This is a genomic window from Pseudomonas phenolilytica, assembly GCF_021432765.1.
GTDB classification, from domain to species: Bacteria; Pseudomonadota; Gammaproteobacteria; order Pseudomonadales; family Pseudomonadaceae; genus Stutzerimonas; species Stutzerimonas phenolilytica.
In genome coordinates, this window is the sequence record NZ_CP058908.1 from 2,138,659 (window position 1) to 2,361,721 (window position 223,063).

General features: G+C 65.0%; 222 protein-coding genes, 2 tRNA genes, 4 pseudogenes and 1 riboswitch (2 of these 229 running past the window's edge). Of the genes and pseudogenes, 131 read left to right on the top strand and 97 right to left on the bottom strand.

Annotated elements, in window-relative coordinates; genetic code table 11:
- The 4 genes from HU825_RS10320 to HU825_RS10335 form a co-directional block, all read right to left on the bottom strand.
- A protein-coding gene (locus HU825_RS10320) for a DUF2726 domain-containing protein (RefSeq protein WP_234301974.1) crosses the window boundary here: on the bottom strand, positions 1-67 show its start. Its footprint begins 716 nt before the window's first position; the window shows 67 of its 783 coding nt (coding positions 1-67); the start codon lies at positions 65-67; the stop codon falls past the left edge of the window.
- 43 nt (positions 68-110) lie between these two features.
- On the bottom strand, positions 111-752 hold the full coding sequence (locus HU825_RS10325; RefSeq protein ID WP_234301975.1) for an STM2766 family helicase-associated protein: 642 nt from the start codon (positions 750-752) through the stop codon (positions 111-113).
- An 11-nt stretch (positions 753-763) separates the two neighbouring features.
- Positions 764-2,770, bottom strand: a complete 2,007-nt coding sequence (locus tag HU825_RS10330) for an STM2767 family DEAD/DEAH box helicase (protein WP_234301976.1) — start codon at positions 2,768-2,770, stop codon at positions 764-766.
- 82 nt (positions 2,771-2,852) lie between these two features.
- A complete protein-coding gene (locus HU825_RS10335; RefSeq protein ID WP_234301977.1) occupies positions 2,853-3,008 on the bottom strand; it encodes a hypothetical protein in 156 nt (51 codons plus the stop codon).
- A 245-nt stretch (positions 3,009-3,253) separates the two neighbouring features.
- On the opposite strand from HU825_RS10335, the gene HU825_RS10340 reads away from it, so the two are divergent.
- The 15 genes from HU825_RS10340 to nadS all read left to right on the top strand — a co-directional run bounded on the left by HU825_RS10340 (position 3,254) and on the right by nadS (position 12,082).
- On the top strand, positions 3,254-3,469 hold the full coding sequence (locus HU825_RS10340) for a hypothetical protein (RefSeq protein WP_014819553.1): 216 nt from the start codon (positions 3,254-3,256) through the stop codon (positions 3,467-3,469).
- Positions 3,466-3,615, top strand: coding sequence for a helix-turn-helix domain-containing protein (locus HU825_RS10345; protein ID WP_234301978.1), 150 nt, complete (start codon positions 3,466-3,468; stop codon positions 3,613-3,615). Before HU825_RS10340 ends, HU825_RS10345 begins: the two co-directional genes overlap by 4 nt.
- Positions 3,612-3,929, top strand: coding sequence for an Arc family DNA-binding protein (locus HU825_RS10350; RefSeq protein ID WP_234301979.1), 318 nt, complete (start codon positions 3,612-3,614; stop codon positions 3,927-3,929). The genes HU825_RS10345 and HU825_RS10350 overlap by 4 nt, the downstream gene beginning before the upstream one ends.
- Before the next feature lie 3 nt (positions 3,930-3,932).
- A complete protein-coding gene (locus HU825_RS10355; protein WP_234301980.1) occupies positions 3,933-4,268 on the top strand; it encodes a DUF5447 family protein in 336 nt (111 codons plus the stop codon).
- A gap of 683 nt (positions 4,269-4,951) precedes the next feature.
- Positions 4,952-5,311, top strand: a complete 360-nt coding sequence (locus HU825_RS10360) for a hypothetical protein (protein ID WP_234301981.1) — start codon at positions 4,952-4,954, stop codon at positions 5,309-5,311.
- Positions 5,312-5,326: 15 nt separating this feature from the next.
- Entirely contained in the window at positions 5,327-5,503 is a 177-nt protein-coding gene (locus HU825_RS10365; protein WP_234301982.1) for a hypothetical protein, read from the top strand.
- Positions 5,500-5,715 carry a hypothetical protein gene (locus tag HU825_RS10370; protein ID WP_015277797.1) on the top strand — a complete coding sequence of 72 codons (216 nt, stop codon included), beginning with the start codon at positions 5,500-5,502 and terminating at the stop codon, positions 5,713-5,715. Before HU825_RS10365 ends, HU825_RS10370 begins: the two co-directional genes overlap by 4 nt.
- Before the next feature lie 10 nt (positions 5,716-5,725).
- Positions 5,726-5,935, top strand: coding sequence for a major capsid protein (locus HU825_RS10375; RefSeq protein WP_043298724.1), 210 nt, complete (start codon positions 5,726-5,728; stop codon positions 5,933-5,935).
- A gap of 149 nt (positions 5,936-6,084) precedes the next feature.
- Complete coding sequence (locus HU825_RS10380; RefSeq protein WP_234301983.1) at positions 6,085-7,482, top strand: virulence factor TspB C-terminal domain-related protein; 1,398 nt, start codon at positions 6,085-6,087, stop codon at positions 7,480-7,482.
- Positions 7,482-7,808, top strand: coding sequence for a DUF2523 domain-containing protein (locus tag HU825_RS10385; protein WP_043298722.1), 327 nt, complete (start codon positions 7,482-7,484; stop codon positions 7,806-7,808). Before HU825_RS10380 ends, HU825_RS10385 begins: the two co-directional genes overlap by 1 nt.
- A 12-nt stretch (positions 7,809-7,820) precedes the next feature.
- Positions 7,821-8,999, top strand: a complete 1,179-nt coding sequence (locus HU825_RS10390; RefSeq protein WP_234301984.1) for a zonular occludens toxin domain-containing protein — start codon at positions 7,821-7,823, stop codon at positions 8,997-8,999.
- Between the two features lie 146 nt (positions 9,000-9,145).
- Positions 9,146-10,423: a hypothetical protein gene (locus HU825_RS10395; RefSeq protein ID WP_234301985.1), complete on the top strand. Its 1,278-nt coding sequence runs from the start codon at positions 9,146-9,148 to the stop codon at positions 10,421-10,423.
- On the top strand, positions 10,423-11,430 hold the full coding sequence (locus tag HU825_RS10400) for a phage integrase (protein WP_234301986.1): 1,008 nt from the start codon (positions 10,423-10,425) through the stop codon (positions 11,428-11,430). Before HU825_RS10395 ends, HU825_RS10400 begins: the two co-directional genes overlap by 1 nt.
- Before the next feature lie 41 nt (positions 11,431-11,471).
- A complete protein-coding gene (locus HU825_RS10405) occupies positions 11,472-11,786 on the top strand; it encodes a type II toxin-antitoxin system RelE/ParE family toxin (protein ID WP_165595285.1) in 315 nt (104 codons plus the stop codon).
- 5 nt (positions 11,787-11,791) lie between these two features.
- The gene (gene nadS / locus HU825_RS10410; protein WP_165595284.1) at positions 11,792-12,082 is read left to right on the top strand and encodes a NadS family protein; all 291 of its coding nucleotides are present in this window, start codon (positions 11,792-11,794) and stop codon (positions 12,080-12,082) included.
- Positions 12,083-12,181: 99 nt separating this feature from the next.
- Here nadS and HU825_RS10415 read toward each other — a convergent pair.
- The 4 genes from HU825_RS10415 to metG form a co-directional block, all read right to left on the bottom strand.
- Positions 12,182-12,255: transfer RNA gene (locus HU825_RS10415), tRNA-Gly, on the bottom strand.
- 82 nt (positions 12,256-12,337) lie between these two features.
- A complete protein-coding gene (locus HU825_RS10420) occupies positions 12,338-13,030 on the bottom strand; it encodes a pseudouridine synthase (protein WP_156716373.1) in 693 nt (230 codons plus the stop codon).
- Positions 13,030-13,236, bottom strand: coding sequence for a cysteine-rich CWC family protein (locus tag HU825_RS10425; RefSeq protein ID WP_156716374.1), 207 nt, complete (start codon positions 13,234-13,236; stop codon positions 13,030-13,032). The genes HU825_RS10420 and HU825_RS10425 overlap by 1 nt, the downstream gene beginning before the upstream one ends.
- A 61-nt stretch (positions 13,237-13,297) precedes the next feature.
- Complete coding sequence (gene metG, locus HU825_RS10430) at positions 13,298-15,337, bottom strand: methionine--tRNA ligase (RefSeq protein ID WP_234301987.1); 2,040 nt, start codon at positions 15,335-15,337, stop codon at positions 13,298-13,300.
- A 182-nt stretch (positions 15,338-15,519) separates the two neighbouring features.
- Between metG and apbC the strand changes: the two genes are divergently transcribed.
- Complete coding sequence (gene apbC, locus HU825_RS10435; protein WP_043295974.1) at positions 15,520-16,614, top strand: iron-sulfur cluster carrier protein ApbC; 1,095 nt, start codon at positions 15,520-15,522, stop codon at positions 16,612-16,614.
- A 109-nt stretch (positions 16,615-16,723) separates the two neighbouring features.
- Here apbC and HU825_RS10440 read toward each other — a convergent pair whose 3' ends face one another.
- Complete coding sequence (locus HU825_RS10440; RefSeq protein ID WP_003282211.1) at positions 16,724-16,933, bottom strand: cold-shock protein; 210 nt, start codon at positions 16,931-16,933, stop codon at positions 16,724-16,726.
- A 327-nt stretch (positions 16,934-17,260) separates the two neighbouring features.
- Between HU825_RS10440 and dcd the strand changes: the two genes are divergently transcribed.
- Entirely contained in the window at positions 17,261-17,827 is a 567-nt protein-coding gene (gene dcd / locus HU825_RS10445; protein WP_043295975.1) for a dCTP deaminase, read from the top strand.
- Between the two features lie 57 nt (positions 17,828-17,884).
- On the opposite strand, the gene HU825_RS10450 is transcribed toward dcd, so the two are convergent.
- The 5 genes from HU825_RS10450 to HU825_RS10470 form a co-directional block, all read right to left on the bottom strand.
- Positions 17,885-18,586: an ABC transporter ATP-binding protein gene (locus tag HU825_RS10450; protein WP_043295976.1), complete on the bottom strand. Its 702-nt coding sequence runs from the start codon at positions 18,584-18,586 to the stop codon at positions 17,885-17,887.
- Between the two features lie 2 nt (positions 18,587-18,588).
- Positions 18,589-19,356, bottom strand: a complete 768-nt coding sequence (livG, locus tag HU825_RS10455; protein WP_043295977.1) for a high-affinity branched-chain amino acid ABC transporter ATP-binding protein LivG — start codon at positions 19,354-19,356, stop codon at positions 18,589-18,591.
- Positions 19,353-20,609: a high-affinity branched-chain amino acid ABC transporter permease LivM gene (locus HU825_RS10460; protein WP_043295978.1), complete on the bottom strand. Its 1,257-nt coding sequence runs from the start codon at positions 20,607-20,609 to the stop codon at positions 19,353-19,355. The genes livG and HU825_RS10460 overlap by 4 nt, the downstream gene beginning before the upstream one ends.
- The gene (gene livH / locus HU825_RS10465; protein WP_043295979.1) at positions 20,606-21,529 is read right to left on the bottom strand and encodes a high-affinity branched-chain amino acid ABC transporter permease LivH; all 924 of its coding nucleotides are present in this window, start codon (positions 21,527-21,529) and stop codon (positions 20,606-20,608) included. Before livH ends, HU825_RS10460 begins: the two co-directional genes overlap by 4 nt.
- Positions 21,530-21,779: 250 nt before the next feature.
- Positions 21,780-22,898: a branched-chain amino acid ABC transporter substrate-binding protein gene (locus HU825_RS10470; RefSeq protein ID WP_043295980.1), complete on the bottom strand. Its 1,119-nt coding sequence runs from the start codon at positions 22,896-22,898 to the stop codon at positions 21,780-21,782.
- A 198-nt stretch (positions 22,899-23,096) separates the two neighbouring features.
- Between HU825_RS10470 and HU825_RS10475 the strand changes: the two genes are divergently transcribed.
- Positions 23,097-23,414, top strand: a complete 318-nt coding sequence (locus HU825_RS10475; protein WP_008566728.1) for a DUF2288 domain-containing protein — start codon at positions 23,097-23,099, stop codon at positions 23,412-23,414.
- Positions 23,415-23,442: 28 nt separating this feature from the next.
- Here the strand turns inward: HU825_RS10475 and phnE are convergent, their stop codons facing one another.
- From phnE to HU825_RS10495, 4 genes are read right to left on the bottom strand one after another with little or no spacing between them, the layout of a single operon-like run.
- The gene (gene phnE, locus HU825_RS10480) at positions 23,443-24,210 is read right to left on the bottom strand and encodes a phosphonate ABC transporter, permease protein PhnE (protein ID WP_043295981.1); all 768 of its coding nucleotides are present in this window, start codon (positions 24,208-24,210) and stop codon (positions 23,443-23,445) included.
- Positions 24,207-25,037, bottom strand: coding sequence for a PhnE/PtxC family ABC transporter permease (locus tag HU825_RS10485; protein ID WP_043295982.1), 831 nt, complete (start codon positions 25,035-25,037; stop codon positions 24,207-24,209). The genes phnE and HU825_RS10485 overlap by 4 nt, the downstream gene beginning before the upstream one ends.
- Positions 25,031-25,834, bottom strand: a complete 804-nt coding sequence (locus HU825_RS10490; protein ID WP_054093729.1) for a phosphonate ABC transporter ATP-binding protein — start codon at positions 25,832-25,834, stop codon at positions 25,031-25,033. Before HU825_RS10490 ends, HU825_RS10485 begins: the two co-directional genes overlap by 7 nt.
- A complete protein-coding gene (locus tag HU825_RS10495; RefSeq protein WP_138299429.1) occupies positions 25,831-26,682 on the bottom strand; it encodes a putative selenate ABC transporter substrate-binding protein in 852 nt (283 codons plus the stop codon). The genes HU825_RS10490 and HU825_RS10495 overlap by 4 nt, the downstream gene beginning before the upstream one ends.
- A 166-nt stretch (positions 26,683-26,848) precedes the next feature.
- Between HU825_RS10495 and HU825_RS10500 the strand changes: the two genes are divergently transcribed.
- From HU825_RS10500 to HU825_RS10520, 5 genes are all read left to right on the top strand, one after another.
- Entirely contained in the window at positions 26,849-27,691 is an 843-nt protein-coding gene (locus HU825_RS10500) for an NAD(P)-dependent oxidoreductase (protein ID WP_231736862.1), read from the top strand.
- Positions 27,688-28,470 carry a hydroxypyruvate isomerase family protein gene (locus tag HU825_RS10505; protein WP_138299431.1) on the top strand — a complete coding sequence of 261 codons (783 nt, stop codon included), beginning with the start codon at positions 27,688-27,690 and terminating at the stop codon, positions 28,468-28,470. The genes HU825_RS10500 and HU825_RS10505 overlap by 4 nt, the downstream gene beginning before the upstream one ends.
- 120 nt (positions 28,471-28,590) lie before the next feature.
- Positions 28,591-29,937, top strand: a complete 1,347-nt coding sequence (locus tag HU825_RS10510) for a spinster family MFS transporter (RefSeq protein ID WP_054093733.1) — start codon at positions 28,591-28,593, stop codon at positions 29,935-29,937.
- Between the two features lie 89 nt (positions 29,938-30,026).
- A complete protein-coding gene (locus HU825_RS10515; RefSeq protein ID WP_043295988.1) occupies positions 30,027-31,292 on the top strand; it encodes an Hsp70 family protein in 1,266 nt (421 codons plus the stop codon).
- Positions 31,293-31,347: 55 nt separating this feature from the next.
- Positions 31,348-32,256 carry a CHAD domain-containing protein gene (locus tag HU825_RS10520; RefSeq protein ID WP_234301988.1) on the top strand — a complete coding sequence of 303 codons (909 nt, stop codon included), beginning with the start codon at positions 31,348-31,350 and terminating at the stop codon, positions 32,254-32,256.
- Between the two features lie 47 nt (positions 32,257-32,303).
- On the opposite strand, the gene rapA is transcribed toward HU825_RS10520, so the two are convergent.
- Positions 32,304-35,153, bottom strand: a complete 2,850-nt coding sequence (gene rapA / locus HU825_RS10525; RefSeq protein ID WP_234301989.1) for an RNA polymerase-associated protein RapA — start codon at positions 35,151-35,153, stop codon at positions 32,304-32,306.
- Positions 35,154-35,301: 148 nt separating this feature from the next.
- Between rapA and HU825_RS10530 the strand changes: the two genes are divergently transcribed.
- The 4 genes from HU825_RS10530 to ccoM all read left to right on the top strand — a co-directional run bounded on the left by HU825_RS10530 (position 35,302) and on the right by ccoM (position 36,788).
- Positions 35,302-35,601, top strand: coding sequence for an aspartate-semialdehyde dehydrogenase (locus tag HU825_RS10530; protein WP_234301990.1), 300 nt, complete (start codon positions 35,302-35,304; stop codon positions 35,599-35,601).
- A gap of 39 nt (positions 35,602-35,640) precedes the next feature.
- Positions 35,641-36,237 carry an alpha-ketoglutarate-dependent dioxygenase AlkB family protein gene (locus HU825_RS10535; RefSeq protein ID WP_234301991.1) on the top strand — a complete coding sequence of 199 codons (597 nt, stop codon included), beginning with the start codon at positions 35,641-35,643 and terminating at the stop codon, positions 36,235-36,237.
- Positions 36,234-36,401 carry a hypothetical protein gene (locus tag HU825_RS10540; RefSeq protein ID WP_165595268.1) on the top strand — a complete coding sequence of 56 codons (168 nt, stop codon included), beginning with the start codon at positions 36,234-36,236 and terminating at the stop codon, positions 36,399-36,401. The genes HU825_RS10535 and HU825_RS10540 overlap by 4 nt, the downstream gene beginning before the upstream one ends.
- 270 nt (positions 36,402-36,671) lie before the next feature.
- On the top strand, positions 36,672-36,788 hold the full coding sequence (ccoM, locus tag HU825_RS18765; RefSeq protein ID WP_008568212.1) for a cytochrome c oxidase subunit CcoM: 117 nt from the start codon (positions 36,672-36,674) through the stop codon (positions 36,786-36,788).
- A 144-nt stretch (positions 36,789-36,932) separates the two neighbouring features.
- Here the strand turns inward: ccoM and HU825_RS10545 are convergent, their stop codons facing one another.
- Positions 36,933-37,403, bottom strand: coding sequence for a MaoC family dehydratase (locus HU825_RS10545; RefSeq protein ID WP_008568211.1), 471 nt, complete (start codon positions 37,401-37,403; stop codon positions 36,933-36,935).
- Positions 37,404-37,672: 269 nt separating this feature from the next.
- Between HU825_RS10545 and fadD2 the strand changes: the two genes are divergently transcribed.
- The 7 genes and pseudogenes from fadD2 to rarD all read left to right on the top strand — a co-directional run bounded on the left by fadD2 (position 37,673) and on the right by rarD (position 50,346).
- Entirely contained in the window at positions 37,673-39,361 is a 1,689-nt protein-coding gene (gene fadD2 / locus HU825_RS10550) for a long-chain-fatty-acid--CoA ligase FadD2 (protein WP_043295993.1), read from the top strand.
- A 226-nt stretch (positions 39,362-39,587) separates the two neighbouring features.
- Positions 39,588-41,279 carry a long-chain-fatty-acid--CoA ligase FadD1 gene (fadD1, locus tag HU825_RS10555; RefSeq protein WP_043295994.1) on the top strand — a complete coding sequence of 564 codons (1,692 nt, stop codon included), beginning with the start codon at positions 39,588-39,590 and terminating at the stop codon, positions 41,277-41,279.
- 344 nt (positions 41,280-41,623) lie between these two features.
- Positions 41,624-42,331, top strand: a pseudogene (locus tag HU825_RS18890) (cache domain-containing protein); the annotation flags it as partial.
- A 309-nt stretch (positions 42,332-42,640) separates the two neighbouring features.
- Positions 42,641-43,237, top strand: a pseudogene (locus HU825_RS18895) (methyl-accepting chemotaxis protein); the annotation flags it as partial.
- 312 nt (positions 43,238-43,549) lie between these two features.
- Positions 43,550-45,160 carry a M28 family metallopeptidase gene (locus tag HU825_RS10565; protein ID WP_234301992.1) on the top strand — a complete coding sequence of 537 codons (1,611 nt, stop codon included), beginning with the start codon at positions 43,550-43,552 and terminating at the stop codon, positions 45,158-45,160.
- Positions 45,161-45,288: 128 nt separating this feature from the next.
- The gene (gene hrpA, locus HU825_RS10570; protein ID WP_234301993.1) at positions 45,289-49,404 is read left to right on the top strand and encodes an ATP-dependent RNA helicase HrpA; all 4,116 of its coding nucleotides are present in this window, start codon (positions 45,289-45,291) and stop codon (positions 49,402-49,404) included.
- A gap of 39 nt (positions 49,405-49,443) precedes the next feature.
- Positions 49,444-50,346: an EamA family transporter RarD gene (gene rarD, locus HU825_RS10575; protein WP_043295998.1), complete on the top strand. Its 903-nt coding sequence runs from the start codon at positions 49,444-49,446 to the stop codon at positions 50,344-50,346.
- A 16-nt stretch (positions 50,347-50,362) separates the two neighbouring features.
- Here the strand turns inward: rarD and HU825_RS10580 are convergent, their stop codons facing one another.
- Entirely contained in the window at positions 50,363-50,947 is a 585-nt protein-coding gene (locus tag HU825_RS10580) for a nitroreductase family protein (RefSeq protein WP_003286951.1), read from the bottom strand.
- 147 nt (positions 50,948-51,094) lie between these two features.
- Here HU825_RS10580 and HU825_RS10585 point away from each other — a divergent pair, with 147 nt between their 5' ends.
- Complete coding sequence (locus HU825_RS10585) at positions 51,095-51,484, top strand: GFA family protein (RefSeq protein ID WP_003286950.1); 390 nt, start codon at positions 51,095-51,097, stop codon at positions 51,482-51,484.
- Between the two features lie 17 nt (positions 51,485-51,501).
- On the opposite strand, the gene HU825_RS10590 is transcribed toward HU825_RS10585, so the two are convergent.
- The 4 genes from HU825_RS10590 to HU825_RS10605 form a co-directional block, all read right to left on the bottom strand.
- Positions 51,502-51,981: a VOC family protein gene (locus HU825_RS10590; RefSeq protein ID WP_003286949.1), complete on the bottom strand. Its 480-nt coding sequence runs from the start codon at positions 51,979-51,981 to the stop codon at positions 51,502-51,504.
- Positions 51,982-52,095: 114 nt separating this feature from the next.
- On the bottom strand, positions 52,096-53,061 hold the full coding sequence (locus HU825_RS10595; RefSeq protein ID WP_102827373.1) for a ribonuclease Z: 966 nt from the start codon (positions 53,059-53,061) through the stop codon (positions 52,096-52,098).
- Positions 53,062-53,177: 116 nt separating this feature from the next.
- On the bottom strand, positions 53,178-53,600 hold the full coding sequence (locus HU825_RS10600) for a VOC family protein (RefSeq protein WP_003286946.1): 423 nt from the start codon (positions 53,598-53,600) through the stop codon (positions 53,178-53,180).
- Between the two features lie 170 nt (positions 53,601-53,770).
- On the bottom strand, positions 53,771-54,325 hold the full coding sequence (locus tag HU825_RS10605; protein WP_003286945.1) for a COG3904 family protein: 555 nt from the start codon (positions 54,323-54,325) through the stop codon (positions 53,771-53,773).
- A 128-nt stretch (positions 54,326-54,453) separates the two neighbouring features.
- On the opposite strand from HU825_RS10605, the gene HU825_RS18770 reads away from it, so the two are divergent.
- The 12 genes from HU825_RS18770 (at position 54,454) to HU825_RS10660 (ending at position 63,010) form a co-directional block, all read left to right on the top strand.
- Positions 54,454-54,582, top strand: a complete 129-nt coding sequence (locus HU825_RS18770) for a hypothetical protein (protein WP_256203191.1) — start codon at positions 54,454-54,456, stop codon at positions 54,580-54,582.
- A gap of 266 nt (positions 54,583-54,848) precedes the next feature.
- Positions 54,849-55,940, top strand: coding sequence for a 3-deoxy-7-phosphoheptulonate synthase (locus HU825_RS10610; RefSeq protein ID WP_234301994.1), 1,092 nt, complete (start codon positions 54,849-54,851; stop codon positions 55,938-55,940).
- A 214-nt stretch (positions 55,941-56,154) separates the two neighbouring features.
- Positions 56,155-56,826, top strand: a complete 672-nt coding sequence (locus HU825_RS10615) for a DNA-3-methyladenine glycosylase I (protein WP_138299436.1) — start codon at positions 56,155-56,157, stop codon at positions 56,824-56,826.
- Between the two features lie 58 nt (positions 56,827-56,884).
- The gene (locus HU825_RS10620) at positions 56,885-57,250 is read left to right on the top strand and encodes a DUF2946 domain-containing protein (protein ID WP_234301995.1); all 366 of its coding nucleotides are present in this window, start codon (positions 56,885-56,887) and stop codon (positions 57,248-57,250) included.
- 106 nt (positions 57,251-57,356) lie between these two features.
- A complete protein-coding gene (locus tag HU825_RS10625; RefSeq protein WP_234301996.1) occupies positions 57,357-57,911 on the top strand; it encodes a putative natural product biosynthesis protein in 555 nt (184 codons plus the stop codon).
- A gap of 295 nt (positions 57,912-58,206) precedes the next feature.
- Positions 58,207-58,386, top strand: coding sequence for a cytochrome oxidase putative small subunit CydP (gene cydP, locus HU825_RS10630; protein ID WP_003286939.1), 180 nt, complete (start codon positions 58,207-58,209; stop codon positions 58,384-58,386).
- Entirely contained in the window at positions 58,383-59,966 is a 1,584-nt protein-coding gene (locus tag HU825_RS10635) for a cytochrome ubiquinol oxidase subunit I (protein WP_234301997.1), read from the top strand. Before cydP ends, HU825_RS10635 begins: the two co-directional genes overlap by 4 nt.
- A gap of 10 nt (positions 59,967-59,976) precedes the next feature.
- Positions 59,977-61,119: a cytochrome d ubiquinol oxidase subunit II gene (gene cydB / locus HU825_RS10640; RefSeq protein ID WP_234301998.1), complete on the top strand. Its 1,143-nt coding sequence runs from the start codon at positions 59,977-59,979 to the stop codon at positions 61,117-61,119.
- A 47-nt stretch (positions 61,120-61,166) separates the two neighbouring features.
- Positions 61,167-61,271: a cytochrome bd-I oxidase subunit CydX gene (gene cydX / locus HU825_RS10645; RefSeq protein WP_003292563.1), complete on the top strand. Its 105-nt coding sequence runs from the start codon at positions 61,167-61,169 to the stop codon at positions 61,269-61,271.
- Positions 61,268-61,564 carry a cyd operon YbgE family protein gene (locus tag HU825_RS10650; RefSeq protein WP_008568189.1) on the top strand — a complete coding sequence of 99 codons (297 nt, stop codon included), beginning with the start codon at positions 61,268-61,270 and terminating at the stop codon, positions 61,562-61,564. Before cydX ends, HU825_RS10650 begins: the two co-directional genes overlap by 4 nt.
- Positions 61,565-61,788: 224 nt before the next feature.
- A complete protein-coding gene (locus HU825_RS10655; RefSeq protein WP_043296382.1) occupies positions 61,789-62,415 on the top strand; it encodes a C40 family peptidase in 627 nt (208 codons plus the stop codon).
- A 79-nt stretch (positions 62,416-62,494) separates the two neighbouring features.
- A complete protein-coding gene (locus HU825_RS10660; protein ID WP_043296011.1) occupies positions 62,495-63,010 on the top strand; it encodes a C40 family peptidase in 516 nt (171 codons plus the stop codon).
- A 6-nt stretch (positions 63,011-63,016) separates the two neighbouring features.
- On the opposite strand, the gene HU825_RS10665 is transcribed toward HU825_RS10660, so the two are convergent.
- Positions 63,017-63,820: a metallophosphoesterase family protein gene (locus HU825_RS10665; RefSeq protein ID WP_054093750.1), complete on the bottom strand. Its 804-nt coding sequence runs from the start codon at positions 63,818-63,820 to the stop codon at positions 63,017-63,019.
- 150 nt (positions 63,821-63,970) lie between these two features.
- Positions 63,971-64,184: riboswitch (cobalamin riboswitch) on the top strand.
- 117 nt (positions 64,185-64,301) lie between these two features.
- On the opposite strand from HU825_RS10665, the gene btuB reads away from it, so the two are divergent.
- From btuB to HU825_RS10725, 12 genes are all read left to right on the top strand, one after another.
- Positions 64,302-66,164, top strand: a complete 1,863-nt coding sequence (gene btuB, locus HU825_RS10670; protein ID WP_234301999.1) for a TonB-dependent vitamin B12 receptor — start codon at positions 64,302-64,304, stop codon at positions 66,162-66,164.
- A gap of 22 nt (positions 66,165-66,186) precedes the next feature.
- Positions 66,187-66,762 (top strand): hypothetical protein, encoded by a 576-nt coding sequence (locus tag HU825_RS10675; RefSeq protein ID WP_043296014.1) that lies wholly within the window; start codon positions 66,187-66,189, stop codon positions 66,760-66,762.
- The gene (gene cobO / locus HU825_RS10680; protein WP_008568182.1) at positions 66,762-67,364 is read left to right on the top strand and encodes a cob(I)yrinic acid a,c-diamide adenosyltransferase; all 603 of its coding nucleotides are present in this window, start codon (positions 66,762-66,764) and stop codon (positions 67,362-67,364) included. Before HU825_RS10675 ends, cobO begins: the two co-directional genes overlap by 1 nt.
- 139 nt (positions 67,365-67,503) lie before the next feature.
- Positions 67,504-68,796: a cobyrinic acid a,c-diamide synthase CobB gene (locus tag HU825_RS10685; RefSeq protein WP_234302000.1), complete on the top strand. Its 1,293-nt coding sequence runs from the start codon at positions 67,504-67,506 to the stop codon at positions 68,794-68,796.
- Positions 68,793-69,443, top strand: coding sequence for a 5,6-dimethylbenzimidazole synthase (bluB, locus tag HU825_RS10690; protein ID WP_043296016.1), 651 nt, complete (start codon positions 68,793-68,795; stop codon positions 69,441-69,443). Before HU825_RS10685 ends, bluB begins: the two co-directional genes overlap by 4 nt.
- Complete coding sequence (gene cbiB / locus HU825_RS10695) at positions 69,440-70,351, top strand: adenosylcobinamide-phosphate synthase CbiB (RefSeq protein WP_234302001.1); 912 nt, start codon at positions 69,440-69,442, stop codon at positions 70,349-70,351. The genes bluB and cbiB overlap by 4 nt, the downstream gene beginning before the upstream one ends.
- Positions 70,344-71,327 (top strand): threonine-phosphate decarboxylase CobD, encoded by a 984-nt coding sequence (cobD, locus tag HU825_RS10700; RefSeq protein ID WP_054093755.1) that lies wholly within the window; start codon positions 70,344-70,346, stop codon positions 71,325-71,327. The genes cbiB and cobD overlap by 8 nt, the downstream gene beginning before the upstream one ends.
- Positions 71,324-72,796, top strand: coding sequence for a cobyric acid synthase (locus HU825_RS10705; RefSeq protein ID WP_234302002.1), 1,473 nt, complete (start codon positions 71,324-71,326; stop codon positions 72,794-72,796). Before cobD ends, HU825_RS10705 begins: the two co-directional genes overlap by 4 nt.
- The gene (gene cobU / locus HU825_RS10710; protein ID WP_156716398.1) at positions 72,784-73,302 is read left to right on the top strand and encodes a bifunctional adenosylcobinamide kinase/adenosylcobinamide-phosphate guanylyltransferase; all 519 of its coding nucleotides are present in this window, start codon (positions 72,784-72,786) and stop codon (positions 73,300-73,302) included. The genes HU825_RS10705 and cobU overlap by 13 nt, the downstream gene beginning before the upstream one ends.
- Complete coding sequence (gene cobT / locus HU825_RS10715; protein WP_431978431.1) at positions 73,302-74,351, top strand: nicotinate-nucleotide--dimethylbenzimidazole phosphoribosyltransferase; 1,050 nt, start codon at positions 73,302-73,304, stop codon at positions 74,349-74,351. Before cobU ends, cobT begins: the two co-directional genes overlap by 1 nt.
- On the top strand, positions 74,348-74,926 hold the full coding sequence (gene cobC / locus HU825_RS10720) for an alpha-ribazole phosphatase family protein (RefSeq protein WP_234302003.1): 579 nt from the start codon (positions 74,348-74,350) through the stop codon (positions 74,924-74,926). The genes cobT and cobC overlap by 4 nt, the downstream gene beginning before the upstream one ends.
- 17 nt (positions 74,927-74,943) lie before the next feature.
- Entirely contained in the window at positions 74,944-75,675 is a 732-nt protein-coding gene (locus HU825_RS10725) for an adenosylcobinamide-GDP ribazoletransferase (RefSeq protein WP_234302004.1), read from the top strand.
- On the opposite strand, the gene HU825_RS10730 is transcribed toward HU825_RS10725, so the two are convergent.
- A complete protein-coding gene (locus HU825_RS10730; protein ID WP_156716402.1) occupies positions 75,672-76,604 on the bottom strand; it encodes a LysR family transcriptional regulator in 933 nt (310 codons plus the stop codon). The genes HU825_RS10725 and HU825_RS10730 overlap by 4 nt on opposite strands.
- Before the next feature lie 134 nt (positions 76,605-76,738).
- Here HU825_RS10730 and HU825_RS10735 point away from each other — a divergent pair, with 134 nt between their 5' ends.
- Entirely contained in the window at positions 76,739-77,134 is a 396-nt protein-coding gene (locus HU825_RS10735) for a RidA family protein (RefSeq protein ID WP_156716403.1), read from the top strand.
- A gap of 6 nt (positions 77,135-77,140) precedes the next feature.
- On the opposite strand, the gene modC is transcribed toward HU825_RS10735, so the two are convergent.
- The 5 genes from modC to HU825_RS10760 form a co-directional block, all read right to left on the bottom strand.
- Positions 77,141-78,229 (bottom strand): molybdenum ABC transporter ATP-binding protein, encoded by a 1,089-nt coding sequence (gene modC, locus HU825_RS10740; protein WP_054093762.1) that lies wholly within the window; start codon positions 78,227-78,229, stop codon positions 77,141-77,143.
- A complete protein-coding gene (gene modB / locus HU825_RS10745) occupies positions 78,226-78,906 on the bottom strand; it encodes a molybdate ABC transporter permease subunit (protein WP_043296026.1) in 681 nt (226 codons plus the stop codon). Before modB ends, modC begins: the two co-directional genes overlap by 4 nt.
- A gap of 4 nt (positions 78,907-78,910) precedes the next feature.
- Positions 78,911-79,663 (bottom strand): molybdate ABC transporter substrate-binding protein, encoded by a 753-nt coding sequence (gene modA, locus HU825_RS10750; RefSeq protein ID WP_234302005.1) that lies wholly within the window; start codon positions 79,661-79,663, stop codon positions 78,911-78,913.
- Positions 79,664-79,674: 11 nt separating this feature from the next.
- On the bottom strand, positions 79,675-80,454 hold the full coding sequence (locus tag HU825_RS10755; protein WP_177325145.1) for a TOBE domain-containing protein: 780 nt from the start codon (positions 80,452-80,454) through the stop codon (positions 79,675-79,677).
- Positions 80,455-80,670: 216 nt separating this feature from the next.
- Positions 80,671-81,897 (bottom strand): MFS transporter, encoded by a 1,227-nt coding sequence (locus HU825_RS10760; protein ID WP_138299452.1) that lies wholly within the window; start codon positions 81,895-81,897, stop codon positions 80,671-80,673.
- A 1,405-nt stretch (positions 81,898-83,302) separates the two neighbouring features.
- Here HU825_RS10760 and HU825_RS18900 point away from each other — a divergent pair.
- Positions 83,303-83,380: pseudogene (locus tag HU825_RS18900) on the top strand (hypothetical protein); the annotation flags it as partial.
- A gap of 201 nt (positions 83,381-83,581) precedes the next feature.
- Entirely contained in the window at positions 83,582-84,289 is a 708-nt protein-coding gene (locus HU825_RS18905; protein ID WP_431978473.1) for a methyl-accepting chemotaxis protein, read from the top strand.
- Between the two features lie 42 nt (positions 84,290-84,331).
- Here HU825_RS18905 and HU825_RS10770 read toward each other — a convergent pair whose 3' ends face one another.
- The 3 genes from HU825_RS10770 to HU825_RS10780 all read right to left on the bottom strand — a co-directional run bounded on the left by HU825_RS10770 (position 84,332) and on the right by HU825_RS10780 (position 88,233).
- A complete protein-coding gene (locus tag HU825_RS10770; protein WP_234302008.1) occupies positions 84,332-84,994 on the bottom strand; it encodes a potassium channel family protein in 663 nt (220 codons plus the stop codon).
- A gap of 5 nt (positions 84,995-84,999) precedes the next feature.
- Positions 85,000-86,232 (bottom strand): dicarboxylate/amino acid:cation symporter, encoded by a 1,233-nt coding sequence (locus HU825_RS10775; RefSeq protein ID WP_234302009.1) that lies wholly within the window; start codon positions 86,230-86,232, stop codon positions 85,000-85,002.
- A gap of 432 nt (positions 86,233-86,664) precedes the next feature.
- A complete protein-coding gene (locus tag HU825_RS10780) occupies positions 86,665-88,233 on the bottom strand; it encodes a TerC family protein (RefSeq protein ID WP_234302010.1) in 1,569 nt (522 codons plus the stop codon).
- 309 nt (positions 88,234-88,542) lie between these two features.
- Between HU825_RS10780 and HU825_RS10785 the strand changes: the two genes are divergently transcribed.
- Both HU825_RS10785 and HU825_RS10790 read left to right on the top strand, forming a co-directional pair.
- Positions 88,543-88,872 (top strand): DUF1992 domain-containing protein, encoded by a 330-nt coding sequence (locus HU825_RS10785; RefSeq protein WP_234302011.1) that lies wholly within the window; start codon positions 88,543-88,545, stop codon positions 88,870-88,872.
- A gap of 49 nt (positions 88,873-88,921) precedes the next feature.
- On the top strand, positions 88,922-89,641 hold the full coding sequence (locus HU825_RS10790; RefSeq protein WP_043296035.1) for an SIMPL domain-containing protein: 720 nt from the start codon (positions 88,922-88,924) through the stop codon (positions 89,639-89,641).
- 268 nt (positions 89,642-89,909) lie between these two features.
- Here HU825_RS10790 and HU825_RS10795 read toward each other — a convergent pair whose 3' ends face one another.
- Positions 89,910-90,431, bottom strand: a complete 522-nt coding sequence (locus tag HU825_RS10795; protein WP_054093771.1) for an ankyrin repeat domain-containing protein — start codon at positions 90,429-90,431, stop codon at positions 89,910-89,912.
- A 136-nt stretch (positions 90,432-90,567) separates the two neighbouring features.
- Positions 90,568-91,920 carry a cytochrome B6 gene (locus HU825_RS10800; protein ID WP_234303389.1) on the bottom strand — a complete coding sequence of 451 codons (1,353 nt, stop codon included), beginning with the start codon at positions 91,918-91,920 and terminating at the stop codon, positions 90,568-90,570.
- Positions 91,921-92,253: 333 nt separating this feature from the next.
- Between HU825_RS10800 and HU825_RS10805 the strand changes: the two genes are divergently transcribed.
- Positions 92,254-92,466 (top strand): DUF3820 family protein, encoded by a 213-nt coding sequence (locus HU825_RS10805; RefSeq protein ID WP_054093861.1) that lies wholly within the window; start codon positions 92,254-92,256, stop codon positions 92,464-92,466.
- Here HU825_RS10805 and HU825_RS10810 read toward each other — a convergent pair whose 3' ends face one another.
- Positions 92,467-93,000, bottom strand: a complete 534-nt coding sequence (locus HU825_RS10810; RefSeq protein ID WP_234302012.1) for a hypothetical protein — start codon at positions 92,998-93,000, stop codon at positions 92,467-92,469.
- A gap of 233 nt (positions 93,001-93,233) precedes the next feature.
- Between HU825_RS10810 and HU825_RS10815 the strand changes: the two genes are divergently transcribed.
- The 3 genes from HU825_RS10815 to HU825_RS10825 all read left to right on the top strand — a co-directional run bounded on the left by HU825_RS10815 (position 93,234) and on the right by HU825_RS10825 (position 96,181).
- Positions 93,234-93,872, top strand: a complete 639-nt coding sequence (locus tag HU825_RS10815) for a c-type cytochrome (protein ID WP_156716411.1) — start codon at positions 93,234-93,236, stop codon at positions 93,870-93,872.
- Positions 93,873-93,883: 11 nt separating this feature from the next.
- Positions 93,884-94,807 (top strand): c-type cytochrome, encoded by a 924-nt coding sequence (locus HU825_RS10820; protein WP_234302013.1) that lies wholly within the window; start codon positions 93,884-93,886, stop codon positions 94,805-94,807.
- A 252-nt stretch (positions 94,808-95,059) separates the two neighbouring features.
- Complete coding sequence (locus tag HU825_RS10825) at positions 95,060-96,181, top strand: beta-ketoacyl-ACP synthase III (RefSeq protein ID WP_043296044.1); 1,122 nt, start codon at positions 95,060-95,062, stop codon at positions 96,179-96,181.
- An 18-nt stretch (positions 96,182-96,199) separates the two neighbouring features.
- Here HU825_RS10825 and HU825_RS10830 read toward each other — a convergent pair whose 3' ends face one another.
- From HU825_RS10830 to HU825_RS10850, 5 genes are all read right to left on the bottom strand, one after another.
- Entirely contained in the window at positions 96,200-96,610 is a 411-nt protein-coding gene (locus HU825_RS10830; protein ID WP_156716413.1) for a SufE family protein, read from the bottom strand.
- Positions 96,607-97,812: an aminotransferase class V-fold PLP-dependent enzyme gene (locus HU825_RS10835; protein WP_234302014.1), complete on the bottom strand. Its 1,206-nt coding sequence runs from the start codon at positions 97,810-97,812 to the stop codon at positions 96,607-96,609. The genes HU825_RS10830 and HU825_RS10835 overlap by 4 nt, the downstream gene beginning before the upstream one ends.
- Positions 97,813-97,876: 64 nt before the next feature.
- Positions 97,877-98,911, bottom strand: a complete 1,035-nt coding sequence (gene dapD / locus HU825_RS10840; protein WP_043296049.1) for a 2,3,4,5-tetrahydropyridine-2,6-dicarboxylate N-succinyltransferase — start codon at positions 98,909-98,911, stop codon at positions 97,877-97,879.
- Between the two features lie 44 nt (positions 98,912-98,955).
- Positions 98,956-99,327, bottom strand: coding sequence for an ArsC family reductase (locus HU825_RS10845; RefSeq protein WP_043296051.1), 372 nt, complete (start codon positions 99,325-99,327; stop codon positions 98,956-98,958).
- Positions 99,328-99,446: 119 nt separating this feature from the next.
- Positions 99,447-99,776 carry a thioredoxin family protein gene (locus HU825_RS10850; protein WP_043296053.1) on the bottom strand — a complete coding sequence of 110 codons (330 nt, stop codon included), beginning with the start codon at positions 99,774-99,776 and terminating at the stop codon, positions 99,447-99,449.
- Positions 99,777-99,903: 127 nt separating this feature from the next.
- Here HU825_RS10850 and HU825_RS10855 point away from each other — a divergent pair, with 127 nt between their 5' ends.
- Both HU825_RS10855 and HU825_RS10860 read left to right on the top strand, forming a co-directional pair.
- Positions 99,904-100,140: a hypothetical protein gene (locus tag HU825_RS10855; RefSeq protein ID WP_077683542.1), complete on the top strand. Its 237-nt coding sequence runs from the start codon at positions 99,904-99,906 to the stop codon at positions 100,138-100,140.
- Positions 100,141-100,164: 24 nt separating this feature from the next.
- Positions 100,165-100,323 carry a hypothetical protein gene (locus HU825_RS10860; protein ID WP_167136399.1) on the top strand — a complete coding sequence of 53 codons (159 nt, stop codon included), beginning with the start codon at positions 100,165-100,167 and terminating at the stop codon, positions 100,321-100,323.
- A 34-nt stretch (positions 100,324-100,357) separates the two neighbouring features.
- Here HU825_RS10860 and dapC read toward each other — a convergent pair whose 3' ends face one another.
- Genes dapC through purM form a run of 5 tightly spaced genes read right to left on the bottom strand, consistent with a single transcriptional unit; the run spans position 100,358 to position 104,726 of the window.
- Positions 100,358-101,554: a succinyldiaminopimelate transaminase gene (gene dapC / locus HU825_RS10865; protein WP_234302015.1), complete on the bottom strand. Its 1,197-nt coding sequence runs from the start codon at positions 101,552-101,554 to the stop codon at positions 100,358-100,360.
- 46 nt (positions 101,555-101,600) lie between these two features.
- Entirely contained in the window at positions 101,601-102,257 is a 657-nt protein-coding gene (locus HU825_RS10870; RefSeq protein WP_234302016.1) for a COG3650 family protein, read from the bottom strand.
- Between the two features lie 50 nt (positions 102,258-102,307).
- On the bottom strand, positions 102,308-103,018 hold the full coding sequence (locus tag HU825_RS10875) for a DUF3108 domain-containing protein (protein ID WP_043296060.1): 711 nt from the start codon (positions 103,016-103,018) through the stop codon (positions 102,308-102,310).
- 8 nt (positions 103,019-103,026) lie between these two features.
- Positions 103,027-103,668: a phosphoribosylglycinamide formyltransferase gene (purN, locus tag HU825_RS10880; protein WP_054093781.1), complete on the bottom strand. Its 642-nt coding sequence runs from the start codon at positions 103,666-103,668 to the stop codon at positions 103,027-103,029.
- Positions 103,668-104,726 carry a phosphoribosylformylglycinamidine cyclo-ligase gene (gene purM, locus HU825_RS10885; RefSeq protein WP_054093782.1) on the bottom strand — a complete coding sequence of 353 codons (1,059 nt, stop codon included), beginning with the start codon at positions 104,724-104,726 and terminating at the stop codon, positions 103,668-103,670. Before purM ends, purN begins: the two co-directional genes overlap by 1 nt.
- 311 nt (positions 104,727-105,037) lie before the next feature.
- Here purM and HU825_RS10890 point away from each other — a divergent pair, with 311 nt between their 5' ends.
- The 3 genes from HU825_RS10890 to hda are packed head-to-tail and all read left to right on the top strand — an operon-like array spanning position 105,038 to position 107,927.
- Positions 105,038-106,078: a DUF2066 domain-containing protein gene (locus HU825_RS10890; RefSeq protein WP_234302017.1), complete on the top strand. Its 1,041-nt coding sequence runs from the start codon at positions 105,038-105,040 to the stop codon at positions 106,076-106,078.
- A gap of 50 nt (positions 106,079-106,128) precedes the next feature.
- Positions 106,129-107,226: an AI-2E family transporter gene (locus HU825_RS10895; protein WP_189328023.1), complete on the top strand. Its 1,098-nt coding sequence runs from the start codon at positions 106,129-106,131 to the stop codon at positions 107,224-107,226.
- Positions 107,223-107,927 (top strand): DnaA regulatory inactivator Hda, encoded by a 705-nt coding sequence (gene hda, locus HU825_RS10900; protein WP_077683537.1) that lies wholly within the window; start codon positions 107,223-107,225, stop codon positions 107,925-107,927. Before HU825_RS10895 ends, hda begins: the two co-directional genes overlap by 4 nt.
- On the opposite strand, the gene HU825_RS10905 is transcribed toward hda, so the two are convergent.
- On the bottom strand, positions 107,928-109,484 hold the full coding sequence (locus tag HU825_RS10905; protein WP_234302018.1) for a sialate O-acetylesterase: 1,557 nt from the start codon (positions 109,482-109,484) through the stop codon (positions 107,928-107,930).
- Positions 109,485-109,698: 214 nt separating this feature from the next.
- On the opposite strand from HU825_RS10905, the gene HU825_RS10910 reads away from it, so the two are divergent.
- Genes HU825_RS10910 through HU825_RS10940 form a run of 7 tightly spaced genes read left to right on the top strand, consistent with a single transcriptional unit; the run spans position 109,699 to position 123,255 of the window.
- Positions 109,699-110,871 (top strand): isochorismate synthase, encoded by a 1,173-nt coding sequence (locus tag HU825_RS10910; protein WP_431978432.1) that lies wholly within the window; start codon positions 109,699-109,701, stop codon positions 110,869-110,871.
- On the top strand, positions 110,868-112,493 hold the full coding sequence (locus HU825_RS10915) for a (2,3-dihydroxybenzoyl)adenylate synthase (protein WP_234302020.1): 1,626 nt from the start codon (positions 110,868-110,870) through the stop codon (positions 112,491-112,493). Before HU825_RS10910 ends, HU825_RS10915 begins: the two co-directional genes overlap by 4 nt.
- Positions 112,494-112,504: 11 nt before the next feature.
- The gene (locus HU825_RS10920) at positions 112,505-113,377 is read left to right on the top strand and encodes an isochorismatase family protein (RefSeq protein WP_234302021.1); all 873 of its coding nucleotides are present in this window, start codon (positions 112,505-112,507) and stop codon (positions 113,375-113,377) included.
- The gene (locus HU825_RS10925) at positions 113,374-116,475 is read left to right on the top strand and encodes a non-ribosomal peptide synthetase (protein WP_234302022.1); all 3,102 of its coding nucleotides are present in this window, start codon (positions 113,374-113,376) and stop codon (positions 116,473-116,475) included. The genes HU825_RS10920 and HU825_RS10925 overlap by 4 nt, the downstream gene beginning before the upstream one ends.
- Positions 116,476-116,479: 4 nt before the next feature.
- Positions 116,480-117,244, top strand: a complete 765-nt coding sequence (dhbA, locus tag HU825_RS10930) for a 2,3-dihydro-2,3-dihydroxybenzoate dehydrogenase (RefSeq protein ID WP_348983328.1) — start codon at positions 116,480-116,482, stop codon at positions 117,242-117,244.
- Between the two features lie 10 nt (positions 117,245-117,254).
- Positions 117,255-121,823, top strand: coding sequence for a non-ribosomal peptide synthetase (locus tag HU825_RS10935; protein WP_284692192.1), 4,569 nt, complete (start codon positions 117,255-117,257; stop codon positions 121,821-121,823).
- Positions 121,810-123,255 (top strand): amino acid adenylation domain-containing protein, encoded by a 1,446-nt coding sequence (locus HU825_RS10940; RefSeq protein ID WP_234302023.1) that lies wholly within the window; start codon positions 121,810-121,812, stop codon positions 123,253-123,255. Before HU825_RS10935 ends, HU825_RS10940 begins: the two co-directional genes overlap by 14 nt.
- Positions 123,256-124,145: 890 nt before the next feature.
- Here the strand turns inward: HU825_RS10940 and HU825_RS10945 are convergent.
- The 6 genes from HU825_RS10945 to HU825_RS10970 are packed head-to-tail and all read right to left on the bottom strand — an operon-like array spanning position 124,146 to position 131,303.
- A complete protein-coding gene (locus HU825_RS10945; RefSeq protein ID WP_077683530.1) occupies positions 124,146-125,090 on the bottom strand; it encodes an ABC transporter substrate-binding protein in 945 nt (314 codons plus the stop codon).
- A complete protein-coding gene (locus HU825_RS10950; protein ID WP_167136419.1) occupies positions 125,087-125,923 on the bottom strand; it encodes an ABC transporter ATP-binding protein in 837 nt (278 codons plus the stop codon). The genes HU825_RS10945 and HU825_RS10950 overlap by 4 nt, the downstream gene beginning before the upstream one ends.
- Complete coding sequence (locus HU825_RS10955; RefSeq protein ID WP_234302024.1) at positions 125,923-126,969, bottom strand: FecCD family ABC transporter permease; 1,047 nt, start codon at positions 126,967-126,969, stop codon at positions 125,923-125,925. Before HU825_RS10955 ends, HU825_RS10950 begins: the two co-directional genes overlap by 1 nt.
- A 3-nt stretch (positions 126,970-126,972) precedes the next feature.
- Positions 126,973-128,007, bottom strand: a complete 1,035-nt coding sequence (locus HU825_RS10960) for a FecCD family ABC transporter permease (RefSeq protein WP_152947549.1) — start codon at positions 128,005-128,007, stop codon at positions 126,973-126,975.
- 54 nt (positions 128,008-128,061) lie between these two features.
- Positions 128,062-130,023 carry a TonB-dependent receptor domain-containing protein gene (locus tag HU825_RS10965; protein ID WP_234302025.1) on the bottom strand — a complete coding sequence of 654 codons (1,962 nt, stop codon included), beginning with the start codon at positions 130,021-130,023 and terminating at the stop codon, positions 128,062-128,064.
- A gap of 44 nt (positions 130,024-130,067) precedes the next feature.
- Positions 130,068-131,303 (bottom strand): MFS transporter, encoded by a 1,236-nt coding sequence (locus HU825_RS10970; RefSeq protein ID WP_234302026.1) that lies wholly within the window; start codon positions 131,301-131,303, stop codon positions 130,068-130,070.
- A gap of 193 nt (positions 131,304-131,496) precedes the next feature.
- Between HU825_RS10970 and HU825_RS10975 the strand changes: the two genes are divergently transcribed.
- Complete coding sequence (locus HU825_RS10975; RefSeq protein WP_167136427.1) at positions 131,497-132,450, top strand: class I SAM-dependent methyltransferase; 954 nt, start codon at positions 131,497-131,499, stop codon at positions 132,448-132,450.
- Here the strand turns inward: HU825_RS10975 and HU825_RS10980 are convergent.
- The 9 genes from HU825_RS10980 to HU825_RS11020 all read right to left on the bottom strand — a co-directional run bounded on the left by HU825_RS10980 (position 132,447) and on the right by HU825_RS11020 (position 138,708).
- A complete protein-coding gene (locus HU825_RS10980) occupies positions 132,447-132,899 on the bottom strand; it encodes a DUF305 domain-containing protein (RefSeq protein ID WP_234302027.1) in 453 nt (150 codons plus the stop codon). The genes HU825_RS10975 and HU825_RS10980 overlap by 4 nt on opposite strands.
- A 32-nt stretch (positions 132,900-132,931) precedes the next feature.
- A complete protein-coding gene (locus tag HU825_RS10985) occupies positions 132,932-133,468 on the bottom strand; it encodes a retropepsin-like aspartic peptidase RloA3 (RefSeq protein WP_234302028.1) in 537 nt (178 codons plus the stop codon).
- A gap of 59 nt (positions 133,469-133,527) precedes the next feature.
- A complete protein-coding gene (locus tag HU825_RS10990; protein WP_234302029.1) occupies positions 133,528-134,190 on the bottom strand; it encodes a TetR/AcrR family transcriptional regulator in 663 nt (220 codons plus the stop codon).
- Between the two features lie 268 nt (positions 134,191-134,458).
- Positions 134,459-135,673 carry a hypothetical protein gene (locus HU825_RS10995; RefSeq protein ID WP_234302030.1) on the bottom strand — a complete coding sequence of 405 codons (1,215 nt, stop codon included), beginning with the start codon at positions 135,671-135,673 and terminating at the stop codon, positions 134,459-134,461.
- 42 nt (positions 135,674-135,715) lie between these two features.
- Positions 135,716-136,195 (bottom strand): curli production assembly protein CsgB, encoded by a 480-nt coding sequence (locus HU825_RS11000; protein WP_213662953.1) that lies wholly within the window; start codon positions 136,193-136,195, stop codon positions 135,716-135,718.
- A gap of 214 nt (positions 136,196-136,409) precedes the next feature.
- The gene (locus HU825_RS11005; protein ID WP_008568108.1) at positions 136,410-137,246 is read right to left on the bottom strand and encodes a CsgG/HfaB family protein; all 837 of its coding nucleotides are present in this window, start codon (positions 137,244-137,246) and stop codon (positions 136,410-136,412) included.
- Between the two features lie 21 nt (positions 137,247-137,267).
- A complete protein-coding gene (locus HU825_RS11010) occupies positions 137,268-137,678 on the bottom strand; it encodes a curli assembly protein CsgF (protein ID WP_043296105.1) in 411 nt (136 codons plus the stop codon).
- Positions 137,675-138,061: a curli production assembly/transport protein CsgE gene (gene csgE / locus HU825_RS11015; protein ID WP_008568106.1), complete on the bottom strand. Its 387-nt coding sequence runs from the start codon at positions 138,059-138,061 to the stop codon at positions 137,675-137,677. Before csgE ends, HU825_RS11010 begins: the two co-directional genes overlap by 4 nt.
- The gene (locus HU825_RS11020; RefSeq protein ID WP_077683521.1) at positions 138,058-138,708 is read right to left on the bottom strand and encodes a helix-turn-helix transcriptional regulator; all 651 of its coding nucleotides are present in this window, start codon (positions 138,706-138,708) and stop codon (positions 138,058-138,060) included. Before HU825_RS11020 ends, csgE begins: the two co-directional genes overlap by 4 nt.
- A gap of 339 nt (positions 138,709-139,047) precedes the next feature.
- Between HU825_RS11020 and HU825_RS11025 the strand changes: the two genes are divergently transcribed.
- The 3 genes from HU825_RS11025 (at position 139,048) to HU825_RS11035 (ending at position 141,035) form a co-directional block, all read left to right on the top strand.
- Positions 139,048-139,674 carry a LysE family translocator gene (locus tag HU825_RS11025; RefSeq protein WP_234302031.1) on the top strand — a complete coding sequence of 209 codons (627 nt, stop codon included), beginning with the start codon at positions 139,048-139,050 and terminating at the stop codon, positions 139,672-139,674.
- Positions 139,675-139,743: 69 nt separating this feature from the next.
- A complete protein-coding gene (locus HU825_RS11030; protein WP_054093800.1) occupies positions 139,744-140,208 on the top strand; it encodes a VOC family protein in 465 nt (154 codons plus the stop codon).
- Positions 140,208-141,035: an aldo/keto reductase gene (locus tag HU825_RS11035; RefSeq protein WP_234302032.1), complete on the top strand. Its 828-nt coding sequence runs from the start codon at positions 140,208-140,210 to the stop codon at positions 141,033-141,035. The genes HU825_RS11030 and HU825_RS11035 overlap by 1 nt, the downstream gene beginning before the upstream one ends.
- Positions 141,036-141,047: 12 nt before the next feature.
- Here the strand turns inward: HU825_RS11035 and metR are convergent, their stop codons facing one another.
- The gene (gene metR, locus HU825_RS11040; RefSeq protein WP_043296115.1) at positions 141,048-141,974 is read right to left on the bottom strand and encodes a transcriptional regulator MetR; all 927 of its coding nucleotides are present in this window, start codon (positions 141,972-141,974) and stop codon (positions 141,048-141,050) included.
- A gap of 242 nt (positions 141,975-142,216) precedes the next feature.
- Here metR and metE point away from each other — a divergent pair, with 242 nt between their 5' ends.
- Entirely contained in the window at positions 142,217-144,541 is a 2,325-nt protein-coding gene (gene metE / locus HU825_RS11045; protein ID WP_234302033.1) for a 5-methyltetrahydropteroyltriglutamate--homocysteine S-methyltransferase, read from the top strand.
- On the opposite strand, the gene glpD is transcribed toward metE, so the two are convergent.
- Positions 144,532-146,091 (bottom strand): glycerol-3-phosphate dehydrogenase, encoded by a 1,560-nt coding sequence (gene glpD / locus HU825_RS11050; protein WP_234302034.1) that lies wholly within the window; start codon positions 146,089-146,091, stop codon positions 144,532-144,534. The genes metE and glpD overlap by 10 nt on opposite strands.
- A 68-nt stretch (positions 146,092-146,159) precedes the next feature.
- Here glpD and ybaK point away from each other — a divergent pair, with 68 nt between their 5' ends.
- Complete coding sequence (gene ybaK, locus HU825_RS11055) at positions 146,160-146,630, top strand: Cys-tRNA(Pro) deacylase (RefSeq protein WP_043296119.1); 471 nt, start codon at positions 146,160-146,162, stop codon at positions 146,628-146,630.
- 15 nt (positions 146,631-146,645) lie between these two features.
- Here the strand turns inward: ybaK and mltF are convergent, their stop codons facing one another.
- Entirely contained in the window at positions 146,646-148,106 is a 1,461-nt protein-coding gene (gene mltF / locus HU825_RS11060) for a membrane-bound lytic murein transglycosylase MltF (protein WP_043296122.1), read from the bottom strand.
- Between the two features lie 258 nt (positions 148,107-148,364).
- Here mltF and HU825_RS11065 point away from each other — a divergent pair, with 258 nt between their 5' ends.
- Both HU825_RS11065 and HU825_RS11070 read left to right on the top strand, forming a co-directional pair.
- Positions 148,365-148,637, top strand: a complete 273-nt coding sequence (locus tag HU825_RS11065; RefSeq protein ID WP_043296123.1) for a GIY-YIG nuclease family protein — start codon at positions 148,365-148,367, stop codon at positions 148,635-148,637.
- A gap of 82 nt (positions 148,638-148,719) precedes the next feature.
- Complete coding sequence (locus HU825_RS11070; RefSeq protein WP_003288250.1) at positions 148,720-149,658, top strand: glutathione S-transferase family protein; 939 nt, start codon at positions 148,720-148,722, stop codon at positions 149,656-149,658.
- Positions 149,659-149,664: 6 nt separating this feature from the next.
- On the opposite strand, the gene HU825_RS11075 is transcribed toward HU825_RS11070, so the two are convergent.
- From HU825_RS11075 to yejK, 3 genes are read right to left on the bottom strand one after another with little or no spacing between them, the layout of a single operon-like run.
- Positions 149,665-150,510, bottom strand: a complete 846-nt coding sequence (locus HU825_RS11075; RefSeq protein ID WP_003288251.1) for a DUF4344 domain-containing metallopeptidase — start codon at positions 150,508-150,510, stop codon at positions 149,665-149,667.
- On the bottom strand, positions 150,492-151,328 hold the full coding sequence (locus HU825_RS11080) for a polyphosphate kinase 2 family protein (protein WP_054093804.1): 837 nt from the start codon (positions 151,326-151,328) through the stop codon (positions 150,492-150,494). The genes HU825_RS11075 and HU825_RS11080 overlap by 19 nt, the downstream gene beginning before the upstream one ends.
- A 16-nt stretch (positions 151,329-151,344) precedes the next feature.
- Positions 151,345-152,352 carry a nucleoid-associated protein YejK gene (gene yejK / locus HU825_RS11085; protein ID WP_003288253.1) on the bottom strand — a complete coding sequence of 336 codons (1,008 nt, stop codon included), beginning with the start codon at positions 152,350-152,352 and terminating at the stop codon, positions 151,345-151,347.
- 126 nt (positions 152,353-152,478) lie between these two features.
- On the opposite strand from yejK, the gene HU825_RS11090 reads away from it, so the two are divergent.
- From HU825_RS11090 to HU825_RS11095, 3 genes are all read left to right on the top strand, one after another.
- Entirely contained in the window at positions 152,479-153,693 is a 1,215-nt protein-coding gene (locus tag HU825_RS11090) for an MFS transporter (protein WP_234302035.1), read from the top strand.
- Entirely contained in the window at positions 153,693-153,815 is a 123-nt protein-coding gene (locus tag HU825_RS18775) for a hypothetical protein (RefSeq protein ID WP_256055286.1), read from the top strand. The genes HU825_RS11090 and HU825_RS18775 overlap by 1 nt, the downstream gene beginning before the upstream one ends.
- Before the next feature lie 150 nt (positions 153,816-153,965).
- Positions 153,966-154,157 carry a hypothetical protein gene (locus HU825_RS11095; protein WP_234302036.1) on the top strand — a complete coding sequence of 64 codons (192 nt, stop codon included), beginning with the start codon at positions 153,966-153,968 and terminating at the stop codon, positions 154,155-154,157.
- An 11-nt stretch (positions 154,158-154,168) separates the two neighbouring features.
- Here HU825_RS11095 and rlmF read toward each other — a convergent pair whose 3' ends face one another.
- The 9 genes from rlmF to HU825_RS11140 form a co-directional block, all read right to left on the bottom strand.
- Entirely contained in the window at positions 154,169-155,161 is a 993-nt protein-coding gene (gene rlmF, locus HU825_RS11100) for a 23S rRNA (adenine(1618)-N(6))-methyltransferase RlmF (RefSeq protein ID WP_234302037.1), read from the bottom strand.
- 46 nt (positions 155,162-155,207) lie between these two features.
- The gene (locus tag HU825_RS11105; RefSeq protein WP_102827302.1) at positions 155,208-156,377 is read right to left on the bottom strand and encodes a YbfB/YjiJ family MFS transporter; all 1,170 of its coding nucleotides are present in this window, start codon (positions 156,375-156,377) and stop codon (positions 155,208-155,210) included.
- 77 nt (positions 156,378-156,454) lie between these two features.
- Positions 156,455-158,287 (bottom strand): SLC13 family permease, encoded by a 1,833-nt coding sequence (locus tag HU825_RS11110; protein WP_234302038.1) that lies wholly within the window; start codon positions 158,285-158,287, stop codon positions 156,455-156,457.
- Between the two features lie 6 nt (positions 158,288-158,293).
- Positions 158,294-158,590 carry a winged helix-turn-helix domain-containing protein gene (locus tag HU825_RS11115; protein WP_077683512.1) on the bottom strand — a complete coding sequence of 99 codons (297 nt, stop codon included), beginning with the start codon at positions 158,588-158,590 and terminating at the stop codon, positions 158,294-158,296.
- Positions 158,591-158,656: 66 nt separating this feature from the next.
- Positions 158,657-160,039 (bottom strand): sodium:proton antiporter NhaD, encoded by a 1,383-nt coding sequence (gene nhaD, locus HU825_RS11120; RefSeq protein ID WP_234302039.1) that lies wholly within the window; start codon positions 160,037-160,039, stop codon positions 158,657-158,659.
- A gap of 294 nt (positions 160,040-160,333) precedes the next feature.
- A complete protein-coding gene (locus HU825_RS11125) occupies positions 160,334-163,168 on the bottom strand; it encodes a valine--tRNA ligase (protein ID WP_234302040.1) in 2,835 nt (944 codons plus the stop codon).
- A gap of 102 nt (positions 163,169-163,270) precedes the next feature.
- Positions 163,271-163,645, bottom strand: coding sequence for a DNA polymerase III subunit chi (locus HU825_RS11130; RefSeq protein ID WP_077683510.1), 375 nt, complete (start codon positions 163,643-163,645; stop codon positions 163,271-163,273).
- Positions 163,646-163,676: 31 nt separating this feature from the next.
- Positions 163,677-164,096, bottom strand: coding sequence for a DNA polymerase III subunit chi (locus HU825_RS11135; RefSeq protein WP_008568077.1), 420 nt, complete (start codon positions 164,094-164,096; stop codon positions 163,677-163,679).
- A gap of 72 nt (positions 164,097-164,168) precedes the next feature.
- Entirely contained in the window at positions 164,169-165,656 is a 1,488-nt protein-coding gene (locus HU825_RS11140) for a leucyl aminopeptidase (RefSeq protein ID WP_234302041.1), read from the bottom strand.
- 185 nt (positions 165,657-165,841) lie between these two features.
- Between HU825_RS11140 and lptF the strand changes: the two genes are divergently transcribed.
- Entirely contained in the window at positions 165,842-166,963 is a 1,122-nt protein-coding gene (gene lptF / locus HU825_RS11145; RefSeq protein ID WP_054093811.1) for an LPS export ABC transporter permease LptF, read from the top strand.
- Positions 166,956-168,017 (top strand): LPS export ABC transporter permease LptG, encoded by a 1,062-nt coding sequence (gene lptG / locus HU825_RS11150; protein ID WP_054093812.1) that lies wholly within the window; start codon positions 166,956-166,958, stop codon positions 168,015-168,017. The genes lptF and lptG overlap by 8 nt, the downstream gene beginning before the upstream one ends.
- A 116-nt stretch (positions 168,018-168,133) precedes the next feature.
- Here the strand turns inward: lptG and HU825_RS11155 are convergent, their stop codons facing one another.
- The 3 genes from HU825_RS11155 to HU825_RS11165 form a co-directional block, all read right to left on the bottom strand.
- Complete coding sequence (locus HU825_RS11155; RefSeq protein ID WP_043296155.1) at positions 168,134-168,631, bottom strand: RDD family protein; 498 nt, start codon at positions 168,629-168,631, stop codon at positions 168,134-168,136.
- Positions 168,632-168,729: 98 nt separating this feature from the next.
- Positions 168,730-168,942 (bottom strand): cold-shock protein, encoded by a 213-nt coding sequence (locus HU825_RS11160; protein WP_003246255.1) that lies wholly within the window; start codon positions 168,940-168,942, stop codon positions 168,730-168,732.
- Positions 168,943-169,425: 483 nt separating this feature from the next.
- Positions 169,426-169,512 (bottom strand) — tRNA-Leu (locus tag HU825_RS11165).
- A gap of 109 nt (positions 169,513-169,621) precedes the next feature.
- Between HU825_RS11165 and queA the strand changes: the two genes are divergently transcribed.
- From queA to HU825_RS11195, 6 genes are all read left to right on the top strand, one after another.
- On the top strand, positions 169,622-170,671 hold the full coding sequence (gene queA, locus HU825_RS11170; protein ID WP_054093813.1) for a tRNA preQ1(34) S-adenosylmethionine ribosyltransferase-isomerase QueA: 1,050 nt from the start codon (positions 169,622-169,624) through the stop codon (positions 170,669-170,671).
- A gap of 14 nt (positions 170,672-170,685) precedes the next feature.
- The gene (tgt, locus tag HU825_RS11175; protein WP_175415081.1) at positions 170,686-171,801 is read left to right on the top strand and encodes a tRNA guanosine(34) transglycosylase Tgt; all 1,116 of its coding nucleotides are present in this window, start codon (positions 170,686-170,688) and stop codon (positions 171,799-171,801) included.
- 41 nt (positions 171,802-171,842) lie between these two features.
- Positions 171,843-172,172 carry a preprotein translocase subunit YajC gene (gene yajC / locus HU825_RS11180; RefSeq protein WP_043296158.1) on the top strand — a complete coding sequence of 110 codons (330 nt, stop codon included), beginning with the start codon at positions 171,843-171,845 and terminating at the stop codon, positions 172,170-172,172.
- Between the two features lie 64 nt (positions 172,173-172,236).
- Positions 172,237-174,099, top strand: a complete 1,863-nt coding sequence (gene secD / locus HU825_RS11185; RefSeq protein ID WP_043296160.1) for a protein translocase subunit SecD — start codon at positions 172,237-172,239, stop codon at positions 174,097-174,099.
- A 13-nt stretch (positions 174,100-174,112) separates the two neighbouring features.
- Entirely contained in the window at positions 174,113-175,021 is a 909-nt protein-coding gene (secF, locus tag HU825_RS11190; RefSeq protein WP_175415082.1) for a protein translocase subunit SecF, read from the top strand.
- A gap of 107 nt (positions 175,022-175,128) precedes the next feature.
- The gene (locus HU825_RS11195) at positions 175,129-175,662 is read left to right on the top strand and encodes a glycine zipper 2TM domain-containing protein (protein WP_043296162.1); all 534 of its coding nucleotides are present in this window, start codon (positions 175,129-175,131) and stop codon (positions 175,660-175,662) included.
- Between the two features lie 61 nt (positions 175,663-175,723).
- Here HU825_RS11195 and suhB read toward each other — a convergent pair whose 3' ends face one another.
- Positions 175,724-176,539 carry a type III secretion system regulator SuhB gene (suhB, locus tag HU825_RS11200; RefSeq protein ID WP_054093815.1) on the bottom strand — a complete coding sequence of 272 codons (816 nt, stop codon included), beginning with the start codon at positions 176,537-176,539 and terminating at the stop codon, positions 175,724-175,726.
- 147 nt (positions 176,540-176,686) lie between these two features.
- On the opposite strand from suhB, the gene trmJ reads away from it, so the two are divergent.
- The 21 genes from trmJ (at position 176,687) to HU825_RS11305 (ending at position 195,264) form a co-directional block, all read left to right on the top strand.
- On the top strand, positions 176,687-177,463 hold the full coding sequence (gene trmJ, locus HU825_RS11205; RefSeq protein WP_054093816.1) for a tRNA (cytosine(32)/uridine(32)-2'-O)-methyltransferase TrmJ: 777 nt from the start codon (positions 176,687-176,689) through the stop codon (positions 177,461-177,463).
- On the top strand, positions 177,464-178,243 hold the full coding sequence (gene cysE, locus HU825_RS11210) for a serine O-acetyltransferase (protein ID WP_054093817.1): 780 nt from the start codon (positions 177,464-177,466) through the stop codon (positions 178,241-178,243).
- A gap of 178 nt (positions 178,244-178,421) precedes the next feature.
- Positions 178,422-178,913, top strand: coding sequence for a Fe-S cluster assembly transcriptional regulator IscR (iscR, locus tag HU825_RS11215; protein WP_054093818.1), 492 nt, complete (start codon positions 178,422-178,424; stop codon positions 178,911-178,913).
- 32 nt (positions 178,914-178,945) lie between these two features.
- Positions 178,946-180,160, top strand: a complete 1,215-nt coding sequence (locus HU825_RS11220) for an IscS subfamily cysteine desulfurase (protein WP_054093819.1) — start codon at positions 178,946-178,948, stop codon at positions 180,158-180,160.
- 44 nt (positions 180,161-180,204) lie between these two features.
- On the top strand, positions 180,205-180,591 hold the full coding sequence (iscU, locus tag HU825_RS11225; protein ID WP_043296172.1) for a Fe-S cluster assembly scaffold IscU: 387 nt from the start codon (positions 180,205-180,207) through the stop codon (positions 180,589-180,591).
- Positions 180,592-180,604: 13 nt separating this feature from the next.
- Positions 180,605-180,928: an iron-sulfur cluster assembly protein IscA gene (iscA, locus tag HU825_RS11230; protein WP_043296174.1), complete on the top strand. Its 324-nt coding sequence runs from the start codon at positions 180,605-180,607 to the stop codon at positions 180,926-180,928.
- 7 nt (positions 180,929-180,935) lie between these two features.
- Complete coding sequence (hscB, locus tag HU825_RS11235; RefSeq protein WP_234302042.1) at positions 180,936-181,457, top strand: co-chaperone HscB; 522 nt, start codon at positions 180,936-180,938, stop codon at positions 181,455-181,457.
- A 42-nt stretch (positions 181,458-181,499) separates the two neighbouring features.
- On the top strand, positions 181,500-183,362 hold the full coding sequence (gene hscA, locus HU825_RS11240) for a Fe-S protein assembly chaperone HscA (RefSeq protein WP_054093821.1): 1,863 nt from the start codon (positions 181,500-181,502) through the stop codon (positions 183,360-183,362).
- 5 nt (positions 183,363-183,367) lie between these two features.
- Positions 183,368-183,706: an ISC system 2Fe-2S type ferredoxin gene (gene fdx, locus HU825_RS11245; protein ID WP_043296399.1), complete on the top strand. Its 339-nt coding sequence runs from the start codon at positions 183,368-183,370 to the stop codon at positions 183,704-183,706.
- Positions 183,707-183,722: 16 nt separating this feature from the next.
- Entirely contained in the window at positions 183,723-183,923 is a 201-nt protein-coding gene (gene iscX, locus HU825_RS11250) for a Fe-S cluster assembly protein IscX (protein ID WP_043296180.1), read from the top strand.
- Positions 183,924-184,060: 137 nt separating this feature from the next.
- The gene (gene ndk, locus HU825_RS11255; protein ID WP_003288300.1) at positions 184,061-184,492 is read left to right on the top strand and encodes a nucleoside-diphosphate kinase; all 432 of its coding nucleotides are present in this window, start codon (positions 184,061-184,063) and stop codon (positions 184,490-184,492) included.
- A gap of 19 nt (positions 184,493-184,511) precedes the next feature.
- The gene (rlmN, locus tag HU825_RS11260) at positions 184,512-185,660 is read left to right on the top strand and encodes a dual-specificity RNA methyltransferase RlmN (protein WP_003288301.1); all 1,149 of its coding nucleotides are present in this window, start codon (positions 184,512-184,514) and stop codon (positions 185,658-185,660) included.
- 10 nt (positions 185,661-185,670) lie between these two features.
- Positions 185,671-186,426, top strand: coding sequence for a type IV pilus biogenesis/stability protein PilW (gene pilW / locus HU825_RS11265; RefSeq protein ID WP_043296182.1), 756 nt, complete (start codon positions 185,671-185,673; stop codon positions 186,424-186,426).
- On the top strand, positions 186,423-187,409 hold the full coding sequence (locus HU825_RS11270; RefSeq protein ID WP_234302043.1) for a RodZ domain-containing protein: 987 nt from the start codon (positions 186,423-186,425) through the stop codon (positions 187,407-187,409). The genes pilW and HU825_RS11270 overlap by 4 nt, the downstream gene beginning before the upstream one ends.
- Positions 187,410-187,411: 2 nt before the next feature.
- The gene (gene ispG / locus HU825_RS11275; RefSeq protein ID WP_043296186.1) at positions 187,412-188,524 is read left to right on the top strand and encodes a flavodoxin-dependent (E)-4-hydroxy-3-methylbut-2-enyl-diphosphate synthase; all 1,113 of its coding nucleotides are present in this window, start codon (positions 187,412-187,414) and stop codon (positions 188,522-188,524) included.
- Positions 188,525-188,540: 16 nt separating this feature from the next.
- Positions 188,541-189,830: a histidine--tRNA ligase gene (gene hisS / locus HU825_RS11280; RefSeq protein ID WP_156716449.1), complete on the top strand. Its 1,290-nt coding sequence runs from the start codon at positions 188,541-188,543 to the stop codon at positions 189,828-189,830.
- A gap of 27 nt (positions 189,831-189,857) precedes the next feature.
- On the top strand, positions 189,858-190,499 hold the full coding sequence (locus HU825_RS11285) for a YfgM family protein (RefSeq protein WP_054093824.1): 642 nt from the start codon (positions 189,858-189,860) through the stop codon (positions 190,497-190,499).
- Positions 190,500-190,502: 3 nt separating this feature from the next.
- Positions 190,503-191,651, top strand: coding sequence for an outer membrane protein assembly factor BamB (bamB, locus tag HU825_RS11290; RefSeq protein WP_043296192.1), 1,149 nt, complete (start codon positions 190,503-190,505; stop codon positions 191,649-191,651).
- Positions 191,652-191,756: 105 nt separating this feature from the next.
- Positions 191,757-193,241: a ribosome biogenesis GTPase Der gene (gene der, locus HU825_RS11295; protein WP_234302044.1), complete on the top strand. Its 1,485-nt coding sequence runs from the start codon at positions 191,757-191,759 to the stop codon at positions 193,239-193,241.
- Between the two features lie 92 nt (positions 193,242-193,333).
- Entirely contained in the window at positions 193,334-194,482 is a 1,149-nt protein-coding gene (locus HU825_RS11300; RefSeq protein ID WP_234302045.1) for a pyridoxal phosphate-dependent aminotransferase, read from the top strand.
- A complete protein-coding gene (locus HU825_RS11305; protein WP_234302046.1) occupies positions 194,470-195,264 on the top strand; it encodes an amidohydrolase in 795 nt (264 codons plus the stop codon). Before HU825_RS11300 ends, HU825_RS11305 begins: the two co-directional genes overlap by 13 nt.
- A 253-nt stretch (positions 195,265-195,517) precedes the next feature.
- Here the strand turns inward: HU825_RS11305 and HU825_RS11310 are convergent.
- The 5 genes and pseudogenes from HU825_RS11310 to leuA form a co-directional block, all read right to left on the bottom strand.
- Positions 195,518-195,877, bottom strand: a pseudogene (locus tag HU825_RS11310) (DUF2784 domain-containing protein); the annotation flags it as partial.
- A 5-nt stretch (positions 195,878-195,882) separates the two neighbouring features.
- Positions 195,883-196,512 (bottom strand): DUF2238 domain-containing protein, encoded by a 630-nt coding sequence (locus HU825_RS11315; RefSeq protein WP_234302047.1) that lies wholly within the window; start codon positions 196,510-196,512, stop codon positions 195,883-195,885.
- A gap of 72 nt (positions 196,513-196,584) precedes the next feature.
- The gene (locus tag HU825_RS11320) at positions 196,585-197,292 is read right to left on the bottom strand and encodes an endonuclease (RefSeq protein WP_077683493.1); all 708 of its coding nucleotides are present in this window, start codon (positions 197,290-197,292) and stop codon (positions 196,585-196,587) included.
- Positions 197,293-197,452: 160 nt separating this feature from the next.
- Entirely contained in the window at positions 197,453-198,508 is a 1,056-nt protein-coding gene (locus HU825_RS11325) for an NAD(P)-dependent alcohol dehydrogenase (RefSeq protein WP_077683492.1), read from the bottom strand.
- Between the two features lie 140 nt (positions 198,509-198,648).
- Entirely contained in the window at positions 198,649-200,319 is a 1,671-nt protein-coding gene (gene leuA / locus HU825_RS11330; protein ID WP_234302048.1) for a 2-isopropylmalate synthase, read from the bottom strand.
- 322 nt (positions 200,320-200,641) lie between these two features.
- Here leuA and HU825_RS11335 point away from each other — a divergent pair, with 322 nt between their 5' ends.
- Together HU825_RS11335 and HU825_RS11340 are read left to right on the top strand one after the other, a co-directional pair.
- Entirely contained in the window at positions 200,642-201,025 is a 384-nt protein-coding gene (locus HU825_RS11335) for a DUF2946 domain-containing protein (protein ID WP_234302049.1), read from the top strand.
- 54 nt (positions 201,026-201,079) lie between these two features.
- Positions 201,080-203,272: a TonB-dependent copper receptor gene (locus HU825_RS11340; RefSeq protein ID WP_234302050.1), complete on the top strand. Its 2,193-nt coding sequence runs from the start codon at positions 201,080-201,082 to the stop codon at positions 203,270-203,272.
- 158 nt (positions 203,273-203,430) lie between these two features.
- Here HU825_RS11340 and HU825_RS11345 read toward each other — a convergent pair whose 3' ends face one another.
- From HU825_RS11345 to HU825_RS11355, 3 genes are all read right to left on the bottom strand, one after another.
- On the bottom strand, positions 203,431-204,720 hold the full coding sequence (locus HU825_RS11345; RefSeq protein WP_043296214.1) for a mechanosensitive ion channel family protein: 1,290 nt from the start codon (positions 204,718-204,720) through the stop codon (positions 203,431-203,433).
- Between the two features lie 90 nt (positions 204,721-204,810).
- The gene (locus HU825_RS11350) at positions 204,811-205,353 is read right to left on the bottom strand and encodes a hydrolase (RefSeq protein ID WP_234302051.1); all 543 of its coding nucleotides are present in this window, start codon (positions 205,351-205,353) and stop codon (positions 204,811-204,813) included.
- 17 nt (positions 205,354-205,370) lie between these two features.
- Positions 205,371-206,195, bottom strand: coding sequence for a M23 family metallopeptidase (locus tag HU825_RS11355; RefSeq protein ID WP_102827274.1), 825 nt, complete (start codon positions 206,193-206,195; stop codon positions 205,371-205,373).
- A 160-nt stretch (positions 206,196-206,355) separates the two neighbouring features.
- Between HU825_RS11355 and HU825_RS11360 the strand changes: the two genes are divergently transcribed.
- The 3 genes from HU825_RS11360 to queF all read left to right on the top strand — a co-directional run bounded on the left by HU825_RS11360 (position 206,356) and on the right by queF (position 208,973).
- Entirely contained in the window at positions 206,356-207,288 is a 933-nt protein-coding gene (locus HU825_RS11360) for an ABC transporter ATP-binding protein (protein ID WP_054093836.1), read from the top strand.
- Positions 207,285-208,064 (top strand): ABC transporter permease, encoded by a 780-nt coding sequence (locus HU825_RS11365; protein ID WP_054093837.1) that lies wholly within the window; start codon positions 207,285-207,287, stop codon positions 208,062-208,064. The genes HU825_RS11360 and HU825_RS11365 overlap by 4 nt, the downstream gene beginning before the upstream one ends.
- A 78-nt stretch (positions 208,065-208,142) precedes the next feature.
- Entirely contained in the window at positions 208,143-208,973 is an 831-nt protein-coding gene (gene queF, locus HU825_RS11370; RefSeq protein WP_234302052.1) for an NADPH-dependent 7-cyano-7-deazaguanine reductase QueF, read from the top strand.
- Positions 208,974-208,988: 15 nt separating this feature from the next.
- Here queF and HU825_RS11375 read toward each other — a convergent pair whose 3' ends face one another.
- Complete coding sequence (locus HU825_RS11375) at positions 208,989-209,255, bottom strand: DUF4404 family protein (protein WP_043296224.1); 267 nt, start codon at positions 209,253-209,255, stop codon at positions 208,989-208,991.
- 217 nt (positions 209,256-209,472) lie between these two features.
- Here HU825_RS11375 and HU825_RS11380 point away from each other — a divergent pair, with 217 nt between their 5' ends.
- Positions 209,473-210,171: an MlaA family lipoprotein gene (locus tag HU825_RS11380; protein WP_234302053.1), complete on the top strand. Its 699-nt coding sequence runs from the start codon at positions 209,473-209,475 to the stop codon at positions 210,169-210,171.
- Between the two features lie 52 nt (positions 210,172-210,223).
- On the opposite strand, the gene HU825_RS11385 is transcribed toward HU825_RS11380, so the two are convergent.
- Complete coding sequence (locus HU825_RS11385) at positions 210,224-210,523, bottom strand: PilZ domain-containing protein (protein ID WP_043296228.1); 300 nt, start codon at positions 210,521-210,523, stop codon at positions 210,224-210,226.
- Between the two features lie 206 nt (positions 210,524-210,729).
- Here HU825_RS11385 and rssB point away from each other — a divergent pair, with 206 nt between their 5' ends.
- Complete coding sequence (rssB, locus tag HU825_RS11390) at positions 210,730-211,914, top strand: two-component system response regulator RssB (protein WP_043296229.1); 1,185 nt, start codon at positions 210,730-210,732, stop codon at positions 211,912-211,914.
- The gene (rssC, locus tag HU825_RS11395) at positions 211,911-212,393 is read left to right on the top strand and encodes an anti-sigma factor antagonist RssC (RefSeq protein WP_003288338.1); all 483 of its coding nucleotides are present in this window, start codon (positions 211,911-211,913) and stop codon (positions 212,391-212,393) included. The genes rssB and rssC overlap by 4 nt, the downstream gene beginning before the upstream one ends.
- On the opposite strand, the gene tal is transcribed toward rssC, so the two are convergent.
- The 3 genes from tal to ydiJ all read right to left on the bottom strand — a co-directional run bounded on the left by tal (position 212,394) and on the right by ydiJ (position 217,719).
- Entirely contained in the window at positions 212,394-213,320 is a 927-nt protein-coding gene (gene tal / locus HU825_RS11400) for a transaldolase (RefSeq protein WP_054093840.1), read from the bottom strand.
- A 130-nt stretch (positions 213,321-213,450) separates the two neighbouring features.
- Positions 213,451-214,464: a tRNA dihydrouridine(20/20a) synthase DusA gene (dusA, locus tag HU825_RS11405; protein WP_234302054.1), complete on the bottom strand. Its 1,014-nt coding sequence runs from the start codon at positions 214,462-214,464 to the stop codon at positions 213,451-213,453.
- 210 nt (positions 214,465-214,674) lie between these two features.
- Positions 214,675-217,719, bottom strand: a complete 3,045-nt coding sequence (gene ydiJ, locus HU825_RS11410; RefSeq protein WP_234302055.1) for a D-2-hydroxyglutarate dehydrogenase YdiJ — start codon at positions 217,717-217,719, stop codon at positions 214,675-214,677.
- 134 nt (positions 217,720-217,853) lie between these two features.
- On the opposite strand from ydiJ, the gene HU825_RS11415 reads away from it, so the two are divergent.
- Positions 217,854-218,753, top strand: coding sequence for a LysR substrate-binding domain-containing protein (locus HU825_RS11415; protein ID WP_234302056.1), 900 nt, complete (start codon positions 217,854-217,856; stop codon positions 218,751-218,753).
- Here the strand turns inward: HU825_RS11415 and HU825_RS11420 are convergent.
- On the bottom strand, positions 218,744-219,526 hold the full coding sequence (locus HU825_RS11420) for an IclR family transcriptional regulator (protein ID WP_077683481.1): 783 nt from the start codon (positions 219,524-219,526) through the stop codon (positions 218,744-218,746). The genes HU825_RS11415 and HU825_RS11420 overlap by 10 nt on opposite strands.
- Positions 219,527-219,727: 201 nt before the next feature.
- Between HU825_RS11420 and HU825_RS11425 the strand changes: the two genes are divergently transcribed.
- Positions 219,728-220,879, top strand: coding sequence for an efflux RND transporter periplasmic adaptor subunit (locus HU825_RS11425; RefSeq protein ID WP_284692193.1), 1,152 nt, complete (start codon positions 219,728-219,730; stop codon positions 220,877-220,879).
- A gap of 14 nt (positions 220,880-220,893) precedes the next feature.
- Positions 220,894-223,063 carry the 5' portion of an efflux RND transporter permease subunit gene (locus HU825_RS11430; protein WP_234302057.1) on the top strand. It continues 989 nt past the right edge of the window, so only the first 2,170 of its 3,159 coding nucleotides appear in the window; it begins with the start codon at positions 220,894-220,896; its stop codon lies off the right edge, out of view.

The window sequence follows — 223,063 nt, forward strand, 5'->3', positions numbered from 1 at the left end:
GCTTCTTCTTAACTTGAAAAATGAAAAAGACAATAGCGAAAACGATAATCCAGCCGAAAACATCCATGTATAGACCTGTTTGGTTCTAGGGAAAACTACTACCTATTTGGCTAAAGTTCGGCAATAGGTACTTCAAGGTAGTGGCAGTTTGTTTCCCGGTTGAGTATATCGATCATCCGCTCCATGGTTGGCCGTTCTCTAAAGCCAATTTTAAAGCTAGACCCATTAGTATAGAAAATATCGGCATGATTCAGTGGGTGAAGATGCCCGTTTCTTTGCGCTGGATCATGGTCAAAACGTAAATAGCCGTCTTCCGCGTCGAGCATTTCAGTGAATAATGACCAGAAAGTCTGGGAAGCCCCACCTTGATCGTCAAAATATTGTATTAGATCCCACTCTGTTTGAATTCCTTGTCCTCTGAACGCTGATGTGGCCAGAAGAACTTCCGAAGTAACTTGGCTGTCTATGGGAATTCCATGGGAAGATGTGAGCTGAAATTGATCTCCCTCGACTTCGATTCGAAATGGGAATGCGATTGAAAAAACCTTTTCTTCAGTGCTAACGAATACACGGCTCATTCGCGTAGATATGACTTTCAGGCTCGCGTGGATAAATTGCTCCTGTGGTGGATAGTAATTAATAATTAGCTTGGCCAGCTCCATCCAGATTTCAATTACGTCAAATCTAGTGCGTACTGGTTTTATTGCTCTGGCATATTGGTATTGGTCAATGCTAAATGTGTAGGAAGTCATCGCTTGCTTCCTTATTCAGAGATTAGTTTTTTTGCCAGTTTAAATATATCCTCTCGTTCCGAGTTTGCATCTAGCATAATTTTCATTACGCTTAAGAGTTTCTCGGATTTTTGTTTGCTTACTTTTAATTCTATTAGGACTTCCATAGCCACTTCGTCAAATGTTTTCAAGCTCCCTTGCCATTTTACGTTGGCTTTGATTTGCTCTTGTTCTTGTGGGGTTGGCGGGATCACTCGAAGCGCATGCTCATCAAAGATATTGTTGAGGCCTTGCTCGATATTGTCCAGCGCTTCCGTGTTAAAGCCTTCTCTTACAATCACATAGGTTTTCAAAAATGATCGCGTTATAGCCATGTACAACGAGTTGCGGTGGCTAAATGAGTCGGATAGGCTGTGAGTGGCGCAAATTACAAATGGAAATTCTAGGCCCTTAACATGGTTGGTGTTGCTTAAAAAGATTTCACCAGGTCTGCTCGGTAGGCGGGTTTCGTATGCTTTGTTTACCGGCCATTCCATTGCTCTGGGTATCATTGTTGCCAGTAGGTCAGAAATCTCGTAAGAAGCCTTCCCTCGGTCGATCATAATGATCCCGATATCTGCTGGCTCAACATTAGGGTAAGCGTCTCTGATTTCTTGGAGGCATTCGATTATTTTGTTCGCGCAGCTCGGAACATAACTGCCGCTGATTCGAATAAGGCTAACGCTTTCGCTCTCGTCTTTTACGTCTTCGAATCTGCTTATTGGCTCGCGTTTAAGAACTAACTCGTTTGTGGTTTTATCGACTCGGCTAATGTAGCCGCAAGCTTCAAGGTCTTCATTAGAGAGCCAGTTTAGTTTTTTTGGTTCAAAATAACCCATGCCTAAGGCCTGGGCGAACATGAGAGTTGCAGGGGCTGTTCTGTAGCATTTGCTGAGAATGAATTCAGGCTGGCCGCCGACTTCTTTCCTTTCGTCAAATATACTTTGAAAAATATCGCCTGCGATGTAGATGGAGTTTCTTGTTACTTTTCTGCATAACTCAAAGAAGCTCTCTGGAAAGTCTTGGCTCTCATCTATTAACATGTAATCGAAGGCATAATCGTCTTCGGAAAATCTTTTTTCCTCAAGTTCTTTTAGCGCTAGGTTGCATGCCCGGTCAAAGTCCATTAGTCGAGACCAAGGGAAGAACGTAAGGTTGTAATGACTGCATATGGCAGCGTATGTTCCGCTGGTTTGGTCGTTTTGTGAGCCCCATCCGTGAACGCAAAATAATCTTTTGTCCCATTCGATTTGTTGTTCAACTTTCATGAAGTTGAAGAAGCTTGGGATTCTGCGGCGCAAGTTGGTTGCCAGTATTTTATTGTGGCATGTCATTAATATCTTGCTTTTACTATCAGAGACGTATAGTTCTTTGAGTTTGTGTAAGAGAAGTTCGGTTTTTCCCGTGCCGGACAATCCTTGAATTCGTACGACTTTTTGATTCAGGTTTTGGTAAACAAATCTCGTTTGATCGCCATCAAATAGTAGGATGTTCCTTTTTATACGATCTAAGTCGTTCTCAGGGACATCTACCCCTACACGGTCAATGTCATTAATGCTGCCGGTTACAAGGGATACTAGTAATTCTGAAGTGCGTTGCTGGAAAAGGTCGTAAAGTTCGGTTTCGTCTAGGTATTCGGCTATCCCTAGTGTGTCTTCTACTACGATCTCGGTGATTAGATCGCGGCTCCAGGCTTTGGGTCGGCCGATTTTGTCTTTGTAATTGTATTTATTTGAAATGTATCCAATGTCTTCAATGAAGTCTTCGATGTACTCTTCAAATGCGTCGCGATTTTTGTCAAAATTGACAAATAGAATTTTTCTTTTGGGAATTAGTATTGCGTAGCTGTCGCCGGCCGCATAGTCTGATTTAACTTCGATTAACGGCTTTTTGAGTACGTAGCATTGAATATATTTTTCCGCACACCAATCAGCTAGCTCTTGCATGAAGCCTTCGGCTGCGGCGCTTGCGTCTGTGTCTGTATATACGTAACTGCTCATGATCAATTCTTCCGTGGATTTGACAACTGCCCACTGGTTGACGTCCGGGCGTACCATCGCTTAGCTACTTCTTTGGTGACCGCTATCCCGCGCTTTGATTGGGCAAGTTTGAATTCGCTTCTTCATATCCTGGCGAAAATTGGCCTTTAGAAGGGTCAACTTCTCCTTTCCACAGCCAGAGCTCGTACTGGGGAAATGCCTTCAGCAACTCCTCCATATCTTCAATACGGGTCTTCACCTTCAAGTCCGTGGCTACTGTTTGCCACCGCCGTCGGTTCTTGATCGCCGAAGCTTGGGCGAGTCGCGCCGGACCGATGTAACGGACAAGCGTTCTTAAACGCTCTTCTATCATTCCAAAATGCTCTAAAAATCACTGACGAAATATTTGAGTGACGAATATTTCGTCTGTAGTATTTCGCTCGGTGACGAATTATTCGTCAATGCACGCATGCATAAATTGCCACGAATAGTGACGGAACGAGCATGGAACTGGAAGAGCTGGAACCTTCAAAGCTGATCGCCCCACAGCAGGACGTGGAAACCGTCGAAGCCTGGGCCGAACGTAATGGCCTGACATGCTCCATGGCCCGCGCCTGGGTCTACCGGGGCGTACTCCCCACCGTAAAGCTCGGCAAGCGCCGCATGATTAACAGTGCGCTGCTGCGTAGCTGGCTGCTCGAACAGGAGTGGACCGCATGAATCCTCCTCTCTATATGCAAGCTGCATTCGCCGCTCTGATCGGTGTGTCCGTGGAGACGGTTGCTGGTTGGGTCAGGACTGGCGCCGTCGAGAGCGTGAAACTTGGCAAAACCCGTCTGGTGCGTTTTCCGGGGGTGGACCAATGAGCCGCACAGACCAGCAATTCAAGCTGCGTATGCCTGCTGCACTTCGCGCCCAGGTCGAGCAGTCCGCTTGGGCTGCACGCCGCTCCCTGAACGCCGAAATCGTTCTTCGCCTGGAAGCGTCGTTTGGCGCTGCTGCGCAGTGCATGCAGGAGGCAAGTAACGACCGTGAAGTGATCTCTGCGCTTTCTAAGTGCGTTGCCTCGTTGGATCAGTTGCTTCCTTACCTAGGCAAAGTGCCCGCTGATGTCGGCCTTTTGAATGATGCCTTGGTTGCCGCTCGCGCAGTGTTAGCTAAGCAAGAGGTGGGGCAATGAGTTATGTCCAACTCCCAATATCAACGCCTTCCGCACGCCCAGGACTGCGACTGCTCTGTCTGCTGGTCCAGACGCGAAATGGCGAAACCCGATCCCTCCCGGTCCACACCATGCGCCCAATGCCGCCCCGCGTATGCGCGGCCGATTCGTACGCTGCAAATGGCCTGCGTCGGTGGAACCTGGAAGCCTCTGCTCTCGGAGTGGACAGTGGAACCGGCCTTTATCTGCGAGAAGCACACGCCACCCGACCGCCCCGCGAAGTGGTGGAGCGTTATTTACGACTCCGGCAAGCCAACGCCCTACGTGCCGATTCACGAGCCGTTCGAGCTGGTGGGGTAGGGCGCAAGCGGATGCAGGTTCGTATCGCGGCACCTAACTGGCATGAGATCGGTCGGGAGCTGACCGTTGGCGGGGAGCTGTACGGGCACGTCACCTATCGCCGCGATGTTCCTCTATTCATTCCGTTGGACGGTAGCGAGCCAACGAAACACCGGTCCCTCGTCGAGCTGCGTCGCTATGTCGCTGAGCGTTATCAGGCTGAGCGCGTGGCCGAAGAGGTCCAGGGCCGCGCTCCCGGCTCGTCGGATCACGCTTCACCGATCCGGCGAACGGAAGCACGGGCGGAGCGCACCCTTGACCCTGCACGAACCGAAACAGCCTCCGCTCGTGAGTGCGGGAGCGCTTTTCCCTCCCGCGCTCCCGAGCCCTCGGCGGCGAGAGTGGGATGACAAGGGCGAAGCCCTTGGTGTTAAACAGCGTTTTCGATGATTAATGAAATTAATGTTCGATCAAGTGGAAAGTGTCAATTCAGCACTATTCGTCGCATTAAAAAATGAAGTATTTAATCTTTTAATACTTGATAAATAGTTGTTCCAAGAGTGTTTAAATACAGCTATAGATAACCCGCAAGCCAAGTAACAAAGCCGGTCGCAGTGAAATTGCTTTTTCACTCGTTCGGGATCGCTCGGCCTGCAGAAAGCAAAGCAGCGCAATAAAGCGCAACTAGAGAGAGGAAACACAAGATGGCACGTTCGACTATGGAAGTTGCATTTCTCGGCACTCAACGCTTCGACGGTGAAGCGGGCCAGAAGTACATCAAGGTCTTCTACGGCGATGAGCCGGACGGCAAGACCGAACACGGCCTGTCGATTATCGGCATGGCAGCAGCGGACGAAGTAGCCGACGAGATCTTCGCAGCCGGCGCGCAGTTCGAGCCGCTGCAACTGGTGCGCATCCATTTCGAGATTGCCCGTGGTGGGCAGAACAAGGGCAAGAATCTGGCGCTCCAGCTCGAAGCCGTCCAGACCCGCGCCGCTGCCGAAACCCCGCGCGCCCCAGCTCAACCCCAGGCCAAAGCCGGCGACCCGGCCAAGGCCAACTAACCGGGAGGGGCGGCCATGCTGATCGATGACCGGGTGTACTGCGACTGTTGCGGCAACGACATGGGCAAGCTCATGGCGCTGCCCGCGCCGCAAAGCGACCTGCTGCCCGACCTCAGTCTGCCGCCCCACTTCGCCGTCTGCCCCGACTGCGAACCCTCCGAATCCGCTGACCTCGCGCAGGCCGGCGAATGAATTTCCTCGCCTGTGACGGTGACTGGCTGCAAGGCGCCGATGGCTCGCCCATCTGCTCTGGCTCGCTGGTCGCCCTCACGGTCGAGGAGATGCAAAGCCTCTACGGCTCTGCACTGACCTGGGACCAAGTCTCCGAGCTGCAAGGCGAAGCGATTGTTCTGTTCGCCACCGTGTTCGGCTTCCTAGTCCTGAAAAAAGCCCTGAAACAGTGAGGTATCACCCATGCAACTGAACAAGCACTTCATCAAGAAAATCGGCCTCGGCGCTGCCGTTGCTCTCTCGGCTGCTGCTGGCTCTGTCTACGCGGCAGTCCCGGCCGAAGCCACCACCGCGCTCGATACTGCGGGTACCGACGTCGGCACCATCGGCTGGGCCGTCTTCGCCGTGATCATCGCCGCGATGGCGTTCAAGTACATGCGCCGCGCCCTGTAACCGGGGTTAGCGCACTGCATGTGCCGAAGCAAACAAACCCCGCTCCGGCGGGGTTTTCTCTTCCAGGGAAACGCCATGAGTTACGAACTGTACGTCCTGATCCTCACCACCCTGGCGTTCTATCTCGTGTTTTTTGGGCGGGTGTGATTATGCGGATGCTTTGTGCCAAGCGATCAGGCGATCTTTTCGAGGTGGTGATGATGAAGGCCGCTCGCTTTTGGTTTTTGGCGCTGGCTATATCCCTATTGGCTACACAGGCCGCCTGCGCCGTAGAAGTCATTACCTATAAGGCGACAGGAATGGGTGCCGATGCCACCAAAACGGCATTTGGTAAGTCTCCCAATGCAGCGTGCATCGACCTGTCCAAGCAAATCGGTTATGCCCACGAATCGGCTGGTGGTAACACTCAAACGGGCCAGTGCTACGGCTTTAGAAGCGGGACGCGATGGCAGTACGGCTGGTGGGAGAAGATCACGCAAGAATGCGAGTTTGGCTCGGCGGATGGCGTAACCTGCGATGGGCCGCCAGAGCCTGATCAATGCGAAGCCACCAACGGCCAGACCGTCAGCCACGAACATCTGATGAAGTCGGCAGTGGGCCAGCCGTCGATCGATCCTCCCGGCTCGGTCTGCGGCAACGGCTGCCAATACGCCTTCACCTACACCGCCGCCTCCAATGTGTACGTCTACAGCAGCGGCAATCCGCCCGGCGTGTTCGGGGTGTACTCGTACAGCGGCAACGGCATCCAGTGCAACGAAAGCACGCTCAAATCGCCGGGCGATCCCTCGGCAGGCGATACGCAGAACCCCGACGACACACCGCCCCCGGACACCGATAACAAGTGCCCTGAGGGTTACACCTACAACGGCACCTTTTGTTCGCCGAACACGCCGCCGCCTGATCCTGACGGCCCGACCGATCCGACTGACCCAACCGATCCCGCTGACCCTGGCGATGGTTCAGGCGATGGAGGCGGCGGTGGTGGTGGCGGCTCCGATGGGGGTGGCTCCGGCGATGGCAGCGGTTCGGGAGACGGCTCGGGGGATGGTGACGGTTCGGGCGACGGAGAAGGGGACGGCGATGGCTCGGGCGGCGGTGGTACCGGCACGGGCGAAGGCGAAGGCGAGGAAGAAGAGGACAAGTCCAGCGTTGGCGGCGAACCCTGCGAGGCGACCCTGAGCTGCGAGGGCGATGCCGTCCAGTGCGCCATCCTTCGCCAGCAGAAAGAGCTGCGCTGCCACGCTGAAGAACAAGCCGACTTCAAGAAACACCAGTCCTCCATCGAAGCGGCCGTCCAGGGCGACAAATTCAAGCTACAGGAAGGCGCTGATATCGAGCTGCCGACCTTCGTCAATCAGGGCACCCGGTTTCTCTCGCCCAACTGCCCGGCAGCGGAGAAGTTCACCCTTCGCACCGCTGGCGGGCGCTCGTTCGAACTCACCTATGAGCCGCTATGCCGCGCCGCCAGTGATCTGAGCGGCCTGTTCGTGGCTGTGGCTACCGTCCTGGCTGCCCTGTATGTGGGCCGCTCCGTAGGAGGTCAGTAATGCAGTTTCTATTCATCGTGCAGATGCTCGTGATCATCCTCGGCCCGCTGGTGAAGATGGTGCTGAAAATGATCGGCTTCGGCTTCGTCTCCTATGTCGGCTTCAACCTGATCATCGGCCAGGCGCAAAGCTACCTGTTCGGCCTGATGGGTGATGTGGGGCCGGTGATTCAGGGAATCCTCGGGCTGGCGAAGTTCGATGTGGTGGTGAACCTGTATTTCGCCGCGATCTCGACGCGCTTCATGCTGGCGGGGATCGACAAGGCCACTGACCGTCGCCGCAATCAGGTCTGGCACAAGCCGGGCGGCACCTCCATCGAAGCCTAAGGAGGCGCCGTCATGCTCGTTATCCGCACCGGCAAGCCCGGCCACGGCAAGACCCTCAACACCATCCGCGAAGTCGATCAGAAGGCCCACGCCGAGGGCCGCGTCGTCTACTTCCACAACATCAACGGCCTCAAGCCCGATCAACTGCAAGCGCAGTGGTTTGAGTTCGAAGACCCGGAGAAGTGGTTCGAGCTGCCGAACGATTCGCTCATCGTGGTCGATGAAGCGCAGGGCTGGTTCGGCGCACGCGATCCCAGGGCGCGGCCACCGGAGCACATCACCCGTTTTGAGACGATGCGCCACCAGGGTCACGAAGTGCACCTCGTCACACAGGACCCGCGCTACCTCGATGTGCACCTGCGCCGGCTGTGCAATGCGCATATCCACTACTGGCGCGTGTTCAAGTCCGCTCAGCTGCTGCGCTTCGAGTCGGAAGTCGTCGTAGAGAAAGTCGAGCTAAAAACCAGCTTCAAGGACGCCGACAAGAAATCGCTGCGCCTGGATAAACGCTATTTCGGTGCCTACACCAGCACCAATGCCAAGCACCATTTCCAGACCAAGGTGCCCACGAAATTCATCCTCGCGATGTGCGTGATCCTGGGTGCCGGCATCCTCGTTTACCGCGCCTATGAGCGGTACAGCGCCGAGAAAGCTCAGGCCGAAGCCACCACCAGCGCGCCGGCCGGAAGCATGGTCGATCAGGTGCGCGATACGGTCGGAGCGTTTATCCGGCCTAGCGCCACCGACGCCGAACAGGCCGCGCCGCTCACCGTCGAGCAGTACCTCGGCAAGCGGGTTCCGAGGGTGCAGGACCTGCCAGCCTCGGCGCCGGTATATGACGGCCTGACGGGGCCGCAAGCCTTCCCGAAACCGGTCTGCATCGCCACCACTGACCGGGAACTGATCGCCCGCAACTACAAGCGCATGCAGGTGGGCGACAGCGATGAAGGGCTGACGGGATGCCGCTGCAACACCCAGCAGGGCACGCGGCTGGAAGTGTCGTTCGCCTTCTGCATGTCGGTCGTGCAGAACGGCTACTTCGACGACACCAAGCCTGACCGTGGCTCGCCGCAGGACATGCGCAACCAGCCACCACCACCGACCAGCATACCGGCCTATCAGCCAAGCCAGCAGCAGGCGGCTACCACGCTTACGCGCGTGCCTTACGAGAAGGGGCGTTTCCTGTGGTGATGACCGTCAGCGCGCGGGCGCTTGCGCTCTTTGCACGCGCGGCGAGGCACGAGCCGGCGTGCAAACGCGCGCGCTGACGTCCCTGTAACACGTCAGATAAACCCAACTGAACAGTGTCGATTCGTTGCAATTTGGAGCATTAGAAAATGAGCGTTAAAGATCAGATTCGTGTTGACCAAAATTTTCAGGAAACCCCAAACGGACGGCTGTTCTTCGATAGCCATTCGGCCAAGCTGACCGACCTGTCGGGCGTTCGCTTGCTGCGTTGCGGCGTCGATACGGTCCGCCAGCTGTATCGCGGGCTGATCCGCCCGGAAATCATGGCGCTGTTCGAGAAACCGGGCGTCATGGTCGAGTTCGCTGGCGAGTTCTGGCATGCCGGACGGGTAGGGCGGGACTCGGGCTACCAGTACAAGTTGCAGAACGCCGATCTCGGCTTCGTGCTGCTCATCAAAAACTTCAACGCCAAGCTGGAACAGATCGGCCCACACCTGAAAATCGAGGTGTCGCCGCACGCGATCGACGCGCTGTCGCCTGAGCGCCTGCAAGAGCGGATGGACTACTACGCTGCAGCCGTTATGACGCACCGCGAACGCAACCAGTGCGCTGTCCATCTGGCGTTGGATCTCCAGGGCTGGAAGCCTCCGGTGGATCTGGTGGCGCGACTGCACTGCCGCGCGCGGACGCATCGGGATATCTCGGGCATCAACGAAATCAACTGGGCGACCAAGTCCAGCGTCTACGGGCGCGGGGAAACGTCCATGTTCGGCTCGGCTGGTGGCGTCCAGTTGTGTATCTACAACAAGACCGAACAGGCCCGCGCGACCGATAAGCTCGACTTTTGGGAAAGCGTCTGGCGTCGTCGGGACTCGTTCGATCCCGCCGATCCTGATAACTACGATCCGGAAGCGGACGTGTGGCGGATCGAGCTGCGCTACCACCATTCGGTCATCCAGCAGTTCGCCAGCGGGTCGATCAGCGCAAAGACCGGCGAGGCCATCGAGACGGATTCATACGCAGCGTTTTCGGGCCACCTCGACGGCCTGTGGCGCTACGGGCTGTGCCAGTTCAAGTTGCTGCATCGTCCGGGGCAGTACGAGCCAATCTGGACGCTGATTCGCGACGATATTCGTGTCGATGTGCCGGTCGACTCCCTGGTCGATGAAACCGAGTACAAGCGCTACTACAAGACCAGCCGTGGCTTCAGCGGCAAGAACGTCGAGCTATTCCTGGGAAACTTCGTAAGCCTGCTGGCACGGGAGCGAGTGGGCGCTAAAACCGCATTTGATCGACTGAAAGAATGGGAATGCTGGCCGGTCATTCGTGACCACTACGCGGCCAAGGATATGAGCGAGCGCGACCTGTACAAGCACATCAAGACGTTGCTCCAGGAGCGCCATGTTCGATGGGGTAGAGCGGTCTGATGGCGATCCAGCAGCTCCCTGACGGTCGCTGGCGGGTCGATGTTGAGCCGGTCAAAGGCAAGCGGTTTCGCAAGACGCTGAAGACCAAGGCCGAGGCAATGCGCTTCGAGGCGACCTGTCGAGCCAAGTGCAACGAATCGAACGATTGGGCACCACGGCCAAAGGATAAGCGCAGGCTGTCGGAGCTGGTCGAGCTGTGGTTCGACCTTCACGGCGTCTCGCTCTCCGATGGCGTTCGTCGTGTGGCGATCCTGCGGGCGTGTGCAAAGGCGATGGGCGACCCGGTAGCCCGTATGGTCGATGGTGCAAAGATCGCTGCCACGCGCGCGCGTTGGATGGCAGCAGGCGTAACCGGCAAGACAGCGAACAATCGCCTCGGCTACCTGAAAGCCGTTTACAACGAGCTGCATAAACTCGACGTGATCGACTATCCCTGTCCGTTCACCCGTATTCGTCCGGTTCGGTTGCAGGAGCGGCCGCTGGCCTACCTGACCAAGCCACAGATTTCGGAACTGCTCGATGCGCTCCAGGCTCGGAACACGTCTCCGCATCCGGCGATGGTGGCGCGTATCTGTCTGGCAACCGGGGCAAGGTGGGGTGAGGCGCAAGCGTTGCGACCGGAGCGGATAAGAGGCAATGCCCTGGTGTTCGCCAATACCAAGTCCAAGCGGGTGCGGATGGTCCCGGTAACGCCTGAGCTGGTGGCAGCGATCAAGAAGCACTGGCAGACGCACGGCCCGTTCACCAACTGCATCGGCGTGTTCCGTCTGGTCCTGCTCTCGACCTCGATCAAGCCACCACGCGGACAGGCAAGCCACATCCTGCGGCACACCTTCGCAGCTCACTTCATCATGGGTGGCGGGCACATCGTGACGCTGAAGGAGATCCTGGGCCATGCGTCGCTGAACATGACGATGCGCTACGCCCACCTCGCGCCTGAGCATTTGCATGATGCGATCAGGCTGGGGCCGCTGGCAGGCATTGCCTTACCGCTCGCGGATCAGTAAACGACAATTAGAGGAGGTGCGCCAATGGCGTACAATCAGCTATGATCTTTATCGAGACGCCGATGTTTACCAAGCGCCTGCGGGAGCTGCTCAGCGATGACAGCTATGCGGAGTTTCAACGGCAATTGGCTGATCGGCCCGACATGGGAGACGTGATCGAAGGTACTGGCGGCATCCGCAAGGTTCGAGTTGCGTCCAGTGGTCACGGCAAGCGAGGCGGCTCCAGGGTCATCTACTACCACTTCACGGCTGCTTCGCAGATCGCGCTTCTGCTGATCTACCCGAAGAACGAGAAGGACGACCTTACGGCAGACGAGCGCAAGGTGCTCAAGCAAATCATCGAGCGGTGGAGGTAATCACCATGAGTAGATTCTTCGAAGACCTTCTGGAAAGCGTCCAGCAGATGGATGAGATCCGGCGAGGCGAGCGACAGCCTTCGCGGGAGTTCACCGTGGATGCTCTGCAGGTGAAGGAAATCCGCAAGGCAACCGGGCTGACTCAGGCCAAGTTTGCGGCGATGATCGATGTTCAGCTCGGCACGCTGCGCAATTGGGAACAAGGCCGACGCGAACCGACCGGTCCGGCCAAGGCGCTGCTGCGCGCTATTCATAACGATCCGAAGCACGTTATCCAGGCGCTTTCGTCCGTCTGATCTCGGCCTAGCGGCTGGTCCTTTTCGACACTTCTTCGACACCACTAAAAGCCAGAAACGAAAAAGCCCTGTAAAAACAGGGCCTTAGCGTGTGGTGTCTGGAGCGGGCGAAGGGAATCGAACCCTCGTCATGAGCTTGGGAAGCTCAGGTAATGCCATTATACGACGCCCGCTTGAGGGTGCCTTTTTACCAGAAGGCCGCGTTGAAATGAAGCGCGGTGGCAGCTTTTTCTAGGATGGGCCGCTCAGGTCCCCCTAAATCTGCGTGATTTCCTCGGCGGTGAGCGGGCGATAGCGCCCGGGCGCGAGGCTTGGGTCCAGTAGCACGGGGCCCATGCGCTCACGGTGCAGCGCGGTGACCCGGTTGCGGAAGTGGCCGAACATGCGTTTGACCTGATGGTAGCGGCCTTCGTGCAGGGTCAGGCGGGCGCGGCGCAGGCCGAGCAGTTCCAACTGGGCCGGCTGGGTGGTGAGGCCCTCGAAGCGGAAGTACAGGCCCTTGGCGAAGGCCTCGATGCAGGCGGGGTCGATCTCGTCCTCGGTGTCGACCAGGTAGACCTTGCTCTGCAGGCTGCTCGGCTGGGTCAGGCGGCGCGACCACTGGCCATCATTGGTAAGCAGCATCAGGCCGGTGGTGTTGAAGTCCAGGCGGCCAGCGATGTGCAGGTCATCCTTGTCAGGTTCGTCAATCAGGTCGATTACCGTGCGGTGCGACGTATCACGGGTGGCGCTGACGCAGCCGCTTGGCTTGTGCAGCATCAGGTAGCGGGCGGTCTTTCCTGGCTGTAGCAGTGCACCGTCGAGTTCGATGCGATCGAACAGACGCACTTCCCGGTCCATCGCCCGGATCACCTCGCCATTCACCCGCGCGCGACCTTCGACGAGCAGACGCTGGACATCCTGGCGGCTGAGTTGCGCGCGGCCGGCGAGGTAGCGATCCAGGCGCATCAGGCTTTGGCTAGGTCTTCGCTGCGGGCGCAGCGTGGGCAGAGGCAGGCCTGGTTTCTGAGCGCAGGAGGGATGCGTTCGAGGGCGTCCTGATCGATGGTGGCAGACATGCACCAGCACGGCTGTTGCGCACCGGGATCGCACTCGGCGCACTGGTTGGGTTGGCCGCAGAGCGGGCAACGGGAGGGTTCGACAGGCTCGCTCATGGCGTTTCCGTTGAAGCATCGGGTGTCGCCTGCCGGCGGTGGGCCGGCAGGCGACGCCGGGTTACATGACGCGCTGACCTGGCTTGGCGCCGGCGTCAGGGCTGAGCAAATAAATTTCGCTGCCGCCGGGGCCCGCCGCCAGGACCATGCCCTCGGACAGGCCGAACTTCATCTTGCGCGGCGCCAGGTTGGCGACGTACAGGGTCAGGCGACCTTCCAGCTTGCTCGGGTCCGGGTAGGCGCTCTTGATGCCGGAAAACACATTGCGCTTGGCGTCGCCGATGTCCAGCGTCAGGCGCAGCAGCTTGTCGGCACCCTCGACCAGCTCGGCCTTCTCGATCAACGCGATGCGCAGATCGACCGCGGCGAAGGCATCGAAGTTGATTTCCGGCGCCAGCGGCTCCTTGACCAGTTCGCCGTTGCCTGCCGGAGCGGCGGGCGCGCTGGCCGCCAGGTCTTCCTTGGAGGCTTCGATCATGGCTTCGATCTTCGCCGGCTCGATACGCGTCATCAGCGGCGTGAAGGCGTTGAGCTGGTGGTTGGCCAGCAGCGTGGCATGGTCGTTCCAGCTCAGTGGCGCGACGTTGAGGAACTGTTCGGCGGCGGCGGCGAGGTTCGGTAGAACGGGCTTGAGGAAGATCACCAGCTGGCGGAACAGGTTGATGCCCAGCGCACAGATTTCCTGCACCTCGGTCTGCTTGCCCTCGACCTTGTTCAGCGCCCAGGGCGCCTTGTCGGCGATCCAGGCGTTGGCGCGGTCGGCCAGGTGCATGATTTCGCGCATGGCGCGGGCAAAATCACGCGCCTCGTAGGCTTCGGCGATGCTCGGCGCAGCGGCCTGGAAGCCAGCCCAGAGTTCCGGTTCGAGGTTGGCGTCGACCATCACGCCGCCATTGCCCTTGTGGATGAAGCCGGCGCAGCGGCTGGCGATGTTGACCACCTTGCCGACCAGGTCCGAGTTGACCTTTTGCACGAAGTCCTCGAGGTTCAGGTCGAGGTCGTCGACGCCGCGGCCGAGTTTGGACGCGTAGTAGTACCGCAGGTATTCGGGATTGAGGTGCTCAAGATAGGTACGTGCCTTGATGAAGGTGCCACGCGACTTGGACATCTTCTGCCCGTTCACCGTCAGGTAGCCATGCACGTTGACCGCGGTCGGCTTGCGGTAGCCGGCGCCTTCGAGCATGGCGGGCCAGAACAGGGTGTGGAAGTTGATGATGTCCTTGCCGATGAAGTGGTACAGCTCAGCGCTCGATTCCTTGGCCCAGAAAGCATCGAAGGAGAGCTCCGGGCGGCGCTTGCAGAGGTTCTGGAAGCTCGCCATGTAGCCGATCGGCGCGTCCAGCCACACGTAGAAGTACTTGCCCGGCTCGTCGGGAATCTCGAAGCCGAAGTAGGGCGCGTCACGGGAGATGTCCCACTCCTGCAGGCCGCCGTCCAGCCATTCGGCGATCTTGTTGGCCACCGATTCCTGCAGCGTGCCGCTGCGGGTCCACTCCTTGAGCATCGCCTCGAAGTCCGGCAGCTTGAAGAAGAAGTGCTTGGAGTCCTTGAGCACCGGGGTGGCGCCGGAGATCGCCGAGCGCGGGTCCTTCAGTTCGGTGGGCTCGTAGGTGGCGCCGCATTTTTCGCAGTTATCGCCGTACTGGTCCTCAGCGCCGCACTTGGGGCAGGTGCCCTTGATGAAGCGATCGGCGAGGAACATGCCCTTCTCGGGGTCGAAGTACTGCGTCACCGAGCGGGTGGCGATGTGCCCGGCATCGCGCAGGCGGGTGTAGATCAGCTCGGCGAGCTCGCGGTTTTCCTCGGCATGGGTCGAGTGGAAGTTGTCGAAATCGACCAGGAAGTCGGCGAAGTCGGCGCTGTGCTCGGCCTGTACATTGGCGATCAGTTGTTCCGGTGTAATGCCTTCCTTCTCCGCGCGCAGCATGATCGCCGAGCCGTGGGCATCGTCGGCGCAGACGTAGATGCACTGGTTGCCGCGCAGCTTCTGGAAGCGCACCCACATGTCGGTCTGGATGTACTCGAGCATATGGCCGAGGTGGATCGAACCGTTGGCATAGGGGAGGGCGCTGGTAACGAGAATCTGGCGGGCTTCGGACATGGGATCTGCGTTCGGAATTACGAAAGAAAGGCTGCAACTATAAAGGTGTGTCGGGTTTTTTTCATCCGCGCAGCCGGCGCACGCAGCGCTCGGCGGCCGCTGCGGCTCTGCTGCGGTGGGCTGGAGGCTGACTGCGCGGTAATATGCCTGCCTGATTTGCTCGGTCTTTCTTGGGAGTAGCCATGTCCGTCACCCGTGAAGCTGTGGAAAACGTACTGCGCCAGTACACCGATCCCCACTTGAACCAGGATCCGGTCAGTGCCGGTTGCGTGCGTTCGATCGACGTTGGGGGGGAGCGCGTCAGCGTTCAGCTCGAACTGGGCTACGCCGCGGGGCTGTTTCGCAGCGGTTGGGCGCAGATGTTGGCAATGGCGATCGAGGGGCTGGATGGCGTCGCCCGTGCCGACGTGCAGGTCGATTGCGTGATTCGCGCGCACAAGTCTCAGGAGCAAGTACCGGCATTGGCCAATGTGAAGAACATCATTGCCGTTTCCTCGGGCAAGGGGGGCGTCGGCAAATCCACCACCGCCGCCAATCTGGCGCTGGCGCTGGCCCGCGAAGGGGCGCGTGTCGGCATGCTGGACGCCGACATCTATGGGCCGAGCCAGGGCATCATGTTCGGCATCGCCGAGGGCACGCGCCCGCAGATTCGTGATGGCAAGGCCTTCGTGCCGCTGCAGGCACACGGGGTGCAGGTGATGTCGATGGCGTTTCTGGCCGACGACAAGACCCCGATGGTCTGGCGCGGGCCGATGGTGTCCGGTGCGTTGTTGCAGCTGATCACCCAGACCGCCTGGGACAACCTGGATTATCTGGTGATCGACATGCCGCCGGGCACCGGCGATATCCAGCTGACGCTGGCGCAGAAGGTGCCGGTGACCGGCGCGGTGATCGTCACCACGCCGCAGGACCTGGCGTTGCTGGATGCGAAGAAGGGCGTGGAGATGTTCCGCAAGGTGAATATCCCCGTCCTGGGTGTGGTGGAGAACATGGCTGTGCACATCTGTTCGAACTGCGGCCATGCCGAGCATCTGTTCGGTGAAGGTGGTGGCGAGAAACTGGCGGCCCAGTACAACGTCGACCTGCTGGCGTCGTTGCCGCTGTCGATGGCGATCCGCAGCCAGGCCGATGCGGGCACGCCGACCGTGATCGCCGACCCGGAAAGCCAGATCGCCATGATCTACCAGCAGATCGCCCGCACCGTCGGCGCTCGCATCGCTCAGAGCGGGCAGATCATTGCCCAGTCGATGCCGAAGATCGTGGTGTCTGACGATTGAGCCGGCAGTCTGCGGGTGGCGGCGGCAGCCGGCCGCCCGCAGACTGAAGGAAAATCGCAGGCATAAAAAAAGCCCCGCCGAAGCGGGGCTTTTTCAGAGAAGCTTCAGGTTAGATAACCTGAACTTCCTCAGCTTGCATGCCTTTCTGGCCGCGGGTAGCGACGAAGGAGACTTGCTGGCCTTCTTTCAGGCTCTTGAAGCCGTCACCCTGAATGGCACGGAAGTGTACGAAGAGGTCGTCACCGGATTGCGGAGTGATGAAGCCGAAGCCTTTCTCATCGTTGAACCACTTAACGGTACCGGTTTGGCGATTGGACATTTGATGTCTCCTTGAACCAAGTTTTGAAGAATAAAGTGCGGGCTAAAAGGCCCGAACATCACTGTGTGCAAGGAGATAGGAGTCGTATCGATATTTGGATCGAAATCTAAACATGTAGCGATTCACGGTGACACATGCAGCAGCAGCCCAGTAACAATACCGTTTTTCTGGAGCAAAGCGAGCTTTATTTTGGATTTCTTCGCCGTGCGGCCGCAGCTGGCTGTGACGGCCGTTGCGGCGTGACAGAAGCCAGGCTTTGAACACCCGTGTCAGGCTCGGTAAGATGCGCCTCTTCGCAGGACCATTAACCTATTCAGGACGCCAGCCATGAGCATCAAATCGGACAAGTGGATTCGCCGCATGGCCCAGGATCACGGCATGATCGAGCCCTTCGTCGAGCGCCAGGTGCGCACCGAAGGCAGCGAGCGACTGATCTCCTATGGCGTCTCCAGCTACGGTTACGACGTGCGCTGCGCCGATGAATTCAAGGTGTTCACCAACATCCATTCGGCCACCGTGGATCCGAAGAATTTCGACGAGAAGAGCTTCGTGGATGTGAAGGGGCCGGTGTGCATCATTCCACCGAACTCCTTCGCGCTGGCGCGTACCGTCGAGTATTTCCGCATCCCGCGCGATGTGTTGACGATCTGCCTGGGCAAGAGCACCTACGCGCGTTGCGGCATCATCGTCAACGTCACGCCGCTGGAACCGGAGTGGGAAGGCCATGTGACGCTGGAGTTCTCCAACACCACCACGCTGCCGGCGAAGATCTATGCCAACGAGGGCGTGGCGCAGATGCTGTTCCTGCAGTCCGACGAGCCTTGTGAGGTGTCTTACCGCGACCGCGGCGGCAAGTATCAGGGGCAGCGCGGCGTGACCCTGCCCAAGGCCTGATGGACGAGGCGCCGCAGCCGGGACGCTCGCCCGGACTGCGGTGCTTTCATTGACGCTTCACGCGCCGAGATAGGCGTCGCGTACCTTCGGGTCGTTCAGCAGCTGCTCGCCGCTGCCCTGCATGACGATGCGCCCGTTCTCCAACACATAGCCCCGATCGGCCAGCCTGAGCGCCTGGTTGGCGTTCTGCTCGACGAGGAAAATCGTCACGCCATCCTCACGCAGCTGTTCGATGATGTCGAAGATCTGCTGGATGATGATCGGCGCCAGGCCCAGCGACGGTTCGTCCAGCAGCAGCAGCTTCGGTTTGCTCATCAGCGCCCGACCAATGGCCAGCATCTGCTGCTCGCCGCCGGACATGGTGCCGGCACGCTGCGCAAGGCGCTCCTGCAGGCGCGGGAACAGGTGCAACACCTTGTCCAGCTGCTGCTGGTTGTCGGCCTTGCTGCCGAAGAATCCGCCCATCGCCAGATTCTCCTCGACGGTCAGGCGCGCAAACACCCTGCGTCCTTCCGGCACCACGGCGATGCTCTTGCGCATGATGTCGCAGCTTTGCTGGCCGACCAGTTCCTCGCCCTCGTAACGGATGCTGCCGCTCGCGGCCTGGGGCGAGCCGCAGAGCGTCATCAGCAGGGTCGACTTACCGGCACCGTTGGCGCCGATCAGCGTGACGATTTCGCCCCGCTCGACGTTGAGGCTGACGTCATGCAGCGCCTGGATCTTGCCGTAACAGGTGGAGACGTTATCGAAAGACAGCATGCTCACGCCTCCCCCAGATAGGCTTTGATCACGTCCGGATTGTTGCGGATCTGCTCCGGCGTACCGTCGGCCAGGGGGGTGCCCTGGTTGATGACGTAGATGTGGTCGGAAATGCTCATCACCAGCTTCATGTCGTGCTCGATCAGCAGAACGGTTACGCCGTGCTCCTCGCGCAGCAGGGCAATCAGTGCCTTGAGATCCTCGGTTTCCTTCGGGTTCAGGCCGGCCGCCGGCTCGTCGAGCATGAGGATGCGCGGGCGCGTCATCATGCAGCGGGCAATCTCCAAGCGGCGCTGCTGGCCGTAGGCGAGGGTGCCGGCCGGACGGTTGGCGATATCGGTCAGATTCACCTGCTCCAGCCAGTGTGCGGCGAAGTTCATGGCCTCCCGCTCGCTCTGACGGAACGCCGGCGTCTTCAGCAGGCCGGCGAGGAAGTTGGTGTTCAGGTGGCGGTGCTGCGCCACCAGCAGGTTTTCCACGGCCGTCATGTCCTTGAACAGGCGGACGTTCTGGAACGTGCGCACCACGCCCTGGCGGGCGATCTTGTGGCCTGGCATGCCCTGAATCGGCGTGCCGTCGAGGAGAATCTCCCCGGCGGTCGGCTGGTAGAAGCCGGTCAGGCAGTTGAATACGGTGGTTTTGCCGGCGCCGTTGGGGCCGATCATCGAGACCACCTGTCTTTCCTGTACGTTCAGGGCCACATTGTTGACGGCCAGCAGGCCGCCGAAGCGCATGCTCAGGCCGCGTACTTCTAGAATCGGGCGGCTCATTGCTTCAGCTCCAGGTGGGGGCGTTGCATGGGCAGCAGGCCCTGCGGACGCCAGATCATCATCAGGACCATCAGTGCGCCGAACATCAGCATGCGGTACTCGCTGAATTCGCGCATCAGCTCGGGCAGCAGGATCATCACGACGGCCGCGAGAATCACGCCCAGCTGCGAGCCCATACCGCCCAGCACGACGATGGCGAGAATGATCGCCGACTCGATGAAGGTGAAGGATTCCGGCGACACCAACCCCTGGCGCGCGGCAAAGAAGCTCCCGGCAAAGCCGGCGAACGTGGCGCCGAGGGTGAACGCCGACAGCTTGATCACCGTGGGATTCATGCCCAGAGCACGGCAGGCGATTTCGTCCTCGCGCAGCGCTTCCCAGGCGCGGCCGATCGGCATGCGCAGCAGGCGGTTGATGACGAACAGTGTCAGCAATACCAGCAACAGGGCGATCAGGTAGAGGAAGATCACCTTGTTCACCGAGTTGTAGGCCACCCCGAAGTACTCGTGGAAGGTCTGCATGCCCTCGGCGGCGCGGCGCTCGAACGACAGACCGAACAGCGACGGTTTGTCGATGCCGCTGATGCCGTTGGGGCCGCCGGTCAGGTCGGTCATGTTGCGCAGCAGCAGGCGGATGATCTCGCCGAAGCCGAGCGTCACGATGGCCAGGTAGTCGCCACGCAGGCGCAGCACTGGGAAGCCCAGCAGAAAGCCGAACAGCGCAGCCATCGCCCCGGCGATGGGCAGCGCCGTCCAGAAACCGACGCCGTAGTAGTGCGAGAGCAGCGCGTAGGTATAGGCGCCCACGGCGTAGAAGCCCACGTAGCCCAGGTCGAGCAGCCCGGCCAGACCGACGACGATGTTCAGGCCGAGGCCGAGCATCACGTAGATCAGGATCAGCGTGGCAATGTCCACCGCGCCGCGCGAACCGTAGAACGGCCACACCAGCGCCACCAGCACCAGGCCGATGATGATGTAGCGTTGCGTGGAGGGCAGGGTGAGGAAGTTGCCGGTGCCGGCCGGAATGCTCGGCAGACTCGTGCTGGCCGCCCAGCCGGCGGGCAGGCGCGTACGCACCAGCTGCCAGAAGAACATCGCTACGGCGCACGCGGCGATGATCCAGAACGTCAGCGCGTCCGCCCCATGCACCTCTACCTTGATACCTACCGTGGTGAGCTTCACGCCAAGTACCGGCACCGCGACGGCGATTACCAGCAGGGCGCTGAAAAACGCTGTACGAAGATTGCGCGTCATACCTTTTCCACCTCCGGGCGACCGAGGATGCCGGTGGGGCGGAACAGCAGGACGAGCACCAGCAGGCTGAATGCCACGACATCCTTGTACTGGTCGCCGAACAGATCGGCACCGAAGGCCTCGGCCACGCCGAGCACCAGACCGCCGAGCATCGCGCCCGGTATGCTGCCGATGCCGCCGAGCACCGCGGCGGTGAACGCCTTGATGCCGGCGAGGAAGCCGATGTGCGGGTTGATCACGCCGTACTGCATGCTGATCAGTACCGCCGCGATGGCCGCCAGCGCCGCGCCGATGACGAACGTCAGGGCGATGATGTTGTTGGTGTTGATGCCCAGCAGATTGGCCATCTTGATGTCTTCCGCGCAGGCGCGGCAGGCGCGTCCCAGCCGCGAGCGCGAGATGAACAGCGTCAGGCCGTACATGGTGATGAAAGTCACGATGAAGATCGCCACCTGCATGTAGGAGATCGTCACGCCGTTCATGGTGCTTTCACCGAGGACGAAGTTGCCCGGCATCAGATTGGGGATGGCCTTGTCCTTGGAGTCCTGGGCCAGCAGCACGACGTTTTGCAGGAAGATCGACATGCCGATCGCCGAGATCAGCGGAATCAGCCGGTTACTGCCACGCAACGGGCGATAGGCGACCCGTTCGATGCTGTAACCGTAGGCGCTGGTCACGATCATGCTCGCGAGGAAGGCGCCGATCATGAGGAGCGGCAAGGCGTCCAGACCCAGCATGGACAGGCCGATGATGGCGATGAAGGCAACATACGAGCCGATCATGTACACCTCGCCGTGAGCGAAGTTGATCATGCCGATGATGCCGTACACCATCGTGTAGCCGATGGCGATCAAGGCATAGGTGCTGCCAACGGTGAGGCCGTTGATCAGCTGTTGTAGGTAATGGTAAAGCTCAGGCATCACTGCTCTCCCGAAGTCCCTGCAATTTCATTCCGGTTGGCTGCGCTGCCCACATCGAACACGCCGCACACCCGCGCGGCGCTACTACGGTACGACGACGCGCGGATCACGCGCGGTGCCGGTTCGAGGCGGGCCTGCGGTTCAGGCCGCTCGTCGGATTACAGGTATGGCAAGGCGGCCCGATGCTTGTGGCAGGGCCGCCCGCTAAGACAAAGCCCACGGCAAGTGGGCTTTGCGAGGCTGATGGAAATTACTTGGCTTCGGTCTTGGTGCCGTCCTGGTGCCATTCGTAGACGACGAAGTTGAAGTTCTTCAGGTCGCCTTTCTCGTCGAATTCCAGCGCGCCGGTCGGGGTGTCGAAGGTGTTGCTGCGCAGCGCCTCGGCCACCTTGTCGGTGTCGGTACTGCCGGCCTTCTCGATGCCTTCGGCGATCACCTGCACTGCGGCGTAGGCCGGGAACACGAACGGACCGCTCGGGTCCTGCTTCTTGGCCTTGAAGGCTTCGACGAGCTGCTGGTTTTTCGGATCTTCGTTGAAGGATTTCGGCAGGGTCACGTACATGCCTTCGGAAGCCGGGCCGGCGATGGCGGAGATTTCCGAGTTACCCACGCCTTCCGGGCCCATGAAGCGCACGTTCAGGCCTTTTTCCTTCGCCTGGCGCAGCAGCAGACCGAGTTCCGGGTGGTAGCCGCCGTAGTAGACGAAGTCCACGCCTTCGCGCTTGAGCTTGGCAATCAGCGAAGAGAAGTCCTTGTCGCCGGCGTTGATGCCTTCGAACAGGCCGACCTTGATGTTCTTGCTTTCCAGCGTCTGCTTGACGGCAGTGGCGATGCCTTCGCCGTACTGCTGCTTGTCGTGGATGACCGCGACGTTCTTCGGCTTGACGTGATCGGCGATGAAGTTGCCGGCGGTCGGACCTTGCAGGCTGTCCAGGCCGATGGTGCGGAAGATCAGCTGATAGCCGCGCGAGGTGATGTCCGGGCTGGTGGAGGCCGCGGTAATCATCAGGATGCCTTCGTCCTCGTAGATATCGGACGCCGGCTGAGTGGAGCTGGAGCAGAGGTGGCCGACCACGAACTGCACGCCGTCGTTGACGATCTTGTTGGCGACTGCCACGGCCTGCTTCGGATCGCAGGCGTCGTCGTAGCGTATGCCCTCGAGTTTTTGGCCGTTCACCCCGCCGGCCTTGTTGATCTGCTCGATGGCCATCTCGGCCCCAATGAACTGCATGTCCCCGTACTGCGCGACCGATCCGGTCACCGGGCCGGCCATCGCGATCCGGATGGTATCGGCCGCAACCGTGTAACTGGCGGTGCCGCTCAAAACGAGGGCGAGAACGAGTTTGGACAGACGCTGGTTGCTCTTCATATGCGCTCCACTTGCATCATTATTGTTTGGATCCTGCATGTCGCAGAGGCGTTACGGGCCGATCGTCCCGGAACGGTGCGGCAACTGTACCGGCACAGTGTAGAAGTGTCTCCTCTCTTTGCACAGCCGGCAGAACTGGGCGTTTTGACCGACACGGCGCCGCGTTATGATGGCCGCCCCCTCACTCGGGTAGCTCCCATGACCGACGATGTAAGCACTCTCTATGCCAAGCTTTTGGGCGAAACGGCGCCGATTACCTGGGAAGAACTGCAGCCGTTCTTCGCCCGTGGCGCGCTCCTGCGGGTCGCGAACGATTTCGACCTGGTCGAGGTAGCGCTCGCCGTGGCGCAGGACGATCGCGCCAAGGTTGCGGCCTGGCTGGAAGGCGGTCAGCTGCTGAGAATGGATGCGCCGCAGGCGCAGGACTGGCTGGAGCGCGATCCGCAGCTATGGGCGGTGGTCGTCGCGCCCTGGGTGCTGGCGCAGGAGCGGGGCGTGCGGCCGGCCGTGCACTGAGACGGTGCGCCTGTGGGTGACGCGGCGATTATCCGCGCACCCAGCGCTGCCGCGCCCAACCGCTGAGGGCGTCGACCGCCAGCACCATCAGCAGCATGGCGATGATCACCGTCGAGGCCTGGGCCTCCTGGAACAGGCTGAGGCTCATGTGCAGCATCTGCCCCAGGCCGCCGGCACCGACGAAGCCGAGCACGCTCGCCATGCGGATATTGTTTTCCCAGCGATACAGCGTGTAGGCCACCAGCTGCGGCCACAGGCTGGGCAGGGTGCCGTAGCAGAAGGCGACGACGCGTCCGCCGCCGTTCAGCCGCAGCGCATCGGCCGGTGCCGGCGGGGTGTTTTCCAGCGCCTCGGCGAACAGTCGGCCGAGCACGCCGGCGGTGTGCAGGGCCAGGGCGAGGGTGCCGGCATTCGGCCCGAGCCCGGCAGCGAGCACCATCAGCGCCGCCCAGACCAGTTCCGGAATCGCCCGCAGCGCGTTGAGCAGCAGTCGTGCCGCCGCCTGGGCGGCTCGGCCGAAGCGCCCGGCAGCGGGCAACGCCAGCAGCAGGCCCAGCAAAGCGGCGAGCAAAGTACCGATGGCCGACATCGCCAGGGTTTCCAGCGCGCCCCGGCCGATGGCGCGCAGATGCGCCGGTGACAGGTCGGGATCGAGAAAGCCCGCCGCATATGCGGCCATCTGCCCGAGCCCTTCGCGCCCGAACAACGTGGCGGTGTCCAGGTGCAGATAGGCGAAGGCGGCGACCACGGCCGCGAGCAGCGCCAGCGGAATCAGCAGACGGGCCAGGAGCTTCATGCGAACCTCCAGCGCAGCAGCCGGCTGAGCAGGTCGGCCAACAGCACCAGGGCGAGGAAGGTCAGCAGCATGCTGGCGACCTCGCCACCGGCGAACATGCGCATCGACAGGTCCATCTGCTGACCCAGCCCGCCGGCGCCGACGAAGCCCATCACCACCGAGGCGCGTACCGCGCATTCCCAGCGATAGACCGAGTACGACAGCATCTCCCCGGTCGCCTGCGGCAGCACGCCATAGCAGAACGCCTGCAGGCGCGAACTGCCGGCGGCGAGCAGCGCCCGCGCCGGTTGCGGATCGACCGACTCAAAGATTTCCGCATAGACCTTGCCGAGCATGCCAGCGTAGGTGATGGCGATGGCCAGCACGCCAGCGGTCGGGCCGAGGCCGACCGCGCGGACGAACAGCAGCGCCCAGACGATTTCCGGGATGCTGCGCAGCACGATCAGCAGGCCGCGCGCCGGCCAGCGCAGCGCCTGGGCCCACCATGCCGGGCGGCCGCCTCGGCTGAGCGCCGAAAGCGACAGCGCGCGCGTGGCCAGCAGCGCACCGGGCAGGGCGATCAGCAGCGCCAGCGCCATGCCGGCGGTGGCGATGGCCAGGGTCTCCAGCGTGGCCTGCGCCAGCAGTGCAAGGAATGGCTGGTCGTGCGCCGGCGGCCAGAAACCGGTGAGGAATACGCCCATGGTCTGCGCATTGCTGCCATCGAACAGCACGCCGAGGTCCAGCTCGCTGAGCGAAAGCCCCGGCCACAGCAGCGTCAGCGCCAGCAGTGTGAGCAGCAGGCGCGCCGGCGCCGCCGGGTCGCGGGTGACAGTGGGGTTCAGCATCGCGGGATATGCAGGGGCGGCGCGAAGGCCGTGGCCGGAATGGGCGAATGGGCCAGCTGCTCGTTGGCATACAACGCCGCCAGCTCTTCGGCCGTGACCGCGGCGGCTGGTTTGTCGAACAGGATGCGCCCGGCGCGCACGCCGACGATCCGTGGAAAATGCTGCAACGCCAGCTCGACGGCGTGCAGGCTGGCCAGCAGCGTGGCGTTGCGTTGCTGCGCCTCGCGGTTGAGTACGTCGAGGGTGTGGCTGGCGAGCACCGGGTCCATCGCCGAAACCGGCTCGTCGGCGAGGACCAGCGCCGGCGCCTGATAGAGCACACGGGCGATGCCGACGCGCTGCAGCTGGCCGCCGGAGAGCTGGTCGCAGCGCATGTAGAGCTTGTCGGCCAGATCCAGCCGGCCCAGCTCGGCTGCAGCGCCGGCAGCGTCCAGCGGGTAGATCAGGCTGAGCAGGCTGCGGCCGAGCGACCATTGGCCGAGGCGTCCCGCGAGCACTGCAGTGACTACCCGCTGCCGCGGCGGCAGCGGCGGCGCCTGGTGAATCAGCCCGATGCGCGCGCGCAGCCGCTGGCGTTGCGCGACGGATAGCGCCCACGGGCGCTGGCCGAGCAGTTCCAGCTCGCCGCACTGCGGTTTCAGCGCGGTCGCCAGCAGGCGCAGCAGGGTGGTCTTGCCGGCGCCGGACGGTCCGATGATGGCCACCCGTTCGCCCTGGGCGACCCGCAATCCGATGTCGCACAGCGCAGCCTGACCGTCGGCGTGGGTATGGCCCACGCCGCTCAGGCTGACGATCACTTCAGCAGGCCGGCAGCGCGCGCGGCTTGCTCGATGCCTTCGTAGTTTTCCGGCTTGGTCGCGATGAAGCGGCTGGCCGCCTGCAGGTCGAGGATCGCCTTGTGTTCCGGGTTGGCCGGGTCGAGCGCGAGGAAGGCTGCCTTGATCTTCTCGGCCAGGGCCGGCTCGAGGGTGCCGCGCACGGTCCAGTTGTAGTCGTAGTAGGTCGGCGTGGTGGCGAAGACGCGCACCTTGTCGGTGTTCACCTTGCCGGCGGCGACCAGCTTGTCCCATACCGAGGCGTTGAGCACGCCGGCGTCGGCCTTGCCGGCTTCGACCCAGGCGGCGGTGGCGTCATGCGCACCGGAATAGGCGATGCGGGAGAAGAACTGCTCCGGCTCGATGCCGTCCTTGAGCATGAAATAGCGCGGCATCAGGCTGCCCGAGGTCGAGGACACCGAGCCGAAGGCGAAGGTTTTGCCCTTGAGATCCTGCAACGATTTGACCGCGGGATCGGCGGTGATGAACTTGCTGGTGAACTGCTCGTCCTGCTCGCGCTGCACCAGCGGTATGGCATTGCCGGTCTTCAGGCGCGTCTGCACGAAGGTGAAGCCGCCCAGCCAGGCCATGTCCAGACGGTCGGAGGCCAGGGCCTCGACCACGGCGGCGTAGTCGGATACCGGGGTGAATTTCACCGGCATGCCGAGTTCCTTCTCCAGGTACTCGCCCAGTGGCTTGAACTTGCGGATCAGTTCGGTCGGGGCTTCGTCGGGGATCGCAGAGACCCGCAGGGTTTCGGCGGCGTGGATGGCGGTGACGGACAGGGACAGGGCAAGGCCGGCGACGGCTGCCAGGGAGCGCTTGAGCATTGAGGGTTCTCCGGTTCAATGGCGGAAAAAGCGCGGCGATTATAGGTGCGGACGGTCGCGCTTAGCCATGATCGGTTTTCGCGCCTAGAATCGGCACCTTCGCCGTTCTCCGAGGAGCTGTCCTGTGTCCACATTGCCCACCCTTGCGTTTGCCGGTATCGGCCTGATGGGCCTGCCGATGTGTCGCCGCCTGCTGGCGGCCGGTTACCGTCTGCTGGTCTGGAACCGCTCGCCCGACAAATGCGCGCCGCTGGTTGCGCTCGGCGCCACGGCGGTGGCGACGCCGGCCGAACTCTGCGCTGCCGATATCGTGCTGCTGTGCCTGGCCGATACCGCCGCCGTGCGCGAGGTGGTGTTCGGCAAGGGCGGGCTCGCCGAAGGCGGCAAGCCGGGCAAGCTGCTGGTCGATCATTCCAGCCTGGAACCCGGCGCGACGCGCGACATGGCCGCCGAGCTGGAATTTCGCAGCGGCATGCGCTGGGTCGATGCCCCGGTCTCCGGCGGCACCGCGGGGGCGGAGAACGGCACGCTGGCGATCATGGCCGGCGGCCGGGTCGAGGATGTCGAGCGCGTGCGGCCAGTACTGATGCATCTCGGTCAGCGGCTGACGCACATGGGTGAGGTCGGTGCGGGTCAGGTCAGCAAGGTCTGCAATCAGATGATCGTCGCCTGCAATGCGCTGGTGATCGCCGAGGTGGTGGCGCTGGCCGAGCGTGCCGGGGTCGATGCCAGCCTGCTGGCGCCGGCGCTGGCCGGTGGTTTCGCCGACTCGCGGCCGCTGCAGATCCTCGCGCCGCAGATGGCGGCGAGCGAGTTCGAACCGGTGAAATGGCACGTGCGCACGCTGCTCAAGGACCTGGATACCGCGGTGAAACTGTCCCGCGAGCAGGGCTCGGCGACGCCGATGAGCGGCCTGGCCGCGCAGCTGATGCGTCTGCACGGCAGCCAGGGCAACCTGCAGCGCGACCCGGCGACGCTGGTGCAGCTGTACCGTGAGGACGAGTCATGAAAATCGCCGCCAACCTGTCGCTGCTGTTCGGCGAACTGCCACTGGCCGAGCGGGTGCTGGCCGCGCGTGTCGCCGGTTTCGACGGCGTGGAAATCCAGTTCCCCTATGAGCTGCCGGCCGTGCTGCTCAAGGGGCTGCTCGACCGTGCCGGCCTGCCGCTGGTGCTGATCAATCTGCCGGCCGGCGATCTGATGCAGGGCGGCGCCGGTCTGGCGGCGGTGCCGGAGCGTCAGGCCGAGTTCGAGGCGGCGTTGCAGGAGGCGCTGACCTACGCGCTGATGGTCCGCCCGGCTTGCGTCAACGTGCTGCCGGGGCGGCTGGCCGACGGCGTGGCGCGCGAGGAAGCGCTGGAGACGCTCGAGCACAATCTGTGGATGGCCGCCGAAGCCTTCGACATGCTCGGCATCCGCGTGCTGTGCGAGGCGATCAATCCGCTGGACATGCCGGGCTTCCTGATCAACAGCGCCGCTGATCTCGCCGTCTTGCTGGAGCGCGTCAATCATCCCAACTGCCAGGCGCAGCTGGACTTCTATCACATGGCGCGGCAGGGGTTGGACCTCGCCGGATGCGTCGAGCAGCTGCGCGGGCGCATTGGCCACGTGCAGTTCGCCGACTGTCCCGGGCGCGGCGCGCCGGGCAGTGGCGGAGTCGACTTCAGCGCCGCGCTGCAGGCCCTGCAGGCGAGCGGTTACACGGGCTGGCTCGGTGCCGAGTACAAGCCGGGCGAGGCGGGCACCGCGGCGAGCCTGACCTGGCTGGCCGAATGGCAGGCGCGCTGAGCCATCGCGCGGCATAAGCGCAGGTGATGTTTGCAGACGACGGGGGAGGCAGGTTCTAGAGTCAGGCTCGAGTCCCGGCTGGTCTGGCCGGTTACAACAAGAACAATCGAGACCGACGTCATGCAGCCTTCCACCCAAGCTTCAAACGCCTGGCGCGTGCTGTTCCTGCTGTTCCTGGCGAACCTGTTCAATTTCTTCGATCGCACCATTCCCGCGATCATCGCCGAGCCGATCCGCCTGGAATGGAGCCTCAACGACTTCCAGCTCGGCCTGATCGGCACCGCCTTCACCATCGTCTACGCCATCGCCGGTCTGCCGCTGGGGCGCATGGCCGACCTCGGTTCGCGGCGCAAGATCATGGGCTGGGGGCTGACCGTCTGGAGCGGGCTGACGGCGGTGAATGGTCTGGCCTGGAACTTCTGGAGCTTTCTGCTGGTGCGCATGGGCATCGGCATCGGCGAAGCCAGCTATGCGCCCGCCGCCAACTCACTGATCGGCGACCTGTTTCCGGCGCACAAGCGTGCGCGGGCGATGGGGATTTTCATGCTCGGCCTGCCGCTGGGGCTGCTCCTGGCGTTCTTCACCATCGGCTCGATGGTCGAGGCGTTCGACAGCTGGCGCGCGCCGTTCTTCATCGCCGCGGTGCCGGGGCTGGTGCTGGCGCTGTTCATCTTCCTGATCCGCGAGCCGCAGCGCGGCGCCGCCGAGGCGGTGCAAGTCTCGCAGGCGCCGGTGCAGCAGCCGATGCGCAAGGTGCTGGCGATTCGCACGTTCTGGTGGCTGGTGCTGGCCGGGCTGGCCTTCAACTTCGCCACCTATGCCTGCAACGCCTTCATGGTGCCGCTGCTGATGCGTTATCACGCCGTACCGCTGGTGGAGGCGTCGGTCGCCACCGGGGTGATCGTCGGGTTCACCGGCTTGATCGGTCTGACCCTCGGCGGCTGGATCGCCGACCGCATCCACCAGCGTTTCGCCCGCGGCCGGCTGATCTTCGCGGCGCTGAGCATGCTGGTCGCCACGCTCGCCACCGGCTACGCGCTGCTGGCCGGGCGCATCGAGGTCGGCGTGTTCGTCGCGGTGTTCAGCGTCGGCTGGCTGTTTTCCTACAACTTCTATACCTGCGTCTACACCGCCATCCAGGATGTGGTCGAACCGCGACTGCGGGCGACGGCGATGGCGCTGTTCTTCGCCGGGCTGTATCTGCTCGGTGGCGGCATGGGCACGGTGGTGGTGGGCCTGCTCTCGGATCATTTCGCCGAAGCGGCGATGCTGGCGGCGGGTGCAGCGCAAATGAGCGAGACGTTCCGCGCCGAGGGGCTGCACGGGGCGATGTACCTGATCCCTGCGTCGCTGCTGCTGACCATGCTGTTCCTGTTCCAGGCGTCGCGGACGTTCTGCGCGGACGCGCGGCGGATGACGGCGGGCATGGCCGAGGATGGCGCGGCAGGCGAGGCGGTGCCGGCTTAGCACGGGCGTACGGATACGACAGCCGGACTGCATCGGCGCGCTGCCTCCAGTACACTGCGCGGCCGTTTTTTGGCAGTCCGGTACGCACCATGCAGAATGCTTCGCCCGCCCGCGCCTGTGGCATCGACTTCGGCACCTCCAATTCCACGGTCGGCTGGTGGCGGCCGGATGTCGATTCCCTGATCGCGCTGGAAGGCGAGCAGCCGACGCTGCCTTCGGTGGTGTTCTTCAACACCGAGGAGCGCCGGCCGGTCTACGGCCGCCAGGCGCTGAACGAATACCTCGAAGGCTACGAAGGCCGGCTGATGCGCTCGCTCAAGAGCCTGCTGGGTTCCAAGCTGCTGAAGAGCGAGACCACCGTGCTCGGCAGCGCCATGCCGTTCAAGGACATCCTCGGGTTGTTTCTCGGCACCCTCAAGCAGCGTGCCGAAGCGGTGGCCGGGCGGCCGTTCGAGGAAGTGGTACTGGGGCGCCCGGTGTTCTTCGTCGATGACGATCCGCAGGCCGATCGCGAAGCGGCGCAGATGCTCGCGGCGGCAGCGCACAAGATCGGCTTTCGCGACGTCTCGTTCCAGTACGAGCCGATCGCCGCGGCGTTCGATTACGAGTCGCGCATCGAGCGCGAGGAGCGCGTGCTGATCGTTGACATCGGCGGCGGCACCTCGGACTTCTCGCTGGTGCGGCTGTCGCCCGAACGGCGCGCGGTCGATGACCGCCAGGCGGATATCCTCGCCACCGGGGGCGTGCATATCGGCGGTACCGATTTCGACAAGCAGCTCAGCCTGCACGGGGTGATGCCGCTGTTCGGCTATGGCAGCAGGATGAAGAGCGACGCGCCGATGCCCACCAGCACCCACCTCAACCTGGCCACCTGGCACACCATTAACGCGGTCTATGCGCCGGCCTCGCAACGGGCGCTGCAAAGCATGCGCTACGACATCGTCGACCCCACCGGCATCGACCGGCTGTTCCGCCTGATCGAGCAGCGTGCCGGGCACTGGCTGGCGATGCAGGTGGAGCATGGCAAGATCGCGCTGACCGAGCAGACATCCCATGCCATCGATTTTCAGCGCATCGAACCGGCGCTGCGTGCAGAGCTGACCCGCGACGGCTTCGAGCGCGCCATCGCGCCGCTGCTCGAACGCGTCGCTGGCGGGCTGGAGCGCTTGCTGGCGGACGCCGGTGTGCGCCATGACGCGGTCGACACGGTGTTCTTCACCGGTGGTTCGAGTGCCGTGCCGGCGCTGCGGCAGTGTGTCGCCGAGTTGCTGCCGGGTGCGCGCCACGCGCAGGGCAACCGCTTCGGCAGCATCGGCAGCGGCCTGGCCATCGAGGCGCGCAAGCGCTACGGTTGATCCGAGTCCGAGCGGCGTCCGCTCGGTCGGATGGCTGCCGCACAGGGGGATCGTCATGGCCTACCGGATACGCCCGTCACGCAATGCCGCCAAGGAGGTGCGCAAGGCCGCGCTGGATCGCATCGACAAGGCGATCCAGGCGCTCGGCGCCGCACCGGCGGAGCGCGCCGAGGGCATTCACCAGGCACGCAAGCGCTTCAAGGAGCTGCGCGCATTGTTGCGACTGGTGCGCGAGCCGCTGGGCCGGCGTTTCGGGACCGACAACCGGCGCCTGCGCGACATGGGCCGGCGGCTGGCCGAATCACGCGATGCCACGGCCATGCTGGAAAGCTGGGACGCGCTGGCCCGGCGCAACCGGCGGCTGTTCGGCAGCGAGGCGCTGCGCCAGGTGCGTGTGCGGTTGCAGCAGCGTGCCGCACCGGATGGCGAGGTACACGCCGGCGTCGACGAGGAGGTCGCGCAGGTGCTGGGCGAGCTGCGCGCGCTGACCGCGGACGCCAGACAATGGCAACTCGCGGGCAAGGGCTTCGCCCTGCTGGCCGACGGGCTGAAGCGGACCTATGCCGATGCCGTGCGAGACCTGGCGCGTGCCGAGAAAGCCGGCAGCGACGAACTGCTGCACGAGTGGCGCAAGCGCGTGAAGGATCACTGGTATCACTGCCAGTTGCTGTCGCCGTGCTGGCCGGAGGCGATGGAGCGGCGGTGCGAACAGCTCAAGCGGGTCGCCGACGCGCTGGGCGACGATCACGATCTGGCGGTGATGCAGCAGCTGATGCAGCACGAACCCGAGCTGTTCGGCGAGGCGCAAACCCACGAGCAACTGCGGCGTTGCATCGAGCGTCGGCGTGCGCAGCTGCAGCAACTGGCGCGGCGCCTGGGGCATCGCCTGTTTGCCGAGAAGCCGAAAGCGCTGGTGACGCGCTTCGATGCCTACTGGCGCATCGCGCGCAGCGAGCAGGGCTGAACGCCCGGAGCCTTCGGCGGGCGGCAGGCTAACCCGCCGCCCTCAGCTCAGCCGGCCACCAGGACCCGGATCGCCTCCAGGCGCAGCGCGGCTTTCTCCAGCGCGGCCAGGCCTTCTTCGCGCTGCTGGCGCAGCGCTTCGATCTCGCTGTCGCGCACGCTCGGGTTGACCGCCTGCAACGCGACCAGGCGGGCAAGCTCTTCGTCCAGTCCGGCCTTGAGCTTGCGCTGCGCCTCGGCGACGCGTTCGGTGTGGCGCGGCGCGACCTTGGCTTCGGCGGCAGCGATCTGCGTGGCGAGCACGTCGCGCTGGGCCTGGACGAACTTGTTGGCGCTGTTGCGCGGCACGCTTTCCAGCTGATCGTTGAGCGTATCGAACGCCACCTTGGTCGCCAGATCGTTGCCGTTACCGTCGAGCAGGCAGCGCAGCGCCAGCGGCGGCAGGAAGCGGCTCAGCTGCAGCGCGCGCGGCGCCACCACTTCGCTGACGAACAGCAGTTCGAGCAGGACGGTGCCGGGCTTGAGCGCCTTGTTCTTGATCAGCGCCACCGCGGTGTTGCCCATCGAACCGGACAGCACCAGATCCATGCCGCCCTGCACCATGGGATGTTCCCAGGTCAGGAACTGCATGTCCTCGCGGGCCAGGGCCTGCTCGCGGTCGTAGGTGATGGTGACCGCCTCGTCGTCGCCGAGCGGGAAGCTGGCATCCAGCATCTTCTCGCTGGGGCGCAGCACCAGGGCGTTCTCGGAGTGGTCTTCGCTGTCGATGCCGAAGGCGTCGAACAGCTGCTCCATGTAGATCGGCAGGGCGAACTGGTCGTCCTGTTCCTCGATGGCTTCGACCAGCGCCTTGCCCTGTTCGCCGCCGCCGGAGTTGAGTTCCAGCAGGCGGTCACGACCGGTGTGCAGTTCGGCTTCGAGGCGCTCGCGCTCGGCGCGGGCCTCGTCGATCAGGCGCTGGAACGCCTCGTCGTCGCCTTCTTCCAGCTGTGTCAGCAGGCGCGGGCCGAACTGGTGCTGCAGGGCGTTGCCGGTCGGGCAGGTGGCCAGGAAGGCGTTCAGCGCCTCGTGATACCACTGGAACAGGCGCTGCTGCGGGCTGGTTTCCAGATAGGGAACGTGCAACTGGATGACGTGCTGCTGGCCGATACGGTCGAGACGGCCGATGCGCTGTTCGAGCAGATCCGGGTGCGCCGGCAGGTCGAACAGCACCAGATGATGGGCGAACTGGAAGTTGCGACCCTCCGAGCCGATCTCGGAGCAGATCAGCACCTGCGCGCCGAACTCCTCGTCGGCGAAGTAGGCCGCGGCGCGGTCGCGTTCGAGGATGCTCATGCCCTCGTGGAACACCGTGGCGGGAATGCCGGAGCGCACGCGCAGCGCGTCTTCCAGGTCCAGCGCGGTTTCGGCGTGGGCGCAGATCACCAGCACCTTGTACTTCTTCAGCATCTTCAGGGTGTCGATCAGCCATTCGACGCGCGGGTCGAACTGCCACCAGCGCGTGCCGGCCTCGCCATCGTCCTGCTGGCTCTGGAAGGCCACCTCCGGGTACAGCTCGGCATGTTCACCCAGCGGCAGTTCCATATATTCGGCCGGGCAGGGCAGCGGGTAGGGGTGCAGCTGGCGCTCCGGGAAGCCCTGCACGGCGGCGCGGGTATTGCGGAACAGCAGGCGGCCGGTGCCGTGACGGTCGAGCAGCTCGCGGATCAGCCGGCTGCTGGCCTCGATGTCGCCATCGGTGGCGGCGGCGAGCAGAGCCTCACCTTCGGCGCCGAGGAAGGTGTGAATGGTCTCGTGAGCTTCCTGCGACAGGCGACCGTCATCGAGCAGTTCCTGTACGGCCTGGGCGACCGGCTGGTAGCTGCTGCTTTCGGCGCGGAAGGCCTCCAAGTCATGGAAACGGTTGGGGTCGAGCAGGCGCAGGCGCGCGAAGTGGCTGTCCTGACCGAGCTGTTCGGGGGTCGCGGTGAGCAGCAGCACGCCGGGGATCACCTCGGCCAGCTGTTCGACCAGCTGGTACTCGGCGCTGGCACCGTCCGGATGCCAGACCAGGTGATGCGCCTCGTCGACCACCAGCAGGTCCCAGCCGGCGGCGAAGGCGGCATCCTGGGCGCGTTCGTCGTCCTTCAGCCATTCCAGCGAGACCAGCGCGAGCTGGGCGTCCTCGAACGGGTTGCTGGCGTCGCTCTCGATGAAGCGCTCGTCGTCGAACAGCGCGACCTCCAGGTTGAAGCGCCGGCGCATCTCCACCAGCCACTGGTGCTGAAGGTTCTCCGGCACCAGGATCAGCACGCGGCTGGCGCGACCGGAGAGCAGCTGGCGATGGATGATCAGGCCGGCCTCGATGGTCTTGCCCAGGCCCACTTCATCCGCCAACAGCACGCGCGGGGCAATGCGGTCGGCGACTTCCTTGGCGATGTGCAGCTGGTGCGCGATGGGTTGCGCACGCACGCCGCCCAGGCCCCACAGCGACGACTGCAGCTGGGTGCTTTGATGCTGCAGAGTGTGATAGCGCAGGCTGAACCAGGCCAGCGGATCGATCTGGCCGGCGAACAGGCGGTCGCTGGCCAGGCGGAACTGGATGAAATTCGACAGCTGGGTTTCCGGCAGGGTGCGGGCTTCGTTCTGTGCGGTGAAGCCGTGATAGACCAGCAGGCCGTCGACGTCGTCGACCTCACGCACGGTCATCTTCCAGCCTTCGAAATGGGTAATCTCGTCGCCCGGGGCGAAGCGCACGCGCGTCAGCGGTGCGCTGCGCGTGGCGTACTGGCGGGTTTCGCCGGTGGCGGGATAGAGCACGGTGAGCATTCGCCCGTCGTGGGTCAGGATGGTTCCCAGCCCGAGCTCGGCTTCGCTGTCGCTGATCCAGCGTTGCCCCGGTAGATACTGCTGCGCCATGCTGCCTCCGCTGTGAAAAAAGCCGGTTATGGTAACGGAACGCCGCGTCGAGAGCGACGACGACCGACGGCCTTCGAGCACAGGAAGTGTAGCGGCCCTGCTACAGTGACAAACAACGATCCACCTCGATGCGCAACAGGGCTCACGCATGCTGCCACCCATTCCCTCAGGCGTCTTTCCGGTCAGTGCGCAGCAGGACGCGGTCAAACCGCGGCCGGATATCCAGCCCGTTGCGCCGGTGGAACCGGCCGCCGGGGAGAGTGCCATCGCCCTGGACCGCCGCCACCCGCAGGAAACCGAGCAGATGCTGCGCGATGAGCAGCGTCGACGGCAGCGGCGCGGATCGACGCCGGGCGAGCAGGCTCCTGACGTCCCGAACGAGGGCGACGCCCGCGATGATGCAGACGAGCGCCCGCGCCAGGGCCGGTGGGTGGATGTCGAAGTCTGAGCCGCGCCACGTGCCGTGGCGGTGGTCGGGTGATCGTGCATGACCGACCCGCTGTCCTTGCCCGATACCGATCTGCGCTATCTGCCGCAGTGGCTCGCGGCGCCGCTGGCGGATGCCTGGCTGGCCGAGCTGATCGAGCAAACCCCGTGGCAACAGCCGCAGATCAGCCTTTACGGCCGCCGTGTGGCGATCCCGCGGCAAGTGGCCTGGTACGGTGATGCGCAGGCGAGCTATCGCTATTCCGGCCTGCAGCACGAGCCGCTTCCCTGGACGCGCTTGCTCGCGGCGATACGCGAGCGCTTGCAGGACGAGCTCGGACAACCATTCAACGGCGTGTTGCTCAATTACTATCGCGATGGCCAGGACGCGATGGGCTGGCACAGCGATGACGAACCGGAGCTGGGCGACGAGCCGCTGCTGGCGTCATTGAGCCTGGGCGCGACCCGACGCTTCGATCTGCGGCGCAAGGGCAGTCAGCGTATCGAGCATTCCATCGCCCTCGAACATGGCTCGCTACTGGTCATGGGCGGGGCGACCCAGCATCATTGGCAGCACCAGATCGCCCGCACCCGCAAGGTCCGGACGCCGCGGCTTAACCTGACCTTTCGCCTGATCCATCCACGGACCCGAGCATGAGCAGTGACGACGACAAGCTGATCGATTTCAGCGCTGAGCGCGACAAGCGCATTCATGAGCAGAACGACAAGCGCCTCGCGCAGATGCGCAAAGCCTTCGAGCAGGTGCTGCCGCTGGGGCAGGACAAGAAGAGTCGCAGCAAGAAGAAGCCGAAGAAACGCTGATTTCGCCGATGCACGAGCGTCTGGCGAGCACGGCTGCGACGGCCGGCTGGGCGCTCCGATCCTCTCCCGTTAGCCCCGCATTCACGCCGCGATACCCGGCCAACGCGCCGATTTCGTCTCGAAATACCCCTCCTTTCTTGATCCAGATCAGTCGCCGGGCACGCTTTTCGTCGGCCATCTGCGGCTATTGACATCGATCAATTTTGTGCGCCGAAGAGCGCATTAACGTGCGCCCATCGGACAGCAAAACAGCTTCGGAGGGAAGGTCTCATGTTCGTCGATAATGTGGTGCTCGCAGGGGTGGTCACGGTCGGCCTGATGGTCGCCTTCCTCGGTGGATTCGCATATTTCATCTGGCGGGACGCGCAAAAGAAAAAGCGCAGCTGATCCCGCTCGATATAAAGAGCACGCAAGGCATTTGGGCGACCCTAGGTCGCCTTTTTTTTGCTCTTGATTTATGCGACGGCCGAGGTTGGGGAGGCCTCGGTCAGGCAGCCGCCCGCGCAACGGCACGGAGCGGCAGGGAGGGGGTCAGCCAATGCTGATCGGCGGCAGCTCCTTCAGCTCCACGGTTTCGTGCTTGCGTGGAGCCAGCACTTCGGCCTCGCCATCGACGACTTGCTCGTCGTTCTGGTTGAACACCTGCGTGGCGATGCGCACGCGGTTCTTCGGCAGCTTTTCCAGAATTTCCAGGCGCACGGTGAGGGTGTCGCCGATCTTCACCGGGCGGGTGAACTTCATGGTCTGGCCGAGATAGATCGTGCCCGGCCCCGGCATGGTGCAGGCCACGGCAGCGCTTATCAGCGCACCGCTGAACATGCCGTGCGCGATGCGCTCGCGAAACAGCGTGCCAGCGGCGAACTCGGCGTCCAGATGCACCGGATTGCGATCGCCGGACATGGCCGCAAACAGCTGGATGTCGCGTTCGCCGACGGTTTTCTCGAAGCTCGCGGTCTGACCTACTTCCAGCGCGGAGTAGGGCGTGCTGCTGATGGTATTCATGCTCGGTATCTGTCCTTGGTCGCAGAGAGGGGGAAGCGGCGTGCCTGCTCGGAAGAGCGCGCGCACCGGTCGGGCTGAAAAAGGTGCGCTGCATTCTAGTGGTTGACGCGAAGCTTGTCCCGACGTCCGGGGCGCTTGGTCGGAGATGGAAGATTCACAGCGGTGATGGGGGCTGGTGCGCGCTTGCACCTTGGTGATGAGCTGCTAAGTTCGGCTCAGCCCGGATACCCGCACGGGCCAGACACTCTCAGGTCAAGAGGCTAATAACAATGCAACCTGAATTCTGGAATGACAAACGTCCCGCCGGCGTGCCGAACGATATCGATATGTCCGCCTACCGCTCCGTGGTCGAGGTGTTCGAGCGTGCCTGCAAGGCGCACGCGGATCGTCCGGCCTTCACCAACATGGGCGTCACCCTGACCTACAGCGATCTCGAACGCCACTCCGCGGCTTTTGCGGCCTGGCTGCAGAACCACACCGACCTGCAGCCGGGCGAGCGCATCGCCGTGCAGATGCCCAACCTGCTGCAGTATCCGATCGCTGTGTTCGGCGCGCTGCGTGCCGGGCTGGTGGTGGTTAACACCAATCCGCTGTACACCGTGCGGGAGATGCGCCATCAGTTCCAGGATTCCGGCGTGCGTGCGCTGGTGTATCTGAATACCTTCGGCCGGCAGGTGCAGGACGTGCTGGCCGACACCCGCATCGACTACCTGATCGAGGCGAAGATCGGTGACCTGCTGCCCGGCCTGAAGGGCGCGCTGGTCAACGCCGCGGTCCGGCATGTGAAGAAGATGGTGCCGGCCTACAGCCTGCCACAGGCGGTCTCGTTCAAGACGGTACTGCGCGAGGGCGCACGCCACAGCCTGCGGCCAGTGCCGCTGAGCCAGACGCACCTTGCGGTGTTGCAGTACACCGGCGGCACGACCGGCGTGGCCAAGGGGGCGATGCTCAGTCACGGCAATCTGGTGGCGAACATGCAGCAGGTACGGGCCAACATGCAGCAATTGGATGACAAGGGCCACCCGGTCATTCGCGAGGGGCAGGAGGTGATGATCGCGCCGTTGCCGCTCTATCACATCTACGCCTTCACCGTGAATTGCATGTGCATGATGGTGACTGGCAACCACAACGTACTGATCACCAACCCGCGCGACATCAACGGCTTCGTCAAAGAGCTGCAGCGCTGGCGTTTCTCCGGTTTCCTCGGCCTGAATACGTTGTTTGTCGCGCTGATGTCCCATCCGGACTTTCGCCGGATCGACTTTTCCGCACTCAAGGGCACCAATTCCGGCGGCACGGCACTGGTTTCGGCGGTGGCCGAGCGCTGGCAACAGCTGACCGGCTGCACCGTGGTCGAAGGCTACGGCCTCACGGAAACCTCGCCGGTAGTCTGCGCCAACCCGCACGGCGAGCGTTCGCGGCTGGGAACGGTAGGGCTGCCGGTACCGGGCACCGTGCTCAAGGTGATCGACGACGACGGCCGTGAGCTGCCACTCGGTGCGCGTGGCGAGCTGTGTGTGAAGGGACCGCAGGTGATGCAGGGTTACTGGCAGCGCCCGGAGGCGACCGCCGAGGTGCTCGACGAGGCGGGCTGGCTGCGCACCGGCGATATCGCCGTCATCGACGAGGACGGCTTCGTGCGGATCGTCGACCGCAAGAAGGACCTGATCATCGTCTCGGGCTTCAACGTCTATCCCAACGAGATCGAGGAAGTGGTGATGGCGCACCCCAAGGTCGCCAGCTGCGCCGCTATCGGCGTGCCCGACGAGAAATCCGGCGAGGCGGTCAAGCTGTTCATCGTGCCGCGCGAGCCAGGGCTGACCGTCGAGGAGCTGCAGCGCTACTGCCGGGAGAATTTCACCGGCTACAAGCTGCCGCGCCACTACGTCCTGCGCGACTCGCTGCCGATGACCCCGGTGGGCAAGATCCTGCGTCGCGAGTTGCGCGACATCGCCTGAAACCGCCTGTCAGGCGCTTTGGCGCGGCCTATCTGGCGAGTGACCGAATCGTTATATTCGGTCACTTTGTGCCTTGGTTGTACATAAATGGCTCTATTCGCTCAGTTTCAAAGCTGCTAACCTCGGCCGACTTCTTGCCGCTATCCACGGCACAAAAGTTTACAAAACACAACAAAACAGCTGCCATTGTGTGCAGTGAAGAAGGCTGTCGCTTAGGAGTAGGGTCATGACCGAAAACTTCTGGAAGGATAAATATCCTGTTGGGGTTGCCAGCGAGATCAATCCCGATGAGTACCAGAATATCCAGACAGTGCTGAAACTGTCCTGCGAGCGCTTCGCGGACAAGCCGGCTTTCAGCAGTCTCGGCAAGACGCTGACCTACGGCGACCTCTATCGACTCTCCGGCGATTTCGCCGCCTATCTTCAACATCACACCGATCTGCAACCAGGCGATCGCATCGCCGTGCAGCTGCCCAATCTGCTCCAGTACCCGATCGTGGTGTTCGGCGCCATGCGTGCCGGGCTGATCGTAGTCAACACCAACCCGCTGTACACCGCGCGGGAGATGGAACACCAGTTCAACGATGCTGGCGCCAAGGCGCTGGTGTGCCTGGCCAACATGGCACACCTGGCCGAGGCGGTGCTGCCCAAGACTGGGATCAAGCATGTGGTGATCACCGAGGTGGGCGACATGCTCGCGCCGCTCAAGCGTCTGCTGGTCAACACCGTGGTCAAGCACGTCAAGAAAATGGTACCGGCCTACCGTCTGCCTTCGGCGGTGCGTCTGAACGATGCTCTGGCCCAGGGCCGCGGCCGGACGGTGCGTGACGCCAGTCCGAACGGCCAGGATGTCGCCGTGCTGCAGTACACCGGCGGCACCACCGGCGTCGCCAAGGGCGCGATGCTGACGCACCGCAACATCGTCGCCAACATGCTGCAGTGCAAGGCGCTGATGGGCTCGAACCTCGAGGAAGGTCGTGAAGTGCTGATCGCGCCGCTGCCGCTCTATCACATCTATGCGTTCACCTTTCATTGCATGACGATGATGCTCAGCGGCAACCACAACATCCTCATCAGCAACCCGCGCGACCTGCCGGCGATGATGAAGGACCTGGCCCGCTATCGCTTCAGCGGCTTCGTCGGTCTCAACACGCTGTTCGTCGCGCTGTGCAACAGCGAGGACTTCCGCAAGCTGGACTTCTCCGCGCTCAAGGTCACGCTGTCGGGCGGCATGGCGCTGCAGCTGGCCACGGCAGAACGCTGGAAGCAGGTCACTGGCTGCGCGATCTGCGAAGGCTACGGCCTGACCGAAACCAGCCCGGTGGCCTCGGTCAACCCGATCACGCATATCCAGCTCGGCACCATCGGCATCCCGGTGCCTTCGACACGTTTCAAGGTCATCAACGATGACGGCCAGGAGCTGCCGCAGGGCGAGATCGGCGAGCTGTGCATCAAGGGGCCGCAGGTGATGAAGGGCTACTGGCAACGGCCGGAAGCCACCGCCGAGGTGATGGATGCCGAAGGCTTCTTCAAGACCGGCGATATCGGCGTGATCCAGGCTGACGGCTACATCCGCATCGTCGACCGCAAGAAGGACATGATTCTGGTCTCCGGCTTCAACGTCTACCCGAACGAGCTGGAAGACGTGCTGGCAACGCTGCCGGGCGTCCTGCAGTGTGCCGCCATCGGCGTACCGGACGAGAAATCCGGCGAAGCGATCAAGCTGTTCGTGGTGGTCAAGCCGGGCGAGAGCCTGACTCGCGAGCAGGTCATGCAGCACATGCACGATAACCTGACCGGCTACAAGCGCCCGCGCTACGTCGAGTTCCGCGACAGCCTGCCGACCACCAACGTCGGCAAGATCCTGCGTCGGGAGTTGCGTGATCAGGAATTGAAGAAGCTCGCCGAAGCGAGCTGATCGAGCCGCACGATAAGAAGCCCCGCCAGCTGCACGCTGCGCGGGGCTTTTTTTTGGGGCGGCGGAGGTGGTGATCGCCAGCGACGCTGGAAGCACCGTGCGAGGCACGCCCAACGAGCGCTGACGTGCGTTTTCTGAGAGACCCTTCACGCTGAAAGGTTTTTTTCGTCGCAGGGGTAAAGTAACCCGAGGATTAAGCCGACAAGCTCTTGCAATACCTAAGTGCCGTCACCTTTTGGTCGGTGGTCGCTAGTACTTTAGAGATGGATGCCATGCTTTCGAATCTTCGACTTCGCGCGAAACTCCTGCTACTGGCCCTCGGGCCGATCCTGCTCCTGACGATCATGCTCAGCGGCATCGCCGTGTACGAGCTGCGCAACCTCGCCGAGCAGCAGGAGGAGCACACCCGACAGAGCCTGATCAGTGACCGCCGTGCCGAACTGCAGAACTACGTGCAGCTCGCGCGCAATGCGCTGGCGCCGATCTACGACGCCTCGGCCGACGGTGACATGCAGGCGCGCGACCAGGCGGTGGCGATCCTCGAGCGCCTGTCGTACGGCAAGGACGGCTATTTCTGGGGCTACGACGACAAGTCCGTGCGCGTTCTGCAGGGCAACACCCGCGACAAGATCGGCCAGAGCTTCTACGACTTCCGCGACCCGAATGGCGTCTATGCCATCCGTGAGCTGGTAGCGGCGGCGCAGAACGGCAGCCATTACGTCGATTACAGCTTCGGGCTGGCCGCCAGCAGCACCCTGGTGCCCAAGGTCGGCTATGCCGAGTACCTGCCGAAGTGGAAGCTGGCATTCGGCACCTCGCTCAACCTCGACGGCGTCGAGCGCGACGTCGAAGAGGCGCGCGCCGAGTTCCAGCAGCGCATCGACGTGCTGGTGACCATCATGCTCGGCTCGGCCGCGGCGCTGCTGGTACTGATGGCGATTCTTGCCGTGTTCATGAGCAACGCCGTACTGCGGCCGCTGCTGCTGATAAAAGCCCGTCTGGACGACATGGCGCAGGGCGAGGGCGATCTCACCCATCGCCTGCCGGTGACCAGCAAGGACGAGCTCGGCGAACTGGCTGGCGCCTTCAACCGCTTCGTCGAGAAGATCCATCTGCTGGTACGCCAGGTCGCCGGTACCACCACCGAGCTGACCGGCATGGTGGGCGCGGTGGCCAGCCAGGCGCAGCGTTCCGAGCAGGCCATGGCCAGCCAGCGTCACGAAACCGACCAGGTCGCCACCGCAATCAACGAGATGTCCGCCGCCGCCCATGAAGTAGCCATGAGCGCGCAACGTGCCGCCGAAGCGGCGCAGGAAACCGACCAGCAGGGCCAGGCGGCCAAGCAGGTGGTCGACCAGAGCATCCGCCAGATTCATGAGCTGGTGGTCGAGCTGCGCGGCAGCGGCGAGTCGCTCGAAGGGCTGCAGCAGGATGTGAAAGGCATCGTCGGCGTGCTCGACGTGATCCGTGCCATCGCCGAGCAGACCAACCTACTGGCGCTCAACGCGGCCATCGAGGCGGCGCGGGCGGGCGAGGCCGGGCGTGGCTTCGCCGTGGTCGCCGATGAGGTGCGCGCGCTGGCCAGCCGCACGCAGCAGAGCACCGGTGAGATCCAGGGCATGATCGATCGCCTGCAAAGCGCCACCAGCCACACCGTGACCGCCATGCTGCGCGCCGGCGAGAAGGGCGACAGCACTCAGCAGCAGGCGAACCAGGCCGGCGAATCGCTGGATGCCATCGCGGCGTTGATTGGCACCATCAACTCGATGAATGCGCAGATCGCCGCGGCAGCCGAAGAACAGACCGCCGTGGCCGAAGAGATCAACCGCAGCGTGCATCACATCGCCGATGCCGTGGACACCGTGGCGAGCGACGCCGCGCAAGGCGCGCAGACCTCGCGTGATCTCGGCGGTGTGGCCGAGCGCCTGCAGAAACTGGTCGGCCAGTTCCGCGTCTGATCGTGACGCAACGGCGGCGCAATGCCGCCGTTGCGTTTGGCTTGCCTGCGACTCCCTCCCGAAAACCTCCCCGCCGTTACTTCCAGCCCAACCAGGCCGGTGCGTGAGCTGTGCGCGCCCGTACGCCGCGCCGTCGCGTTGCCGCGGAGTTCCACTGACCCGACCGACGGCATGACCGCCTGGCGCCCCCGCAAGAACGCCGCGGCGAGCCCCCGGGTCTAGCTCCCTATGGCCGCGTCCCCGATACCGGGGAGTGGTGGTGTAAGCCTTAAGCGGCCTGCCCATCAATCACGTCGCAAGGATGAGTCACCCATGCACAAGAACAACAACGCACTACGGGTAGTCGCTTCTCTCGCAATGGCCTTTACCGGCGCGGCTTTCGCCGCACCACCGGTCGAGACCCAACGTTTCGATGATTTCTGGAGTCCCGGCAAACCGGATGCCTCGGTCTGCCGCTCGCCGTTGATGGTCGGCACACCGCTCGGTCTGCCGCGCTGTCTGCAGGCCGGCAACGTACTCAAGCACCTGCAAAGCCTGCAGGACATCGCCAGCCTCAACGACGGCAACCGCGCTTCCGGCCTGACGGGCTACCAAGCCTCGGTGGATTACGTGCGCAGCAAGCTGGAGCGCGCCGGCTACCGGGTGCGAGTACAGGCCTTTCCCTTCCTCGCCTTCTACCCGACCGGCCCCGGCGTGCTCAATGCGCTGGCGCCGCAGCAGCAGAACTACGTCTGGGAGGAAGACTTCACCTACCTGGAGCAGAGCGATCCCGGCACCGTCACCGCCCAGGTGGTAGCGGTGGACGTCGCGCTCGGTGCCGGCAACACCTCCACCAGCGGTTGCGAGGCAGAAGACTTCGCCGGCTTCCCCGCTGGCGCCATTGCCTTGATCCAGCGCGGCACCTGCGCGTTCGGCCAGAAGGCCACGTTGGCCGCCGCGGCGGGAGCATCCGGCGTGGTGATCTTCAACCAGGGCGATACCGAGGACCGCAAGGGCCTGATGGGCGCCACCCTCGGTGCGGATTACGCTGGCGGCATTCCGGTGCTGTTCGCCACCTACGACAACGGTGCGGCCTGGGCGCAGACCGCCGGCTTGCAATTGAGCATGACGGTCGACGTGATCCGCGAGCAGACCGAAACCTACAACGTCCTGGCCGAGACGCGTCGCGGCAATCCGGACAACGTGGTGATGGTCGGCGCGCACCTGGACTCGGTGGCCGAAGGCCCCGGCATCAACGACAACGGTTCCGGCAGCGCTGCATTGCTGGAGATGGCGCTGCTGATGAGCAAGGCCCATCCGTTGAACAAGGTGCGCTTCGCCTGGTGGGGCGCGGAGGAATCCGGTCTGGTCGGTTCGACCCATTACGTCACGCAGTTGCCGGACGAGGAAAAGCGGCGCATCAAGGCCTACCTCAACGCCGACATGATCGGCTCGCCGAACTTCGCCAACTTCATCTATGACGGCGACGGTTCGGACTTCGGCCTGCAGGGCCCGCCCGGCTCGGCAGCCATCGAGCGACTGCTGCGTGCGTACTTCGATCTGCGCAACCAGCCCTCCGAAGGCACGGAAATCGACTTCCGTTCCGACTATGCGCAGTTCTTCGAGGATGGCATCGCCTTTGGCGGGCTGTTCACCGGCGCCGAGGACGTGAAGAGCGAGGCCCAGGCGCAGCGCTATGGCGGTGCGGCAGGACAGGCGTTCGACCCGTGCTATCACAACGAGTGCGACAACCTCGCCAACATCTCCAGCGAAGCCCTCGAGCTGCACGGCGATGCGCTGGCCTTCGCCACCAGCTGGCTGTCGCTGTCGACCAAGGCCATCGATGACGAGATTGCCGCCGCGGCCAGCGCCGCCCAGGGTGCCACGACCCTGCGTGCGCAGAAGGTACAGGAGAAATCCCGCTGGGGTCTCTGGCTGCGCTGATCGTCTGAGCGTCTGACCATCGCGCCGGTTCGCCGGCGCGGTGCGATTGAAGGGCTGTCGGCTCGTCGTTCGGCACCGTGCGAAATCTGCGACAATCGCGCCCTTCACGAATTGCCCCACGGCTGTCCATGACCGACGCAACGCCCGCCTTCGATACCCTGTTCAACAACCTCGACCAGACCTTCAGCGCCGACCGCCATCGCTTGCGCCGGCAGCTGCACGAGCTGCGCAAGAAGCCCGATGAAGGCAAGTTCGCCCAGTGGCTGGAGCGCTTCCGGGCCTCGGTGGCCAAGGTCGAGGCGCGTCGGCAGAGCGTACCGGCGATCCGCTACGACGACGCCCTGCCGATTGCCGCCAAGCGCGACGAGATCAAGGCCGCGCTGGAAAAGCACCAGGTGCTGGTGATCGCCGGTGAAACCGGTTCGGGCAAGACCACCCAGTTGCCGAAGATCTGCCTGGAGATCGGCCGTGGCGTGAATGGGCTGATCGGCCATACCCAGCCGCGCCGGCTGGCCGCGCGCAGCGTGGCGACGCGGGTGGCGGAGGAGCTAGGCGCGCCGCTGGGCGAACTGGTGGGCTATCAGGTGCGCTTCGAGGATCAGAGCACCGAGCGCACGCTGATCAAGCTGATGACCGACGGCATCCTGCTGGCCGAGACCCAGCACGACCGCTTCCTGGAAAAGTACGACACGATCATCGTCGACGAGGCCCACGAGCGCTCGCTGAATATCGATTTCCTGCTCGGCTTCCTGAAAACGCTGCTGCCACGCCGGCCGGACCTGAAGGTGATCATTACCTCGGCGACCATCGATCTGCAGCGCTTCAGTAAGCACTTCAATGATGCGCCGATCATCGAGGTGTCCGGGCGTACCTACCCGGTGGAGACCTGGTACCGCCCGCTGGCCGCCGAGGCCGACGAGGACGGCAACCGGGTCGAGGACGATCTGACCGTCGATCAGGGCATCCTCGCGGCGCTGGACGAGATCGCCGCTCACGAGAAAAGCGTCGGCCAGCGCCCGGGCGACGTGCTGGTGTTCCTCCCCGGCGAGCGCGAGATTCGCGATGCTGCCGAGATGCTGCGCAAGGCCAACCTGCGCCTGACCGAGGTGCTGCCGCTGTATGCGCGCCTGACGCCGGCCGAGCAGCAGAAGATCTTCCGTCCGGCAGCCGGCCGCAAGATCGTGCTGGCCACCAACGTCGCGGAAACCTCGCTGACCGTGCCGGGCATCCGCTACGTGATCGACTCGGGCACCGCGCGCATCAGCCGCTACAGCTACCGTGCCAAGGTCCAGCGCCTGCCCATCGAGGCGGTGTCGCAGGCCAGTGCCAATCAGCGCAAGGGCCGCTGCGGCCGGGTCGAGCCGGGCATCTGCATCCGCCTGTACAGCGAGGAGGATTTTCTCTCCCGCCCGGCGTTCACCGATCCGGAAATCCTGCGCACCAACCTCGCCGCGGTGATCCTGCAGATGCTGCACCTGCGCCTCGGCGATATTCAGGATTTCCCCTTCATCGAGCCGCCGGACGGCAAGGCCATCAGCGACGGCTTCAACCTGCTGCAGGAGCTCTCGGCGGTCAACCGCGAGAACCAGCTGACGCCATTGGGCCGCCAGCTGGCGCGCCTGCCCATCGATCCGCGCCTTGGCCGCATGCTGCTGGAGGCCGCGCGGCTCGGCAGCCTGAGCGAAGTGCTGATCGTCGCCAGCGCACTCTCGGTGCAGGACGTGCGCGAGCGCCCGGCCGACCGCCAGCAGGCGGCGGATCAGGCCCACGCACAATGGAAGGACCCGGACTCGGACTTCGCCGCGCTGATCAACCTCTGGCGCGGCTTCGAGGAGCAGCGCCAGGCGCTGGGCGCCAACGCGCTGCGCAGCTGGTGCCGCAAGCACTTCCTCAACTACCTGCGCCTGCGCGAGTGGCGCGATGCGCACCGGCAATTGCTGCTGATCGCTCGCGAGCTCAAGCTCGGCGCGGGTAAGGCGGTGGATGGCTCCGGCCATCCACCCTACGCCAAGGGCAAAACCGATGCCCCGGACGGCCACGTCGGCAAGCATCGTAGGGTGGAAGACGGCGCAGCCTCTTCCACGCGTCCGGCCGATTCCGCCTCCCAACCCGCGCCCACCAAGGACACCAAGGTCAACGTCATCCTCCGCCAGCAGGCCGAAGCCAGCGAGGCCGCGCAGAAGGCCAAGAGCTACGCCGCCGTGCACCAGGCGATCCTCGCCGGCCTACTCAGCCAGATCGGTCACAAGACCGAGGACGGCGATTATCTCGGCGCGCGCCAGCGGCGCTTCTGGATACATCCGGGAAGCAGCATCGGCCGCAAGAAGCCGCAGTGGGTAATGGCCGCCGAGCTGGTGGAAACCACCAAGCTGTTCGCGCGCATGGTGGCGAAGATCGAACCGGACTGGATCGAGCCGCTGGCCGGGCACCTGATCAAGAAAAACCACTTCGAGCCGCACTGGGAGAAGAAGCGCGGCCAGGTGGTGGCCTACGAGCAGGTGACGCTCTACGGGCTGATCGTGGTCGGCCGCCGCCCGGTGCACTACGGGCCCATCGACCCGCCCGCGGCGCGCGAGCTGTTCATCCGCGAAGGCCTGGTGCGCGGCGAGATCAACAGCCGTGCCCGCGCGCTGGCGGCCAACCGCGAACTGCTCGAGCGCATGGACGAGCTGGAGGCCAAGGCGCGGCGTCGCGACATCCTCGCCGACGAGGAAACCCTGTTCGGCTACTACGATGCGCGCCTGCCAGCGGACATCTACCAGACCGCCAGCTTCGAGAACTGGTATAAGCGCGAGAGCCAGAAGAACCCGCAGCTGCTGGTCATGCGCGAGGAGGACGTGCTCGCCCGCGAAGCCAGCGAGGTCACCGCCGCGCAGTACCCGGACCACCTGCGCATCGGCGAGCTGCAGTTGCCGCTGGAATACCACTTCGAACCCAACCACCCGCGCGACGGCGTAACCCTGCGCGTGCCGGCGCCGCTGTTGCCGCAACTGCGGCGCGAACGGCTCGACTGGCTGGTGCCCGGGTTGATCGAGGCCAAGGCGGTCGCGCTGGTGCGCGGCCTGCCCAAGGCGATCCGCAAGAACTTCGTGCCGGTGCCGGACTTCGTCGGCGCGGCGCTTTCCAAGATCGCTTTCGGCGAAGGCTCGCTGCCCGAGGCGCTGGGGCGCGAACTGACGCGCATGACCGGCGCCCGCGTGCCGGACGAGGCCTGGGCCGAGGCCGCCGCCGGGCTGGAAAACCACCTGAAGATGAACATCGAGGTGGTCGATGCCCGCGGCAAGTTCCTCGGCGAAGGCCGCGACCTGGCCGAGCTGACGGCGCGCTTCGCCGAGGCCAGCCAGGCCGCCCTGGCGCCGCCGCAGCAGAAGGCCGAACAGAAGCCGGTCGAGGCCAAGGGTTTTGCCCAGGTCGCGGAAAAGGCCCAGGCGAAGATGGCGGGCTTGTCGATGACCGTCTACCCGGCGCTGGTGGAAGAGGCTGGGGTGGTCAAGGAGGCGCGCTTCCCGACCCAGGCCGAGGCGGAATGGCAGCACCGCCGCGCCCTGCAGCGCCTGTTGCTGCAACAGCTGGCGGAACCGGCCAAGTACCTGCGCAACAAGTTGCCGGGCCTTACTGAGCTCGGCCTGCTCTACCGTGACATGGGCAAGGTCGATGCACTGGTCGAGGACATCCTGCTGGCCAGCCTGGACAGCTGCATTCTCGATGGCGAGGTCGCGCTGCCGCGTGACGGCGCCGCACTGGCGTCGCTGGCCGAGCGCAAGCGCGGCGACTGGACCGCGCATGCCGAACGGCTGGCGCGCCTGACGCTGGAAATCCTCAAGCACTGGCACGGCCTGCAGAAGCGCTTCAAGGGCAAGATCGATCTGGCCCAGGCGGTGGCGCTCAACGACATCAAGGCGCAGCTGGGCAACCTGGTCTATCCGGGCTTCGTCCGCGAAACGCCGGCCGAGTGGCTGAAGGAATACCCGCGCTATCTCAAGGCCATCGAGCAACGCTTCGAGAAGATCGGCGCGCAGCTGCAGCGTGATCGCGTCTGGTCCGGCGAGCTGGGCGGCTACTGGGAGCAGTACCAGGCGCGGCTGCACAAGCACCAGCAGGAGGGCAAGCGCGACCCGCAGCTGAGCCAGTACCGCTGGATGCTGGAGGAGTACCGCGTCTCGCTGTGGGCCCAGCAGTTGGGAACCCGGATGCCGGTATCGGACAAGCGCCTAAACAAGCAGTGGAGCCAGGTCGAGCCCTGATCGCCGGGGCGACCGTTCCACGCAGATGCCGGGAGGCTCATGCACACTCACAACAGCCTGCCCGGCGTGCTCAGTTCGCTCGGTGCATCGGCACTGTTCGCCACGCTCTACTACTACACCACGTTGCTGCAGCCGCTGGATGGCCAGCAGGTGTATGGCTGGCGCATCCTGCTGACCGCGCCGTGTCTGGCGTTGCTGCTGCTCGGTTTCGGGCGCCTGAGCGAGGTGCGTGCGATTCTGGCGCGGCTGCCCGCCGAGCCGCGGCTGTGGCTGGGCTTGCCGCTGTCCTCGGCGCTGGTCGGCGTGCAGCTGTGGCTGTTCATGTGGGCGCCGATCAACGGCCACGGGCTGGATGTTTCACTCGGCTATTTCCTGCTGCCGCTGGCCCTGGTGCTCACCGGGCGACTGCTGTTCGGCGAGGCGATCAGTCGGCTGCAACGGTTGGCCTGCCTGCTGGCGGCCGTTGGCGTCGGCAACGAACTGCTGCGGGCGTCGTCGTTGTCCTGGCCGGTGCTAGTGGTCGCGCTCGGCTATCCCGGCTACTTCGCCCTGCGCCGCTGGATCGGTACCGCCAACCTCGGCGGTCTGTGGCTGGACCTCGTCATCAGCCTGCCGGTCGCCGCCGCGTTCGCCCTGGCCGATGGCGAGACGCTGCGCCAGGTGGCCGCGAGCCCGCGCCTGCTGGTACTGATCTTCGGTCTAGGTGCGCTCAGCGCGGTGGCGCTGGCGCTGATGATCATCGCCGGCAAGCGCCTGAATCTTGCCCTGTTCGGCCTGCTCAGCTACGTCGAGCCGGTGTTGCTGGTGGTGGTGTCGCTGTTGCTCGGCGAAAGCATCGCGCCGCAGCAATGGCTGACTTACGGCGCGATCTGGCTGGCCATCGCGGTGTTGGTGCTGGAAGGGCTGCGGGCGCTGCGCAAGATGGGCAAGCGCGCCGCCTGATCCCGACGCTGCGCGCTCAGGCCATCGGTCCCTCGAACACCCAGCCCGCCTGCGGGTTGCGGTCGCTGGCCTGCTCGCGGGCCTGCAGCGCCTCGGGCAGGGCGCTGGCGTCGCCGCGCTGGCCGATGGCGACGAAGGCGTGGATCGCCACATTCGCCGGTAGCCGGAGATAGCGTCGCGCGCGTTCGGCATCGAACCCGCCCATCGCGTGGGTGGCCAGCCCCATGTCGTAGGCCTGCATGGCGAGGCTCATCCAGGCCGCGCCGGTATCGAAGGCATGGCTGGGGAAGGGCTGTTCCGCGCCGTCGGCAGCCGTGCGGGTGCTTTGCGACAGCACCGCCACCAGTGCGCCGGCATGCCGCGCCCAGGCCTGATTGGCCGGCACCAGCAGGGCGACGAAATCCTCGAAGTGCGGCGTGCCGGCGAGCGCGTAGCAGAAACGCCACGGCTGGAAGTTGTAGGCCGAGGGCGCCCAGCGGGCCGCCTCGAACAGCGAGCGCATCCGCGCTTCGCTCAGTGGCTGGCCGTCGAAGGCGCGCGGCGACCAGCGCGCGGTGAAGGACGAGGCGATGGGGTGCTGGGCCTGGCGTGCGTTGCTCATGGATGCTCCTGGCGAAGGGTGGAGAACCGATTTAACCGGCGAAACCCGTCCGGTGCCAGCACCACGGCTCGATGGTCGGCTCGGCGCGCAATCCGCCCGGCGAGTGCTAGCGTTCATGGCTGACCTACTCGATTGCAGGAGCGCGGCATGGATCGATTCACCGGCGGCTGCCTGTGCGGCAGCGTGCGCATCGTGGCCTCCGGGCGGCCCTATCGGGTCGGCCTGTGCCATTGTCTCGATTGCCGCAAGCACCACGGCGCGCTGTTCTACGCCGCGGCGATCTTTCCGCAGGCGGCGGTGAGCATCACGGGCGAGACGCATGAGTACGCCGGGCGGCACTTCTGCCCGCGTTGCGGCTCGTCGGTGTTCGCCCACAGCGCGGACGAGATCGAAGTAAGCCTTGGCGCACTGGATGCGCCCGACCAGCTGACGCCCACCTACGAAAGCTGGACGCTGCGCCGCGAAGCCTGGCTGCCGACGTTCCCGCTCGCGCATCGCTACACACGTGATCGCGACGGGAACGGGCGAGAGGAATAGCGCGGTGGTCGTGTCGGTCAACCGGCCAGCGCGGCCTCGATGGCTGCGATGTCGATCTTCCGCATCGTCATCATCGCCTCGAATGCGCGCCGCGCCGCCGCGCCATCCGGATGGGCGATGGCGGCCGTCAGCGCGCGCGGTGTGATCTGCCACGACAGTCCCCAGCGGTCCTTGCACCAGCCGCACTCGCTTTCCTGACCGCCATTGCCGACGATGGCGTTCCACAGGCGATCCGTTTCGGCCTGGTCGTCGGTGGCCACCTGGAACGAGAACGCCTCGCTGTGCGGGAACGCCGGCCCGCCGTTCAGGCCCAGGCAGGGAATGCCCATCACCGTGAACTCGACTGTCAGCACATCGCCCTGTTTGCCCGCCGGATAGTCCGCCGGCGCGCGATAGACGGTGCCGACAGCGCTGTCGGGAAACGTCCTGGCATAGAAGGTCGCCGCCTCCAGCGCGGCGCCGTCGTACCACAGGCAGATCCGGTTCTTGCTGCTCATGCGGGTTCTCCGGGAAGGCGTTATCGATGCCTCGCCACAGCCTAGACCGACATCGAGCGCAGAGTGCGACGGCGAGCATGAACCCGATGAACGAGCCACCGGATTCGGTACCGGTCAGGTCGGCTCCACCTCGTGCAGGACGCCGTCCTTGCCCAGGCGCAGCCGCAGGAAGTCCCGCGCCAGAAACAGCTGGCCGTGATACGCCGTGGCCGCTTCCTGGCGGATCTCCTCGATGGAATGTCCGCGCTGCGAGCCGGGCTGGTAGCGCGCGCTGAAGTGCGTCAGCACCAGGTTCGGCACCTCGGCCTGCTGCGCGAAGGCCGCTACCTGAGCGGCGCTGCTGTGGCCGAAGGTATTGCCGCTGGTTTCGACCAGCGTCTGGCTATACGTCGCTTCGTGCACCAGCACCTGAGCGCCGCGGCAGGCCTCGGCAAGCAGCGGCGGACGGTCGTTGTCGCCGCCAATGACGACGCGCCGCGGCGCGCGGGTGAAGCTCAGGTAGTCCTCACTGCGCAGCGTTCGACCTTCATGTTCGAGGTCGAAGCCGCGTGCCAGCTGCCCCCAGAGCGGGCCGCGCGGAACGCCGTCGCGCTCCAGCCGCTCGATGTTCAAGCGCGGGTCCGGGCGCGCCTCGGTGAAGCTGTAGCCGTAGCAGGGCACGCGATGGGACAGCGCGGTTGCCGCGACGCGCATGTTCAGGCTGCGCCACTCGCCGAGGCTTTCGACGGCATGGAAGGCCAGCTCATAGCCCAGCCAGGCGTGGCTCATGCGCAGCGTCGCCTGCAGCCAGTCGGCGATACCCGCCGGGGCGATGATCTCCAGCGGATGCCGGCGGCCCATCATGCCGGCGCTGGCGAGCAGGCCGGGCAGGCCGTAGCAATGGTCGCCATGGACATGGGTGATGAAGATCGCGCGCAGGTCGTGCAGCGACAGCGGCATGCGCAGCAGGCGGTGCTGCGTGCCTTCGCCGCAGTCGATCAGGTACCAGGCCTTGCCGGCGTCCTCCTGCAGGGCCAGGCCGGTGACGTTGCGCGCCCGGGTGGGCGTGCCGGAGGAGGTGCCGAGAAAGACCAGATCCACAGCGCGTGCGCTCCTCGATTCACGGGGCGGCCGGAGGCCGGCGACGGACAGGGGTCATCGCGACGCGCAGTCTATGCGCCTGCGCCGGTGACGCAAGTCTCACCGGCATGTCGGCCTCAGGGGTGTTCGCAGTTGACCATCCAGGACACGCCGAAGCGATCGGTGAACATGCCGAAGCGTTCGGCCCAGAAGGTCTTTTCCATCGGCATGACGACCTGGCCGCCGGCAGACAGCCCAGCGAACAGGCGCTCGCCCTCGGCCACGCTGTCGGGATGCAGGCTGATCGAGCAGCCCTTGATGCCCTCGTACGTGCCGCTGCCGCAGTCCATGCCGGGCATGGTGTCGGACGCCATCAGCCGGTAGTCATCGAGCGTCAGACAGACGTGCATGATCCGTTCGCGATGCTCGGCGGGAAAGTGCTCGGCTTCGGGTGCCTGGGCGAAGGTCATCATCTCCAGCGTGCCGCCCAGCACCTGCTGGTAGAAAGTGAAGGCTTCGCGGGCCTGACCGTCGAAGGTGAGGTAGGTGGAAAGTTTCATGTCACGCTCCTTGGCGCAATCGTTCGGAGGAGCCGGTTCGCGCGGGCTCGTTCGTGGGACTGGAAAAAGCCTAGACGGACCTGCGGCGATTGCCGCCGGCTCCGATCACCGGTCGAACGCTGGCCCTGCGCAGCGGCAGCCTGGCGGGGTTTTCGGCTGGAGACGACGGATCACTTGAGGCGGTAGCGCGCCAGATCGTGTGGTTTGAGCATGCGTAGCTGCCCGGGGTTGAGCAGTTGTATGTCGAGCGCCAGCAGCGGGTCGACGCCCATGTCGCGCAGGTAGTTCTGCGGCGTGCGGCGCGGCAGCTGGCCGACCGCCAGCGCCGATTCGCCGCTGGGTAGATAGGGCCGCTGCAGCGCGACGTGGCCACGCACGGTGCGCTGCCGGCCCGCGGCCAGCAGGTAGATGCAACTGCCCTGGCAGATCGCATCGGGCGGCACCAGCGCGTCGAAGCCGGTTTCGCGCAGCAGGTAGCCCATGCGCATCGCCTCGGGCGTGCTGCCGCCGATGTTGTCGAGGATCAGCAGCTTGCGCGCGTACTTGCCGGGGTGTGCAGCGATACCACGCAGCAGCGCCTGATAGTCGCCGGGAGCGACCTGCTCGGTGACGCGCGCGACGAGGATCTTGCCCTGGGTCTGATGCTCCACGGGCATGACCTCCACCTGCGCCGAAACGCAGCCGGCATACAGGGCGAAGGCGTAGAGCAGGGCGGGACGGAGCATGTGACGGGCGTTCCTGGCGTGACGGAGGTGGCGAAGATACCGATCACGCGCGGTTTCGCCTACCGCAACACGCAGGTTGAAACCTGCCGCGGCGCTGGAGTATGGTTCGGACACTTCTGGAGATCAGCATGCCGTTCAGCCTCGACCGTTCCGCCCTCGCTCATACCGCCGCCGCTCGCGTCGCGGTGCTGCGTGCCCGGCTGGTCGTCGCTGCCGGTTATTACTTTGGGTACTGGTTTAGCCACGGGCGCGCCTGATACCCCACAGGCGCCCTAGCAAGCAGGGTCGCCACCAGACAGTTTTCGAACCCCCGGTCGGCCACCCGACCGGGGGTTTTGTTTTTCCGGCCGCCAACGGCCCAACGTCACGAGGAATGCAGCATGACCACTTACTACCGCACCGATCGTTATTACCGCTACGACTGGCGATTTAGCCGCTTCGACGCCTGCCTGACACCACTCGAACGAACACACGACTAGCGCCGTCGCGGCCTTGCCGCGCCGGCAGAAGGAATCGCCCGATCATGAATGCATCCGCCACTGCCCAGAACGCCGCCCTGCCACTCGCCCTTTGCAAATCCGCGGCCGATCCACTCCCTCCCCGTCGCAGCGCCCAGCCGTTGCCCAGTCCGGCCGTACTGCGCCAGCGCCTGCCGCTGAGCGATACGCTCGCCGCCCGTATCCACACCGATCGCAACGCCATCCGCGCGGTCCTCGATGGCCGTGACCCGCGCCTGCTGGTGGTGGTCGGCCCCTGCTCGCTGCACGATCCGGTCGCGGCACTGGAATACGCCGAACGCCTGGCCGAGCTGGCACGCGAGCTCGACGACCAGTTGCTGCTGGTCATGCGCACCTACGTGGAAAAGCCGCGCACCACGGTCGGCTGGAAAGGGCTGGTCTACGATCCGCATCTGGATGGTAGCGGCGACATGGCCGAAGGCCTGCGGCTGTCGCGCCGGCTGATGCTGGACATCCTGGCCTGCGGCCTGCCGATCGCCAGCGAACTGCTGCAACCGCTGGCCGCCAGCTACTTCGACGACCTGCTGGGCTGGGCCGCCATCGGTGCGCGCACCAGCGAGTCGCAGATCCACCGCGAGCTGGTCAGCGGTCTGGATCTGCCGGTGGGCTTCAAGAACGGCACCGATGGTAGCCTGGGCATCGCCTGTGACGCCATGCGTTCAGCGGAACATCCGCATCAGCACTTCGGCATCGACGATCTCGGTCATCCGGCGCTGCTGCAGACGCGCGGCAATCCGGACACCCATCTGGTGCTGCGCGGCGGTCACGGTGCGCCCAACTACGACGCGGACAGTGTCGGCGCAGCTCGCCGCGCACTGCAAAAGCAGGGCATCGTGCCGCGCATTCTGGTCGACTGCAGCCACGCCAACAGCGGCAAAGATCCGCTGCGTCAGCCGGCGGTGCTCGACAGCGTGCTGAGCCAGTGCCTGGCCGGCGATACCAGCCTGCGTGGGGTGATGCTGGAGAGCCATCTGTTCGACGGCTGCCAGCCGCTTGCCGGCGAGCTGCGCTACGGTGTCTCGATCACCGATGGCTGCCTCGGCTGGAGCGGTACCGAGCAGCTGTTGCGCGAGGCTGCCAGGCGGCTGCACAGCTGAGGGCTGGCGGGCGTCGCGTGCTTTCCACCCTGCGCAGTGGCTATCGGTCGTAGGGTGGATGGCCGCAGCCATCTACCACTCTGGCGCAGCGGATGCTACGTCGGCGGGCAAGCGCGCCACGCATTGTTCGCCTCGGAGCTAGATGCTCCAGCTTGCAGCCGCTCGCCATCCTCGGCACCCTTTGCCGTCGCTTGCGCAACCGAAAGGCCCATCCATGCATGACTACAAATGGCTGCACGAATACTGCCTCAACCGCTTCGGTTCGGCGGCGGCGCTGGAAGCGCGCCTGCCGCAACCGAGCAGTGCCGAGGCGTTACGTGCGCTAGCCGATGACCGCTACCTGTCGCTGATCGCGCTGCGCATCTTCCGCGCGGGGCTCAAGCACAGCCTGGTGGACGCCAAGTGGCCCGCTTTCGAGCAGGCGTTCTTCGGCTTCGATCCGCACAAGGTGGTGCTGATGGGCGGCGAGCACATCGAGCGGTTGATGCAGAACACCCAGCTGATTCGTCATCTGGGCAAGCTCAAGAGCGTGCCGCGCAATGCCCAGTTCGTCCTCGACGTGGCGAAGGAGAAGGGCAGTTTCGGCAACCTGCTTGCCGACTGGCCGGGCAGCAACATCGTCGGTCTGTGGCGCTACCTGGCGCGGCACGGCAGCCAGCTCGGCGGGGTTTCCGCGCCGCGTCTGTTGCGCATGGCCGGCAAGGACACCTTCGTGCCGAGTACCGATGTGGTGGCCGCGCTCAAGGCGCAGGGCGTCATCGACAAGGTACCCAGCAGCCAGCGCGACCAGGCCGCGATGCAGGCGGCCTTCAACCAGTGGCAGGCCGAAAGCGGCCGGCCGCTGTGCCATCTCTCGGCAATGCTGGCGTACACCGTCAATCACTGAGGCTGTTGCGACGGTTTGGCGCAGCCGGGCCGGCGGGCTGCGGTGCTAAAGTCGAAACATGACCATCGTCAAGAATTCCCGCCAGTTGATCGGCTGTCTGCTGCTGGTCAGCCTGCTGTTCAACGGCTTCGGCTGCAGCCTGCAGCATGCCTCGCACGTCGGTTTCGAGCTGGCGATGGGGCAGGGGCTGTTCTGCCTCAGCGACGATGGTGACTTCGCGCCGGGCGACCTTGCCGGCGATCCCGTCGCCGCCCTGGCACTGCCGTTCGATTGCCCGCTGTGCAGCTCATTATTCGTCGCGCTCGTTGCGCTGTTCGGACTGATCTGGCCCGGTCGGCGCACGCCGCTCAGCATTGCGCTGCGGCGCGCCGAGCGTCTCGGACCGCGGCATCACTGGCCCACGCTCAACCCTCGCGCGCCCTGAATCGTCCTGACTGACCACTGAACCACCCGGCTGCAGCCTTCTGTGCGCTGCGGGGTGGGCCTCTGCCGGCGCGAGCTGGCGGCACCTCAGCTCAGGACCATTCAGCATGACCGTGATGGAACGCTTCACCCGCACTGAGAATCGCGCCAGCCCCTGGCTGCCGTTCCCGGACTATCCCAGCAATGCACGCAACTTCGTGCACCTGGACGCCAAGCTGCTGCCGTACTGGCACGCCCTGTTCGATGTCTGCCCGCGGCTGCTCAAGCTCGACCCACCGGACGGCCTGACACTCTTTCGCGACTTCATGACCTGGGCCTATCGCTGCCAGCTCGCGCTCGACTGGACCTTCCATCTGAGCGCCTGCCGCTGGCTGCTGACCTCGCGTTACCGCGAGCAGATCGACGCCGAGGATATCGAGGCGATGATGCTGGCCGCGGCGGCGCGCTGGGCCGGGACCGATGACAGCGCCGCGCTGGGCATCGTGCTGGGCTGGCAGGGCAGCGCCGACAGGGTGTTCGACTGGAAGCCCCGCGTGCAGCGCAGCGCCCGCATTCTGCCGGCCGAGCTGGAAGAGCTGCCGCCGACACCTTGGGATTTCGCCTGGAGCCCGCTTTCGAGCACCGCCGGCAACGGTTTTCGCCGCTGGTTGCGGGTGCCGTGAGCGCGACAGTCCGCCGCGCTGGCCGTCCGTGCGGCGCTGAATCCGAGGCTCGTCGGGGAATCCTCGCCCGCCGGGCTTGCCAACAGCGCTGCGCGTTGCACGCCAAGGGCTACGCTGAACAAGCGAGACGGCAAGCGCCAAGGCGCCGCAACGCCCGGAGGCTGAGGCAAGCCGTCGCAGTTGTGAGCGCTCCGGCGGAGCGGGACACTTCTTCCGTCTCGCATGGTGCAGGGTTTGCGGCTATGCCGCTGCCCGCCGTCATCGAGACAGTCGGCGCATAAGCAGGGAGGAATGCATGTTCAAGTCATCGCTACGGCGAGACATCGTGCTGGTGCTGCTGGTCAAGATCGCGATCCTCATAAGCATAAAAAACATCTGGTTCGATGCTCCCAGCATTCCCGAGAACGGTTCGGCGCGGGTCGCCGAGCATTTGCTTGATAAGCGGGATGCCAATCCCGAGGGAGGGCCGAGATGATCTCGGAAAGCGTTGTAGATCTGTCACGCCTGCAATTCGCCATGACGGCGATGTATCACTTTCTCTTCGTGCCGCTGACCCTGGGGCTGGCGTTCCTGCTGGCGATCATGGAGTCGGTCTATGTGATGACCGGCAAGCAGGTCTACCAGGACATGGTCAAGTTCTGGGGCAAGCTGTTCGGCATCAACTTCGCCCTGGGCGTCACCACCGGGCTGACCATGGAGTTTCAGTTCGGCACCAACTGGGCCTACTACAGCCACTATGTCGGTGACATCTTCGGCGCGCCGCTGGCCATCGAAGGGCTGATGGCGTTCTTCCTCGAATCCACCTTCATCGGCCTGTTCTTCTTCGGCTGGGATCGGCTCACCAAGGTGCAGCACCTCGCCGTGACCTGGCTGGTGGCGCTGGGCTCGAACCTCTCGGCGCTGTGGATTCTGATCGCCAACGGCTGGATGCAGAACCCGGTCGGCTCGGAATTTAACTTCCAAACCATGCGCATGGAGCTGGTGGACTTCGGCGCGCTGCTGTTCAACCCGGTGGCGCAGGTCAAGTTCGTCCATACCGTATCGGCCGGCTATGTCACCGGGGCGATCTTTGTGCTGGCAATCTCCTCCTTCTACCTGCTGAAGAAGCGTGACCTCGGCTTCGCCCGCCGCTCGTTCGCCATCGCCGCGGTGTTCGGCCTGGCGTCGACGATCTCGGTGATCATCCTCGGCGACGAGTCCGGCTACGAGATCGGCGATGTGCAGAAGACCAAGCTCGCGGCCATCGAGGCCGAATGGGAAACCCATCCGGCGCCGGCGGGCTTCACCCTCTTCGGCCTGCCGGACCAAGAGGCGCAGCGCACCGACTACGCGGTGAAGATTCCCTACGTGCTGGGGCTGATCGCCACCCGCTCGGTGGACGAGCAGGTCAAGGGCATCAAGGACCTGATCGCCGAGCATGAACTGCGCATCCGCAACGGCATGCTCGCCTACGCGCGGCTGCAGGTGCTGCGCGGCGGCGACACCTCGGAGCAGGCCAAGGCCGCCTTCGACGCGGTCAAGGACGATCTGGGCTACGGCCTGCTGCTGAAGAAGTACACGCCCGACGTGGTGGATGCCAGCGACGAGCAGATCAGGCTGGCCGCACTGGACACCATTCCCGATGTGTTCAGCCTGTTCTGGACGTTCCGCGTGATGGTCGCCTCGGGCTTCCTGATGCTGCTGCTGTTCGCCCTGGCAAGCTGGGCATCGATCAAGCGCAACGCCGAGCGCAAGCCGTGGCTGCTGAAATTCGCGCTGTTCAGCCTGCCGCTGCCGTGGATCGCGGCGCAGACCGGCTGGTACGTCGCCGAGCATGGCCGTCAGCCCTGGTCGATCGCCGAAGTACTGCCGACCCACCTGTCCACCTCGACGCTGGCGGCGGGGGATATCTGGGGTTCGCTGATCGCGCTGGTAGCGTTCTACAGCCTGCTGCTGGTGGTGGAGATGTTCCTGATGATCCGCTTCGCGCGGCTCGGCCCGAGCAGCCTGCACACCGGCCGTTATCACTTTGAGCAGGGCGCGGCCGCAGCGGCTCACGTCCCGTCGCACGCCTGAGGAAACCACCATGTTCGATTACGAAGTACTCAAGCTGGTCTGGTGGGTGCTGATCGGCGTGCTGCTGATCGGCTTCGCTCTCACCGATGGCTTCGATATGGGCGCCATGGCGCTGATGCCCTTCGTCGGCAAGACCGACCACGAGCGGCGCGCGGCGATCAACACCATCGCGCCGCACTGGGATGGCAACCAGGTGTGGTTCATCACCGCCGGCGGCGCGCTATTCGCCGCCTGGCCGATGGTCTATGCGGTGGCATTCTCCGGGTTGTACTGGGCGATGCTGCTGGTGCTGTTCGCACTGTTCTGCCGGCCGGTGGGCTTCGACTACCGCAGCAAGGTCGAGGATCCACGCTGGCGCAGTGCCTGGGACTGGGCGCTGTTCGTCGGCGGCGCGGTGCCGGCGCTGGTGTTCGGTGTGGCGTTCGGCAACCTGTTCCTCGGCCTGCCGTTCCAGCTCGACGAGCTGATGCGCTCCAGCTACCACGGCTCGTTCTTCGCGCTACTCAATCCCTTCGCGCTGCTGTGCGGCATCGTCAGTCTGAGCATGCTTTGCGCGCATGGCGGGGCCTGGCTGATGCTGCGCACCGATGGCGCGCTGGGCGAGCGTTCGCGCCAGGCGACGCGCCTGTGCGCGCTGGTGTTCCTGCTCGGCTTCGTCGCCGCCGGAGTTTGGCTGGCGCTGGGCATCCAGGGCTTCACCCAGGTGTCGATCACCGATCCCGGCGCGGCGCTCAATCCGCTGCTGCACAAGCAGGTGGCGCAGGACAATGCCGGCTGGCTGGGCAACTACGGTCGCTATCCGATCACGCTGATCGCGCCGCTGGCCGGCATCCTCGGGGCGCTGCTGGCGCTGTTCGGTGCGAGCCGCAACAGTGGCGGGCTGAGCTTCCTCGGCACCAGCCTGATGATCGTCGGAGCCATCTGCACCGCGGGCTTCGCGCTGTTTCCCTTCGTCTTTCCGTCGAGCCTGGATCCGGCATCGAGCCTGACCATGTGGGACGCCGTGTCGAGCCGCAAGACGCTGGGCATCATGTTTGTCGTGGCCTGCATCTTCGTGCCGCTGATCCTTTGCTACACGCTGTGGAGCTATATCCGCATGTGGGGCCGGATCAATCAGAAGACGATCGAAGCGAACCCTCACGGCCTGTACTGAACATGCGCGAGCGGGCCGTCGCGCCCGCTTCGCCTGGGAGAATGACGATGTGGTACTTCACCTGGATTCTCGGTGTGCTGCTGGCGTGCAGCTTCGGCATCATCAATGCGCTCTGGCTGGAAGCCACGCAGGACCTGGACGCCGAACCGTGACCAACGTAGGCGCCGGACGGCTTTACGGGACGGCCAGTCGCACGCTGTCGCTGCTGCTGGCCGCGCCGCTGGCGCTGGTGCTGTTGATTCACCCGGCCGCGATGCTGGACGGGCAGGGCGGTTATAGCCATCCGCAGCTGATGCTGGTGATGTGGGGCGTCAGCGCCGGTTTCGTGCATGGGGTCGGTTTCGTGCCGCGCCTGTGGCTGTGGCGCTGGCTGCTGGGGCCGCTGGTCGGCTGGCCGTTGCTGGCGCTGGGGTATTCCATTCTGCTGGCGCCCGCTCTGGGCTGAGCCTCGGATACGGGCTTGCAAAGCTCCGCTGCCATGCATCCGCGGCGCTTGCAACGGCGGAAAACGGCGCGTTTTCCAACGGCGGGCGGCCGGTCTCTCGGCGAGGGGCGGTCAGACGTTTTGCCGCAGCGGATTCGTCACATTTCGGTCAATTGAATTTGCGCATCGAGGTGATTGAAGGCATAGTCGCCGGCACTTTCAATTTCCCCGACACGGTCGTGCCCATGCGCAAACGCTTCGCACCCCTCGTGCCCCTCGCACTCATCGCCCTGCTGACGGCCTGCGCCGGTCAGCAGACCCAGCCGGACACCGCGTACACCTCTGCCCCGAGCGGCCAGGTTTTCGATCAGACTGCCATCGACTTCGACACCGCCGAAGCGGGCGAGCAGGAGCTGCGCGAATTCTCCGACGACACCGCCTACCAGCTGCCGCAACTGGCCGACAGCATCCTCGAGCGCGGTTTCACCCTGGTTGGCACGCCGTATCGTTATGGCGGCAATTCGGCGAAGACCGGCTTCGATTGCAGCGGCTTCGTCGGTTTCCTGTTCCGCAAGGAAGCCGGACTCGAGCTGCCGCGTTCGACTCGCGAACTGATCAACCTCGACGCGCCAGTGGTCAAGCGCAGCGAGCTGGAGCCGGGCGACGTGGTGTTCTTCAACAACCGGGGCCGCGGCCGCGTCACCCACGCGGGCATCTACATCGGCGACGACCGCTTCATCCATTCCTCCAGCAGCCGCAGCGGCGGCGTGCGGGTCGACAGCCTGGACGACAAGTACTGGCGGGCCAGCTACATGGAGGCCAAACGGGTATTGGCACTCGCGCCGGCGGAACACACCACCGCACATAACTGATCGACCGACCTTGCCGCGGGGTTGCGCAACGCCCCGCGTGCCGGCAGAGTGACACTTCGACCGCCAGGATCGCTCTGCCATGCCCTTTCCGGCTCGCCTCTCACTGCTTGTCCTGACCGCGCTGCTGACTGCCTGCGCCGGTCGTACGCCCACTCCCGAAATCACCGCGCCGTCCCAAGCTGCCTCGCCGATGGCCGAGGATGTGCTGTTCAGTGCACTCGGGTTGGTGGGTACGCCTTATCGCTACGGCGGCAACACACCCGATAGCGGCTTCGATTGCAGCGGCCTGATCGGCTACGTCTACCGTGGCGCGGCGGGCGTGGCGCTGCCGCGAACCACCGTGGAGATGAGCCGCATGCGCTCGGCCAATGTAGGGCGTGACGCGCTGCAGGCCGGCGATCTGCTGTTCTTCGCCACCGATGGCGGGCGCCGCGTCAGCCATGCCGCTATCTACGTCGGCGAAGGGCGCTTCGTCCATGCGCCGTCGTCCGGCGGTACGGTCCGCCTCGACAGCCTGGGCAATCGCTACTGGGCCAAGACGTATCTCGGTGCCAAGCGCGTTCTCGAGGATGAGCGACTGGCGCGCAATCCGTGACAGGGCTCACCAGCCAAGGGTGAAGTGCGAAGCGGGTACGAAGCGCCCGTCGGAAAAATCCCAGCGTTCGACGCAGACCCCTTTCTCGGCTCCCGACTGCAGCTTCAGCCGGTTCAGCGAGTTCGGCGAGGTGCCGCGCAGGCGCGTCGACAGCGTGGTGCCGGCCTGCACCATCCAGATTTCCCGGGCCAGGTCCGGATACTGCCGCGACAGCGGTAGCACGTAGGGCAGGTGGATGTGCCCGCCCATTACCAGATCCAGCCCGTGTTCGGCCCAGCATTGCAGCGCGGGTGTGGCGCCGTGCTGCAGATTGCGCAGATCGCTCTCCACCATCGCGCCGAACGGCTGATGCGCCACCACGATGCGCAGCTTGGCCGGGTCGCTGGCGGCCAGCCGTCGCGCCACGGCGTCCACCTGACGCGGGGTGACGCGACCGTCCTTGTGCCGCCGCGGATGAGTGGTGTTCAGCCCGATTACCAGCATCCGCTCGTTCTCGAACACCGGCTCCAGCTGCTCGCCGAAGTAGCGGCGGTAATTGCCGTAGGGGCTGAACAGGCGCGCCGCGAGGTTGTACAGCGGGATGTCGTGATTGCCCGGAATCACCAGGCTGCGGCCCACGCCATCGGCCTCCAGCCGCCGCACCATGGCCTGCGCCGCGGCGAACTGGGCGCGGCGTGCGCGCTGGGTGATGTCGCCGGAGAACACCAGCAGATCGGCGCGATGCTCGCGGACATGCTGTTCGAGGGCCTCGACTACCGCGGGCTGTTCGGTGCCGAAGTGGGTGTCGGAGATCTGCACGATGCTGGTCATGGGGCGCTGTCGTCGGTCCTGGCGAAGGGGGCATTGTGGCATTCGAAGCCGTTCGCCGTCCGCCGTTCCGGGCCGGTGCGTCCAAACTGCAAGCGGAGTTTGCCGCTGACTGCGACATGTTCGCGATTGCGTCCCTTCCGGCCTTGGACTAACCTGCGCGTCGCTTCAGGTGCCCCCTGACTTGGTCAGGAGGTGAAACAGGGAAGCCGGTCCAGTCGCAATGACGATTCCGGCGCTGCCCCCGCAACGGTAGGCGAGTCGAGAAACCGCAACGGCCACTGTGCTCACGCACGGGAAGGCGCGGTTTCGGGATGCCAGGCATCCGCTCGCAAGCCCGGAGACCGGCCTGTCGCATTTCACTGACAGTGCGGCGGGCGCTGAGCGGGTGCGTACCTTCGGGTGCCCCCTTCCTGCGGGTTCTGCCGTCTGTCTCCAGCGACTTTTGGTCGTGCGGGTGGGCACGACGGAGAACCCTGATCCAATGCGCAACTCCCTTTCCCTGGCGGCCGTCCTGCTGGGCGTGCCTTCCGTTGCTCTGGCCCACGAGGGCGCCCTGTTGCTCGGCCAGCAGGTGATCACCGCCAGCCGGACCGGCGCTTCGCCGGTTGCCATCGCTGCGAGCAGCGTCATCACCCGCGAGCAGATCGAGCGTCAGCAGGCCGGCAGCGTGCCGGAGCTGCTGCAGCGCCTGGCCGGCGTCAGCGTCACCAGCAATGGCGGCCGTGGCAAGAGCACTTCGGTGTCCATTCGTGGCACCAGCGACAAGCACGTGCTGGTGCTGATCGACGGTATCCGCGTCGGCTCGGCGACGTCTGGCAGTGCCGCGCTGCAAAGCATCCCGGTCGAGCAGATCGAGCGCATCGAGATCGTCCGCGGACCGCGATCCAGCCTGTACGGCTCGGAGGCGATGGGCGGGGTGATCCAGATCTTCACCCGTCGCGGCGGCGACGCCGGTCTCAAACCGTACTTCTCGGCGGGTGCCGGTTCGCGTTCGAGCTACAGTGGCTCGGCCGGGCTATCCGGCGGTCAGGGCAACGGCTGGTTCAACCTCGGCGTGGCCGGCGAATCCACCGACGGCATCAACGCGCGGGCCTATCGGCCCAGCGCACCGAATGCCTACGAGCCGGACGCCGACGGCTACCGCGAATTGTCCGCACAGCTGCGCGCCGGTTATCGCTTCGACAATGGCCTGGAACTCGACGGCAGCTGGCTGCAGAGCGAGAACCACGGCGACTTCGATACCCGGTCGACGCGCGGCACCAGCGGTCGCGATGCCTACAGCGACGGCTCCCTGCAGGCGCTCAGCGGCCGCGCGCGGTTCGCGCCGCTGGCCTTCTGGGACGTCACCCTGCAGGCCGGTCACAGCGAGGACCTGAGCGACAACTTTCAGGATGGCGCCTTCTACTCGCGCTTCGACACCCGCCGCGACAGTCTCAGCTGGCAGAACGATTTCCATGTCGGCGAGGCGCAGGTGCTGAGCCTCGGCATGGACTACCAGCAGGACCGCATCGACAGCAGCGACGACTACGCCCGGGACAGCCGCTACAACCGCGGCTACTTCGTGCAGTATCAGGCTGCCTTCGGCCGTCATGGTGTGCAGGCGGGCCTGCGCCGCGACAAGGACGAGTTCTTCGGCTCCCACGATACCGGCAGCCTCGGCTACAGCTTCGAGCTGAGCGAGGCGCTGACGCTGACTGCCGCCTACGGCACTGCCTACCGCGCGCCGACCTTCAACGATCTGTACTACCCGGCCAGCGCCTTCACCGCCGGCAACCCGGACGTCAAGCCGGAGGAGTCGCAAAGCTACGAGCTGGGCATCCGCGGCAGTCATGGCTGGGGCGAGTGGAGCGTCAACGCCTACGAAAACCAGATCGACGATCTGATCGTCTGGGCCGGCACCAGCCCCATGCGCCCGGAGAACGTCGACGTGGCGCGCATCCGCGGCATCGAGACCAGCGTCGCCACAGTGCTGGCCGGCTGGGACGTAGCCGCCAACCTGACCGTCATGGACCCGCAGGACCGCAGCAAGGCCAATCACGGCCACCTGCTGCAGCGCCGCGCCAAGCGCCAGTTCAATCTCGACGTGGATCGCCAGTTCGGCGCCATCGGCCTGGGCGCCTCGCTGTATGCGTCCAGCGAGCGCTTCGACAAGGCCGGCAACGCCGAGGACACGCGCATGCCCGGCTACGCCCTGATGGACCTGCGCAGCGAGTACCGCATCGACGATGCCTGGCGCCTGCAGGTCAAGCTGGCGAACCTGTTCGACCGCGACTACGAAACCACCCAGACCTACGAACAGCCCGGCCGCGCGGTGTACTTCACCGTCCGCTACCAGGCGATCTGAACCCCCACCCGAGGAGCACCGCATGCACGTCCTTTCCACCCGCGCTCAACTGGCAATCGGCGTCGCGCTGATCCTGCTGCTGGCCATGACCCGCGGCCAGCACTTCGCCAGCGTCGAGAACCTGCCCAGCGCCAGCTGGTCGATCTTCTTCCTCGCCGGCTTCTACTTGCGCCCACGCGCGATGTTCGCGCTGCTGTTTGCCGAAGCCTCCGTGCTGGACTTCGCCTCCCTGGCCAGCGGCACCATCAGCGACTGGTGCCTGTCGCCCGCGTACTGGGCGCTGGTGCCGGCCTACGGCAGCCTGTGGCTGGCCGGGCGGCTGTTCGCCGGCTGGCAGCGCGGCGACCTGCGCAGCCTCGCGCTACTGGTGCCGACGCTGGTGGCGGCGGCCTTCGTCGCCTACCTGCTCTCTGGCGGCGGCTTCTACTTCTTCTCCGGGCGCTACCCCGAGCCGACGCTGGCCGGCTTCCTGCCGCGCATCGCCGAGTACGTGCCGCGGCATCTGGGCAATCTGGCGTTCTACGTCGGCACCGCGCTGGTGCTGCACGTCGGCATCGTCTCGGCGCTGCGCCTGAACCGTCTACGGCAGGCGCACTGATGGACGCCCGCGACGAGCGGCACCGCGCGCGCATGCAGCGCAAGAAGGCGGTGGTGGACGAGAAGATCGCCCAGGCGCAGGACGAGTACGGCCTGCTGTTGGTGCACAGCGGCAACGGCAAGGGCAAGAGCAGCTCGGCCTTCGGCATGGTCGCCCGCGCGCTGGGTCACGGCATGCAGGTCGGCATCGTGCAGTTCATCAAGGGCGCGGCCAGCACCGGCGAGGAGGCGTTCTTCCGCCGTTTCCCCGAGGAGGTGCGCTACCACGTGATGGGCGAGGGCTTCACCTGGGAAACCCAGGATCGCCAGCGCGATATCGCCAAGGCGCAGCAAGCCTGGACCGTCGCGCGCGAGCTGCTGGACGACGAACGCATCGGCCTGGTGGTGCTCGATGAGCTGAACATCGCGCTGAAGTACGGCTATCTGGAGCTGGACAGCGTGCTCGCCGACATCGCCGCGCGGCCGCTGTTGCAGCACGTGGTGGTGACCGGGCGCGGCGCGCTGCCGGGGATGATCGAGGCCGCCGACACGGTGACCGAGATGAACCTGGTCAAGCACGCGTTCAAGGCCGGGGTGAAGGCGCAGAAGGGCGTGGAGTTCTGATGCCGGCGCTCAAGACCTTCACGGAGCGCGTTTTCGGTGGCTGGGTGAAGCGTCATCCACCCTACGTCAGGCCCCGGAACTGTAGCGTGGATGTCGCTCTTTACATCCACCGTGACTCAACCCGCCCCGTGAGGCTGCGATGAATAGCAGAAATTGTCCGGCCCTGCTGATCGCCGCGCCGGCCTCCGGTCAGGGCAAGACCACCGTCACCGCCGCCCTGGCACGCCTGCACGCGCAGGCCGGGCGGCGCGTGCGGGTGTTCAAGTGCGGGCCGGATTTTCTCGACCCGATGATCCTCGCGCGCGCCAGCGGCCAGCCGGTGTACCAACTCGATCTGTGGATGGTCGGCGAGGAGCAGTCGCGGCGCCTGCTGTGGGAGGCGGCGGGCGAGGCCGACCTGATCCTTATCGAAGGCGTGATGGGGCTGTTCGACGGCGCACCCTCGGCCGCCGACCTGGCGCGGCGCTTCGGCGTGCCGGTGCTGGCGGTGATCGACGGCTCGGCGATGGCACAGACCTTCGGCGCGCTGGCGCACGGGCTGGCGAGCTTCCAGGCGGACCTGCCGTTCGCCGGCGTGCTGGCCAACCGTGTCGGCAGTGCGCGGCACGGCGAAATCCTGCGCGACAGCCTGCCGGCGCCGCTGCGCTGGTACGGCGCGCTGCCGCGCAGCGCCGAGGTGGAGCTGCCGAGCCGCCATCTGGGGCTGGTCCAGGCCGAGGAACTGGCCGATCTGGATACCCGCCTGGATGCCGCCGCCGAGGCGCTGGCGCAGAGCGCGGATACCGAACTGCCGCCGTCGGTGACCTTCGCCGCGCCGCGGGTGGCGCCGGTCGAGCCGCTGCTGACCGGCGTGCGCATCGGCGTGGCGCGCGATGCCGCCTTCGCCTTTCTCTACCAGGCCAACCTCGACCTGTTGCGTGCGCTGGGCGCCGAGCTGCTGTTCTTCTCGCCGTTGCGCTTCACCCGTCTGCCGGCCGTCGACAGCCTCTATCTGCCGGGCGGCTATCCGGAATTGCACCTGCGCGGCCTCTCGCGCAACCGGCCGATGGCCGAGGCGATCCGTGCACACCACGCCGCCGGCAAGCCGATCCTCGCCGAGTGCGGCGGCATGCTCTACCTGCTCGACGGGCTGACCGACAGCACCGGGGTGCGCGAGCCGATGCTCGGCCTGCTGCCTGGCGAAGCGCGGATGCGTTCGCGCCTGACCGCCCTGGCCCTGCAGGAAGTGGCCCTGCCGGAAGGCCGTCTGCGCGGGCACACCTTCCACCATTCGGAGCTGGAATCGCCGCTCGAACCCCTGGCGCGCGGCGAGTGCCCGAACTACCGGCGGACCGCCGAAGCCGTCTATCGGCAGGGGCGGCTGACGGCGTCCTACATCCACTTCCATATGCCGTCCGATCCCGTGGCGGCCGCGGCCCTGTTGCGACCATGAACGAACACGCCTTCACCGACGAACAGCGCGCCGGCGTCTACCGCGCCATCGCCGAGCGCCGCGACATGCGCCATTTCAGCGGCGGCGAGGTGGCGCCCGAATTGCTGGCCAAGCTGCTGCAGGCCGCGCACCGCGCGCCCAGTGTCGGCCTGATGCAGCCCTGGCGCTTCGTGCGCATCACCTCGACCGGGCTGCGCGCCCGCATCGCGGCGCTGGTCGAGGCCGAGCGCCAGTGCACCGCCGAGGCGCTGGGCGAGCGTTCCGCCGAGTTTCTGCGGCTCAAGGTCGAAGGCATCCATGACTGCGCCGAGCTGCTGGTGGCGGCGCTGATGGAGGGGCGCGAGGCGCACGTGTTCGGTCGGCGCACCCTGCCGGAGATGGACCTCGCCTCGCTGGCCTGTGCGATCCAGAATCTCTGGCTTGCCGCGCGCGCCGAAGGGCTGGGCCTGGGCTGGGTATCGCTGTTCGATCCGCAGGCACTGGCCGAGCTGCTCGGCATGCCGGCCGGCGCCAAGCCGATGGCGATTCTCTGCCTGGGCCCGGTGCACGCCTTCTATCCGGCGCCGATGCTGGAGCTGGAAGGCTGGACTCAGGGCCGGCCGCTGGAAGAGCTGCTCTATCAGGACCGCTGGGGCGAGCAGCCATGAGCCTGGCGTTGAGCTGCCTGGCCGGCATCGCGCTCGATGCGCTGCTCGGCGAGCCCAAGCGGGCGCACCCGCTGGTGGCTTTCGGTCGTCTGGCCGATCTGCTGGAGCGACGCTTCAACGGCCCTGAAGGACGCGGCTGGCGCAGCCACGGCGTGACCGCCTGGTGCCTGGCGGTGCTGCCGCTGACGGCACTGGCCTGGCTGCTCGCGCGGTTGCCGGGCGTCGGCTGGCTGGTGGAGGTTGTCCTGCTCTACCTCGCCCTCGGTCTGCGTAGCCTCGGTGCCCATGCGCTGCCGGTGGCACGCGCGTTGTGGCGCAACGATCTGCGGGAGGCGCGGCGCTGCGTCGGGCACATCGTCAGCCGCGACACCACCGCACTGGATGTGCCCGGCGTGTCCCGCGCGGCCACCGAGTCGGTGCTGGAGAACGGCAGCGACGCGGTGTTCGCCGCGCTGTTCTGGTTCACCGTCGCCGGCGCGCCGGGCGTGGTGCTCTATCGGCTGAGCAACACGCTGGATGCCATGTGGGGCTATCGCACCACACGCTTCGAGCGCTTCGGCTGGGCGGCGGCGCGGATCGACGATGTCCTCAACTATCTGCCGGCGCGCCTCACCGCGCTGACCTACGCACTGCTCGGCCGCACCGGTCGCGCGCTGCACTGCTGGCGCACCCAGGCGCCGCTGTGGGACAGCCCCAACGCCGGCCCGGTGATGGCCGCCGGTGCCGGTGCGCTGGGCGTGAAGCTGGGCGGGCCGGCGTTCTACCACGGCGAGCACCACGCGCGCCCGCTGCTCGGCCAGGGCAGGGCACCGGGCGCGCGTGATATCGAGCGTGCGCTGGATCTGGTCTGGGCCGGCGTCGGCGTCTGGCTGCTGGCACTGCTGCTCGGAGCCTGGCTGCATGCTTGAGCACGGCGGACGCCTGCGCGCGGCGGCGCGCCAGTACGGCATCGACCCGGCCGACTGGCTCGACCTTTCCACTGGCGTGGCGCCCTACACGCCGCCCCTGCCAGACATTCCCGTCAGCGCCTGGGCGCGCCTGCCGGAGGCCGACGACGACCTGCCAGGCGTGGCGCGTGACTACTACGGCAGCGCCGAACTGCTGCCGGTGGCCGGCTCGCAGGCGGCGATCCAGGCCTTGCCGCGCCTGCGACGGCGGGCGCGGGTCGGTGTCGTTGCCCCCTGTTACGCCGAACACGCCGCCGCCTGGCAGCGCGAGGGCCACGCGCTGGTGGAGCTGAGCGAAGCCGCTGTGCCGCGCGCGCTTGAGCAGCTCGACGTGCTGGTGGTGATCAATCCGAATAACCCCAGCGGCCGGCTGTTCGATGCGGCGCAGCTGCTGCACTGGCACGCCAGCCTGGCCGCGCGCGGCGGCTGGCTGGTGGTCGACGAGGCGTTCATGGACTGCACGCCGCAGCACAGCCTGGCCGGATACGCCGGACGCAGCGGGCTGATCGTGCTGCGTTCGGTCGGCAAGTTCTTCGGCCTGGCCGGCGCGCGGCTGGGCTTCGTGCTGGCCGAGCGCGCGCTGCTTGCGGCCCTCGACGAGCTGCTCGGACCCTGGTCGGTCGGCGGCCCGACGCGCCTGCTCGGCACCGCGCTGCTCGCCGCTGGTGACGCCCAGCACCGCCAGCGTCAGCGCCTGCAGGCCGATGGCCAGCGGCTTGCCAGGCTGCTTTGCCAGCATGCGCTGGCGCCGCTGGGCGGCTGTGCGCTGTTCCAGTGGTGCGTCGATCCACGGGCGGCCTGGCTGCACGAACAACTGGCCCGCCGCGGCATTCTGGTCCGCCTGTTCGCGCAGCCCGAAAGCCTGCGCTTCGGCCTGCCGCCCGATGAAGCCGGTTGGCAACGTCTCGAAACCGCCTTGAGGACGCTATCTCCATGACCACGCTGATGGTGCAGGGCACCACCTCCGATGCCGGCAAGAGCACCCTGGTGACCGCGCTGTGCCGCTGGCTGGCCCGCCAGGGCGTCGCGGTGGCGCCGTTCAAGCCGCAGAACATGGCGCTCAACAGCGCGGTCACTGCGGACGGCGGCGAGATCGGCCGTGCCCAGGCCGTACAGGCTCAGGCCGCCAATCTGGCACCGCATACCGACATGAATCCGGTGCTGCTCAAGCCCAACAGCGACATCGGCGCCCAGGTGATCATCCACGGCCGCGCGCTCGCCAGCATGGATGCCGTCGCCTATCACGACTACAAGCGTGTCGCCATGCAGGCGGTGCTCGACTCGCATCGGCGGTTGTCCGCGGCCTACCGGGTGGTGATGGTCGAGGGCGCCGGCTCGCCCGCGGAGATCAACCTGCGCGCCGGCGACATCGCCAACATGGGCTTCGCCGAGGCGGTGGACTGCCCGGTGATCCTCATCGCCGATATCGACCGCGGTGGAGTGTTCGCCCATCTGGTCGGCACCCTGGAGCTGCTGTCGGCTTCAGAGCAGGCGCGGGTGCGCGGCTTCGTCATCAACCGTTTTCGCGGCGATATCGCCCTGCTGCAACCGGGGCTCGACTGGCTGGAGCAGCGCACCGGCAAGCCGGTGCTGGGCGTGCTGCCGTACCTGACCGACTTCCATCTGGAGGCCGAGGACGCCATCGATACGCGCCAGGCCGGCAAGGCTGCGGCGACGCTGAAGGTGGTGGTGCCGGTGCTGCCGCGCATCAGCAACCATACCGATTTCGACCCGCTGCGCCTGCACCCGCAGGTCGATCTGCAGTTCGTCGGTCCCGGTCAGCCGATTCCGCCGGCGGACCTGCTGATCCTGCCCGGCTCGAAAAGCGTGCGCGCCGACCTTGCGTTTCTGCGTGCCAATGGCTGGGAGACGGCGATCCGCCGGCACCTGCGTTACGGCGGCCGGCTGCTGGGTATCTGCGGCGGGCTGCAGATGCTCGGCAGGCGTATCGCCGATCCGCTCGGTCTGGAAGGTGCGCCGGGCGAAAGCGCCGGGCTGGGCCTGCTGGATTTCACCACCGAGCTCGCCGCCGAAAAGCAGCTGCACAACGTACAGGGGCGGCTGATGCTGGAGGGCGCGGCCGTCAGCGGCTACGAGATTCATGCCGGCGTCAGCACGGGGCCGGCGCTCGAGCGCGCCGCGGTCGAGCTGGACGATGGCCGCCGCGATGGCGCGCTCAGCGCCGACGGGCAGGTGCTCGGCACCTACCTGCACGGCCTGTTCGAAGGCCCGGCTGCCAGCGCCGCACTGCTGCGCTGGGCCGGTCTGGGCACGGTGGAACCGGTCGATTACCACGCGCTGCGCGAGCGCGAGATCGAGCGTCTGGCCGATCTGGTCGAGGTCCATCTGGACACCGTACGGCTACGCGAACTCTGCGGGCTGAGAGGTCGGGCATGCTCGAACTGATCCTCGGTGGTGCGCGCTCCGGCAAGAGCCGGCTGGCCGAGCGGCTGGCTGCCGACAGCGATCTGGCGGTGACCTACATCGCCACCAGCCAGGCGCTGGACGGCGAGATGGCCGCGCGCATCGTCCACCATCGTCAGCGCCGCCCGGCGCACTGGGCGCTGGTCGAGGAGCCGCTGCAGCTGGCCCGGGTGTTGCGCGAGCAGGCCGGCGCACAGCGCTGCCTGTTGGTCGACTGCCTGACCCTGTGGCTGACCAATCTGCTGATGCTGGAGGAGCCGGCGCGCCTCGCCGCGGAGCGCGATGCGCTCCTCGAATGCCTGGGCGAACTGCCGGGGCGGGTCATCCTGGTCAGCAACGAAACCGGGCTTGGCGTGGTGCCACTGGGCGAGCTGACCCGGCGTTATGTGGACGAAGCCGGCTGGCTGCATCAGGCCGTGGCCGAACGGGCGGAGCGGGTGACCTTCATGGTCGCCGGCTTGCCGATGATTCTCAAAGGAGCGCAGTGATGGAAGAGTGGTGGAAGGGAACATGCCAGCCGCTGGACGCGGTGATGCGCGAGCGCGCGCTGGCGCGACAGGATCAGCTGACCAAACCGCGTGGTGCGCTCGGCCGGCTGGAGGCGCTGGCGGTGCAGCTGGCGGCGCTGCAGGGGTGTGAGCGGCCGCAGGTCGAACGCGTGCATGTCAGCGTGTTCGCCGGTGACCACGGTGTGGTCGAGGAGGGCGTTTCGGCCTTTCCGCAGGCGGTGACCGGGCAGATGCTGCGCAACTTCGTCGGTGGCGGCGCGGCACTTGCGGTGCTGGCGCGGCGGCTGGGTTCGGTGCTGGAAGTGATCGACCTGGGCACCGTCGAGCCGCTGCAGCTGGCCGGTGTCAGTCATTTGCGTCTGGGGCCGGGCACCGCCAACTTCACCCGCGAGGCGGCGATGAGCGACCAGCAGTTGCAGCAGGCGCTCGGCGCCGGCCGCGACACGGCGCGCCGCGCGGCAGCCGGCGCGGCGCAGCTGTTCATCGGCGGCGAGATGGGCATCGGCAACACCACCTGCGCCAGCGCGCTGGCCGCGGCGCTGCTGCCGCATTCGCCACTGACCCTGGTCGGGCCGGGCACCGGCCTGGATGGCGACGGCGTGCGGCGCAAGTTGGCGGCGGTGCAGACCGCGCTGCGACTGCACGCCGGGCATTGCGTCGAACCGCTGGAAACGCTGCGCCGGCTCGGCGGTTTCGAAGTGGCGGCGCTGGCCGGCGCCTACCTGGGCTGCGCGCAGCAGGGCATCCCCGTGCTGGTGGACGGTTTCATCTGCAGCGCCGCGGCCCTGTGCGCGGTGCGGCTGAACCCGACCTGCCGGCCGTGGCTGCTGTTCGCCCATCGCTCCGCCGAGCCGGGCCATCTGGCGGTGCTGCAGGCGCTCGAAGCCGAACCGTTGCTGGACCTCGGCCTGCGTCTGGGCGAGGGCAGCGGTGCGGCGCTGGCGGTGCCGCTGCTGCAGCAGGCCTGCGCGCTGCACAACGAGATGGCCACCTTCGCCGAGGCGGCGGTGGCGGAAGGGGCCGTGTGAGCCTGCGCATCGATCTGCTGCGCCACGGCGAGACCGAGCGCGGTGGCGGCTTTCGCGGCAGCCTCGACGACGCGCTGACGGCGCGCGGCTGGCAGCAGATGCACGCCGCGCTGCATGACGCGGGCCCGTGGGATGCCCTGATCAGCTCGCCGCTGCAACGCTGCGCCGCGTTTGCCGGCCAGCTCGCCGCGCAGCGTGCACTGCCGCTGCGGCTGGAGCCGGACCTGCGCGAGCTGCATTTCGGCGACTGGGAAGGCCGCAGCGCCGCCGAGCTGATGCAGACCGATGCCGAGGCGCTGGGGCGCTTCTGGGCCGATCCCTTCAGGTTCACGCCGCCGGCGGGCGAGCCGCTGGTGGACTTCCGGCACCGTGTGTTCGCCGCCGTGGCGCGATTGCAACGCGAGTATGCGGGGCAACGGCTGCTGCTGATCGGCCATGCCGGCGTGATGCGCTTGCTGCTGGCACGGGCGCGCGGCCTGCCGTGCGAGCGTCTGCTCGAGGTCAGCGTCGCGCATGGCGAACTGCTGCCGCTGAGTTTGCCTTGGCCGATGGACAGCGCCTGGCCCAACCCCTGAACCTGCCTGGAATGCCCATGCTGCCGTTGCTCATCGCCGTGCAATTTCTCACCAGCCTGCCGATCCGCCTGCCGGTCATGCCGACCGCGCAGCAGCAGGGGCGCTCGCTGCTGCACTACCCGAGCGTGGGCCTGCTGCTCGGCGCATTGCTGTGGCTGGCCGCGGTGCTGCTGGGCGGTACACCGCCGGTGCTGCAGGCCGCCCTCGTGCTGACGCTCTGGGTCGCGCTGAGCGGCGCGCTGCACCTCGACGGTCTGGCCGACAGTGCCGACGCCTGGCTCGGCGGTTTCGGCGACCGCGAACGCACCCTGGCAATCATGAAGGACCCGCGCAGCGGCCCGGTGGCCGTGGTGGTGCTGGTGCTGCTGCTGTTGCTGAAGTTCGTCGCGTTGCTGGTGCTGTTGCAGGCGCATCAGCTCGTGGCGCTGCTGCTGGCGCCGCTGCTCGGGCGCACGGCGCTGCTGGCGCTGTTCCTCTCGACGGCCTATGTGCGGCCGAACGGTCTCGGCCACGCACTGGCGACGAACCTGCCGCGTGAGCGCGCGCGCGGCGTGCTGGCGGTGGTGGTTATCGGTTGCCTGCCGTTCGGCGTTGGCGGGCTGCTCGCCCTGGCGTGCGCTGCGGTGACTTTCCTGCTGGCGCGCCGCGCCATGTGTCGTCGTCTGGGCGGCACCACGGGCGATACTGCCGGCGCGCTGCTGGAACTGGTGGAATGTGCCGTGCTGCTGGGGCTGGCGCTGCAGGTCTAGCCTCGTCCTGGTGCCCGCTCGATCACCGGCGCATGTTGCGCCATCAGCGCGACGATCCAGTCGATGAACACCCGCAGCTTCGCGCTGACGTGGCGGTTCGGCGCAAAGGCCAGGTACAGCGGCATCGGCTCGAGTTGCCAGTCCTCGAACAGGCGCACCAGCTCACCGTTCGCCAGGTGCTGGTCGGCCATGTAGTCGGGCAGCCAGAACACGCCCATTCCGGCCAGCCCGGCGGCGAGGTAGGCGTTGCCGTCATCCACTGCGAGCACGTAGCGGCCCTGCACCTGGACCCGCTCGCCCTGGCGCTGCATGGCATACGGCGTGGGCTTGCCGGTGCGCGCCCAGAGAAAACCGACGATCCGGTGGTGGGTGTTTTCCAGTTCGCCGGGGTGCGTTGGCGTGCCGGCGCGCTGCAGGTAGCCAGGCGCGGCATACACGGCCAGGCGCAGGTCGCCGACGTGGCGGGCGATCAGCGATTGATCGCTCAGCTCGCCGCCGCGCACCACGCAGTCGACGTTCTCGTCGATCAGGTCGACCCGCCGGTCGCTGACGCCCATGTCCAGCTGGATGTCCGGATAACGTGCGTGGAAGGCCGGCAGCGCCGGGATCAGGATCAGGCGTGCCAGCGGGCTGGGCACGTCCACGCGCAGGCGTCCCCTGGGTACGGTGGCTGCGCCGGACAAGCTGGTCTCGACATCATCCAGCTCGGCCAACAGACGCACCACGCGCTCGTAGTAGGCGGCGCCGTCGGCGGTGACGTTGACCTTGCGTGTGGTGCGGTTGAGCAGGCGGACCCGCAGCCGCGCCTCCAGCTGTTGAATCATCTGGGTGACGCTGGTCTTGCCGATCTGCAGCGTTTCGGCCGCCTTGGTGAAGCTGCCGGTTTCCACCACGCGAGCGAAGGCCTGCATTGCATCGAAACGGTCCATCTGCGCTCCGCTGATTGTTTGGTTTTCACGAACAGTCTTGGCCGGGCTCGCGAGTTTATCCAGCCGGGCGGCAACCCTACAGTGGCTGCGTATTCATCGACGGGTCGGCAGCGACCCCACAAAAGGAGAGAAGCATGGCCCGTGACGTTGTTTTTCCGCCGGCGCGCCAGGCCCTGTACGAGCGCAACCGCTATTCCCCGGCGATCCGCGCCAATGGCTTGCTGTTCGTTTCCGGGCAGGTCGGCAGTCGCGAGGACGGTTCGCCGGAGCCGGAGCTGGAGGCACAGGTCCGACGCGCGTTCGACAACCTCAACGCGATTCTCGACGCCGCAGGCTGCACCTTCGCGGATGTGGTCGACGTGACGGTTTTCATGGTCGATCCGCCGGCGATCTTCGAGCGCGTCTGGCAGATCGTGGCGCAGTATTGGGGCGCGGCGCCGCATCCGACGCTGACGGCCGTCGGGGTGACTTGGCTCTACGGCTTCCAGTTCGAGATCAAGATCATCGCCCAACTGCCAGAGGCGGTCTGAGCGGGCTCAGCCCAGCAGCGCCACCGTTTTGATCTGCGCCCACAGCGCCTTGCCGGGAACCACGCCGAGCTGGTCCGCCGAGCGCCGGGTGATGCGTGCCAGCAACGGCGTACCGCCGGCATCCAGGCGCACCAGCACGTGCGCCGGGGTGTCGGCCACCGCCAGCGCCTCGACCCGGGCCGGCAGCAGGTTGCTGATGCTGCTGCCTTCGGCACGCTCCAGCGCCAGGCTGACGTCGCGCGCGTGCACGCGAAAACGCAGGCGCTGGCCGATGGCCTGCGGGCGTTGCGAAACCAGCACCTCGCCGCCCGGAAATACCAGCCGGGTCAGGTGATAGGCGGGGTCGTGTCCGGCGATCTCACCTTCGACCACCACGCCGGCGTCGTCGCTGAAGGCGGTCGGCAGGTCGAGCCGTGCCAGCGTCTCGCGCAGCTCGCCCTGGACAATGGCCCGGCCCTGGTCGAGCAGCACCAGATGATCGGCCAGCCGCGCTACCTCGTCCGGTGAGTGGCTGACGTAGAGCACTGGAATGTCCAGCTCGTCGTGCAGGCGTTCGAGATAGGGCAGGATTTCGTGCTTGCGCTTGAGGTCCAGCGCCGCCAGCGGTTCGTCCATCAGCAGCAGGCGCGGGCTGGTGAGCAGCGCGCGGGCCATGCCGACGCGCTGACGCTCGCCGCCGGACAGCCGCGCGGGCATGCGCTCGAGCAGATGGCCGATGCCCAGCAGGTCCACTGCCTGATCCCAGGCCACGCGACGTTCCTCCGCCGCCACGCGCTTCATGCCGAACTCCAGGTTGCGCCGCACCGAGAGGTGCGTGAACAGGTTGGCGTCCTGGAACACGTAGCCGATGGCGCGCCGGTGCGGCGGCACGAACAGCCCGCGGGCGCTGTCCTGCCAGCATGCGCCGTTGATCTCCAATTGTCCGCTGGCGCCGCGTTCCAGCCCGGCCACACAGCGCAGCAGCGTGGTCTTGCCCGAACCGGAGTGGCCGAACAGCGCCGTGACGCCGCGCCCGGGCAGCGCCAGGTCGACGTCCAGGCGGAAGTCGGCATAGTCCACGCGCAGGCGGGCGCGAATTGCCTGGACGCCGCTCATCCGCGCCACCCCTGACGCTGGCGGCTGCCATACAGCGCCAGCAGCACGAGAAAGGAGAACAGCAGCATGCCACCGGCCAGCCAGTGGGCCTGGGCGTACTCCATCGCCTCGACGTGATCGTAGATCTGCACCGAAACCACGCGGGTCTTCTCGGGAATGTTGCCGCCAATCATCAGCACCACGCCGAACTCGCCGACGGTATGGGCGAAGCCGAGGATGCTGGCGGTGACGAAGCCCGGCCGCGCCAGCGGCAGCACCACGCTGAAGAAGCTGTCCCACGGGCTGGCGCGCAGCGTCGCGGCGGCTTCCAGCGGCGCATCGCCGATGGCCTCGAAGGCGTTCTGCAACGGCTGCACGACGAAGGGCATCGAATACAGCACCGAGCCGACCACCAGGCCGGCAAAGCTGAACGGCAGCAAGCCCAGGCCCAGGCTCTGGGTGAGCTGGCCGAGCAGCCCGTTCGGCCCCATCGCCACCAGCAGGTAGAAGCCCAGGACGGTCGGCGGCAGCACCAGCGGCAGCGCCACCACCGCGCCAATCGGCCCGCGCCACCTGGAATGCGTGCGCGCCAGCCACCACGCCAGCGGGGTACCGAGCAGCAACAGCAGCACGGTGGTGGTGCTGGCCAGCTTGACGGTCAGCCAGATGGCCGCGAGGTCGACGCTGTCGAGCATCATTGGTTTATGGCACCTCGTAGCCGTAGGCGCGGATCAGCGCGACGGCGCTGGCGCTCCGGAGGTAATCGAGCAGCGCGCGTGCCGCCGGATTGTGCTCGCCACGTTGCAGCAGCAGGGCGTCCTGGCGGATCGGCTGGTGCTGGTCGGCGGGCACTCGCCAGGCCGAACCGCGGGCGATGCGCCCGTCCTCGATCACCTGCGAGAGGGCGATGAAGCCCAGCTCGGCGTTACCGCTGGCGACGAACTGGTGCGTCTGGGCAATGTTCTCGCCCTGCACGAAGCGCGGTTGCAGGCGTTCGCGCAGGCCCAGCTTCTCCAGCGTCTGCAGCGCCGCGGCGCCGTAGGGTGCGGTCTTCGGGTTGGCCAGCGCCAGGTGGCGGAAGTCGCCGTCGGCAAGCACGCGGCCTTGCGGATCGACATAACCTTCGCGCGCCGACCACAGCACCAGGCTGCCGACGGCATAGGTGAAGCGGCTGCCGGTCACGCCCTGGCCTTCGTCTTCGAGGCGCTGCGGGGTCTGCTCGTCGGCCGCCAGCAGCACGTCGAACGGCGCGCCATTGTTGATCTGCGCGTAGAACTTGCCGGTGGCGCCGAAGGCCAGCACGGCACGGTGGCCGGTGTCGCGGGCGAAGGCCTCGGCGATCTTCTGCATCGGCGCGGTGAAGTTGGCGGCTACCGCCACCCGCACCTCGTCGGCGCTGGCGGTGAAGGGCAGGCAGAGCAGCAGGGTGCTGCACAGGTGAAGAAGGGGGCGCATATCGACTCCTTTCAATCGATGGCGATGATGACGTGGGACGCCTTGATCAGCGCCGTGCATGGTTGGCCAACCGCCAGGCCCAATTCCTCGGCGCTTTCGTTGGTGATCACCGCGCCGAGGGTGCGCTCGCCCGGCAGCAGCAGCTTGACCTCGCTGTTCACCGCGCCGGGCAGCAGTGCGCTGATGGTGCCGGTCAGGCGGTTGCGCGCGCTGATCTGCACCTGCGGGTCGGGCGAGAGCAGCACGAAGCTGGCCTTGATCAGTGCGATGGCGGTCTTGCCGACTTCGAGCTGCAGCTCGTCGATGCTGTCGTTGGTCAGCGTGGCGGTGATGGTCTGGCCGGCGCCGATGTCCAGGTTCAGGCTGCCATTGACGGCGCCCTTGCTGACGGCGGTGATGCGGCCGCGAAACTGGTTGCGTGCGCTGGTCTTCATGGCGATGGCCCTCAGCAGCCGGTCGATGTCGTCGAAGCCCTCGACGCCCTGGGCGACCTGGGCGAGGAAGCGTTCATACTCGGCCTGCATGCGCCGCCAGACATGCAGCATCTCGCGGCCGAAATCGGTCAGCTGCGTGCCGCCACCCTGAGCACCGCCGGCGGCGCGTATCACCAGCGGCCGTTCGGACAGGTTGTTCATCGCATCCACCGCGTCCCAGGCGGCCTTGTAGCTCAGCTTGATCGCCTTGGCGGCGCGGGTGATGGAGCCGGTGGCCTCGATCTGCTCCAGCAGGTCGATGCGCTTGCCACCCAGGTAGCCCTTGTCGCCGCGGTTGAACCAGAGTTGGCCGTCCACGCGCAGAGGCAGGTGTGCCTCACCCGTTGTTTGCTCCGCCGAGCCGGCTGGCAACCTGCTCGATTCCGAGTCACCTGAAGAACGGCTCATGAGCGATCCGCTGCTGCTGGGAAAGGTGGCATTCTGGAGCGCGCTATATCGTTTTGTATATAGCGCTGCGGAGGTATACCCGTCAGCCGGTGCTAGCGTGGGGCAGCGTCGTCGGCCGCGTTACGCTCAGCCGCAACACGGCGTGTGCGGTTCGCCGCTCGTTTGTGCGTTCGCCTGGAGCTTCCAGGCCCAGGCGAACACCAGCAGGCCGCCGACCGCAGTCGCTGCGCCGATGTAGCCGGTAGAGGTCCAGCCGAAACCGGCGCTGATCGCCAGGCCGCCGAGCCAGGGGCCGAGGGCGTTGGCGATGTTGAAGGCGGCGTGGTTGGAGGCCGCGGCGAGCGTCTGGGCATCCGCGGCGACGTCCATCAGATGGGTCTGCAGAGCCGGCGACAGCGAGACCATGGTGCCCACCGCGAATACCGCCGGAAAGATCGTCCATGTCGAATGCGCCGCGAGCGGGAATACCAGCAGCACCAGCGCGCTCCACAGCAGCAGCCAGGCGACGGCCTGAAAGCGCAGGCGGTCGAACAGCCAGCCGCCGACGACGTTGCCGATGATGCCGCCGAGGCCGAACGCGGCGAGGGCAAAGGGAATCCAGCCGGCATTGACGCGGGTGACTTCCAGCAGCGTCGGGGCCATGTAGCTGAACACGCAGAACATGCCGGCGAAACCGATCGAGCTGATCGCCAGGGCCAGCCAGACCTGCGGCCGATGGAACGCGCGGATCTCGTGCAGCGGACTGTTGCGCGGCTCGTCCTGATTGAGCGGCAGGAACAGCGCCACCAGCAGCACGGTGAGCAGTGCGATGGCGCCGACCAGGGCGAAGGCATAGCGCCAGCTCAGCCATTGGCCGAGCCAGGTGGCGATCGGGTTGCCGATCAGGATCGCCACCGTCAGGCCCATCAGCACCCGGGCCACGGCCTGGGCGCGTTTGTCCGGCGCGACCATTGAGGCAGCCACCAGCATCGCCACGCCGAAGTAGGCGCCGTGCGGCAAGCCGGTGACGAAGCGGAAGGCCATCAGCGTGTGATAGTCCGGCGCCAGGGCGCTGGCGAAGTTGCCCAGAGCGAAGAAGCCCATCAGCAGCAAGAGCAGGTGACGGCGGAACAGCCGCGAACCGAGGATCGCCAACAACGGCGCGCCGACCACCACGCCGAGCGCATAGGTGCTGATCACATGACCGACCTGCGGCTCGCTGATGGCCAGGCCGCGGGCGACCTCGGGCATCAGCCCCATGATGGCGAACTCACCGGTGCCGATGGCGAAACCACCCATGGCCAGCGCCAGTTCGATCAGCAGTACGGCGCGAGCGGAAAGGGCTGGCATCGTTGCGGTGGCTTGCGCCGTCATGGTCACCTCGAATCGAATGCAAAGGGCCGGCATTATTCACCGGCTGGCGTGGTGGTAAAGCTCTGGTTGCCGTGCCTGCCGCCGGCTCAGGCTGAATGGATTGCAGGGGCGCGCAGGAGTTCGGCGCAATCGGCGAAAAGGTTGGATGGTCGCATTTGGTGATGTTGGCAGTGCATTTTCTGACCTATCGGACAAGCGGTATGGCGGATAGCCATCTTGCGAGCCGCATCCTTGATTCCGGTCAGGGAGACTGTCTGGTCACGTCCGTATTTTGGCGCCTGAAACTGGATGTTCTGCCGTAGCCGGTGTTCACAGCCTTAGGGCTCGAGCGGCGTCGTGCAGCGCCTGCGACCCCTTCAGGACCCACTCCATGAAAAAGCTCTTCCTGCCCGCCGAAGCTCTGATGAACCGGCTCAGCTATCCGATCAAGTTCGGCTTGCTCGGGCTGCTGGTCACCGCCATCTTCGCCAGCCTGATGCTGAGCCTGGCCGGCCAGCTCAATCGCACCATCGAGCGCTCGGAGAACGAGCTGGTCGCCTCTTCGCTGTCGCGACCGATGGCCAAACTGGTGGAACTGGTGCAGCAGCACCGCGGCATGTCGTCGATGCTGCTGGGTGGAAACAGCGCGCTGGCCACGCGCCGCAGCGAGCGTGAGACGGATATCGAGGCGGCGCTGGCGCTGCTCGAGCGCACCCTGGCTGAGGACAAGCGCGCACTACCCCAATGGCAGGGGATCGGCCAGGCCTGGGACGAGATCCGTCGTGACGGCCTGAGCTGGCCGCAGAGCCGCAACTTCCAGGCGCACACCGCGCTGATCGGCAAGCTGCTGAGCTTCCAGACCCAGCTGGCCGATGCCTATGGCCTGACCTTCGATCCCGAGGCGGAAACCTTCTACCTGATGTCCGCCGCGCTGAATCACATGCCCAGCCTGATCGAGCGCATCGGCCAGCTGCGTGGCAGCGGCGCGGCCGCGCTGGCGCAGGGCAACGTCGACGATCAGCGGCGCACCGCGCTGATCGTGCTGAGCGAGCAGATCAAGACCGCCACCGGCAACATGCGCGACAGCCTGGACAAGGTCGTCGCGCTGCGCCCGGAGCTGCGTACGCGCCTTACCGAGGCGGTGACGGCGATGGACGAGCGCGGCCAGAACATCGAGCGCGTCATGCATGCGCTGGTCTTCGAAGGCGACTTCACCAGCACCACCTCGGTGCAGTTCTTCGACATGGCGACCGAGGCCATCGGCATCGGCTACAGCCAGATGCACGACGTGCTGCTGCCGACCCTGGACCAGCTGTTGCACCAGCGCATCGCCGACGCCCGCCAGGTGCTGTACCTGAACCTCGCCGTGCTGGCCGGTGTGCTCGCGGTGATCGGCTACCTGTCGGTCGGCGCCTACCTGTCGGTGATGACCAGCATCCGCAGCCTGCGCGAAGGCAGCGAGAAGCTCGCCGCCGGCGACCTCACCACGCATATCCAGCTGACGGCGCGCGACGAGCTGCGCTATGTGGCCGGCAGCTTCAACGACATGGCCGACGCCATGCGCCGGCTGATCGGCAACATCAAGGACAACTCCGACCATGTAGCCGATTCGGCACGCAGTCTGGTCGCGGCGTCCGGGCAGATTCACGTCGCCTCGCAGTGCCAGAGCGATGCCGCGGCGAGCATGGCGGCGGCGGTCGAGCAGATGACCGTGGGCATCGAGAGCATCGCGCGCAACGCCGGCGATGCCGATGCGTTGGCGCACCGTTCCGGCGAGCTGTCGCGCCAGGGTGGCGAGATCGTTGCGGCGGTGGTCGAGGAAATCAGCCAGATTGCGGTGTCGGTGGGCGATTCGGCGCGCACCGTCGCCGAGCTGGGCGAGCGCTCCGGGCAGATCTCGGCAATCGTCGGGGTGATTGGCGATATTGCCGCGCAGACCAACCTGCTGGCGCTGAATGCGGCGATTGAGGCCGCGCGCGCCGGCGAGCAGGGCCGCGGCTTCGCGGTGGTCGCCGACGAGGTGCGCAAGCTGGCTGAGCGCACCGCCCAGTCGACCAAAGAAATCTCGCAGATGGTCGCCGCGATCCAGCAGGGCACCGAGGGTGCCGTGCAGGGCATGGAGCAGGGCGTGGTGCGCGTCAACGAAGGCGTTGCCCGTGCGCAGCGGGCCGGCGAGGCGATGGGCGGTATTCGCGAGGCAGCCAATCAGGTGCTCGACACCGTGGCGGAAATCTCCAATGCGCTGCGCGAGCAGAGCGCCGCTTCCGCGGAGATCGCCCAGCAGGTCAGCACCATCGCACGCATGGCCGAGGAGAACGGCGAGGCGGTTGGCAGCAACCACCACACCGCCAGCCGCCTGAGCGACCTGGCCGGGACGCTGCTGGACAACGTCAGTCGCTTCAAGGCGAGTTGATTATGCGGCGCCGCCGGCTTTGCCGAGCGGCGCCGTCGATGTTCAGCGTCGCACGATGGTCAGACCGATCAGACGCGACACCACCAGGGCGATGTACATCACCCCGGCGATTTCCTCGAGCATCACCACGGCGCGCGCCTGCGGCGTCACGGGCAGGATGTCACCCAGGCCGACGCCGGAGAGCAGGGTGACGCTGAGGAACAGCATTTCCATCCAGCTGCGTGGCGAGTCGGGCTGCGCGGCGCCGGTGAAACTGCCGGGATAGAGCATCTGGCAGGCCATGAAGACATAGGCGAAGGCCCATGCCAGCAGCGTGAAGGTGGCGCCCACGGCGAACAGTTCGTCGGTGGTGGCGCGCTGGTCTTCGTTCATGTAGCCGATCAGGCTGACGGTCGCATAGAAATAGAAGCCGGCCTCCAGGGCGAATAGCCACAGATCGAGCCCCGGCCGCTCGACGAACACACCGACCACGTTCAGCGTGACGATCAGCGCCGCGAGACCGAAGGCCACGCCCTGCAGCGTCGGGCCACGACGCACCATGCGCAGCGCCGAGACCAGCACGATGGCGCTGAACGCGCCGAAGAACGCGCGCGGTTCGGGCAGCCCCTCCATGAACGGGTAGAGCACGATGCCCAGCAGCTGAATCAGCAGCAGGCCGGCGGACGGGTACTGCACGACGTAGTAGAACGGGTTATGGCGCTTCATGATCGTCAGGCCCGTTCCCCGGCTAGGCGCTGCACCACCACGCTGCCGGTGATGTCGCCCTGTACGTTGATCGCCGTGCGAATGGTGTCCAGCAGGCGGTCGATGGGCAGCAGAATGGCGATGGCCTCGGCCGGCAGGCCGACCGCTTGCAGCACCATCACCATCGTCACCATGCCGGCGCTGGGAATCCCCGGCGCGCCGACCGAGGCGACCATCGCGGTGAAGAACACCACGGCCTGCTGGCCGAGCGTCAGGTCGACGCCCACCAGATTGGCGACGAACAGCGCCGCGGCGGCCTCATACAGCGCGGTGCCGTCCATGTTCATGGTGGCGCCCAGCGGCAGAACGAAGCCGGCGTAGCGTTTTTCTACCTTGAGGTTCTCTTCGGCGCAGCGGATCGACACTGGCAGCGTTGCCGAGCTGGAGCTGGTGGCGAAGGCGGTGATCAGCGCATCCCGCGCGCCGCGCCAGAACCACAGCGGCGAGCGACCGGTGGTGAAGTAGAGAATCAGCGGCAGCACCACCGCGCCGTGGAACAGCGTGGTGGCGAAGATCAGCATGACGAAGCCGCCCACCGCCGAGAGCAGCGCGGCGTCCTGCTCGGCGACCAGCCGGATCAGCAGCGCGAGGATGCCCAGCGGCGCCAGCCACATGATCCAGCCGACGATGCGCAGCAGCATCTCGAGAAATTCCTGCAGCACGTTGAGGATGTTGCGGTAGCGCTCGCCACCGGCGACCAGCGCGATGCCGACGAACAGCGCGAAGACCACCACCGCCAGCACGTTGTTCGCGGCGAAGGCAGCGAACGGGTTCTGGAACAGCCCGGCGAAGAAGTGCTGGAAGAACTCCGGCAGGGTCAGCTGGCTTGCCTGGAAATCCGCCAGCTGGTCGGCGAACAGGTCCAGCGACAACCCGGCGCCTGGCTTGAAGATGTTCGCCGCCGTTAGCGCCAGCAGCATGGCCAGCGCTGTGGTGCTGGTGAAGTAGATCAGCGTGGTCAGCCACACCCGGTGGACCTGCTGGTGCTGTTGCAGGCTGGCCACGCCAACGGCGATGGAGGTGAACACCAGCGGGATCAGCACCATCTTCAGCATGCCGATGAACACGCTGGAGACCAGTCCGGCGGCATACAGCGTGCCTTCACGCAGGGCGGCTTCCTCGGGCTGGCCGCCAACGAGCCAGCCGATCAGCACGCCGAGGCAGGCGGCGACGAGAATCTGCAGGTTGAGACTGGGCATGGCGTGTCCTTGTAGTTTCTTGTTCTTGCGATGAGCAGACCGGTGCTTTGGGGCGCGGTTCGCTCGGAGGGAATGATACAGAGCGGTGGGGGAACAGCGCAGCGCTACCGGTGACTGGAGCTACAGGTTGCGCCTTGCACGGCGCGTCACGTTCTCTTGTCCGCGGAACGCCGCCTGGGCCAAGCAAAAGTAATCAAGAGAAGGCCACCCCTGCATTCGGGTCTGGCCGCTGCGCGACCAGGCTTCCCTCACTCCGGCATTGCTCCAGGGGCACGCTCCTTCCTGACTCGCTCGGCGTCCATGCCTCGCGCAACCAGCACGCCGAGCCGAGGAAAGCGTGACGTCAGACGCAAGCGGTCGCGCCACTCCCGGTGGAAAACGCTGTGCGGTTTTCCACCCTACGGTTCGGGGTTCGAGTCCCAGAGGCGCCAATCACCCCACCTGGTCGGCTGCCTCGATGCGCTTGAGCAGCACCCCAGCCACCCGCCGCTCCTTCACCTCGGTGACATGCAGCCGCCAGTCGGCATGCTCCACCTGATCGCCGATCATCGGCAGTCGATCCAGCAGACTCATCACCAGCCCCGCCAGGGTCTGGTAATCGTCGGTGACTGCCGCTCTGAACCCCAGCCGCTCGCGCAGCACCGCAAGGTTGACCGCACCGTTGACGCGATAGCCGCCGTCGACCGGCTCGATGTCCGGGCCTTCCACTTCGCTGGCGTCCGGCAGTTCACCGGCGATGGCTTCGAGGATGTCGGTCAGCGTCACCAGGCCCTCGAAGCCGCCGAATTCGTTGACCACGAAGGCAACATGCGTCGAGGCCTGGCGCATCTGTTCCAGGGCGCTGAGCACGGTGCAGCTATCGGGCAGGTTGATCGGCGTGCGCACCAGCGGTTCGATGTCCGGCGTCTGGCCGTTGAGCAGGGCACGCAGCAGTTCCTTCTTGTGCACGTAGCCCAGCGGCTCGTCCGGCGCGTCGTCGCGGGTGACCACCAGCCGTGAATGCGGCGAGTTGAGCAGCCCGGCCTGCACCTTTGCCGTTTCGTCGTCGAGATTGATGCGATCCACCTCCATGCGGTCGGTCATCACCGTGCGGATCGACTGCTCGGCCAGGTGCAGCACGCCGCTGATCATCACCCGTTCGCGGCGGTTGAACGGCGTGGCGCCGGCGCCGTCCGGGCCGAGCATGTCGGTGATCTCGTCGTCCACTTCGTCGGCTTCCAGTTTGCCGCCGAGCAGGCGCAGCACCGCATGCGCGGTGCGTTCGCGCAACGGACGGGTGCCCTGCAGGCTGCGCTTGCGGCGTGCGCGGGCCAGTTGGTTGAAGAACTCGATGGCGATCGAGAAGCCGATGGCCGCGTACAGGTAGCCCTTGGGAATGTGGTAACCCAAGCCCTCGGCGGTCAGGCTGAAGCCGATCATCATCAAAAAGCCCAGGCACAGCATGATCACCGTCGGCCGCGCGTTGACGAACGCAGTCAGCGGCTTGCTTGCCAGCAGCATCAGGGTCATCGAGATGACCACCGCGATCATCATCACCTGCAGGTGTTCGACCATGCCGACGGCGGTGATCACCGCATCGAGCGAGAACACCGCGTCGAGCACGATGATCTGCGCCACCACCGGCCAGAAGCGCGCATAGGCCTTACTGCCGCTGTGCTGCTGCATGCGACCTTCGAGGCGCTCGTGCAGCTCCATCGTCGCCTTGAACAGCAGGAACAGGCCGCCGCCGAGCATGATCAGGTCACGCCCGGAGAAGCTCTTGCCGAATATCTCGAACAGCGGCTCGGTGAGCGTGACCAGCCAGGCGATGCTCGCCAGCAGGCCGAGGCGCATCACCAGCGCCAGGCTCAGGCCGATGACGCGCGCGCGGTCGCGCTGCTCCGGCGGAAGTTTGTCCGCCAGGATCGCGATGAATACCAGGTTGTCGATACCCAGGACGATTTCCAGGACGATGAGCGTGAACAGGCCTAGCCAGGCCGTGGGATCAGCGAGCCATTCCATCGATGGGGCCTCGTGTGGTGAGGAAATAGCGCACCTGGCGTGCGCGGTGCCGGGCAACTGCTGCCGGGCCTAAGAGTGAAGTGGTTGCGTGGCCGAAGCCGGAGACGGGCGCCGCATTCGTCAGGGGCGACGAACGCGGCTGGGTACAGGGAATGTTCATGCAGCTCTTTCAGGACAAAGGAGGCGCCAGAATAAAGTCCGCGGCGGCAGCCGTCAGCGGCGATTGGTTACAGAGGTTTTCAATCTTCGGTCGTTGCAGTCCGCGCGCGCTGCGATAGGCTTGCGACAGGTTTTGGCGGAGCAGCGCGAATGAGCACCATCGACCAGGACATCGAACGACGGATCGCGCAGCAGGTCGCCGAATGGCAGCGCGGCGTCACTTCCCGCGGCGCGCCGCTGCCGATCGACAGCGCCTGGCTGCAGACGCCGCAGGGGCTGCGCCTGCCGTTCCAGGTGCTGAAGAGCGCGGGCGTACCGCCACGGGAAATCGATCTGCTGCACGAGCGCGCCCGCTTGCGCGAACGGCTGCAGGAAACGCTGGCGGAGGACGAGCGCACGGCGATGCAGCGCCGTCTGAGCGAGCTGGAACAGCACCTGGCGGTGCGTCTGGAGGCGCTGGAGCGAATCGGGCGGGGTTGATCGGTAGCGCTTTGCCGGCGCGGCGAGGCGACCAACAGGAGGAAGTGTCATGGTGCGGGTAGGATTCTTTTCGGCGGCACTGCTCGCCGCGGCGGTGGCATTTGCCGGGTGGTCAGTGGGGCAGGGCGTCGAGCGGTTTCGCCTCGCCGATCGCTCGGTGACGGTCAAGGGCCTGGCGGAGATGGACGTGAAGAGCGACTTCGCGATCTGGACGCTCGGCTTTCGTCGCGGTGGCGATGACTTTGCCGAGCTGCAGCAGCGGCTGGCGGGGGATCGCCAGGCGGTGGTTGCCTTTCTGCGCGAGCAGGGCTTCGACGAGGCGGAGATCGAAGTGCGCCCGTTGCAGGTGCAGGATCTGCTGGCGCGTGAATGGGGTTCGCAGGAAGTGGCGCTGCGCTTCAACGGCCAGGGTCAGGTGCTGGTCAAGACCGCGCGGGTCGATGCGGTGGCCGCGGCGGCGAATGCGCTCGATCCGCTGATCCAGGCCGGCGTGCAGCTGGACAGCGAAAGCGGCGGCGCCACCGGGCCGCGCTACCAGCTGCGCGGCTTCAACGAACTCAAGCCCGTTCTGCTGCAGCAGGCCACCGCCAACGCGCGCGAACAGGCGACGCGTTTCGCGGACGATGCCGGCGCACGGCTGGGCGAGTTGCGCAATGCCAACCAAGGCGTGATCCGGGTCATCGACGACGACGGCAGCGACATGGAAAGCGGCCGTACCATCGGCAAGCGCCTGCGGGTGGTCAGCACCTTCCAGTACGCGCTGGACTGACCGTGCCGCACCGTCGTTCGGCGATGGTTTGGTGTCATGGCGACGGGCTGCATTGAGGTCTGGCCGTTCCTTTCATGCCGCAGCTATCGACCAGCCTGAGGATCGGTGTCGCGGCCTTCGAGCCGGGCATGCAGGATGCGCTGGAACGGATCGACGCCGCCGATCGGGCGCTGTACGCAGCCAAGCTCGACGGACGCAATCGCATCAGCGTCGCGTCGCCGTGGGTATCGCAGAGGCTCTGCTGGTCGCCGCGCTCTAAGCCTGTGTCTCAGCCGCTCAGCCGGGCGAGCAGGGCCTGGGTGTCGGCCGCGCCCATCATCGCCGCGGCCGCCAGCGCCGTCGCGCCGCCCGCATCGCGGGCATGCGGATCGGCCCCCTGGGCAATCAGGAATTCGACGATCTCGCTGCGATTGAACATCGCGGCGATCATCAGCGCGGTGCGGCCGTCGGGGGATGCGCCCTCGACGTCGGCGCCGTGTTCCAGCAGCAGGCGGATCATCGGCAGGTCGCCCTTGAACGCGGCGCCTGCCAGTGGCGTCTGGCCGCGCGCATTGCGCAGCTGCGGATCGGCGCCGTGCTGCAACAGCAGGCGCACGGTGTCGAGATGACCGTGGTAGCTGGCGAGCATCAGCAGGCTGTCGCCGGCATGGTTGCGCAGGTTGGCCGGCAGCCCTTGGGCGAGCAGTTCGCTCAGCCGGTCGCTGTCGCCCTGGCGCGCGCAGTCGAAGACCTGTTCGGCGAAGGCGAGGGTGGCGTCGTCCAGTTCGGGGGTTGGCTTGGGCGCTTGCATGTTCGGATCCTGGGTGCTCGGCTGGCGATGGGCTCATTGTCGGCCGCCAGCACGGCGCCGGCCAAGCGGAGTCTGCCTATGCCGTGGATAGCCGCGCTTTATCCAGCGCCGCGAGAGGCGCCGGATAAGCGGTGCCTCAGAGCGTGCGCAGGAAGGCGACCAGATCGGCCTTCTCCTGCTGGCTGAGGTTGCGCTGCAAGATCAGGTTGAAGAATTCCACGCTGTCTTCGAGGGTCAGCAGGCGGCCGTCATGCAGGTACGGCGGCGACTCCTTGATGCCGCGCAGCGGGAAGGTCTTAATCGGCCCGTCGCCCACGGCCATCACACCGTTGTATTCCTGCGGCTCGTAGAAACGCTCGGTTTGCAGATCATGCATCAGGTTATCGGTGTAGTAGGGCGGTACGTGGCAACCGGCGCAGGCGCCCTTGCCATGAAAGACCTGCTCGCCGCGCAGCTCCTGCTCGCTGGCCTTGGTCGGATCGAGACGACCCTCGACGTTCAGCTTGGGTGCCGGAGGGAAGTCCAGCAGCGCCTGGAACTCGCCCATGAAGTGCACCTGGCTGCCGCGTTCGAGCACGTTCACGCCCTTCTTCGCAGCCATCACGATGTCACCATCGAAGTAGGCTGCGCGCTGCTCGAACTCGGTGAAGTCTTCCACCGTCTTCAGTGCGCGCTGTGAGCCGAAGATCTGTTGGATGTTGACACCGCGCAGGGTTGGCGTGTCGATGCGGTGGCGGAATGGCTGCGGTCGCACGTCGCCGGCCAGGTGCGTCGCGCCATTGGTATGGCCGTTGGCATGACAGTCCAGGCAGGCCACGCCGGGGTGCGGGTGCTCGCTGCGACGGTCGTCGGTGGCGTTGAACTGCTGCTGCGGAAAGGTCGTGACCAGCAGCCGCAGGCCTTCGAGCTGCTTGGGATTGAGGATGCCGTTGAACAGCTCGAAGTAGTTGCGGATGTTGACCAGCTTGCCTTGGGACACGTCGCCAAGGTCGGGGCGGGTGGTGAGAAAGATCGGCGCCGGAAATTCCGGCAGGAAATGCTCGGGCAGGTCGAAATCCAGGTCGAAGCGCGTCAGGTCGCGGTTCTCGAGCTTCTTCACCTCGTCGATCTGGAACTGCGGGAAGACCATGCCGCCTTCGGGGTGATTGGGATGCGGCAGCGGCATGAAACCGAGGGGAAAGCGCCGCTGCTCGCGAATCTGCTCGGGACTCAGCCCGGCCAGCTCGTCCCAGCTCGTGCCGTCCGCCAGCTTGACCCGCACGCCGCTCTGAACCGGTTTGCCGCGCGTCATCTTCACGCCGTCGGCGGGCTTGTCGGCAAGGTCGTAGCGTTGTTCGAGCAGTTCCCGGTGGCGCTGCATGATGCCGGCCTTCTCGCCGGCCATGCGTTGCATGATCGTGTCGAAGCGCTCAGCGATGACCACCGGCGAGTAGCTGGTGGGGATGCTGTCGGTTTCGGCGGCCTGCACGGCGGGCAACGCGAGGCTCATGGCCAGCGCGAGAAGGCCGCCGTACGAAAGTGGTGCGTTCATTTATTGTTCTCCGCAAGTGGACGGGTAAGCCGTCTGAAGGCCTAGGTCAACTCGCGGACAACGAAAAATAGACAATGCCTATGATGCCGATTGAAGGATTGTCTGGAACCTCGGGGCGCAGCGATCAACCGATCTATTTCCGGGGTTACCGGGAACGATGGCGCGCTGCCATATTTATGGCCGAGTACCTGCGGCGGGCGTTTATGCCGAATCGATAAAAGGCCAGTGGCCAGCGAACGGCCCGCCGCGGTCCTGTGGCAGTATTGCCGTCCCGCCAAGCCGAGCGCCTCGATGAAACCCGAAGACCTGCAGCGTCTGGTCACCCAGACCATGCCTTACGGCAAGTACAAGGGCCGGGTGATCGCCGATCTGCCCGGGCACTACCTCAACTGGTTCGCCCGGGTTGGCTTTCCGCCCGGCGACATCGGTCGCCTGCTGGCGCTGATGCAGGAGATCGATCACAACGGTCTCAAACCGCTGCTCGAGCCGTTGCGCCGGGGCTGATCACTCCTCTTCGAGTTCGGTTTTGAGCGCATCGAGCGCCGGTGCGGCATAGATGCCGACCTCCACCGCCAGCTGCATCACCCGTTCGACATCGCAGCTGTAGACCAGCACGGCCTGCAGTTCATCGTCCAGCGGTTCGCTGAAATCCACCAGCACGTAGCCGCCTTTCTCCGGGTAGAGGCTGCTCAGCTGCACCTGGATGCGATTAAGCGCCTTCAGCGGCTCGGTCTTGGCCAGCTGCTTGGCCTTGAGCACGAACGAGACCTGCGGACCGAACGACGCGACGATGCGCTCGAACAGCTGCTGGTAATCGTCGGCCTGGAACAGCACGGTTTCCGGAAGGCTGCCGACGACCACCCATTCGCCCAGCGGGATGGGGAAGTCGTCGTCGTAGTTGATGTCCGGGTTTGCGGCGAGAAAGGCCGCCGGGTCGGCATAGGCCTGCGCCGCTTCGTCGGCGATCTGCGCTATTTCTTCGTCGCTCATGCAGCCAGAGCCGATCAGGCGAAGCAGTTCTTCGAGTTGGTCTTTCATGGGGCAGTCCTGGTCAGGGGACGCAAGCATAACCGAGACGGAGCCGGCTACCGCGTGATCATGCCCCAGGGGGTATAGGGCACAAAGATATATTCGCAACGGTTCTAAGCTTATTCCGTTACTGGCTGAAGGGTTATGCCTGTGTTAGCTTCGGGTCGCTGCGACAGACTGCCGCACTGCCTGACGGCGCTGGAGCAGAAGAAATCAGAAAATAAACGCTGATGAGGGGTTGCATGAAAATTCCAAGCAGGGCGCTGGCCGGCACCGGTGCACTGATACTTGCGTTGCAGGTGCACGCTGCCGATGGGCAGAAAATCTACAGCCAGGGGGGCGCCAATCCGGCTGCACTGGCATGCGTGACATGTCATGGCGCCAATGGCGAAGGGATGGCGGCCAGTGGTTTTCCGCGCCTGGCAGGACTTTCCGCCGCCTACATGCGCAAGCAGTTGGAGGACATCCGCAGCGGCGCGCGCAGCGCACCTGTGATGCAGCCGCTGGCGGCCGCGCTGACGGACGAGGAGATCACCGCGGTGACCGACATGCTCGCTGCGCTGCCGGCCGTCGACGTACCGCTGGTGACGCGGGTGGAAAAGGCCGATGACCTCGGCGCGCAGCTCGCGCTACGCGGTGCCTGGGCGCGCAACATCCCCGAATGTGTTTCCTGTCACGGGCCGAGCGGCATCGGCGTCGGTGACGCCTTCCCGGCGCTGGCGGGGCAGCCCGCGCAATATATTGCTGGCCAGTTGCAGGCCTGGCGCCAGGGGACGCGCAAGAACGATCCGAATGACCTGATGGGCCATGTCGCCCGCGGGCTGACCGATGCCGAAGTCCAAGCGGTTTCGGAATATTTCGCCAATCTGAGCCAGCCATAAGGAGACTGCCGATGAACACTCTTATCCCAGCGCTCCTGGCTCTGGCTGTTGGCGCGCCGCTGCAGGCCGCCGAAAAGATCCGCATGGACGACCAGTCGCAACTGGTTGCCAGCGCCAGCAAGGCGCCGAGCGAGGCGTTTTTCCAGCCGCCGCATGAGGAGGACCTGCCGGACAATGCCTTCGGCAAGCTGGTGCAGGATGGCCGTGCCATCTTCATCGATACCCAGAAGTACGCTGCCGAATACGTCGGCAATGGCATGAACTGCACCAATTGCCACCTCGACCAGGGACGCAAGGCCAACTCTGCGCCGCTGTGGGGTGCGTATCCGATGTACCCGGCGTATCGCAAGAAGAACGACAAGGTCAACAGCTACGCCGAACGCGTACAGGGCTGCTTCCAGTTCAGCATGAACGGCAAGCCGCCGGCGGCCGACAGCCATGTGATCAACGCGCTGACGGCCTATTCCTACTGGCTGTCTACGGGCGCGCCGACCGGCCAGGAACTGCCTGGCCGCGCCTACCCCGAGGTCCCGCAACCGAAGGCAGGTTACGACATTGCCCAGGGCAGGCAGGTGTATGTCGAGCAGTGCGCGGTTTGCCACGGCGCCAATGGCGAGGGGCAGAAGGCGGGCGGCAGCTATGTGTTCCCGCCGCTCTGGGGCAAGGAGTCGTTCAACTGGGGCGCGGGGATGCACCGCATCAACACCGCTGCGGCGTTCATCAAGCAGAGCATGCCGCTGGGCAAGGGCGGCTCGCTGACCGACGAGCAGGCGTGGAACGTCGCCGCCTTCATGAACAGCCATGAGCGCCCGCAGGATCCGCGGCTGATCGAGGGATCGATCGCGAAGACCCGCGACAAATACCACGCCAACGACGGGGTGAATCTGTACGGCAAGGAGGTCAATGGCGTGCTGCTCGGCCAGGGCATCAAGTGAATCCGACTGGTTGGTCTATACACAAAGAGGGCGTCGCAAGACGCCTTCTTTGTTTTGCGACCGGGCGGTCACGGTCAGGTGTTGCGTAATTGTCGGTTTTTCCTCTGGTTTCGCTGCCAGGTTGCAGATTCTTCGGACTTTTAATGCACAATAGCCGGCATTAACCCCGGCGCTGGGAGCACTCGTACGGCCGTGGTCGACGCGCTCCGAACGTTAGAGAAACGATCAGCCAATCATTCAAGAGGAACGACTGTGTACGACGTCGTCATCAGCGGTACCGGCCTTTACACCCCTGCCAGCAGCATTTCCAACGAAGAACTGGTGGCGTCGTTCAACGCCTACGTGCAGCGCTTCAACAGCGACCACGCGGCTGCCATCGCCGCCGGTGAGGTCGAAGCGCTGGCCGAGTCGAGCGTAGCCTTCATCGAAAAGGCCTCGGGCATCAAGAGCCGTTACGTCACCGACAAGACCGGCATTCTCGATCCCGAGCGCATGGTTCCGCGCATTCCCGAGCGTAGCAACGAGGAATGGTCGATCCTCTGCGAAATGTCGGTCAAGGCGGCGGAAGAGGCGTTGGCGCGGGCCGGCAAGACGGCCGCCGATATCGATGGCGTGATCGTTGCCTGTTCCAACCTGCAGCGGCCGTATCCGGCCATCGCCATCGAAGTGCAGGCCGCGCTGGGTATCAAGGGCTTCGGCTTCGACATGAACGTGGCCTGTTCCTCGGCGACCTTCGGCATCCAGAACGCGGTGAACAGCGTCAAGCTAGGCCAGGCGCGGGCGATTCTGATGGTCAACCCGGAAATCTGCACTGGCCACATGAACTTCCGCGACCGCGACAGCCATTTCATCTTCGGCGACGCCTGCACTGCGGTGATCATCGAGCGTGCCGATCTGGCGACCTCCGAACACCAGTGGGATGTGGTCAGCACCAAGCTGGTGACCGAGTTCTCCAACAACATCCGCAACAACTTCGGCTTCCTCAACCGCGCCGCCGAAGAGCACAAGGACGATCCGGACAAGCTGTTCATCCAGGAAGGCCGTAAGGTGTTCAAGGAAGTCTGCCCGATGGTCGCCGAACTGATCGGTGCGCACCTGCAGGAAAGCGGTATCGCGGTGGAGTCGGTCAAGCGCTTCTGGCTGCACCAGGCCAACCTCAACATGAACCACCTGATCGTGCGCCGGCTGCTGGGCCGAGACGCTACCGAGCAGGAAGCGCCGGTGATTCTCGACACTTACGCCAACACCAGCTCGGCCGGTTCGGTGATCGCCTTCCACAAGCACCAGGATGACCTGCCCAGCGGCAGCCTAGGGGTGCTCAGCTCGTTCGGCGCCGGCTACTCGATCGGCAGCGTGATCCTGCGCAAGCGTTGAGTTATCCCGACGGCGGCTTCAGCCCGCCGTCAGCTCGCGCACCCGCTGCAGCACGGCATGCATGCCGTTGCTGCGCGACGGTGACAGCTGGCGCGCCAGCCCGAGTTCGCTGAACCACGCGTTCGGATCCACGCGCGCCAGTTCGCTGTCCTCCAGTCCATCGATACGGGCCAGCAGCACCGCCAGCAGGCCGCGCAACAGGCGTGCATCGCTGCTGGCGCGCAAATGCCAGCGGCCGTCGCGCCGCTCGCCGACCAGCCAGACCTGACTTTCGCAGCCACGGACCCGATTCGCCTCGCAGCGCTCGCTGTCGGCGAGTGGTTCCAGCTGTTCGCCCCACTGCATCAGCAGGCGTGCGCGCTGCTCCCAGCCTGGCGCGGCGCCGAAGGCGGCGAGCGCCTGTTCGGCGCGCGAGGGCAGGGCGCTCATCGCAACAGCTCCAGGCTGCGATCCAGCGCCTCGAAGAAGCGCCGCAGGTCGCCGCCGTCGTTGTACAGACCGAGCGATACACGGATCGCGCCGCTCAGGCCCAGTTCCTTCATCAGCGGCATCGCGCAGTGGTTGCCGCTGCGCACGGCGATGCCCTGCTCGGTGAGCAGGTGCGCCAGATCGGCATGGTGTACGCCGTCGACGACGAAGCTGGCGAGCGCGACGCTGGGCGCGCCGAGCAGGCGCACGCCTTCGCGCTGGCGCAGGCCGTCGAGCAGGGCGCGATGCAGCGTCTGTTCGTGCGCCTCGACCGCTGCCGCGTCCAGCCCGGCGAGGTAATCCAGACTGGCGCCCAGGCCGATCACTCCAGCGATCGGCGGCGTGCCCGCTTCGAAGCCGAGCGGCGCCGCGTGGAATTCGGCGCTGTGGTATTCGGCGACGCGCACCATCTCGCCGCCGAACTGCCAGTGCCTGAGCTGCAGTAACGACTCGCCACGGCCATAGAGCACGCCGACGCCGTCCGGCCCGTAGAGCTTGTGGCTGGACATCACGTAGAAATCGCAGGCGAGCGCCTGCAGGTCGTGGCGACCGTGCACCACGCCCTGCGCACCGTCGACGATGGTCAGCGCGCCCTGCGCCCTGGCCAGCGACAGCAGCGCCTGCAGCGGTTGCCAGCTGCCCAGTACGTTGGATAGCTGGCTTACCGCGAGCAGGCGGGTGCGCGGGCCGATCAGTGCCGCAGCGGCCGGCAGGTCGATAAGGCCTTGCGCATCCAGCGGCAGCACCACCAGGCGGGCACCCCGGCGCAGGGCGAGCTGCTGCCAGGGCAGCAGATTGGCATGGTGCTCCAGTGCACTGATGACGATCTCGTCGCCGGCCTGCAGCAGATGCTCCAGCCCGTAGGCCAGCAGGTTCAGCGCCTCGGTGGCGCCACGGGTAAAGACGATCTCGGTCGGGCCGGCGGCGTTTAACCACCGCGCGACCTTGATCCGCGCGTCCTCGAAGGCGCGCGTGGCGCGTTCGGCCGGCTGGTGCTGGGCGCGGTGCACGTTGGCGGCGCCGCAGGTGTAGTAACCGGTCAGCGCGTCGATCAGCGCCTGCGGCTTCTGCGCGGTGGCGGCGCTGTCGAGATAGGTCTGACCCTGGGCTTCGAGCACGGCCAGGGCCGGGAAGTCGGCACGCCAGGGGGAATGCAAAATCATGTCTGGCCTCGGCGTGTTGCGCGGATTACCGGGCGACGAGCGCGCCGGTAATCCTGGTCGGCGCTCAGTTGTGCGCGTGCAGTGCTTCGTTCAGCTCGATCGCCGACTTGTGGGTCTTGCACTCCACCGCGCCGGTCTGCGAGTTGCGGCGGAACAGCAGGTCCGGCTGACCGGCCAGATCGCGTGCCTTGACCACCTGCACCAACTGGCTGTTCTCGTCGAGCAGGCTGACCTTGGTCCCGGCGGTGATGTACAGACCGGATTCGACGGTGTTGCGGTCGCCCAGCGGGATACCGATGCCGGCGTTGGCGCCAATCAGGCAGCCTTCGCCCACGGAGATCACGATGTTGCCGCCGCCGGACAGGGTGCCCATCGTCGAGCAGCCACCGCCGAGGTCCGAACCCTTGCCGACGAACACACCGGCCGACACACGCCCTTCGATCATCCCCGGGCCGGCGGTGCCGGCGTTGAAGTTGATGAAGCCTTCGTGCATCACCGTGGTGCCTTCGCCGACATAGGCACCCAGGCGCACGCGGGCGCTGTCGGCGATGCGCACGCCGGTCGGGACCACGTAGTCGGTCATCTTCGGGAACTTGTCCACCGAGAAGACTTCCAGCAGCTCGCCCTTCAGGCGGGCTTCCAGCTGGCGCTCGCCCAGTTCGGCCAGATCGACGGCGCCCTGGCTGGTCCAGGCAACATTGGGCAGCAGCGCGAAAATGCCGGAGAGGTTCAGGCCGTGCGGCTTGACCAGGCGATGCGAGAGCAGGTGCAGCTTGAGGTAGGCCTCGGGCGTCGAGGTCGGCGCGGCATCCTCGGCCAGCAGGGTCACCACCAGCGGCCTCTGGCTCTCGGCCAGACGCGTGAGCAGGGCGTGCTGCTTGGCATCGAGCGCCTTGACCGCATCGGCCAGCTCGGCGGCCTGGTTGATGGTGATGGCGATGGCCTGGTTGCCGCCGGTGTAGCCGAGAATCGGGCTGATCGCCGCGATCAGCTCGCCGGCCGGCTGCAGCAGCGGCAGCGAGTAGAAGACTTCCAGCCAGTCGCCCTGGCGATTCTGGGTGCCGACACCGAAGGCCAGGCTGAAGAGAGTGGTAGACATAAGAGAATCCTTTTCGTGTGGCGGTCCGTGCCGACGGGCCGCTGTCAGTTCGTGTTCGCCAATGCGGCGGCATAGAGATCGGGCTTGAAGCCGATCAGGGTCCGGCTGCCCAGATCGAGCACCGGGCGTTTGATCATCGACGGCTGGGCCAGCATCAGTTCGATGGCCTTGTCCTGGTCGAGATCGGTTTTCTGCGCGTCATCCAGCTTGCGGAAGGTCGTGCCGGCGCGGTTCAGCACCGTCTGCCAGCCATGTTCGTCGCACCAGGCCTGCAAGTGAGCGCGGTCGATGCCGGCACTCTTGTAGTCATGGAAGGCATAGTCCACTTGCTGCTCGTCGAGCCAGCTGCGGGCCTTCTTCATCGTGTCGCAGGCCTTGATGCCATACAGGCAAATTCCCTGGTTATCGTTGGGCATGGATGCCTCTCCAAACTCCTGCAAAACCGGTGGCGGATTATGCCATGCCCGGCTGTTGTATGTCGGTGCGCGCCGGTCTCGGAGCGCCGCCGCGGGTGTGACCGGAAATGTCGCGCGGCTCAGGCCTGGCCGGCATCGCCGAGGATCTGCTCGATGGCATCGGTGGTGGTTGGGCGAACCGCGCGTGCTATCTCGACGCCCTGGCGCAGCAGGATCAGTGTGGGCCACAGCTTGACGCGGAACGAGCGTCCGAGCGGACGGCCGGGGCCGTCCTCGATCTTCAGGTGACGCAGCGCCGGACGCTCGGCCAGAACCTGTGCCAGCGGTTGCTGGGCAGCACGGCAATGACCGCACCAGGGTGCGCCGAACTCCAGCAGTGTCAGCCCGTCGAGGGCATCGACCGCCGCGCGGCTGGGTTCGCTCGCGGCATATTCTTCGGTCATGGTCATCGGTCTTCTCCGGCAGGGCTATGGTTGTATTCAGAGCGTGGCACGGCGGGCGCGTTCGAGCCGGGTCGGCGATCTTTTACCAGCGTCTTGTTGTCCATTGGTGACAATCGCAACGACGGGGCACTTCATGGCACGCAGACATTTCGAACATTTCGAGGCGCTGTCATCGGCCATCCCGCTGGAGGATGGCTATCAGGCGATCATCGCCGTACAGCGGCGGGACAGCGACGAGCACGTGCATATAGTCAAAGTAGCGGACGGGCGCCGGTTCGATCTGCAATCCGAGGCGCAGAGTGTCGCCGAGGCCGCGCTGAACAGGCTGCGCGAGATCGATGCCGACGGCGAACCGATCTGGGAAGGGTAGGCCCACTGAGGCGAGGAGTCTGACATGAGCGAACAGAACAGGCAGCACCAACCAGAACGGTCCGAGCGTACTGAGCCGGACGAGGAGCGGCGCGAGGCCGATCTGCCGGAACACATGAAGCCGGAGAATCTGAAGAAGCTGCGTAACTACGGCAAGGACGCCATACCGCCCGGCGTCTACTGAACGCAGCGGGCGGTTGCAGCGGGCCTGCGGCCGTTCAGCGGCGTTCGAGGAAGTTGCGGATGCGCTGTGCGGCCTCGCTGCATTCGGCCAGCGGGGCCACCAGCGCCATGCGCACCCGACCGGCGCCGGGGTTAAGACCGTCGATCTCCCGCGACAGGTAGGAACCCGGCACCACGGTGACGTGCTCTTCGGCGAACAGCTCGCGGGTGAAGGCCTGATCGTCGCCCGGCGTCTTCGCCCACAGGTAGAAGCCGCCATCGGGACGCTGCACGTCGAGCACCGGCGCGAGAATCTGCAGCGCGGCGTCGTACTTCGCCCGGTACAGCTCGCGGTTGGCGCGCACGTGAATCTCGTCGTTCCACGCCGCCACGCTGGCCAACTGGGTCTGCACCGGCATGGCGCAGCCGTGGTAGGTGCGGTAGAGCAGGAAGGCCTTGAGGATGTCGGCATCGCCGGCGACAAAACCCGAGCGCAGGCCCGGCAAGTTGGAGCGCTTGGACAGGCTGTGGAACACCACGCAGCGCTTGTAGTCGTGGCGACCGAGCGCGGCGCAAGCGCTCAGCAGGCCGGCCGGCGGGTTGGCCTCGTCGAAGTAGAGTTCGCTGTAGCACTCGTCGGCGGCGATCACGAAGTCGTGCTCGTCGGCCAGGGCGATAAGTTTCTGCAGCGTCTGCAGCGGTACCAGTGCCCCGGTAGGGTTGCCCGGCGAGCAGAGGAACAGGATCTGGCAGCGCTGCCAGACGTCGCTCGGCACCGCATCGAAATCCGGATTGAAGCCGTTCTCGGCCAGGCACGGCAGATAGTGCGGCGTGGCGCCGGCCAACAGCGCCGCGCCCTCGTAGATCTGATAGAACGGGTTGGGACTGATCACCAGGCCGTCGGCGGCGCGGCTGACCACGGCCTGGGTGAAGGCGAACAGCGCCTCGCGCGTGCCGTTGACCGGCAGCACCTGCCGGGCCGGATCGACCGCGCCCGCGGCCAGGCCGAAGCGCCGCTCGCACCAGCCGGCAATCGCTTCGCGCAGCGCCGGGATGCCCAGCGTGGTCGGGTAGACCGCCAACTGATCGAGGTTGTCCCTCAGCGCCTGGGCGACGAAGTCCGGCGAGCGATGCTTGGGTTCCCCGATCGACAGTGCGATCGGTCGCTTGTCTGCTGGCGGCACTACGCCGGTGAGCAGGGCACGCAGTTTCTCGAAGGGGTAGGGCTGCAGCAGGGACAGTGCGTCGTTCATGGTTCTGGTTCTTGTCAGTCGCGGGGCGCGCTGCGCCTCGGTGGGTTCAATCGTTGCGGGCGCCGCCGTAGTAGGCGCACCCGCGCAGGACCTTGCCGTCATCCAGGCGCAGCTGCGCGCTCAGGTGCGTGACGGCGCCGCTGGCGCTGTCCTGGCAGCGCTGTGGCGTGACCCAGAGCTGCAGCCTTTGCCGGTTGGCCTCGCTGGTGAAGGCCAGCTGGCCCTCGGGCAGCTGTTCTTCCAGATAGGGTAGGGCAAGCGCGGGTTCGCCCGGGCGTTCGAGCAGCAAACCGTCGCTGGTGACCAGCAGGCTCCAGTCGGGCTCGTTGCCGCTGGCGCGCAGGATCAGGCGTGAGAAATTCTTATCGTTGCAACCGGGACCTTCGCCCTGTAGGCGGTAGAGGCGATGCACCGCCAGCGTGGCGTGCTGCAGATCGAGCGCTCCGCGTACATCGGCGAACAGCTGCGCCTGTCCGTCCGCCATCAGCTCGCTGGCCGGCTGGAGCAGGCCGCCGTCCTTGATGTCACGTAACCGCAGCGCCGGCAACTGACCGCACGGTTGCAGCTGCCAGGCATCGCCCTGGCGCGTCAGCATGCCCTGCAGACGATCACCGGCCGGCGCAGGTGCCTCGGTGCGAAATAGCGACTGGCAACCAGCGAACAGTGGCAGCAGGACGAGCAACAGGGCGCGAGCGGCGGTCATGGGGTACTCGACAGGGAGAGGGCGGCAGCGCAGGGCGGTGCCGCGGGTGATCAGTTGCCTTTGACGGCGCGGCCGTCGACGCTGCCTTCCTGCAGCATGATCTGGTACTGCTTGCCATCCTTTTCCACCTGATGCAGGCGCACCAGCAGGTAGTTCCAGTCCTTGGCGAACCAGAGGATGGTCTCGCGCTTGCTCTGCGTCGGATCGCGCACGCGCTCGACCTTGATCGCGTCGACCTGGCCGGCCTGGGTGTCGACCTTTTCCTCACCGAGCACGCGGAAGTCGTAGGTTTCGATCTCGTCGCCGTCGACCACCTGGTAACTCATGCTCTGCTTGCCTGCCGCCACTTCCTGCTGCAGAGCGACCTGATAGGTCGATTTGTCCAGCAGGCCGCGATGCAGCGTCAGCTTGACCGGATCGCCGCGGTCGCTGCCGACCACCTGCTTGGCCTGCCAGTCGAAGTCGTGCTTGATCTTCTTACCCTTGCCCAGGCCGCCGCGTTCGAGGCGATAGCTATCTGGCAGGAAGGTGTCGCCCTCGATGCGAAACGTGCTGCGCTCGCTGAAGCTGGCAACCAGCATCGAAGCCTCGAAATCGAGCTGCCAGCGGCCGTCCTGCAGTTTCGCCAGGCTGCGTTCGGCGGTGCCGCTGACCGGTACCTGCGTCCAGTCGGCGGTGTAGCTGGCGGAGAAGGGCTTGAGCTCCAGCGCGTGGGCCGGCAGGGCCAGCACGGCGAGAGCGAGCAGCAAGGCGCGACGCATAATCTCTCCTAGGTTCGTATCAGATGGCCGGAGGCCGGCAGTTTTTCGCCGTCCAGCATCGCGCCCTGCTCGCCGAGGCGCAAGCGCCCTTCGGCGAACCAGCGAACGGCGAGCGGGTAGATGCGATGTTCTTCGACATGTACGCGGTCGGTCAGTTGCGCGACGCTTTCATCCGCGCGAATCGGGATCGCCGCCTGGATCGCCACCGGTCCGCCGTCCAGCTCTTCGGTGACGAAGTGCACGCTGCAGCCGTGTTCGGTATCACCGGCAGCCACGGCGCGGTTGTGCGTATCCAGCCCCTTGTGCCGGGGCAGCAGCGACGGATGGATGTTCAGCAGGCGCCCCTGATAATGGCGGACGAAGCCGGGCGTGAGGATGCGCATGAAGCCGGCGAGCACGACCAGATCCGGCTGGAAGGCGTCGATGGCCGCCATCAGTGCTGTATCGAAAGCCTCGCGGTCGGCGAACTCACGGTGCGACAGCACCTGAGTGGGTATGCCGGCGGCCTGGGCGCGCTGCAGTCCGTAGGCATCGGCGCGGTTGGAGATCACCGCGCCAATGCGTGCCGGGTTGCTGTCGCTCTGGCTGTCGATCAGCGCCTGCAGATTGCTGCCGGACCCGGAGATCAGGACGACGACGTTGCAGGGCATCAGTGGGCTTTCAGGTTGTTCAGCTGGACCTGCGCCGCGCCTTCGGCGGCTTCGGCGATTCGGCCGATCACCCACGGCTGCTCACCGCTGGCGCGCAGGTTGGTCAGTGCGGCGTCGACCTGGTCCTGGGCGACGCAGATGACCATGCCGACGCCGCAGTTGAGCACACGGTGCATCTCGTGCTCGTCGACGTTGCCTTTGTCCTGCAGCCAGTCGAACACCGCCGGGCGGGTCCAGCTGGCCACGTCGATCACCGCCTGGGCGCCTTCGGGCAGCACGCGCGGGATGTTGTCGAGCAGACCGCCGCCGGTGATGTGGGCCATGGCCTTGACCGCGCCGGTGTCCTTGATGAGTTTCAGCAGCGGCTTGACGTAGATGCGCGTCGGCGCCATCAGCAGATCGGCCAGCGGCTTGCCGTCGAGCTGCACGCTCTCGATATCGGCGCCGGCGACTTCGATGATCTTGCGGATCAGCGAGTAACCGTTGGAATGCGGGCCGGAGGAGGGCAGGGCGATCAGCGCGTCGCCAGTGGCCACCTTCGAGCCATCAATGATCTCGGCCTTCTCCACCACGCCGACGCAGAAGCCGGCCAGGTCGTAATCCTCGCCCTCGTACATGCCGGGCATTTCGGCGGTTTCGCCGCCGACCAGCGAGCAGCCGGCCAGTTCGCAACCGGCGCCGATGCCGGTGACCACCGTGGCGGCCACGTCGACGTTGAGCTTGCCGGTGGCGTAGTAGTCGAGGAAGAACAGCGGTTCGGCGCCACAGACGACGAGGTCATTGACGCACATGGCAACCAGATCCTGGCCGATGCTGTCGTGTTTGTTCAGGTTCAGCGCCAGGCGCAGCTTGGTGCCGACGCCATCGGTGCCGGACACCAGCACTGGCTGCTTGTAACCGGCCGGAATCTCGCACAGCGCGCCGAAGCCACCCAGGCCGCCCATCACTTCAGGGCGCGCGGTACGCTTGGCCACGCCCTTGATGCGCTCGACCAGCGCTTCGCCTGCATCGATGTCGACGCCAGCGTCCTTGTAGCTAATGGAGGGTTGCTTGCTCATAGAGTCCGGGCCTGTGCGAGGAGTGCGGGTTTCGACCGTGCGATGGCCAGCGGAAGCATGTCTTCGGCTGGCGCAGGATTTCCGGCCCGCGGTGGGGCGTCGGAGTCGGTCTGCGGAAAGCGCGCGATTTTATCAGGCTTGCCACGCAGCGACCATCCCGCCCGGGCGCGCCGCGCGGGCGGCTCCGACCGGACACGGCGGTGACGCAGCCGACAGGCCGGGCGTGTGTCGGTTGCCGGGTATCCGGCGGCTGTTTAAGGTATGCGCTCCCGTTCCCCGCCGGCGATCAGCCGCTCTCGCGAGAACCCTCCATGCGCCTAGTTTCCCGTTTCCTCGTCGTCTGCCTCGCGCTCGCGGCGTCGCCGCTGTTCGCCGAACCGCTGCGCACGCTCTATCAGGTGCGCGAGCCGGTGCCCAGCCAGCAGGCCGACGCGCGCGGCGAAGCGCTGCAGCGCGCCTTCGATACGCTGCTGCTGCGCCTGACCGGCGATGCCGCCAGTGCCGGCAAACCGGCGCTGGCGGAACTGCGCAAGGACCCGCAAAAGCTGATCAGCCGTTACGGCTACGAGGGCGACAGCTTGGTGGTCGATTTCGACCCGGCCACCACCGAACGCACCCTGCGCCAGGCTGGCCTGGCTTTGTGGGGTGCCAATCGGCCGGTGGTGCTGGCGTGGTGGTTGAGCGAGACGGCCAATGGCACCCAGCTGCTGGGCGACGCGCAGGACGGCGCGACCGCGCTGCAAGCTGCGGCGCGTCATCGCGGCCTGCCGTTGCGTCTGCCGCTGGCCGACTTGCAGGAACAGCTTGCCGCAACGCCCGAAACGCTCGGCGCCGCGGACGCACAGGCGCTGCGCGAGCCGTCCGAACGCTACGCCGCCGACGCGTTGCTGACGGTGCATGCGCGTGAGGGCGAGGAAGGCTGGCAGGCGCGCTGGAACCTCTGGCTGAATGATGCCCACGGCAGCGGCCAGGCCAAGGGCGATAGCCAGGCGGCTGTCGCCGACGCCGTGATGTTGGCAGTGAGCCAGTACCTGGCGCCGCGCTACGTCGTTGCGCCGGGCGCAGCCAAGGAGCTGACGCTGGAAGTGCTCGGCGCGGACATTACCCGCTTCGCCGAGCTGGACAAGCTGCTGCAGCCGCTTGGCGGCAAGCTGCTGAGTGTCGAGCGCGACCGTCTGGTCTATCGCGTGACTGCCAGCCCCGAGCAGTTGCGCGCCCAGCTGGAATTGGCGCGCCTGCAGGAGGTTCCGGCCGAGCCAGCCCCGCTCGATGGCAATGCGGCGCCGGTAGCACCCGACCAGCCGCAGGCGGCGCAGCCTGAGCCCGACACGGTGCTGCGCTACCGCTGGTAGGTGCTACTCCAACCTTTTCTTCGAGCCTCCTGACTGCAAGGCGTCGCGCAATGAACATGACCGATTCCAACCGCTGGCTGTGGCTGGCCGGCCTGCTGCTGTGCGGCTGGCTGGTCTACCTGTTGACGCCGATTCTCTCGCCGTTCCTGGTGGGTATCCTGCTGGCCTATCTCGGCGATCCGCTGGTCGATCGGCTGGAGCGCTGGAGATGCTCGCGCACCTGGGCAGTGATCGCTACGTTCGGCCTGTTCAGTCTGCTGCTGTTGCTGCTCCTGCTGGTGCTGCTGCCGATGCTTGGCAAGCAGCTGATGCATCTTTACCAGCTTGCGCCGCTGGCGCTCGACTGGTTGCAGCAACAGGCGCTGCCGTGGGTGCAGGAGCAGCTGGGGCTGGAGCAGGACTTCTGGCGCTTCGATCAGCTAAAAGCGGCGCTGTCCGGGCATCTGGGCAGCACCACCGACATCGTCGGGGTGATTCTCAGCCAGGCGACGGCGTCGAGCCTGGCGTTGCTGGCCTGGGTCGGCAATCTGCTGCTGGTGCCGGTGGTAAGCTTCTATCTGCTGCGTGACTGGGACCTGATCATGGCCAAGCTGCGCAGCTTGCTGCCGCGTCGGCGCGAGGGCGTGGTGGTCGCGCTGATCGGTGAATGCCACGACGTGATCGGCGCCTTCCTGCGCGGCCAGCTGCTGGTGATGCTGGCACTGGCGGTGATTTATGCCGCCGGCCTGATGCTGGTTGGCGTGGAGCTGGGCCTGCTGATTGGCGTGCTCGCGGGGCTCGCCAGCATCGTGCCGTACATGGGCTTCGTCGTCGGCTTCGCCGCAGCGGTGATCGCCGTGCTATTCCAGTTCGGCCTGGAGCCTTATCCGCTGCTGGGCGTTGCCGCGGTCTTCACGGTCGGGCAGCTGCTCGAGGGCATGTTGCTGACGCCACTGCTGGTGGGCGATCGCATCGGCCTGCATCCGGTGGCGGTGATCTTCGCAGTGCTTGCCGGCGGCCAGCTGTTCGGCTTCACCGGCGTGCTGCTGGCGCTGCCGGTAGCGGCGGTGATCATGGTTCTGCTGCGCCATGTGCATGATCTCTATAAACTCTCGGACCTTTACGCAAAGCCTGCCGCCGTCGCGGCCGAACCACCATCCGAGCCATGAAACCCATCCAGCTGCCCCTCGGCGTGCGTCTGCGCGACGATGCCACCTTCGCCAACTTCTATCCGGGCGCCAACGCCGCGGCGCTCGGCTATGTCGAGCGGCTCTGCTCGCCGGCAGCGGGCTGGTCGGACGAACTGATCTATCTGTGGGGTAGTACTGGCGTCGGTCGCAGCCATCTGCTGCAGGCGGCCTGCCTGCGTGTCGAGGAGCGTGGCGAGCAGGCGGTCTACCTGCCGCTGGCCGAGGTCGCCGAATATGGCCCGGCCTTGCTCGACAACCTCGAGCAGTGCGAACTGGTCTGCCTCGACGATCTCGACGCGGTGGCCGGCGATGCGGTGTGGGAGGAGGCGCTGTTCCACCTGTTCAATCGCTTGCGCGACAGCGGTCGACGACTGCTGCTGGCCGCCGATGCCTCGCCGCGCGAGCTGGCAGTGCAGTTGCCTGACCTCAAATCGCGGCTGAGTCTGGCGCTGGTGTTCCAGCTGCAGCAGCTATCCGACGAAGACAAGCTGCGTGCGTTGCAGTTGCGTGCCTCGCGCCGCGGGTTGAATCTGCCGGACGACGTCGGCCGCTTCATCCTCACCCGTGGCGCGCGCAGCATGAGCGCGCTGTTCGAGCTGCTCGACCGCCTCGATCAGGCCTCGCTGCAGGCGCAGCGCAAGCTGACCATTCCTTTCCTCAAAGAAACCCTCGGCTGGTAGCTAGGGCAACGCCTGTCCAGGTTTTGCCACCAGCTCGAAGGCGATGCTCCAGTTCTGCAACGGGTAGGGCTTACCGACCAGCGCGGGGATATTCGCCTCCTCGGGCATGCCCTGTTCCGGCAGGTATTCGTAGCTGGCGTCGGCCTGCGTGGCATCGCTGTCGCGCAGCTGGCCGGCGCCACCGACCTGGAAACTCGCGTAGGTAATGCGCGGTTGTCCGGCCAGATCGCGCCCGGCGCGCAGGCGGACGATGGTGTCGGCGGCGATGTCCACCGCTTCCAGCGGCACCTCGCCCTGATCGTCATAGACCATGAAGCCCTTGTTCTTCACCGGTCGCGCGACGTGGCCGATGTAGGGTTCGGCGAACTGCAGCGGCGGCGCGGGCACGTGGAAATCCAGCAATATCTCGCGTCCCGCGACCGTGGCCCGACGCGGCGCCAGCGGCTGCCATTTGCGGCCCTCGACGGCGACCCGATGGTAGACCTTGCCGAGCATCTGGCCGAACCAGCGATAGCCGTTGGCCGACAGGTGCACGCCCTTGTCGACGTACGGATACACCGGGCCGGCGAGAAACCAGTTGGGCTCCTCCTGTGCCAGTTCCCATTGCGCCATGCCGACCGCCAGCGAGCCGTCCTTCATCGACGATTTGGCGTCGGTCTGATAGCTGATGAAGGCGGGCATTCGCGTTTGCCCGGTAATGGCGCGGGTGTCGTCATAGAGGTCGTCGCGCAGCTGGCGTGCCAGCTGCTTGTAGCGCGCCTTGTCGTTCACCCCGCCGTTGGTGTGGGAATAGTCGAACTCGCCCTGCATCCAGAAGAACGCGCTGACGGCATAGCTGGCGTTCTCCGCGTCGGCGAGCGCCTTCGCCTGGTCCATGGCTTGCGGCACGCGGCGGTATTCGTGGGTGCCGCCGGTCTTCGACAGCTGCGCGATGGAGCGTCCGGAGGTTGCCGCGTTGCTGGCGAGGAACAGGTGCTGCGGATCGGCGTCGCTGCCGCGCTTTTGCAGATACAGGCGTCGCGCCATGTTCAGCGCGCCGATATCCACCGATTCGCCTTCCTCCTGGGCGTGCTCTTCGAGCTGAGCGACCTGCGCCGGCTCGAGAATGATCCGCGCATCGCTCTTGCGCTGCACCACCGCGCGCAGCGGGCTGAAGGCTGCCTGGCCGACGGGTTCGAAAGATGCGCCGCTGAAGGTCGCCGAGCGCACCGCCTGGCCGAGCATCAGGTTGTCGTAGCGCGCCTCGGTCGACAGCGCCGGCCAGCCTTCGGCTGCCGAGGCGAGCGACTGGCCAAAGGTGATGATGTGGTTGTAGCGCGCGGTCGGCGCGGCCGATTGCCCGTTCGGTGCCAGCTGCAACTGTTCGCTCAGGCGTTTGTTGTGCGCGTCGCGCTCGGCCAGCGAGGTGCCGTTCGTCGCCCAGGCGGGCAGCGCGGCGACCGTGGCGAGCAGTGCGAACGCGCCGGCGCGCAGGTGCCACGGCCGGCCGGAGGGGCGCACGCCGGTCCTTGGCAGGGCATTGCACGGGATAGCGTTGGGGCTCCATCTGACGCGCATTTCGACTCCTTTGGCGATCGAATGTCGTCGTTTCGATGCCGGTTGATTGCCGAAGTTCGCGCCCGATCGCGCGCTTTGTACTGGCATTTTGGCATGCATATCGATTCAAAAAATTCACTCGAAATAATTTGACGCACCTGATCGGCGTGGCTAGATTCGTCGCCTTCTATGCAAATGATAATAATTCTGATTAAGAATGGCTAAGGAGGTCGCGGTGAACGCATGGGCTCAGGCAGTACTCTCTGGCGCCCGCCAGAGCCGTATCTTTGACCCTGGTTTCCGGTTTTATTCGCCGACTGGCGGAGTCGAGGCGAGCGGCTGTTTCGCTTCGCTGACCCTGCCCTGCGGCGACGATGGACAGGCGCTCGAGCGCAGCATGCAGCAGGCATTCGACGATGCGCGTCGGGCCGGGCTGAGCAATCCCGCGGTAGTCGGGGTGATTCCCTTCGACAAGGCGCAGCCATCGCGACTCTTCGTGCCGCTGCATCTGGCGTTCCTGCCGCCCAGCGCGCCGCCCACCGCGATCTGCGGATTGCCCTGCGGCGCGGCGCGCAGCTGCATCGAGCAGCCGGGGCGCGCTGGCTTCTGCGATGCGGTCAATCAGGCACTGGATCTGCTGCGTGAAGGCCGCATCGACAAGGCCGTGCTGTCGCGTCTGCTGCAACTCGAATTCGACGAACCGCCCTGCGCGCAGACGATCTTCCAGGGCCTGCGCCAGCAGAACCCCGAGGCCTACCACTTCGCGGTCGATCTGCCCGGCGAGGGCGTGCTGATCGGCGCCAGTCCGGAGTTGCTGCTGCGCAAGCACGGGCGTGCGTTCAGCACCAATCCGCTGGCGGGCTCGGCGAAGCGTTCGCCCGACCCGCTGACCGATGCGGAGGCCGCGCGTGCACTGCTCGATTCGGCCAAGGACCAGCACGAGCACCGGCTGGTCATCAACGATCTCGAACGCCAGCTGCGCCCGCTGTGCTGCACGTTGAACGTCCCGCCGGCGCCGACGCTGCTCAAGACCGCCAGGCTCTGGCACCTGTCGACCCGGATCGACGGCGAGCTGAACGAGGAGTTATCGGCTTTGCAACTGGCCTGCCGGCTGCACCCGACGCCCGCGCTGTGCGGTTTTCCCACCGCTGCCGCCAAGCAGGTGATCGCCGAGCTGGAGCCATTCGACCGTGGCGTGTTCGGCGGCATCGTCGGTTGGTGCGATGCCGCCGGCAACGGCGAATGGGCGGTGGTGATCCGTTGCGGGATCATCCAGCAGACCCGCGTACGTCTGTTCGCCGGCGCCGGTCTGGTCAGCGCGTCCTGCCCGGACGCGGAGTGGCGCGAAACCGGCACCAAGCTCGGCACCATGCTCGCCGCCTTCGGCCTCGACAAGGAGGCCGTGTGAGCCTGATTCCGTTCACCCGCTGGCCGGACGCATTCGCCGAGCGCTACCGCCAGGCCGGCTACTGGCTGGGCAAGCCGCTCAGCCACATGCTCGCGGTTCAGGCTGAAACGCAGCCCGAGGCCATCGCGGTGGTCTGCGGCGAGCGCGAGCTGAGCTACGCCGAGCTGGATGCATTGTCCACCAACCTGGCCCAGCGGCTGGCCAATCACGGCCTCGGGCCGGGCGACCGGGCGCTGGTGCAGCTGGGCAACCAGGCCGAGCTGTACATCGTGTTCTTCGCGCTGCTCAAGGCCGGGATTGCGCCAGTCAACGCACTGTTCAGCCACAGCCGGCTGGAACTGCGCGCCTATGCCGAGCAGATCCGTCCGCGCCTGCTGATCGCCAGCCGTTTGCATCCACTGTTCCACAACGACGACCTGTTTCTCGCCGAGCTGCAGCAGCTGGCCGGCATCGACACCGCCTTGCTGCATGCCGACGGTCTGGCGCAGCGCAGCCTGGCGGCCTGGCTGCAACCGGTGGCCGCCGCGTGCGACTTTGCGCCGACGCCCGCCGACGAGGTGGCGTTCTTCCAGCTATCCGGCGGCAGCACCGGCACGCCGAAGCTGATCCCCCGAACCCACGACGACTACTACTACAGCGTGCGGCGCAGCGTCGAACTGTGCGGTTTCGACCGCGATACCCGTTACCTCTGCGCACTGCCGGCCGCGCACAACTTCCCGCTCAGCTCGCCCGGCGCGCTGGGCGTCTTCGTCGCCGGTGGCCGCGTGGTGCTCGCGGCCGATCCCGGACCGGCGAGCTGTTTTGCGCTGATCGCCGCGCAGCAGGTCAATGTCGCCGCGCTGGTGCCGCCGGCGCTGTCGCTGTGGCTGCAGGCGGCGCCCGGGCACGAGGCGGAGCTGGCCTCGCTGCGGTTGCTGCAGGTCGGCGGCGCGCGACTGCCGGAAGCGCAGGCGCGGCGCATCCCGGCGGTGCTCGGCTGTCGTCTGCAGCAGGTCTTCGGCATGGCCGAGGGACTGGTCAACTACACGCGTCTGGACGATGACGACGAGCACGTCTACCTGACCCAAGGCCGGCCGATGAGCCCGGACGACGAGGTCAGGGTGGTCGACCGCGACGGGCGTCCGGTCGCGCCGGGGCAGGTCGGCGCGCTGCTGACTCGCGGGCCTTACACCATCCGCGGCTATTTCCAGAGCCCGGAACACAACGCCCAGGCCTTCGATGCCGAGGGTTTCTACCGCTCCGGCGATCTCGTGCAGCTGCGCGCGGACGGCTACCTGGTGGTGGTCGGACGCATCAAGGACCAGATCAACCGCGGCGGCGAAAAGATCGCCGCCGAGGAAGTGGAAAACCTGCTGATGGCGCATCCGGCCGTCACCCACGCCGCGCTGGTTTCCATGCCGGACCCGAGCATGGGTGAGAAGAGCTGCGCGTTCATCGTCAGCCGCGACCCGACGCTCAAGGGCGTCGCCCTGCGCAAGTACCTGCGTGGCCTCGGGCTCGCCGACTACAAGCTGCCGGACCGCATCGAGCAGGTCGCGGCGCTGCCCATGACGGCGGTGGGCAAGGTCGACAAGACCCGCCTGCGCCGCCGTCTCGCCGAACAACTGACCGTTACTGAATAAGGACTTCGCTCATGACGATCCCCACGCTCACGCCCTACAACCTGCCCAGCGAATGGGCGGTGAACAAGGTCCAGTGGCCGGTCGACCCCGCGCGCGCGGTGCTGCTGATCCATGACATGCAGGACTATTTCTGCGATTTCTGGGGCGAGGGCAGCGCCTTCGTCGCCGCGCTGGTCGAGCGTCTGGCCGCCGTGCGCGCGCACTGCAAGGCGCTCGGCATCCCGGTGGTCTACACCGCGCAACCGGGGCAGCAGGCCAACGCCGAGCGGGCGCTGCTCAACGATATGTGGGGCCCCGGCATCACCCAGTATCCGGCGCGTCAGGGCATCGTCGCCGGCCTGGCGCCGGCGGCGGACGACACCGTGCTGGTCAAATGGCGTTACAGCGCCTTCCAGCGTTCGCCGCTGGAACACATGCTGCGCGAGCTGGGCCGTGATCAGCTGATCATCGGGGGCATCTACGGCCACATCGGCTGCCTGATGACCGCCTGCGACGCCTTCATGCGCGACATCCAGCCGTTCCTGCTGGCCGATGGCATTGCCGACTTCACTCAGGCCGACCACCAGATGGCGCTGAACTACGTCGCCACGCGCTGCGGGCGGGTGATCGAATGCCGCGAGGTGCTCGGGCTGGGGCATGCAGCAGGTCTGAGGCTGACCCGCGAGGCGCTGCAGGCACGCCTGCTGGCGATGCTCGATGAGATCGACGAGCCGTTCGACCCGGACGAGAACCTGCTCGACTACGGCCTGGATTCGATCCAGGTGATGTCGCTGCTCAGCGAGTGGCGCGAGCAGGGGCTGGAACTGAGCTTCACCGATCTGGCGAAGACGCCGACGCTCAACGGCTGGTGGGCGCAGATCCAGCAGCACGGAGGTGCCGCATGAGGCCGCTGGGCAATGCGCAGCAGGGCCTGTGGTACGGCTACCTGCTCAACGAAGACCGCGCCATGTTCAACACCGCCGAGTGCATCGCCTTCGCCGGCAAGGTGCAGGCGCCGCTGCTGATCGCTGCCGTGCAGCAGGCGGTAGGCGAGTGCGAGGCGCTCAGCGGGCTATATGTGATCGACGGCGAGACGGTGCTCTTCGAGCCCGGTGAACTGCCGCTGACGGTGACGCAATTGGAGGTGCCGGCGTTTGCCGACGCCGAAAGCTGGGTACGCGATTGGGCGCAGGCCGACATCCGCCAGCCGTTCGACCTGGAGCGCGAACTGGCCTGCCGCTTCGTCCTGCTGCGGGCGGCGGGGCAGGATTTTCTCTACAGCTGCGTGCACCACATCGCCCTCGACGGCTACGGCACCAACCTGTTGTACCAGCGCATCGCCGAGCTCTACGGCGCCGCTGTGCGCGGCGAACCGGCTCCGGCCTGCGGCTTCGGCCGTTATGCCGATGTACTCGCCGAGGACGCCGAGCGCGATGCACAAAACAAGACCGCCGCCGCGCGCGGCTACTGGCTGGAGACCTTCTCGCGGCTGCCGGCGCCGGTCAGCTTCAGCGAGCGCAGCGCGCCGATCTCGGCGAACTTCGTGCGGCACGGCGCGCGCTTTCCGGCACCGCTGTGGCAGCTGCTGAGCGCCACCGCCGAGGCCCACGGCATCGGCTGGGCCGATCTGCTGCTGGCCGCGCTCAGCGCGCAGCTGCGCCAGGTCAGCGGCAGCGATGCCCAGGTGTTCGGCCTGATGGTGATGAATCGCATCGGCTCGGCTTCGTTCAACGTGCCGTGCATGCAGATGAACATCGCGCCGCTGTGCCTGCAGGCCGATGGCGAGGCCAGTCTGATCGCCACTGCGAAGGCCATCGGCAAGCTGCGCCGCGCCAGCCGCAAGCACCAGCATTACCGCTATGAAGCGCTGCGCCGCGACCTCGGCCGCGTCGGCGGCGAGCAGCGGCTGTTCGGCCCGCTGATCAACATCATGCCGTTCGACCGCCCGCTGGCCTACGGCGAGCTGGCGGCGCGCACGCTCAACCTCAGCGCCGGGCCGGTGGAGGACCTGACCCTGGAGGTACAGGTCGGCGCCGATGGCATCCCGCAACTGGACTACGACGCCAACCCGGCGTGCTACAGCGCCGAGCATCTGCGGGCATTGCAGGAGGAGCTATTCGAGCTGCTGCGCCGTTGGCTGGCGGCACCGCAGATGCCGCGCGACCTGATCCTCGAGGCCTGGATGGCCGACTACCGATTTCACCAGCGCCTCAGCGCGCCGGCCGCGGAACAGGCTCAGCTGGGCGAGGTGACCAGCGTGCTGGCGGCGATCCGCGCGCACGCCGAGCGCCAGCCGGAGCGCATCGCCCTGTGTCAGGGCGAGCGCCGGCTGAACTACGCCGCGTTGCTGGCACGCGCCGAGGAGATCGCCGCGGCGCTGGCGGAGCAGGGCGTGCAGCCCGGGGAGCGGATCGGCGTGATGCTCGCCCGCTCGCCCGAGGCGATCCTTGCGCAGCTCGGCGTGCTGTTGGCAGGCGCCGTCTACGTGCCGCTGGATGCCGAGCAGCCGGCCGAACGGCAGACACTGATCTGCGCCAGCGCAGAACTGGCGCTGGTGATCACCGAAGCGGCCTACCGCCATCGCCTGGCCGACAGCTACGCCGGACCGATCCAGCTGCTCGGCCAGCTCGCCACCTGTGAACGCCGGCATGCGCCGCGCAGCGGCGAGGCGGCGGCCTATCTGATGTTCACCTCCGGCTCCACCGGCACGCCGAAGGGCGTGGAGATCAGCCATCGCGCGCTGGATCATTTCAGCGCGGCGGCGCGGCTGCGCTACGGCGTGACGGCGGACGACCGCATGCTGCAGTTCGCGCCGTTCAACTTCGATGCGAGCATCGAGGAAGTCTTCGTCAGCCTCAGTGCCGGCGCGACCCTGGTGCTGCGCACCGATGCGCTGCTGCAGTCGATCGACACCTTCGTCGATGGAATCGAGGCGCAGGCGATCAGCATCGTCGACCTGCCGACCGCGTTCTGGAACGAGTGGGTGGTGGCGCTGCGCAGCGGCCAGACGCGGATTCCAGCCGGGTTGAAGACAGTGATCATCGGCGGCGAGGCGGTATTTCCCGAACAGCTCGCCGCCTGGCAGCGGGTGGCCGGACCGCAGCTGCGGCTGATCAACACCTACGGGCCGACCGAGGCCACGGTGGTCGCCAGCAGCTGCGACCTGCAGACGGTCGATGCCAGCGCCGAACGCCTGCCCATCGGGCTGCCGCTGGCGACCGTGCAGGCGCTGGTGCTCGAACGCGGCGAGCGCCCGGCCGCCGAGGGCGAGCTGGTGCTGTGCGGCGCGCAGCTGGCCAACGGCTATCTCAACAGCGCGTCCGCGGCCTTCGCCCGCCTGCGCATCGGTGCGCACGAGGAGACCGTCTACCGCACCGGCGACCGCGTGCGTCGCGTCGATGGCCAGCTGGTCTACCTCGGCCGGCTGGACAACGAATTCAAGATCAGCGGCTACCGCATCCAGCCCGGCGAGGTGGAGGCGCGCCTGCTGGCGCTGAACGGCGTCGACGAGGCCTGCGTGCTCGGCCTGGAGCTGGGCGGCGGACTGCGCCGGCTGGTGGCCTTCGTCGCTGGCCCCTGTGACGACCTGCGGGCGATTCGCCGCGCGCTGGGTCAGGTATTGCCCGCAGCGATGGTGCCCACCGATTACCGCCACTATCGCGCGCTGCCGCGCACCGGCAGCAACAAGCTCGACCGCAAGCGCCTGCAGGCCGAGTACCTACAGGACGCGACCATCCAGGCACTGGACGATGCCACCCAGCAGCGGGTCAGCGCCATCTGGCAGCAGATCCTCGGCGTCGGCGGCATCCAGGCGCAGGACAACTTCTTCGAACTTGGTGGCCAGTCGTTGCAGACCATCCAGATCGTCAACCGCCTGGCCGCCGAGTTCGGCACCGCGGTGAAGGTCTCGGATGTGTTCGACAACCCCTGTCTGGCGGATTTCTGCCGCTTCCTCGACAGCCGTCTGCGGCAGGGGCAAGCGCAGGTGGAACGGGTCTGGTGAGGACATGCAGATGACACAACAGATGGATTTTCACGGGCGGCGCATCTGGGTCACCGGCGCCGGCCAGGGCATCGGCCGCGCGGTGGCCGAGGGCTTTGCCCGGCTCGGCGGTGAAGTGGTGGGGCTGGATCGGGCGTTCCCGGAATGCGACTACGGCTATCGCACCCATGTGCTCGATGTGGGTGATGCCGCCGCGGTGCGTCAGGCCTGCGCCGAGTTGCTGGCGCCGGGGCAGGGCATCGACGTGCTCGCCAGCGTCGCCGGCATCCTGCGCCTGGGTGCGATCGAGGCGCTGAGCCTGGCCGACTGGGACGATTCGCTGCGGGTCAATGTTTCCGGCGCTTTCTACCTGCTGCGCGAGCTGTTGCCGCGTTTCCGCGCGCAAGGCCGTGGCGCGGTGGTGGCGGTGAGCAGCAACGCGACCCGGGTGCCGCGCATGCAGATGGCCGCCTATGCGGCGTCCAAGGCGGCGCTGACCAGCCTGATCCGCACCGCCGGGCTGGAGCTGGCGACCTGCGGCGTGCGCTGCAACCTGGTGTCGCCGGGCTCCACCGACACCGCCATGCAGCGCGGCATGTGGGCCGACGACAACGGCCGCGCGCGGACCATCGCCGGCCTGCCCGAGCAGTTCAAGCTCGGCATCCCGCTGCAGAAGATCGCCACACCCGAGGAGGTGGCCAACACCGTGCTGTTCCTCGCCTCGGACCTGGCCAGCCATATCACCCTGCAGGACATCGTCGTCGACGGCGGTGCCACCCTGGCAGCCTGAGAGGTAGCAGATGCACGACAACATCATCGGCCTGCTCCGGCAGCTCGCCGGACAGGGCGTACACCTGGCGCTCAATGCCGAGGACCAGCTGGTCTCGCAGTCGAGCAGGGAGGCGCTGACGCCCGAGCTGGGTCAGCTGATCCGCACCCATCGCGACGCCATCGTCCGCTGCCTGCGCGCGCGCCAGGCATTCGACGCGCCCATCGAGCCGACCCACGCCGAGGTTGGCCCGCTGTCCTCGTCGCAGAGCGGGCTGTGGTTCATCGAGCAGTACCAGGAGCATTCGCACCTGTACAACATGCCAGTGTTCTTCCGCCTCAGCGGCGAGCTGGACGTGGCCGCGCTGGAATTCGCCTTCGACGCCCTGGTGCAGCGCCACGCCAGCCTGCGCACGCGCTTTGTGCGCAACGCCGAGGGCAAGGGCGAGCAGCAGATCGTCGCCCATCGCGGCTTCGCCCTGGTCCACGAAGACTTCACCGGACTGGAGGAATCGGCCCGCGAGGCACGGGTGGCCGAACGGGTGCGCGAGGAAATCGAGCGGCCGTTCGATCTCGCCAACGGCGAGCTGACCCGCGTACACCTGCTGCGCCTGGGCGCGCGCGAGCACGTGCTGCTGATCAACCAGCACCACATCATTTCCGATGGCTGGTCGGTGAAGAACATGTTCGCCGACCTCAAGACCGCCTTTCTCGCCTACCAGAATCGCCAGCCGCTGGACTGGGGCGAGCCGCCGCTGACCTTCATCGACTACGCGCACTGGTTCAACTCGCCGCTGTTTCGCGACTACCACGCCGAGTACAAGCCGTTCTGGGTCGAGCGCCTGGCCGGCATCCCCGAGGTGCACAGCCTGCCGCTGGACCGGCCGCGCCCGGCACAGCAGACCAGTGGCGGCGCGCTGGTGTTCTCGACGATCGACAACGGCCTGTGGGCGCGCTTCAAGCAGCTCTGCCAGCGCCACAGCGCTTCGCCGTTCATCGGCCTGCACGCGCTGTTCGCCCTGCTGCTGGCGCGCCACAGCGGCGAGCGCGACATCGTCGTCGGCACCCCGCTGGCCTACCGCGAACGCCCGGACATCGAGGCGCTGGTGGGCTTCTTCGTCAACACTCTGGTGCTGCGCACGCAGCTGCCCGAGCAGCAATCGTTCAGCGACTACCTGCGCCAGTGCCGGCAGGACGATCTGGAAGCCTTCGACCACCAGCTGTACCGCTTCGAGGCACTTGGCGAGGCGCTGGGCATGGACCGCCATACGGCGATCAACCCGATCTTCCAGATCATGCTGGTGTACCAGGCGCGGGTCGATTTCAACGACCTGATCCCCGGTTGCGCGGCGGTGGAGGAAACCTCGCCGGCGCTGCCGGCCAAGACCGATATCTCGGTGAAGGTCACCGAGCTGATGGATGCGGTGCGGGTCGATTGGCTGTACGCCACCGCGCTGTTCGAGCGCAGTACCGTCGAGGGGTACGCCAGCCGCCTGCTGCGGCTGTTGCAGGCGGTGGTCGCCGACCCCGAGCAGGACATCTGGCAACTGCCACTGCTCGATGACGAACTGCTGCGCGCCACCGGCGAGCGGTTGGCGGCGCTGCCGGCGGGCTACCCGCACGGGCTGACGCCGTTGTCGCTGTTCGAGGACTGGACGCGCCGCCAGCCGCAGGCCGTGGCGCTGCATGAAGGCGCAGGCCACATCAGCTACGCCGAGCTGGATGCGCGGGCCAACCGCCTCGCGCACTGGCTGCAGGCCGAGGGCTGCCAGCCAGGGGCGCTGGTCGGCGTGCTGGCGCGACGCGAGAACGCCTTCGCCGTCGCCGCGCTCGCGGTATGGAAGGCCGGCTGCGCCTACGTGCCGCTGGACCCGGATTACCCGGCCGAGCGCATCGCGCATATCGTCAGCGACGCCGGGCTTGACCTGCTGCTCGGTGCCGGCGCAGCGCCGTTCGCGCTGGGCGAGCTGCGCTGGGTCGACCTGCACGACCCCGAGCTGGGCGCGCAACTGGATGCCCGGTCGCCCACGGCGCCGCCGCGCAGTGACGCGCCGCAGCAGCTGGCGCAGGTGATCTACACCTCGGGTTCCACCGGCCTGCCCAAGGGCGTGATGATCGAGCACGGCGCGCTGGCCAACCTGCTGCTGGACCACGGCCGCCGTCTGGCCATCGGCCCGGGCGACCGCATGCTCGCCTGCATGTCGCTGTCCTTCGACGCCGGCAACATGTGTGCGCTGCTGCCGCTGAGCCACGGCGCCTGCCTGCGCTGGGCCGACCCCGGCGAAGGCCTGCTGGATGAGATCGAGCGCACGCACACCACCCACATGATCTTCGCCACCGCGCTGCTGGCGACCCTGCCGGCGCGGCCGCTGCCATCGATGAAGGCGGTGGGCTTCGGCGGCGAGGCCTGTCCGCCGATGCTGGCCGAGCGCTGGGGCCGGCAGTTCCGTCTGATCGACATGTATGGCCCGACCGAAGCCACCGTCACCGCGCTGACCAAGCTCATCGAGCCCGACGCGACGCCGAGCATCGGTCGGCCCATCGACGGCATGCAGGCGCTGGTGCTCGACGCGCATGGCCGGCTCTGTCCGGTCGGCGTACCGGGCGAGCTGTGCCTGGCCGGGCTGGGTCTGGCGCGCGGCTACCTGAACCAGCCGCAGCGCACCGCCGCGGTGTTCCGCGAGCATGAGATCGCCGGCGTGACGGTGCGGCTGTATCACACCGGCGACCGCGCGCGGCTGCTGGCCAACGGCGACTACCAGTACCTCGGGCGCATCGACGAGCAGCTCAAGCTGCGCGGCTATCGCATCGAACCCGGCGAGATCGAGGCGCAGCTCTCCATCAGCTGCCCGGCGCTGCAACAGGTCAAGGTCATCGTCGCCCGCCAGGGTCAGCGCCAGGCGCTGGTGGCCTACGCCTCGGTCAAGGCGGGTGAAGCCATGCCAGACGCCGACGCCATCCTGCAGGACGTGGCGCGGCGCCTGCCGGAATACATGCTGCCGGTGCGGCTGATCCTGCTCGAGCGTATGCCGCTGACCGCCAACGGCAAGCTCGACCCGCGGCGGCTGCCGCCGGTGGAACTGGCCGACAGCGCCGTGCTGGTGGCGCCGGCGGACGAGCTGGAAGCGGCGGTGCTGGCGATCTGGCAGGGTGTGCTCGAGCAGCCGCTGGGGGTGGAGAGCGACTTCTTCGCCCTCGGCGGCGATTCGATCCTGAGCATCCAGCTGACCACCCGCCTGCGCGATGCCGGGCATGCCTGCACGGTCAGGGAAGTGTTCGAGGCGCGCACCGTGCGCCGCCTGTGCCGGGTGCTCGGCCAGCCGCGCGAACGGGTGGCGATCCGTGCCGAGCAGGGCGTGCTGGAGGGCGAAGCCTTCGCCCTGCAACCGATCCAGCAGTGGTTCTTCGAGCAACCGTTCGCCAGCCCGCAACACTGGAATCAGGGCGTGGTGCTGCGTCTGCCGGCCGCCATCGAGGTGGCGCAGCTGATGGATTGCATGCGCCAGCTGCTGGGTCATCACGACGCGCTGCGCCTGGCGGTCGCTGCGCGCGGCCAGCGCTATCTGACACATGTGAAATTGAGCGAGCCGGCGCGGCTCGATGCGGCAACGCTCGGCGAGGAAGGCTTGCAGCAGGCGCTGACCGAGCTGCAGGCGCACCTTCAGCCGGCGCAGGGGCGCCACTTGGCCTGGGCGTTGATCGACAACCTCGCCGGCGGTACGCGCGGGCTGTTCATCGCCGTGCATCATCTGGCGATCGACGCGGTGTCCTGGCGCATCCTGGTCGATGACCTGCGCCGGCTCGCACACGGCGAGGCGCTGCCGGCCAAGACCAGCAGCTACCGCCAGTGGGGCGAGGGGCTGGCCGCCTATGCCCGTCGTGCCGAAGCGCAGCTGCCGTACTGGCAGGCCGAACTCGCCGGTATGCCCGAGACAGCGTCGGCGGGCTGGGCGGGTAGCGGCGCGCCGCGTGAACAGAAGCTGGAACTGAGCGAGGCACTGACGCGGCGGCTGCAAGAGGCCACCCGGCACTTCGCGGTGGACATGCGCGAGCTGCTGCTGGCCGCGCTGACCCGCGCGCTGCACGACCTCGGGCTGGGCGAGCGGCAGTGGATCATGCTCGAAGGCCACGGCCGCGAGGCCATCGACCCGGCGCTGGATGTCAGCCGCACGGTCGGCTGGTTCACCAGCATGTTCCCGCTGGCGCTGCGCGATCAGGCGGACTGGCCGCAGCTGCTGCGCCACGTCGCCGAGCAGCTGCGACGGGTGCCGGACAAGGGCGTCGGCTACCTGCCGCTGCGCGCCAATCCCGAGTATCGAGCGCAGCTGCCGCTGCCGGCGGTAGCCCTCAACTACCTCGGTGTCTACCAGAGCGGCACGGATGCCTGGCAGGCACTGCCCATCGCCCCCGGCCGGCCGAGCGCGACGGACAACCCCTCGGCGGAGCTGATCAGCCTGCACGGCGGCGTGTTCGACGGACGCCTGACCCTGCGGCAGATCGGCAACCTGCGCGCCGAGCTGAACGATCGGCTGCTGGCGCTGCTGCAGGGCAACCTGCTGGCGCTGGCCGAACGCGCGGAGGTCAGCCATGAACAGGCTTGAGCGGCACTTCACCGAGCAGTTCCAGTGTCATGCCGCGCGCCCGGCGCTGGGTTGCCTGGGCGACAGCTTCAGCTACGCCGAGCTGCAGGCGCGGGTCGCGGCCATCGCCATGCAGCTGCGCCAGTGCGGTCTGCGGGCCGGCGAGCGGGTCGGCATCCACCTGCAACGCTCGCCGGATCTGGTCGCCAGCGTGCTCGCCTGCCTGCGCGAAGGGTTGTGCTTCGTGCCGCTGGAGCCGGAATTCCCGCACGAACGGCTGCAGGGCATCGCCAGCGATGCGCAGCTGAGTCTTGTGCTGCAGGAGCAGCCGGTGGCGTTTGCGCAGCCGACCTGGCAGCTGCGCCCGGGCCTCGCCGGCGAGCTGGAATGGCCCGAACAGGCCGAGCGCCTGCCGGCGTACATGATGTTCACTTCCGGCTCCACCGGCCGGCCCAAGGGTGTGGTGATCAACCGCGCCGCGCTGGCCAACTTCCTCGCCGCGGCGACCGCGCGCCTCGGCATCGGCCCGGCGACGCGCTGGCTGTTCACCACCACCCCGGCGTTCGATATCTCGCTGCTGGAGATGCTCGGCCCGCTGTGGAGCGGCGGCTATGTCGAGGTGATCTGCGCGCCGACCCACAAGGACCCGGTCGAGCTGCTGCAAGTGCTCGCGCGGCGCAGCGATCTCAACACCCTGCAGGCCACCCCGGCGTTCTGGCGCATGCTGCTCAAGGCCGGCTGGCAGGGCCGGCCCGGACTGCGGGCGCTGTGTGGCGGCGAGGCGCTGGATGCCACGCTGGCGACCCGGCTGGGCGGCTGCGTCGGCGAATTGTGGAACTGCTATGGGCCGACCGAGGCGACGGTGTGGTCGTTGATGGCGCGTATCGAACTGCCGCTCGAGGAGGCCGGCGTGCTGCTGCGCCAGTCGCTGGACGGCTACCGTCACTGGCTGCTGGACGAGCACGGCGAAGCCGTCGCGCTGGGCGGCGAGGGCGAGCTGTGCATTGAGGGGCCGTCGCTGGCCGACGGCTACTGGCAGCGCGACGACCTCACCGCGCAGGCCTTCATCGACTGGCACGGCAGGCGGCTGTATCGCACCGGCGACCGGGCGCGCCGCGTCGGCGAGGATGTCTACCTGTACTGCGGACGGCGTGACGACCAGATCAAGCTGCGCGGTTTTCGCATCGAACTGGGCGAGATCGAGGCCAGCCTGCGCCGGCTGGCCGGCGTGCAGGACGCCGCGGTGCGGCTGCATGGCGAAGGCGATGAGGCCTGTCTGGTCGGCTATGTGGAATTGCGCGAGGCCGGGGCGCTGAGTCGGGTGGCGATCCGGCGCGAGCTGCAGCGCAGTCTGCCGCACTACATGGTGCCGGGGCGGATTGTGTTGCTGGAGTGTTTGCCGAAGACGGCCAGCGGGAAGATTGATCGTAAGCGGTTGGTCGAGGTGGTTTGAGGGGGTGTTTTGTAGCTTGTCGGTCGGAAGACTGGGCGATTACCGCGTGTGCCTGCACTCCGGGTTTCGACCCCTCGGCCGAGTCACTTTCTCTTTGCTCCGGATCGCCGGCCGGCGCGAAAGAGAAAGTAACCAAAGAGAAAGCGCGCCCAACATCCGGGTTTTGCTACGCAGAACTTGGCGCCCCCTCATGAAGGGACGTCCCTGCCTAGGCGGCCCCGTCCCTCATGACTCGCTCGTCGTCCATGCCTCGCGGCTCCCTGCGCGACACCTCCACTCGGCCTCCCGACGGGGAAGGGGGCCGGGTCGCCTGAAAGATCGAGAAGCAAGCTTCACTGTGCTTGGCTTTGGCTTTGGCTTTGGCTTTGGCTTTGGCTTTGGCTTTGGCTTTGCTTTTTCTCTGCACGGCCTGTCAGGCGGCACCCACCGCCCCTTTCAGGAGGGTGAGTGGAATCGTTGCGTAGAGGGGCGAGCCGCAGGGATGCGGCGAGAGTCGTAAAGGGCCAGGGATGGCCCTTGTACGACGACCCTCGGAGTGGCGATGGAGCGAACGAACCCCGGCGCAGCCGGGGCCGGATGTAGGGGCAAGCGGTTTTGGTTACTTTTGCCGCGATTGGCAAAAGTGACTCGCCCAGCAGGGCGAAACCATGTTGTCAGGCAACTCGCCAATCGCTTCGAAAGCAAACCGTCATTCACCTGCAGTCCGGGCCGAGGAAAGCGCGGCGTCATACACCGAGGCACACGCCGGAACCCATCTTAAACAAGGTGGAAAACGCTGCGCGGTTTTCCTCCCTACGGTTGCCAAAAGGCACTCGCCCAGCAGGGCGAAACCAAGCCCTCAAGCGGCTCGCGAATCGCTATAAACGCAAACTTTCAATTCACCCCGATCCTCAATCCTTCACCACCGGCTCAGCCTCCGCCTTACCCAACAACCCCTCGATATCCTCGATCACCTGCAGCGCCGCCATCGGCCCGCCAAGCGAAGTCCACAACGACCCGTCCACCGCACCGAAGCGCTTCGCCTGAATGGCCGACAGTTGACGGAAGGCCGGCGTCTGCTCGGCCTGATTCATCGCCTCGACCGCCTCGCCGCTGGTCGCCAGCGTGCCGATCACCAGCCAGTCGGCGTCGAGCAGTTCCAGCGATTCCAGGCTCAGCGCCATCGAATGGGTGTGACCGCGGTCCTGCTGGTGAGCGGGGCGGAGCAGCCCGACGTCTTCGGCGACGGTGCTGGCGAAGGCATCCTTGAACATGTACGACGGCCCTTTGGGATTCCAGCGCACGATGCTCAGCGTTTCGCCCTGATGGGCCGCCAGACGCTGGCGCGCGGCTTCGACCCGTGCGCGATAGCGCTCCAGCACGGCCTTGGCTTCGGCTTCCTTGTTCAGCGCCTGCGCGGTGCGCTGCATGCTTTCCTGCCAGGGGCGTGCCCAGTTGAAGGTGATCACCGTCGGCGCGATCTCGTTGAGGATCGCCAGCTGCTCCGGCTTCACCGGGCCGGTGAGGATCAGGTCGGGTTCCAGTTCCAGCAGAGTCTCCAGATTGGGGTTGTCGATGTCGCCGACCACCTCGATGCCGGCCGGCAGCTTGCCGTCCAGATAGCGTGGCGGCGCGGCCTGGCCGCGGCCGTTGATGGTGCCGACCGGGGTGACGCCGAGGGTCAGTGCGGTGTCCAGGTCGATCTCGCTGAGGGTGATCACCCGCTGGGGTGCTTCCGGCACGGTGACCGTGTTGCCCATGGCGTCGGTCACCTGGCGGGTGTCGGCGTAGGCGGGCAGGGCGAGCAGGCCGGCGAGCAGCACGGCGACGAGGCTGCGGTGCATCTTCAGGGTCATTGCATGCGTTCCTTTTCGGGGTGTTCGTGGCGCAGCGGTTGCGGTGCGACGTGGCTCTGGCGGCGGCGTGGCACGATCACCGGAGCGCCGTCGCCGGGAGCGTGGAGGATGTCCACGTCGGTGTCGTAGAGGCGGTCGACCAGCGCCTTGGTCATCACCTGCCGCGCCGGGCCGATGGCCTGCACGCGGCCGTCGGCCAGGGCAATCAGCTCGTCGCAATAGCGCGCGGCGATGCCGAGGTCGTGGATCACGATGAGCACCGTGCGCCCGGCGGCGGCGATGCCGTGTACCGCCTCCATCACCTCGGCCTGGTGGCCGATATCCAGTGCGCTGGTGGGTTCGTCGAGCAGGATCAGGTCGGTGTTCTGCGCCAGGATCATGCCCAGCCAGGCCCGTTGCGCCTGGCCGCCGGAGAGCGAGGAGGCGCTGCGCTGCCAGATGGCGTCGAGCTGCATCGCCTCGCGGGCGCGGGCGACCTGATCGGCGTCTTCCTCGCTCCACTGGTTGAACCAGCCCTGATGCGGGTGACGGCCGTACTGCACCAGTTGCTCGACGCGAATGCCCTCGGCCAGCACCGGGCGTTGCGGCAGGAAGGCCAGCTCGCGCGCCAGCGCCTTGAGCGAATAGTGCGTCAGTGGCTTGCCGTGGATCTCCACCGTGCCGCGTTGCAAAGGCAGCTGGCGGGCCAGCAGCTTGAGCAGGGTGGATTTGCCGCTGCCGTTGGGGCCGACGATGCCGATCAGCTTGCCGCGCGGCAGGCTGAAGGACACGTCGTCGAGCACGACCTTGTCCTGATAGGCGAAATGCAGGTTTGCTGCACGCAGGGCAGTCATCAGTCAGCTCCTCGTCTGTCCTTGATCAAGAGGCCGAGCAGCAGGATGCCGCCGAGCAGGCGCGTCATGATTCCGGTGGGGATTTCCTCGGGCTGGGCGAGCACACGCACCAGCGTGTCGCTGCCGAGCAGCAGCAGCGCGCCGCACAGCGCCGACAGCCAGATCGGCGCGAGATTGTCGCGCGCCAGCCACGAGGCGAGGATCGGCGCGGCCATGGCGATGAACACCACCGGCCCGCCGATGGCGGTGCCCAGCGCCGCTACCAGGATCGCCAGGGCGAGCACGCCGAGCTGGATCATCGGCACGCGGATGCCGAGATTCTGTGCGGTGGCGTCGCCGAAGCGCAGCAGCGCCAGCGGCCGGTTGACCAGCGCCAGCAGCGGGCAGAGCAGCGCCAGCAGCACCGCGATGGGGCTGACCGTCTGGTAGCTGATGCCGGCGAAGTGGCCCATCGTCCACAGGTAGATGCTGCCCAGATGTACCAGCGGCTGGGTCGACATGGCGAAGTCGCCGATGGCGCCGAGCAGCTCGGACAGCGCAATGCCGATGACGATAAACAGATAGCCCTGCTCGCCGGGACGCCGGCACAGGGCAAACAGCGCGGCGGCGGCGAGCAGGGCGCCGAGCGGCGAAGCCCACCAGGGCCAGTTGCCGAGCGTCAGGTAAAGGGCGAAGGCGACCACGGCGAGCGACGCGCCTTCGTTCACGCCGATCATGTCCGGCGTGGCCAGGCGGTTGCGTACCAGGGTCTGGATCAGGCAGCCGGCCATGCCCATGGCCAGTCCGGCGACGATGGCCGCCGTGACCCGCGGCAGGCGCAGCTTGAACACCATGATCTCCTGCAGCTTGCTGCCGCGACCGGCGAGCGTGGCGATCACGTCGCGCACACCGAGGCTGCCGCTGCCCAGGCTGATCGCCAGCACCGCGAGGGCGACCAGCAGCAGCGCCAGCAGGCCGAACATCAGCCAGTTGCGCCGGTGCAGCAGCAGGCTCAGGCCGCCGATGCGCAGCGTCCAGACGCCGGAAGGATTGGCAATGGGCGGCATCGGTTACCTCACCGTCAGCAGTGAACGGAAGCCACCGCGCAGCACGATGGCGATCAGCGCCGGCGCGCCGAGTGCCGCCAGCAGCGTGCCGACCGGCAGCTCGTAGGGTTGCAGCAGCCAGCGCGCGAGCACGTCGGCGGCGAGCAGGAAGAGCATGCCGAACAGCGTGGAGAACAGCAGCTGGCGCAACAGCGCCACCGGCTCGAGCAGCCGCGCGCAGTAGGCAGCGAGGAAACCGACGAAGCCCACCGGGCCGGCCAGGGAAATGGCGCAGGCCGTGAGCAGGGTGGACGCCGCCAGCACGCCGAGACGCACCCAGCTGGTGTGGATGCCCAGCGCGCGTGCCTGGCTGTCGCCCATCTGCATCAGCGTCAGCTGCCGGCACAGCAGTGCCGCGAGGATCAGTCCGAGCACGGCGAGCGGGGCGACGGTGGCGAGCGCGTCGAGGCGCGAGGCGGACAGCGAGCCAAGGTTCCAGAAACGGAACTGTTCGAGCGCCACGCGGGTGGATAGCAGCAGGTAGTTCGCCAGTCCGCCGAAGATGGCGCCCAGCGCCACGCCGGCGAGAATCAGCTTGAGCGGGCTGGCCTGGCCGAGCATCAGGCCGATGCCGAGTACGACCAGATTGCCCAGCAGCGCGCCGAGCCCCGACCAGAGCAGGTAGCCCTGGGTCGACTCGACGCCGAAATAGATCAGGCCGATCACCAACCCGAGTACCGCACCGGCATTCACGCCGAGCAGGCCGGGTTCGGCCAGGGGGTTGCGCGTCGCGCTCTGCAGCAGCGAGGCGGCGATCGCCAGACTGGCGCCGACCACCAGCGCGGCGAAGGTGCGCGGCAGACGCAGGGTATCGACGACCATCGCCAGCTTGTCGTCCGCCACGTACTCGGGCGCCCCGAGCAGGTAGCCGAGCACGGATTCGGCGCCATACACGCCGGCGCCGGTGGCCAGCGAAAGGGCTAGCAACACCAGCAGAAGGCCGCCCCCGGCAACGAGGGTGGCCTTCTGGAATGCCGGCATCGTCGAATCAGTTGGCATGGTTCATCGGTCTTTGGCTCCGGTAGCCCGGCGTTGCCGCCGGGCCGGGATGGGTCAGATGTCGTAGTTGAAACCGACGAACAAGGTGCGGCCCATGAGGATGTTGTCGACCGACTGAGCGACGTCGTCGCGTTTTTCGTTGGTCAGGTTGTTCATCCCCGCGCGCAGCGACAGCTCTCGCGTCGCCTGATACTTGGCGCCCAGGTTGAGCTGATGGAACGCACCGCTCTCGACGTTGGGTTCGGCCGCCGAGACGTAGAGCAGCTGACTGCCGGTGTACTGATAGTCGAGGTTCAGCCCGAGCTTGGGCATGGCCTGCCAGTCGACGCCGAGGTTGGCGACATGCTGCGGCGAGTTGCGGATCGCTTCGTCGGTGTCGCGATCCTCCGCATCCGAGTAGGTGTAGTTGCCGCGCAGGCCGATGGAGTCGGTCAGCGCATAACGGCCGTGCAGTTCGTAGCCCTGCACCCGCGCCTTGCTGACGTTGCTGTAAGTCATTACTGGCGGGCGGTAGCCGACGCGCCAGGTATCGGTGACGATCATGTCTTCGATGTCGTTGTGGAAGAACATGATGCCGGCCTCCAGCCGCTCGTTCTGGTAAAGCGTGCCGATCTCGTAGCTGGTCGCGGTTTCCGGCTTGAGGTCGGGGTTGCCGATCAGCGTGCACATGCCGCGGCAGGCCAGTACGCCGTAGGTCTCGTCGGACTGATAGATGCTCGGCGCCTTGAACGATTTGCCGGCGCCGCCCTTGATCACCCAGTTGTCGGTGAGGTTGTAGACGCCGTAGGCACGCGGGCTGAACTCGCCGCCGAAGGTGTCGTGGTCGTCCCAGCGACCGCCGAGGGTAATGTCCAGATCGCCGAGGGAGAACTCGTCCTGCAGGTAGAGCGCCTTCTGGTCGACTTCGGTGTCGGAACCGAGATTCTGGTTATGCGCCAGCTCGGTACGCCGCCATTCGCTGCCGACGGTGAACAGGTGGCTGCCCAGCGCGGCGCTGAGCTGGCCGTCGACGGTGTGGTTGTTCTGCTGGATGTCGCCTTTCTTGCCGCGCAGCGTGGTCATGATCTGCGAGTCGTCCATCAGGTCGACGTCCTCGTAGTAGTAGCGCACGCGGGTGTTGAAGCCGTCCCAGTTGCCGCTGTGGCCGAGGCCGAAGCTCCAGCGCTCCATCTCCTGCACGTTGGGGACGACGGCGCCGAAGTTGTTCCATTCGGCCTCGCGATCGTCCTTGTGATGGGTGAAATCGAGGTCGACGGTCTGGCGCTCATCCAGCAGCCAGTTCAGCGAGCCGAAGACGCTGCCGTTCTGCCGTTGTTCCACCGCGTCGGTGTTGGGGTTGACGGTCTGCTCGCTCAGCCAGGCGGCCTGGTCGGTTTTCTCGACGAACAGATTGCCGCGCAGTTTGCCGTCGATCAGCGCGCCGCTGACGTAGCCGCTGGCCTGATGGCTGTCGCCGGACTCGCCCTCGCTGGGGTGTTCGTAGGTATAGGCGACGCCGGCGTGCGTTTCGTCGGTGGCCTGACGCAGGATCACGTTGACCACGCCGCCCAGCGCATCGGCGCCGTACAGCGAGGACATCGGCCCGCGGATCACTTCGATGCGCTCGATGGCGGCTATCGGGATCGACGACAGGTCGAAGTCGTTGGCGTAGTTGGACGACAGTGCATCGCGCGAGTTGATGCGCCGGCCGTTGACCAGCAGCAGGGTGTAGTCCGAATCCATGCCGCGCAGCTTGATTTCCTTGCGGCCATAGGTGGACGACGGGTTGATGTGCACGCCCGGCAGGTACTTGACCGCATCGGCCAGGTTATACACCGGCAGCTTGTCCAGCTCCTCGCGGGTGACCACCGAGACGCTGGCCGGGGCGCTGAGTTCGCTGTGGGCGGTCTGGGTGGCGGTGATGACTTCGTTCTTCAGGGTGACCGGGGTATCAGCCAGCGCTGCCAGCGGCAGCAGGCTGCCGAGCAGGGTCAGGGAGAGATGACGGGGACGGCCGATTCTTCGTACAAGCTGCATGTGCAGGCTCCGTTGCCAAGTAGTTGTTGTACAGCGCGGACTGATCACGATTCCCCGGCAGGTTGGGTCCTGCCTTCTTGTGTGGTGCTGGCGTCTGAGCGTGCGTGGATCGCACGCAGCAGCACCAGCACGCCGATGCCGGCGGCGGTTCCGGCGCCGGCGTAGAGCCAGGCCAGGTCGTCGAAGCCGACCAGGCGGCGAGCTGCGTCCTCGGTGAGGTAGGCCGCGGAGAACAGGCTGCCGAGGCCGGCAGCGATATTCGATACGGTGCTCTGCAGCGCCATGAAGGCGGCGCGCTGCTCGGGCTGCGGAATGGCCGCGGCGATGGTCAGCGTGCTGCTGCTGCGCACCGCGCCGAGCGCCATGAACAGCGTGAACACCAGATACAGCGACAGCCCGAGCGGCACTGCGAAGCCGAGCAGGGTGATGGCGGCCAGGCAGCCGCTGCTAAGCAGCACCACCGTTGCGACATTGCCGCGGTCGATCAGCACGCCGCCCAGATGCATCGCCGCCAGGCTGGCAAGGCCGCCGCAGAGGTAGAGCAGGCCAATGTGCTGGCGCGGAAATTCGAGGTTGAACTGGAAGTAGTTGGAGAAGTGCGGCACCAACAGGAAGTGGCCGAACATCTGCAGCGCCACGATCGACAACGCGGCCTGGCACAGCGGCGTGCGCAGCAGCGGCCACAGACGCGTCGCGCTGTGGGCATGGGTCGGCGGCGTGGGAAACAGTCGCAGGCAGAGCAACGCGAGCAGCACGCCGGCACCACCGAACAGCACGAACGGTGCCTGCCAGCCGCCGCGCGCGGCGAGCTCCAGCGCCAGCGGCGTGACCACGATGGCCGCCAGCGAATAACCCATGGCGACATAGGCGAGTTTGCGGCCACGTTCGGCGGGCGGGATCAGGTCGAGCATCGCGGCCATCAACACCGCGCCCATGGGACCGGCGACCAGACCGGAGAGCACGAACAGGATGATCAGCTGTTGCGGCCCGCTGGCCAGCGCGCATGCCAGCAGCAGGGCGAAACGCAGTGCCAGCAGGCCGATCAGCGCGCGCTTGCGCTCCAGACGGTCGAGCCAGGCGGCGCTCAGCGCCGCGCTCAGCGCCGCGGCGAGGGTGGCGCCACCGGCAAGGTAGCCAACGTGGCTGGCCTGCATGCCCAGCGCCCGCACGAAATCCGGACCGAGCGGCATCACCATCATCAGGCTGCCGATCGACAACATGTTGATGAGCATGGCCAGGTGAACGGCGGCTTGCGCTTGTCGATCAGCGTCCATCTGCATCGTACTCGGGTGGCTGGGGCGGCAGCATGGTAGGCAATCTCAAACGCTATTTCAAATACTAATCGTTCTCATCTGTGCGGCAGATTGCCATCGCTCGGTGTGCCTCGCGGATACGCGCGGGTGCGTGCCTTCCTGCGGGCGCCCGGTGAGGCGGTAGAATGCTGCGCCTCAATGCCTTCTCCGCGGGGGAACCATGCACGCCGACGCGCTCGCCACCCTTCAACAGTTGCTGTTAGACGGCCTCGACCCGGTGCCGGAGGAAACGCGCCGGCTGTTTCATGGCCGCGGGCGTTGCTGGCCGGGTCTCGAACACGTCACGGCCGACTGGCTGCAGGGCGTGCTGCTGGTGGCGTTGTTCCGCGCGCCGGAGGCTGCGCAGCTGGATGCGCTGAAGCAGCTGCTGCGTGCGTTGGGGCAAACGCCGGCGTGGCAGCGCAGCCAGGCGCATGCGCTGCTGCTGCAGCATCGCTATCTGCCGGACAGCCCCACCGAGGCGCTGCTGGGCGAGCTGCCGGCCGAATGGCTGATCAGTGAGAACGGTTTGCGCTACAAGCTGGATCTGGGACGCAAGCAGAACAACGGGCTGTTTCTCGACATGCGTTACGGACGCCGCTGGGTGCAGGAGCACGCGCGCGCGCGGCGCGTGCTGAACCTGTTCGCTTACACCTGCGGTTTCTCGGTCGCGGCGATCGCCGGTGGCGCGCGGCACGTAATCAATCTGGACATGGCCAGCGCCGCGCTGAGCCGTGGCCGCGAAAACCACCGCCTGAACGGACACGATCTGTCCCGGGTGAGCTTCCTCGGTCATGAGCTGTTCAAGTCGTGGGGCAAGGTGAAGAAGCTCGGGCCGTATGACCTGATCATCATCGACCCGCCGTCGTTCCAGAAAGGTAGCTTCGTTCTGAGTACCGATTACCGGAAGATTCTGCGCCGCCTGCCGGAACTGCTCGACGCGCACGGTGAGGTGCTCGCCTGCATCAACGATCCGGACATTGGCCCGGACTTTCTCATTGAGGAGATGGCCGCCGAGGCGCCGCAACTGCGCTTCGTGCGGCGACTGGAGAACCCACCGGAGTTCGCCGACGTCGATCCGGACGCCGGGCTGAAGACACTGCTCTTTGCCCGGCAGGAACAGACAGAACGCTAACGTCGTGCTTCCAGTTCTTCTATCAGCCCCTTCATCTCATCGATCTCGCGGCGCTGTGCCTCGATGATGCTGTCCGCCAGTTTGCGTACGCGCGGGTCACGGATATCGGCACGTTCGCTGGTAAGGATGGCGATGGAGTGGTGGGGAATCATGGCCTTCATCCAAGACACCTGATCCACCGTGGCCTGGCTGCGCACCAGCCATAGCGACACGGCAAAGATCAGCAGGCCGCTCGCGTAGATAGCCAGGTTCACCCCTCGTCGCGGATACATCTTGGGCATGAAAGCGAGCATGACGATCGCCATGCTCGCGCCCATCACCAGCGCCATATAAGCGCGTGTTTCGCTGAAGAACACGTGGTCGAGCTGGTAGGTGTTGAGGTACATCAGGCCGAACATGACCAGTGTGGAGGTCGCGATCATCGCGCCGAACTTCGCATAGTTCTGCATCGGTAGGCTCCCGGATGGCGGTTTCGACAGGATCAGTCGTCGGTCTTCGAAACGGAACAGTCCGGCTCGGCGGTGAAGGTGCGCGAGGCATCTACCGGGCCCAGCTTCTCCAGCGTGCGGCGGCCGAGCAGTACCGGATAGAGCATGTCGTCGCGGTCGTTGAGCGAGAATTCCTCCTCGTAGACCTGCTTGCCCAGGCACACCTTCATCTTGACCACGGGGCGATCCTCCTTGCCGGCCGCACCGCGCACGGTCAGCTCGCGCTCGATCTTGCGTTCGACACGGCTATCGACCCGTTTATCGGTGTTGATGTCCTCCAGATCGAGATCGAAGCGCACCCACTTTTCGCCGTCCTTCTCGAAGCGGTCGATGTTTTCGGCGTGCATCGAGGAGGTCAGCGCGCCGGTATCGAGCTTGAATTTCACCGCGATGCCTTCGGGCAGGATCAGGCCTTTCTCGACCCAACCCAGCACCGGGCGTGAATCGGCGAGCGCGGTGGCGCTAAACCAAACGAGGAGCGAGGCGAGTCCGCAGAGCAGGCGGCGCGAAGCGGGTTGGCGCAAGGGCATACGGTTTTCCTCGACGAACGACGGACATGGAAAAGTAGAGTCGTCGAGGTTGTGATTGTTCAGTCGGTCGTCGTGGCCGGCGGAGTGAGGCCGCAGCCCTTGAGAATGATCTGAATGAGGTTGTCGGTAGCCACGGCGAAGTCCTGGCGCGTCATGCGCTTGCCGCCGATGCGGCGAATCTGGTCGGAGAAATCGGCGTAGTGCTGCGTGCCGCTCCAGATCAGGAAGATCAGGTGCATGGGGTCCACCGCGTCCATCTTGCCGGCGGCGATCCAGGCCTCGAAAACGGCAGTGCGACCGCGGAACCAGTCGCGATAGTCCTGGCCGAAATGCTCGGCGAGACACTCCGAGCCGCTGATGACCTCCATCGCGAAGATCTTCGAGGCCTGCGGATGGCGCCGGGAGAACTCCATCTTCATGCGGATGTAGTTGGCCAGGGCGGTCGCCGGATCATCCTCCGCGCGCATGTCGTCGAACGCGGTGTCCCACAGTTCGAGGATGTGGCGCATCACCTCGACGTACAGCCCGAGCTTACTGCTGAAGTAATAGTGCAGATTGGCCTTAGGCAGTCCGGCGCGGGTGGCGATGGCGTTCATGCTGGTGCCCTTGAAGCCATAGCGGGCGAACTCGGCCGCGGCGGCGGCGAGGATGGTTTCCTCGTTCTTCTGGCGGATGCGACCGGCGGGTTTGCCGGATACGGCTGGGGTGTCGTGCTCGTTCATGGTTCTGGCTCGCGTAGGTGGCGCATCCGGCGGACTTGGCTTGACGCCGACGGCATGGATTCTGCCCGAGTTGGCCGTTCGGCGCAGCCGTTGCGCTTGCTGCGCGAGCCGCGGTAGCTCCATCCGCAAACCTGCAACGTAAGCCGTGATGAATCATCGCGAAGACCGTAGAGACTGGTCGGGTGGCTCTGCCATGCCGGGCAACCCGGCGGCCCGTACAAACGCAACTGCCGGCCCGAAGGCCGGCAGTTGGATGACGCCGGTGCACTCAGTTCTGAGTGACCGTGGCGCTGTTGTTCCAGCCATTCTGATTGATGTAGGCCGCGTTGCCGTAGCCGCTCTGCGTGGCCACCGCGCTGTTGTCCCAGCCGGTCTGATTGACGCTGGCCAGGTGCGCCGCACCGGTCTGGGTAAGGCTGGCTTCGTTGGCGACGCCGTTCTGCTGGATGCCGGCGAGGTTGTCGCGGCCATCCTGCGCGACGTCGACGCTGTTGCCGAAGCCGACGCTCAGGCCGACGATTTGGTTGTCGGTGCCGTCCTGCACCGCGGTCAGCTCGTTGCCCGTGCCGTTCTGGCCGAAGTACAGCTCGTTGCCGCGGCCCTGCTGATCGACATCGGCACTGTTGAACGCGCCGACCTGGGTGGTCTTGGCGGTCTGGTTGCGGCCGTCCTGGAACACGTCGGCGCTGTTGCCGGTGCCGAACTGCTCGGTCGTTGCGGTGTTGTTGCCGCCCATCCAGCCGTTGGTCTGCTCGATGCGCGAGTCGTTGGCCACGCCGTACTGCAGGACGAAGGCGTTCTGCGCGTTGCCGTCCTGATCCACGTCGACGTTGTTGCCAATCCCGTTGGAGTAGACGTACGCCTCGTGGTTGAAACCGGTCTGGGCGACCTGCGCGTCGTTGCCGACACCGACCTGTTCGACTTCCGCGACCGACCCGGAGCTGAGCAGCTGGGTGATGCGCGCGTCGTTGTTGTCGCCGTCCTGGTCGATGGTTGCCTTGTCGAAGGAGCTGGCCACCTGGGTGATGCTGGCATCGTTCAGATCGCCGAGCTGGTTGGTGCTCGCGTCGCTGTGGAAGGCCGCGGACTGGCTGGTGGCGGCGCTGTTGTATGAACCGTTCTGAGTCTGCGTGATGGTGGTATGCAGCGTGCCGTTCTGCGTGACGGTGGCGGTATTGTCCCAGCCACGCTGATTCTGCGTGGAGGTGCTGTCGACAGCGAAGCTCTGCTGGGCGTCGGCATCGTTGAAATTGCCGAACTGGTTCTGTTCGGCGGTGCTGCCGAACGAGCTGAGCTGCTCGATTGCCGCGTCGTTGGCGAAGCCGCCCTGATTCTGCTCGGCGAAGTTGCCGGAACCGCCGCTCTGCAGGACTTCGGCCACGTTGTCGATGCCGATCTGGTTCTGCTCGGAGGTGTTGTTGGCGGCCAGGACCGGGGCAGAGGCAACCAGCATGGCGGCTACGAGGGGGGTGAACTTAAACATATTTATCTCTCCATGGATGTTTTAAGTACTGCGGTACTTCCTTCACCGGTACTGGCGAACCACTACCGTCAGACCCTGACCCATCTGGTTGACGCTGCTGCTCAACCCTGAGCCAGTCTGTTCGATGAGCGCGCTGTTGCTGGCGCCCTGCTGTGCGATGGCGGCGACGTTGCCGGAACCGTCCTGGTCGATACGGGCCTGGTTGTAGTCGCCCGACTGCATGATCAGCGCTGCGTTGTCGGTTCCGATCTGATTGATGTCGGCGGTATTGGCGTAGCCGGCCTGGAGGATGTAGGCCTCCAGTTCCGAGCCGCTCTGGGCAATGTTGCCGACCAGTGCCGAGCCTGATTGCTGGATTGAAGCCAGCGCGGCCTGGTTGGCGGCGGCGGTCGAGGTGAGACTGTCCGATTGCCAGGCCAGCTCGCTTGGAGCCAGGTCTTGATCGGCATGGCTGGCAGCGGCGGCCAGTGTCAGCAGTACGGACAGGAGGAGCTGTTGGGCAATCCTTTGCGTGGTTTGCATCGCTTCGTCCCTGGTCAATTGGCACTGGAATCATCTTGGTTGCGGATCGGCGCAGGCGAAATCCATCCAATGATTGAAAATGCATCGTTCCGGTGCATGCGGTGTTGCGGGTGTGCCGAGGCCGTGTGGCGGCGAATGGGTGCGGTCTGGCGGCAAGAGCTGCGACCGATCCAAGAAAAAGCCCTCCGAAGAGGGCTTTTGGGGCGGGCGAGGCTCAGATCGGTTCGGGCTTGCCAAGGTATTTCGCCAGCGCCGGATGGTCGCCGGTGTGGCCTTCGGCCGTCTGCCACAGGCGCCGATCCACACCCTGCGCGACCAGATGGGCGACGGCGGCTTCGATGGCCGACAGCACGCACAGTTGCGCTGGTTCATTGGTGGTGTAGCCGGCCTCGGCCTCCAGCAGTTCCTTGAACTCGATGAACTTGTAGACGTTGGCGCTACGCCCGATCGAGAAGATCGTCTTGGTGGTCATCACGTTGGACAGTACCCGGCCGCTACGCACGTCGATGGCTCTGAGGTTCACCGTGACCTGATCCACCCGGTATTCCTGCGACAGGCCCACGCCCAGGTAGCGCGCGCCGAGGCCGCCGCTGCGCACGTTGGTCTCGTAGGCAACGATGGCGCCCTCCATGAGGATGTTGGCCGCCAGCAGCGAAGGCAGTTCGGACTGGATGTTCGGCGCTACATCCGGCTTGCCCTGCGAGGCGCGGATGATCTTGCGTTCGGTCAGCACGTTCTGCAGACCTTCGCGCTCGAGCACGACGAACCAGCCGCTGGCCTGCATGGCGTCGACCAGCATGCTGGCAGCGCCCTGGGTCACTGCAGTGGAGAAGGAGCTGGCGGGGGTGGGCTTGTACTGCCCGGTCTGGTCGCGGAAACCGTATACCGCGGCGACCAGCTGGCCCTTGGGACGCGGCAGCGCCAGCAAATCCTGATAGGTCGAGGTGCGCGGGGTCAGGGTCGGCGCCTTCTGATCCGCGGGCATCGGGTCGCGCACCGCGCAACCCTGCAGTACAGCCATCATCCCGATGGCGATGAACAGGCTTCTCATGGCCTTGGCTCTCCTTGCTGTTCAGTTTTGTCCGACGACAACTTCGGACGTTTCGCCAGTGGCGCGATCGGTGATGACGATGACCAGGTCGCCCAGGTCGTTTTCGGTAACGTCGACGATGAAGTCATCGGTGGTCAGCGAACCCGTCTCGCCGTTGCCGACGTTCACCAGCAGGTCGCTCAACAGCCGGGACTCCAGCTGGCTGGTGAAGCGATCCAGCGCCGACAGGCTGCTCGCCGAGCGACTCGGTGCGTCGGGGTCCTTGTGGTCGTTCTGCGCCTGGGCGTTGCCCAGTAGCCAGGAGCCGTTGAGCGGGCTGCCGCCGAACGAGGGGTTGATCGGGGTGTACACCAGTTCGGTGGCGCTGGCGCCGGCGCTGAGCAGCAGGGCGCCAGCCAGCACGCCGAGGTTCTTGGGAATGTGCCTGTTCATAACTCGTCCTTGGCTAGATCAGTGTGGTCTTCGAAAAACGCTTCGATCTTTCGTCTGTTGATTTCCTGCAGTACGAAATCGGCAGCCTCGTAGGCGGTGTCTTCCATATCCGCGACGTTGGGCTGAAGAAAGCGGCGGTAGAGCGTCTTGTCCTCGTATTCGACCCAGACGAGGATGCCCCAGCGCGCCGAGGGGCGTTCCTTGACGGCCAGGTTGAAATCCAGGCGGCTGGTGTCGTTCAGACGTTCGCAGAACTTGAGGTAGAACTCCTGCCCGGAGCGCGAGATGGTGCCGTTGGTGATGAAACCCATGAGTTCGGCTTCATCGGCTGCGGCGCCGGAGATTCCCAGCGCCAGCAGGCAGAGCAGGGCGAGGCGTCTCATAGCTCCGGCTCGCAGACGTGGGCCAGGACAATCGACGCGCCCTGCGCGCGGTTGTTCGCGCCGAGCTTGCGCAATGCGTTGTGGATGTGGCTCTTGATGGTGTGGGTGCTCAGGTACAGCTTCTCGCCGATCGCGGCGTTCGACAGGCCTTTGCCGGCAAGCGCGAGAATCTGTTTTTCTCGCAGCGTCAGCGCGTCGATGCAGTGGTCGGCATGAGTCAGCTGGCGGTAGCGCAGCAGCAGTTTCTCCATCAGCGCGCGCGGCAGCCAGTCGCCGCCGGCAAGCAGGGTGCGAATGCCGCTGATGAAATTGCTGCGCAGGGTCGAGCGGTAGAACACACCGCGAATCCAGGGGTGCAGTTCGACCAGTCGATGCGCCTGTTCGGGCAGCGCGTTGATCAGGGCGATTGGCGTGTCGCCAGCCTTGCGCAGCAGTTGCAGGCAGTCTTCGTGGCTGAAGCTGCCGAGATCGAGCAGCAGCAGCTCGCACTGGGTGTGCTCGGCACGCAGCGTCGTGGTGCGCTGTAAGCTGCAGCGTGGGTGTTCGAGCAGATGCTGACGCAGCGCACCGTCGAGCAGTTCGCTGTGGGAAAGCAGTACCAGACGTGGCGATAACGGCGCGACGGCCGATGAGGCGTTGTCATTCATTCGCAGATCCTTTGCTGAATGTGACCGAATGGTCTCCGATGTCCCTGCACATTCGCGGGGTGGCGTAGTGACAGTACGAAAGGAAGGTTAGTTCAGTGTTGCGACAATAAAAAGTCACTCATGAGGAAGGTAGACAGTTTTCCGACGAAATGCATTTGCGCCCGGATGCAAGGAATCCGAATGTCGCCACGCTTGGCCGATGCCGATAGCTGAAGGGCCCGCCTGATGGCCCGGTTTGCGTCTTGCCATGACTCGCGGCGTGCCGGATGCTCGTCATACCGACCCGTCGCGCTCCGAATTGCCCTCCGTTTTCCTGCCCAAGGGTCGCCGAGGTTGCTGATGGAAGATCTGTCGTTCTGGCTGTTGTTCTTTTCCGCCGCGCTGGCGCTCAATCTGTCGCCGGGGCCGGATTTGCTCTATGTACTGTCGCGCACCCTGTCCGGCGGTCGACGGCTGGGACTGGTCTCGAGCCTCGGCGTCTGTACCGGCGCGCTGGTGCATGTGGCTGCAGCGGCGCTGGGGCTGTCGGCGATTCTGGCCACCTCCGCGGTGGCGTTCGCGGTGGTCAAGTATGTCGGCGCGGCCTATCTGATCTACCTCGGGTTCCAGGCGTTGCGCTCGACCGGCGGCGTGCGGATCGAGGCGCGTGCGCCGGTATCGGCTTGGCGTGCCTTTCGTCAGGGCGTGCTGGTGGATGTGCTCAATCCCAAGGCGGCGATCTTCTTCATGGCGTTCCTGCCGCAGTTCGTCCGTCCCGACCACGGTGCGGTGGCATTGCAGCTCTTCGTCCTCGGCGTGCTGGTGGTGCTGGTGGCGATCATCGTCGAGTGTGCGCTGGTCGTGCTGGCGACGCGCGCGAGTCAGGCGCTGCGCAGCCATCAGGCCGTCGGTCGCTGGCTCGATCGGGTGATGGGCTCGCTGCTGGTTGGCCTGGGGGTGCGCCTCGGGCTGAGCGAACAGCTCTAGCGGCAGGAATCATCCGCGGCTGCCGCGGGTCAGAGATTTATCCCTGTTGACGCCGCCGGAGGCACGCGAATGTCACGCCTGAGCAAGAACACCACGGCCACGCTGATCCCCTGCCTGCGCTATCGCGATGTGCCGCGTGCCCTCGACTGGCTGTGCCAGGCGTTCGACTTCGAGCGCCAGCGGGTCGTCGAAGACCCGCTGGCAGGCGTCATCCATGCGCAGCTGAGCTTCGGCAACGGCATGCTGATGCTCGGGCCGGTGGTGGATTCGCCCTACGGCCAACTGCTGCGCCAGCCTGACCAGCTCGGCGGCGTCTCCACCCAGGGCATCTATGTCGTGGTCAACAGCGCCGACGCGCTCTACACCCGAGCCAAGGCGGCGGGGGCGCAGATCGTCATCGAGCTGAAGGATGAAGATTACGGCGGCCGCGGCTTCACCTGCCGTGATCCGGAGGGCCATCTGTGGAGCTTCGGCACCTACGACCCCTGGGCCGATCCGGCTGCTGCCGAGCTGGCGAACGCGGAGGGCAGCTGATGCGCACGCTGCGTCTGCAAGATGGCCGCACCGTGCCGGTGATCGGTCAGGGTACCTGGCACATGGGCGAGCGCCCTGCCGAGCGAGCGCGCGAAGTGGCGGCGCTGCGCCTGGGCGTCGAGCTGGGCATGACGCTCATCGATACCGCCGAGATGTACGGCGAGGGCGGAGCCGAAGAGGTGGTCGGCGAGGCCATCGCCAACCGCCGCGAGCGGGTCTTTCTGGTCAGCAAGGTCTATCCGCACAACGCCAGCCGGCGTGGCATCCCGCAGGCCTGCGAACGCAGTCTGCGGCGTCTGGGGTGCGATTATCTGGACCTCTACCTGTTGCACTGGCGCGGCGAGTATCCGCTGGCCGAAACCGTCGAGGCCTTCGAGCAGTTGAAGGCCGCCGGGCGGATTCGCGCCTGGGGCGTGTCCAATCTCGATCTGGCCGATCTGCAGGAGCTGCCGGACGGCGCGGCCTGCGCAGTCAATCAGGTGCTCTACAACCCGCAGGCGCGTGGCATCGAATTCGATCTGCTGCCCTGGTGCCAGGCGCACGCCATGCCGCTGATGGCCTACTGTCCGCTCGGTCAGGGCGGCCCGTTGCTGCGCCATGCGGCGTTGCTCGAAGTCGCGCGACGGCATGGCGTGCAGCCCGCCCAGGTGGCGCTCGCCTGGGCGCTGCGTCAGCCCGGTGTGCTGGTGATTCCAAAGGCCGTCGAGCCGGCGCATGTTCACGTCAATGCCGCGGCGCACGATTTGCGCCTGACGGCCGAAGACCTCGCGCTGATCGACGCTGCCTTTGCGCCGCCGCGGCGCGCGCAGCCGCTGCAGATGGTTTAGCGGCCCGTTTGCTTAACGGCCGCGTGCCGCCGCGCTGACGCCTTCCAGCGTGGCGAACGAGGTGTCCTTGGCGGTCAGCAGGAAGTCGCGCATGAACGGCGAGTCGAGCATGTCCGAGCGGATGCCGGCGAACAGCGTGGCGAACAAACCCTTCTCGCCCAGCCGCTTGGCGGTGACGTAGCCGCGCGCGCTGTATTCATGCAGCGCCCAGTTCGGCACGCAGCACACGCCACGGCCGGACGCCACCAGCTGCATCATCATCACCGTCAGTTCCGAGGTGCGCACCTGCGCCGGTTCGACGTCGGCCGGTTCGAGGAAACGGGTGAAGATGTCCAGGCGGTCGCGTTCCACCGGATAGGTGATCAGCGTTTCCGTGGCCAGGTCCTCCGGGCGCACGTAGGGGCGGGTGGCCAGCGGGTGCTGGTTGGCCACGGCGAGCAGCGCCTCGTAGGTGAACAGCGGCACGTAGGTGATACCCGGCAGGTCGATCGGGTCGGAGGTGACGACCAGATCGAGATCGCCGCGCGCCAGCGCCGGCAGCGGCGCGAAGGAGAAGCCCGAGGCCAGGTCCAGCTCGACCTCCGGCCAGGCGTCGCGGAACTGGTCGATGGTCGGCATCAGCCACTGAAAGCAGCTGTGGCATTCGATCGCCATGTGCAGCCGGCCCGCCGTGCCACCGGCCAGCCGCGCCAGATCGCGCTCGGCGCTGCGCAGTTGCGGCAACAGGCTATCGGCCAGTTGCAGTAGCCGCAGCCCGGCACTGGTGAAGCGCACCGGGCGCGTCTTGCGCACGAACAGCTGCACGCCGAGGCGCTCCTCAAGTTCCTTGAACTGATGGGAGAGCGCCGATTGGGTCAGGTGCAGCCGCTCGGCGGCTTCTACCAGGCTGTCGGTTTCTCGCAGCGCATGAAGGGTCTTCAGGTGGCGAATTTCCAGCATGTCGGCAATCCTTGGTTTGACAGGAAACCGCTGCCCTGGTGTCGGCAGCGTTATGAGAATCGCTCATCGAGCGCAGTTTCGCGCAGGGGGCGGGGGCTGTCGAGCGGGCGATTGCGCCAACCGCTGGTTCCGCTCTGCTACATGAATAATTCTGATGATGAACGTTAAGAGCGTGAGTTTGTTTCACTGAAGGCGCTGGCCGACAATTCCCATCTGAATTTTGAAATTGAATGGAGATTGTCATGGCCGTAGCGCACTCCCTTGGGTTCCCCCGCATCGGCGGCGACCGCGAACTGAAAAAAGCCCTGGAGGCGTACTGGAAGCACGAACTGGACGAAGCCGGTTTGCGCCAGGTCGGTCGCCAGTTGCGCGCGCGGCATTGGCAGCTGCAGGCCGATGCCGGCATCCAGCTGCTGCCGGTGGGCGATTTCGCCTGGTACGACCAGGTGCTGAGCCATTCGCTGATGTTCGGCGTGATCCCGTCGCGCTTCCGCCCGGCCAGCGGCGCGATCGGCCTGGATACGCTGTTCGCGATGGCGCGCGGTGTCGGCCCGCGCTGCTGCGGCGGCGATGCCCAGGCGCAGGAGATGACCAAGTGGTTCGATACCAACTACCACTACCTGGTGCCGGAGTTCGATGCGCAGCAGCAGTTCGAGCTGAGCTGGACGCAGCTGTTCGAGGAGGTCGACGAGGCGCTGGCGCTGGGCCATGCGGTCAAGCCGGTGGTGATCGGTCCGCTGAGCTACCTGTGGCTGGGCAAGGCCAAGGGCGCGGAGTTCGACAAGCTGGACCTGCTCGAACGCCTGCTGCCGGTCTACGGTCAGGTGCTCGAGCGGCTGGCGGCGCAGGGCGTGGAATGGGTGCAGATCGACGAGCCGATTCTCGCGCTGGACCTGCCGCAGGAGTGGAAGAACGCCTTCGAGCGCGCCTACAACGTGCTGCAGCGTGCGCCGCTGAAGAAGCTGGTAGCGACCTATTTCGGCGGCCTGGAAGACAACCTCGGGCTGGCGGCCGTGCTGCCGGTGGATGGTCTGCACATCGATCTGGTGCGTGCGCCGGACCAGTACCCGGTGATTCTCGACCGGCTGCCGGCATACAAGGTGCTCTCGCTCGGCCTGGTCGACGGACGCAACGTCTGGCGCTGCGATCTGGACAAGGCGCTGGCGGTACTGCGCCACGCCGCCGAACGCCTGGGCGAGCGGCTGTGGGTGGCACCATCCTGCTCGCTGCTGCACAGCCCGGTGGACCTGACACGCGAGGACCGGCTGGATGACGAGCTGAAGAGCTGGCTGGCCTTCGCCGTGCAGAAATGCGCCGAAGTAGCGCTGCTGGCCCGCGCGGTCAATCAGCCGGACGCCGCCGAGGTGCAAGCCGCGCTGGCCGAAAGCCGCGCGGTGCAGCAGGCGCGGGCCACATCGCCGCGCATCCACAACCCGGCGGTGCGCGCGCGGCTGGTCGCCATCACGCCCGCAGACAGCCGCCGCGCATCGCCGTTTGCCGAGCGCATCGCGAAGCAGCGCGCGCATCTGCAGCTGCCGGCGTTTCCGACCACCACCATCGGCTCCTTCCCGCAGACGGCGGCGATCCGTCAGGCGCGTCAGGCCCATCGACTTGGCACACTCGGCGAAGCCGACTACATCGCCGCCATGCAGGCGGAGATTCGGCACGCGGTGGCGGTGCAGGAACAGCTTGGTCTGGACGTGCTGGTGCACGGCGAGGCCGAGCGCAACGACATGGTCGAGTACTTCGCCGAGCAGCTCGATGGCTATGCCTTCACCCGTTTCGGCTGGGTGCAGAGCTACGGTTCGCGTTGCGTGAAGCCGGCGATCATCTACGGCGACCTGAGCCGTCCGCGACCGATGACGGTGGAGTGGATCCGCTATGCCCAGCAGCAGACCGGCAAGGTCATGAAGGGCATGCTCACCGGCCCGGTGACCATGCTGATGTGGTCCTTCCCGCGCGAGGATGTGAGCCGCGAGGTGCAGGCGCGGCAGCTGGCGCTGGCGATCCGCGATGAAGTTTGCGACCTGGAGGCCGCCGGCATCCGCATCGTGCAGATCGACGAGGCGGCGTTCCGCGAGGGGCTGCCGCTGCGCCGCGCGCAGTGGCAGGGCTACCTCGACTGGGCGGTGGAGGCTTTCCGCCTGTGCGCCAGCGGCGTGCGCGATGAGACGCAGATCCATACGCACATGTGCTACAGCGAGTTCAACGACGTGATCGAGGCCATCGCGGCGATGGATGCCGACGTCATTACCATCGAGACCTCGCGCTCGCAGATGGAGCTGCTGGAGGCGTTCCGGGCCTTTGACTATCCCAACGAGATCGGCCCGGGCGTCTACGACATTCACTCGCCGCGGGTGCCGAACACCGCGGAAATGGTCGAGCTGCTGACGAAGGCCGCCGAGCGCATCCCCGCCGAGCGCTTGTGGGTCAACCCCGACTGCGGGCTGAAGACCCGCGCTTGGGCGGAGACAGAGGCGGCGCTGGTGAACATGGTGGCTGCCGCGCGGCAGTTGCGCCGCAGCCATGCTCGCCAGCCGCGCGCCGTCGCCGCGGTTCAGGCCTGACGCAGCGTAGCGGCGTCGGGGGCGGCGAACAGCGGCAGGCGTTCGGGTGTCTGCCGTTGCAGGTAGTCGTCCAGACGTGCCCGGCCTTGGGCATCGAGGAACAGGCCGAGCTTGCTGCGCCGCCAGAGAATGTCCTCGACGCTCAGTGCCCATTCCACGGCGATCAGATAATCCACCTCGCGGGCATACAGCCCGCTGCCGAAGTGTTCGCCGAGATCGGCCAGGACGTGCAAACCGTGCAGCAGCCTCCAGCTGCGGCTGCCGTAGCTGTGTGCCCAGCGCCGCGCCAGCGCCTCGGGCAGCCAGGGCGCGCCGGTGCACAGCGCCTCGGTGAGGTCGCGCGGGGTGCTCATGTCCTCGCCGCCGGGCAGGCGTGCGTCGTGGGTCCAGGCCGGTTTCATCCGTGCGAACCAGGGGGCGAGTTCGGCCAGTGCGGCTTCGGCAAGCTTGCGATAGGTGGTCAGCTTGCCGCCGAACACTGACAGCAGGGGCGGCTCGTGGCCCTCGGCATTCAGCACCAGCGTGTAGTCGCGGGTGATCGCCGACGGATCGGAGGATTCGTCGTCGCACAGCGGGCGCACGCCGGCGTAGCGGTGGCGAATGTCCTCGGCCTGCAGCTGCCGCTTGAAGTGGCGGTTGACCACCGCCAACAAGTACTGGATTTCGTCTTCGGTGACCGTCACCTGGGCCGGATCGCCGCGGTATTCGCGATCGGTGGTGCCGATCAGGCTGAACTGCTCCAGGTAGGGGATCACGAAGACGATGCGGCGGTCGTCGTTCTGCAGGATGTAGGCGTGCCCGCCGTCGTAGAGCCTGGGCACGATCAGGTGGCTGCCCTGGACCAGGCGGATGGCGTGCGCGGGGCGCTGGCGAAGCGATTCGCGCAGGAAATCGGTTACCCACGGCCCGGCGGCATTCACCAGCGCACGGGCGCGCAGCGAGTAGCGGCTGCCGTCGCCCCGTTCCAGATGCAGATGCCACAGGCCCTTGCTGTGTCGCGCGCTGACGCAGCGGGTGCGGGTGTGGATGTGCGCGCCGTGCTCGCGGGCGCACATGGCGTTGAGCACCACCAAGCGAGCATCGTCGACCCAGCAGTCCGAATATTCGAAGCCCTGGGTGATCTCGGTCTTGAGCGGGCTGTCCGCGCCGAACCGCAGGCGACGCGAGGGTGCCAGGCGTTCGCGTCGACCCAGATGGTCATAGAGGAACAGGCCGGTGCGGATCATCCAGGCCGGGCGCAGATGCGGGCGGTACGGCAGGATGAAGCGCAGCGGCGCGACGATGTGCGGCGCCATGTTCAGCAGCACTTCGCGTTCGGCCAGGGCCTCGCGCACCAGGCGCAGTTCGTAATGCTCCAGATAGCGCAGGCCGCCGTGCACCAGTTTGCTGCTGGCTGACGAGGTGTGCTGCGCCAGGTCGCCCTGCTCGCAGAGGTAGACCGACAGGCCGCGCCCGGCGGCATCCGCAGCGATGCCGACACCGTTGATACCGCCGCCGACCACGGCCAGATCGTAGATTTCGGCGACAGGCGCGAGGGGAGGATGCTGCATGGAGTGCTCACCGCGGATGCGTTGCCTGCTAAGGTACAGGCATTCAGCCAGCCACATCATTACAGAACATGACACCTGCCATCGATCTGCTGAAAAAAGCGCGCGTCGAACATCGCGTGCATAGCTACGAACACGACCCGAAGACGGCCTCCTATGGGCTAGAGGCCGCCGAAAAGCTCGGCCTCGATCCGGCGCGGGTATTCAAGACGCTGCTCGCCTGCAGCGAGAAGAACGAGTTGCTGGTGGCGGTGGTGCCGGTGGCCGGCACGCTCGACCTCAAGGCGCTGGCACAGGCGGCCGGCGTGAAGAAGGTGGAGATGGCCGATCCGCAGGTGGCGCAACGCACCACCGGCTATCTGCTCGGTGGCATCAGCCCGTTGGGGCAGAAGAAGCGCCTGCGTACCTTCATCGACAGTTCGGCACAGGCGCAGCCGAGCATCCATGTCAGTGCCGGTCGGCGCGGGCTGGAAGTCGAGCTGGCGCCCGCGCTGCTGGCCGAACAGACCCGCGCGGTCTTCGCGCCGATCGGTCGCGGCTGAGCGCGGCCCGGCGGATCACAGCGGCGGCAGGTTCTCTTCGATTTCGGTGGCGTAGATGCCGGGCACGTGCAGATTGCCCTGTACCAGTTTCTGCCCCTCGAGCTGCGGCTGGGTCACCCAGGTGAGAATGTCGTAGTAGCGGCGGATGTTGGCGACGAAATGCACGGGTTCGCCGCCACGCGCATAGCCGTAGCGCGTCTTGCTGTACCACTGCTTCTGCGCCAGGCGCGGCAGCATCCGCTTCACGTCCAGCCACTTGTTCGGGTTCAGGCCTTCGGCCTCGGCGAGCTTGCGCGCGTCCTCCAGATGGCCTCCGCCGACGTTGTAGGCGGCCAGCGCGAACCAGGTGCGGTCCGGCTCCTCGATGCTCTCGGGCAGACTGTCGCGCACCTGCACCAGGTACTTGCCGCCGCCGCGAATGCTTTGTTTCGGGTCCAGGCGGTTGGTCACGCCCATCGCGTTGGCGGTGTTGAGCGTGAGCATCATCAGCCCGCGCACCCCGGTCTTGGAGGTCGCATCGGGTTGCCAGTGTGACTCCTGATAGCCGATCGCCGCGAGCAGCCGCCAGTCGATGCCATGCTCCTTGGCGGTCTCGCGGAAGGTCTTCTCGTAGCGCGGCAGGCGCTGCTGCAGGTGCTTGGCGAAGGCATAGGCGCCGACGTAGCCGAGCACGTCGACATGCCCGTAGTAGCGTTCGCGCAGGCGCTGCAGCGTGCCGTTCGTCTGTGCCTGATCGAGAAACTGGTTGGCGGCCTGCAGCAGGCTGTCGTCTTCGCCCTTGGCGAGAATCCACGACAGGCTGTTCTGCTCGCCGAGGTCGAAACCGGTGCGGATGTTGGTGAAATACACCTGGTTCATCGACAGCTCGTTGGACTCGACCAGGGTCAGGTCGATCTGTCCCTCGTCGACCATGCGCAGCAGGTCGACCACCTCCACCGCGGCGGATTCTTCGTAGCGCAGCTCCGGCAGTTCGCGCTGCAGGGCGGCGAGCTTTTCCGCCTGGCTGCTGCCCTTGAGTACCAGAATGCGTTTGCCGACCAGGTCCTCGGGTTTGCGCGGACGGCGCTGGCCGTTGCGGTAGACCACCTGGGTGGTGACATCCAGGTAGGAATGGGTGAAGCGCGCCAGCGCCTGGCGACCTTCGCTGGCGACCATTCCGGCAGCGGCCAGCGCCGGACCGCCGGGGCGATTGAGGCGGGTGAAGATTTCGTCGATGTTGTCGGCGGTTTCGATTTCCAGCTCGACGCCCAGCTCGGTGGCGAAGCGCTTGACCAGCTCATACTCGAAGCCGGCTTCGCCGTTGCGGTCCTGGAAATAGGTGGCGGGGCTGTTGCGGGTGATCACGCGCAGCACGCCTTCCTCCTGTATCCGTTCGAGCTCGTTGGGCTTTTCAGCGCAACTGCCGAGCATCAGGAGGACTCCGGTCGCCAACAGCCAGCAGGCGCAGCGCTTGCGGAACGCAGTTTGAGAAAACATCGGCGCAGTATACGCAAAGGCGTTCGGCCACCATATCTGGACAGCGAAACGGCTGTCTGCTACGAGCACGCCACTCCGGCGCCGCGTCAGAAGGCGGCAATGGCGCTGCAGCGCCCGCCCTTCGCGGCCTGCAGCGCCGCTTGATGGCTTCGGTCGTTTGCCCGGCCAGTGGCGGACGATTGCGTCGTTCCGTCCACGGCACGTGGCTGGCTACGGCATAATGCGGCGCGCCTGTTGCCCCGAGATTCTTCACCGCCCATGACCGTCGCCGATTCAAAGCCTTGGTATGTCTATCTGGTGCGTGCCGCCAATGGCGCGCTGTACTGCGGCATCAGCGACGACGCTCAGCGGCGCTTCGCCGAGCATCAGCGGGGGCGCGGCGCGCGCTTCTTCCATTCCAGCCCGGCGATGGCGCTGGTGTATGTCGAGGCCTGTGCTGACAAGGGCGCGGCGCTGCGGCGCGAAATCGCCATCAAGCGCCTGAGCAAGAGCGCCAAGGAGCGGTTGGTGACCGAAACCCCGGCGTCGTGAATGACGCATCAATCGGCCGATAGGCTGGCGTCGGCCGAGCGTCTAAGCTGAGGCTCTTTCCTACATCCGGCGGAGCCTGTCCATGCACGAGCTGATCCTGCACCACTATCCCACCTCGCCCTTTGCCGAGAAGGCGCGTCTGCTGCTGGGCTTCAAACAGCTGTCGTGGCGCTCGGTGCTGATTCCGCCGGTGATGCCCAAGCCCGATCTGACTGCGCTGACCGGCGGCTACCGGCGCACGCCGGTGCTGCAGGTCGGTGCCGACGTGTACTGCGACACCGCGTTGATCGCCCGGCGCCTGGAGGCTGAGAAGGCTACGCCTGAGCTGTTTCCCGAGGGCCAGGAGTTCAACGTCGCGGTGCTCGCCGCATGGGCTGATTCGGTGCTGTTCCTTACTGCGGTGAGCCTGGTGTTCCAGCCGGAGTCGATGGCGTTGCGCTTTGCCAATGTGCCCAAGGAATTCGTCGAGACCTTCGGCAAGGATCGTGCGCAGCTGTTCAGCAACGGCAGCGTCAGCCGCGTTTCGCTGGCGCAGGCGAAGAACGACTGGCCGACCTACATGGCGCGGCTGCAGCAGCAGCTGGCGCGCAGCGAGGGTGAGTTCCTGTTCGGTGCCGCGCCGTCGCTGGCCGATTTTGCCGTGGCGCACTGCCTGTGGTTCCTGCGGGCGACGCCGGTGACCGCGCCGCTGGTGGACGATTACCCGGATGTCCGCGCTTGGTTGGGCAAGGTGCTGGGCGTCGGGCATGGCTCGTTCAGCGAGCTGCCGGCCGAGCACGCATTGCAGATCGCCCGCGAGGCGACGCCGGCGGCCTTGCCGGATGAGCCGTTCGCCGAGCCGAACGGCTTCGCCCAGGGGCAGCGCGTGGTGATCCGTGCGGTGGATTACGGCAGCGATCCGGTGGAGGGCGAGCTGCTGTTCGCCGGCAGCGAGGAACTGATCCTGCGCCGCGAAGACGCGCGCGCAGGTGTGGTCCACGTGCATTTCCCGCGCCTGGGTTACCGCATCGAAGCCTGCTAAGGGGCGTCAGCGGGCAGGTTGCGGTGCGCGTTCGGCGGGCAGCTGGGCGGCCAGATCGCGGAAATAGGCGACGCGCTCGTAGCACAGCGTCAGTTCGCCGCTGATGCGGTTGAACCAGGCGTCGGGCGCGCCGCAGGTGGTCATGCGCAGCGTGAGGTCGCGCGGCAGGTCGAAGGCCTCGCTCGCCTTGCGCGCCACCGCTTCCAGCTCGCCGCTGGCGCGGATTTTTTGATGCAGCGCCGCCGCGTCCGCCAGATGGCCCGGCGGATCGTCGTAGACCACGGCGATCCGATGCCGCGGTGTGCCGGGCGCCGGCGGTTGCAGGCGCTCGCGCAGCCAGCGCACGGCGTGCGCTACCTGCTGGTATTCCTCGGGGCAGTAGAGCGCGCGCTCGGCCGGCAGCCCGCTGACGTCGAGCACCCAGTCGAGCCGGTCCGGGTCGCTGCCGTAGGCCAGGCAGGCGATGTTGTAGAAGCGCTGCGCATCCAGCGCATGGCTGTCCCAGAGCGCGATACCGTCGCCGTTGCGCTCGGCGTTGCGCCATTCCAGCCGCCAGTAGTCGGCGACGTCCATCAGCTTGGCGTAGAACGCGGCGTCATGCTGGCGGTCGTGCAGCAGAAACAGCCCCATGAAACCGAGCTGGTCGGCGGCATCTTCCTCGCGGCCGAGCACGGGCAGGCCGAGTTCGCTGATCAGCAGATGCCCCATTTCGTGCATCAGGGTGAATTCGGCATTGGCCACGGTGAAGCGCAGCGCCTGCGCGGACAGGCCGGGCGCCTGCTCCTGCGCGGCAGCCGGGGCGACGAGGCTGGCCAGCAGCCAGCCCAGCGCGGTCAGCGCCGGGGTTCGCACGCAATGCCTTGCAGATCGTCGGCGCTGAAGGGCGCCGGCCGCTGCGGCCAATCCTGTGCCAGCTGTTCAAGCTCCCGGGCGAGCAGGCTGGCGACGAGCAGGTCGCGCAGCCAGCGATGATCGGCGGGGATCACATACCAGGGTGCGTTCGGCAGATGGCTGGCGGCGAGCACCTCGGCCCAGCGCGCCTCGCGGTGGGCGAAGTCGCGGTGATCGTCGAGATCGCTGGCGCTCAGCTTCCAGCGCTTGTTCGGCTGCTCCAGACGCTGATGCAGGCGGCGCTTCTGCTCGGCGCAGGAAATCTGCAAGTAGCACTTCAGCGGGCGGATGTGCAGGCTCGGCAGTTCCTCTTCCAGCGCGCGGATCGCCGCCTGCCGCGGCGCCAAATCGGCGGTCTCGCACAGGCCGTCGCGCAGGTCGCTGACCAGTGCCTCGTAATAGCTGCGGTCGAAGATGGCGAGCGTGCCGGGCGCGGGCAGACGCCGCCGATAGCGCCAGAGGAAGTCGTGCGCGCGCTCCTCGGCATTCGGCGCCTGGAAGCTGCTGGCGGCCAGCGCCAGCGGGTCGAGCCCGCTCAGTACGCGACGAATGACACCATTCTTGCCGGCGCAGTCGGGGCCTTGCAGCACCAGCAGCAAGGCAGCGTGGCGATTGGCCCAGAGCATGGTCAGCCGTTCGCGCAGCCAGCCCTTGAGCGTGAGCAGTTGCGCCTGTGCCTGCGCCTTGTCCAGACCGTACTGACGGGCGGGGTCGCCGGCCAGCGGCGCCGCTGGGTTGCACAGGCAATCATCGAGAATGGCATCGGGCAGGCGCGACATGAGGGGCCTCGGGTGATCAGTCCTTGCGGCGTTTGAGCTGGTCTTTCAGCTGCGTCGGCAACTGGCGGATGATCAGCATGTCGCGCGCCTCGTCGTACTCGATCTTCGAGCCCAGCAAGTGCGACTCGAAGCTGATCGACAGACCCTCGGCGCGCCCGGTGAAGCGGCGAAACTGGTTCAGGGTGCGCTTGTCCGGCGGAATCTCCGGCGACAGCCCGTAGTCCTTGTTGCGGATGTGGTCGTAGAACGCCTTCGGGCGGTCCTCGTCGATCACCCCGGACAGCTCTTCGAGGGTCATCGGCTGACCGAGCTTGGCCTGCGTGCTGGCATAGTCGACCAGTGCGCTGGTTTTCTCGCGGGCCTGCTCTTCGGGCAGGTCCTCACTTTCGACGAAATCGCTGAACGCCTTGAGCAGCGTGCGGGTCTCGCCCGGCGCATCGACGCCTTCCTGGCAGCCGATGAAGTCGCGGAAGTATTCCGAAACCTTCTTGCCGTTCTTGCCCTTGATGAAGGAGATGTACTGCCGGGACTGCTTGTTGTTCTGCCACTCGGAAATGTTGATGCGCGCGGCGAGGTGCAACTGGCCGAGGTCGAGGTGTCGGGCCGGCGCCACGTCCAGCGCGTCGGTGACGGTCACGCCTTCGCTGTGATGCAGCAGGGCGATGGCCAGGTAGTCGGTCATGCCTTGCTGGTAGTGGGCGAACAGCACGTGGCCGCCGGTGGAAAGGTTGGATTCTTCCATCAGCTTCTGCAGGTGCTCGACCGCCTGGCGGCTGAACGCGGTGAAGTCGCTCGCCTGGTCCAGGTACTGGCCCAGCCAGCCGCTGAACGGGTAGGCACCGGACTCCTCGTGGAAATAGCCCCAGGCCTTGCCCTGCTTGGCGTTGTAGCTCTCGTTGAGGTCGGCCAGCAGGTTTTCCATCGCCTGCGAGGCGCCTAGCTCGGAGTCGCGCGCATGGAGCACGGCAGGGCTGCCGTCGGGCTTTTTCTCGATCAGATGAACAATGCAGTGGCGAATCGGCATGGGCTACTCATTCAGGGAGGGGCAGAACAGCTGCAGTTTAACCGAGCGGGACAGTCCGATGAGCAGTTGCGGCGCTAGGGGGAGCACTGAGTAAACTGGCCGTCTTTTCCCAAGGAATGAACACTGATGACTTCGGCATGGCGTACCTGCGGCTGGATGCTGCTCGGCAGCTCGTTGATCCTCGCGCTGTCGCTCGGTGTGCGGCATGGCTTTGGCCTGTTCCTGCCGCCGATGAGCGCGGAGTTCGGTTGGGGGCGTGAGGTATTCGCCTTTGCCATCGCGCTGCAGAACCTGATCTGGGGGCTGGCGCAGCCGGTCACCGGCGCGCTGGCCGATCGCTTCGGCGTCGCGCGCGCGGTGCTGGTCGGCGGCATTCTCTATGCGATCGGCCTGGTGCTGATGGCCAGTGCGGACACACCGCTGGCGCTGAGCCTGAGTGCCGGTGTGCTGATCGGCCTGGGGCTTTCGGGAACCTCCTTCTCGGTGATTCTCGGGGCGGTGGGGCGTGCCGTGCCGATGGAGAAGCGCAGCATGGCGATGGGCATCGCCGCCGCGGCCGGTTCGTTCGGCCAGTTCATCATGCTGCCGGGCAGCCTCGGGCTGATCGAGTGGCTGGGCTGGTCCTCGGCGCTGCTGGCGCTGGGGCTGCTGATCGCGCTGATCGTGCCGCTGGCGGCGATGATGCGCGGCGACCGCCAGGCGCCGGTGCCGCCGGGCGCGCAGCAGTCGCTTGGCGAGGCGCTGCGTGAGGCGGTCGGGCATTCCGGGTTTCGCCTGCTGGCGCTGGGATTCTTCGTCTGCGGCTTCCAGGTGGTATTCATCGGCGTGCATTTGCCGGCCTATCTGGTCGATCAGCACCTGCCGGCGCAGGTCGGCACCACGGTGCTGGCGCTGGTCGGGCTGTTCAATATCGTCGGCACCTACACCGCCGGTTGGCTGGGCAGCTGCTATTCGAAACCGCGCTTGCTGGCGGCCTTGTATCTGATTCGTGGGGTGGTGATCAGCGCGTTTCTGCTGGCACCGCTGAGCGTGTGGAGCGCCTATGCGTTCGGTGTCGCGATGGGGTTGCTGTGGCTGTCCACGGTGCCGCTGACCAACGGCACGGTGGCGACGATGTTCGGCGTGCGCAATCTGTCGATGCTCGGCGGGATTGCCTTCCTGTTCCATCAGATCGGTTCGTTCTTCGGTGGCTGGCTGGGCGGCTGGCTGTACGACCGTACCGGCAGTTACGACCTGGTCTGGCAGATCGCGATCGCCCTCAGCCTGATGGCGGCGGCGTTGAACTGGCCGATCCGCGAGCAGCCGGTGGCGCGGCTGCGCGCCGCGCAGGCGGGTGGGTGATGCGCCGGCTGGGATTCGCCGTGGTGCTGGCCGCGCTGCTCGGCGGTCTGCTCCTGCTGGCGTGGCTCGGCTGGCAGCGTGGCGGTTTGGCGCTGCTGCAGCTGGGAATGGGGATTTGTTGAGCGGTTCGCCGCCGTTCGGAAAAAATCGCCGCGTGTACGGAATCAAATCGCCGTTGTCGGGTTCCAACGAGCGAGGCGGCAATCTCTGTCGCAGAACCGTAATCAAAGCACTGTAAAAAGCTGCTGCACGCAGTTTTATGGAGCCCACACATGACCACCCTCACCGAACTCGCCCAGCACATCGCCAAGCTCTATCCTTTGCAGGACAAGCGCGCCGGCAAGCGCTATCGCGTGGTGGGCGAACTGGCCGGCATGACCGAGCTGGAAGAAATCAACGGTGAACCGCGCTACATCCAGACGCTGGCGCTGAAGAACAAGCAGCTTTGGGATCTGGTGGTCTGATCGCCGCCCGATCAGGCCTGTTGTTGTAACCCACGCCGTGCGCGCCATTGCGCACGCTGATCCACGTCGAGAAAGGTCCATGCCACGAAGCGGCTGCGCTTCTGGCCCTGGGCCATGTCCAGCGTCCGTACCTCCCGCGCCCCTAGCCTGCGCAGCCTGGCCTGCAGCGGGGCGACGTTGCCGCCTTTCGAGACCAGCGTGCTGAACCAGCAGATCTGCTGGCTGACCGCCACGCTTTCCTCGGCCAGCCGGGCGATGAACGCCGCCTCACCGCCCTCGCACCACAGCTCCGCTGCCTGTCCGCCGAAGTTCAACACGGGCAGCTTGCGCTTGGGGTCGAGCTTGCCGAGGTTGCGCCATTTGCGCTGGCTGCCGGCCGTCGCTTCGCTGACCGAGGCATGAAACGGCGGGTTGCACAGGCTGAGATCGAAGCGCTCGTTCGCCTGCAGCAGACCCTGGAAGATGTGCCGGCGATCAGGCTGCCGGCGCAGCTCGATGGCGTCGCTCAGCCGGTTCGCCGCGACGATCGTCTGCGCGGTGTTCAGTGCGACGGTGTCGATATCCGAGCCGGTGAAGCGCCAGCCGTACTCGCAGTGGCCGATCAGCGGATAGATGCAGTTGGCCCCGGTGCCGATATCCAGCGCATGGATCTGCCGGCCGCGCGGAATGCTTCCGGCGTTGTCGGCGGCCAGCAGGTCGGCCAGGCCGTGCAGGTAGTCGGCGCGCCCGGGTACGGGCGGGCACAGGTAGCCGGCTGGGATGTCCCAGTGCTCGATCCCGTAGAACTGCTTGAGCAGCGCGCGGTTGAATACCTTCACCGCGGCCGGGTCGGCGAAATCGATGCTCTGCTTGCCGTACGGATTGACGATGACGAAGTCGGCCAGCGCCGGGCAGCCGGCGATCAGCGCAGGGAAATCGTAGCGCCCGCTGTGGCGGTTGCGCGGATGCAGGAGCGGGCGGTCGGGCTTGGCGCTGGCCGGGGCCTTGGGTTTGCGGACGGACATGGTGGGACGAATCGCTGCGAACGGGGCGCGCATTGTCCCACAGGTTTCACCGCCGGCGCGGCACCGCCAGCATCCATAGCAAGCCCCAGAGCAGCGCGCCGGCGCCGAGCCAGAAGGCGCTGTGCAGGCTGCCGCCGACACCCATCCAGAGGCTGGTCAGCCAGGGCGCGGCGAGCTGGGTCAGGCCGTACAGGGCAATCAGCGCCGCGGACAGGCGCGGCCCCTGATGCGGATGCAGCGTACGCGCCAGGCGCTGGGTCAGCAGCACGGTGCCGAGGAAGGTGCCACCGACCAGCACCGCGCAGAGCAGGATGCCGCTCGCGCCGGGTAACAGCAGCACCGCCAGCACGCCGAGCAGTTGCATCAAGTAGCTCAGACGCAGTGCGATATCGTCGCCAAGGCGCACGCCCAGGCGGTTCCACAGCCAAGGCGAAGGCAGGGTCGACAGGGCGACCACCAACCAGCTGCCATCGATGAGGAAATCGCCGGGCTCGACCTGCAATCTCGCGATCATCGGCAGGAAGGTCATCGGCAGGATGTAGCCCATGCCGGCGCCGGCATAGGAGAGGAACAGCGGCGTGCTGGCCCGGTCGAACAGCCGGCCGCTGGGTGCCGTGGCCGGATCGCCGGCCGGCGTTTCGTTCGGCAGATCCAGCTTCGCCAGCTGGCGCCAGCCCCACCAGGCCAGCGGCAGCGACAGCAGCGCCGCCGGCCACCAGCGCTCGGCACCCTGCAGCAGTCCATCGCTCAGGCTGACCAGCAGACTGGAGACGATCAGCCCGACGCAGACGCCCAGATAGACAAGGCCGCTGGACGACGCGCGCTGATGGCGAGCCAGCCACTCGAGAATCAACGATGGCGCCTGCACGAACACCAGGCCGTTGGCGATGCCGTTGGCCAGACGCAGCGCGGCGAGCGCATCGGGCGATTGCGCCTGGGTTTGCAGCAGTGCGCTGAGCAGATGCAGCGCCAGTGCCCAGGGCAGGCTGCGGCGAATCTGCGCAACGCGGTGCCAGCGCAACGCGAGCAGCGCGCCGATCAGATAACCAAGGTAGTTCCAGCTGGCGATGCTGGCGCCCTGCTGCACGCTGAGCAGGCCATCTTCCACCAACCAGGGCAGCAGGGGGGTGTAGACGAAGCGACCGAGGCCGTGGACGACCAGCAGCAGCGTGGCGCCGGCGAGCAGAACCGGGAACAGGGCAGGGCGGTGCGACATGGGGGATTTCTTGTTGGTATGGGAGGCCGAGAGTAACCGCCCACGGCGCCGGCGACCATGCCACTTATTGCCGGCCATCAGCCCTGGAATGGGAACAGCAACGGCACCAGCAGCAGCGAGACCAGCATCACCAGCAGCGTGAAGGGCACGCCGATGCGCACGAAATCGGTGAAGCGGTAATGCCCGGGATTCAGCACCAGGGTGTTCACCGGTGAAGAGACGGGCGTCATGAAGGCGGCCGAGGCGGCCAGCGCGACGGTCATGGCGAAGGGATAGGGCGACGCCCCCAACTGTTCGGCCACCGACAGCGCAATCGGCGCCATCAGCACGGCGGTCGCCGTGTTGGAGATGAACAGCCCGATCACGGCGGTGAGCACGAACAGGCAGGCCAGCAGCGCATACGGCCCGGCGTCGCCCAGTAGGCCGATCAGCCCGCTGGTGGCCAGGGCGATGCCACCGGTTTTCTGCAGCGCCTGGGCGAAGGGCAGCATGCCGACGATCAGAATCAGGCTCTGCCAGTGAATGGCCTTGTAGGCGCTGTCCATGTCGATGCAGCGCAACAGCCCCATCAGCAGGCAGCCGATCAGCGCTGCCAGCACGTTCGGCACCAGGCCGCTGACCATCAGCGCCACCATCGCCGCCAGGCTTAACAGGGCGAACGGCGCCCGGCGGGCGGCGGGCGCCACGTCATCCACCTCCGCCGGCAAGCTGAGCACCAGGAAGTCGCGACTCAGGCCCTGCAGACGGTGGATGTGCTTCCAGCTGCCGGCGACCAGCAGGGTATCGGCTGGCTTGAGCTTCTCGTCCACCAGCAGACCACGCAGCGCCTGGTGATTGCGCCGCAGGCCGACCACGTTGAGCTTGTGATGACTGCGAAAGCCCAGCTGCTGGATCGTCTTGCCTGGCAGGCTCGAATCGGGTGGCAGCGCGACCTCGGCCAGGCCCAGCTCATGCGAATGATCGGCGTAATAGGAGCGCGACAGCTGCAGAGGCTCCAGGCCGAGTTCGTCGAAGGCACCGAGCAGGCCGATCGCCGGGCTGGCCAGATCGACCAGCAGCACGTCGCCGACGAGCAGCTCGGTATTGCCGGTAGCCATCAGCAACAGCTTGCGAAAGCGGTGCTGGCGTTCGATGGCGATCACGTTGATGCCGTACTGCTTGCGCAGCTCCAGCTCGTCCAGCACGCGGTCGCCGAGGATCGAACCGGGCTTGACGCGTAACCGCCGCTCGCGCTCGTCGAGGCAGTAGGCCTGGGCCAGGTCGGCCAGCGTCAGGCGCGGTCGCGGCTGTTCATGCCGGTCATTGCCGCCCAGCCAGCGGCGCGCCAGCAGCATGTAGCCGATGCCGAGCAACAGGATGGCGAGGCCGATGGGCGCGAAGTCGAAGAAGGCGAAGCCGTCCAGGCCGGCACGACGCAATTCGCTGTGCACCACCATGTTCGGCGGCGTGGCGACCAGCGTCAGCATGCCGCTGATCAAACCGGCGAATGCCAGCGGCATCATCAGCCGTCGCGGCGACAGCTGCATGCGCGCGGCGATGCCGAGCGCCACGGGAATGAAGATCGCCACCACGCCGGTGGAGCTCATCACCGAGCCGAGCCCCGCCACGGCCAGCATCAGCAGAATCAGCAGCCGGCTCTCGCTGCTGCCAGCGCGGCGCATCAGCCAATCGCCCAGGCGGTAGGCGATGCCGGTACGCACCAACCCGTCGCCGATGACGAACAGCGCGGCGATCAGCAGTACGCTGGGGTCGCTGAAGCCGGCCAGCGCCTCGTCGATGGTCAGCACGCCGGACAGCGGCAGGGCGACCATCGCCAGCAGCGCGACCACATCCATGCGCGGACGGTTGGCGATGAACAGCCCGACGCAGATGGCCAGCAGGCCCAGAACCAACAGCAGATCGCCGTTCATGGAGAGTCAGGGATAGCCGAGAACGGATTTGAGGCGCGGCAGGTTGCGCTCGATCCAGCGGCGGTCGATGGCACCCCAGTCGCGGATGCTGTAATGGCCGGCGTTGTGTCGTTCGCCGTCGTCCTGCTCGAAGTGGCAGTCGATGTCCAGCTCGGCCAGCGCGGCGAGAGTGTCCTGCGCAGTGCGGCGCGGCATGCCGGTGATTGTCATCAGCGCCGGGACGCTGGTGGCGGCGCCACTGTCGATCAGCCAGGCGACGTAGAGTCGGCGGTAGAAGCTGGTTCTGGTCTTGCTGGTGGTCATGGAGGAGCCTCTTGTCCGAGGCATTGCGGGTTGCAATGCCTCGGATGAGTTGGTCGCGAGTGATCGTCAGGTCAGCGCGAGCATGCCGATGTAGGTCACCGCACCGGCGGTGTAACCGAGGAACGCGAGCAGGCTGACCCGCTTGAGATACCAGGTAAAGCTGATCTTCTCCATGCCCATCGCCGCGACGCCCGCCGCAGAGCCAATGATCAGGCTGCTGCCGCCAGTACCCGCGCAGTAGGCGAGCAGCTCCCAGAAGGTGCCGTCGGTGAGGAACTGCGACAGCCAGCCGGATTCATCCGGCGCGGCTGCGGCAAGCATCTCGGGGCTGACCAGCGGGTACATTTTCATGGCGCCGGCCACCAGCGGCACGTTGTCGACGATTGCCGACAGCAGCCCGATGGCATAGTTGATCGCATAGATGTTGCCCAGCGACTGGCGCAGCCCTTCGGCCACCTGGGTCAGATGGCCAGCCGTGGCGAGGCTGGAAACCGCCAGCAGAATGCCGAGGAAGAACAGCACGCTGGGTGTATCGACCTTGCGCAGCACGCCGACCACCGAAAGCGGGTGCTTGTGTTCATCGTTCTTGCCGCGATGGATGTATTCGGTGGTGATCCACAGCAGGCCGAGGCCGAAGAGAATGCCCATGTACGGCGGCAGGTGGGTGATGGTCTTGAAGATCGGGACGAACAGCAGCGAGCCAAGACCCAGGCCCAGTACCAGATTGCGCTCGAACACCGTGGTGGCCGGTGGCTGTTGCTCCGCCAGGTGTGCCCGCGCCCGCGGCCGTGGAGCTTCGCCGCGCAGACGGAAGCTGAGAATCAGCAGCGGCACCAGCAGGCAGACCAGACTGGGCACGAACAGGCCGGTGATGATGCCGCCTGCGGAAATTTGCGTGCCGATCCACAGCATCGTGGTGGTCACGTCGCCGATCGGCGACCAGGCGCCTCCGGCGTTGGCGGCGATCACCACGATACCGACGTAGAGCCAGCGCTCGGGGCGCCCGCGGATCAGTTTGCGCAACAGCGAGACCATGACGATGGTGGTGGTGAGGTTGTCCAGCACCGCGGAGAGAAAGAAGGTGATCAGCCCGACGATCCACAGCAGGTGCACGCGCTTGCGCGTCTGGATGCGGTCGGTGATGACCTTGAAGCCTTCATGGGAGTCGATCAGCTCGACAATGGTCATCGCGCCGAGCAGAAAGAACAGGATCTCCGAGATTTCGCCGAGATGATGGCGCAGGGCTTCGACCACCGTGGCCGACGAATCCGCCGGGTCATGGGTGCCAGGCTGCAGCAGCGGCAGAATCTCATCGGCCCCCAGGACCAACACGGTCCAGGTCAGCACCGCGGTGAGCAAGGCGGCGGCTGCCTTGTCGATTCTCAGTGGATGTTCGAAGGCTATGCAGAGATAACCGATGACGAATACCACGGCCATGAGTGCGTACATCGCAGAAAAGCTCCCATCTGGAAAGGTACCGGTCGCCGAATGAGCAACCGGCACAGCATCGACAGACGCTTGGCGGCGGCTTCTGCAGCTGAACAACGCGCGCAGACGACATGCACCGATCGGAATCGAAGGCTGGCGTTACAGGCGGGATTCGCTGACGTGAAGCGTTATGCGGCTCTGTCAGTTTTTTGTTCGAATATGGCGGCGACATGATGGCTGCTCGTCGCCGGCGATGCGTTGCGATCAATCAAGATCATCGATAACAAAAGGCCGGCATCGATGCCGGCCTTGCGCTTACAGCGTGGCAATGCGCTCGCGCTGCTCGACCAGACGGGCCTTGGCCTGTTCGGCCTCGGCCAGCTTGGCGCGTTCTTTGTCGATCACCTCTGGCGGCGCCTTGTCGACGAAGCCGGCGTTGGACAGCTTGCCGCCGACGCGCTTGACCTCGCCGTCCAGCCGCGCGATCTCCTTGTCCAGCCGCGCCAGTTCGGCATCCTTGTCGATCAGCCCAGCCATCGGCACCAGCACCTGCAGATCGCCAACCAGGGCGATGGCCGACAGCGGCGCTTCCTCGCCCGCGGCGAGGGTGCGCACGGTTTCCAGCTTGGCCAGCTTCTTCAGCAGCGGCTCGTTATCGGCCAGTCGACGCAGGTCGAGCGGCGCGGCGTTGCTCAGCACCACGTCGATGCGCTTGGCCATCGAGATGTTCATTTCGCCGCGAATCTGGCGGATGCCGAGCATGAAGGCTTTGATCCACTCGATGTCGCCTTCGGCATCTTCGTCCAGGCGCGACGGATCGAACTCCGGCCACGGCTGCAACATCAATGTCGGGCCCGACTTGCCGGCCAGCGGTGCGACACGCTGCCAGATTTCCTCGGTGATGAACGGCATGAACGGATGCGCCAGACGCAGCGAGGTTTCCAGCACGCGCACCAGGGTGCGGCGGGTGCCGCGCTGGCGTTCGATACTGGCGGACTCGTCCCACAGCAAAGGCTTGACCAGCTCCAGGTACCAGGCGCAGTACTCGTCCCAGATGAACTCGTAGAGTGCTTGAGCGGCCAGGTCGAAGCGGAACGCTTCCAGCTGGCGGGTGACTTCGGCCTCGGTGCGCTGCAAGGTGGAGATGATCCAGCGGTCCACCGCCGACAGCTCGACGGGCTCGCCGTTTACGCCGGTGTCCTTGCCCTCGGTGTTCTCGAAGACAAAGTTGGCGGCGTTCCACAGCTTGTTGCAGAAGTTGCGGTAGCCCTCGACGCGGCCCATGTCGAACTTGATGTCGCGGCCGGTGGAGGCCAGCGAGCAGAAGGTGAAGCGCAGCGCGTCGGTGCCGTAGCTGGCGATACCTTCCGGGAACTCGGCGCGGGTCTGCTTGGCGATCTTCTCGGCCAGCTTGGGCTGCATCATGCCGCTGGTGCGTTTTTGCAGCAGTTCGTCGAGGGTGATGCCGTCGACGATGTCCAGCGGGTCGAGCACGTTACCCTTGGACTTGGACATCTTCTGGCCCTGGCCGTCGCGCACCAGACCATGGACGTAGACGGTCTTGAACGGAATCTGCCCGGTCAGGTGGGTCGAGAGCATGATCATCCGGGCGACCCAGAAGAAGATGATGTCGAAGCCGGTGACCAGCACGTCCGTAGGGTGGAAGGTCTTGAGGAATTCGGTCTGCTGCGGCCAGCCGAGGGTGGAGAAGGTCCACAGCCCGGAGCTGAACCAGGTGTCCAGCACGTCCTCGTCCTGGCGTAGCGGTTCATCGTTGCGGATTTCGTAGCGCTTGCGCACTTCGGTTTCGTCACGGCCGACGTAGACGTTGCCCGCCTCGTCGTACCAGGCCGGGATGCGGTGGCCCCACCACAGCTGGCGGCTGATGCACCAGTCCTGGATATCGCGCATCCAGCTGAAGTACATGTTCTCGTACTGCTTGGGTACGAACTGGATCTGGCCGTTCTCCACCGCAGCGATGGCCTTTTCGGCCAGCGGCTTGGTGGAGACGTACCACTGGTCGGTCAGCCACGGCTCGATGATGGTACCGGAGCGGTCGCCGCGCGGCACTTTCAGTGCGTGGTCGTCGATCTTCTCCAGCAGGCTCATCGCCTCGAACTCGGCGACGATGGCCTTGCGCGCATCGAAGCGGTCCATGTGCGCATAGCCGTCTGGCAGGCTACCGTCGACCTTGTCGTTGACCGAGCCGTCGATATCGAACACCTGGGCGCGGGCCAGCACGCAGGCGTTCTGGTCGAAGATGTTGATCAGCGGCAGGTGGTGGCGCTTGCCGACTTCGTAGTCGTTGAAGTCGTGGGCCGGAGTGATCTTCACGCAGCCGGTGCCGAATTCGAGGTCGACATAGTCGTCGGCGATGATCGGGATCAGGCGGTTGACCAGCGGCAGCATGACGTGGCGGCCGATCAGGTTCTTGTAGCGCTCGTCCTCGGGATGTACGGCGATGGCGGCATCGCCGAGCATGGTTTCCGGGCGGGTGGTGGCGACCACCAGGTAATCCTTGCCGTCCGCGGTGCGCGCACCGTCAGCCAGCGGATAGCGCAGGTGCCAGAGGTGGCCTTTCTCGTCGTGGTTCTCCACTTCCAGATCGGAAATGGCGGTGTGCAGCTTGGTGTCCCAGTTGACCAGGCGCTTGCCGCGGTAGATCAGACCATCCTCGTGCAAGCGCACAAAGGCTTCCTTGACTGCCTCGGACAGACCCTCGTCCATGGTGAAGCGCTCGCGCGACCAGTCCACCGAAGATCCCAGACGACGGATCTGACGGGTAATGTTGCCGCCGGATTCTTCCTTCCACTGCCAGACCTTTTCCAGGAATTTCTCGCGGCCCAGATCGTGGCGGCTGACGCCCTGCGCGCCCAGCTGGCGCTCGACCACCATCTGCGTGGCGATGCCCGCGTGGTCGGTGCCCGGCTGCCACAGGGTGTTGCGGCCCTGCATGCGGCGCCAGCGGATCAGCGCATCCATGATCGCGTTGTTGAAACCGTGCCCCATGTGCAGGCTGCCGGTGACGTTCGGCGGCGGGATCATGATGGTGTAGGGCTCGCCGGAACCCTGCGGCGCGAAATAGTTGTTCGATTCCCAGGTCTGGTACCAGGAAGTCTCGATGGCGTGCGGCTGGTAGGTCTTGTCCATGCGGCGGGACCCTTAGAACGGCTGATCGGAAAAACGGGCGAGTATAAAGCCAAATCGCATCCGGGCTAGGCGTCAGCGCAGGAATCGTTGCGGCGCGGCGTGCTAGTTCTTGGGCGTACGCACCAGTTCGTCCACGCGACGTTCGAGGCGACGCTTCAGCTCGGCCTCGATCTGCGGGACGAAATCGTCGATCACCTCCTGCAGAATGAGATTAGCCGCCATGCGCAACTCGTGGTCCAGGTGTCGTTCGGCCAGCGAGCGGAAAGCGGCCCGTGCCGCCGGCTCGCGCCGTTCGGGCTGCAGCGTGGCAACAGGCTGAGGTGCAGGTGGGCGGGCTACGACATCCGAGAGCAGGGGAATGCTGGCTGGGTCCAGCTGTTCGGTCAGCAGGGGCGGATCCTGGTCGCCGAGCAGGGCACGGATGGACTCCAGGTCGTCGAGCAACTGAGCAGGTTTGTCGGGGGATTTAGGCGTCATGGCGAATTTCCGGGCTTGAGCTTCCAGCGGTCTACAGTTCGACCCGCCTGGGGTCGTAACCGTGCCGTCGGTAGAGGCGGAAGTTGTCCCGGCAGGCCGTCAGCAGGTCCGGTTCCTGGTTGACGATCTCAATGATTCGGCTGAACTGATCGACGTGCGGCGACAGCGTCGTCGCTAGGTTGATCAACAGGCTTTGCGGCTGCGCCGGCGCCTGCTCGAGGCCGAGGACCACCGGTGCCTGGGGATCGTCCGCGTAGTGCTCGTGAGGGATGAAGCGCTCCGTGCGAAAACTCCATAGCAGCTCGTCGAGCTGCTGGCATTGTGCGGCGTCGTGACAGCGGATGAACACCGGCAGGCCGTGCTGCCAGCCCTTGGCGGCCAGCTGGCAGGCCGCGCGCAGGCGCCCGAGCGGATTGTCGTCGGGCAGCACGTAGAACTCGATGCGGGTCATCGGTGCGTTCCGTCACTGCCGGCGCGCGGCAAGCCGCTCCGGCAGGTGGGCGTACGCGGGCGGGAGGGCATTTCAGAGGGCCCTGTCCAGCAGGTACTGGGTCAGCAGCGGGACCGGGCGACCGGTCGCGCCCTTTTCCTTGCCACCGCTGATCCAGGCGGTGCCGGCGATGTCCAGATGCGCCCAGGGATACTGCTTGGTGAAGCGCGACAGGAAGCAGGCCGCGGTGACGGTGCCGGCCTTCGGCCCGCCGATGTTGGCGATGTCGGCGAAGGGGCTGTCCAGTTGCTCCTGATACTCGTCGAACAACGGCAGCTGCCAGGCGCGGTCGCCGGCCTGCTCGCCGGCGCCGAGCAGCTGCTGCGCCAGTTCCTGATCGTTGCCGAGCAGCCCCGAGGTGTGGCTACCCAGCGCGACGATGCAGGCACCGGTGAGGGTGGCGACATCGATCACCGCGCGCGGCTTGAAGCGCTCGGCATAGGTCAGCGTATCGCAGAGCACCAGGCGACCTTCGGCGTCGGTGTTGAGGATCTCGACGGTCTGACCGCTCAAGGTGGTGACGATATCGCCGGGACGGGTGGCCTTGCCGCTGGGCATGTTCTCCGCGCAGGCGAGCAGGCCGACGAGGTTGATCGGCAGCTGGAGCTCGAGGACTGCACGGAAGGTCCCGAGCACGCTGGCGGCGCCGCACATGTCGTACTTCATCTCGTCCATGCCCAGGCCCGGCTTGAGGCTGATGCCGCCGGTGTCGAAGGTGATGCCCTTGCCGACCAGCGCGTAGGGCTGCTCGCCCTTGGCTCCGCCGTTGTACTGCATGACCACGATGCAGCCCGGTTGCTCGCTGCCTTGGGCTACGGCGAGGAACGCACCGGCGCCCAGATCCCGCAGCTTCTTCTCATCGAGCACGTCCACCTTCAAACCCTTGAAGGATTTACCGAGCTGCCGCGCCTGCTCGGCCATGAAGCTCGGGTGGCACAGATTCGGCGGCAGGTTGCCGAGGTCGCGGGTCAACGCCATGCCCGAAGCGATGGCTGAGGCGTGACGGGCCGCGCGCTCGATGTCGTCCTGCTGTGACTTGTCGCAGAGCAGGATGATTTTCTTCAGTGCGCGCGGGTCGGCTTTCTTGCTCTTGAAGCGTTCGAACACGTAGGCGCTGTCAGCGAGCAGCTCAGCCAGCAGGCGGACCTTGGCGTAAGTGTCGCGCCCCTTGACCTGCACATCCTGCACGGCGAATGCCGCATCGGCACCGCCGAGGCTCTTCAGTACGCCGGCAGCGGCACCGAGCGCCTTGCGCCACTGGCGGGTGTCCAGCTCGTTGTTCTTGCCGACGCCGAGCAGTAGCACGCGTTCGGCCTTCAGATTCGGCACGCTGTGCAGCAGCAGCGTCTGCCCGACCTTGCCGTCGAGATCGCCGCGCTTGAGGATCGAGCCGATGACACCGCCACTGGCGATATCGACGGCCTGGGCCGTTTCGCCGAGGGTGCGCCCTTCACCGACTGGCAGAACCAGCGTGGCGGTTTTCAGCGCGGAAGCTTTCGCGGTCTTTACAACGAATTCCATGACGGGAGTCCCCAAGACAAAAAGTCGGGTTTGCAGGATAATGCCAGGCCAATTTTTCCGGTGGTTCGCCTGCCGGCTGTTGACGGCGGATGTGCTGCCATTTCAATGGCCTATCTCGGCGAACCGGCAACTGGCGGCTAGTTTGAGCGTAGCCGTCGGAGCCTGACAACCCTGGAGTGTCCGGTTTGATCGTCTTTCGTTATCTGTCCCGCGAGCTTTTGGTCACCGTGAGCGCAGTCAGCGCCGTGCTGCTGGTGATCATCATGAGTGGGCGCTTCATCAAGTACCTGGCCCAGGCTGCTCAGGGGTTGCTCGATCCGAGCGTGCTGCTGTTGATCATGGGATTCCGTCTGCCAGGCTTCCTGCAGTTGATTCTGCCGCTCGGCCTGTTTCTCGGAATATTGCTGGCGTATGGAAGGCTGTATCTCGATAGCGAAATGACGGTGCTCTCCGCCACCGGGATGAGCCAGCGTCGCCTGCTGCTGTACAGTCTGGCGCCGGCGGCCCTGGTGGCTGCGCTGGTCGGCTGGCTGAGCCTTGGGCTTGCGCCGCAGGGCATTGCCGAAGTGGACCGGATCCTCAATCAGCAGGATTCGCTGACCGAGTTCGACACCCTGGTGCCGGGGCGTTTTCAGAACCTGCGCGATGGTTCGCGGGTAACCTATACGCGCGAGCTATCGGCCGACCGCAGCGAGTTGGCAGGGGTATTCATTTCCGAGACCAACACTTCGGCCCGTTCGGGACAGGCGCGTGGGGTTTCCGTGCTGGTGGCGGAAAGCGGGCGACAGGAAATCCAGCCTGACGGCAGCCGTTACTTGATTCTGGAGAATGGCTTTCGCTACGACGGCAATCCCGGGCAGGCGGACTATCGCGCCATCCAGTACGACACCTACGGTGTGCTGCTGCCCAAGCCGCAGGTGGCCGTCGAGCTGAGCGAGCGCGAGGCTATGCCGACGCGGGAGCTGCTTGGTAGCGACAACCTGCGTCATCGCTCCGAATTGCAGTGGCGCCTGTCCATGCCGGTGCTGGTATTTGTCGTGACCTTGCTTGCTGTGCCGCTGGCTCGCGTCAACCCGCGTCAGGGGCGTTTCCTCAAGCTGCTGCCAGCGATCCTGCTTTACATGACATATCTGGCGCTGCTCATCGCTGTGCGCGGAGCGCTCGACAAGGGGCGAATTCCAATGGCACTCGGTTTGTGGTGGGTGCACGGGCTGTTTTTCGCGATAGGTCTGCTGATGTTGTACTGGGAGCCGTTGATGCTGAGGTTGAAGAAGCGTCGCGCGGCGCCGGGGGTGGTGCATGGTTAAGCTCGATCGATACATCGCGATCCATGTCTTTCTGGCGATTCTGACCGTTTTGGGCATTATCGTCGGCCTGGCCCTCCTGTTTGCCTTCATCGACGAGTTGGGCGATGTCGAGGGTGGATACGGTCTGGCGGATGCGCTGGAGTATGTGCTGCTGACCTCGCCGCGCCGGCTCTACGAGATGCTGCCGATGGCGGCGCTGATCGGCTGTCTGATCGGGCTGGGTACGCTGGCCAGCAGCAGCGAGTTGACCGTGATGCGCGCCGCCGGCATTTCGCTCGGCCGGATCGTCGTGGCGGTTATGAAGCCGACTCTCGTTCTGCTGCTGGTCGGCGTACTGATCGGTGAATACGCGGCGCCCTGGACCGAAGACATCGCCCAGGCCCGCCGTTCGCTGGCGCAGGGTGCGGGCGAGGCGCAGAGCAGCAAGCGCGGCCTCTGGCATCGACAGGAAAACGAGTTCGTGCACGTCAATGCCGTGCAGCCGGGGGGCGTGCTGGTTGGGGTGACGCGCTACCGTTTCGACGATGAGCGACGTTTGCTGTCGGCCAGTTTCGCCAAGCGCGCCAGCTACCAGAATGATCACTGGTTGCTGAGCAACATTGCGACCACGCATTTTCGCGGCGATCACACCGAAGTAGCGCAGGCGAGCGAAGAGCGCTGGGATGTGCAGCTGACGCCGCAACTGCTGGGGATCGTGGTGGTGGCCCCGGAGTCGCTGTCGATCACCGGTTTGTGGCGTTACATCCATTACCTGGCGGATCAGGGGCTCAACAACGGCCGTTACTGGCTGGCATTCTGGACGAAGGTGCTGCAGCCCGCCGTGACTGTTGCACTGGTGCTCCTCGCAATCTCGTTCATCTTCGGCCCGCTGCGCTCGGTGACGCTGGGGCAGCGCATCTTCACCGGCGTGGTGGTCGGATTCGTCTTCCGCATCATTCAGGATCTGCTCGGGCCGGCGAGTCAGGTGTTTGGCTTCTCGCCGTTGCTGGCGGTCGCACTGCCGGCGGGAGTTTGTGCGCTGATCGGTGTATGGCTGTTGCGGCGGGCGGGATGAGTGGTGGAACTGGCTTCAAGCGGCGGGGCGCATTGAGTGCTCATGTTCAGATCGATTCCGCCGCTTGAGCCGTTGGCTCGACAGGGGGCTGGTCTGAAGCCTGTTCCGCCTTCGGCTTACTTCTTGTGAATGTTTTTCGGCAACTGTACGGCCTGGCTTTCCGAGTAAATGTCCTGCCAGGTACGTTTGTCCTTGTCCCAGAGCATCCAGAGGTGCCCCAGTCCCAGGCTCAGCCAGGACATGATCGCGATCAGAAAACGCAGCAGAGCCTGCCACAGGTCGATGGCCGTGCCGTCCTTGTTCTGGATGCGGATACCCCAGACCTGCATGCCGAGCGTCTGGCCATTGTGGGTCCAGAACTTGGCGAAGAAGGCGAACAGGCTGAACATCAGTAGCGTCGAAAGCAGTGGGTCGATATCCAGGCCGCCAGCGTCGGCCACGGCCTTGAGTTGTTCGCTCCCATAGAACAGTCGCAGCAGCACCTGTTGGTAGAACAGGGTCACCACCATCATCAATGCGATACACAGCAGGCTGTCGTAGAACATGGCGGCGAGGCGGCGTATCAGACTGGCGGCGGGGAACTGGCCCTGCGGGCTGAGCAGGTGTCGGCTCATCTCGAATCCTGGTGGTTGGTACAAGGCGCGCATTCTACGGAATTGCACGCATAAAAAAGCCCCTGATGTTGCCATCAGGGGCTTTTCGGAGCGGTGACTCAGCCCAGAATCTGAACCTGATCAGCCTGCATGCCCTTTTGACCTTGCACGGCGATGAAGCTGACTTTCTGGCCTTCTTTCAGGCTCTTGAAGCCGTTGCCTTCGATCGCGCGGAAGTGCACGAACAGATCCGGACCGCTCTCGGGAGTGATGAAACCAAAACCTTTCTCGTCGTTAAACCACTTGACGGTACCGTTCTGACGATTCGACATGTCTTTGTATCCTTGAAACTCAAAAGTAGAATTGCCTCCTGCAATGGCGCAGGAAAGCTGGAACTGGTTGCAAAGAGTAAGAGAGTCGAGCGGAGAGCGGATCTGAAGATCTACTGCACCAGGTCACGATTCAACAGCGACCCATGCAAACACAGTGGGCACACTCTACGATAACTTGTCGGGGAATGCCAACCCCTCAAAGTCATGTGAAAGTGCCTCTTCGGCGATGCATATTCATGCGATGTAGAGTGATGCCAAGTCGATGCTGTTGCTTTCAAGCGCGCCTGGGTTCTGCGTGCGAAGAGCATGAACTGAATGCCGACTTGTGACGCTTCGGATCGTGTTGCTGTCCGGATGAAGCTTTGCAGATCGCAATGATCGTTTCGCTGTCGTTCCGACCTGGCGCAGTTGGTTCGTTTGCCGAAAGTTTCTGCCGATCAGGATGACATGGTGCTGCCGCGGACCGTGGCCGTCGGCAATGAATGGTGCCCCGAGAGAGACTCGAACTCTCACGCTGTCGCCAGCGGCGGATTTTGAATCCGCTGCGTCTACCGATTCCGCCATCGAGGCACAGTGGCGGCGCAGTATAGGGATGAGCGGTTGAGTGGTCAATCGCTGACGTAGCGATTGGGGAGTCTTTCCGCTAAGCTTTGCGCCCCGCCAATATCCCGCCAAAACCATGCAAGTCTCTGATTTCTCTTTTCAACTCCCAGATTCTCTAATCGCTCGCCACCCTCTGGCGGAGCGCCGTGCGAGTCGCCTGCTGGTGCTCGATGGAGAGACAGGCGATCTGGCGCATCGCCGCTTTGTCGATCTGCTTGAATATGTGCGGTCCGGCGATCTGATGGTGTTCAACAATACTCGGGTGATTGCTGCGCGTTTGTTTGGGCGCAAGGCGTCTGGCGGCAAGCTTGAGATACTCGTCGAGCGGGTGCTCGACAGTCATCGCGTGCTCGCGCATGTGCGGGCCAGCAAATCTCCCAAGGCCGGAAGCGTAATCGTTCTGGACGGCGGCGGCGAAGCGGTGATGGTGGCACGGCATGATTCGCTGTTCGAGCTGCGCTTCAGCGAAGAAGTGTTGCCATTGCTCGAGCGGGTTGGACACATGCCTTTGCCTCCTTATATAGATCGTGCCGACGAGCAGGCGGACCGGGAACGTTACCAGACCGTCTACGCACAGCATGCCGGAGCCGTTGCGGCACCTACGGCCGGTCTGCATTTCGATACGGCGCTGCTTGCGGCGTTGCGGGACAAGGGCGTGCAAACCGCGTTTGTCACCCTGCATGTCGGCGCCGGGACCTTCCAGCCGGTGCGTGTCGAGCGAATCGAAGATCATCACATGCACCAGGAATGGTTGGAGGTGAGCCAGGAGGTGGTCGATGCGGTGGCTGCCTGCCGCGCGCGAGGTGGCAAAGTCATCGCGGTGGGGACCACCAGCGTGCGGTCGCTGGAAACGGCTGCGCGCAGCGGCGAGCTGCGGCCGTTCAGTGGCGATACCGATATCTTCATCTATCCCGGCAAGCCCTTTAATGTGGTGGACGCGCTGGTAACCAATTTTCACCTGCCAGAGTCCACGCTGTTGATGCTCGTGGCGGCTTTTGCCGGCTATCGCGAAACGATGGCGGCCTATGCCGAGGCGGTGCGGGAGGGCTATCGCTTCTTCAGTTACGGCGACGCCATGTTCATAACGCGCAACCAGGCTGCGCGCGGACCCGAGGAAAACCAATGAGTCGCATCTGTCACATGTCGTTCGAGTTGCTTGCCACCGACGGCAAGGCGCGCCGGGGTCGACTGACGTTTCCCCGTGGAACGGTCGAAACGCCGGCGTTCATGCCGGTGGGTACCTACGGCACGGTCAAGGGCATGCTGCCGCGCGATATCGAAGGTATTGGGGCGCAGATCATACTCGGCAACACGTTTCACCTCTGGCTGCGTCCTGGCACTGAAGTAATCAGGCAGCACGGTGATCTGCACGATTTCATGCAATGGCAGGGGCCGATTCTGACCGACTCCGGTGGCTTTCAGGTGTTCAGCCTGGGGGCGATGCGCAAGATCAAGGAGGAGGGCGTGTATTTCGCATCCCCTGTCGATGGCGCCAAGGTGTTTATGGGACCGGAAGAGTCGATGCAGGTCCAGCGTGAATTGGGATCGGATATCGTCATGATCTTTGACGAGTGCACTCCGTATCCGGCCGACGAGGAGACAGCGCAGCGGTCAATGGAGCTTTCGCTGCGCTGGGCCAAGCGTTCGAAAGTCGCGCATGGCGATAGTCCGGCGGCGTTGTTCGGCATCGTCCAGGGTGGCATGTATGAATCGCTGCGCATGCGCTCTCTGGACGGTCTTTGCGAAATCGGCTTCGACGGTCTGGCGATCGGCGGTTTGTCGGTGGGCGAGCCGAAGGAAGAGATGATTCGTGTGCTCGATTTCCTGCCGCCGCGCATGCCCACGGACAAACCACGTTATCTGATGGGAGTCGGCAAGCCGGAGGATCTCGTCGAAGGCGTTCGTCGTGGCGTCGATATGTTCGACTGCGTGATGCCGACCCGCAATGCGCGCAATGGTCATCTTTTTACCGACACGGGCGTGATCAAGATTCGCAATGCGATTCACCGGCACGACAACTCGCCGCTGGATGCCGGTTGTGATTGCTACACATGCCAGCACTTCTCCCGCGCCTATCTGCATCACCTGGACAAGTGCGGTGAAATGCTCGGTAGCATGCTGAATACAATCCACAATTTGCGACATTATCAGCGTCTGATGGCTGGTTTACGCGACGCTATTCAACAAGGTACATTGGCGGCCTTTGTCGACGCCTTCTATGCCCGACGCGGTATGCCAACGCCGCCGGTTGCATGACAAATTTCTAGAATCCATATCTTAAGCAACAGGAGTGCTACATGAGCTTTCTGATCCCCGTCGCCCATGCCCAGGAGGCTGCTGCTGGTCCTGCCGGTACTGGTTTCGAATGGGTTTTCCTGGTCGGTTTTCTGGTCATCTTCTATCTGATGATCTGGCGTCCTCAGGCCAAGCGCGCAAAAGAGCACAAGAACCTGATTGGCGGTCTGCAGAAGGGCGACGAAGTTGTCACTTCTGGTGGCATCGCAGGCAAAGTCACCAAGGTTGCCGATGACTTCGTGGTAGTCGAGGTGTCCGATAACGTCGAACTGAAGTTCCAGAAAATGGCAATCGCCGCAACGTTGCCAAAAGGCACGCTGAAGGCCATCTGAGCCGAGTTATTCAATACCACGACGGGGCGCGCAAGGCGCCCCGCGTCTTTAAGTGGGCGGCATCATGCTGAACAAGTATCCCCTGTGGAAATATCTGCTGATCCTGGCAGTGCTGGCTATTGGCCTGGTCTATTCCGCACCTAATCTCTATCCCGACGACCCGGCAATTCAGCTTACCGGCGCCAGCACGACGCTAAAGGTCGATCAGTCCGCGCTCGATCGTGCGGTCGGAGCGTTGAAGCAGGCTGGCATTGCGGTGAAAGCCGCCGAGGTTACCGAGAGCGGTGGCTTGCTGCGTCTGGAGCGACTGTCGGACCAGCTGCCGGCCAAGGAAGCCGTGCGCCGGGTCATGGGAGACGACTATGTAGTCGCTCTGAATCTGGCCCCGACGACGCCGCAATGGCTGCGCAATCTGGGCGCCAGTCCGATGAAGCTCGGGCTTGACCTGTCCGGTGGCGTGCATTTCCTCCTCGAGGTTGACATGGAGAAGGCCGTTGCCGCGCGCATGCAAGTCTATGAGGGCGAGGTCAAGGCACTGCTGCGCAAGGAGCGGATTCGTTATCGCAGCCTGCCGTCGCGCGGCGACGCGTTCCAGCTGGGCTTTGCCGACAGCGAAACCCTGGGGCGTGTTCAGGCGCTGGTACGCAAGAACTTCACGGATTTCGAACTGACCAGCACCGAGCGTAGCGGACAGCAGGTTCTGAACGTCGCGTTGACCCAGGCCAAGCTGGCGGAAATTCGCGAGTATTCGATCAAACAGAACCTGACCACCGTGCGTAACAGGGTCAACGAACTGGGCGTCTCCGAGCCGCTGGTCCAGCGTCAGGGCGCCAACCGAATCGTCGTCGAGCTGCCGGGTGTTCAGGATACCGCCGAAGCCAAGCGCATCCTCGGTAAGACGGCGAGCCTCGAGTTCCGTCTCGCCGCCGAGCCCGACGCACCGCGCGCAACTACCGAGTCCTTCGAGTTTCGTGAGCCAGGTCGCCCGGCGGTAGCGCTCGAGCGCAGCCTGATCATTACCGGTGATCAGGTGACTGACGCTCAGGCCAGCTATGACGAAAACGGCCGGCCTCAGGTCAACATTCGTCTCGATGGTCACGGCGGCGATCTGATGAACCGCGCCACCCGCAATAACGTCGGGCGCAGCATGGCGGTCATTTTTATCGAGCAGAAGCCGGTTACCCGCTATGTACGACAGAACGTCGACGGCGTGGAGCAGGAAGTCATGCTGCAGAGCTTCCAGGAAGAGAAGCAGATCATCAGTCTGGCGACTATTCAGTCACCTCTGGGCAGCCAGTTCCGCATTACCGGACTGGACGGACAAGGTGAATCTTCCGAACTGGCGCTGCTGCTGCGCGCCGGTGGGCTCGCGGCGCCGATGTATTTCGCCGAAGAGCGGACCATCGGCCCAAGCCTGGGCGCCGAGAACATCGACAAGGGAATCGAGTCCACCTGGTGGGCGCTGGTCTTCGTGTCGATCTTCGTCATCCTCATCTACAAGTTCTTCGGCGTGCTGGCGACTGTCGCACTGGCGTTCAACCTGGTGCTGCTGGTCGGTCTGATGTCGGTCATCGGCGCCACGCTCACGCTGCCTGGTATCGCCGGTATCGTGCTGACGCTTGGCATGGCGGTGGATGCGAACGTGCTCATCTACTCGCGTATTCGCGAGGAGCTGAAAAATGGGCTTTCGGTTCAGCGTGCGATTCATGAGGGCTTCGATCGCGCGTACTCGGCGATTCTCGACAGTAACCTGACCACCCTGCTGGTCGGCGGGATTCTGTTTGCGCTGGGCTCCGGGCCGATCAAGGGTTTTGCGGTGACGATGTCGCTGGGGATTCTAACCTCACTGTTCACCGCCATCATGTTTACCCGCGGTATGGTCAACCTGATTTTCGGCGGTCGTAACGTCAAGAAGTTGTGGATCTGAGGGCACGACCATGATCAAGAACACCATTCGTTTCATGGCGATCCGCAATATCGCGTTCGCCATCACGGTACTGCTAACTGTTGTCGGCCTGGTGGCGCTTATCGGCAAGGGCCTCAACTTCGGCCTGGATTTTACCGGCGGCACGTTGATCGAGCTGCAGTACGAGCAGCCGGCCGATTTGGAAGTGATCAAGCGTGAACTGGGCCAGGCGGGGTATGCCGATGCGGTGGTTCAGAGTTTCGGTGCGACCACGGATGTACTGATCCGCCTGGCCGGTGATGATCCGCAGTTGGGCAGCAAGATCAGTGCGGCGTTGAAGACCATCGATCCTTCGGCCCGCTTCGAGGTCAAGCGTGTCGAATTCGTCGGCCCCCAGGTAGGCGAGGAGCTGCGCGATCAAGGTGGCCTGGCGATGCTCCTGGCGCTGGGCGGGATCATGGTTTATCTCGCATTCCGCTTCCAGTGGAAGTTTGGGGTCGGGGCGATCGCCTCGCTGGCGCACGACACCATTCTGACGTTGGGTATTCTTGCGTTTTTCGAGATTCCGTTCGACCTGACGGTTCTGGCGGCGGTCCTGGCAATGATCGGTTATTCGCTCAACGACACGATCATCATCTATGACCGGATTCGCGAGAATTTCCGTGTACTGCGCAAGGCGGATCTGATCGAGAACATCGATATCTCGGTTACCCAGACGCTGTTGCGGACGATGGCGACCTCTTTCTCCACGGCGCTCGCGCTCATCGCGTTGCTAGTCTTCGGTGGGGACACGCTGGCCAACTTCGCGCTGGCCCTGCTGATCGGCGTGGTGGTGGGTACCTACTCGTCTGTTTATATCGGGGCAACGGTGTTGGTATGGCTGAAGCTGACTGCCGCCGACCTCATGCCGCCGGCTGCCAGCGAGGTGGATGAGCGACCCTGATCGCGCCACGCATCCTGCGCGCAGCGCGTCTGCATTGGGAAACTTTTTGCGCTCCAGTCTGTCTGATCGGCACAGGCAGGCTGCGCTCTGCAGAAGGAGAGCAAGAAGTGAACAAGTCAATGGTGACAGGGGCGATTCTGGGTGCGGTTGTGGCGACTGCGGGTGGGGCGTTAGCGACCTATAGTCTGGTCGATCGTGAGCCCGAGTTTGCCAAGGTCCTGGCGGTCAAGGCTGTAACGGAGTCCATCAAGACACCCCGCGAGGTCTGTAAGGACGTTGCGGTGACACGGCAGCGCCCTGTTCAGGACCAGCACAAGATCGCCGGTACGGTAATCGGTGCGGTGGCTGGTGGTCTGCTGGGCAACCAGATTGGTGGTGGCAATGGCAAGAAGATCGCCACCGTGGCTGGCGCGGCCGCCGGCGGTTACGCAGGCAACAAGATTCAGGGCAACATGCAGGCTGGCGACACCTATACGACGACGGAAACGCGCTGCGACACCGTGACCGACGTTGAAGATCGTATCGTTGGCTACGACGTTAAGTACGATCTGGCGGGTGAGGTGGGACAGGTCCGTATGGATCGAGAGCCGGGCGACACCATCCCGGTGCGCGATGGCCAGTTGGTGTTGTCGCAACAGTAATTTCAGGTTTAACCCGAAATAAAAAACGCCCCAATCGGGGCGTTTTTTATTCGTCTCAGTCTCAGCGTTTGAGCGATGGTGTCAGGTGAGGCTGGATGGCGGTCAGTACCGCCTTGAAGCACTTGGTGTTGCCTGCCACGATCTGGCCCTTTTCCAGGAATTCGTGACCGCCGGCGAAGTCGCTGACTAGTCCGCCGGCTTCCTGGATCAGCAGGGCTCCGGCTGCCATGTCCCACTCGGAAAGACCGAATTCCCAGAACGCGTCGTAACGGCCGGCCGCCACATAGGCCAGGTCCAGGCTTGCAGCACCTGCGCGGCGGAGGCCGGCGGTCTGTCCGACCAGGCTGCGGAACATGTTCAGGTAGCTGTCGATATTATCCAGCTGGCCGTCACGAAACGGAAAGCCGGTTCCAAGCAGTGCACCCTCCAGGCTCTTGCGCGAACTGACACGCAGGCGGCGACCGTTGAGTGCTGCGCCGCGACCGCGACTGGCGGTGAATTCTTCCTGGCGCACCGGGTCGAGCACCACGGCATGTTCCAGACGGCCACGGTATTTGCAAGCGATGCTCACGGCGTAGTGGGGTACACCACGCAGGAAGTTGGTGGTGCCGTCCAGTGGGTCGATGATCCATAGGTAGTCGCTGCCGTCGCCGCTGCCTTCGAGCAATCCACTTTCTTCGGCGAGAATGCCGTGGCTCGGGTAGGCCTTGCGCAGCGCATTGACGATCACCTGTTCGGCGGCGTGATCGATCTCGCTGACGTAGTCCTTGCTGTCCTTTTCGCTGACCGAGATGACGTCCAGGCGCTCGGTGGAACGGACAATGAGTTCGCCGGCGCTGCGGGCGGCGCGCAGCGCGATATTCAGCATGGGCTGCATGGATCGATACCTGGTCGTTTAAAGAAAGCCGGAAATTCTATCAGGAAAGCCGCCGCGCATGTAGCGGGCGATGCACGGCGTTCGCTGGATGGTTTGCGCCGTGCTGCGGTAAGCTTCGCGTCCGTTTTTTCGCACCGAGAAACCACTGTGTCGCTGCAAAATATCCGTGTGGTGCTGGTCAACACCAGTCATGCCGGCAACATCGGGGGTGCGGCTCGCGCCATGAAGAACATGGGCCTGTCACGCCTGGTGCTGGTCGATCCGGAGGACTTTCCCAGCTCGGATGCGGTGGCCCGAGCTTCCGGTGCCACCGACATACTCGATGAGGCCCAGGTCGTGGCGACACTCGAGGAGGCGCTGGCGGGCTGTACGCTGGTGCTGGGAACGAGCGCGCGCGACCGCCGCATTCCCTGGCCGCTGCTCGACCCGCGCGAATGCGCAAGAGCAAGTCTTGAGCGGGCTGAGCAGGGCGGTGAGGTGGCCCTGGTGTTCGGTCGTGAATATGCTGGACTCACCAACGAGGAGCTGCAGCGCTGTCATTTTCACGTGCACATTCCCTCCAGTCCGGAATTCAGCTCGCTGAACCTGGCCGCCGCGGTGCAGGTGCTGACCTATGAGGTGCGCATGGCATGGCTCGCCGCACAGGGACAGCCCACCAAGATGGAAAAGCTCGAAACCACGGCGATGCTCGATGTCCAGCCTGTCACGGCGGACGAGCTTGAGCACTATTTCGGTCACCTAGAGCAGACGTTAATCGAGATCGGCTTCCTCGATCCTGCCAAGCCTCGCCATCTAATGCCGCGTCTGCGTCGGCTTTACGGGCGCAGTGGCATCAGCAAGCTGGAAATGAATATTCTGCGCGGTATTCTCACCGAGACACAGAAGGCTGTTCGCGGTGAGCCCCACAAGCGGAGGCAGGAATAAATGTTCGAACGCATGCGCGAAGACATCCAGAGCGTATTTCATCGCGACCCGGCTGCGCGTAACTCGCTGGAGGTCGTTACCTGCTATCCGGGCCTGCACGCGATCTGGATCCACCGTTTTTCGCACTGGCTTTGGGTGCGCGAATGGAAGCTGCTGGCGCGTATGAGCTCGAACTTGGGGCGTTGGCTCACCGGCATCGAGATTCATCCGGGGGCACGTATCGGTCGGCGCTTCTTCATTGATCACGGCATGGGTATCGTCATCGGCGAGACAGCCGAGATCGGCGACGATGTGACGCTCTATCACGGCGTCACGCTAGGCGGTACCAGCTGGAACAAAGGCAAGCGCCATCCGACGTTGGAAGATGGAGTGATCGTCGGTGCCGGCGCCAAGATTCTCGGGCCGTTCACCGTGGGCGCCGGCGCCAAGATTGGCTCGAATGCCGTAGTAACGCGCGCAGTGCCGGCCGGGGCGACCGCAGTGGGCATTCCGGGGCGCATCATCGTGAAGTCAGATGACGAGCAGGAAGCAAAGCGCAAGGCAATCGCCGAAAAGATCGGCTTCGATGCGTACGGTGTCAGCGGCGACATGCCGGATCCTGTTGCGCGTGCGATCGGCCAGCTGCTCGATCACGTTCAGGCGGTGGAAGACCGTCTGGAAGGCATGTGTGGGGCTCTCAAGGCCCTGGGGAGCGACTATTGCGCTGAGGATCTGCCGCAGTTGCGCGAGGAGGACTTCACCGAGGTCAAGGCGGCCGAGGAGGATGTCCCGCGCTCTTGATGCGAGGGGTGGTGGGCAGCTGCTATCATGCCGGCCGTTCTGGCGTGACTGCCCGGTCCACTTTCCGCTGACCCGGATGGTACGGCCAATTCCTGAGTAATTTAATGGGCCATATAGTTGACCTAAATACTCGGAAATAGCATAATTGCATCCAAACCGTGATGCTTGGTGCAAGCCGATGCGATTGACCACTAAAGGCCGTTATGCCGTGACCGCCATGCTCGATCTAGCGCTACATGCGCAGCATGGACCGGTTTCTCTCGCCGATATTTCGGAGCGGCAGGGGATTTCGCTTTCCTATCTTGAACAGCTGTTCGCCAAGTTGCGGCGCGGCAGTCTGGTCACCAGTGTGCGTGGGCCTGGTGGCGGCTATCAACTCTCGCGTGACATGGCGGGTATTCAGGTCGCCCAAGTGATCGATGCCGTCAATGAATCGGTCGACGCCACGCGCTGCCAGGGGCTCGGAGGCTGTCATTCCGGAGATACCTGTCTGACTCACCATCTATGGTGCGATCTGAGCCAGCAGATACACGAATTTCTAAGCAGCATCAGCCTGGCTGATCTAGTAAAGCGCCAGGATGTGCAGCAGGTTGCCCTGCGCCAAGACATGCGTCGTGCCAACAGTGCCTCACCGCAGCTGGATAAGATCGAAGCGTCCGCCATCGAATGAGCCGGACGACCGCCTGATTAGGAGATAAGCGAATGAAATTGCCGATTTACCTGGATTATTCCGCCACTACTCCGGTTGATCCCCGCGTTGCCGCGAAGATGGTCGAATGCCTGACTATCGATGGCAATTTCGGCAACCCGGCTTCCCGCTCGCATGCCTTTGGCTGGCGCGCCGAAGAAGCAGTAGAGAATGCTCGTCGTCAGGTGGCAGAGCTGGTGAATGCTGATCCCCGTGAAATCGTCTGGACATCCGGTGCTACCGAGTCGGACAACCTTGCGATCAAGGGGGTGGCGCATTTCTATGCCAGCAAAGGTAAGCACATCGTCACCACCAAGATCGAGCACAAGGCGGTTTTGGATACCACTCGCCAGCTCGAACGCGAAGGCTTCGAGGTGACCTACATCGAGCCGGGCGAGGACGGCATCATCACGCCGGCGATGGTTGAGGCGGCGCTGCGCGAGGACACCATCCTGGTGTCGGTGATGCATGTGAACAACGAGATTGGCACCATTAACGATATCGCCGCCATTGGCGAACTGACCCGTGCTCGCGGCGTTCTTTTCCACGTTGATGCCGCGCAATCTACCGGTAAGGTCGAGATCGACCTGGAGGCAATGAAGGTCGATCTGATGTCGTTCTCGGCACACAAGACCTACGGGCCGAAGGGCGTGGGTGCGCTTTATGTGCGTCGCAAACCGCGGGTGCGCCTCGAGGCGCAGATGCATGGTGGTGGACATGAGCGCGGCATGCGCTCCGGTACGCTGGCGACCCATCAGCTGGTTGGGATGGGCGAAGCCTTCCGCATTGCCAAGGAGGAGATGGTCCAGGAACGCGAGCATATTCGCGCCTTGCGCGACCGTTTTTTCAGGCAGGTCGAGCATCTGGAAGAGTTGTATGTGAATGGCAGCATGACCGCCCGGGTGCCACACAACCTCAACCTCAGCTTCAACTATGTGGAAGGCGAGTCGTTGATCATGGCACTCAAGGACCTGGCAGTGTCATCCGGTTCTGCCTGTACCTCCGCATCGCTCGAGCCTTCTTACGTGTTGCGCGCATTGGGGCGCAACGACGAACTGGCGCACAGCTCGATTCGCTTCACCTTCGGTCGTTTCACCACGGAGGAAGAAGTCGATTACGCAGCACAGAAGGTCAGCGAAGCGGTAACTAAATTGCGTGAGCTGTCCCCCCTGTGGGACATGTTCAAAGACGGTGTCGATATTTCCAAGGTCGAGTGGCAGGCCCACTGAGCCGTCGTCGGCTCCGCAACGCTTGATTCAGAGAGGATTGCATCATGGCTTACAGTGAAAAGGTCATCGACCACTACGAAAATCCGCGTAACGTCGGCAAGTTCGACGCCGAGGATCCGAACATCGGCACCGGCATGGTCGGCGCGCCGGCATGCGGCGACGTGATGCGGCTGCAGATCAAGGTCAACGAGCAGGGCATCATCGAAGACGCCAAGTTCAAGACCTATGGCTGTGGATCGGCCATCGCCTCCAGCTCCCTCGCTACCGAGTGGATGAAGGGCAAGACGCTGGAAGAGGCAGAAACCATCAAGAACACCCAGCTCGCCGAAGAGCTGGCACTCCCGCCGGTGAAGATTCACTGCTCGGTACTTGCCGAAGACGCGATCAAAGCTGCCGTGCGCGACTATCGCGAGAAGAAAGGCCTGCTCTAAAGGAGGTTTGTCGATGGCTATCACCATGACCGAAGCCGCGGCCCAGCATGTCAATCGTTCGTTGCAGGGGCGTGGAAAGGGCGTAGGCGTGCGGCTGGGCGTCAGGACCACCGGCTGCTCCGGGTTGGCCTATGTGCTGGAATTCGTCGATGAAACCAGCGCTGAAGATGCGGTGTTCGAAAGTCATGGCGTCAAGGTCATCATCGATCCGAAAAGCCTCGTTTATCTTGACGGCACCGAGCTCGATTTCGTCCGCGAAGGGCTCAACGAAGGTTTTAAGTTCAATAACCCCAACGTGCGTGGCGAATGCGGCTGCGGCGAGAGCTTCAATATCTGAGGACGCTGTGGGCAATCCCTGTCATTACGCGCTTTTCGATCTGCAGCCGGAGTTCGATCTCGATCTGAACGACCTTTCGGAGCGCTATCGAAATCTGGCGCGCCAGGTTCACCCCGATCGTTTTGCCGACGCCGGCGAGTCCGAGCAGCGCCAGGCGCTGGAGCGCTCGGCCAATCTCAACGAGGCATACCAGACGCTCAAGTCGCCGGCCCGGCGCGCGCGTTATCTGTTGAGTCTGCAGGGACACGACCTGCCTCTTGAAGCCACCGTGCAGGACCCGACATTCCTCATGCAGCAGATGCACTGGCGCGAAGAGCTGGAGGCGCTGCATGAGCAGGTCGACCTCCCGGGGATCGCCACTTTCAAGGTGCGCCTCAGGGATGCCCAGCGCGCGCTGGATGAGCGCTTCGCGCAGATCTGGCGTGATGCTTCATCGCCTGAAGAGGCCGAGCGCCTAGTGCGACGCATGCAGTTTCTCGACAAGCTGTCCCAGGAAGTGCGCGCACTCGAAGAGCGCCTCGACGATTAACCTTCGCGTGGCGCCTGGCGCTGCGCTCGACATCAGACAGATATGGCCTTACTTCAGATTGCCGAGCCCGGACAAAGCCCTCAGCCTCACCAGCGACGCCTTGCCGTCGGAATAGATCTGGGCACCACCAATTCGCTGGTAGCAGCTCTGCGCAGTGGTGTTACGGCACCGCTGGCGGATGCCGATGGGCGGGTAATACTGCCTTCGGTGGTGCGCTACCACGCCGACCGCGTCGAAGTGGGGCGCGCCGCCAAGGCCGCTGCAGCGAGCGACCCGTTCAACACCATTAGCTCGGTCAAGCGCCTTATGGGGCGTGGCCTTGCCGATGTGAAACAGTTGGGTGAGCAGCTCCCCTATCACTTCAGCGGTGGCGAGTCGCAGATGCCGTTCATCGAGACGGTGCAGGGGCCCAAGAGCCCGGTGGAAATTTCCGCGGAGATATTGCGAGCACTGCGCGAGCGTGCCGAGGCGACGCTCGGCGGAGAGCTGGTGGGTGCGGTGATCACGGTGCCGGCGTACTTCGACGACGCGCAACGCCAGGCTACCAAAGATGCGGCGCGACTGGCCGGGCTGAATGTTTTGCGTCTGCTCAACGAGCCGACCGCTGCGGCGGTCGCCTATGGTCTCGATCGACAGGCCGAAGGTGTGGTCGCGATCTACGATCTGGGTGGCGGTACGTTCGATATTTCCATTCTTCGCCTGACCAAGGGTGTGTTCGAAGTGCTGGCCACCGGTGGTGATACCGCCTTGGGTGGTGACGATTTCGATCATGCCGTGGCCGGGTGGATTCTCGATCAGGCCGGCATATCCGGTGACCTTGAGCCGGGTGCGCAGCGCGAGCTGCTGAAGATTGCCTGTGCCGCGAAGGAGCATCTGAGTAATACCGATAGCACGCCGATCAGCTATGCGGGCTGGCAAGGGCAGTTGGATCGGGCGACCTTCGATACGCTGATCGAGCCGATGGTTGCGCGTAGCCTCAAGGCCTGTCGGCGCGCGGTGCGCGATTCCGCCGTCGAGCCGGGTGAAGTCAATGCAGTCGTCATGGTCGGCGGTTCGACTCGCGTTCCTCTGGTGCGCAGTCTGGTTGGACAGTTGTTCGGTCGCGAGCCGCTGACCGATATCGATCCGGATGAAGTGGTAGCAATCGGTGCTGCGATTCAGGCCGAAACGCTAGCTGGCAATAATCGTGACGGCAATGAATTGCTGCTGCTCGACGTGATTCCATTGTCGCTGGGGCTGGAGACGATGGGCGGGCTGATGGAAAAGATCATCCCGCGCAACACCACCATTCCGGTTGCACGCGCCCAGGACTTCACCACTTATAAAGATGGCCAGACGGCCATGATGATTCACGTGCTGCAGGGTGAGCGCGAACTGATCGCCGACTGCCGTTCGCTGGCGCGCTTCGAGCTGCGCGGCATTCCACCGATGGTGGCGGGGGCGGCGAAGATCCGTGTGACGTTTCAGGTCGACGCCGACGGGTTGCTGAGTGTTTCTGCGCGCGAGTTGACCTCGGGCGTTGAGGCGAGCATTCAGGTCAAGCCATCCTACGGGCTCACGGACGGCGAAATTGCGCGCATGCTTGAAGACTCCTTCCGCAAGGCTGGTGAGGACAAGCAGGCCCGCGCCCTGCGCGAACAGCTGGTTGATGCCCAGCGGCTGCTGGAGGCTGTGGAGGCGGCGCTGGCGGCTGATGGCGAGCGGCTGCTGAGTGCTGAGGAGCGCGAAGCCATCGAAGAGCAGATGAATGCGCTGCGCGCGCTGCTCGACAGTCAAGACGGCGTTGCGATCGAGCGTCAGAGCAAGCGACTCAGCCATATCACCGATGCCTTCGCTGCGCGTCGACTGGATTCAACCGTCAAGGCCGCGCTGGCCGGACGACGGCTCAACGATATCGAGGAATGACCCAGATGCCGCAGATCATCTTTCTGCCCAATGCCGAACACTGCCCAGAGGGCGCCGTGATCGAGGCACAAGTCGGCGAAACCGTACTGGATGCTGCGCTGCGCAACGGCATCGATATCGAGCACGCCTGCGAGAAGTCTTGTGCCTGTACCACATGTCACGTCGTGATCCGCGAGGGTTTCTCCAGTCTGGAACCATCCGACGAGCTCGAGGACGATATGCTGGACAAGGCCTGGGGGCTGGAGCCGACCTCGCGTCTGTCTTGTCAGGCAGTGGTCGACAAGGCCGATCTGGTCGTGGAGATCCCTAAATACACCATCAACCAGGTTTCCGAAGGGCATTGAGGCGAGGGCGTCATTCATGAGTCTGCATTGGACCGATGTGCTGGATATCGCCATCGAGCTGGCCGAAGCGCGGCCTGAAGTCGATCCGCGCTACGTGAACTTCGTCGAGCTGCATCGCTGGGTGCTGGATCTACCGGATTTTTCCGACGACCCACAGCGTGGCGGCGAGAAAGTGCTGGAAGCCATCCAGGCCGCCTGGATCGAAGAAGCGCAGTAACCAACGACTCTATCGGGGCGCCGATACGGCTTCGCTCGAACGCCTGGCTGCCGACTACCCTTATGTTTTGACCCGAACCCGCGTATGATTCGCGGGTTTATTCGTTCGCTTTAACCCATCAGTTTTGGAGTCCTTACATGGCCCTGCAACGCACCTTCTCCATCATCAAACCCGATGCCGTCGCCAAGAACGTGATCGGCGAAATCACCACCCGTTTCGAGAAGGCCGGCCTGCGCGTCGTCGCTTCCAAGATGGTGCAGCTGTCCGAGCGTGAAGCTGCTGGCTTCTACGCCGAGCACAGCGAGCGTGGCTTCTTCAAGGATCTGGTTGCTTTCATGACTTCCGGTCCGGTCATCGTTCAGGTTCTGGAAGGTGAGAATGCCATTGCCAAGAACCGCGAGCTGATGGGCGCCACCAATCCGAAAGAAGCCGCCGCGGGCACCATCCGCGCTGACTTCGCTGTCTCCATTGACGAGAACGCCGTGCACGGTTCCGACTCGGAAGCCTCCGCCGCACGCGAGATCGCCTACTTCTTCGCGGCCACCGAAGTGTGCGCACGCATTCGCTGATCGAGCGAAGGTGAATCCTATGATTGCCACGACCGGTAAGGTGAATTTGCTGGGCCTGACCCAGCCGCAGCTGGAAAGCTTCTTCGAGTCGATTGGGGAGAAGCGCTTCCGCGCCGGTCAGGTGATGAAATGGATTCACCATTTCGGCGTCGATGATTTCGACGCCATGAGCAACATCGGCAAGGCCTTGCGCGAAAAGCTCAAGGCCTGCGCCGAGATACGCGGCCCGGAAATCGTCAGCGAAGACATTTCCAGCGACGGCACCCGCAAGTGGGTCGTACGCGTTGCTTCGGGCAGTTGCGTCGAAACCGTCTATATCCCCCAGGCCGGACGTGGCACGCTGTGTGTGTCGTCCCAAGCAGGCTGTGCGCTGGATTGCAGCTTCTGCTCCACTGGTAAGCAGGGTTTCAACAGCAACCTTACCGCCGCCGAGGTGATCGGCCAGGTGTGGATTGCCAACAAATCCTTCGGCACCGTCCCGGCGAAAGTCGACCGCGCCATCACCAACGTGGTGATGATGGGTATGGGCGAGCCGCTGCTGAATTTCGATAACGTGGTCGCCGCCATGCAGATCATGATGGACGATCTCGGCTACGGCATCTCCAAACGCAAGGTTACGCTCTCGACTTCCGGTGTCGTACCGATGATCGATGAGCTGGCCAAGGTTATCGACGTGTCCCTGGCGCTGTCGCTGCACGCGCCGAACGATGCGTTGCGTGACCAGTTGGTGCCGATCAACAAAAAGTACCCACTGCAGATGCTGCTGGAATCGTGCCAGCGCTACATATCGCGACTCGGCGAGAAGCGCGTGCTGACCATCGAGTACACCCTGCTGCAGGGCGTGAACGATCAGCCCGAGCATGCCGAGCAGATGATTGCGCTGCTAGCCAAAATTCCCTGCAAGATCAATCTGATCCCATTCAATCCGTTCCCCCATTCCGGATATGAGCGCCCCAGCAACAATGCCATCCGGCGTTTTCAGGACATCCTGCACAAAGCCGGGCACAATGTGACGGTGCGTACGACCCGCGGCGAGGACATCGATGCCGCTTGCGGCCAGCTCGTCGGTCAGGTGCTGGACCGCACCCGCCGCAGCGAGCGCTACATCGCCGTGCGGGAACTGCAGACCGAGCCCGATACCGCGCGCGCTGCTTCGAACCGATCCTGAGGGGGTACTGATGACCTTGCGCGTTGCGCTGCTGTTGCTATTGGCCGGCCTAACAGGCTGTGTTTCGACCGGTACTGTCGATCCGCTAAAAACCGAAGAAGGACGCCAGCAGGCACGCGATGCCTACATTCAGCTGGGTATCGGCTACGTACAGCAGGGCACCGCGTCGCGCGCCAAGACGCCGCTGCGCAAGGCTCTGGAACTCGATCCGCGCAGCGCCGACGCGCACGCGGCGCTGGCGCTGGTGTTCCAGACGGAAATGGAAAACGAGCTGGCCGACAAACATTACCGCGAAGCGCTGGCCAATCGCCGGGACGCGCGGATTCTGAACAACTACGGCAGTTTTCTGTTCGAGCAGAAACGTTACCCTGAAGCGCTCGAGCGGTTCACCCAGGCCTCAGAAGACAACCTGTATCCCGAGCGTGCGCGGGTCTTCCAGAACATGGGCATGACCGCGTTGAAATTGAACCAGCCGGAGCAGGCCGAGAAGTATTTCACTCGTGCGCTGCGCCTGGACAGTCGTCAGCCTGGCGCGCTACTGGAACTCGCGCTGATGGCCTATGACGCTAAACAGTACGTCCCCGCCAAAGCCTACTACGACAGCTACAGCCAACTTGCCGAGCAGAACGCCCGTAGCTTGCTGCTTGGTATCCACCTGGCCGATATCCATGGGGATCGCGACAGGGCAGCCAGTCTGGCACTGCAGCTCAAGCGCCTGTACCCCGGTACGGCGGAATATCAGCAATACCTTTCGGAGCAACGATGACAGCGCCGAACCACGAGATGGCCCCGATGGGCGCCAATCCGGGCGAAACCCTGCGCCAGGCTCGCGAGAGCAAGGGCTGGTCGTTAGCGTCCGTCGCCCAGCAGCTCAATTTGACGGCCCGCTCGGTCGCGCAGATCGAGGCCGGCGATTTCAGCCAGCTGCCGGGGCATACCTTCGCCCGTGGATACGTCAGAGCCTACGCCAAGCTCCTGGAACTGGACCCTAACCGGCTCGTTCAGGAATTCGATCAGCATACTGGCACCAGCGCCACTGGCAGTAATGTCACCAGCCTAGGTCGCATCGAAGAGCCTGGACGGCTGTCGCGGAGCGTCTTGCGCTTCTTCGGCTTTGCTCTATTGCTGGTCGTGGCTGGTGCCAGTTTTTACTGGTGGCAAGAGCGTATCCAGCAGCCAGAGACCGCACCTGCGGTGGCGGCGCTGGACAGTATCGAAGTGGAAACGGCCGACGGTACCACGCAGATTCATCTGCTCGACCGTCCGGAAGATCAGGAAGAGGTCGTGAACGCTCCGCCGACCGCAACGGACGAACAACCGTCGACGACCGAGTCCACGCCGCAGCCTGAAGAACAGCGCATGCCGATTCCGGCCGATGAGGCAAACACCGCTGTCGAGCAGCCGGTCTCGGACGGTGCCGAGCCGCAGATCACCACAGCGCCGGAAATCCAGGTGAGTGCGCCAGCCACCGAGACCCCGAGCGAGCCGGCAGTAGTTCCCGCCGCCGGTGAAGGCCGCCTGGCCCTGAAGTTCAGTGCCGATTGCTGGACGAAGGTGACCGACGCTGACGGTCGCGTGCTCTATAGCGGCCTGGCCAAGTCTGGCAGCGAGCGCACCATCACCGGCAAGGCGCCGCTCGATGTCCATCTGGGCTACGCGCGCGGCGCGCAGATCAGTTACAACGGCGCGGCCGTAGATCTTGCCCCGTATGTTCGTGGCGAGACGGCGCGTATCAAGCTGGGGCAGTAAGCATGCATTCAGAGTCTCCCATCAAGCGTCGCCCATCTCGCAAGATCTGGGTAGGCAACGTTGCGGTCGGCGGCGATGCGCCGATCTCCGTGCAGAGCATGACCAACACCGAGACGTGCGATGTCGACGCGACTGTCGGACAGATTCGTCGCCTGGCAGATGCCGGTGCCGATATCGTGCGTGTTTCCGTGCCGTCGATGGAGGCCGCCGAGGCGTTTGGACGGATCAAACAGCAGGTTCAGTTGCCGCTGGTCGCGGACATTCATTTCGATTATCAGATCGCGCTGCGTGTGGCCGAGCTGGGCGTCGATTGTCTGCGCATCAACCCGGGCAACATCGGTCGCGAGGATCGGGTGCGGGCGGTAGTCGAGGCTGCGCGTGATCGCGGCATCCCGATTCGCATCGGCGTCAACGCAGGTTCGCTGGAGAAGGATCTGCAGAAAAAATACGGTGAGCCGACTCCCGAGGCGCTGGTCGAGTCGGCGCTGCGCCATGTCGAGCATCTGGATCGGCTGAATTTTCCCGACTTCAAGGTCAGTGTGAAGGCCTCCGATGTGTTCATGGCGGTCGAGGCCTACCGGCAGCTGGCCAAACAGATCGAGCAGCCGCTGCATCTGGGGATCACCGAGGCCGGCGGACTGCGTTCCGGAACGGTGAAGTCGGCGGTTGGGTTGGGCATGCTGCTCGCCGAGGGCATCGGCGACACCATCCGTGTTTCGCTGGCTGCCGATCCGGTGGAAGAGATCAAGGTTGGTTTCGATATCCTCAAATCACTACACCTACGTTCGCGAGGCATCAACTTCATCGCCTGCCCCAGCTGCTCGCGGCAGAACTTCGACGTGGTCAAGACCATGAACGAGCTGGAGGCGCGCGTCGAGGATCTGCTGGTGCCGCTGGACGTGGCAGTCATCGGCTGTGTGGTCAATGGCCCGGGCGAAGCCAAGGAGGCGCATATCGGCCTGACTGGCGGCAGCCCGAGCAATCTGGTGTACATCGACGGCAAGCCGGCGCAGAAGCTGAACAACGAGAATCTGGTGGACGAGCTGGAGCAGCTGATCCGTCGCAAGGCGGCCGAGAAGCTCGACGCGGATGCCGCGCTCATCGCCCGTAGTTGATTGTTAAGGAATTCCCTTGAGCAAGTCCCTGCAAGCCATTCGTGGCATGAACGACATTCTGCCGGCGCAGACTCCGGTCTGGCGCTACCTGGAGGGCACTTTCGCGCAGCTGCTCGACAGCTACGGCTATAGCGAAATTCGTCTGCCGATCGTCGAATACACTGAACTGTTCGCCCGCGGTATCGGAGAAGGAACCGATGTGGTCGACAAGGAGATGTACACGTTTCGCGATCGCAACGACGAATCGCTGACACTGCGTCCGGAAGGTACCGCCGGCTGTGTGCGCGCGGTGCTCGAACACGGTCTCACCGGCGGCGGCCAGGTCCAGAAGCTCTGGTACACTGGACCGATGTTCCGCTACGAGAAACCGCAGAAGGGTCGTTATCGCCAGTTTCACCAGATCGGCGTGGAAGTGTTTAACCAGCCTGGCCCAGACGTGGACGCCGAGCTGATCGTGCTCACGGCTCGTCTGTGGAAACAGCTCGGCATGAGCGAAGCGGTGACGCTACAGCTCAACAGCCTTGGTTCCAGCGAAGCGCGCGCACGTTATCGCGACGCGCTGGTCGCCTACCTGCAGCAGCGGTTCGATCAGCTCGATGAAGACAGCCAGCGCCGACTGACTACCAACCCGCTGCGCATCCTCGACAGCAAGAATGCCCAGACCCAGGCGCTGCTGGCCGATGCGCCGACGCTACACGACTACCTCGATGAAGAGTCACGTGAGCATTTCGACGGACTGAAGGCGCGCCTGGATGCGGCCGGAATCGCCTACGAAATCAACCCGAAGCTGGTGCGTGGACTCGACTATTACGGCCGCACGGTGTTCGAGTGGGTGACCGACAAGCTTGGCGCGCAGGGTACGGTTTGTGCTGGCGGCCGATACGATGGGCTGGTCAGCCAGTTCGGCGGTAAGCCCACCCCGGGAGTTGGCTTCGCGATGGGCGTCGAACGCCTGGTGCTGCTGCTGGAAACCCTCGACTTGGTCCCTGCAACGCTGAATCGGCCGCCGCACGCGTTCATCTGCGCATTCGGCGAAGCGGCGGAACTGGCGGCACTCGGTCTGGCCGAGCGTCTGCGCGACGCCTTGCCCGGTCTGCGTTTGCTGGTCAATGCCGGCTCCGGCAGCTTCAAGAGTCAGTTCAAGAAGGCCGACAAGAGCGGCGCACATTTCGCGCTAATTCTTGGTGAGGACGAACTTGCCGGGCGCGTGGTAGGTTGCAAGCCGCTGCGCGATGACAGCGAACAACAAAGCATTGCCTGGGATGCTCTACCCGAGCGTCTGGCTGCCTGCCTCGAGCAGGTCTGAGACTAAGCGAATAAAAGGAGTGACAGCGTGACCTCGGGTACCGACGAAGAACAACTGGCGCAAATCAAGGATTGGTGGCAGCGCAACGGCAAGCCTTTGCTCACGGGGGGTGCGCTCGCCGTGGCGCTGGTGTTCGGCTGGCAGTTCTGGCAGAACCATCAGCTTAACCAGGCATATAACGCGTCCGGCCTTTATCAGCAACTGCTGACGGCCGCGCTGGAGTCCGGCAAGGCGGATGCCGCTGAAGTAGCGCGCCTAGGCAATCAGCTGAAGCAGGACTTCGCCGGTACTCATTACGCTCAGTACGGTAGCCTGTTCGTCGCCAAGGTGGCGGTCGAGGGCGGCCGTCTGGACGAAGCCGCTGCCGAATTGCGCGCGATTGTCGACAAACCCGCCGACGCAACGCTTGGCGAGCTGGCGCGTCAGCGGCTGGCACGTGTGCTGGCGGCGCAGGACAAGGCCGAAGATGCGCTCAAACTGCTCGAAGGCGAGGCCGATAAGGCCTTCGCCGCCGGCCGTGAGGAGCTGCGCGGTGATCTGCTGGTGCAGCTGGGCCGCGTGGACGAGGCGCACGCTGCCTATACCAAGGCCAAGCAGGCATTGTCGCAGGATGCCGCAATCGGCGGTCTGCAGCTGAAGCTGGACGATCTGGCCCGAGGGGAGGCGTAACCGATGCGCTGGAAGACTGCCGCGTTGCTGACCCTCGCCGTATTGGCCGCCGGGTGCAGCAGCAATGACACGAAAGAGCCGGAGCCTGCGGAGCTGACCAAGTTCGAAGCCGAGGTCGAACTACAGAAGCAATGGAGCCGCTCGATTGGTGAGGGCCAGGGCGAAACCTACAACCTGCTGGTGCCTGCAGTATACGGCGAGCAGATCTATGCTGCCGACGTCGAGGGGCTGGTGGTTTCCGTGGACCGCCTGACCGGCAAGGTCAACTGGAAGACCGACCTCGAAGTACCGGTTTCCGGTGCTGTCGGTGCGGGTTATGGCCTGGTGTTAGTCGGCACGCTGCGTGGCGAGGTGATCGCGCTGGACGTCGCCAGCGGCGAGGAGCGCTGGCGCAGTCGGGTCAGCAGTGAGGTGCTGGCTGCTCCCGCGGTGAATGGCGATATCGTGCTGGTGCAGACCCAGGACGATCGTCTGATCGCGCTGGAGATCGACACTGGCGCGCAGCGCTGGAGCTACGAAGGCTCGCCAGCGGTACTCACTCTGCGCGGTACCGGCGCACCGGTACTGACCAATCAGCTGGCGATCGCCGGTCTGTCCAACGGCAAAGTCATCGCGTTGGATACGCGCCGCGGTCTGCCGGTGTGGGAGCAGCGTGTGGCAATCCCGCAAGGGCGTTCCGAGCTGGAGCGTGTAGTGGATATCGACGGTGGCCTGCTGCTGTCCGGCGGCACGCTGTACGTCGCCACCTATCAGGGGCGTGCGGCGGCGCTGGATGTCGAAAGCGGCCGTATCCAGTGGCAGCGCGATGCTTCCACCTATTCCGGCGTTGCGCTGGGCTACGGTAGCGTTTATCTGAGCTTGGCCAGCGGCACCGTGGAAGGCGTCGATGAGCGCTCCACCACGGCCTTGTGGAGCAACGATGCGCTGGCACGCCGCCAGCTTTCGGCTCCGGCGGTGTTTTCCAGTTACGTCGTGGTGGGTGATCGCGAAGGCTATCTGCATCTGCTGAGCCAGGTGGATGGGCGTTTCGTGGCCCGTGAGCGTATCGACAGCTCCGGACTGCGCGCGCGTCCGGTTGTCGAGGGCGATTGGCTGTACGTGTTCAGCAACGACGGCAAGCTTGTCGCATTGACCATCCGCCGGGACGACTGATACGCCTGAGTTGCCCTGACGCTCCGCCGCGGCGGAGCGCTCGATTTATGGCCGCTGCCTCGCAGCGGCCTTCGTGTTTTCTGAAATATCGCAATGGAGAGCCGCATGGTTCCCGTAATAGCTCTGGTGGGGCGCCCGAACGTCGGCAAATCCACCCTGTTCAATCGGCTCACCAAGAGCCGCGACGCCATTGTCGCCGAGTACGCCGGCCTGACCCGCGATCGCCAGTATGGCGAGGCCAAATGGCAGGGGCGCACCTACATCGTGATCGACACCGGGGGCATTTCCGGTGATGAGGAAGGCATCGACGCGAAGATGGCCGAACAGTCGTTGCAGGCGATCGAGGAGGCCGATGCGGTGCTGTTCATGGTCGACTCGCGCGCGGGGCTGACTGCCGCCGACCAGATGATTGCCGAGCACCTGCGCAAGCGGAACAAGCGCAGCTTCCTGGTGGCGAACAAGGTCGATACCGTCGATCCTGATCTCGCGCGAGCCGAGTTCAGTCCGCTGGGGCTGGGCGATGCGCTGCCTATCGCGGCGGCGCACGGTCGTGGCATCAGCCACATGCTGGATGCGGCGCTGGGTATCTTCCCCAAGGACAACGCCGAAGAGGGCGAGACGGTCGAAAACGAGGTTGCCGAGGAAGTTGCGCAGGGGCAGGAGGCTAAGCGCATCCCCGGGCCTAGCGAGAAGGATGGCATCAAGATCGCTATCATCGGCCGGCCTAACGTTGGTAAGTCCACGCTGGTCAACCGCATGCTCGGCGAAGAGCGGGTCATCGTTTACGACCAGGCTGGCACAACGCGCGACAGTATCTACATTCCGTTCGAACGCGATGGCGAGAAGTACACGCTGATCGATACCGCCGGCGTGCGTCGGCGCGGCAAGATCTTCGAGGCAGTGGAGAAGTTCTCCGTAGTCAAGACACTGCAGGCGATCCAGGACGCCAACGTGGTGATCTTCGTCATGGATGCCCGTGAGGGCGTCGTCGAGCACGATCTCAACCTGCTCGGCTTCGTGCTGGAAACCGGTCGTGCGCTGGTCATCGCGCTGAACAAGTGGGATGGCATGGAGCAGGGCGAAAAGGACTACGTGAAGACCGAGCTGGAGCGCCGGTTGTTTTTCGTCGACTTCGCCGATATCCATTTCATCTCGGCCAAGCACGGCACCGGGGTCGGGCACCTGTACAAGTCGGTGCAGGCGTCGTTCACCTCGGCTGTCACTCGCTGGCCAACCAGCCGCCTGACGCAGATCCTCGAGGACGCGGTGCGCGAGCACCAGCCGCCGATGGTCGCCGGGCGCCGCATCAAGCTGCGCTATGCGCACCTGGGCGGCGCCAACCCGCCGCTGATCGTGATCCACGGCAATCAGGTCGATGCGGTGCCGAAGTCCTACTCGCGTTATCTGGAGAACACCTACCGACGCGTTCTGAAGCTGGTCGGCACGCCGATCCGCATCGAGTACAAGGGCGGTGAGAACCCGTACGAGGGCAAGAAGAACACCCTCACCGATCGCCAGGTCAACAAGAAACGCCGCTTGATGAGCCATCACAAGAAGGCCGAGAAGAAGCGTCGCGACAAGAAGCGCTAGCGGCGAGCGCCGGGACAGAGGCTGGACGGACCGGGCGGCGGCGTGCATGCTCGGTCTCAATCCAAGCCCCCGAGCCCTGGCGTTTCGTATCGATGATTACCAGCAAACTGCCGAACGTCGGCACCACCATCTTTACCACCATGTCGCAGCTCGCGGCCGAAGCCGGGGCGCTCAACCTGTCGCAGGGCTTCCCGGATTTCGACGGTCCGCCGGCACTGCGCGAAGCGCTGGCGCGGCACGTCATGGCCGGGCACAACCAGTACGCGCCAATGACCGGCCTGCCGGCCTTGCGCGAGCAGGTGGCGACCAAAGTGCGTTCGCTCTACGGTCGAAACGCCTGCGCCGACCGCGAGATCACCATCAGTCCCGGGGCCACCCAGGCGATCTTCTGCGCGATCCAGGCGGTGGTTCGTGCCGGCGACGAAGTCATCGTGTTCGATCCCTGCTACGACAGCTACGAGCCTGCCGTGCAGCTGGCCGGCGGTGTGTGCGTCCACCAGCCCCTGACCCTGCCGGATTTCCGGATCGACTGGCAGCGCCTTGCCGATGCGCTCACGTCGCGCACCCGGATGATCGTGCTGAATACCCCGCACAATCCCAGCGGCGCGCTGATCGAAAGTAGCGAACTGGCTCGCCTCGCCGAGCTGATTCGCGGGCGTGACATCTACCTGCTTAGTGATGAGGTTTACGAGCATCTGGTGTTCGATGGTCGTGAGCACGCCAGCGTGCTGCGCCATGACGAACTGTATCAGCGTGCCTTCGTTGTGAGTTCGTTCGGCAAGACCTACCACGTTACCGGCTGGAAGACCGGCTACGTGGTCGCACCGCCGGCGCTGACGGACGAGTTACGCAAGGTGCACCAGTACGTCAGCTTCACTGCGGTGACGCCGTTGCAGTGGGCGCTGGCCGATTTCATGGCCAAGCACCCCGAGCACGTCATCGAGCTGCCGGCGTTCTATCAAGCCAAGCGTGATCTGTTCTGCGATCTGCTGACCGGCTCGCGCCTGCGTTTCGAACGGGCCGCGGGTACCTATTTTCAGCTGGTCGACTATTCGGCCATTCGCCCGGATCTCGACGATGTGGCGATGGCCCAGTGGCTGACCCGCGAGCACGGGGTGGCCAGCATTCCGATTTCGGTCTTCTACCAGCGGCCGCCGCAGGGGCTGCGGCTGGTGCGCTTCTGCTTTGCCAAACGAGAGGAGACGCTGCGTCAGGCGGCGGAACGACTATGCGCGATCTGAACAACCTGCCCGATCTCGAACTGGCGCTGGTCCAGACTTCGTTGGCCTGGCACGACGCGCCGGCCAACCGTGAGCGCTTCGCCACCATGCTGGAACAGGCCCGCGGCGCCGATCTGGTCATCCTTCCGGAGATGTTCACCACCGGTTTCTCGATGGAGGCGGCGGCGCTGGCCGAGCCGGAGGAGGGGCCGACCTACGCGTGGCTGCGCGAACAGGCGGTACGGCTCGATGCGGTGGTAACCGGCAGCCTGATCGTCGAGGCCGCCGATGGCAGCCATCGCAACCGGCTACTCTGGGCGCGTCCTGACGGCCAGATACTGCATTACGACAAGCGCCACCTGTTTCGCATGGCTGGCGAACATCAGCATTACACAGCGGGGGCCCGGCAGGCGGTGTTCGAGCTGAACGGTTGGCGGGTGCGGCCGCTCATCTGTTACGACCTGCGCTTTCCGGTCTGGAGTCGCGACCCGCACGGTACCGACCTGCTGCTTTACACCGCCAACTGGCCAGCTGCCCGCCGTGATGCGTGGAACCGTCTGCTGCCGGCGCGTGCGATCGAGAATCTGTGTTTCGTCGCTGCGGTCAACCGTATCGGCGAGGACGGCAAGGGGCACGCCTATAGTGGTGACAGCCAGGTGCTGGATTTCAAGGGCGATGCCCTTCTCGATGCCGGCAAGCGCGACGGCGTTCTGCGTTGCACGTTGCGTGCGCGCGATCTGGCGGCGTTCCGTGAGCGCTTCCCGGCCTATCACGACGGCGACGCCTTCGAGCTGCAGCTCTGACGCGGCGCCGCGAAGGTAAACTGCGGCGCTAGTGCACCTCGCGCAGCAGATAGGCCTGCTTGTGACCGCGCTGTTCGTAGTCATGCATCGCCTGTTCGGCTGCGCGGTAATCGTTGAAACGGTGCATTTCCACTTCGTTGCCGTTGTCATCGATCCGGTAGAGCGCCCAGCAAGGCGCTCTTTGCGCTCGGGCGGCAGGCTGTTCGGCTGGAGCGTGCAACGTGCGGGCGTGCTCGGCGGATGCGGCGCGCGGCCGGCGTCTGCGCTGCCAGACCCACGCGTAAACCAGCACATTGATGATCACCACCACGCCGGCCAACACGTATTGCACCGGCAGCGTCAGCCAGTCTGGATAAAGCAGCGGCAGCACGTAGTGTTCGATGAATCCTTCGCTGTAGCCCGTCTCGCCAGCCAGCTGGCGTAGCGCCTGTTCCCAGTGGGTAAGGGGGCAACCGCGGTCGGCCAGCTCGACGTAGATCGCCCAGCCCATCGCCGGCAGATGAATCGGCAGCAAGCCGCGCCAGCGCGCCACCAGCAGTCCGCCGAACAGGGCAAACAGCACGAATCCCAGATGCAGGATCAGCAGTGCGTCGGCGCCGAGGCGGTAGGGCATGGCGATCAGCCCTCGGGCTTGTTATGCGTCTCGAGCACCGCGATCTGCCGGTCCTGCAGACGATCGATGCCGAGCAGCACCGCGCTGGCGCCGAGCAAGGCCAGCAGCATGTCCGACTGCGTGTCCCAGGGATCGCCTTGGGTACCGAGGAAATCGGTGGCACCACCACCGGCGATCAACGCTACCCACCACTCGATCAACTCGTAGAACGCACTGATCGCCAGCGCCACGCAGATCGCCAGGAAATTCAGCATCGCCCCAGGCGTCAGGTAGCGCTGCCGCAGCAGGATTTCGCGGGTCAGCAGCATCGGCACCAGCCCCTGCATGAAATGGCCAAGTTTGTCGTAGGGATTGCGCTGTAGATCGAACAGCTCCTGGACCCAGAAGCCGAGCGGAACCCGTGCGTAGGTGTAGGCGCCGCCGAGGATCAGGACCAGCGCATGGAAGGCGACCAGAATGTAGAGCAGGCGACTGAGCGGGAAGCGATGATGGGTCGCCAACAGCACGGGGGCGGCGAGCAGCACCGGACTGACTTCCAGCAGCCAGGTCGCTCGGTCATAAGGTTGGATGCCGGACAGGATGAGCGCCAGCAGCACGATCAGACCGAGGGTGACGTAGAGCGTGTTGTTCTGCATGGCGTCCTGGCGATGGTATCGATGCCCACAGCATGCCGCTGCCGATGAACGGCGACAAGCCGCCCGGCTGCCTCAGCGACTGGCGAAGTCGCCGGTGCAGCGCTGCAGATTGACGGTCCCGACATGCCGGTTGGCATTGCCCTGCGCGCAGGCGACGCGTTGGTTGCGCCAGCGTTCCCATTCACTGACTGGGTAGCGGCGATCCCACAGCTCGTAGAGCCGCCGGTCCTGGCGGGACAGGCGGAGCTGGTAACGCTCGCTCATGTACAGGTAGGTGCGGGCAATAGCGCCGCGACTGCGTTCGGGCGGCATCGCCGTGCGCTGCTTGAAATCCACCACCATTGGGCATGCGCCGTACTGCCCAGGCCGGGCGGGAAGCATGCCGAAACCGAAATTGCTGCGGTCGCCGTTGACCTCGCCAACCACCGGAACCAGGTTGTGCAGGTCCGCCTCGGCTCGGCTGAATACCGGGTCGTTGGCAGCGCAATGCTTGCGTCCGCCCTGCTGCCAGCAGCGCCGCTGATGGCCAATCACCCAGGCGGGGACGATGTGCTCCCATTCCACACGAGCGGCGCGCTGTGGCTGTTTGCGCGGTATATAGCCGCAGCTGGCCAGGTCGATGCGATTGCCGCGGTAGCGGCAGCCGCAGTAGAAATCCACCGGGCGCTCGGCGTGGATTCGCCAGGCTAGCTTTTTCGCTTCGCGAAAGGTGCGCGGAGCGTCGGCATGGGCGGCGGCACCGCAGAAAACAAGGAGCAGCAGAAGACTGAAGCGGCGCATGGCATTCTCGACAACCGAACGAGTAACGCATCCATGCGGCGCGGCATATTAGCCTTCTGCGCTGAAGGAAAGGTCAATAAAAACAAAAGGTTGTGTATTTTTTCGACGAACGGCGGGCTGTCCCGCCCTCGTTCGGAGAGCGGGGGCAGGCGTTGTCCGCTCAGGCTGCGGTGAGTGTCGACATGTCGATCACGAAGCGGTACTTCACATCGCTCTTGAGCATGCGCTCGTAGGCCTGGTTAATGTCCTGCATGCGGATCATCTCGATATCCGCGACGATGCCGTGCTCGGCGCAGAAATCCAGCATTTCCTGCGTCTCGGCGATGCCGCCGATGAGCGAGCCGGCGATGCGCCGACGCTTGAAGATCAGCCCGAACACGCTGGGTGAAGGATGTGGCGAGGCCGGCGCGCCAACCAGTGTCATGGTGGCGTCGCGTTTGAGCAGGTTGACGAAGGCATCGAGGTTATGCGGCGCGGCGACGGTGTTGAGAATGAAGTCGAAGCTGTTGGCGTGTGCGGCCATCTCGTCCTTGTTCTTCGACACCACCACTTCCGAGGCGCCCAGGCGCAGGGCATCGTCCTTCTTGTCCGGCGAGGTGGTGAACAGCACCACCTTCGCGCCCATGGCGTTGGCGATCTTCACCGCCATGTGACCGAGCCCGCCGAGGCCGACCACGCCGACCTTCTGTCCCGGGCCGACTTTCCATTGGCGAAGCGGCGAGTAGGTGGTGATACCGGCGCACAGCAGCGGCGCGACGGCGGCCAGGTTGTCGGTGTGGCGGATGCGCAGCACGTATTTCTCATCCACTACGATACGGTCCGAATAGCCGCCCAAGGTGTTCTCGCCGCCGCCGAACGCCGGACCGTTGTAGGTACCAACAAAGCCGTTTTCGCAGTACTGCTCCAATCCTTCGCCGCAGGAGGGGCAGTTGCGGCAGCTGTCGACCAGGCAGCCGACCCCGGCGAGGTCGCCGACCTTGAAGGTGCTCACCGCCGAGCCGACAGCACTGACGCGGCCGACGATCTCGTGCCCGGGCACGGAGGGATAGAGCGTGTTGTTCCATTCGTTGCGCGCGGTGTGCAGGTCGGAGTGGCACACGCCGCAGAACAGGATCTCGATCTCGACATCGTGTTCGCCCGGCGAGCGGCGCTGGAAGCGGTAAGGTGCGAGCGGGCTGTTAGCGTTCTGGGCGGCATAGCCCTGTGCATCGATCATGGAGAGCTCCTGGTGCGTGAGAGGGCGCGGGGTGGTGAACAGGGTAGACCGCCCGTGCGTGGCCGTGGTTGCTGACGGATGCTGTAGCAGCGATAAAAAAAGGGATGCCTTGGCATCCCTTGCGATCTTGCGGTTTCGCTTCAGGCCGCCTTCGTCCCGGCTTCACGCAAGGCGCGGTTCAGGGCGCTGAACAGCGCGCGGATGCTCGCCGTGGTGATGTTTTCGTCGATACCGATGCCATGCAGCGGGCGCTCGCCATCCAGGCGCACCTCGATGTAGGCCGCGGCCCTGGCGTTGCTGCCGGCGCCGATGGCGTGCTCGTGGTAGTCCATGATCTCCAGCTTGACTGGCAAGGCGGCGACCAGCGCCTCCAGCGGGCCCTTGCCAATGCCGCGCCAGTGCTGCGACTGGTTATCGGCGAGCACTTCGACATCCAGCGCGCTGGTACCGTTCTCCTCTTGCAGCCGGTGGCCCTTGAGTGCGTACGGCGCGGTTGCCTGCAGATACTCGGCTTCCAGCAGCGCATAGATCTGCTTGGCGCTCATTTCCAGACCCAGGCGATCGGTTTCCTTCTGCACCACCTGGCTGAACTCGATCTGCATGCGCCGCGGCAGGCTGATGCCGTATTCCTGCTCGAGCAGGAAGGTGATGCCACCCTTGCCGGACTGGCTGTTGACGCGAATTACCGCCTCGTAACTGCGGCCGATGTCGGCCGGGTCGATCGGCAGGTAAGGTACTTCCCAGATGCCGTTTGGGTCCTGTTGGGAGAAGCCCTTGCGGATCGCGTCCTGGTGGGAGCCGGAAAACGCGGTGTGGACCAGATCGCCGACGTAGGGATGGCGCGGGTGTACCGGCAGCTGGTTGCATTCCTCGACCACCTTGCGCACGACATCGATGTCGGAGAAGTCCAGCTGCGGATCGACGCCCTGGGTGTAGAGGTTCAGCGCCACGGTGACGAGGTCGACGTTGCCGGTGCGCTCGCCGTTACCGAACAGGCAGCCTTCGACCCGGTCGGCGCCGGCCATAAGGCCCAGCTCGGTCGCCGCCACGCCGGTACCGCGGTCGTTGTGGGTGTGCAGGCTGACCAGTACGCTGTCGCGACGCGCGATGTTTCGACAGAAGTGCTCGATCTGATCGGCATAGACGTTGGGCGTGGCCGCCTCGACCGTGGCCGGCAGGTTGAGAATGAGCTTGTTCGCCGGGGTCGGCTGGAACACCTCGACCACCGCGTTGCACACCTCGACGGCGAACTCCGGCTCGGTGGAGCTGAAGATCTCCGGCGAATACTCGAAGCGCCAGGCGGTCTCGGGGTTCTGCTCGGCGAGGCGCTTGATGATGCGGCCGGCGTTCACGGCGATTTGGATCACCCCGGCCTTGTCCTGGTTGAAGACGATGCGGCGGAAGCTCGGCGCGGTGGCGTTGTAGTAGTGAACGATGGCCTGCTTGGCGCCCTTGAGCGACTCGAATGTGCGGGTAATCAGGTCTTCGCGGGCCTGCGTCAGCACCTGGATGGTCACGTCGTCGGGAATATGACCGCCCTCGATCAGCTCGCGCACGAAGTCGAAATCAGTCTGCGAGGCGGAGGGGAAGCCCACCTCGATTTCCTTGAGGCCTACCGCGACCAGCGTCTTGAAGAAACGCATCTTCTTCGCCGCGTCCATCGGCTCGATCAGCGACTGGTTGCCATCGCGCAGATCGGAGCTCAGCCAGATCGGTGCCTGGGTAATGGTCTTCGACGGCCAGGTGCGGTCCGGCATGGCGAGGGTCGGAAAGGCGCGATATTTCGTCGACGGATTCTTGAGCATGGTCATGGCGTTTCCCTGTTGTTGGCGCAGGCAGGGAAGCGATTCACCTGCCGCTGCAGTCGTTCATGACGCCAACGTTATGGTTTTATATGAGCGGATTGCAACAATGCTTTTGAAAATGGCAGAAACCACCAATTAATCTCAATTTCAGCAACAGGATTCTGTCTTATGGAAATTAATAGCTGTTCGTTTGCTATGTAATTCTGCGGCGTCATGCCGCACCACTTCGGTGCGATGACATGCGATCATCCCGCCGCACCCGCCTTGGGCGGTCAATCAGGTTGTTCGAGCAAGGGATTCGTCGGTGACGCGCAAAGGGCTTTCGACATTGAGTATTTGGCTTGGCCTGTTTGCCATGCTGATGATTCATGTCGGCCCGCTGTATTCCGCGCTCCAGGTATCACCGCCGGAACCGGCGGTCATGGGCGAGCATCACCACGCGGCGCATGAGCACGCCGAGGAGGGCGCGCCGGCCAAGGCGGTCGCGCACCATCGAGCGCTTGCCAGTGACGGTCCGGCCTGGCTGACGGCCTTGGAGCTGTGTGGCTACTGCGAACTGCTCACGCTCAATCCGCCGCTGAGCCTGTCCGTCGACCTGGCGCTGCCGCTGCATCGTCCTGCCTATTTCCACGCCCTGCCGCAGGCGCCGCTGCTGTCTGCCGAGCGCCGCAGCAGCGGCCATCCGCGTGCCCCGCCATATCTGCCGAGTTGAATGTTCAAGGCCGCCAACATGCGGCTATTCAAAAATGCAGATGTGGAAAGAACTATGTCCAGTAACACTATTGGCTGTGCGGCGCGCTCGCGCCTGTCTGTTGATTTTTCGTTTCATCCATCGCGCCGCCGCTGGCAACTGGCGCACGCCACATTGCTAAGCCTGCTCAGCGGTGCCGCACTGGCCGCCGAACCGATGGATCACTCGCACCACACCGAGGCGGCCGACTCGGTCGAGCTGGCGCCGATGGTCATCACTGGCGTCGCCCAGCAGTCGCCGCTGACCGTGGTCACCGATCCGAAGATTCCGCGCCAGCCGGTTCCGGCCAGCGACGCCGGCGATTATCTCAAGACCATCCCGGGCTTTTCTGCGGTGCGTAATGGCGGGGTGAACGGCGATCCGGTGTTTCGCGGCATGTTCGGCTCGCGGCTGAAACTGCTGAGCAACGGCGGGGAGATGTTGGGTGCATGCCCGAATCGCATGGACTCGCCGAGTTCGTACATCAGTCCGGATACCTTCGACAAGCTGACCGTCATCAAAGGACCGCAGAGCGTGCTCTGGGGCCCGGGGGCTTCGGCGGCAACGATCCTGTTCGAGCGTGAGCCGGAGCAGTTCAGCGAACCGGACTATCGCATCAACGCCAGCCTGCTGACCGGCTCCAACGGCCGCTTCGACCGCAATATCGATGCCGCGGCGGGCAGCGAGCAGGGCTACGCGCGGCTGATGGCCAACAGCTCTCAGGCCGACGATTACGAGGATGGCAACGGCGACACCGTGCCGTCGCGCTACGACAAGTGGAACACCGATGTCGCGCTGGGCTGGACGCCGGATGCCGACACGCTCGTTGAACTGACCGCCGGGCGCGGCGACGGCTATGCGCGCTATGCCGGACGCGGCATGGACGGCAGCCAGTTCCAGCGCGAAAGCCTGGGGCTGCGCTTCAAGAAGACCGATATCGGCGAAACGTTCTACGGGCTGGAGGCGCAGGTCTACTACAACTACGCCGATCACATCATGGACAACTTCAGCCTGCGCAGTCCGGGCGGAATGATGCCGAATCCGACGCTTTCGCGGGTCGATCGTCGCACCGTCGGTGGGCGTCTGGTCGGCACCTGGCAGTGGACCGATGTCGAGCTCAAGGCCGGTGTCGATGCGCAGCGCAGCGAACACCGTAAGGTGATGGATCCGACCAAGGCCGTTAACCAAATGGTGCTCGCGGCCGGTAGCGGCGCTCTGCCGTGGGTACCGGATGCGATGCTGCACAGTTATGGACTGTTTGGCGAGCTGACCTGGGATATCACCGACACTCAAAAGGTGGTCAGTGGCGTACGGGTAGATCTGCACGAGGCCGAGGATCAGCGCGAATTTTTCAATAGCCACGATCCGTCCAGCATGCCGATGGTCAAGCGTGACTGGGCTAACCCCACCGCCGGCGAAACCCGCCGCGATACGCTGTACAGCGGCTTCGTGCGTTACGAGGAGGAGCTGACCAGCCTGCCGGCCACCTGGTATGCCGGGCTTGGCCACGCGCAGCGCTTCCCCGACTACTGGGAGCTGTTCGTCTCCAATCCGGGGCCGGTCGGCACCGTGCAGCCGTTCGACTCCGTGCGTCCGGAAAAGACCACGCAGCTGGACGTCGGTCTGCAGTACGCCAAGGGGCCGCTGGAGGCCTGGGTATCCGCCTACGCCGGAGTGGTCGAGGACTACATCCTGTTCAGCTATGTGCCTGGGGTGATGCCGGGAATGATGCGCGCCGATGTCAGCAACATCGACGCCACCATCGCCGGTGCCGAGGCGGGTGCAAGCTACCGTTTCACCAGCAACTGGAAGGGTGATGCCAGCCTGGCCTACGCCTGGGGCAAGAACCGCAGCGATGATCGTGCCATGCCGCAGATCCCGCCGCTGGAAGGACGTCTGGGCCTGACCTACGAACGTGACAACTGGAGCACCAGTGGTCTCTGGCGTGTGGTGGCTTCGCAGGGCCGGGTCGCCGAAAACCAGGGTACGGTGGTCGGCAAGGACTTCGACGAGAGTTCGGGTTTCGGGGTATTGGCGGTCAACGGTGCCTATCGGCTGAACAAGAACTTCAAGTTCAGCACCGGCATCGACAACCTCCTGGACAAGAACTACAGCGAGCACCTCAACCTGGCCGGCAGCGCGGGCTTCGCCGATTACGGGCTCGATCCGACTACACGGGTCAACGAGCCGGGGCGCACCTACTGGGCGCGCGTCGACATGAGTTTCTGATTCACGGCTGCTAGGAGCGGGATCACCCGCTCCGGACGTAGGTTGGCGCTGAGGCGCGGAGCGTTTCGGGGCAGCTCGCGGCGCTGGCGTCAGGGACGACGCAATGGGCAGTGCTCAAGGCTGTGTTGAGTGTTTCGTGCCTCAGCGCCAACCTACGATTAACCCACCACTTCGGCCGGATGTTCGTCCGGCTGCTGCAGCGCCGGCGCGTCGCGCGATTCCAGCGACTGGCGCCAATCACGCATATCGCTTCCACTCGGATGCTGGAACACCCGCAGGCCGAACTCCGGCAGGATTGCCAGCAGGTGATCGAAGATGTCCGACTGGATCGCTTCGTACTGCGCCCAGACCACCGTGTTGGTGAAACAGTAGATTTCCAGCGGCAGGCCGTCCGCGGTCGGGCTCAGCTGGCGCACCAGCAACGTCATATTCTGGTGCACGCCCGGATGCGCACGCAGGTAGCGTTCGACATAGGCGCGAAAGGTGCCGATGTTGGTGGCGCGGCGCGTGTTGACCGGTTCCTGGCCGCGCTCGGCAAGTTTGGCGTTCCACTCGTCGATCTCCTTGCGCTTGTTGACCAGGTAGTCCTCCAGCAGGCTGAAGCGATACAGGCGCTTGCGCTCCTCGGCGTCGAGGAAGTGCACGCTCTGCTGATCCAGGAAAAGGCTGCGCTTGATGCGTCGGCCACCGCTTTCCTGCATGCCGCGCCAGTTCTTGAACGAGTCGGAGATGAAGCGCTTGGTGGGGATGCTGGTGATGGTCTTGTCCCAGTTCTGCACCTTCACGGTATGCAGGGCGATGTCAATGACGTCGCCGTCGGCGTTGAGCTGCGGCATTTCCACCCAGTCACCGACACGGATCAGGTCGTTGGAGGTGATCTGCACGCTGGCCACCAGCGACAGCAGTGTGTCCTGGAAGATCAGCATCAGCACTGCGGCCATCGCACCGAGGCCGGAGAGCAGGATCAGCGGTGAGCGGTCGATCAGCGTGGCGATGATGAGGATGGTGGCGATCGCGTAGACGACGATCTTCACCACCTGCAGATAGCCCTTGATCGGGTGAATGCGGGCGTCCGCGCGGCGCTGGTACAGCAGGTTGACGATGTCCAGTACCGCGCCGAGCGCCAGCGCAATAGTCAGCACGATGAAGCCGCCGCAGACGTTGCGTACTACCGTCACAGCCGCTTCCGGCAGGCCGGGCACGGCATTCACTCCGATCGACAGCACCAGCGCCGGGACGATGTTGGATAGCCGCTTGATGACGCCGAAGTCCTGCAGCTGCGGGTCGCCGGCATGGCGCAGCAGTCGGTAGAGGCCGCGCACCAGAATGCGTTTGACGATCCAGTTGGAAAGCCAGGCGGCGAAGATCAGGGCGGTACAGGCCGCCAGGGTTTGCAGCTCGGGATGGTTGCCGAGCCAGTCCAGGGCGATGGTCAGTTCTTCCTTCATGGGCGCTCCAGCAGAGAAGGGCGGCTTGCGCGGCCGCCCGAACGGCGGGACCTTAGCAAATTCCCGACCGCCGGTGCGCTACAGAAGGGATCAGCGGATGAATTCGCGGCTGATCGATTTGAACAGTTCGGTGCCGGCGCGCTCCATCCACTCGAACGCCACCATCTCACGCGAAACGATCTGAGCGCCGGCCTGGCGCATGCGCGTCAGCGCCAGCGCCTTGTCCGAGGCGCGGCGCGAGCTGACGGCTTCTTCGACGACGAACACCTGGTTGCCGCGCTCCAGCAGGTCGAGCACGGTCTGCATGACGCAGACGTGGGTCTCGCAGCCGCAGATCACGAACTGCTGGCGCTCGCCGCCGGGCCTTTTGAACAGTTCGCCGTCGGCGGCGCTGGAAAATTCCATCTTCTCCAGAATCGCGGCATCCGGCACGCCCTCGCGCAGAACCGCGGCGGTCGGGCCGAGGCCCTTGCTGTACTGCTCGGTGAGCAGCACCGGCACGCCGACACGCTGCGCGATCTGCTGCAGCCAGGCGGTGTTTTCGATCATCAGCGCGCTGTCGAGGATCGCCGGCAGCAGGCGTTCCTGAATGTCGATGATGAGCAGGTTCGATTGCGTGGCTCTGATGCGCATGGTGGCTTTCCTTGTGGTCAGGGTTTGAACGCGCCGATGAAGATCGAGGGATCGACGCGGGTGTCGTTAAGGCTGACGTTCCAGTGCAGGTGCGGCCCGGTGGCGCGGCCGGTGGCGCCGACCTTGCCGAGCACGGCGCCGCGCTCCAGGCGGTCGCCGAGCTTTACGTCGATCGCCGAGAGGTGGCAAAACATGCTGATCAGGCCCTGGCCGTGATCGACGAATACCGTTCGGCCGTTGAAGAAGTAATCGCCGGTGAGGATCACCTCGCCGGCTGCCGGAGCCTTCACCGGGGTGCCGGCTCGGGCGGCGAAATCCAGCCCAGAATGCGGATTGCGTTCCTCGCCGTTGAAGAAGCGGCGCAGGCCGAACGGCGAAGACAGCGGGCCATCCACCGGATGGTCGAACAGCAGGTTGCTTGGCTGGTTCGGGCTGAAGCGGGCATAGGCGCGATTCTGTTCGGCCAGTTCGCGTTCGATGCGCGCCAGATCGGCTGGGTTCGGATTGACCTGCCGCTTGTTCTTCAGCGTGATGTGCTGCGCGCGGTATTCGCGGCCGGAGATCTGGAAGGTCCGAGGCTGACCGTCGACCTCCAGCGCTTGCGCACCGGGCGGGGCTGACAGCGGGATGCCGACGATGGCGATCCAGCGCTGGCCTTCCTCGCGGAGCACCAGCGTTGGTTTGTCCTGATAACGGACCTGCGGCGCCTGGGCGGCGTCGCCCAGCGCGATCACGGCGACGCCGCCCGGTACCGGCTTGTTCAGCAGGCGGGTGATGAATCCGTCAGCCTGGGCAGAAGCGGCCAGGCACAGGGCCAGCGAAAGGACGAGCGTGCGCAGCATGAGCGGTTCCGTCTGGGTGGGGCGGCCCATCCTCGCGTAAACGGCCGGTCAGCGAAAGCCTTCTGCCGGCAGGTGGACCTCGGGCGGGCGATGGGTGGTTGCAATCACGGCGCGGCGACCTTATCTAGGATGATCCCTCGGCGTTGTGTGCACCTCTTATATGAATAACGCTCTGTCCATCCGGCAGTTGACCAAGACCTATGGCAACGGCTTCCAAGCCCTCAAGGGCATCGACCTGGATGTTGCCGAAGGCGATTTCTTCGCCTTGCTCGGCCCCAATGGCGCGGGCAAGTCCACCACCATCGGCATTCTTTCCACGCTGGTGAACAAGAGCAGCGGTACGGTGAACGTGTTCGGCCACGACCTGGATCGCGATCCTTCCGGGCTCAAGCGCTGCCTGGGCGTGGTGCCGCAGGAGTTCAACTTCAACCAGTTCGAGAAGGCCTTCGATATTCTCGTCACACAGGCCGGTTACTACGGCATTCCTGCGAAGATCGCCAGGGAACGCGCCGAAAAGTACCTGCATCAGCTGGGGCTGTGGGACAAGCGCGACGTGTCCTCGCGGATGCTCTCCGGCGGCATGAAGCGCCGGCTGATGATCGCTCGCGCGCTGATTCACCAGCCGCGCCTGCTGATCCTCGACGAGCCGACGGCCGGCGTGGACATCGAGCTGCGCCGCTCGATGTGGTCGTTCCTCACCGAACTGAATCGCGAGGGCATCACCATCATTCTCACCACGCACTATCTGGAAGAGGCCGAGCAGCTGTGCCGCAACATCGGCATCATCGACCACGGCCGCATCGTCAAGAACACCAGCATGCGCGAACTGCTCAAGCAGCTGCACGTGGAGACCTTCCTGCTCGACCTGAAGGAATCGCAGCTGGTACCGCCGGAGCTGGGTAGTTATCCGTCGCGGCTGGTCGATCACCACACGCTGGAGGTGCAGGTGGAGAAGAGCCAGGGCGTGACCGAGCTGTTCCGCCTGCTCGCCGCGCAGGGCATCGAGGTGCTGAGCTTGCGCAACAAGACCAACCGGCTGGAGGAGCTGTTCGTGTCGCTGGTGGAAACCAATCTGCAGAAGGTGAACCCATGAGTGCCGAGTTGCGCCCCAACCTGGTCGCGCTGCAGACCATCGTGCAGCGCGAAATCCGCCGCTACACGCGCATCTGGCCGCAGACGCTGCTACCACCGGCGATCACCATGGTGCTGTACTTCGTCATCTTCGGCAGCCTGATCGGCGCGCGAATCGGCGAGATGGATGGGTTCAGCTACATGGACTACATCGTGCCGGGGCTGATCATGATGTCGGTGATCACCAACTCCTACAGCAACGTGGTGTCGAGTTTCTTCAGCACCAAGTTCCAGCGTTCCATTGAGGAACTGCTGGTCTCGCCGGTGTCGCCCCAGGTCATCGTCATCGGCTTCGCGCTGGGCGGCATCACCCGCGGCCTGGCGGTGGCGGTGATCGTCACGCTGCTGTCGATGTTCTTCACCGATCTGCAGGTCCATCACGCCGGCGTCATGGTGCTGGTGATCGTGCTGACGGCGACGATCTTCGCCCTTGGGGGTTTTATCAACGCAGTATATGCGCGCAATTTCGACGATATCTCGATTATCCCGACATTCGTGCTGACGCCGCTGACCTACCTCGGCGGGGTGTTCTACTCAATCCACCTGCTGCCGCCGTTCTGGCAGACGCTGTCGCTGGCCAACCCGATCCTGCACATGGTCAACGCGTTCCGCTATGGCATTCTCGGCGTGTCGGATATTCGCATCGGAGTGGCGATCAGTTTCATGGCCGTGGCGGCGGTGCTGCTATACCTGTTCTGCGTGCGCCTGCTCAAGAGTGGGCGCGGCATGCGCCAGTAATCGCCTGGCACCGCGCCGCGCTGAAAAAAACGCCGCAAGGCTTTACACTTTGCGGCGTTTTTCGTTCAGGTTCCCGCCATGCAGCATCCCGCAGAACATTCGCCGCTGGGCAAGTCCAGCGCCTACGTTGCCACTTACAGCCCCGAGCAGTTGTTCCCCATCCCGCGCGCGCCGAAATGGGCCGAGCTGGGCCTGAGTGCAGCGACGCTGCCGTATCGCGGCGTGGACATCTGGAACTGCTACGAGCTGTCCTGGCTGCTGCCGTCAGGCAAGCCGGTGGTGGCCATCGGCGAGTTCGCTATCCCGGCCGATTCGCCGAATATCATCGAGTCGAAGTCGTTCAAGCTCTATCTGAACTCGCTCAACCAGTCGATCTTCGCCTCGCAGGAAGCGCTGCTGGAGGTCATGCAGCGCGATCTTTCCGCCGCCGCCGGCAAGCTGGTCGGGGTTCGCCTGCGCGGCCTCGATGAAGTGACCGCAGAGGGTGTGGCGATGCTGCCGGGGCGCTGCGTCGATGAGCTGGACGTCGCCATCGAGCATTACGATGCACCGCGTCCGGAGCTGCTGCGCCGTGACGCGAGCCGCCAGGTGGAGGAGTGCCTGCACAGCCATCTGCTCAAATCCAACTGCCCGGTGACTGGCCAGCCGGACTGGGGCAGCGTGGTGGTGGATTACAGCGGGCCGGCACTGCTGCCGGAGAGTCTGCTTGCCTATCTGGTGAGCTTTCGCCAGCACGCCGACTTTCACGAACAGTGCGTCGAGCGCATCTTCCTCGATCTGCAGCGGCTATTGCAGCCGCGCAGGCTGACGGTTTACGCCCGCTACGTGCGCCGCGGTGGGCTGGACATCAACCCGTACCGCAGCACCGAGGCGTTCACGCCGGACAACCGCCGGCTGGTGCGGCAGTAAGCCCGGTCGTCCCGTTCAGATGCCCATGTTGGCCAGACTCTGCATGATATTGCGCAGAGTGATGGCCATGCTCGGGTGGCTGACTTCGAAACGCTCCACGGCGAGGTTGACGCCGTCCACCAGCGAGTCGGTGTACTCGGCCTCGCCGTCATCGGCCAGGCGGGCTTCGATATCCAGGGCGATGGCTTGGAGCGAGGCGCGCTCCTCCTCGGTCAGCGGGGTGTCCTGCGCCAGTTGACTACGCAGTTCTTCGAGCTGCGACTGCAGATCATGTGCCGGCATGTTGCTTCCCTCTCATGGTTGCGAAACGTCACGGCGGCAAGCCGTGCTGATGAACGAAGGTTAAACCAGCCGCGTTGGCTTGTCTGTGTCTGCACCATGCTCCGCGGCGGCGCAGCCTCCGCACGTCCGCAGGCTGCCGAAATGCCGGCGAATGGTTCTATACTTCGCCGCTTGGATCGGCAGGGTGGCACGGCCACCGACTAACAGGAGAGTTGCAATGCGCAAGTTCGGCACGCGGTGCCTCGGGCTTTTCAACGTCGCTCTGGTTGCCGCTGCAGCGCTGGCGGTACCGGCGCTGCAGGCTGCCGAGGAAGACCCGTGGGAGGGCGTCAACCGGGCGGTGTTCCGCTTCAACGATACGCTCGATACCTACACCCTCAAACCACTGGCGCAGGGCTACCAGAAGGTGACGCCGACCTTTCTCGAAGACGGCATCAGCAATGTCTTCAGAAACCTCGACGATGTGGTGGTGCTGACCAACGACCTTTTGCAGGGCAAGGTGCGCGATGCCGGCATCGACACCAGCCGCATTCTGTTCAATACCACCTTCGGCGTGCTGGGCTTCTTCGACGTGGCGACGCGCATGGGGCTGCCGAAGAATGATGAAGACTTCGGCCAGACGCTGGGTGTCTGGGGGCTGGGCAATGGACCGTACGTGGTGCTGCCGCTGCTCGGGCCGAGCACCGTGCGCGACACTGCAGGACTGGTGCCGGATGCTTTCCTCAAGCCGTATCCGTACATGGATCATGTGCCGTCACGCAACCTCACGCGCGGCGTGGATGTAGTCGACACCCGTGCTGGCCTGCTGTCGGCGGAGAAGATGATCACCGGCGACAAGTACGTGTTCATCCGCAATGCCTACCTGCAGAACCGCGAATTCCGCACGCTCGACGGCCAGGTCGAAGACGACTTCTGATCCCCGCCGCCGGATCAATGAATCCGGCATAAGGCCTGACGCGGCCTCTCCGTCAGGCCATCGCCAGTATCGCCAGGCCCAGGCTTTGCTGGCCGTCTTCCAGTGTGGCGACCCGTATCACTTCGGTTTCGGCGTCCAGTCCTTTGAGCGTCGGATGTTGCGAGGCGATCAGCACGCGTAGCCGGTCGCCGGCATTCAGGCTGGTCGCCGCCACGACCTGCATGCCGGTACTCGACAGGTCGAGACACTTGCCCTGAATCTGCCGTTCGCCGTCCAGCAACCGCACGGTGCATTCGACAGGCATGCGGATGAAGTCGCGCTTCTCGCTGTAGTCCCGGTCTTTCTGGCTCATGTGCTTGTCCTTTTCATCTATTTGTCGAAGTTCTTATAGCCAGCGATCATCGTGGCATCGACGCCTGCGGCCGGTCCAGGGTGCCTGGCTTGAAACGCTGTTCGTATGGGAGTACCGTCTGCGCCTTGAAAACATCCCTCGTGCCGCGCACCGCGCGGGCTCCACGCACTGGCTCATCATCCTGGCGTAAATCGCCTGGTAGGAACATGCATAAACCAAGCGCGACGCTACTGATCATAGATGACGACGATGTGGTGCGGGCCAGCCTTGCAGCCTATCTGGATGACAGTGGTTTCCGCGTCCTGCAGGCCAGCAGCGGTCAGGAAGGCATGGCACTGTTCGAGGCCGAGCAGCCCGATCTGGTGATCTGCGACCTGCGCATGCCGCAGATGGACGGCCTCGAACTGATTCGCCAGATCAGCGAGCGCCAGACCGATCTGCCGGTCATCGTGGTATCCGGTGCCGGTGTCATGAGCGATGCGGTCGAGGCATTGCGCCTGGGCGCCGCAGACTATCTGATCAAGCCGCTGGAAGACCTGGCGATGCTCGAGCATTCGGTGCGTCGCGCACTGGATCGTTCCCGTCTGCGCCTGGAAAACCGTCGCTATCGCGAGCAGCTGGAATCCGCCAACCGCGATCTGCAGGCCAGCTTGCACCTGCTGCAGGAAGACCAGGATGCCGGTCGTCAGGTACAGATGAACATGCTGCCGGTGACGCCCTGGAGCGCCGACGGTTTCGACTTCGCCCACCAGATCATCCCGTCGCTGTACCTGTCCGGCGATTTCGTCGATTACTTCCGCGTGGATGAGCGACGGATCGGCTTCTACCTCGCCGATGTCTCGGGGCACGGTGCGTCGTCGGCATTCGTCACTGTACTGCTGAAGTTCATGACCACGCGGCTGCTCTACGAGTCGCGGCGCAGCGGGACGCTGCGTGAATTCAAACCCTCCGAAGTGCTCGATCACATCAACCGTGGGTTGATCAACTGCAAGCTGGGCAAGCACGTGACCATGCTCGGCGGGGTGATCGACATCGAGCGCGACGTGCTGCACTACAGTATCGGCGGGCATCTGCCGATGCCGGTGCTGTACACCGGCGGCGCTGCCCATTACCTGGAGGGGCGCGGTCTGCCGGTAGGGCTGTTCGTCGAGGCTACCTATCAGGATTTCGAGCTGAAACTCCCGGAAACCTTCAGCCTCACGCTGCTCTCGGACGGCATTCTGGACCTTTTGCCAGGCGATACACTCAAAGAAAAAGAGTCGGCGTTGCCGGAATTGATCAGCGGCGCCGGTGGCACGCTGGATGGCCTGCGCCGTGTCTTCGGCCTGGCCGAACTGGCGGACATGCCTGACGATATCGCCTTGCTGGTGTTGAGCAGGAACCTTGCATGAGTACGGGTAAGATCCAGTTCGCCGAGATGGACGGCACCTTCGTCCTCAAGTTCATCGGTGAAATCCGCCTGACGCTGTGTTCGGCGCTGGACGCCACCATCGACCGGATTTTCTCGGCGCTGAATTTTTCCACCATCGTCATCGACCTGACGGAAAGCCGCAGCATCGACAGCACCACGCTGGGGTTGCTGGCCAAGCTGTCGATCCTGTCGCGGCAGAAGGTCGGCATGCTGCCGACGCTGGTGACCACCCACCCGGACATCACCCGTCTGCTGCAGTCGATGGGCTTCGATCAGGTGTTCAATATCGTCGACCGGCCGTTACCGTGCCCGGAATGCCTGGCGGACCTGCCATCGCAGGACCAGTCGGAAGAGGTGGTGAAGGCCAAGGTGCTGGAGGCTCACCGCATCCTGATGAGCCTCAACGAATCCAACCGCGAGGCCTTCCGTGACCTCGTCACCGCGTTGGAGCGTTCCTGATCAGGCGAGCGCCCTGAGCAGGGCTTCGAGTTTTTCCTGATCGCGGGCGAACTGGCGGATACCTTCGGCCAGCTTCTCGGTCGCCATCGCATCCTCGTTCAAGCCCCAGCGGAAGCTGGCTTCATCCAGGCTGATGCGCGGCTCGCTGCCACGTCCCGGCGCCAGGCGGCGTTCCAGCGTGCCGCTGGCCTCGCTGAGCTGGCCGAGCAGCTCGGGGCTGATGGTGAGTCGATCGCAGCCGGCCAGCGCCTCGATCTGGCCAACGTTGCGGAAGCTCGCGCCCATCACCACCGTTTCGTAACCGTGCGCCTTGTAGTAGTCGTAGATGCGGCTGACCGATTGCACGCCGGGGTCCTCGGCGCCCTGGTAGTCGCGGCCTTCGTGTTTCTTGTACCAATCGTAAATGCGACCGACGAACGGCGAGATCAGGAATACGCCGGCCTCGGCGCAAGCCACAGCCTGGGTGAAGGAGAACAGCAGGGTGAGATTGGTCTGGATACCGGCCTTCTCCAGTTGCTCGGCTGCGCGGATGCCTTCCCAGGTCGCGGCGATCTTGATCAGCACGCGCTCGCGGCCGATTCCCGCCTGCTCGTAGAGACCGATCAGGCGCTCGGCGCGCTGGATCATCGCCTGGCTGTCGAAGGACAGGCGCGCATCCACTTCAGTGGAGATACGCCCCGGAATCAGCTTGAGAATCTCCTCGCCCACCGCGACGGCGAACAGATCGCAGGCCAGGCCCACATCGCCCTGGCAGCGGCTCATTGCGGACTTGAGATGTTCGGCGTAGCGCGGCAGCGCGGCGGCCTTGAGCAGCAGCGACGGATTGGTGGTGGCGTCCACCGGTTGCAGACGGGCGATAGCGTCGATGTCGCCCGTATCGGCGACGACAGTGGTGAACTGCTTGAGTTGTTCCAGCTTGGAAGTCATGAAAGGGGAGGCTCCGTCCAGTGAATGAGCATGACCTTACCCGAGCGCACCAGCCCGCTACAACGGGCCGATAGTCACGGGTACGCGTGCTTTGATGGGGCTGGTAAGGCAGCGTTCCCTCGGGCGGCGATCAATGTCCGTCAAGCAGGGCGGCAGCCTGGTCGAACAGCGCGAGCGGGTCGGTGGCCTTGTGGATATCCGCAGAGAGCATCTGGCGAAAGCGCCGCGCACCGGGAAAGCCCGAGCCCAGCCCGAGTACGTGGCGGGTCACATGATGCATCGTGCCGCCGCTCGCCAGGTGCTGTTCTATGTACGGGCGCATGGCACGCAACGCCTGCGCGCGGCTGATGACCGACGCGCTGCTGCCGAACAGCCGCTGGTCCACCTGAGCCAGCAGATAGGGGTTGTGGTACGCCTCGCGCCCAAGCATGACGCCATCGAAGGTGTGCAGATGCGCTTCGCACTCGTCGAGCGTCTTGATTCCGCCGTTGAGGATGATTTCCAGATCGGGAAAGTCCCGTTTCAGCTGTGCGGCCACGTCATAGCGCAGCGGCGGCACCTCACGATTCTCCTTCGGCGAAAGCCCTTCGAGGATGGCGATGCGCGCGTGTACGGTGAAACTGCGGCAGCCAGCGTCGCGCACCTGACCGACGAAATCGCACAGTTCGGCATAGCTGTCGCGGCCGTTGATACCGATCCGGTGCTTGACCGTCACCTCAAGGCCGACGCTGTCGCGCATGGCCTTCACGCAATCTGCCACCAGCGCCGGATGGCCCATCAGGCAGGCGCCGATCATGTTGTTCTGCACGCGATCGCTGGGACAGCCGACGTTCAGATTGACCTCGTCGTAGCCCGCGGCCTCGGCCATCTTCGCGCATACCGCCAGTTCCGCCGGAACGCTGCCGCCCAGCTGCAGCGCCAGCGGGTGCTCGCACGTGTCGTATCGCAGGTAGCGCGCGGCGTCACCGTGAATCAGCGCGCCGGTGGTGACCATCTCGGTATAGAGCAGGGCGTGACGCGACAACTGGCGCAGGAAGTAACGGCAGTGACGATCCGTCCAGTCCATCATCGGCGCGACGGAGAAGCGGCGAGACACGGAAAGTCCCGCAGCTTCGGGTGTTGAGGGGGAAATCACTTCATGCATCCTTTAACGCAAGCCTGGGAGTTTGCTCCGACAGGGCGTTGTTGAGTGGCAGTCCTGATTGGCGCCTTTCGGCAGGATCGAGAAGATCGGTCGGGCGTCTTGCCATCAGGTTTCGGCTAATTATGCGGCATGCCGCAGGAGCCCTGAAGGGGCGCGGTGCAGCCGCAGACGGCAGGTAACGCTTCGGACCGTCAGCGGCGGGAGGGCAGGTCAGCCGGCCGATGCGCCGGCCCGGTAATGGTCGAGCAGCGCCTGGATCGGATGGCGCAACTTGTGGGTGTGCAGGCGCGAGGTCTGGCTGCGGCAGGAGTAGCCGGTCGCCAGCGGCTCGGCCTGGCTGTCCACGGCCAGCGCCGGCGCCCAGGATTGCGCGAAGATCGCCTTCGAAGTCGCCAGGTTGCGCGCCTCGTGGCCATAGGTGCCGGACATGCCGCAGCAGCCGGTGGCCTGGGTCGCCAGGGTCAGGCCGGCGCGTTCGAACACCTGGTTCCACAACGCCGTGCTCGGTGCCGCGTTGGTCTTCTCGGTGCAGTGCGCCATTAGCCGGTAGCTCGCCGGCGGCGTCGCGTCCGCCGTGGCCGTGCGCTCGGGCAGCGCGCGCGCCAGCCACTCCTGGGTCAGTAGGACCTCCGGGCACTGCAGGCCGGGGATCTTGGCGTACTCCTGGCGATAGACCAGGGTCATCGCCGGGTCCAGACCGACCAGCGGAATGTCGAAGGCTGCCAGCTCCTGCAAGCGCCGGGCGTTGCGTCGGGCGGCGCGGGCGAAGGCGCCGAGAAAACCCTGCACGTGCAGCGGCTTGCCGTTGGCCGAGTAGGGCGCAAGGAACACCTTGAAGCCCAACCGGCTGGCCAGTTCGATGAAAGCGGCCAGCAGCGGCGTCTCGAAATAGCGGGTGAAGGCGTCCTGCACCAGGATCAGGCTGCGCTGGCGCTGCGCCGGCTCGAGCGTGGCCAAAAGTGCTGGCGTTGCCGTTGCGACGTCCCAGCGCCGGCAGGCCTCATCGAAGTCGAAATCGCTGAGCAACGGGCTGTCGACCATGCCGATGCGCTCGGCCAGCAACCTGTCGACCCAGGGCGCGGCCATGATGGCGTTGTACAGGCGGGGGACGCGGGCGAACAGCGGCAGGCTGAACTCCAGCGAGCCAATCAGGTAGTCGCGCAGCGGGCGCAGGTAGCGCTGGTGGTACAGCTCCAGGAAGCGCGAACGAAACTCCGGCACGTTGACCTTCACCGGGCACTGGCCGGCGCACGACTTGCACGCCAGGCAGCCCGCCATGGCGTCGTAGACCTGATGGGAGAAGTCCGCCTCGGCACTGCGCGAGTTGCGCCAGCGTTCGGGCAGCGCGCGCAGGAAGTTCAGCGGGCCGCGTGCTGCCGGGGCGAGCACGTCGACGCCGGCCTGTTGCTGCAGGCGCAGCCACTCGCGCAGCAACGAGGCGCGCCCTTTTGGCGAGTGCACGCGCTCGCGGGTGGCCTTCCAGGACGGGCACATGGCGTCGTCCGGGTCGAAGTTGTAGCAGGCGCCGTTGCCGTTGCAGTGCATGGCGGTGCCGTAGCTCTGCCAGACGCGCTCGTCGATCTGTCGGTCCAGCTCACCGCGCAAGGGCACCTCGTCGATCTTCAGCAGCGCCTCGGGGCTTTCCAGCGGCGTGGCGATCTTGCCCGGGTTGAGCTGGTTGAATGGGTCGAACGCGCTCTTGAGCGCCTGCAGCGAGGGGTAGAGTTCGCCGAAGAAGGCCGGCGCGTATTCCGAACGCACGCCCTTGCCGTGCTCGCCCCAGAGGAGGCCGCCGTGACGCTGGGTGAGTTCGGCCACCGCATCGGAGATTGGCCGCACCATCGCCGCCTGTGCCGGGTCTTTCATGTCCAGCGCCGGACGGACGTGCAGCACGCCAGCATCGACGTGGCCGAACATGCCGTAGGCCAAGCCGTGGCCGTCGAGCAGGGCGCGGAATTCGGCGATGAACTCGGCCAGGTTCTCCGGCGGTACGGCGGTGTCCTCCACGAAGGGCTGCGGACGCACTTCGCCTTCCACATTACCCAGCAGGCCGACCGCGCGCTTGCGCATTGCGTAGATGCGTCCGACCGCCGCCTGGCCCACGGCCAGCGTATGGCCCAGACGCTGCACCTGAGTGTCGCGCTGCAGGTGTTCGACGAAGGCGGCGACCCGTGCGTCCAGCTCGGCCGGATCATCGCCGGAGAATTCCACCAGGTTGATGCCCAGCGTCGGCTGTTGCGCATCCTGCGGAAAATAGTCGGCGACGCCGTGCCAGACGATGTCCTGCATGGCCAGCATGAGCACCTTGGAATCCACCGTCTCGATTGACAGCGGTCTGAGCGCGAGCAGGCTGCGCGCGTCGCGTAGCGCATCCATGAAGCCCGCATAGCGGATGTTCACCAGTACCGAATGCCTGGGGATCGGCAGCACGTTGAGCTTGGCCTCGACGATGAAACCCAGCGAGCCCTCGGCGCCGCACAGCACGCTGTTGAGGTTGAAGCGGCCGTCCGCCTCGCGCAGGTGCGCCAGGTCGTAACCCGTCAGGCAGCGGTTCAGCTTGGGAAAGCGCGCTTCGATCAGCGCGGCTTTCTCGCGCTGGATGCCCTCGGCGCAGCGGTAGACCTCGCCGATGCGATCCTGCCGCGCCAGTTGCCCGGCCAGCGCTGTATCGTCTAGTGCGGCGGTGTGCAGGCGTTCGCCGCCGAGCAGCACGCTGTCCAGTTCGAGCACGTGGTCGCGCGTCTTGCCATAGGTGCAGCTGCCCTGGCCGCTGGCGTCGGTGTTGATCATGCCGCCGATGGTGGCGCGGTTAGAGGTCGATAGCTCGGGGGCGAAGAACAGCCCGTGCGGCTTGAGCGCGGCATTCAGCTGATCCTTGACCACGCCGCTCTGCACGCGCACCCAGCGCTCGGCGACGTTGATCTCCAGAATCCGGTTCATGTGCCGCGACAGGTCGACGACCACGCCGTCGGTCAGCGACTGGCCGTTGGTGCCCGTGCCACCGCCGCGCGGCGACAGGCGCACGCTGCGATGCGCCGGTTCGGCGACCACGCGGGTCAGCGTCTCCACGTCCCGCGCATCCAGCGGAAACACCGCCGACTGCGGAAAGCGCTGGTAGATCGAGTTGTCGGTCGCCAGCACGGTGCGGCTGGCGTGGTCCTGGGCGATCTCGCCGCGAAAGCCGGCCGCGCGCAGGGCGTCGAGGAAGGCGATATAGGGTGCGGCGGGCGCGCTGGTGGGGAGGCGGGCAATCATGGTCGACGGTTCTCACTCATCTGGCGCGCGACGCGACGCAGCGGGTCGGCGCTTTTTATCGAATGGCCGAATTTTCGCCATTGAGGTGACATGCTACAAAGGTATTTTCAGTCGCCAATCCATGAGTTTCTTGAATGAATTACCGTCGTCTGACGCCCTCGATGTCCCTGTTGCTCGCTTTCGAGGCGGCGGCTCGACATGAAAGCTATACCCGCGCCGCACAGGAACTGTCGCTGACCCAGAGCGCGGTAAGCCGCCAGGTGCAGGCGCTCGAAGCGCTGCTGGGCGTCAGCCTGTTCCGCCGCGAGGGGCGCAACATCGTGCTGACCGATGCCGGCCGGCTGTATCGTCGCGAGCTGGCCGGCGCGCTGGCGCAGATCCGCAACGCGACGCTGCAGGCGGTGGCCTATGGTTCCGGGGTCGGCACGCTGCGCCTGGCACTGCTGCCGACCTTCGGTTCAAAGTGGCTGCTGCCGCGGCTGAACACCTTCTATGCCGCCAACCCCGGCGTGCAGGTGCATATCCATTCACGCATCCAGCCGGTGGATTTCGATGCCGAAGACATCGATGCGGCGATCTGCGTCGGCAATCCCGAGCAGCCGGGCCTGGTGGTGCATCCGTTGCTGGAGGAATCGATGGTGGTGGTCGCCAGCCCGGCGATTTTCGCCGCGGGCGTGCCGGCGACAGCGGAAGCCATCGCCGAGCAGACGCTGCTTCAGGTGGCCAGCCATCCGCCGCTGTGGGCGCAGTGGTTCGCCGAGAACGGTCTGGACCCGCAGCGGATGCACGGCGGGCCGAACTTCGAGCTGACCTCGCACCTGATCCAGGCGGTGCGCGCCGGCATTGGCGTCGGGCTGGTGCCGGGCCTGCTGGTCGAAGACGAACTGCAGCAGGGGCATTTGCTCGCCATCGGCGCGCCTATCCCGAGCCAGCGCACCTACTGCCTGGTCTATCCGCCGCGCAACTCGGTGTTGCCGGCGCTGGAGGCGTTTCGCGCCTGGCTGCTGCCGCGCTCGGCTGACGCTCAGGCCTGAGCGGTCGCGCGTCCGATCGCCCGCTCGACGGTCTGCTTGCAGGCTCGCAGTGCCTGCTGAAAGGTCGCGCTGCGCGTTGCCGCGCGCGCCGATGGCGCGACGACCGCGATGGCGTAGCGCCCCAGGTAGGTATCCAGCACCACGGCGAACGAGCTCATGCCTTCGATGAGTTCGTCGTGTTCTTCGGCCAGCGTGCCGGCGCGAATCCGCGCCAGTTGCTCCAGTAGCGCGGCGCGCTCCGGCGTGGCCGGCGTGACCTTGGGCAGCGGGTCCGGCAGCAGCTGCGCGAGGCTGTCATCGGGCAGCGCAGCCAGCAGCGCCTTGCCGCTGGCCGTGGTGTAGGCGGGGGCGTTGATGCCGATGGGGAAGACCACGCGCAATTCGCGCTCGGCGACCACGCGATCCACCACATAGGATTTGTCGCCAACCAGCGTGCTCACGCACACCGACTCCTGCAGCTGCTCGGACAGCGCGAGCATCTGCGGTTTGACCAGCGAAATGATGTCGGTCTGGGTCTGGCTGATCAGCTGGCCGAGCGCCGGACCGAGACGGAAGCCGCCGCCTGGGCCGATGGTTTCGGCCAGATGCTCCGCTTCCAGCGCGCCGATGATGCGCTGCACGGTCGAGCGCGGCAGATCGACGAGCTGGGCGATGGCTGCGAGGCTCAGGCCCTGTGGGTGGCTGCCGAGCGCGCGCATGACCGCCGCCGCGCGGGCGATGACCTGAATGCCGGCCTGCTTGGCGGCATCGCTGCCCTGGTCTGTCTGCGTCATCGGTTTCTCCCTTCGCACTGAACACCGCCCGCATTCTCCAGCAGTGCCGCCGCCGAGGCTAGGCGGCATACCGCGTTGCGTATCGCTGACCGAGCGCGGACAAATTCGTTCACGGTTTTTTCTCATTAAGCTGAATCGCACAATGGTACACTCGCCCGCCATGCGATACATGTCTTGCGACGCTTCAAGGAGAAGAACAACGTGAAACACCCGAGAAAAACATTGCGTGAGGTTCGGCTGGCGCCACTGGCGGTGCTGCTCCTGCTGGCCGGCTGTGGCGAAAAGACGGCGGAACAGGCCGCGGCGCCGGTGCCCGAGGTCGGCGTCTACACCGTGCAGGCGCAGCCGCTGACGCTGACCACCGACCTGCCGGGTCGCACCAGCGCCTACCGGGTCGCCGAGGTGCGCCCGCAGGTTTCCGGCATCCTCCAGCAGCGCCTGTTCACCGAGGGCTCGGAGGTGAAGAAAGGCCAGCAGCTGTACCAGATCGATCCGCGCACCTACGAGGCGCGCCTGGCCCGCGCCGAAGCCAACCTGACCACCGCCGAGAACCTGGCCCGCCGCTACGAGCGTCTGCTGAAGACCAATGCGGTCAGCCAGCAGCAGTACGACGACGCCCAGGCCGCCTGGAAGCAGGCGCAGGCGGAAGTGCAGGTGGCACGCATCGACGTGCAGTACACCAAGGTGCTGGCGCCGATCTCCGGGCGCATCGGCCGCTCGGCGGTGACCGAGGGGGCGCTGGTCACCAACGGCCAGGCCCAGGAACTGGCCACCGTGACCCAGCTCGATCCGATCTACGTGGACGTCAACCAGCCGATCACCAAGCTGCTCGGCCTGCGCCGCGCGCTGGAATCCGGCCGCCTGCAGAGTTCCGGTGACAACCAGGCCGAGGTCAGCCTGACCCTGGACGACGGCAGCGCCTATCCGTTGCCCGGTACCCTGAAGTTCTCCGAGGTGAGCGTCGACCCGACCACCGGCTCGGTGACGTTGCGCGCCGAATTTCCCAACCCGGACCGCAAGCTGCTGCCCGGCATGTTCGTGCATGCGCTGCTCAAGGAAGGCACCCAGCAGGACGCCATCCTCGTGCCGCAGCAGGCGGTCAGTCGCGATGCGCGCGGCGTGCCCAGCGTCTGGGTGGTCAAGCCGGACGACAGCGTCGAGCGGCGCGAAGTCGAGACATTGCGCACCGTCGGCAATGCCTGGCTGATCGGCAAGGGCGTCGCCGATGGCGAACGGGTGGTCACCGAAGGCACGCAGCGGGTGCGCAGCGGCATCACCGTCAAGCCGGTGGCGGCCAGCAACGTCAGACTGGTCGCCGAGTTCGCTCCGAAGACCGACGCCGTCGCCAACTAAGGAGCAAGCCGTACATGTCCCGTTTTTTCATTGACCGGCCGATCTTCGCCTGGGTGCTGGCGATCGTCGCCATGCTCGCCGGCGCGTTGTCGCTGGTGAAAATGCCGATCAGCCAGTACCCGAACATCGCCGCCCCGGCGGTGGCCATCCAGGTCAGCTACCCCGGCGCCTCCGCGCAGACCGTGCAGGACACCGTGGTGCAGGTCATCGAGCAGCAGCTCAGCGGCCTCGACGGCTTCCGCTACATGTCCGCGGAGAGCAATTCCGACGGCAGCATGACCATCATCGTGACCTTCGAGCAGGGCACCAACCCGGACATCGCCCAGGTGCAGGTGCAGAACAAACTGCAGCTGGCCACCCCGCGTCTGCCTGAAGAAGTGCAGCGCCAGGGCCTGCGCGTGGTGAAGTACCAGAAGAACTTCTTCCTGATCATCGGTCTGGCCGATACCACCGGCAAGATGAGCAACTTCGACCTCGGCAACCTGATCGCCTCGCAGCTGCAGGACCCGATTTCGCGCATCGACGGTGTCGGCGACTACCTGCTGTTCGGCTCGCCTTACGCCATGCGCATCTGGCTCGATCCGGCCAAGCTCAACAGCTACCAGCTGACGCCTGGCGACGTCGCCAATGCCATCCGCGAACAGAACGTGCAGGTGTCCTCCGGGCAGCTCGGCGGTCTGCCGACGCTCAGCGGCGTGCAGCTCAACGCCACGGTGCTGGGCAAGACGCGCATGACCACGCCCGAGGAGTTCGAGGAAATCCTGGTCAAGGTCAAGGCCGACGGCTCACAGGTGCGCGTCAAGGACATCGCCCGCGTCGAGCTGGGTGCCGACAACTTCTCCATTTCCAGCAAGCGCAACGGCGAACCCTCGGCGGGCCTGGCGCTGCGCCTGGCTTCCGGCGGCAACCTGCTGGAGACCGTGGCCGCGGTGAAGGCCGCGATGGAAAAACAGAAAGCCTACCTGCCCGAAGGCGTCGAGGTGGTCTATCCCTACGACACCACGCCGGTGGTGGAGGCCTCGATCAGTTCGGTGGTGCACACCATCATCGAGGCGGTGGTGCTGGTCTTCCTGGTGATGTACCTGTTCCTGCAGAACTTCCGCGCCACGCTGATTCCGACCCTCGCGGTGCCGGTCGTGCTGCTCGGCGCCTTCGCGCTGCTGCCGTACTTCGGCCTGAGCATCAACGTGCTGACCATGTACGCGATGGTGCTGGCCATCGGTCTGCTGGTGGACGATGCCATCGTGGTGGTGGAGAACGTCGAGCGCCTGATGCACGAGGAGGGCCTGTCGCCGCTGGAAGCCACGCGCAAGTCGATGGGGCAGATCCAGGGTGCGCTGGTCGGCATCGGCCTGGTGCTGTCGGCGGTGTTCGTGCCGATGGCCTTCTTCGGCGGTTCGGCGGGGATCATCTACAAGCAGTTCGCCGTGACCATTGTGCTTTGCATGGGCCTGTCGGTGCTGGTCGCGCTGATCTTCACCCCGGCGCTGTGCGCCACCATCCTGAAGAAGCCCAAAGGCGACGCCCACCACGAGAAGAAGGGCTTCTTCGGCTGGTTCAACCGCACCTTCGAGCGCGGCACCGCCCGTTTCGAGCGCGGCGTCGGCGGCATGCTCAAGCACCGCGGGCGCTACCTGCTGGCCTTCGTGCTGATCACTGCCGGCACCGGCTACCTGTTCACCCAGATTCCCAAGGCCTTCCTGCCCAACGAGGACCAGGGCCTGATGATGGTGGAAGTGCGCATGCCGGTTAACTCCTCCGCAGAGCGCACCGGTGCGGTACTTCAGCAGGTGCAGGACTATCTGAAGGAAGAGGAAGGCGAGCTGATCCAGCACGTGCTGACCGTCAACGGCTTCAACTTCGCCGGTCGTGGGCAGAACTCCGGCCTCGGTCTGGTCATGCTCAAGGGCTGGGACCAGCGCGCCGCGGAGGGTCAGGACGTGTTCAGCATCGCCGAGCGCGCCAACGCCCATTTCGCGACGATCAAGGACGCCACCGTGATGGCCTTCGTGCCACCGGCGATCCTGGAAATGGGTAACGCGATGGGTTTCAACCTCTATCTGCAGGACAACGCTGGCGTCGGTCATGCGGCATTGATGGAGGCGCGCAACCAGTTCCTGCAACTGGCCGGCGAGCATCCGAAGCTGCGCGCGGTGCGCCCCAACGGCAAGGACGACGAGCCGC

Coding starts and splice junctions, on each gene's coding strand:
- HU825_RS10325 (WP_234301975.1), bottom strand. CDS start 752: ATGACTTCCTACACATTTAGCATTGACCAATACCAATATGCCAGAGCA.
- HU825_RS10330 (WP_234301976.1), bottom strand. CDS start 2,770: ATGAGCAGTTACGTATATACAGACACAGACGCAAGCGCCGCAGCCGAA.
- HU825_RS10340 (WP_014819553.1), top strand. CDS start 3,254: ATGGAACTGGAAGAGCTGGAACCTTCAAAGCTGATCGCCCCACAGCAG.
- HU825_RS10345 (WP_234301978.1), top strand. CDS start 3,466: ATGAATCCTCCTCTCTATATGCAAGCTGCATTCGCCGCTCTGATCGGT.
- HU825_RS10350 (WP_234301979.1), top strand. CDS start 3,612: ATGAGCCGCACAGACCAGCAATTCAAGCTGCGTATGCCTGCTGCACTT.
- HU825_RS10355 (WP_234301980.1), top strand. CDS start 3,933: ATGTCCAACTCCCAATATCAACGCCTTCCGCACGCCCAGGACTGCGAC.
- HU825_RS10360 (WP_234301981.1), top strand. CDS start 4,952: ATGGCACGTTCGACTATGGAAGTTGCATTTCTCGGCACTCAACGCTTC.
- HU825_RS10365 (WP_234301982.1), top strand. CDS start 5,327: ATGCTGATCGATGACCGGGTGTACTGCGACTGTTGCGGCAACGACATG.
- HU825_RS10370 (WP_015277797.1), top strand. CDS start 5,500: ATGAATTTCCTCGCCTGTGACGGTGACTGGCTGCAAGGCGCCGATGGC.
- HU825_RS10375 (WP_043298724.1), top strand. CDS start 5,726: ATGCAACTGAACAAGCACTTCATCAAGAAAATCGGCCTCGGCGCTGCC.
- HU825_RS10380 (WP_234301983.1), top strand. CDS start 6,085: ATGCGGATGCTTTGTGCCAAGCGATCAGGCGATCTTTTCGAGGTGGTG.
- HU825_RS10385 (WP_043298722.1), top strand. CDS start 7,482: ATGCAGTTTCTATTCATCGTGCAGATGCTCGTGATCATCCTCGGCCCG.
- HU825_RS10390 (WP_234301984.1), top strand. CDS start 7,821: ATGCTCGTTATCCGCACCGGCAAGCCCGGCCACGGCAAGACCCTCAAC.
- HU825_RS10395 (WP_234301985.1), top strand. CDS start 9,146: ATGAGCGTTAAAGATCAGATTCGTGTTGACCAAAATTTTCAGGAAACC.
- HU825_RS10400 (WP_234301986.1), top strand. CDS start 10,423: ATGGCGATCCAGCAGCTCCCTGACGGTCGCTGGCGGGTCGATGTTGAG.
- HU825_RS10405 (WP_165595285.1), top strand. CDS start 11,472: ATGATCTTTATCGAGACGCCGATGTTTACCAAGCGCCTGCGGGAGCTG.
- nadS (WP_165595284.1), top strand. CDS start 11,792: ATGAGTAGATTCTTCGAAGACCTTCTGGAAAGCGTCCAGCAGATGGAT.
- HU825_RS10420 (WP_156716373.1), bottom strand. CDS start 13,030: ATGCGCCTGGATCGCTACCTCGCCGGCCGCGCGCAACTCAGCCGCCAG.
- HU825_RS10425 (WP_156716374.1), bottom strand. CDS start 13,236: ATGAGCGAGCCTGTCGAACCCTCCCGTTGCCCGCTCTGCGGCCAACCC.
- metG (WP_234301987.1), bottom strand. CDS start 15,337: ATGTCCGAAGCCCGCCAGATTCTCGTTACCAGCGCCCTCCCCTATGCC.
- apbC (WP_043295974.1), top strand. CDS start 15,520: ATGTCCGTCACCCGTGAAGCTGTGGAAAACGTACTGCGCCAGTACACC.
- HU825_RS10440 (WP_003282211.1), bottom strand. CDS start 16,933: ATGTCCAATCGCCAAACCGGTACCGTTAAGTGGTTCAACGATGAGAAA.
- dcd (WP_043295975.1), top strand. CDS start 17,261: ATGAGCATCAAATCGGACAAGTGGATTCGCCGCATGGCCCAGGATCAC.
- HU825_RS10450 (WP_043295976.1), bottom strand. CDS start 18,586: ATGCTGTCTTTCGATAACGTCTCCACCTGTTACGGCAAGATCCAGGCG.
- livG (WP_043295977.1), bottom strand. CDS start 19,356: ATGAGCCGCCCGATTCTAGAAGTACGCGGCCTGAGCATGCGCTTCGGC.
- HU825_RS10460 (WP_043295978.1), bottom strand. CDS start 20,609: ATGACGCGCAATCTTCGTACAGCGTTTTTCAGCGCCCTGCTGGTAATC.
- livH (WP_043295979.1), bottom strand. CDS start 21,529: ATGCCTGAGCTTTACCATTACCTACAACAGCTGATCAACGGCCTCACC.
- HU825_RS10470 (WP_043295980.1), bottom strand. CDS start 22,898: ATGAAGAGCAACCAGCGTCTGTCCAAACTCGTTCTCGCCCTCGTTTTG.
- HU825_RS10475 (WP_008566728.1), top strand. CDS start 23,097: ATGACCGACGATGTAAGCACTCTCTATGCCAAGCTTTTGGGCGAAACG.
- phnE (WP_043295981.1), bottom strand. CDS start 24,210: ATGAAGCTCCTGGCCCGTCTGCTGATTCCGCTGGCGCTGCTCGCGGCC.
- HU825_RS10485 (WP_043295982.1), bottom strand. CDS start 25,037: ATGCTGAACCCCACTGTCACCCGCGACCCGGCGGCGCCGGCGCGCCTG.
- HU825_RS10495 (WP_138299429.1), bottom strand. CDS start 26,682: ATGCTCAAGCGCTCCCTGGCAGCCGTCGCCGGCCTTGCCCTGTCCCTG.
- HU825_RS10500 (WP_231736862.1), top strand. CDS start 26,849: ATGGGCCTGCCGATGTGTCGCCGCCTGCTGGCGGCCGGTTACCGTCTG.
- HU825_RS10505 (WP_138299431.1), top strand. CDS start 27,688: ATGAAAATCGCCGCCAACCTGTCGCTGCTGTTCGGCGAACTGCCACTG.
- HU825_RS10510 (WP_054093733.1), top strand. CDS start 28,591: ATGCAGCCTTCCACCCAAGCTTCAAACGCCTGGCGCGTGCTGTTCCTG.
- HU825_RS10515 (WP_043295988.1), top strand. CDS start 30,027: ATGCAGAATGCTTCGCCCGCCCGCGCCTGTGGCATCGACTTCGGCACC.
- HU825_RS10520 (WP_234301988.1), top strand. CDS start 31,348: ATGGCCTACCGGATACGCCCGTCACGCAATGCCGCCAAGGAGGTGCGC.
- rapA (WP_234301989.1), bottom strand. CDS start 35,153: ATGGCGCAGCAGTATCTACCGGGGCAACGCTGGATCAGCGACAGCGAA.
- HU825_RS10530 (WP_234301990.1), top strand. CDS start 35,302: ATGCTGCCACCCATTCCCTCAGGCGTCTTTCCGGTCAGTGCGCAGCAG.
- HU825_RS10535 (WP_234301991.1), top strand. CDS start 35,641: ATGACCGACCCGCTGTCCTTGCCCGATACCGATCTGCGCTATCTGCCG.
- HU825_RS10540 (WP_165595268.1), top strand. CDS start 36,234: ATGAGCAGTGACGACGACAAGCTGATCGATTTCAGCGCTGAGCGCGAC.
- ccoM (WP_008568212.1), top strand. CDS start 36,672: ATGTTCGTCGATAATGTGGTGCTCGCAGGGGTGGTCACGGTCGGCCTG.
- HU825_RS10545 (WP_008568211.1), bottom strand. CDS start 37,403: ATGAATACCATCAGCAGCACGCCCTACTCCGCGCTGGAAGTAGGTCAG.
- fadD2 (WP_043295993.1), top strand. CDS start 37,673: ATGCAACCTGAATTCTGGAATGACAAACGTCCCGCCGGCGTGCCGAAC.
- fadD1 (WP_043295994.1), top strand. CDS start 39,588: ATGACCGAAAACTTCTGGAAGGATAAATATCCTGTTGGGGTTGCCAGC.
- HU825_RS10565 (WP_234301992.1), top strand. CDS start 43,550: ATGCACAAGAACAACAACGCACTACGGGTAGTCGCTTCTCTCGCAATG.
- hrpA (WP_234301993.1), top strand. CDS start 45,289: ATGACCGACGCAACGCCCGCCTTCGATACCCTGTTCAACAACCTCGAC.
- rarD (WP_043295998.1), top strand. CDS start 49,444: ATGCACACTCACAACAGCCTGCCCGGCGTGCTCAGTTCGCTCGGTGCA.
- HU825_RS10580 (WP_003286951.1), bottom strand. CDS start 50,947: ATGAGCAACGCACGCCAGGCCCAGCACCCCATCGCCTCGTCCTTCACC.
- HU825_RS10585 (WP_003286950.1), top strand. CDS start 51,095: ATGGATCGATTCACCGGCGGCTGCCTGTGCGGCAGCGTGCGCATCGTG.
- HU825_RS10590 (WP_003286949.1), bottom strand. CDS start 51,981: ATGAGCAGCAAGAACCGGATCTGCCTGTGGTACGACGGCGCCGCGCTG.
- HU825_RS10600 (WP_003286946.1), bottom strand. CDS start 53,600: ATGAAACTTTCCACCTACCTCACCTTCGACGGTCAGGCCCGCGAAGCC.
- HU825_RS10605 (WP_003286945.1), bottom strand. CDS start 54,325: ATGCTCCGTCCCGCCCTGCTCTACGCCTTCGCCCTGTATGCCGGCTGC.
- HU825_RS18770 (WP_256203191.1), top strand. CDS start 54,454: ATGCCGTTCAGCCTCGACCGTTCCGCCCTCGCTCATACCGCCGCCGCT.
- HU825_RS10610 (WP_234301994.1), top strand. CDS start 54,849: ATGAATGCATCCGCCACTGCCCAGAACGCCGCCCTGCCACTCGCCCTT.
- HU825_RS10615 (WP_138299436.1), top strand. CDS start 56,155: ATGCATGACTACAAATGGCTGCACGAATACTGCCTCAACCGCTTCGGT.
- HU825_RS10620 (WP_234301995.1), top strand. CDS start 56,885: ATGACCATCGTCAAGAATTCCCGCCAGTTGATCGGCTGTCTGCTGCTG.
- HU825_RS10625 (WP_234301996.1), top strand. CDS start 57,357: ATGACCGTGATGGAACGCTTCACCCGCACTGAGAATCGCGCCAGCCCC.
- cydP (WP_003286939.1), top strand. CDS start 58,207: ATGTTCAAGTCATCGCTACGGCGAGACATCGTGCTGGTGCTGCTGGTC.
- HU825_RS10635 (WP_234301997.1), top strand. CDS start 58,383: ATGATCTCGGAAAGCGTTGTAGATCTGTCACGCCTGCAATTCGCCATG.
- cydB (WP_234301998.1), top strand. CDS start 59,977: ATGTTCGATTACGAAGTACTCAAGCTGGTCTGGTGGGTGCTGATCGGC.
- cydX (WP_003292563.1), top strand. CDS start 61,167: ATGTGGTACTTCACCTGGATTCTCGGTGTGCTGCTGGCGTGCAGCTTC.
- HU825_RS10655 (WP_043296382.1), top strand. CDS start 61,789: ATGCGCAAACGCTTCGCACCCCTCGTGCCCCTCGCACTCATCGCCCTG.
- HU825_RS10660 (WP_043296011.1), top strand. CDS start 62,495: ATGCCCTTTCCGGCTCGCCTCTCACTGCTTGTCCTGACCGCGCTGCTG.
- HU825_RS10665 (WP_054093750.1), bottom strand. CDS start 63,820: ATGACCAGCATCGTGCAGATCTCCGACACCCACTTCGGCACCGAACAG.
- btuB (WP_234301999.1), top strand. CDS start 64,302: ATGCGCAACTCCCTTTCCCTGGCGGCCGTCCTGCTGGGCGTGCCTTCC.
- HU825_RS10675 (WP_043296014.1), top strand. CDS start 66,187: ATGCACGTCCTTTCCACCCGCGCTCAACTGGCAATCGGCGTCGCGCTG.
- cobO (WP_008568182.1), top strand. CDS start 66,762: ATGGACGCCCGCGACGAGCGGCACCGCGCGCGCATGCAGCGCAAGAAG.
- HU825_RS10685 (WP_234302000.1), top strand. CDS start 67,504: ATGAATAGCAGAAATTGTCCGGCCCTGCTGATCGCCGCGCCGGCCTCC.
- bluB (WP_043296016.1), top strand. CDS start 68,793: ATGAACGAACACGCCTTCACCGACGAACAGCGCGCCGGCGTCTACCGC.
- cbiB (WP_234302001.1), top strand. CDS start 69,440: ATGAGCCTGGCGTTGAGCTGCCTGGCCGGCATCGCGCTCGATGCGCTG.
- cobD (WP_054093755.1), top strand. CDS start 70,344: ATGCTTGAGCACGGCGGACGCCTGCGCGCGGCGGCGCGCCAGTACGGC.
- HU825_RS10705 (WP_234302002.1), top strand. CDS start 71,324: ATGACCACGCTGATGGTGCAGGGCACCACCTCCGATGCCGGCAAGAGC.
- cobU (WP_156716398.1), top strand. CDS start 72,784: ATGCTCGAACTGATCCTCGGTGGTGCGCGCTCCGGCAAGAGCCGGCTG.
- cobT (WP_431978431.1), top strand. CDS start 73,302: ATGGAAGAGTGGTGGAAGGGAACATGCCAGCCGCTGGACGCGGTGATG.
- HU825_RS10725 (WP_234302004.1), top strand. CDS start 74,944: ATGCTGCCGTTGCTCATCGCCGTGCAATTTCTCACCAGCCTGCCGATC.
- HU825_RS10730 (WP_156716402.1), bottom strand. CDS start 76,604: ATGGACCGTTTCGATGCAATGCAGGCCTTCGCTCGCGTGGTGGAAACC.
- HU825_RS10735 (WP_156716403.1), top strand. CDS start 76,739: ATGGCCCGTGACGTTGTTTTTCCGCCGGCGCGCCAGGCCCTGTACGAG.
- modC (WP_054093762.1), bottom strand. CDS start 78,229: ATGAGCGGCGTCCAGGCAATTCGCGCCCGCCTGCGCGTGGACTATGCC.
- modB (WP_043296026.1), bottom strand. CDS start 78,906: ATGATGCTCGACAGCGTCGACCTCGCGGCCATCTGGCTGACCGTCAAG.
- modA (WP_234302005.1), bottom strand. CDS start 79,663: ATGCGCCCCCTTCTTCACCTGTGCAGCACCCTGCTGCTCTGCCTGCCC.
- HU825_RS10760 (WP_138299452.1), bottom strand. CDS start 81,897: ATGACGGCGCAAGCCACCGCAACGATGCCAGCCCTTTCCGCTCGCGCC.
- HU825_RS18905 (WP_431978473.1), top strand. CDS start 83,582: ATGACCGTGGGCATCGAGAGCATCGCGCGCAACGCCGGCGATGCCGAT.
- HU825_RS10770 (WP_234302008.1), bottom strand. CDS start 84,994: ATGAAGCGCCATAACCCGTTCTACTACGTCGTGCAGTACCCGTCCGCC.
- HU825_RS10775 (WP_234302009.1), bottom strand. CDS start 86,232: ATGCCCAGTCTCAACCTGCAGATTCTCGTCGCCGCCTGCCTCGGCGTG.
- HU825_RS10780 (WP_234302010.1), bottom strand. CDS start 88,233: ATGGAATGGCTCGCTGATCCCACGGCCTGGCTAGGCCTGTTCACGCTC.
- HU825_RS10785 (WP_234302011.1), top strand. CDS start 88,543: ATGAGCACCATCGACCAGGACATCGAACGACGGATCGCGCAGCAGGTC.
- HU825_RS10790 (WP_043296035.1), top strand. CDS start 88,922: ATGGTGCGGGTAGGATTCTTTTCGGCGGCACTGCTCGCCGCGGCGGTG.
- HU825_RS10795 (WP_054093771.1), bottom strand. CDS start 90,431: ATGCAAGCGCCCAAGCCAACCCCCGAACTGGACGACGCCACCCTCGCC.
- HU825_RS10800 (WP_234303389.1), bottom strand. CDS start 91,920: ATGAGCCTCGCGTTGCCCGCCGTGCAGGCCGCCGAAACCGACAGCATC.
- HU825_RS10805 (WP_054093861.1), top strand. CDS start 92,254: ATGAAACCCGAAGACCTGCAGCGTCTGGTCACCCAGACCATGCCTTAC.
- HU825_RS10810 (WP_234302012.1), bottom strand. CDS start 93,000: ATGAAAGACCAACTCGAAGAACTGCTTCGCCTGATCGGCTCTGGCTGC.
- HU825_RS10815 (WP_156716411.1), top strand. CDS start 93,234: ATGAAAATTCCAAGCAGGGCGCTGGCCGGCACCGGTGCACTGATACTT.
- HU825_RS10820 (WP_234302013.1), top strand. CDS start 93,884: ATGAACACTCTTATCCCAGCGCTCCTGGCTCTGGCTGTTGGCGCGCCG.
- HU825_RS10830 (WP_156716413.1), bottom strand. CDS start 96,610: ATGAGCGCCCTGCCCTCGCGCGCCGAACAGGCGCTCGCCGCCTTCGGC.
- HU825_RS10835 (WP_234302014.1), bottom strand. CDS start 97,812: ATGATTTTGCATTCCCCCTGGCGTGCCGACTTCCCGGCCCTGGCCGTG.
- dapD (WP_043296049.1), bottom strand. CDS start 98,911: ATGTCTACCACTCTCTTCAGCCTGGCCTTCGGTGTCGGCACCCAGAAT.
- HU825_RS10845 (WP_043296051.1), bottom strand. CDS start 99,327: ATGCCCAACGATAACCAGGGAATTTGCCTGTATGGCATCAAGGCCTGC.
- HU825_RS10850 (WP_043296053.1), bottom strand. CDS start 99,776: ATGACCATGACCGAAGAATATGCCGCGAGCGAACCCAGCCGCGCGGCG.
- HU825_RS10855 (WP_077683542.1), top strand. CDS start 99,904: ATGGCACGCAGACATTTCGAACATTTCGAGGCGCTGTCATCGGCCATC.
- HU825_RS10860 (WP_167136399.1), top strand. CDS start 100,165: ATGAGCGAACAGAACAGGCAGCACCAACCAGAACGGTCCGAGCGTACT.
- dapC (WP_234302015.1), bottom strand. CDS start 101,554: ATGAACGACGCACTGTCCCTGCTGCAGCCCTACCCCTTCGAGAAACTG.
- HU825_RS10870 (WP_234302016.1), bottom strand. CDS start 102,257: ATGACCGCCGCTCGCGCCCTGTTGCTCGTCCTGCTGCCACTGTTCGCT.
- HU825_RS10875 (WP_043296060.1), bottom strand. CDS start 103,018: ATGCGTCGCGCCTTGCTGCTCGCTCTCGCCGTGCTGGCCCTGCCGGCC.
- purN (WP_054093781.1), bottom strand. CDS start 103,668: ATGCCCTGCAACGTCGTCGTCCTGATCTCCGGGTCCGGCAGCAATCTG.
- purM (WP_054093782.1), bottom strand. CDS start 104,726: ATGAGCAAGCAACCCTCCATTAGCTACAAGGACGCTGGCGTCGACATC.
- HU825_RS10890 (WP_234302017.1), top strand. CDS start 105,038: ATGCGCCTAGTTTCCCGTTTCCTCGTCGTCTGCCTCGCGCTCGCGGCG.
- HU825_RS10895 (WP_189328023.1), top strand. CDS start 106,129: ATGAACATGACCGATTCCAACCGCTGGCTGTGGCTGGCCGGCCTGCTG.
- hda (WP_077683537.1), top strand. CDS start 107,223: ATGAAACCCATCCAGCTGCCCCTCGGCGTGCGTCTGCGCGACGATGCC.
- HU825_RS10905 (WP_234302018.1), bottom strand. CDS start 109,484: ATGCGCGTCAGATGGAGCCCCAACGCTATCCCGTGCAATGCCCTGCCA.
- HU825_RS10920 (WP_234302021.1), top strand. CDS start 112,505: ATGACGATCCCCACGCTCACGCCCTACAACCTGCCCAGCGAATGGGCG.
- HU825_RS10925 (WP_234302022.1), top strand. CDS start 113,374: ATGAGGCCGCTGGGCAATGCGCAGCAGGGCCTGTGGTACGGCTACCTG.
- dhbA (WP_348983328.1), top strand. CDS start 116,480: ATGCAGATGACACAACAGATGGATTTTCACGGGCGGCGCATCTGGGTC.
- HU825_RS10935 (WP_284692192.1), top strand. CDS start 117,255: ATGCACGACAACATCATCGGCCTGCTCCGGCAGCTCGCCGGACAGGGC.
- HU825_RS10940 (WP_234302023.1), top strand. CDS start 121,810: ATGAACAGGCTTGAGCGGCACTTCACCGAGCAGTTCCAGTGTCATGCC.
- HU825_RS10945 (WP_077683530.1), bottom strand. CDS start 125,090: ATGACCCTGAAGATGCACCGCAGCCTCGTCGCCGTGCTGCTCGCCGGC.
- HU825_RS10950 (WP_167136419.1), bottom strand. CDS start 125,923: ATGACTGCCCTGCGTGCAGCAAACCTGCATTTCGCCTATCAGGACAAG.
- HU825_RS10955 (WP_234302024.1), bottom strand. CDS start 126,969: ATGCCGCCCATTGCCAATCCTTCCGGCGTCTGGACGCTGCGCATCGGC.
- HU825_RS10960 (WP_152947549.1), bottom strand. CDS start 128,007: ATGCCAACTGATTCGACGATGCCGGCATTCCAGAAGGCCACCCTCGTT.
- HU825_RS10965 (WP_234302025.1), bottom strand. CDS start 130,023: ATGCAGCTTGTACGAAGAATCGGCCGTCCCCGTCATCTCTCCCTGACC.
- HU825_RS10970 (WP_234302026.1), bottom strand. CDS start 131,303: ATGCAGATGGACGCTGATCGACAAGCGCAAGCCGCCGTTCACCTGGCC.
- HU825_RS10975 (WP_167136427.1), top strand. CDS start 131,497: ATGCACGCCGACGCGCTCGCCACCCTTCAACAGTTGCTGTTAGACGGC.
- HU825_RS10980 (WP_234302027.1), bottom strand. CDS start 132,899: ATGCAGAACTATGCGAAGTTCGGCGCGATGATCGCGACCTCCACACTG.
- HU825_RS10985 (WP_234302028.1), bottom strand. CDS start 133,468: ATGCCCTTGCGCCAACCCGCTTCGCGCCGCCTGCTCTGCGGACTCGCC.
- HU825_RS10990 (WP_234302029.1), bottom strand. CDS start 134,190: ATGAACGAGCACGACACCCCAGCCGTATCCGGCAAACCCGCCGGTCGC.
- HU825_RS10995 (WP_234302030.1), bottom strand. CDS start 135,673: ATGTTTAAGTTCACCCCCCTCGTAGCCGCCATGCTGGTTGCCTCTGCC.
- HU825_RS11000 (WP_213662953.1), bottom strand. CDS start 136,195: ATGCAAACCACGCAAAGGATTGCCCAACAGCTCCTCCTGTCCGTACTG.
- HU825_RS11005 (WP_008568108.1), bottom strand. CDS start 137,246: ATGAGAAGCCTGTTCATCGCCATCGGGATGATGGCTGTACTGCAGGGT.
- HU825_RS11010 (WP_043296105.1), bottom strand. CDS start 137,678: ATGAACAGGCACATTCCCAAGAACCTCGGCGTGCTGGCTGGCGCCCTG.
- csgE (WP_008568106.1), bottom strand. CDS start 138,061: ATGAGACGCCTCGCCCTGCTCTGCCTGCTGGCGCTGGGAATCTCCGGC.
- HU825_RS11020 (WP_077683521.1), bottom strand. CDS start 138,708: ATGAATGACAACGCCTCATCGGCCGTCGCGCCGTTATCGCCACGTCTG.
- HU825_RS11025 (WP_234302031.1), top strand. CDS start 139,048: ATGGAAGATCTGTCGTTCTGGCTGTTGTTCTTTTCCGCCGCGCTGGCG.
- HU825_RS11030 (WP_054093800.1), top strand. CDS start 139,744: ATGTCACGCCTGAGCAAGAACACCACGGCCACGCTGATCCCCTGCCTG.
- HU825_RS11035 (WP_234302032.1), top strand. CDS start 140,208: ATGCGCACGCTGCGTCTGCAAGATGGCCGCACCGTGCCGGTGATCGGT.
- metR (WP_043296115.1), bottom strand. CDS start 141,974: ATGCTGGAAATTCGCCACCTGAAGACCCTTCATGCGCTGCGAGAAACC.
- metE (WP_234302033.1), top strand. CDS start 142,217: ATGGCCGTAGCGCACTCCCTTGGGTTCCCCCGCATCGGCGGCGACCGC.
- glpD (WP_234302034.1), bottom strand. CDS start 146,091: ATGCAGCATCCTCCCCTCGCGCCTGTCGCCGAAATCTACGATCTGGCC.
- ybaK (WP_043296119.1), top strand. CDS start 146,160: ATGACACCTGCCATCGATCTGCTGAAAAAAGCGCGCGTCGAACATCGC.
- mltF (WP_043296122.1), bottom strand. CDS start 148,106: ATGTTTTCTCAAACTGCGTTCCGCAAGCGCTGCGCCTGCTGGCTGTTG.
- HU825_RS11065 (WP_043296123.1), top strand. CDS start 148,365: ATGACCGTCGCCGATTCAAAGCCTTGGTATGTCTATCTGGTGCGTGCC.
- HU825_RS11070 (WP_003288250.1), top strand. CDS start 148,720: ATGCACGAGCTGATCCTGCACCACTATCCCACCTCGCCCTTTGCCGAG.
- HU825_RS11080 (WP_054093804.1), bottom strand. CDS start 151,328: ATGTCGCGCCTGCCCGATGCCATTCTCGATGATTGCCTGTGCAACCCA.
- yejK (WP_003288253.1), bottom strand. CDS start 152,352: ATGCCGATTCGCCACTGCATTGTTCATCTGATCGAGAAAAAGCCCGAC.
- HU825_RS11090 (WP_234302035.1), top strand. CDS start 152,479: ATGACTTCGGCATGGCGTACCTGCGGCTGGATGCTGCTCGGCAGCTCG.
- HU825_RS18775 (WP_256055286.1), top strand. CDS start 153,693: ATGCGCCGGCTGGGATTCGCCGTGGTGCTGGCCGCGCTGCTCGGCGGT.
- HU825_RS11095 (WP_234302036.1), top strand. CDS start 153,966: ATGACCACCCTCACCGAACTCGCCCAGCACATCGCCAAGCTCTATCCT.
- rlmF (WP_234302037.1), bottom strand. CDS start 155,161: ATGTCCGTCCGCAAACCCAAGGCCCCGGCCAGCGCCAAGCCCGACCGC.
- HU825_RS11105 (WP_102827302.1), bottom strand. CDS start 156,377: ATGTCGCACCGCCCTGCCCTGTTCCCGGTTCTGCTCGCCGGCGCCACG.
- HU825_RS11110 (WP_234302038.1), bottom strand. CDS start 158,287: ATGAACGGCGATCTGCTGTTGGTTCTGGGCCTGCTGGCCATCTGCGTC.
- HU825_RS11115 (WP_077683512.1), bottom strand. CDS start 158,590: ATGACCACCAGCAAGACCAGAACCAGCTTCTACCGCCGACTCTACGTC.
- nhaD (WP_234302039.1), bottom strand. CDS start 160,039: ATGTACGCACTCATGGCCGTGGTATTCGTCATCGGTTATCTCTGCATA.
- HU825_RS11125 (WP_234302040.1), bottom strand. CDS start 163,168: ATGGACAAGACCTACCAGCCGCACGCCATCGAGACTTCCTGGTACCAG.
- HU825_RS11130 (WP_077683510.1), bottom strand. CDS start 163,645: ATGACGCCTAAATCCCCCGACAAACCTGCTCAGTTGCTCGACGACCTG.
- HU825_RS11135 (WP_008568077.1), bottom strand. CDS start 164,096: ATGACCCGCATCGAGTTCTACGTGCTGCCCGACGACAATCCGCTCGGG.
- HU825_RS11140 (WP_234302041.1), bottom strand. CDS start 165,656: ATGGAATTCGTTGTAAAGACCGCGAAAGCTTCCGCGCTGAAAACCGCC.
- lptG (WP_054093812.1), top strand. CDS start 166,956: ATGGTTAAGCTCGATCGATACATCGCGATCCATGTCTTTCTGGCGATT.
- HU825_RS11155 (WP_043296155.1), bottom strand. CDS start 168,631: ATGAGCCGACACCTGCTCAGCCCGCAGGGCCAGTTCCCCGCCGCCAGT.
- HU825_RS11160 (WP_003246255.1), bottom strand. CDS start 168,942: ATGTCGAATCGTCAGAACGGTACCGTCAAGTGGTTTAACGACGAGAAA.
- queA (WP_054093813.1), top strand. CDS start 169,622: ATGCAAGTCTCTGATTTCTCTTTTCAACTCCCAGATTCTCTAATCGCT.
- tgt (WP_175415081.1), top strand. CDS start 170,686: ATGTCGTTCGAGTTGCTTGCCACCGACGGCAAGGCGCGCCGGGGTCGA.
- yajC (WP_043296158.1), top strand. CDS start 171,843: ATGAGCTTTCTGATCCCCGTCGCCCATGCCCAGGAGGCTGCTGCTGGT.
- secD (WP_043296160.1), top strand. CDS start 172,237: ATGCTGAACAAGTATCCCCTGTGGAAATATCTGCTGATCCTGGCAGTG.
- suhB (WP_054093815.1), bottom strand. CDS start 176,539: ATGCAGCCCATGCTGAATATCGCGCTGCGCGCCGCCCGCAGCGCCGGC.
- cysE (WP_054093817.1), top strand. CDS start 177,464: ATGTTCGAACGCATGCGCGAAGACATCCAGAGCGTATTTCATCGCGAC.
- iscR (WP_054093818.1), top strand. CDS start 178,422: ATGCGATTGACCACTAAAGGCCGTTATGCCGTGACCGCCATGCTCGAT.
- HU825_RS11220 (WP_054093819.1), top strand. CDS start 178,946: ATGAAATTGCCGATTTACCTGGATTATTCCGCCACTACTCCGGTTGAT.
- iscU (WP_043296172.1), top strand. CDS start 180,205: ATGGCTTACAGTGAAAAGGTCATCGACCACTACGAAAATCCGCGTAAC.
- iscA (WP_043296174.1), top strand. CDS start 180,605: ATGGCTATCACCATGACCGAAGCCGCGGCCCAGCATGTCAATCGTTCG.
- hscA (WP_054093821.1), top strand. CDS start 181,500: ATGGCCTTACTTCAGATTGCCGAGCCCGGACAAAGCCCTCAGCCTCAC.
- fdx (WP_043296399.1), top strand. CDS start 183,368: ATGCCGCAGATCATCTTTCTGCCCAATGCCGAACACTGCCCAGAGGGC.
- iscX (WP_043296180.1), top strand. CDS start 183,723: ATGAGTCTGCATTGGACCGATGTGCTGGATATCGCCATCGAGCTGGCC.
- ndk (WP_003288300.1), top strand. CDS start 184,061: ATGGCCCTGCAACGCACCTTCTCCATCATCAAACCCGATGCCGTCGCC.
- rlmN (WP_003288301.1), top strand. CDS start 184,512: ATGATTGCCACGACCGGTAAGGTGAATTTGCTGGGCCTGACCCAGCCG.
- pilW (WP_043296182.1), top strand. CDS start 185,671: ATGACCTTGCGCGTTGCGCTGCTGTTGCTATTGGCCGGCCTAACAGGC.
- HU825_RS11270 (WP_234302043.1), top strand. CDS start 186,423: ATGACAGCGCCGAACCACGAGATGGCCCCGATGGGCGCCAATCCGGGC.
- ispG (WP_043296186.1), top strand. CDS start 187,412: ATGCATTCAGAGTCTCCCATCAAGCGTCGCCCATCTCGCAAGATCTGG.
- bamB (WP_043296192.1), top strand. CDS start 190,503: ATGCGCTGGAAGACTGCCGCGTTGCTGACCCTCGCCGTATTGGCCGCC.
- der (WP_234302044.1), top strand. CDS start 191,757: ATGGTTCCCGTAATAGCTCTGGTGGGGCGCCCGAACGTCGGCAAATCC.
- HU825_RS11300 (WP_234302045.1), top strand. CDS start 193,334: ATGATTACCAGCAAACTGCCGAACGTCGGCACCACCATCTTTACCACC.
- HU825_RS11305 (WP_234302046.1), top strand. CDS start 194,470: ATGCGCGATCTGAACAACCTGCCCGATCTCGAACTGGCGCTGGTCCAG.
- HU825_RS11315 (WP_234302047.1), bottom strand. CDS start 196,512: ATGCAGAACAACACGCTCTACGTCACCCTCGGTCTGATCGTGCTGCTG.
- HU825_RS11320 (WP_077683493.1), bottom strand. CDS start 197,292: ATGCGCCGCTTCAGTCTTCTGCTGCTCCTTGTTTTCTGCGGTGCCGCC.
- HU825_RS11325 (WP_077683492.1), bottom strand. CDS start 198,508: ATGATCGATGCACAGGGCTATGCCGCCCAGAACGCTAACAGCCCGCTC.
- leuA (WP_234302048.1), bottom strand. CDS start 200,319: ATGACCATGCTCAAGAATCCGTCGACGAAATATCGCGCCTTTCCGACC.
- HU825_RS11340 (WP_234302050.1), top strand. CDS start 201,080: ATGTCCAGTAACACTATTGGCTGTGCGGCGCGCTCGCGCCTGTCTGTT.
- HU825_RS11345 (WP_043296214.1), bottom strand. CDS start 204,720: ATGAAGGAAGAACTGACCATCGCCCTGGACTGGCTCGGCAACCATCCC.
- HU825_RS11350 (WP_234302051.1), bottom strand. CDS start 205,353: ATGCGCATCAGAGCCACGCAATCGAACCTGCTCATCATCGACATTCAG.
- HU825_RS11355 (WP_102827274.1), bottom strand. CDS start 206,195: ATGCTGCGCACGCTCGTCCTTTCGCTGGCCCTGTGCCTGGCCGCTTCT.
- HU825_RS11360 (WP_054093836.1), top strand. CDS start 206,356: ATGAATAACGCTCTGTCCATCCGGCAGTTGACCAAGACCTATGGCAAC.
- HU825_RS11365 (WP_054093837.1), top strand. CDS start 207,285: ATGAGTGCCGAGTTGCGCCCCAACCTGGTCGCGCTGCAGACCATCGTG.
- queF (WP_234302052.1), top strand. CDS start 208,143: ATGCAGCATCCCGCAGAACATTCGCCGCTGGGCAAGTCCAGCGCCTAC.
- HU825_RS11375 (WP_043296224.1), bottom strand. CDS start 209,255: ATGCCGGCACATGATCTGCAGTCGCAGCTCGAAGAACTGCGTAGTCAA.
- HU825_RS11380 (WP_234302053.1), top strand. CDS start 209,473: ATGCGCAAGTTCGGCACGCGGTGCCTCGGGCTTTTCAACGTCGCTCTG.
- HU825_RS11385 (WP_043296228.1), bottom strand. CDS start 210,523: ATGAGCCAGAAAGACCGGGACTACAGCGAGAAGCGCGACTTCATCCGC.
- rssB (WP_043296229.1), top strand. CDS start 210,730: ATGCATAAACCAAGCGCGACGCTACTGATCATAGATGACGACGATGTG.
- rssC (WP_003288338.1), top strand. CDS start 211,911: ATGAGTACGGGTAAGATCCAGTTCGCCGAGATGGACGGCACCTTCGTC.
- tal (WP_054093840.1), bottom strand. CDS start 213,320: ATGACTTCCAAGCTGGAACAACTCAAGCAGTTCACCACTGTCGTCGCC.
- dusA (WP_234302054.1), bottom strand. CDS start 214,464: ATGCATGAAGTGATTTCCCCCTCAACACCCGAAGCTGCGGGACTTTCC.
- ydiJ (WP_234302055.1), bottom strand. CDS start 217,719: ATGATTGCCCGCCTCCCCACCAGCGCGCCCGCCGCACCCTATATCGCC.
- HU825_RS11415 (WP_234302056.1), top strand. CDS start 217,854: ATGAATTACCGTCGTCTGACGCCCTCGATGTCCCTGTTGCTCGCTTTC.
- HU825_RS11420 (WP_077683481.1), bottom strand. CDS start 219,526: ATGACGCAGACAGACCAGGGCAGCGATGCCGCCAAGCAGGCCGGCATT.